This is a genomic window from Bradyrhizobium sp. USDA 4353 (assembly GCF_054063215.1).
Window position 1 is genome coordinate 4,235,172 of the sequence record NZ_JBSSGB010000001.1, and the last position, 228,205, is coordinate 4,463,376.

Genomic DNA, 228,205 nt, shown 5'->3' on the forward strand with positions numbered 1-228,205 from the left:
GTGGTGTCGGTGCCGGAGTTCATGATCGCGACGCTCGCCGTGCTGCTGTTCGCGGTCTATCTCAACTGGCTTCCTGCCGTCTCCTTCACCAGCGAGATCCGCACCGCCTATGATTTTGCCCGTGCCTATGCGATGCCGGTCGTCACGCTCACCATCGTGATCTCGGCGCAGATGATCCGGATGAGCCGGGCGGCCGTCGTCGAGACGCTGAGCACGCCCTATGTCGAAATGGCGCTGCTGAAAGGCGCCTCGCGCGGCCGGATCGTGCTGCGCCACGCGCTGCCCAATGCGCTCGGGCCGATCGTCAACGCGGTCGCGCTGTCGCTGTCCTATCTCCTGGGCGGCGTCATCATCGTCGAGACCATCTTCAACTATCCCGGCATCGCCAAGCTGATGGTCGATGCAGTGTCGACCCGCGACCTGCCGCTGATCCAGAGCTGCGCCATCATCTTCTGCTTCGGGTTCCTGCTGCTGACCACCACGGCGGACGTGATCGCCATCCTGTCGAATCCGAGGCTGCGATGACGAGCGCCACGACATCCGCCGGCCGCAAGTCGGGCCCGACCTCGCTGCTCGGCTACCGCATCAATGCGGTCGGCGTGGTCGGTGCGCTGATCGTGACGTTCTGGATCGTGGTGGCCTTCGCCGCGCCCGCGATCATTCCGTATCCGATCGGCGACATCGTCGACACCGACTATTTCGGTCCGATGAGCCGCGAGCTGTGGCTGGGCTCCGACTATCTCGGCCGCGACATGACCTCGCGCATCCTGATGGGCGCGCGCTACACGCTCGGCATCTCCGTGGCGTCCGTCATCATCGCCGGCGCGGCCGGCGTCACGCTCGGCATGATCGCCGCCATCACCGGCGGGGTCGTCGACATGGTGCTGAGCCGGCTGCTCGATGCGCTGAGCTCGATTCCGAGCAAGCTGTTCAGCCTCGTCGTCGTCGCCGCCGTCGGCTCGTCGATTCCCGTTCTGATCGTGACCATGGCCGTGATCTACATTCCCGGCGCCTACCGCTTCGCCCGCGCGCTCGCCGTCAACATCAACACCATGGACTTCGTGGTGGTCGCTCGCATCCGCGGCGAGAGCCTGTGGTATCTGATCCGCGCGGAAATCCTGCCCAACATCATCGGTCCGGTGCTGGTCGATCTCGGCCTGCGCTTCGTCTTCATCGTGCTGCTGCTGTCGGGGATGTCGTTCCTCGGCCTCGGCGTCAGGCCGCCTTATGCCGATTGGGGCGCGCTGGTGCGCGAGAACATCGGCGGGCTGCCTTATGCCGCGCCAGCGGTGATCTTTCCGTCCCTGGCGATCGCGAGCCTGACCATTGCGGTCAATCTCCTGATCGACAATCTGCCGACCAAGATCCGCGACCGGGAGGCGTCGTAGATGACGAGCCTGGTTCAGATCCGCGATCTTCGCGTCGAGGCCACCACCGATTCCGGCCGCACCATCGAGATCATCAGGGGCGTCGACCTCGACATCGCCGAGGGCGAGATCGTCGCGCTGATCGGCGAGAGCGGCTCGGGGAAGACCACCATCGCGATGAGCCTGATGGGCTATGCCCGTGCGGGCTGCAGGATCGTCGGCGGCTCGGTCGCGGTCGACGGCATCGACATGGTGGCGCTGTCGGAGAAGGACAAGGCGGCGGTGCGCGGCGCCAAGATCGCCTATGTGCCGCAGAGCGCGGCCGCGGCGTTCAATCCGGCGATCCGGATCATGGACCAGGTCATCGAGGTCGTGCGCATCCATGGCGTGATGCCGCTGGAGGAGGCGCGCGGCAAGGCGGTGGCGCTGTTCCGCGCGCTGTCGCTGCCCAACCCGGACGAGATCGGCAATCGCTATCCGCACCAGGTGTCGGGCGGCCAGTTGCAGCGGCTCGCCGCCGCGATGGCGCTGATCGCAAGCCCCAAGGTGCTGATCTTCGATGAGCCGACGACGGCGCTCGACGTCACCACCCAGGTCGAGGTGCTCAGGGCGTTCAAGTCGGTGATCTCGGCGCACCGCATTGCCGGCATCTATGTATCGCACGATCTTGCGGTCGTCGCCCAGATCGCCGACCGCATCGTCGTGCTCAGGAATGGCGAGGTGCAGGAGAGCGGCACGACGGCCGACATTCTCGAGCGCGCGCAGCATCCCTATACGCGGCAGCTGCTGGCGGCGGTCGCGCCGGATCATGAGCCGCGGCGTGATGCGTCGGGCGCCACGGCCGAGCCGTTGCTCGAGGTGCACGAGGTCTCGGTCGGCTACGGTCCGCTGCGCTCGGACGGCCAGCCCGCGATCGTGGCGGTCGACAATGTCAGCCTGCGCGTGGCGCGCGGGCGCAATCTCGGCATCATCGGCGAATCCGGCTGCGGCAAGTCGACGCTTGCGCGCGCGATTGCCGGAATCCTGCCGCCGTTCTCGGGAGGCGTCGTGTTCGACGGCCACGAGCTCGGGCGCAGCGCACGACATCGCAGCCCTGACCAGCTGCGTCAGGTGCAGATCGTGTTCCAGCATGCCGACACCGCGCTCAATCCGGCGCATACGGTCGAGGACATCCTGGGGCGTCCGCTGACATTCTATCACGGCATGCCGCGCAAGCAGCGCAGCGGCCGCATCGACCAGCTGCTCGACATGGTGAAGCTGCCGCGCGCCTTGCGGCTGCGCCGGCCGGCCGAGCTGTCGGGCGGACAGAAGCAGCGCGTCAATTTCGCCCGCGCGCTCGCGGCCGATCCCAAGCTGATCATCTGCGACGAGATCACCTCGGCGCTCGACACCGTCGTTGCCGCCGCGGTCATTGACCTGCTGAAGGAGCTGCAGCGCGAGCTCGATCTCGCTTATGTCTTCATCAGCCACGATCTGTCGGTCGTGGAAGCGATCTGCGACGACATCGTCGTGATGTATCGCGGACGCAAGATCGAGCAGATCACGCCCGAGGCCATGGCGCGGCCGGAGCATCCCTATACGCAGCTCCTGCTGTCCTCGGTGCCGAAGCTCGATCCGACCTGGCTGGATCATCTGCGCCAGGATCCCGAGCAGGTCCGCGAATATTGTCAGCGCTGAGCGCGGGCCTACATCTGGAACAGGCTGGTCAGCGGCAGATAGGGCTTCACGATCGGCGATTTCAGCACGACGAAGCTGAAATACTTCTCGATGCCGATATCCATGTCGGTGAGCCGCTCCATGATCGTCTGGTACTCGCCGATCCCCGCGGTGACGAACTTCATCATGTAATCGTAGCCGCCGGAGACGAGATGGCACTCGATCAGCTGGTCGATCTTCTCGACCGCGGTGAGAAAGCGGGCGAAGTCGATCTGGCGGTGGTTCTTCAGGGTGACCTCGGTGAAGACGGTCAGCGTCTGGCCGAGCTTGGAGACGCAGATCTGGGCCGAATAGCCCTCGATATAGCCTTCCGCCTGCAGCTTCTTCACCCGCATCAAGCAGGGGCTCGGCGACAGATTGACCAGCTCGGCCAATTCCACATTGGTGACGCGGCCATTCTTTTGCAGTTCGTGCAGAATCTTGATGTCGATGCGATCGAGCTTCATGCGAGGCGGGGTCCCGTGTCGCGAGGCGTCCTGGTCCCATTACAGCAGAAAATTCTGCGCTTGGGTGACCGAACTTCTGCAAAGCAAGAACGGGGCCGTAGATGTCCGGATTATGCGATGCAAAACAATACACTGGGGGCGCGGGAGCCTGCAGAATGATATGCCGTCCGGCTGTCGAATCCGACGCCCGAAGTGCCCGATACCGCTTTAACCTGGGTCAGCCCGAAGCCGGAGAACGCAGATGCCCGCCCCCCTGGTGCACGTCGAGACATCGCCAACGCTGCCCGAGCGTGCAGACGCCGTTGTCATCGGCGGCGGCATCATCGGCGTGTTCACTGCCTATTATCTCGCGCGGCGCGGGCTCGCGGTCGCATTGATCGAGAAGGGGCGGATCGGCGCCGAGCAGTCGAGCCGCAATTGGGGCTGGTGCCGGCAGCAGAACCGTGATGCGCGCGAGCTGCCGATGGCGACCTTGAGCCTCGACCTCTGGGAGCGCTTTGCCGCCGAAAGCGGCGAGACGACCGGCTTCTCGCGTTGTGGCCTGTTCTATCTCAGCAATGACGAGGCCGAGCTCGCCGGCTGGGCGCGCTGGGGCGAGTTCGCCAAGACGGCCGGCGTCACCACGCACATGCTGGACAGCCGCCAGGCCAGCGAGCGTGGTGCTGCCACCGGGCGCAGCTGGAAGGGCGGCGTGCTCTCGCCGACCGACGGCACCGCCAGCCCCGCCGATGCCGCGCCGGCGGTGGCGCGTGCGATCCTGAAGCAGGGCGGCACGGTGCATCAGATGTGCGCGGTGCGCGGCGTCGAGACCAGCGGCGGACGACTCTCGGCCGTCGTCACCGAGCGCGGCACGATCCGCACGCCGGTTGCGGTGCTGTCGGCGGGCGCCTGGGCGTCGTCGTTCTGCCATCAACTGGGCGTCGCACTTCCGATGGCCTCGATCCGCGCCTCCGCGCTCGCGCTGTCGCCCTCGGCGGAGCCGTTGCCGCCGGCGCTGCACACCGCCGCCGTCTCCATCACCAGGCGCGGCGATGGCGGACATACGGTCGCGATCAGCGGACGCGGTCGCGTCGATCCGACCCCGCAGCAGCTGCGCTTCGCGCCGCACTTCCTGCCGATGTTCGCCAAGCGCTGGCGTAGCTTGCTGCCGGGCGGTCTCGAAGGCCTGCGCTCCGGACACGAGACGCTCGGCCGCTGGCGGCTCGATGAGACGACTCCGATGGAGGTCACCCGCATCCTCGATCCCAAGCCGGACGGCGCCTCGATCCGCCTGATGCATGCACGCGCGCTCGAGCTGCTGCCGGCGCTGAAGCAGAGCCAGGTGACGGCGACCTGGGCGGGCTATATCGATTCCACACCGGACGGCGTGCCCGCGATCGGCGAGCTTGCCGCGCTGCCCGGCCTGATCGTCGCCGCCGGCTTCAGCGGCCATGGCTTCGGCATCGGCCCGGGGGCCGGTCATCTCATCGCCGATCTCGTCACCGCTGCGACGCCGATCGTCGATCCCCGGGCCTATGCACCCGAGCGCTTTGCACGGCATGGCGGCACCAAGGTCGCGGACTTCTGACGGAGTCATAGGCTGGGTCCATCTCCTCTCGAACCCCCCGGCGCGCTTGCTTGGTCGGGTTCTGGTTGGCGCTTGATCGAAACGCGATCCGTCAGACCACGATGGTCCGGCCTCGCGGCGCCTGATGCGTCCGAGCTGTGCGATCTCTCGACCCTCTGCAAATCGAGGGCGCAGGGAATGCCGGGCGCTGGCCGCACCCATGGCCCGCCAGCGAAAGAAAATGCTGGCGGCAGTCACCACAGGTTCAGCCGAGACATCCCGGCATTCCCCGCGCGATGGTTTTAGCGGCTTATACGTCCTCTCCCCGGGGACCGGCTGTCTTGCCCCCGTCACGGACGGATCATCGTCACCATCCGCTTGACCTCAGCTTCGGGAGGCCAGGACCCTACGATTTCGCCGGCGCATCGGGCTCGTTCGTCCGCATGACAGGTCACGCTGCGAATCCAATGCGCCCACCGCATCCCGCACCCACGTTTCGTGACGACCGCGAAGCGCCCCTCGGCGGGACGGGATGCGCCTAGACAATCATGATTTTCGAAAAAACGAAAGAAGAATATTTTTCGCGAAAGGACTGGACAGGGGTGATGGGCTTGAGGCGGTGAGAGAAATCAGATTTTTGGCGCAGGGGTGCCGGAGGTCTTGGCGACAGCCGCGCGCCTGGCCTGCGCTTGTCTCGATGAGCATGTCCGGTCAAGCTCAGCAAACGAACGTCTTTGTCTTCGCCCGAAAGGTCCGAGGAGGGCGAATTGCGGATGCGACTGGTCCGCCCGACCATGCCGTGAATAGTCCGGAGGCTGCCGACTTGCGGCGCTGCACCAAGTCGGCAACTATCGGAGGTACACAGGCCGTGACGCTAGCTCGTTCGTGAGGGCAGCTCGTGACCCGAACCAGACTTGGCCTCGCTCGCGTGCTGCGATAGAACGGGAAACAATGCAGCTCAGGAAATGGTGCAGTGAACGATGGCTTCAGCTACTCGATCGACCTGTCCCTGGCGCAATCGAGAGCGGAAAAGATCATCGAATGCATCAAACGATGGCAGGCAGAGCACGACCTGCGTCCCTTCGAGTACACCAATCATCTGCGAGTTTCGCCGACCTCGATACCCCGCAGCCATCCGACCTTGACGCTGAACGCCGAGCTCTACGATCCAAGCGAGATCCTCTGCGAGTATCTGCGCGAGCAGATGCATTGGTATCTGACTAGGTTGAAGAGTGCGGATGACGGCTCGCCCCTTATCGCCGAGTTGAAGCGCCGCTATCCGGCGGCACCTGTCGGATTTCCGGAGGGAGCAAACGACGAATACTCGACCTATCAGCATCTGCTGGTGAATTGGCTGGAGATCGAGGTGACCTCCCCGTTTGCCGGACGGGAGCGCGTCGAAGAGATCGCGCGCAACAAGCGCTATTATCGGTGGATGTATCGGACGGTGCTGGCGGATTGGCGTCCTCTCGAAGAGCTTTACCGAAACTACGGTATCGTGCCGATCAAGCCGGCCGGGCAACTCGCCGATTGAGTGCGTTGGCCGCTGCGGAGCCAAGTCAATTGCGCTTCGTCACGCGCCGGCCGGTTTTCCTATCTGCCAGATGTCCTGCCAAGGCGTGTGCATGGCCTCGATCGGATTTTTACCTGTTTCCTTGAAGTATCGACCGACGATCTGATGCCCCAGCGGATACATGGCCTTCATCACATGGGAGGGCAGGTCATTGAGTTGATAGATCCAATGCCAGTCGGCTTTCGGGTCGCCGATGATAGGCGAAAGTCTGTCAATCAGGGAAATGAGTTGCTCGCCACTAACGCCGCGCACGTTCAGCGACTCAGGAAAGCCGGTGAAGGCCTCGCAATGAACAGCCAGGCCTTCGCGAACGACGACCTCTCCGGCACACAAATCATACCATCTCCATGGGCACTTCCGAGCCCGCAGCACATGGTGTAGTTCGTGAACGACAACAATCGCGGTATTGCGACGAGTATCGATCCTTAGCTTCGGGTTCTCTTCGTCGATCCAGATTTCCATGGCGTCGGGGCCGTAATGACGACCGCCAAGACCCGTTTCAGGCGAGGTGTAGGGATCCAAAATCGCAACGATCCCGACCTGGTCGACTGAAGTCTTTTGCTTCATCGCAGCGATTCCGTCGTCGATGCCGTTCCTTATTTCGGCTTCGATTTCGATTGGTAACCGGCGCAATGCGTTGAACAACGCGATTTCAATGGCCATGACTCGCGCCGACACCGCCTCTAATTGCAATTCGAAATTTCTCGCTCATTCAATCCTGAGGCAACCTTCCCGGAAAGCAGGCCAGAGTCGCTGAAGCCGGTGTTCGGCTTCTGTCCGATATCGCTTATAGACCGGTTCAATCTATTCGGAAATGCGGCTTCCGCTGGGCTATCGAGGTCTGCTAGTGGCACATGGCTGCCGACTTGCGGCACTGCGGCAAGACGGCAGTTATCTGGGATACACCGACCATAGCGCCAACCCATTTCGGAAGGACAGCCGACGGCCCGGCCGAGAGAAGCCATCAGGCCGTGCCATGTCGGTTGTTCGAAGTTGTGCAGAAGAGATTTGCTCGGCATGAGAATTTCAGTCTTTGACCCGGAACGGACATTGCGGTGTGCCCAATTTAGACCATTCGCCAGCGCTCATGGCCGATCGAGTATTGTAAATTGTTGTTACCGCATCCGAAACCAATTAGACGCGGAGATGAAAGGAGCGCCATCATAAAGTGGTCCTGTCTGACGAGACGTCAGACACAAGCTGCGGCCATTATGACCCAACGAGACGCAATACTTTAGCTCCTCGTGCATCCATTGCACTCTCGAAGAAAACTCAATGGTGGTGATGATTGCAGACCCGTCGAGCACGAAGCGGCCGGAGTGGGCCTCAAAGTCGTAACTTGGCGCGTGTGCGGTCGAAGTGCTCCCGAGAATAACTAACATCATCCGGCGGTCGTCCGTAAAAACAAGCGATCCGGTCGGCCAGCCACCGAACGGGTTATTACGAGGCTCAGTTTTACATTCATGCCACACGTCGCCAAGCTTCCACCAGCCCACCAGCTCATCCAACAATATCGCCATGGAAACTCCGATTGGTCACAGCTTTGAAACATCGTCTCAGATTTGCGCCACATCCAATCTATGTCGGAAACAACTGCCGCTTGGTCCAATTTGGACAGCGCGGCGAATAATGTCCACTTCAGCTTTTGGCCCATGGCTGCCGAGCCGGGATGTCTGCGCGAACGGTCGCGAACGGAGGTAACTCGGGCATAGTGATCCAGCCCGGTTCGATCGTGAGTACCAGCGAGATGGTGAGCCAGTCGATGTGGTCGCCTGCCGTCGTTGCCAAGCGCGTCAAATGCAATTTCAAAATGCAATTGTCATTCAAACGACGGCAGGGCGGCAGGCGGCTGGAGCCTGCGGCGCGTGAGCTGGGTCCTGCCGGCGGGCTCACACCTTCTGGCGGCCGTAGATCAGCAGCATCAGGATGATCACCGCGCCGTAGATCAGCTGGCGGCCGGCTTCGCTGATCTGCATCACCGACAGGATCGACTGCAGCAGCGTGATCAGGATGACGCCGGCGATGGTGCCGAGATAGCTGCCGCGGCCGCCGAGGATATGCGTGCCGCCGAGCACGACGGCGGCGATCGAGGGCAGCAGATAGGCATCGCCCATCGACTGCGCCGCCTTCGACGCATAGCCCGCGAGCAGCACGCCGCCGAAGGCGGAGAGGGCGCCGGACAATGCGAAGGCCAGCATCGTGATCCGGCGCGTATCGATGCCCGAGAGATAGGCGGCGCGCTCGCGATTGCCGATGGCGTAGATGGCGCGGCCGAAGGTGGTGCGCGACAGCAGCCAGATCGCGGCGCCGCCGATGATCGCCCAGGCCAGCACGGCGTTGGGAAGGCCGGGCACGGCATGGCCGGTGGCGAGATAGCGCATCGCCTTCGACGCGGAATCTTGCGGCGCAAAGCCGCCGGTGTAGGCGACCATCAGCCCTTGCGCGACCGCGTTGGTGGCCAGCGTGATGATCATCGAGGGGATGCGCAGATAAGCGACGCCGATGCCGTTGAGCACGCCGATCGCGGCGCCGCAGAGGATGCCGCAGGGGATCGCAAGGATGGCGCCGGTCGTGCCATGCGCAGCGGCGGCGCAGGCCATCATCGCGCCCGATGTCACGACCCACGGCACGGACAGATCGATCTGGCCGAGCAGGATCACGAGCATCATGCCGGTGGCGATCACGCCGAGGAAGCTCGCGACCTTCAGCTGCTGCAGTAGGTAGTCCGGCGACAGGAAGCTGCGCGAATAGAGACTGCCGACCAGCAGCAACAGCAGGATGCAGCCGAACGAGGCGGCTACCGCCGGATCGATCCGGCGCAGCAGGCCAGCGCCACGAGAGGCCGGCCGGGTTGCCGTTGCGTCGCTCATCCGAACCACTCCAGCCGATTGCGTATGCGCAGCAGGCCGAACGCGCCAATCGAGACCGCAAGCATCAGCACGATCCCCTGGAACAGCGGCTGCCACAGCGGATCGAAGTCGAACACGAACAGGAGATCGCCGATGGTGCGGAAGGCCAGCGCACCGAAGATCGCGCCGATCGCGCTGCCGCGGCCGCCCATCAGCGACACGCCGCCGAGCACCACCGCCGCGATCGAGAACAACGTATAGGCATTGCCGCTCGCATAGGCGGCCTCGCCGGTGTAGGAGAAGAAGGTGAGGAACAGGCCGCCGATCGCCGACAACAGGCCTGCGAGCGTGTAGGCCATGAACTTGGCGCCGCGGATCGGTGCGCCGGACATGTAGGCGGCGACCTCCGACGAGCCGGTTGCGAAGGCGGCGCGGCCGATGACCGAGCGGCTATAGGGCACCCAGATCAGAGCCGCCGTCGCGGCCAGCGCCACGAGACTGGTCGGCAGCACGCCGAACAAGCGTCCCGTCAGCGCATCGGCCAGCGTCTCATTGACGGAGCCGCCCGGATTGGGCCTGAGCATCAGCGCCACGCCGTAATACATCGCGCCGGTGGCGATCGTCGTCACGATCGGTTGCAGCCGGCCGAAGATCACGATCGCGCCGTTGATCATGCCGCACAGAAGCCCGGTGCCGAGCACGCCGGCGACGCCGAGCGCAGTCTCTGTGGCGGTGCCGACGACGATCCAGGAGGCGAGGCAGTTGGTGAGCGTCAGGATCATGCCGACCGAGAGATCGATGCCGGCGGTGATCACCACGATGGCCTGCGCCATCGCGACGAAGGCGAGCAGGGTCGCCTTGTTGGAGGCGGTCTGCACCATGTTGGCGCTGAAGCCGGCCGGATGGTTGGTCGCATAGATCAGGAACATCGCCACGAAGATGCCGATCGCGAGCAAGGTGCCGCGCTGCTCGGCGAGCCAGTACCGCCACTCGGTCATGCCAGACTCGCTTCCGCCGGTTCGCTGTCGTCGACGTTGAGGGCGCTGCTGACCAGCGCGCGCTCGGTGATCCCAGCGCCCGCGAGCTCGCGCCTGACGGCGCCGTCATACATCACCAGCACGCGGTCACAGCAGCCGATCAGCTCGTCATAGTCGGTGGAGTAGAGCAGGATGGCGGCGCCCTCGTCGGCGAGGCGGCGCAGCAGCCGGTAGATCTCCTGCTTGGTGCCGACGTCGATGCCGCGCGTGGGGTCGTTGAGAAGAATGATGCGCGGCTTGTTCATCAGCCATTTCGCGATCACCACCTTCTGCTGGTTGCCGCCGGACAGCGCGCTGACGGGGAGGTCAGGCGAGGCGGTCTTGATCTCGATCAGGCGGATCATCTCGTCGATCAGGGCCGATTGGCGCTGCCGGTCGATGACGCCGAATCGCGCGAAGCGGTCGAAGGCGGCGGCCGAGAGATTGTCGCGCACCGACATCGGCAGCATCAGCCCCTCGGTCTTGCGGTCCTCCGGAATCAGCGCGAGGCCGATGCGCTCGGATTTGGCCGCGACCGGACTGTCGATCGCGACCTTGTCGCCATCGATCAGAATCTCGCCGCTGGTGTCGCGGAGCACGCCGAACAGCGCCAGCAGCAATTCGCGCTGGCCCTGGCCGTCGAAGTCCGCCGAGGCCGATGATCTCGCCTCCATGTAGCGAGAAGGAGATCTCCTTGAGCCGGTCGCCCCAGCCGAGCTTCCTGCATTCCAGCGTCGGCGTGCGGCCGTCGGGTTGGCGCGCCGGTTTGTCCGGAAAGACATGCTTGTATTCGCGGCCGATCATCAGCTCGATCACCTCGGCGTCCGTCTTGCTGCCGGCGGTGAACGTCGAGATCCGGCGGCCGTTGCGGAACACGCTGCAATCATCGGCGAGCTCGGCGATCTCGTGCATGCGGTGCGAGATGTAGAGCAGCGCGAGGCCCTCGCTGCGCAGGCGCTTGAGCACATCGAACACCTTGGTGACGTCGGAGGCCGTCAGCGCCGATGTGGCCTCGTCGAGGATCAGGATCTTCGGCTGCCGTGCCAACGCCTTCGCGATCTCGACCATCTGCCGGCGCGACAACGGCAAGTCCCTGACCAGCGCGCGCGGATGGATGTCGCCGGCGCCGGCGCGATGCAGCGCCTCCTCGGCGATGCGCCGCTGGGCGCGCCGATCGATCATGCCGAGCCGCGTCGGCGGATGAGAGATCATGATGTTGTCGGCGACAGACAGATCCGGGATCAGCGACAGCTCTTGGAAGATGCAGACGATCCCGGCGTCGTTGGCTGCGGACGGATTGGAGAAAGCGACCTCGCGTCCCCCGAGCGTCATGCGGCCTTCGTCCGGCGCGACCACGCCGACCATGAGCTTGATCAAGGTCGACTTGCCGGCGCCGTTCTCGCCGAGAATGGCGTGGATGCGCCCGGGGTGAACCTCGAGATCCGCTCGGTCGAGCGCGACGACGCCGCCATAGCGCTTGGACAATCCTTCGGCGCGAAACAGCGGCTCGGCCGCGATCATGATATTCTCTTCCTCAGCGCTGGCGCGACAGTCATATCCGATCCGCCGCGCCATCCATTGCATGGCGCGGCGGCTTGGCCTCGTATTGGCCTACTGGTTTTCCTTCGACTGGCCCATGATCTCCTGCGCTGTGAAGTTGATGCCGCAGGTCGGGAAGGAGTTGCCGACGAAGAAATTGTCGGACTGAGACGGGAAGTAGTCGATGTCCTTCTTGAAGTTGGGATCCTCGACGACCGCCAGCGGCAGCTTGACCGATTGCGGCACCACCTTGCCTTCGAGAGCCGCGAGCGCGACCTTGATCGCGACGGCGACCTGCGCCGGGCCGGTGCCGGCCGAGGAGCACTTCAAGCCTTCGGATGACTTGGCGGCGCAGAATTTGCGGAAGCCGTTCTCGGTCTCGCCGCCGAACGGCACCATCTTGTGCTTGGCGTCGAGCATCGCCTGCACGATGCCGGTGTCACCGCCCTGGCCGGAGATCGCGTCGAAGGGACCATTGGTCGCGATCGCATCGGCCGTGGCCTTCTGGGCGACGCCGTCATCCCATTTGCCGACGACCTCGGTGGTCTGCCACTTCTTTCCCGAGCTGCTCAGGACGGATTGGAAACCGTTGTGCCGATCGGTGTCGACCGAGGTGCCGGCGACGCCGCGCACTTCGAGCACCTTGCCACCATCAGGCACGTTCTTGACCAGCCACTTCGCCCAGAGCTCGCCGAGGCCCTTCTGGTCGACATTGACGTTGATCGCATCTTCGGTCGCGAGAATGTTGTCGAAGGCGACGAGGATGACGCCGGCCTGCTTGGCGCGCTTGATCACCGGGCCGAACGCCGTCGGGTTCTGCGCGTTGACGACGATGGCGTCATAGCCGGAGTCGATGAAGTTGTTGATCGCCGAGATTTGCGCCGGCACGTCCTCGCCGGTCGAGACCACCTTGAACTCCTTCAGCTTGGCCTTGACCTCGGGCTGCGCTGCATAGGCCTTCGCCGTCTGGATCATCTGGATGCGCCAGGTGTTGGCGATGTAGCCGTTCGCAAGCGCGATGCGATAGGGGCCCTTCTTGGCGGGATATTTGAAGAACTTGGTGTCGCCGGTCCACGGCACCATGCATTCGGGCTCCGCCGCGGGACCCTTGACCATCTCCGGCTCTGCAAGCGCCTTGCTGGCGAACGCCGAGACCAGCACCAGCGATGCGCAGGTTGCCAGGCAGCGCGCCACGATCGATTTGGAAGACATTGGTGACCTCCCCATTGTTGCAGCGCCAATCATTGACGCATGTGCGAGACGCCTCACTTGTTGTCGGAGGTTGTTCGAGCGCCGCTCGTCGTCTCAACGATCGCAGCGATACTGGCCAATGACAGCGCTGTCAATTACCGGCGCAGGTGCGTGTTTGCGGGTGGATGCGAAGGGGATGACGCCTCGAACGCTTCGTTGATGCCTCACATGGGTCCGAGTCAGGCAGCGTCCTGCCGCATCCCGATGTCAGCGCTATCACGGCGGCATTTTTGCGTCGCATCGAGGAAAATGAGACTGCCCGTCAAGATGGCAGCTGTCGGCGAGACCCGGTGCAGCGTGGCGTCCGCTAGCCTTCATGGCGATGGAGGCTCACTCCCTTGCCAGACTTGGTGATGGACGGTGAGGCCTGCCGCCAACACGGCCAGCAACGACTGGCCGGCACAATCGTGTGCGCCAGCAATGGGCGACAAGGGAGGAGTTCGATGCACATGCGACGCGTGGGGTTCGCCGTGGTTACGGCGCTTTTGCTGTCCGGCACGGCGGCGTTTGCTCAGGAGAAGATCAAGGTCGGGGTCACCGCGACGCTCGAAGGGACATACACCGTCCTCGGGGAGGACGGCATGCGCGGCCACGTGACTGCGCTGAACGTGCTCGGCAAGAAAATCGGCGACAAGGAGCTGGAGTTCGTCGTCGCCTCGACCGATGCCACGCCGGACTCGGCGGTGCGCGCCGTGCGCAAGCTGATCGAGCAGGACAAGGTGCAGATCCTGCTGTCGCCGCTGTCGGGCGATGAAGGCATCGCGGTCAAGAACTTCGCCAAGACTCATCCGGAGCTGACTTTCGTCAACGCCGCCTCCGGCGCGCAAGAGACGACCTATGTCGATCCGGCGCCGAACTTCTTCCGCTTCAACATGGACGGCGCGCAGTGGCAGGTCGGCCTCGGCAAATATGCCTACGACACTAAGGGATACCGCAAGATTGCGACGGTCGGCGAGGACTATTCCTTCATCTACACCCAGGTGTTCGGCCTGGCATTGGAGTTCTGCGGAGCCGGCGGCAAGATCACCAGCCGGCAATGGGTCCCGCTCGGCACCAAGGATTTTGCCTCGGTGATTGCTGCGCTGCCCGACGATGTCGATGCCATCTATCTCGGTCTCGGCGGCGCCGACGCCGTGAACTTTCTTAATCAGTACCAGCAGGCCGGAGGCAAGGCGCATCTGATGGGCGGCTCGATCATGATCGACCAGACCATCCTGTCGTCCAAGGGCAACGCCAAGAACGCGCTGATCGGCACCATCGCAGCCTCGGGCCAGGCCGACACCTGGGAGGACCCGCGCTGGCAGAAGTTCGTCAAGGCCTATCAGGATTCGTTCCCGCCGGAGAAGCGCTTCCCGAGCCCGTCGCTGCTCGCCACCAACTATTACGGCTCGACCATGGCGCTGATTCTGGCGCTGCGGGAGGTCAATGGCGATCTCTCCGACAATCAGTCGAAGCTGAAGGCGGCGCTGGCCAAGATCGAGATCGACGCGCCCAACGGCAAGATCAAGCTCGACTCCAACCGTCAGGCGATCGGCACCAACTTCGTCACCGAGGTGGTCGATGACGGCAAGGGCGCGCTGTTCAGCAAGGTCGTGAAGGTCATTCCGGACGTTAACCAGACGCTGGGCTATGACGCGGCGACCTTCGCCAAGATCGGCCTGCCGAGCCGCACCGTGCCTGAATGTAAGAAGTACTGACCAATAGAGACCAGCAACTCGCGCGGCCGGAGACTTTCGCCGGCCGCGTCGTCGCGTCTCTTGCTTTCTGCGGAGCAATGGCCGACGCTGACGCATAATCAAAAAGTCATATCGGTGGGGAAGTGATGAGTAGGGCGCTTGCCGTCTTTCATGCTCGCTTCGGTCGCGCGACGGTCTATCAGCTCAATCGGCCGTTCAATGTGCATGCCCATCGCGAGGGGCATCTCATCTTTCACGTCGGCGGAACCCCGGCCAACATCGATGTCTGCGATCAGCGCCATGTCATCGGGGAGGACTCGATCGTCGCGGTCAATCCATGGGAACCACATAACTTCCTGCCGAACGATATCGACAACGGCGCAATCTTCTTCGTGCTCTATGTCAATGCCGAATGGTTCGCGCCGCCGGCGCTGCGCGAAGGCCTGAGGTTCGGGCGAACCTGCTTCCGCCGCACGGCCGCGCTCGACCGCTGCATCCGCCGCACCGCAGCGCTGGTTTGCGGCGCGCCATCGCTCGGCTGCCTGGATGGCGAGCTGCGCCAGCTGATCGACAGCTGCTATGAGGAGAGCTGGCGCGTGTCCGATCTGGCACCCGAGCGGCCAAGCGCCGAGGTGACGGATTTTCGCGTCCGCAAATGCATCAAGCTGATGTCGGACAGTCCGTGTGCGGAGATCGAGCTCGATCACATCGCGCGGGAGTCGGGACTGTCGCGACCGCATTTCTATCGCCTGTTCCGCAGCCAGACCGGGGTGACGCCGAACCTCTATCTGAACACGCTGCTGATGGAGCGGGCGCTGGATGCGGTCGTCGCAACCGAGGCGCCCATTGCCGATATCGGCTTCGATCTCGGCTTCTCGTCGCAGAGCGGCTTCACCCGCTTCTTTGCCGGCAATGTCGGCATGGCGCCGACCGATTATCGCCGCGCTGCAAAAGTGCTGCGCGCCTGACGTGCTGCTGCGCATCGCGCGAAAAGAGACTGTCGATCAAACAGGCGCTCTCGTCCGCCGCTAGTCTTGGCGCAACGTGATCCGGCAAGGGATCCGACGAGGGAGGACGAGCGATGGCCGGCATCACCGGCGATGTTCGGCTGCACGCGCGACGCCGTCGTGACGACGGCACCGGTCTCCTCGACGTGAGGGGATGTTGATGAGCCGTTTCATCGAGCGCCACCCGATCTGGTCTCTCGTCATTCTGCTCGCCGTCGCCTGTCTCGCCTGGCTGATCATCGCGGTGTGGCCGCCGGGGCTCGAAGAGGCGATCGGCCGCAAGAAGGTGTTCCTGAGCGCCGTGTTCAACGGCATCACGTTGGGCGGACTCTACTTTCTGGTCGCGAGCGGCTTCACCCTGATCTTCGGCCTGATGCGCAACGTCAATCTCGCGCACGGCTCGCTGTATCTGTTCGGCGGCTATGTCGGCTACGGCGTCTCGGCCGCGACCGGCTCGTGGATCCTGGCCTTCATCGCAGCCTTCATCGTGGTCGCGATCGTCGGCGTGCTGCTGCAGCTGCTGGTGTTTCGCCGTATGGAGGGACAGGATCTGCGGCAGACCATGGTGACGATCGGCCTGTCGATCGTGTTCGCCGATCTGATGCTGTGGGCATTCGGCGGTGACTTCTATCAGATCCAGACGCCGGCCTGGCTGATCGGCCCCGTGCAATTGCCGCTGATGACGGCGATGAGATCATCCGGCGAGGCTGTGTTCCTGCAATATCCGCTGGTGCGTCTCGTGATCTTCTGCGGCTCGGTGGCGATCGGCGTGCTGATGTGGCTCGCGCTGAACCGCACCCGGATCGGCATGATCGTGCGCGCGGGCGTCGATGATCGTGAGATCCTGGCGGCGACCGGCGTGCAGATCCAGCTCATCTTCGTCCTGGTGTTCGCGCTCGGCGCGGGACTGGCGGGCATCGCAGGCGTGGTCGGCGGGACCTTCCAATCGATCTCGCCGGGCGAGGACACCCGCTTCCTGCTGGCCTCGCTCGTCGTCGTCATCGTGGGTGGCATGGGATCGATCCCGGGCGCGGCGCTCGGCGCTGTCATCATCGGGCTCGCCGAGCAACTCGGCTCCGTCTACATCCCGACCTACGCGATCGTCGTGACGTTCCTGATCATGGTGCTGGTGCTGGCGCTGCGGCCCCAGGGCCTCCTGGCGAGGCGATGAGATGTCGCTGATCCAGGACGCGCGGGCGAGGGAGGGCATGCTGGCGTCAGGAAGCGCCGGGGCGCAGCCGGCGGCTTGGTCGGTGACCGAGCATCCCTGGGCCTGGGCGGTCGCAGCCTTGCTGCTCATCATGCCGCTCATCGCCAACGGCTTCTTCCTGATCGAGATCTTCGGCACGACGCTCATCCTCGGCACGATCGCGCTGAGCCTGATGTTCCTGGCGGGCTATGGCGGCATGGTCAGCCTGATGCAGCTCACGATCGCTGGCTTTGCCGGCTACATGGTCGCCGTGTTCGGCGTCAGCGGCAACGCCACTATCAGCCTGGGCTGGCCGTGGTGGCTGGCGACGCCGATGGCGCTGGCGCTTGCCGTGCTGTTCGGAACGCTCGGCGGCGCGCTCGCCGTGCGCACCGAGGGCATCTACACCATCATGATCACGCTCGCGATCGGCGCGGCGTTCTATTATTTCACCAACCAGAACTGGGCGATCTTCAACGGCCATACCGGCATCAACACGATCGCGACGCCGCACTTTCTCGGCATCGACTGGCGGACGGATATCGCGTTCTATTATTTGATCCTGGCGGTGGCGGCGCTGTGTTACTTTACCGTGCTCTATCTGTCGCGCGCGCCGTTCGGCCTGGCGCTGCAAGGCGTGCGCGACAATCCCCGGCGTATGGCTGCGCTTGGCTTCAACGTCAATGCGCATCGGATCGCGGCCTATGCCTTCGCGGCCTTCATCGCAGGGCTTGGCGGCGTGCTGCAGGTCTGGAACTACCGGCAGATCTCGCCGGGCTCGGTCGCTGTCGAACGCTGCATCGACATCCTGATCGTCGCAGTCGTCGGCGGCGTGACCCGGCCGGTCGGCGCCTATATCGGCGCCTTCATCTTCGTCATCCTGCGCACCTTCGCACTCGATTTCCTGGTCAAGGTCGGGCTCGATGGCAACCGTTTCCGGCTGCTGATCGGGCTCGGCTTCCTGGTCATCGTGTTCTTCTCGTCGGACGGTGTCGTCGGCCTCTACGAGCGCTGGCGCAAGCGCGGCCAAGCTAAGGAGACGCGGCCGGGAGGTCACGGTCATGGATAGGGTGGCGGACAGGCTCTCGGCGCTCGGCTCGACCGCTGCGCTTGAACTACGCGGTGTCACGCGCATGTTCGGCGCGTTGGCGGCATTGACCGACATCACCATCACGGTGAGGCCGGGTGAGCGGCGCGCGGTGCTCGGGTCCAACGGCGCCGGCAAGACGACGCTGTTCAATTGCGTCACCGGTGACTTCCTGCCGACCTCCGGGACAATCCGCTTCTTCGGCGAGGACGTGACCGCGTTTCCGCCCTATGAGCGGATTCGCCGTGGCCTGCGCCGGACCTATCAGATCTCCGCGCTATTCCTCGGCCTGACCGTTCGCGACAACGTCTATCTCGCCTGCCGTGGCGTCTCCCGCGCGCGGTTCTCGATGCTGCGCCCTGGTGTTAACGACGCGCTGATGCAGGCGACCGAGCGGTTGATCGAGGCGGTGCATCTGACATCGGTGCGCGATCAGTTGGTGTCCGAGCTCGCCCACGGCCAGCAGCGCCAGCTCGAGATAGCGCTGGCGCTCGCGGGTGCCCCGCGGTTCATCCTGTTCGACGAGCCGGCGGCGGGGCTGTCGCCGACCGAGCGGCGCGAGCTGGTCGAGATCCTGACATCGCTGCCCCCGCATATCGGCTACATCATCATCGAGCACGACATGGACGTGGCGCTGCGCGTCGTCGAGAGCGTGACGATGATGCACAACGGCCGCATCTTCAAGGAGGGCGCGCCGCACGAGATCGAGTCCGATCCCGAGGTGCAGGAGCTGTATCTGGGAGGCGGCCATGAATGACCGCAGCCGATCCGCGCCCGCGCTAGAGGTTCGCGGCCTCGACGTTTACTACGGCCATTCCCACGCGTTGCAGGGCGTCGATCTTCGTTTGGACAGCGGCGTGTTCTCGCTGGTCGGCCGCAACGGCATGGGCAAGACCCACGCTGTGCAAGGCGATCATGGGTCTGCTACGGCCGTCCGGCGGCTCGGTGCGGCTGCGCGGCAATGACATCACCGGCCTCAATCCGGCGCGCATCGCGCGGCTCGGCGTCGGCTATGTGCCGCAGGGGCGGCGTCTCTGGCGCTCGCTCAGCGTCGACGAGCATCTGCGTCTGGCGGCCGGGCTGCGCCGCGGCGCCTGGACGGTCGAGCGGGTCTACGAGACGTTCCCGCGGCTCGCCGAGCGCCGCAACAATGGCGGCGGCCAGCTCTCCGGCGGCGAGCAGCAGATGCTCGCGATCTCGCGCGCGCTGCTGACCAATCCGCAGCTCCTGATCATGGACGAGCCGACCGAGGGACTCGCACCCGTCATCGTCGCCCAGGTCGAGGAGATGCTGATCCGGCTCGGCCAGGATGGCGAGATGGCGGTGCTGGTGATCGAGCAGAACATCGGCGTCGCCACCGCGATCTCGCCGCGCGTCGCGATCATGGTCAACGGTCGCATCAATCGCATCATCGACTCCGCGCGGCTCGCCGCCGACCGCGAGCTGCAGCAGCGCCTGCTCGGCGTCGGCCAGCATGCGGGCGACGAGACCGATCTCGGCACGGAGCAGGCGAGAGAGGAGCCGGTCGCTCGTGCCGTGACGCCGGCGATTCCGAAGGTCGCGCCGGTCAAGGTCTACGTCTCCAATCCCGTGCTGCCGACGCGCTGGTCGCAGCCGGTGCCGATCGCGCAGATCGAGGCCAAGGCGCGGACCGTCTCCACCAGCGTCACGCGTCTCGACGAGGCGTCGCGCGCGGGCCGCGAGCGCACAACGCCGGTCACGTCCGGGCCGCCGGCGGTGATCGTGGCCGGGACGCTCGACACCAAGGGCGAGGAGCTGCGCTTCATCCGCGATATCATCGCGAGCCATGGCCTGCGCACGCGGCTCGTCGATGTCTCGACCAGCGGCAAGCCTACGAACTGTGACGTCTCGGCGCAGGAGATCGCGCTCAATCATCCGCGCGGCGGCTCGGTCGTGTTCGGCTCCGATCGCGGCGCTTCCGTGACCGCGATGGCCGACGCCTTCGCCCGCTGGCTGCGCCGGCAGGACAATGTCGCCGGGATCATTTCGGCCGGCGGCTCCGGCGGCACGTCGCTCGTGGCACCGGGCATGCGCGAGCTGCCGGTCGGCGTGCCCAAGCTGATCGTCTCGACCGTCGCCTCCGGAGATGTCGGCGCCTATGTCGGCCCAGCCGACATCGCCATGATGTACTCGGTCACCGACGTGCAGGGGCTGAACTCAATCTCGCGCGCAGTGCTGAGCAATGGCGCGCACGCGCTGGCTGGAATGGTGACGGCGCGGCAGCAGCAGTCTGCTCTTGTCGATCGCAGCAAACAGCAGCGGCCCGCGATCGGCATCACGATGTTCGGCGTCACCACGCCGGCCGTGCAGAAGATCACGGCCGAGCTGCGCGACGACTACGAATGCCTCGTCTTCCACGCCACTGGTGTCGGCGGCCGCTCGATGGAGAAGTTGGTCGACTCCGGGATGCTCGCCGGCGTCATCGATCTCACCACCACCGAGGTCTGCGATCTGCTGATGGGCGGCGTGTTTCCGGCCACCGAGGACCGCTTCGGCGCCATCATCCGCTCGTGCGTGCCCTATGTCGGCTCGGTCGGCGCGCTGGACATGGTCAATTTCGGCGCGCCGGACACGATTCCGGAGCGCTATCGCGGCCGCAAGTTTCACGTCCACAATCCGCAAGTCACCTTGATGCGCACCACGCCCGCCGAGAATGCGGAGATGGGGCGCTGGATCGGCGAGCGGCTCAACCGCATGGACGGGCCCGTACGGTTCTTCCTGCCCGACAAGGGCGTCTCGGCGCTCGATGTGCAGGGCCAGCCGTTCTTCGATCGCGAGGCGGACGAGGCGCTGTTCCGCAGCCTCGAGCAGACCGTGCGGCAAACGTCGACCCGGCGGATCATTCGCGTGCCGCATCACATCAACGACAATGAGTTCGTCGCGGCCATCGTCAGTGCCATCAGGCCGATGCTCGGGCGGCTGCCGGCGCGGCGCAGACAGGCGAGGTGAGGGGCATGCCGAGATATGAGCGCGCACCGCTGCTGAAGAAGTTCCGCGACATGGTCCGTCGCGGCGTGCCGATCATCGGCGGCGGCGCCGGCACCGGACTGTCGGCGAAATGCGAGGAAGCCGGCGGCATCGATCTGATCGTGATCTACAATTCCGGCCGCTACCGCATGGCCGGCCGCGGCTCGCTCGCCGGGCTGATGGCCTATGGCGATGCCAACGCGATCGTGGTCGAGATGGCCGCCGAGGTGCTGCCTGTCGTGAAGAACACGCCGGTGCTCGCGGGCGTCAACGGCACCGACCCGTTCCGCGACATGGATGTGTTTCTCGACGAGTTGAAGACGCTTGGCTTCTCCGGCGTGCAGAACTTTCCGACCGTTGGCCTGATCGATGGCACCTTCCGTGCCAATCTCGAGGAGACCGGCATTTCCTACGCGCTGGAGATCGACATGATCGGCCGCGCGCATGAAAAGGATCTGCTGACGACGCCCTACGTGTTCAACGAGGCGCAGGCCACGGGCATGGCGATCGCCGGCGCCGACATCATCGTCTGCCATCTCGGCCTGACCACCGGCGGCTCGATCGGCGCACAGACCGCACCGAAGCTGGAGGATTGTCCCGGCCTGATCGACAGCTGGGCCTCCGCGGCGCTCAGCGTCAACCCCGAAATCCTGGTGCTGGCGCATGGCGGCCCGATCGCGGAGCCGGCGGATGCCGATTTCATCATGAAGCACACCAAGAACTGCCACGGCTTCTACGGCGCCTCCTCGATGGAGCGGCTGCCGGTGGAGCGCGCGCTGACCGAGCAGGTGCGACATTTCAAGGCGATCAGCTCGCGGCCGCGCCGCGTCTGAGGCGACAACATGAGATCCGGCAGCGATGGCGCCTGGCGCCGCGCCCGCCGGACAGAAGACTGAAGGAGGAATGCAATGTCCGGGGCATTGATCGGTGAGCTGATCCTGTGGCTGATCGTCGCGATTATCGTGATCGTGGTCGCCGTCTACATCGTCAACTGGCTGTACCACCGCTCCTCGAAAGAGGTGTCTTTCGTCCGCACCGGCTTCATGGGCGAGCGGGTCGTGATCAATGGTGGCGCCTTCGTGATGCCTTTCATTCACGACTATACGCCGGTCAACATGAACGTGTTGCCGATGGGCATCACGCGCGCGAGACAGGATGCCGTCATCACCCGTGATCGCATGCGGGTCGACGTCGAGGCCGATTTCTACGTGCGTGTGCAGCCGACCCGCGAGGCGGTGTCGATCGCGGCCGCGACGCTCGGCCGCCGTACCCTCGAACCGGAAAAGCTGCACGCGCTGCTGTCCGGCAAGTTCATCTCCGCGCTGCGCTCGGTGGCGGCGGAAATGACGATGGAGCAGATGCACGAGCAGCGCGGCGACTACGTCTCCCGCGTGAAGGCCGCCGCCTCCGAGGCGCTGGCCCAGAACGGCCTCGAGCTTGAATCCGTCGCGATCACCGATCTCGACCAGACCGATCTGGAGTTCTTCAACCCGTCGAACCGGTTCGACGCCGAAGGCCTGACCCGGCTGATGGAGGACATCGAGAGCAAGCGCAAGCTGCGCAACGACATCGAGCAGGACTCGATGATCAAGATCCGCACCCGCAACCTCGAGGCCGAGCGCGAGGCGCTGGAGATCGAGCGCGAGAGCGAGACGGCGCGGCTGGAGCAGGAGCGCGACATCGAGATGCGCCGCGCACTCCAACGTACCGAAGTCGCGCGCGAGCGGGCGCTGCGCGAGACCGAGGCCGAGCAGGCGCAGATATCGGCGCGTGAGGCGATCGAGAAGGCGCGCATCGCCAATGAGCTGACCATTGCTGAGGCGCGGATCGCCGCCGAGCGCGACACAAGGCAGCGCGAGATCGAGCGGACACGCGCGGTCGAGGAGCGCGAGCTCTTGGCGCGCGAGGATATTGAGAAGGCCCGCATCGCCAACCAGCGCGCGATCGACGCCGCCCGCATCGAGTCCGAGCGCGAGGTGCGCCAGCGCGACATCGAACGCACCCGCACCATCGAGGAGGCCGAGATCGCCGCGCGCGAGGCGGTCGAGAAGGCCCGCATCCAGCAAGATCGCGTCGTCTCCGACGCCCGCATCGCCAATGACGAGGAGACGCGGCGGCGCGAGATCGAACGCACACGCGCGATCGAGCAGGCGGAAATCGCCGCGCGCGAGGCGACCGAGAAGGCGCGCATCGCGCAGACCATGATCGTCAACCTGGAGCGCATCAGCTCCGACGAGCGCACCCGCGCCACCGAGATCGCTCAGGTGCGCGCCATTCAGGAAGCCGAGATTGAGGCGCAGAAGGCGGTCGAAGCCGCGCGCATCGCGCGCGAGCAGGCGCTGTCGGCCGAGCGCATTGCCGCGGAGCATGCCACGCGCAAGCTGGAGATCGAGCGCAACCAGGGCATCGAGATCGCTGGCATCGCCGCGCGCGAGGCGACCGAAGCGAGTCGCATTGCCCAGGAGGAGCGCGTTCGGGCCCTGGAGATCGCTCGCGTCAGGACCATCGAGGAGGCCGACATCGCCTCGCGCGAGGCGATCGAGGCGGCGCGGATCGCGCAGGAGCAGGCCGTTGCTGCCAAGCGCATCCTCTCCGAGCAGGAAACGCGCAGCCTGGAGATCGCGCGCACCGAAGCCGTCGAGGCAGCCGATCTCAAGCGGCGTGAAGCAGTGGAGCGACGCCGCATCGAGGTTGAGCTGGCGCTGGAGGCCGAGCGCATCGCCTCGTCGCGGACGCGCGAGGTGCTCAACATCGATCAGAAGAAGGCAATCGAGCTCGCGGATGAGACGCGCGTCATCGAGCTCGCCGCCAAGCGCGCCGAGCGCATCGATGCCGACCGCCAGGTCAAGGAAGCCGAGATCGTCGCGCGCAAGCAGGTCGAGACCGCCGACGTCTCGCGCGAGCAGGCGCTGGAGGCGGTCCGGCTGGAGCGCCGCCGCGCCATCGAGCAGTTGGAAGTCGCCCGCGTGCAGTCGCTGCAGGAGGCCGAGATCGCCGCCCGCGAGGAGGTCGAGCGCGCGCGCATTGCCTCGGATCGCGGCCTCGACGAAGCGCGCATCGGCCGGGAGCGCGAGCTGCGCAAGCTCGAGGTCAACCGCGAGAAGGACGTCGAGACGGCGCTGATGGAGAAGGCGATCGCGCTCTATCAAAAGTCGCTGGAGGAGTCCGCAGCCAAGGTGACCGCCGAGGAGGCGCGCACGCGGGCCACCGAGGCCGCGGAAAAAGTCATCACCGCGCGCGAGAGCGAGATCGCTCGTCGCCGCAAGACGGTCGAGGTGCTGCTCGCCGAGAAGCAGGCGGAGGAGACGCGGATCGCCGCTGAGGCCGAGCGTGTCCGCGCCGCCGTCGAGGCCGAAGCGCAGCGGCTGCTCAACGAGGCCGAGAACGTGCTGACCGACCAGGCGCGATATTCGCTGTTCCGCCGCAAGCTGCTCGACCGCATCGAGGGCATCGTGCGCGAGAGCGTCAAGCCGATGGAGAAGATCGAGGGCATCCGCATCCTCCAGGTCGACGGCCTCAACGGCCATGGCGGCAACGGCAATGGCGGCCGCAGCGCGACCGACGAGGTGATCGACTCCGCGCTGCGCTACCGGGTGCAGGCGCCGCTGATCGATTCCATTCTCTCCGACATCGGCGTCGAGGGCGGCAGCCTCGCCAAGATGCCGGGCCTGATCCGCGAAGCCCGGGACATGCAGGGCATCCGCAAGGACACGGCGGCGCGCAAGGACGCGGGTGCAGGTGGCGGAGGAGGTGAGGCCAATCCATCCGAGTCGCCGTCCGATCGCGGCCCGCGCAAGAAGGGCTGATGCGAGATGGCGAGGGTTTACGTCTCCACTGTCGTCAATGCGCGCAATGATCGGGTGTGGGCGCGCGTCCGCGATTTCAACGGCCTGCCGAACTGGCATCCCGCGATCGCCGAAAGCCGCATCGAGGGCGGCGAGCCCGCCGACAAGATCGGCTGCGTCAGGGATTTCCGCTTACGCAACGGCGATCGCATCCGCGAGAAGCTGCTCGGCCTGTCCGACTACGACATGTTCTGCACCTATTCGATCCTGGAATCGCCGATGGGCGTGTCGAACTACGTGGCGACCTTGCGGCTGACACCGGTCACCGATGGCGACAAGACGTTCCTTGAATGGACCGCCGAGTTCGACTGCGCGCCGGAGCGCGAGGCTGATCTGGTCGGCTCGATCGGCGGCGGCGTGTTCCAGGGCGGCTTCGATGCGCTCAAGCGCGCCTTCGGAGGCTAGCGCCGTGCCGCACGTCGTCAAGAGCACCATCATCGACGCGCCGACCGACCGGGTGTGGGAGGTGCTGCGCGACTTCAACGGCCACGATCGCTGGCACCCGGCGGTGGCGACCTCGGCGATCGAGCGCTCGCAGACCTCAGACAAGATCGGCTGCGTCAGGCGCTTCCGGCTCCAGGACGGCTCGGAACTGCGCGAGCAATTGCTCGCGCTGTCCGACCTCGAACAGAGCTTCAGCTACTGCCTGCTCGATACGCCGATCGCGATGTTCAACTACGTCGCGCATGTCCGGCTGCTGCCGGTCACCGATGGTGACCGCACCTTCTGGCATTGGGAAAGCCGCTTCACGACTCGTCCGGAGCAGGCCGAGGCTCTGATGCGCATGGTGGCGGAAGACATCTACCAGGCCGGCTTCGAGGCGATCCGATCGCATCTGAAGCAGGCGGCATGACCAAGAGGTGAACCGATGCCGGTGACGGTCAGGACATTCCAGGCGCTGAGCGAGGCGGCAACCGCGCTGTCGTCCGATCGCGCCGCGCGCTATCTCGGCGGCGGCACCTTGGTGATGCGCGATCTCAACGAGGGCGACGTCTCGGTTGCGACCGTCGTCCGCGCCACCGACCGCGCCTTGCAGGGCATCGAGGCCGCCGGCACCCGTGTGCGCATCGGCGCCGGCGTCACCTTCGCGCGCGTGCTGGCCGAGCGCGATCTCACGTTTCTGCATCCGGCGGCGCGTTCGATCGGCGGGCCGGCGGTGCGCAACATGGGCACGGTCGGAGGCAATCTGTTCGCGCCGGCGCCGTTCGGTGATTTCACCGTGGCGCTGCTCGCGCTCGACGGCATGGTCTCGATGCAGGGCGGCCTCGGCCTGCGCGAGATGCCGCTCGAGGAATTCCTCCAGGCGCGCGACCGCCAGGCGGGAGCGCTGGTCGTTGCCGTGTCGTGCATCAGGCCGGCATCCGCCGATGCGTTCCGTTATCGCAAGATCGCGCGGATCAAGCCCAAGGGCGGATCGGTCATCACGCTCGCTGCGCATCTTCCGCAGAGCGGTGGCCGCGTGACCGGCGCGCGCATCGCGTTGGGCTCGATGGCGCCGACCGCCATCCGCGCCAAGGCCGCCGAGCGTGCGCTCGACGGCCGTCCGCTCGATGCCAGCGCGATTAGTGCGGCTGCGGCCGCCGCCGGCGAGGGAACGGCGCCCACCGACAATTCGCTGGCGAGTGCGTGGTACCGACGCGAGGTGGTCGGCGTGCATCTGCGGCGGTTGTTGTCGGGACAGGAGAGCTGAAGCGTGGCAAAGACTCCCTTGCAATTCCGTCACAACGGCCGCGACGTCGCGCTGTTCGTCGATGGCGGCACCAATCTTCTTGTCGTTCTCCGCGAGATGCTCGGCGACGTCACGCCAAAATTCGGCTGCGGGCAGGGCGGCTGTGGCGCCTGCACCGTGCTGATCGATGGCGAAGCCCATCTCTCGTGCCTGACGCTCGCCGAGACCGTCGAGGGCCGCGCCGTGGAGACGCTCGACGGCATCAAGACCGGCCCGAACCTGCATCCGCTGCAACGCGCCTTCGCCGAAGGGTTTGCCGCGCAATGCGGCTATTGCACGCCGGGCATGCTGATGGCGGCCAAGGCGCTGCTCGACCGCAATCCGCAGCCGAGCCGCGAGCAGGTAGTGGAAGCGATCTCCGGCAACATCTGCCGCTGCACCGGCTACGAGCCGATCATCAATGCCGTGCTGGCCGCGGCGGCGTCGCGCGCAAGCGCCTGAGGGGAGAACGTCATGCTGGAATTGCGCAAGGACATCTTCGCCGACGAGCGCGACGACAATCTCAACGAGGTCGGCAAGGGGACCCAGCGCCAGGACATGCTGGGTCACGTCACGGGCACCTCGACCTATTTCAACGATCACAAGCTGCAGGGCATGCTGCATGTCAGGGTCGTGAGGTCGACGCAGCCGCATGCAAGGCTGCGCCGCATCGACACCAGCGAGGCCGAGCGCAGCGAAGGCGTCCGGCGGGTCATCCGCGGCGCCGACGTGCCGCGCAACCTTAACACGCTGCTCAGCCTGATCAATTTCGGCAAGGACGATGAGCCGACGCTGGCCGTCGACAAGGTGCGCTATCGCGGCGAGCCGATCGTGGCCGTCGTCGCCGAGACCCCACGCCTCGCCGCCGAGGCGGCGGCCAAGGTGCACGTCGACTATGAGACTTTGCCGGCGGTGTTCGATGTCGAGGAGGCGTTGAAGCCCGGCGCACCCACGGTCAACGAGACCTACCCGAAGAACACCTTCACCTATCACGAGCGCTACGACCACCAAAAGCTGCGCTTCGGCGACGTCGAGCGCGGCTTTGCGCAAGCCGACCACGTGCTGGAGCAGCGCTATCAGATGTCGCCGATCGAGCATGCGCCGGTCGAGACCAACGGCTCGATCGCGGCTCCCGACACCAACGGGCGCTACGTCGTCTACACCTCCACCCAGGCGCTGTTCTTCTCGCTCGACACCTGCGCCAAGATCCTCGATCTGCCGTCGAACACCTTCCACTTCATCGGCGGCACCGTTGGCGGCGGCTTCGGCGGCAAGGTCGACACCATGACCGAGCCGCTCGCGATTCTCGCGGCGATGCTGACCGGGCGGCCGGTGCGCTACGTGTTCGGGCGCGAGGAGGAGATGCAGTTCGGGCCCCCGCGCGGCGCCGAGCGGATCTACATCAAGGACGGCGTGATGCGCGACGGCCGCATTGTCGCGCGGCAGATCCGCGGCTTTTTCGACTCCGGCGCCTATACGCGGCTGTCGAGCTACGCGGTCGTCAAATGCGCCGCGCATCTTCCTGGGCCGTATACGATCCCGAACGTCCATGGTGACATCTACTGCGTCTTCACCAACCGCACGCCGGCGACCGCGATGCGCGGCTTCGGCATCACCGGCATGGACTTCGCGCTCGAATGCCAGATGGACAAGCTCGCGCATCTCATCGGCATGGACCCCATGGAGTTCCGTATCCTCAATGCGTACCGCGACGGCGACATGAAGGCGCATCGCCGCGAGGCCAAGAACACCGCGCTGATCGAATGCGTGCAGGTTGCGGCCGAAAAGGCCAAGTGGCCGATCCGGGAGGAATTCCGCCGGATGTCGTCGCGCAAGGACGGCGGCGGCGCGCGTGCGGCTGTGCCGTCGACGCCGCGTGAGCCCGTGCAGCCGCGGCCCGCGCCGGCGCAGCAGCGCACCAGCTACGATCGCGGCCTTTCAGCGCCGCCGCCAGAGCCGCCGCCGCCACACAGCCCGGCGCCATCCTCGTCGCATGGCGCGACGCGGTTCTCATCGGTGTTCGGCACGAGGAGGCGCTGAGATGGCGAGGCACCGCGGCCGCGGCATGGCGGCAATCAACTATCCGATCGGGATGAATCTGGGCGGCGATCCGAGCCAGGCGCTGGTGCATTCCAATCCCAGCGGCAAGTTCACCGTGGCGCTGTCGTCGATTGATCTCGGCCAAGGCATGAAGTCGGTGACCCGGCAGATCTGCGCCGAGACGCTCGGCGTCCCGGTCGAGGACGTCTATGTCGACACCGCGGACTCCGACACCGGCCCGCATTGCATGGGCTCGTTCGCCTCGCGCGGCACCCATCGCGTCGGCAACGCGGTCATGGCTGCGGCGAAGGAGGCGCGCGGCGTCATGATGGAGGCAGCCGCCGAGGAGCTCGAAGTCAACGCTGGGGATCTCGAGACCGACGGCCGCGGCAACATCCACGTCAAGGGCGCGCCGCATCGCTCGATATCGGTGAAGGACGTCGCGATCGCCGCGCAGTTCCGGCAGGGCAAGACCATCTCTGGGCGCGGCATCTTCCTGGTGCCGCTGTCGGACGTCGATCCCGAGACCGGCGAGATGTCGCCCGCGACCTGTTATGCGCATGCCTGTCTGGTCGCCGAGGTCGATGTCGATGACGAGACCGGCGAGATCGGTGTGGTCAGGATGGACTCGGCCTATGAGCTGGGCCGTGCGCTCAATCCACGACTGGTCGAACAGCAACTGGTCGGGGGCGCCTGGATGGGGATGAGCCATGCGCTGTATGAGACGACGGAGCCGTATTATCCCGATCCCAGGCAGGGCCCGCGCGACTTCGTCGAATATCTGATGCCGGGGCCCGGCGACATCTGTCCGCACGACATTGCCGTGCTGGAACGTCCGGCGCCGGATGGTCCGTTCGGTGGCAAGGGCCCTGGCGAGATGTGCGCCAATCCCGTGCTGCCGGCGATCGCCAATGCGATCTTCAATGCGGTCGGCGTGCGCATCGACGAGCTGCCGATCACGCCGGAAAAAGTGCTGCGTGCGATCAAGGCCCAGGGCGGCGCGCGGCCGCAGACGCGGCGGTGACGGCGCATGGTGGTCCGCAGCAACATCGTCGGCATCGACTCGCCGCAAGCGCTGGAGAAGGCGCTGCGTGCGGCCTATTACCTCGCCGATGACGGGCTCTCCACTGCTGCTTATCTCGCGCTCGCGCTTGGCAAGCCGTTGCTGCTCGAAGGCGCGCCCGGCGTCGGCAAGACCGAGGCGGCGAAAGCGATCGCCGCCGTGCTCGGCCGCAAGCTGATCCGGCTGCAATGCTACGAGGGCATCGACGCCGCCGCCGCGCTCTATGAGTGGAACTACCCGCGCCAAATGCTGGCCATCCGCCAAGCCGGTGAGGAGAGCATCGACATCTACGGCGAGAGTTTTCTGATCGAGCGGCCGATGCTGGCCTGTTTGCGCGCGCCCGACTCGACGGTGCTGCTGATCGACGAGATCGATCGCGCCGACCAGGAGTTCGAGGCGTTCCTGCTCGAGTTCCTGTCCGACTTCCAGATCTCGATCCCTGAGCGCGGCACGGTGCGTGCCGCCGAGCGGCCGATCGTGGTGCTGACCTCGAACCGGACCCGTGACCTGCATGAAGCGCTGCGCCGCCGATGTGTCTATCATTGGATCGACTATCCCGATGCGGAGCGCGAAGCGCGGATCGTGATGATGCGCGCCTCCAGCGTCGCCGAGGCAACGGCGCGCGCCGTGGTGTCGGCGGTGGCGAAGCTCAGGCGTGAGCCGCTGAGCAAGGCGCCGGGGATTGCCGAAGCCGTCGACTGGGCCGAAGCCGCGACCTTGCTGAACCGGACCGGGGCGCGCTGGCCGGATGCCTTCAAGCGCTCGATCGGCGTCGCCTTGAAGGACGAGGAGGACCTGTCCTTCATCGCGCCGCGGCTCGACGCGCTGCTCGCGGAGGCGACGACATGAGCGAGCTCCGCCTGCCGCGGGCCACCGAGATCTTCGTCACCTTCGCCGCGCTGCTGCGGCGGAACGGCTTTGCCGTCGCGCCCGAGCAGACCACGGCCTTTCTCGCCGCGATCGAACTGCTCGGGCCAACCAGTCTCGACGACATCAGGCGTGCGGGAGCCGCGACCTTGGCGCCGCCGCCGGAGCGGCTTTCCACCTACCATCTGTTGTTTGACATCCATTTCGGCGTGAGCGAGGCGACGGCGCTCAGCGAGAGCGATCAGCAGGACGACGTCATCCGGCTGCAGGAGGAGGGCGACGACGGCGTCGATCCCGATAGCGCCCAGGAGCACAACGAGTCCGGTCTCGCGGCCACCCAAGCCGAGGCGCTGGTCGCGCGCCGTCTTGCGGCCACGAGCAGCGGCAATGCCTTGCAGCGTCTCGCGCGGCAGGCGCGTGCAAAACTGCCGAAGCGGCGCGGCCACCGGCGGATGCGCGCGCGGCGCGGCAGCTTCGTCGACCTGCGCCGCACCTTGCGCGAGAGTGTGCGTCGCGACGGCGAGGTGCTGTCGCTGCGCCGGCTGAAGCGGCGGCCGAGGCTGCGCCGGCTGCTGCTGTTGATCGACGTCTCCGGCTCGATGAAGGCGCGCACCGAGGACAACATGCGGCTGGCGCATGTGCTGGTGCAGGCGGTGCCGCAGGCCGAGGTGTTCACCTTGGGCACGCGGCTGACGCGGGTCACGCGGCCGTTGCGGCTGAAACGCCGCGAGCAGGCGCTGCTCGCGGCCTCGCATCTGGTCAGTGACTGGGATGGCGGCACGCGGATTGGCGAGGCGCTGCAGGCCTTCCTCGCGGTGCCGCGCTTCTCGACCTACGCCCGTGGCGCAGCGGTCCTGGTGATCTCCGATGGGTTGGAGCGCGGCGATCATCAGGTGCTCCGGGAGGCCGTCTGGAAGCTGTCGCTGCGGGCCTGGCGCGTGAGCTGGCTCACGCCGCTGGCGACCGGACCCGGCTTCAAGCCGCAGACGGAGGCGCTGCAGGCGATCGCGCCATTCGTCGACGACATCGTGCCGGGCGGCTCGGACGATGCCATCGTCGCGCATGTGCTGTCGCTCGCGCAAAGGAGGGCGGCATGAGCGGATATGTCGATGCGCATCATCACATCTGGCGTCAGGCCGATCTGCCGTGGCTGGTCGGACCGATGCAGCCGCGGATCTTCGGGCCGTATGAGCCGATCCGTCGCGACTATCCGATCGAAGAATACCTGGATGATATCGCTGGCACCGGCGTGACGCAGTCGGTCTATGTCCAGACTAATTGGGGCAGGGACGGTTTCGAGGACGAAGCCGCGTGGGTGCAGCGGACCGCCGACCAGCACGGCTTTCCGCACGCCATCGTCGCCTATGCCGATCTCACCGTCGAGGACGCGCGGCCGCAATTCGATCGTCTCGCGCGCTATCCGCTGCTGCGCGGTGTTCGGATGCAACTGCATTGGCATGAGAACCCGCTGTATCGCTTCGCTGCGTCTCCCGATCTCTGCAACGATCCGACCATCCGCGCCAATATCGCGCGGCTGGCCGACTATGGCTGGTCGTTCGACCTGCAGGTGTTTGCGGGACAAATGGCCGGCGCTGCCGCGCTGGCCGAGAGCTGCCCGTCCGTCACCTTCATCCTGCAGCACGCCGGCATGCTGGAGGATCTTTCGCCTGAAGGACGCCAGCAATGGCGTGCCGGCATGCAACGGCTGGCGGCCTGCCGCAATGTCGTTAGCAAGCTGTCGGGCCTCGGCACCTTCATCCGCCGCGACGATCCCGCCCACGTCGCCGAGATCGTGCGGGACACGATCGAGATGTTCGGCGCCGACCGCTGCCTGTTCGGCTCGAACTTTCCGATCGAAAAACTCTGGACTGATTATCGCGCGCTGGTCGCGGGCTACGAAGAAGCGATCAAGGAGCTCGATGAGCGCGCGCGAGCCCTGGTCATGGGAGAGACCGCGCGGCGGGTCTATCGGCTGGGATGACGCTGCGCGCAACGACAACAAAAGCAACAGGGAACGCTCATGGCGCTGGAAATCAAGGTTCTCGACTATGGTGATATCGAGCTGGAATCGAGCTTCCTCGTGCTCGGCCGCGATTGCGGCCGCACCCGCCGGGTGCTGACGCTCGGCTTCCTGATCCTGGGCGGACCGTATCCGGTCGTGGTCGACACCGGCTATCGCTCCAACCAGATCATGGAGACGCTGGGGATGCGCGGGCTGCAGTACCATGAGAACATGATCGAGAACCAGCTGGCGCGCCACGGCGTGCGCATGGGGGACGTGCGCTATGTCTGCCACACCCATCTGCACATCGATCATGCCGGCAAGGACGATCTGTTCCCGATGAACACGACGGTGGTGCTGAACCGCCGCGAGCTGGAATATTCCGTGTCCGGCCTGATGCATCCGCAATATCCCGCGCCCGACATCAAGCACCTGATCGACCGGCTGCACACCAAGAGCGCGCTGCGCTTCCTCGATCTGGAGCTGACTGGCGCGGTCGAGCTGATGCCCGGCGTCTATTGTGAAGCCGCCAATGCCCACACTGAGGGCTCGATGAACATCCATGTTCATACGGCCGACGGCATCGCCACGATCTGCGGCGACGTCATCTACGATTTCAACGATCAGATCGTGACGCCGTTCAACGAGATCCAGGACGGCGAGCCGCGCACGACCGGCAATCACGGCACCAGCAAGCGCGCCGAGAAGGCCGCGATCAAGAAGCTGCTGTCGAGCTCGCGCTATTTGCTGCCGATTCACGATCGCCCTGCCAAGATCGAGGGCGGCATGGTGACCGGGCGGCTGCACGACCAGGTGCCGGGTCCGCTCGTGCAGTCCCTGCCGCAGCGGCACTGGTTTCCGGCGTGAGGACGAGCGATGACCCACGTCACCTTGCGCCCTGAGTTCGAGAGCCTGATCGACCCCTACGCGCCCGTGGCGCAGGTCGCGACCGGCTTCGATTTCACGGAAGGGCCGATCTGGCATCCGGCCGAGCAGTTTCTGCTGTTCTCCGACATGCCGGCCGATATCCGCCGCCGCTGGGACGCCAAGCGCGGCGTGGTCGAGATGCGGCGACCGTCGAATAAATGCAACGGCATGACCTATGATGCCGAGCTCAACCTCATCGTCTGCGAGCATGCAACGTCGTCGCTGGTGCGCGAGCGGCCCGACGGGCGGCGGGAAATCCTGGCGTCGCATTTTCAGAACCAGGAACTGAACAGTCCGAACGACGTCTGTGTGCATTCCAGCGGTGCGATCTATTTCTCCGACCCCTGGTATGGCCGCATGCCGGTCTTTGGCGTGGAGCGGCCGCGCCAGCTCGGCTTTCAGGGCGTCTACCGCGTGCCGCCGGGAGGCGGCGCGCCGCAATTGCTGGTCGACCGCCATCTGTTCGATCAGCCGAACGGGCTGTGCTTCTCGCCGGACGAGACGCTGCTTTATGTCAATGACACGGTGCAGGCTGTCATCCGCGTGTTCGATGTCGGTAGCGACGGCAGCCTGTCGAACGGCCGCGTCTTCGCCAGCGGCATCCGCTCCGAGCTGGAGCCCGGCGTGCCCGACGGCATGAAATGCGACCAGCGCGGCCATGTCTGGGTCACCGCGCCCGGCGGCGTCTGGGTCTATGCACCCTCCGGCGAGCTGCTCGGGAAGGTGCGCGTGCCGGAGCTGGTCGCCAATCTCGCCTGGGGCGGTCCTGACTTTCGCACGCTCTATCTCACGGCGACCCATTCGGTCTATGCCATCGCGACCAAGGTCGGCCCCCGCCACGAGCCCTATATGAGCGCGCGTCGCACGGCCGGACCCACGTCGGCCGTATCGTCGTCGTCGACAGCACCAGTGGGACCGCAGCTGGCGTCCGGCGACATGCAGCTCGACCCGCGGCGCTGTGCGATGATCATCCAGGACCTGCAGAACGACGTCATCATGGATGGCGGCGCCTTCGCCGACTCCGGCGCGCCCGGGCATGCCAAGCAGCAGCGCGTGGTCGACAATGTGCGGCGGCTGGCCGAGGTCGCCCGCGCGCGCGGCGTCGTCATCATCTTCGTCTGGTTCGTGGTCGAGCCAGGCGCGCCCGGCGTGACCTTGAACGCGCCGCTGTTCGAGGGGCTGGTCGACAGCAGGGCGATGGTGCGCGGCAGTTGGGGCGCAGCGCCTGTGGCGGGGCTGGAGCCGCGCAGCGGCGACTTCGTCGTCGAGAAGATGCGGATGAGCGCGTGGGAGGGGACGAAGCTCGAGACCATCCTGAAGGCGACGGGGCGCGACGTCATCATCAATACGGGCGCGTGGACCAACATGTCGGTCGAGCACACCGCGCGCACCGGCGCCGACAAGGGCTACTTCATGGTGGTGCCGGAGGATTGCTGCTCGACGATGAATGCGGACTGGCACAATGCTGCGATCAACTTCGCCCTGCAGAACGTGTCCGTCGTCACCAATGCCGATGCGGTGATCAAGGCGCTGGGGTAGGGGATGCCCAAGCTGTTTCATCTCGTGGCTTCGCCGCGCGCCGACTCGGAGTCCTCCGCCGGCGCGCGGGCCTTCCTCGATCGCTTCACGCAGGCGCGGCCGGGCTTCGACATCGATGAGATGAATCTGTGGCGCGAGCATCTGCCCGAGTTCGAGGGCGAGATCCTGCAGGCCAAATACGCGCGGATGGGTGGACGCACCTTCACCGACGCCCAGCGCGCAGCGTTTGCAGTGGCCGAGCGCATGGCAGTGCGGCTCGATCTCGCCGAGCGGGTCGTGATCTCGACGCCGATGTGGAATTTCGGCATCCCTTACAAGCTCAAGCATTGGCTCGACATCATCAACCAGCCCGGCCTCACCTTTCGTTTCGACCCTGTCAGCGGCTATCTCCCGCTGTTGAAGGATCGTCCGACGCTGGTGATCCTGTCGAGCGGCGGAGATTTCTCGACCGGGATGAGCCGCGGCCGGACGGATCTGGCGACGCCCTATCTGCGCGAGGCGCTCCGCTTCATGGGTCTGCGCGACGTCACCTTCGTCGCGATCGGACCGACCAGCGGGCCGGCGGAGCACACCGGCGCGGCGCGCGAGCGCGCCCACCGCCGTCTCCTGGACATGGCCGCGCGCTTCTGAGCGGACGCTCCCATCCCAGCTCATGATGGCGCAAGATCATGGCCTCGGGCGGAGTGGCGTCGCCGACCGATCCGGTCGGCGCGTTCGGCTCGTCCGACGACGAGATCCGCGCCATCGTCACCGAGGCGAGAGGACGCGGCACCTATGTGCTGGCGCATGCCTGCGGCCAAGCGTCGATCGGCCGCGATGATCCGTCACGTCATGATGTCCGGAATTGCCGGACATTTGTCATGCGATAACGGCTCCTTCGCCTGTATCCTGATCCCTTCACATCGAGGTGCAGACCGTCATGACGAAAATTCACGTGAACGGCCGCGACTACGAGGTCGCGGCGGAGGCCGATACGCCATTGCTCTGGGTGCTCAGGGATACGCTTGGGCTGACCGGCACCAAATATGGCTGCGGCATCGCGCAATGCGGCGCGTGCACGGTCATGATCGACGGCCAGGCGACGCGGTCGTGCCAGGTGCCGCTCGACAGCATCGGCTCGGCTGTCATCCGCACCATCGATGCGATCGAACAGGATGGCATCGGGCGCAAGGTCGTGGAGGCCTGGGTGGCCGATCAGGTGCCGCAATGCGGCTATTGCCAGTCCGGGCAGGTGATGGCGGCGACCGCGCTGCTCAAGCAGAATCCGAAGCCGTCGGACGCCGACATCGCCGATGCCATGACCAATCTCTGCCGCTGCGGTACGTATAACCGCATTGCTGCCGCGATCCGTCGCGCGGCCCAGGCCTGAGGAGACCTCGTCATGAATGCTTTCCTCAAGACCGATTTGTCCGCCGCGCTGCCGTTGATCTCGGCGCAGGGCGTCACCAATTTGTCGCGCCGCCGCCTGCTCGGACTTGGCGCGGGTGCCTTCGTGCTCGGCACGCTGCTGCCGGCGTTGCGCGCGGAGGCGCAGAGTGCTGGATCCGTGAAGCCCGGCACGCGCGTGCCGGCATTCCTGGTCATCGGCAAGGACAACACGATCAAGCTGCTCAGTCCGTTCGTCGAAGGCGGGCAGGGCATCAATACCGGTCTCGCCCAGATCGTCGGCGAGGAGCTCGACGTCAATCCGAGTCGCTTCGAGGTCGAGTGTGCGCCGCCCGGTCCCGACTACGCGATCATCAACGGTCTGCGGTTGACCGGCGGCAGCTTCTCGACGCGATCGAGCTATGAGGTGATGCGCAAGCTCGGCGCCAGCGCGCGCGAGATGCTGATCCGGGCTGCGGCGGCCAAGCTGAATGTCAAGCCGGACACGCTGACGACCGAGGATGGTCAGGTCATCCACGCCGCGTCGAACCGGCGCGTGGCCTATGGCGAGGTCGCCGAGCAGGCGCTCGCCTTGACGCCCGCCGACAACGTGGCGCTGCGCGATCCAGCCACCTTCCGCTACATCCGCCAGCCGATGGCGCGGCTCGATGTTCGTGCCAAATCGACCGGCAAGGCGGTTTATGCGATCGACCAGAAGCTCGATGGCATGCTGTACGCCGCCATTCAGCATGCGCCGGTGCTCGGCACCGAGCCTGAGCGCATCAGCAACGAAGCCGCGGTCAAAGCGATGCCCGGCGTCGATGCCGTGCACAGGCTGCCGGGCGCGGTCGCCGTGACGGCCGACAGCTGGTATCGCGCGCGCAAGGCGGTCGAGGCGCTGGACGTCGCGTGGTCCAAGGCGCCGGCGAGCGGCTTCGATGCGGTCGCGGCGGACTACTCCTCGGCGGGCCTGCTCGCCGCGCTGAAAGCATCCGACGCGAGTGGCGTCTCCGCGGAGAAGGACGGCGATGTCGCGGCGGCCTTTGCCGGCGCTACCACCATCGTGGAAGCCGAGTACGACGCGCCCTATCTCGCGCATGGCCAGCTCGAGCCGCCGTCGTCGATGGCGCGCTTCAATCCCGACGGCTCGCTCGAATTGTGGGTGCCCAACCAGATGCCGGAGCTGTTCCAGGGCATCGCGGCCAAGGTCGCCGGCATCGCGCCGGACAAGGTGATCCTGCATTCGCCGATGCTCGGCGGCTTCTTCGGCCGCCACTTCGCCTATGGCTCGTCCAATCCGTTCCAGCAGGCGATCCTGCTGGCAAAGGCGACGCAGCGTCCGGTCAAGGTGCTGTGGTCGCGCGAGGAGGAGTTCAAGATGGACGCGCTGCGCCCCTTGAGCTTCAGCCGCTTCAAGGCGGCGCTCGACAAGGACGGCAAGCCGACCGCGATCCAGGTGCGCACCGTCGGCGAGGGGCCGATGGGCCGCTGGTTCGGCGTCACCGCCGGCGGCAAGGTCGACAGCTCCGCGGTCGAGGGCATCGTCGAGAAGCCCTATGCGATCCCCCATCGCAGCATGGAATATGCGAAGTTCGCGCACCCCGTGACCATCGCGTTCTGGCGCTCGGTCGGCCACTCCATGAACGACTATTTCTACGAGGGCTTCCTCGACGAGATCGCCGATGCCGGCAAGCAGGATCCGTATCAGCTGCGCGTCGCGTTGCTGAAGGACAGACCGCGCCATCTAAAGCTGCTGGAGACGGTGGCGAAGATGTCGGGCGGGTGGAAGCGCGGACCGTACGAGGTCGACGGCGGCAAGCGCGCGCGCGGCGTGGCGCTGGCCTCGCCGTTCGGCTCCGAGACGGCGACCATCGCCGAGGTCTCGCTGAAGCAAGGTGAGGTGCAGGTCCACAATCTCTGGATCGCGTTCGATCCCGGCAGCATCGTCAATCCCGCGATCGTCAAGTCGCAGGTGGAATCGGCGGCGGCGCTCGGCCTGTCGGCGGCCCTGTTCGAGGAGCTCGTCTACAAGGACGGCGTCCGGCAGTCGCATAATTTCGACGACTATCCAATCCTGTCGCGCAGCGCGATGCCGAAGGTCACGGTCGAGATCATCGAGAGCGGCGCGCCCATGGGCGGTGTCGGCGAGCCGGGCCTGCCGGGAATTGCGCCGGCGGTGGTCAATGCCGTCGCTGCGCTGACCGGCCGGCACGTGCGCAGCCTGCCGCTGGCGAAAGCGAAGCTCGGCGTTTGATACAAGTCTGTCACTCAGAAAAGTCTGCATCCCGGCACAGCGTGCCGGGATGCTTTGTCGTCAGCGCGTGAGAAATCTGTCCACTTCGGCCGCGAAGTCATCGATCTCCTGAAACAGGAAGGCGTGGCCGGCGTCCGGATACAGTACGAGCTTGGCGTCGGGCGCCTGCTGCGACAGCACGTAGGAGCGATAAGCCGGCAGCATCACGTCATGCGCGCCGTTCGCGACCAGCATCGGCATGCGCAGCTCCTTCGCCCGATGCAGCACGCCGGGCCAGGTCGAGATCGCCTTGACCTGGGCCATGAACGAGGCCGCCGTCACCTTCGGCCCGAGCTGCAGCTGCGTGGCGATGCGCGCCAGCGAGGCGCGTCCGGCGGCCACCGCCGTTTCGGTTTCCGGATAAAACAGAAACAGGAAATCGTCCGGTCCGTTCTCCGGCTTGGTCATCACCTGCGCGACGCGCGGATGCGCCTGCGGTCCGTCCGCGATGGGACCGGGGCTCGATCCGGCGACGATCAGCCGGCGCACCAGCTGCGGTGCGTCGAGCGCGAGCTGCTGGGCGACCACGCCGCCGAGCGACCAGCCGAGCACGTCGGCTTGGCCAAGCCCGAGCAGGCTGATGACCTCGGCCGCAACGGCTGCGATGCCGCCGATGCTGTCCGGCACCTCGCCTTCGGAGCGGCCGATGCCTGAGCTATCGAAACGGATCACGCGGCGCTCGGCCGCGATCGCCTGGATGAAGGCGGGGTCCCAATCGTCCATGGTGCCGCGAAAGCGCTGCAACAGCAGCAGCGGCACGCCGGCGGCTGGGCCGTCCTCGCGCCAGGCGAGCTTGCCGCGTGAGGTGGCCAGCCAACGGATGGTGACGTCGTCGCTCATGATCTCTCTCCTCGGTACGTCCGATGAGAGGAGAGCGTAGGAGAGGCGAGCGACGCCTCAAACGACGCGGAAGCGTCGATTCAGGACACGTCACCTGCCGCTTCCTCAGGCTCGCCGTCGATCAGCCGCAGGCTGCGGCGCAGACTCTGCGGCGGCTGACCGAAGAAGCGCAGGAAGGCGCGGCGCATGCGGTCGCGATCGGCAAAGCCGGTGTCGCGCGCCACCACATCCATCGAATGGCGACCATCCTCGAGCATCGCCTTGGCCGCCTCGAGCCGCAGGCGCTCGACGGCTTTGGCCGGTGATTGTCCGGTTTCCTCGCGGAAGATGCGGCTGAACTGGCGCGGGCTGAGGCTCGCGGCTTCGGCGAGCTCCTCGACGCTCAGCGGGTTGCGCAGGTTTTCCTTGGCGTAAGTGAGCGCACGGCGCACACGGTCGGAGCGCGGCTCGAGCTCCAGCAACGCCGAGAATTGCGACTGTCCGCCGGGGCGGCGGTGATAGACGACGAGGCGGCGCGCCACGGCGCGCGACAGCTCGGCGCCGTGGTCGTCCTCGATCAGCGCCAGCGCGAGGTCGATCGCCGCGGTCATGCCGGCCGATGTCCAGATGTTGCCGTCGGACACGAAGATGCGGTCGTCATCCACTCTGATCGTGGGGAAGCGCCGCTGCAGATCGCTCGCATGGGCCCAATGCGTGGTCGCGCTGCGGCCGTCGAGCAGGCCGGCCTCGGCCAGCAGGAATGCGCCGGTGCAGACCCCGGCGACGCGGCGGGACTTCTCACCAGCCTCCGCGATATAGGCGCGCAGTGCGGGACTCGCCGGTCGCGGCAGCAATTCGCCGACGACCATGAGCGTGTCGGGAAAATCGCCCAAGGGCTGGGTGTCGATGCGCACGCCCAAGGTCGAGCGGATCGGGCCGCCGTTCTCGGACATGATGTTCACGCGGTAGATCTGCTCGCCTTTCTGGATGTTGGCGAATTCGAACGCGGTCGAGGCCGCCACGCCCATGATCTGGAAGCCGTCCTCCATGATGAAGCCGATCTGACGCAACGCGATACCCCTGATGTCTCGATTTGCCGTTTTTATGTCGTTTGAGACATATAGGCCCAGCGCTACCTTCCCGCAACGCAACAAGCTCCGCTTCTGGCGGACACGAGAAGGGAAATCCAGCCATGACCAGCCAGACCAAAGGCACCGTCCTTATCACCGGCGCCTCCTCGGGCATCGGCGCCGTCTATGCCGAGCGGTTCGCCGCCCGCGGCCATGATCTCATCCTGGCCGCCCGCAACCAGGATCGCCTGAACGCGATCGCCGACAAGCTGACCACACGCCACGGCGTGAAGGTGAACACGGTGACCGCCGACCTCACGGCGCGCGACGATCTCGCCAAGGTCGAGGCGATCCTGACGACGGACGCCTCGATCACCCACCTCGTCAACAATGCGGGCTTCGGCAGCGCCGCGCCGCTTGCCAGCGCCTCCGTCGACGAGATGGAGAAGATGGTCGCGATCAACGTGACAGCGCCGTTGCGGCTGACCTACGCGGCCGTGCCGCAATTCGTCGCGCGCAAGCAGGGCACCATCATCAATATCGCCTCCATCGTCGCGATCGGGCCGGAGGTTTTGAACGGCGTCTATGGCGGCACAAAATCCTTCGTGCTCGCCTTCAGCCAGTCGCTGCGCAAGGAGCTCGCGGGCACCGGCGTGCATGTGCAGGTCGTGCTCCCCGGCGCGACCGGCACCGAGTTCTGGGACATCGCCGGCCTGCCGGCGAGCAACCTGCCGAAGGACTGGGTGATGACTGCGGCCGATCTGGTCGACGCCGCGTTGCGCGGGCTCGATCGCGGTGAGTTCGCCACCGTGCCATCGCTCGCCGACGGCGCCGAGTTCGACGCCTGGGAAGCCGCGCGTCAGGCCATGCTGCCGCATCTGTCGAGCGCGGTGGTTGCCGAGCGCTATCGCGCCTGATGCGAGTTGGGCTCAGCCACGCGCTGGGCTCGCACAGGCCGTGGCTTCGGCAAGCAATTCATCCGAAGAGACGGTCAGACCTGCCGCCGATAGCCGGATGATATGGCCGCTAGCTCAAATCCGTATTTCCGGCGGCCATTGGCGATGACCTCGCTTGCGTACCGAAATACGTTCGACAGCGGCATGCAGGCGCCAAGCCATGCATGCCGCTCGGATGGCATGCAGAGTGATCTGACGCCCCGTCGAGCGGGGATGGAAGCGAAGGGCTGTAGACAGCGGATGCGCGCGTGGTCTCATTGTTTCAACCAGGAGCGCATCGTCTTCGCGCTCACGGTGTGCGAATTCGCGCCCAAGACGTAGGGCTGGGGCATCGCCGCCTCTGCGCGTGAGCCCGCGCGTGGCTGCAATGCGCGTGCGTGCCGGGCTCGCTTGACAGCCTCGTGATGCCGCTGATCTATAGCTTTGCTTGATCATGTGTGTGGTCGCCATACAGAAAAGATATGGCGCACGTACAGGAATGTCGGGACGGAAATGGACCTGCGGCAGCTTCGCTATTTCATTGCGATCGTCGAGCAGGGCTCGTTTTCCAAGGCGGCCGAGACCCTGAACGTCGCCCAGCCGGCGCTCAGCCTGCATGTCCGCAACATGGAGGCCGAGCTCGGCTCCGCGCTGCTGTTTCGCAGCCCGCAGGGCGTGGTCGCTACTGAAGCGGGCGAGATCCTGATCCGCCACGCGCGCATCGTCATCGATCAGCTCTCGATCGCGCGGCACGAGATCAAGGGCCAGGAGGCGGAGCCGTCCGGCGAGGTGCGGCTCGGGCTGCCCGGCACGATCAGCCAGATCCTGTCGGTGCCGCTGATCATCGAGGTGCGCAAGCGCTTTCCCAAGATCAAGCTGTGCGTCGCCGAGGCGATGAGCGGCTTCGTCACCGAATGGATTCGCGAGGGCCGCATCGATCTCGCGGTGCTCTATCAGCCCGTCAGCGACGGCGCGTTGAGCTCGTCGGAGGTGATTACCGAGGAGCTCTGGCTGCTCGGCCCGATGAAGCCGCCCTCGGGCGTCAAGCCGCCGGCCTCGGGCGTCGTGGCCTACGCTGATGTCACCCAGCTTCCGCTGATTCTGCCGAGCGCCGACCACGGCCTGCGCATGCTGCTGGAGCGCGAGGCGGCGGCGCGCGGCCTGTCGCTCGACCCGGTGATCGAGGTCGACTCCTACGCCAACATCAAGGGATTGGTCGAGGAGGGGATCGGCTATTCGGTTTTGCCTTACAACGCCATCGCGCGCGACGTGCAGAGCGAGCGTCTGTTGGCCTGGCCGATCAAGCAGCCGGAGATCAAGCGTTCGGTGCACCTCGCTCATCCGGTCGACCGGCCGCTCAGCCACGCGGTATCGAGTGTCCATTCGCTCTGCCGCGCGACCCTGCTCACGCTGGTCGCGACGGGCAAGTGGAACGGCGCGCGTGCCTCGAACGGTGCAGCAGCGGCCGATGAAGTGGTGGGCCGGTCCACCGCCAGGAAGCGATGATCACGCGCTGCGATGATGTCAGCCCGTCGAGAATGAGCCGCGTCAGCCTTTCACGCTGAGCTCTGATGTAATCCAGTCGGCGAAGGCGCGCACGGCCGTACGCTGGTGTGCGTTGCGTGGAAACACCAGGCGATGACCGACGTAGCGCACGTCGTTGGCCCGGCCCGCCAGCGGCGCCACGAGCCGCCCTGAGGCGAGCTCGCGCTCGGCCAGCAGGGTGGATTCAAGAGCGACGCCGAGGCCTTCGGCTGCGGTCGCCAGCGCCAGGAAGCTGCGGTCGAAACGCATGCCGTGAAGCGCGGGGGCCTCGAGGCCGTTGGCGGCGAACCATTGATGCCACTGCACCTGCTTCACGTCGGAGCGGATCAGCGTCCGCTCCAGCAGGTCGGCGGGCCGCTTGATCGTCGCTGCCAGCGCCGGCGCGCATAGCGGCGTCACCGTCTCCTCCGCGAGCGGAACGACCTCGACACCCTCGGCATGCGACTGGCCGTAGACGATATCGATGTCGAAATCGTCGTTCTTGAAGCGTGCGTAGTCGGTGTTGGCCGACAGCCGGACCTCGAGCTTGGGATGCGCGGCGAGGAAGCGCGCCAGTCGTGGCGTCAACCATTGCGCCGCGAAGCTCGGCGCTGAATGGACGCGGACCAGTTGCGGACCGCGCGCGGCGACCTCTTCGAGGCCGCGGCGCAACTGGTCGAAGGCGGCGCCCGCATGGCGCATCAGGTTCTCGCCGGCAGGCGTCAGCCGCACGGAGCGGGCGGTGCGCTCGAACAGCACCGTGCGCAAGGTCGCCTCCAGCTTGCGGATGGCGTGGCTCACCGCGCTGGGCGTCAGGTGAAGCTCATTCGCTGCATCGCGAAAAGAACCGGTACGCGCAGCGGCCTCAAACGCCTTGATTGACGAGATCGGGACATTGGACAGCATGTCATGAGTGAACCAGATTCATCTATCCGTGACAACTGCGCGTTTGTCGCCGCCGCGTCGCCCCGCCATGGTCGCGCCCAACACAACGACACTTTGGGAGGACTGAAGGATGCTGCTCAGCGGCAAAACGGCGATCATCTCGGGCGCGGCGTCAAAGCGCGGCATCGGGCTCGCCACCGCGCGGCGGTTCGCCGCCGAAGGGGCGCGCGTCGCCATCCTCGACATCGATGCAGCAGCGGCAGCCGATGCGGCGACGACGCTCGGCGATCAGCATCTCGGGCTCGGCTGCAACGTGGCCGACAAGAGCTCCTGCAACGACGCCGTCGCGCAGGTCATCGCCAGGTTCGGCGTCATCGACATCCTCATCAACAATGCCGGCATCACCCAACCGGTCAAGCTGCTCGACATCACGCCGGACGACTGGGATCGCATCCAGGACGTCAATCTCAAGGGCGTGCTGTTCCTGTCTCAGGCGGTGATCCCGCATATGCGGGTGCGCAAGCAGGGCTCGATCGCCTGCATGTCGTCGGTGTCGGCGCAGCGCGGCGGCGGCATCTTCGGCGGCCCGCATTACTCCGCCGCCAAGGCCGGCGTGCTCGGCCTCGCCAAGGCGATGGCGCGCGAGTTCGGCAATGACGGCATTCGTGTCAACTGCGTCACCCCGGGCCTGATCGGCACCGACATCACCGCGGGCAAGCTGACGGACGAGATGAAGGCCAAGATCCTCGAAGGCATTCCGCTCAACCGGCTCGGCACCGCCGACGATGTCGCCGGCATCTACACGTTCCTGGCGTCCGACCTCTCCGCCTACGTCACGGGCGCGGTGATCGACGTCAATGGCGGCATGCTGATCCACTAACAAGGTCTGAGACGATGGACACCGCAACCAATCGGCTCGTCAACGCGCCGAGCCTGGCGCAGCGCGCCTACAACATCCGCCGCCATGCGCTGCGCATGGGGGAGGTGCAGGGGCAGGGCTACATCGCCCAGGCGCTCGACATCTCCGACGTGCTGGCCACGGCCTATTTTCATGCGATGCGTTACCGGCCCGAGGATCCGAATTGGGAGGAGCGCGACCGCTTTCTGCTGTCGAACGGCCACTATGCGATCGCGCTCTACGCCGCGCTGATCGAGGCCGGCATCGTGCCCGAGGCGGAGCTCGAGACCTATGGCAGCGACGACAGCCGGCTGCCGATGTCCGGCATGGCGTCCTACACGCCGGGCATGGAAATGTCGGGCGGCTCGCTGGGCCTCGGCTTGAGCATCGCCGTCGGCATGGGTCTCGGCCTGAAGCGCAAGAAGTCGTCCTCGCGCGTCTATACGCTCTTTTCCGACGGCGAGCTCGACGAAGGCTCGGTGTGGGAGGCGATCTCGTCCGCCAGCCACTACAAGCTCGACAATCTGATTGCGATCGTCGACGTCAACAATCAGCAGGCCGACGGTCCGTCGACGCAGGTGATGAGCTTCGAGCCGCTGGTGGACCGGCTAGAGGCTTTCGGCTGGTTCGTGCAGCGCGTCGACGGCAACGACCTCGATGCGGTCGTCGCCGCCTTCGACACCGCCAAGATGCTCGACGCGCCGAAGCCGCGCATGATCGTCGCCGACACCTTGATGGGCAAGGGCGTGCCGTTCCTCGAACAGCGCGAGAAGAATCACTTCATTCGCGTCGAGCCGCATGAATGGCAGCTCGCGATTGCCGCGCTCGACGCCGGGAGGCCCTGATGAAATCGACGAGACCCGCACCGGATCTGAGCAAGCCGCGCCTGACGACGTCGGCGATGATCGCCTCGATCGCGTCCGAAGGTCAGCGCACCAAGCCGGCGCCGTTCGGCCATGCGCTGGTCGAGCTGGCGCGCAGCCGGCCTGAAATCGTCGGCATGACGGCCGATCTCGGCAAATACACCGATCTGCACATCTTCGCGAAGGAATTCCCGGACCGCTACTACCAGATGGGCATGGCCGAGCAGCTGTTGTTCGGGGCCGCGTCCGGCCTGGCCGCCGAAGGCTTCATGCCGTTCGCGACGACGTATGCGGTGTTCGCCTCGCGCCGCGCCTATGACTTCATTCATCAGACGATCGCGGAAGAAGATCGCAACGTAAAGATCGTCTGCGCGCTGCCCGGCCTGACATCCGGCTACGGCCCGAGCCACCAGGCGGCGGAGGATCTCGCGCTGATGCGCGCGATGCCGAACATGACCGTGATCGATCCCTGCGATGCGCATGAGATCGAGCAGGTGGTTCCGGCGATGGCCGAGCATCAGGGCCCGGTCTACATGCGGCTGCTGCGCGGACAGGTGCCGCTGATCCTCGACGAGTACGACTACACATTCGAGCTCGGCAAGGCGAAGCTGTTGCGCGACGGCCGCGACGTGCTGATGATCTCGTCCGGCCTGATGACGATGCGCGCGCTCGAAGCGGCAAAGGCGCTCGCCGACGATCGCGTCGATGTGGCTGTCCTGCACGTGCCCACGATCAAGCCGCTCGATGCCGAGACCATCCTGCGCGAGGCTGGCCGCTCCGGCCGTCTCGTGGTGGTCGCTGAGAACCACACATTGATCGGCGGTCTTGGTGAGGCCGTCGCCGGCCTGCTGATGCGGTCTGGGGTGCATATGCCGTTCCGGCAGATCGGCCTGCCCGATGCGTTCCTCGACGCCGGTGCGCTGCCGACGCTACACGACCGCTACGGCATCTCGCTCTCGGAGGTCGCAAGGCAGGTGAAGGGCTGGCTCAAATAGAGCGGCCGATCGCTCGCATTCATCGCCGGCGCTGCGGCGCCGGCCCATAACAAACAATGTCATATTGGAGGGACGGCAATGCGCAAGGGGACGACGCGTCGGCATTTGCTCACGGCAGCAGCGGCGCTGCCTCTGACATTCGCGATCTCGCGCTATGCGAACGCGGCCGAGTTCACGATGAAGCTCGCGACCGGGCAGGATCCGTCGCATCCGGTTAACAAGCGGGCGCAAGAGGCCGCCAACCGGATCAAGAAGGCCAGCGGCGGCCGCCTTGAGATCAATCTGTACCCGGCCAATCAGCTCGGCTCCGACACGGACCTGATCTCCCAGGTTCGCGTTGGCGCGGTCGATGCGATCAACATTGCGAGCTCCGTGCTCGCCACGCGCGTGCCGCTCGCCGGCATCGTCAACACCGGTTTCGCCTTTGCCTCCTACGATCAGGTGTGGAAGGCGATGGACGGCAGTCTCGGTGATCACATCCGCAAAGATATCGAGAAGACCGGCGCCATCGCGCTGTCGAAGCCCTGGGACAACGGCTTCCGCCAGGTCACCTCGTCGACCCGCGAGATCAAGACGCCGGACGATCTCAAGAGCTTCAAGATCCGCGTGCCGGCCGCGCCGATCCTGACCAGCCTGTTCCAGGCGCTCGGCGCCGGTCCGACCCCGATCAACTTCAACGAGGTCTATACCTCGCTGCAGACCAAGGTGGTCGAGGGGCAGGAGAACCCGCTGCCGATCATCGCGACCGCCAAGCTTTACGAGGTCCAGAAATACTGCTCGCTCACCAGCCATGTCTGGGACGCCTACTGGATTCTGGGCAATCGCGCCGCCTTCGGCAAGCTGCCGTCCGACTTGCAGGCGATCGTCACGCGTGAGTTCAGCAAATCGGCTGACGACGAGCGCGCCGACATTGCGGCTCTGAGCCAGAGCCTGCGCGCCGATCTCGCCGCCAAGGGCTTCACCTTCGTCGACGTCGACAAGAACGCGTTCCGGACTGCGCTCGGCAAGAGCAGCTTCTACAAGGATTGGCGCGGCAAGTTCGGCGAGGAGGCCTGGAGCATCCTGCAGTCCAATGTCGGAGAGCTCGGATGAACAGCGTCGACGCGTCCTTGGCAGCCTCGACGAAGCACGGCGTCGTCGACAGCCTCGAACGGCTGCTGACGAAGCTGATCGAGATCCCGGCCGTGATCGCCCTGGTCGCGGAAGTCGGAATCCTGTTCACCGGCGTGACGTCGCGCTTCGCCTTCAACCGGCCGCTGACCTGGGCAGACGAGCTCGCGTCGATCACCTTTCTCTGGCTCGCGATGTTCGGCGCGGTGCTCGCGCTCAGCCGTGGCGAGCACATGCGGATGACCGCCTTGGTCGACCGCGTCAGCCCGCGTGTGCGCGCCGTGCTCGAAAGTCTGGCTTTGATGGCCCCGGCGCTGTTCCTGGGCATCCTGCTGCATCCGGCGATCGACTACGCCAACGGCCAGTCCTTCGTCGAGACGCCGGCGCTCGGCCTGTCCGACAGCCTGCGCGCCGGTGCGGTGCCGGTCGGCATTGGCCTGATGCTCGCGACCGCGCTCTTGCGCATGACCCGCCACGCTTCGCGCGATCTTGCCATCACCTTGGTGATGCTTGCAGCGGTCGCGCTCGTCTTGTGGGGCGCCGCGCCGGCGCTGAAGGCACTCGGCAACTGGAACCTCATCGTCTTCTTCGCGCTGCTGCTGGGCGCAGCCGTCCTCGCCGGCGTGCCGATCGCATTCTGCTTCGGCCTCGCCACGGTCGCCTATCTGCTGACGGTCACCACGGCGCCGCTCGAAGTCGTCACCAGCCGCATCGACGAGGGCGTCTCCTCGCTGGTGCTGCTGGCGATCCCGCTGTTTATCCTGCTCGGCCACCTCATTGTCATGACCAGGATGGCCGAGGCGATGGTCGGCTTCCTGGTGTCGCTGGTCGGGCACGTCCGCGGCGGGCTGTCCTATGTGCTGCTGGGCGCGATCCTGTTGGTGTCCGGCATTTCCGGCGCCAAGACCGCCGATATGGCCGCGGTGGCGCCGGTGCTGTTTCCGGACATGAAGCGGCGCGGCATCCCTGACGGCGAGCTGGTGTCGCTGCTCGCGGCGTCCGGCGCGATGGCCGAGACAATCCCGCCCTCGATCGTGTTGATCATCATCGGCTCGGTCGCCGGCGTCTCGATCTCGGCGCTGTTCACCGGCGGCATCGTGCCCGGCCTGGTGCTGGCGGCGGCGCTGGCCATCGTCGCCAAGCGCCGCATGGTCGAGCCGGAGGGCATGACCCGTACGCGCGCGTCCTGGGCCACGATCCGCTCCGCGCTGATCACCGCGATCCCCGCGCTGCTGCTTCCGGTCTTGATCCGCACCGCCGTCACGGAAGGCGTGGCGACCGCCACCGAAGTGTCGACCATCGGCATCGCCTACGCCATCATCGTAGGTCTCGTGGTCTATCGCCGCTTCGACTGGCGCAAGCTGTATCCGGCGCTGGTGCACACCGCGGCCCTGTCGGGGGCGATCCTCTTCATCATCGGCGCGGCCACCGCGATGGCGTGGGCGCTGACGCAATCGAACTTTTCGCACGCGCTGGCGGCGATGATGGTGTCGGTCCCCGGCGGCAAATACGGCTTCCTGCTGATCTCGATCGCCGTGTTCATCCTGCTCGGCAGCATCCTGGAAGGCCTGCCGGCAATGGTGCTGTTCGGGCCGCTGCTGTTTCCGGCCGCCAAGCTGCTCGGCGTTCATGAGGTGCACTACGCGATGGTGATCATTCTCGCGATGGGCATCGGCCTGTTCGCACCGCCCTTCGGCCTCGGCTACTACGCCGCCTGCTCGATCGGCCAGGTCGATCCCAATGCCGGACTGACGCGCATCTGGCCTTATCTCGGCGCGCTCGTGCTCGGCCTTCTGCTCGTGGCCTTCGTGCCCTGGCTGTCGATCGGATTCCTGTGAAGCATGACGATGAAGCAGGTGAGAGCGTGAGTTCCGGGATGTCAGTTGCGCGTGAGACCCAAAGCGAGGCGAATGCCACGGCATTCGTCCTCGAAGCCAAGGCGATCGACAAGAGTTTTGGCGCAACACATGTGCTGCGCGGCGCGAACCTGCGGATTCGGCGCGGCGAGATCCACGCACTGCTCGGCGGCAACGGCGCCGGCAAGTCGACCTTGATCCGCATCATCTCGGGCTCGCATCGCCATGATAGCGGATCGATCCGCATCGACGGCCGGGAGGATCCCGACGGCAATGCGATCGCCGTCGTTTTCCAGGAGCTCGCGCTGCTGCCGCATCTGTCGGTCGCCGAGAACATTACCCTGCCGCATCGCAAGCGCGCTCTCGCGCGGCTGAGCGAGGCGGAGTGTTTCGAGGAGGCGCGCGCCGCGCTGGCGCTGGTCGACCAGGAACTGGCGGAGCGGGCGCTAGATTGGTCCGTGGCGCAGCTCGATCTGCATGAGCGGCAGTTCGTCGAGATTGCCCGGGCGCTGAGCTCTGGCGCGCGCGTTCTGCTGCTCGACGAGCCCACCGCCAATCTGACCTTTTCCGAGACGGAGCGGCTGTTCGGCATTCTCCGCCGGCTGGCGCAGCAGGGCATCAGCACGCTCCTGGTGTCGCATCGCATGGGCGAGATCCGCGCGCTCGCCGACGTCTGTACCGTGCTGCGCGACGGACGCTCGGTGCTCGACCGCGCGGCGCTCTCCGAGATCAGCGATGAGGCGATCGTCGAGGCGATGGGGCAGAAGAGCAGTGCGTTGCCGCCGGCCGCGCCGCGCAGTGCGGTCGCCGCGTCGGCGCGCACGCAGATTGCGCTGCGCGGTCCGGGTGTTTCCCTGAGCATCGCATCGGGCGAGGTGCTCGGGCTGGCCGGCGCACCGGCCGGTCCCTCCGGCGTCATCGAGACCTTGATTGGCGCGCGGCGGTCGGAGGCGTGGCGCGTCACGATCGACGGCGTCGATGTGACATTCGCAAGTCCCGCGGACGCGGTGAGGGCAGGGGTCGGCTACGTCTCCGGCGATCGTGCGGAGAAGGGCATCCTCGCAACCTTGCCGATCCTCGACAACATCGTCGCGGCCGCGCGGGTCGCGGGCCGCCGTATCCTGGCATCGTCAGGCGAAGCCACGGCGGCGCAGGCCGCACTCGACAGGCTCTCGATCAAGGCGAGCTCGATCGATGCGCTGCCGCAGACGGTGAGCGGCGGCACGCAGCAGAAGCTGCTGCTGGCGCGCTGGCTCGCGCCGGCGCCGAAGATCCTGGTATTGGAGGAGCCGACGCGCGGCGTCGATATCGGTACCAAGCGTGAGATCTACGCGATGATCCGTGATGCCGCCGCCGCGGGTTGCGTCGTGGTGTGGTGGTCCACCGAATTCACCGAGCTGATCGCGGTCTGCGACCGGGTGATCGCGTTCGATCTCGGCGGGCAGGTCAGCGGCATTCTCGGGCGCGACGAGGTCGACGAGGTCTCGCTGTCGCGCGCGACCGGAATGGCGGCGTAACGGCCGGCGCATGAGCAAGCAAGAGGACAACATGACGGAAGTGGTGATCGATCAGCGCGCGGCCGAGCGGCCGAAGCCGGGCAAGCGCGCCTCTCTCGCGGTGCGGCTGACGCGCATCTACCGCTCGGAGATCGCGATCGCGATTGCCATCGTCGTGCTGCTCGTCGGCATCAGCTTCTGGTCGCCTTACGTGCTGACCTGGGGCAATCTCGCCAATATCGCCCAGGCTGCCGCGCCGCTGATCCTGATGTCGCTCGGCGTGTTCCTGGTGATCGCCACCAGCGGCATCGATCTGTCGGTCGGCTCGACCTTCTCGCTGACCGGCATGGTGGCCGGTCTGTGCTTCTCGGCCAGCCTGCCTTGGCCGATCGCTTGCCTCATCAGCCTCGGTGTCGGCCTTGCGGTCGGCGCGATCAATGGCGGCCTCGTCACCCTCGTCGGCCTGGCCCCGTTCGTTGTCACCCTGATCACCTATGCGATCGGCGCGAGCCTCTCCTTCGTCATCACCGATGGCCACTCGATCGCGATTGCGGATGCGAATTTCTGGAAGCTCAACGGCGGCGAGCTGATCCCCGGCGTCACCAACTTCGTGCTGTTCTGCGCGTTCGCCGTGGTCGCGCTGGAATTCGTGCTGCGCAAGCTCGTCGTCGGCCGCTGGGTCTTCGCGATCGGCAGCAACGACAAGGCGGCCCGTCTGCTCGGCATTCCCGTGCACGGCGTGCGCTTCGGGGTCTATGTCGCGTCCGGTCTGGCGGCGTCCTTCGCCAGCCTGCTGAGCCTGTCCTACATCAGCAACTCGGAATCGACGGCCGGCGCGAACCTCATGCTGCAGGCCATCGCGGCCTGCGTGATCGGCGGCGCCAGCCTGTTCGGCGGCACCGGCTCGGCGATCGGCGCCATGCTCGGCGCGATCATGATCACGGTGATCCAGAATGGCGTCAACTTGATCGGCATCAACAGCTTCTGGCAAGGAACAGTCACCGGAGCCGTCATCCTCGTCGCGGTCCTGATCGACCGCGCCACGAAGGTCCGCAGCTGAGACAGCTGCACCACCTACGAAACGTTCATAAAACAGTTGGAGGAAATCATGAAGACACGATCTCAAAGCCTGCTCGCCATCGCCGTCGCCGCCGTTATCGCCACGGCGGTGCAGCCGGCAAGTGCTGAAGGCGCCAAGAAGTTCACGGTCGCCTATATCGCGCCATCGCTCGACATCTCCTATTGGCAGTGGGTCGGCTACGGCGCCAAGACCAAGGCAGCCGAGCTCGGCATGACCTATATCGAGATGGACTCGCACAACTCGCCGGCCGACCAGATGACCAATGTGCGGACCGCGATCACGCGCGGCGTCGATGCCATCGTCATGGGCCCGGTGAGCTCGACCAGCACGCCGCCCGTGCTGCGCCTTTTGAAGGAGAAGAAGATCCCGATCGCCTTCGCCGGCATCGGCCCGCAGCCGGGCGAGACCGACTACACGTCAGCGGTGACCGCGAACAATTTCGAGGGCGGCAAGGCCGAGGGCAAGTTCGTCTGCGCGCTCGCCAAGGAGCGCGGCGGCAACAAGGTCGGCATGCTGTCGCTGCCGCAGGATCGCGAGAATGCGCAGAAATATCTCGCCGGCGCCAAGGAGTCGTTCCAGGCCGATGGTTGCGAGCTCGTCCAGATCCTGCAGACCAAGGGCCTGACCGTGCGCGAGGCCGTCGACCAGGCCAACGACCTCCTGACGGCGCATCCCGACGTCAAGGCGATCTACGGCATGTATGACGAAGCGGCCACCGGCGCGGCCAAGGCGCTGCAGACCCGCGGCCTCGTCGGCAAGGTCGGCCTCGCCACATCGGACGGCAGCCCGACCACCGTCAAGCTGCTGCGCGAAGGCGTCGTGCAGGGCCTGTTCCTGCAGGAGGCCGGCGGGCAGGGCATCGAGGCGGTGCAGCAGGTCTACAACGCGCTGACGGGCGCAACCGTGACCCAGAGCCTGCCGCTGCCGCTCGCGCTCGTGACCTCCAGCAATGTCGGCACGCCCGAAGCGCAGGCCAAGCTGAAGCGCGTCTACCCGCCGTCGGCCGGCGACTACTGATCCGCCGCCACGGCATCGCAGCGGGCGCCTGCTTCGTCGGGCGCCCGCACCCATGTCCGGATGTTCCTGCCCGAGGATGCCACCATGACAGATTTTCCCATCATCGACCCGCACCACCATCTCTACGATCTGGAGAACCACTATTATCCGTGGCTCAGCGACGGCGTGAAGCCCTCGGCGTTCGGCGACTACACCGCGATCAACCACAGCTACCTGATCGAGGACTTCCTCGCCGACTGCAAGAACCAGAACGTCGTCAAGTCGGTTCATCTCGACGTCGGCTTCGATCCACAGGATCCGGTCGGCGAGACCAAATGGCTGCAGGGCGTCGCCGACACGCACGGCTTTCCGCACGGCATCGTCGGCTACGCCAACCTTGCGCAACCCGGTGTGCGCGACGTGCTCGAAGGTCATCTGGCCTATCCGAATTTCCGCGGCATCCGCCAGTCGCTGAACTACCACCCCGATCCGGCCAAGACCTATCTCGATCGTCCCGGCGTCTGCCGCGAGCCGGAATGGCGGCGCGGCTTCGCGATGCTGCGCGACCTCGGCCTGTCGTTCGACCTGCAGCTCTATTATCCGCAGATGCAGGAGGCCTATGAGCTCGCGCGCGACTTCCCAGACACGCAGATCATCCTCAACCACACCGGCATGCAGGTCGACGGCCCCGACCATTTCGAGGCCTGGAAGAGCGGCATGAAGCTGCTGGCCCAGGCGCCGAACGTCGCCTGCAAGATCTCGGGCCTCGGCATGGGCGACTGGACCTGGACGACGGAGTCGTTCCGCCCCTACGTGCTTTCCGCCATCGAGACCTTCGGCGTCGAGCGCTGCATGTTCGCGAGCAACTTCCCGGTCGACAAGCTGTTCAGCAGCTACGACAGGCTGTTCGACGCCTTCAAGGAGATCACGTCGGGCTTCGCCGCTGGCGATCGGCGCAAGCTGTTTCACGACAACGCCGAACGGTATTACCGAATCTGAGTCCCATGCGCGCGGCGGGCCTGCCGAGACGGCTTTCCGCGCGCCTCCCATTTGCGATCAATCTCCGCCGTTCGGTCGCAACATCAGTGCGCCACGTCGCATGGCCGTGATGAATGAAGCACGATCGTTCCAGCGGCGCTCGTTCCATTCAATATCTTGGTAGCCATTCCCGGCACAGTCGCGGTCAACAGTCGACGAAAACCTCGTCCGATCGCCATGCGGGTGCCTCATGTCCGAAGCCGTCAAGCAGAACAAGTCAAGCGTGGTCGCGCCGCGCATTGTTGTAATCACATCAAGCGCCGGCCGTACTCACCCGTGACTACGGATCGTTTGAGCCGCGAGATGATCGTGGCGGACCGTCCGACGGCATCGTCGTTCACGTCGAGCCCAGCCGTGTCTCGCGCGGGCAAAGACCCACACGCCAAGGCGGATCATCCTCGGTAAGGGGAAGCCGACACCCCCTGTCGGTGCGCCGTCGGGCTAGCGATCGTTCAAAATTCAAGAATCTCCATTGTCGCCAGCAGAGCCCGACAAGTCCGGGCTTGGCTGCGCGACGGCGCCGGCGGGGCAGCCGCCGTCCACAATTCACCTGCATCTCGATTCGTCTCTAGGAAGTCCGCATGGTCAGAAAGTTGTTCGCAGCCAACCCGGCACGCATCGGCAGATTCGAGTGCACCCCGGCTGCGGATGCCGCTCCCGATACGCTTGCCGGTGGAAGTCCGCACAAGCTCAAATCGGATCTCGTCGCGCTTCTTGGCGCTGATCGCGTGATGCATCGTGCGATCGATCTGGTGCGCTTCGCCTCCGACGCAAGCCCGTACCGCCTGATGCCTCAGGTCGTGGTGATGCCGCGATCGGCAGACGAGATCGCCAAGATCTTCCGTTACTGCCGCGAGAACGGACGGCATGCAACGTTCCGCGCCGCCGGAACCAGCCTCAACGGGCAATCGCAATCGGACGACATCCTGATCGACGTCCGGCGCCACTGGTATGGCGCGACGGTCGAGAACGGGGGCGCGCGTGTCGTCGCCCGTCCCGGCATGATCCTCGGCCATGTCAACACGATGTTGGCAAAATACGGCAAGCGTCTCGGGCCGGATCCCGCAAGCGCCCACGCCGCCACGGTCGGTGGCGTCATTGCGAACAATGCGGGGGGCATGCGCTGCACCGTCAAAACGGACGCCTACAGCACCGTGACGGCGATGAAGTTCGTCACGCCCTCGGGCGCCATGATCGACACCGGCGCGCCTGGAGCCGAAGCAGCGTTTGCCGCAGCCGAGCCGGAGCTTGCGCAAGGACTTCTCGATCTCAAGCATCAGCTGTCTGCTTATCCTGATCTGACGGCGCGGATCCGTCGGAAATACAAGATCAGAAATACCCATGGCTATCGTCTCTGCGCACTGCTCGACGGTGAGACGCCGCTCGAGATCTTCCGCCGGCTGTTGGTCGGATCGGAAGGGACACTCGGCTTTGTGGCGGAAGCCACCATCGAAACAGTGGCCGTGCCGAAAGTGACGAGCGTCGCCTGGGTTCCGGTGCCGTCCATCGACGAAGCGGTTGCGCTCGTGCCGGGATTGATCGGGCTCGGCGCTTCCGCCGTCGAGCTGATGGTCGCGCCGGCCCTCACGGCGGCGGGCCACGCCTTTGCCGAGACGCCTTCCTACTGGAAGACGCTCGATCCAAAAGCGGCGGCGCTGCTTGTCGAGTTCGGCGCGGCGGACGAGGTCTCGCTCGCCGCAAAGCAAGCCGAGGTCCTGGACGCCGTCGGCAAGGCCAATCTCATCCGGCCAGTCGAGTTCACGAGCGTCGAGGAAGCGATTGAGCTCGCCTGGCACGTCCGCGAAGGGCTGCTCGGCTTGATCGGAAAGACTCGGAAGGAGGGCTCGACGCTCATTACGGAGGACGTCTGCTTTCCGCCGGACAGGCTCGCCCAGGGCGTGCACGACCTCCAGGCGCTCATGGCCAAGCACGGCTTTCCCTCGGGAGTCGCCGGGCATGCCGGCCATGGCAATCTGCATTTTTCCCTGATCGCCAACTTCACGAATCCGGAGCACGTGGCCCGCTACGGCGCCTTCATCTCCGAGCTCGTGGACCTCGTCGTTCGCAAGCATGACGGCTCGCTGAAGGCGGAGCACGGCACCGGCCTCAACATGGCGCCCTTCCTGGAAGCGGAGTGGGGCGAGAAGGCGACGGCGATGATGTGGCGGATCAAGCAGCTTGCTGATCCCCACGGTGTGCTCGCACCCAATGTGATCCTGACCCGCAATTCCAACATCCATATGCAGAACCTGAAGTCGGTCCCTCAGATCGAGGGCATCATGGGGTCGTCGCAATGTATCGAATGCGGCTTCTGCGAACCGGTCTGTCCGAGCCGCAACGTCACGATGACGCCGCGCCAGCGCATCGTGCTGCGGCGTGAAATGGCCCGGCAGCAACCGGGGTCGGACATGCTGGCTCGGCTGCAGTCCGAATATCAATATGATGGCATCGAAACCTGCGCTGGCGACGGCACGTGCGCGATCCCATGTCCGATCGGGATCAACACCGGCGCCGTGATCAAGGAGCTGCGGGCGAAGGAGAACGGGCCGACCTCCAACAAAGTGGCCCTGTGCGTCGCCAAGAACTGGAAAACCATCGAGAGCGTTTCGCGCTTTGCGCTCGCAGGCACTCACGTCGTCGCCAGCACAATCGGGACCAGGCCACTCACGGCTCTCACCGGCATGGTGCGAAGCGTGATCAGTCCCGACCTGTTTCCCTCCGTCCCGGGCCCGATGCCACGACCGGCAAAGCCTCTTCCTCAGACGGACCGAGAGGGTGCGGCGGCCGTCTACTTCTCGGCCTGTATCAATCGGATCTTCGGACGCGATCCGGCGGGACCTGCAGCGCCATCCCTGCCGGAAGCTCTGGTCCGGCTATCCGAACGCTCCGGCCGAAAGCTATGGCTTCCCTCCGATTGCGGCGGCTTCTGCTGCTCGTCACCGTGGAAATCGAAGGCCTATAGTGACGGCTATGAATATATGGCACGTGCGACGGCGGAGGCTCTCTGGCGTTGGAGCGACGGCGGCCAACTGCCAATCGTGGTGGATGCGGCGTCGTGTTCATTGAGCCTGGTCGAGGACATCGCCTCTCAGCTCACGGCCGAGGCGAAAGCGCGTTACAAGAAGCTCACGATCATCGATTCGATTGCGTGGTGCCACGGCCTGCTTCCTGAGCTCAAGATCTCGCGAAAAGTGGGCAGGGTGGCGGTCCATCCCAATTGCTCTGCCGTCCATCTCGGCCTCGCCAAGCAACTGAGAGACATCGCGGAGCATCTGGCCGCCGATGTGGAGATCCCCATTGGGACCGGTTGCTGCGGCACGGCTGGGGATCGCGGACTGTTGCATCCCGAGCTCGTCCGGTCGGCAACGCGCGAAATCAAGGCTGTTCTCGATGCCCACCCCGCGGACGTTTATCTCTCGGCCAACCGCACCTGCGAGATGGGGCTGCGGCATGCGACCGGCTATCCCTATGAGTCCTTCGTGTTCTTGCTCGAAGAGCTGAGCCGTCCGGAAGAAGCTGGGCGAGTACAATAAGAGTGCTCCGAACGAAGACATTCCTTGGCTGGCGCGCGGGCGGCTGAGCTTTGGATGAAGAAACACCGCTACGATAAGGAATAATAAAATGTCGAGACCGCCTCGCGCAATCATAGCGTCTGCGCTGCTTTTGGCGCTCGCCTGTCCGGCCGCGGCGCAGACGCTGCCGCCGAACCTGCCGTCCAAGGAGCAGCTTGCGAGCGACAACAAGCTGTTCATTTCGCTCGCCAAGAAAATCTTCAAATGGGAGGAGCCCGCCGAGCCGGTGCGGATCGTAGGCCCGATCTACTTCGTCGGCACCAAGGGCCTCGGTGCATTCCTCATCACGACGTCGGAGGGACACATCCTGATGAATACGGGGATGCCGTCCTCCGGACCGGGGATCGTCGACTCGATCCGCAAGCTCGGATTCAAGCCCGAGGACATCAAGCTGATGATCAACGGCCACGCGCATATCGATCACGCGGGTGCTTTCGCTTTCATGAAGAAGCTGACGGGAGCGCAGTTGGCCATCATGAGGGATGATGTGGCGGCGATCGAGAGCGGCGACAGGGATGATTTCAAGTACGCGAACGACCTGGCCTATGAGGGCGTGAAGGTCGACCGGGTGTTGCGCGATGGCAACCAGATCAGGATGGGTGATGTGCTGCTGACCGCCTACCACACGCCGGGCCACACGCGGGGATCGACCACGTGGATCGCCAACCTGGTCGTCGATGGCAAGGCCTATCTGGTGGCATTCCCTGACGGCGCCGGGGTCAACCCGGGCTATCGGCTGGCGAAGGACCCTTCGTACCCCGGCATCGAGACCGACTACCGCAACACGCACCATGCTCTCGAGATGATCAAGCCGGACATCTGGCTGGCGCAGCACAACGAGTATTACGACTTCGAAGGCAAGCGGAAGCGTGCGGAGACGGAGGGCGTCAACGCCTGGATCGATCCGGAAGGCTATCGGCGCTTCATTGCCGGCAAGAAACGTGCGTTCGAGGACGAGGTTGACGAGGAGCTCGGCGCCGCCAAGGGAGCCGTGAAGTGAGGGAGCCGTGAAGTGAGGCGACGGCGATGAAATCCCCGATCGGTGTGGCGTCCGTCCCCGTGTGGCCGGCTCATCCCGAGCAATTTCGTTCAACTCGGCGCAACCATGCGCAATATCGCGGGACGTCCGGCGCTTATCTTTCAACTCGTACGATTCATCTCAACGTGTCGGCTGCTCCGCGGGTCCGCATCGCCGGCCTGGAGCGCCGATGCCTTTCAGACGTGAAGGCGCGGTCTTTCGTAATCGGGTCCGATGACAGAGCCATACATGCAAGATACACCGAGCCTGGCCGCGCGACAGCCGTCCGTTCCGATCGATCGAGAGCATCGCGCGCGCTCGACCGCGGTGCCATTTGCAATCGTGGTGCTGATTGCGGCCGCCGTGGCCGGTCTGTCCGTGTACTACCTCCTGAAGCCGCAGCCGCTTTTGGTCCAGGGCGAGGTCGATGCGACTCGGCTCGATATCGCGGCGCGGGTCGATGGCCGGGTCAAGGACGTGCCGGTCACGCGCGGCCAGAACGTCGCGCAGGGGGCGGTGCTCGTGAGCATCGACAATCCGGAGACCATCGCCAAGCGGGAGCAGGCGGTGGCCGGAAAGGCCGTCGCGGAAGCGCAGCTCGCCAACGTCCTGGCCGGCACGCGGCCGGAAACCGTGGCAGCGCGAAAAGCGGAGTTGGAGCGTGCGCAGGCCAATCGCCTTCTCGCCCAGAAAACATTCGATCGCGCGCGCACACTGACCGAGCAGGGCAACGCGCCACAGGCGCGCCTGGATCAGGCGACCGACTCGCTGCACGAGAGCGAGCGGGCCGTCGATCAGGCCCAGTCGGCCTACGACCAGGCCGTCAACGGCTATACCAAGGAGGAGCGCGACATCGCCAAGGCGAACGTCGAGAAGGCCGACGCCGACATCAAGGTCGTTCAATCGCTGATCGATCAGCTGGTGGTCCAGGCGCCGGTCGCCTCGCAGGTCTATCAGCGCAACATCGAGCCCGGCGAATATGTCGCGCCCGGCGTTCCCCTGATGTCGCTGATCAATCTCGACGATCTCTGGATCCACTTCGATCTCCGCGAAGATCTGATGAGCAAGGTGAAGGTCGGCGACCGCTTCGATGTGCGGATTCCCGCGCTCGACGACCGCAAGGTCACGGTGGTGGTCAAGCTGATCGCGTCGAAGGGCGAGTATGTGAGCTGGCGCGCGACCCGCGCGACCGGTGACTTCGATCTACGGACGTTCTCGATCCGCGCCTATCCGGTTGAGCCAATGCCGGAGCTACGGCCGGGCATGAGCGCCTATCTCGATTGGCGGTCGCGCTGATGGGCACGGCATCGGCTTCAGGCTTCCTGCGCGTCGCGCGTCGCGAGTGGCATTGGCTGCTTCACGATCGTGTCGCATTGATCCTGATCTTCGCCATTCCCCTGTTTGCCTTCGTCGTTCTCACGACCGTCTTCAGCCAATCCGTCATCCGCGGTCTCGGTGTCACGGTCGTGGACGGGGACAGCTCGGACGCATCGAACGCGCTCGCCGAATACATCGCGGCGTCTCCAAACCTGCACATTGCCGGCCGCTCTGCGACCTTGTCGGATGCCGTCGAGGACCTCAGATCCGGCAAGTCTATCTCCGCAGTCTACATCCCGCCGAATTTCGAGCGTGACCTGAAGGCGCAGCGGCGGCCCCAGGTGGTCGGGTTCTACAATCAGCAATTCCTGACCGCGTCTGGCATCGCCTCCGCGGGCCTCAGCGACGCGCTGACGGCCGCCGCAGCAGCCGCAGCCCCGGCCGGACGCGCGGCGCCTACGCCGACCTCAACCGGCACGCTGGTGAGCGAGACCATCACGCTGGTCAACCCGCAGAAGAATTACGCCCAATTCCTGCTGCGAACCCTGCTGCCGATGGTCATCCACGTCATCATCACGGTGGTGGGCGGCTATTCGGTCGGATCCGAGTTTCGTCAGCGCAGCATGCGCGAATGGATCGAATGCGCCGGCGGCAATCCGGTCATCGCCCTGGCCGGTAAGCTCGCGCCGTTGCTCGGCATCTTCGCCGTGATGATGTTCGCGGTGCCGCTCCTGCTCGAGGGCGTGCTGGAAATCCCGTTCAAGGGCGACCTGCCGATGCTGATCGCCGCGAGCCTGCTCCTGATCACCTGTTATCTTGCGCTCGGCGCGCTGCTGCAGCTCTTGGCGCGCGATCTCGCGACGGGCCTCGGGCTGACCGGATTGCTGGTGTCGCCGGCCTTCGGCTATGCCGGCGTCGGCTTTCCGATCAGCGGCATGAATGGGTTCGCGCAGGGCCTGAGCGCGATCCTGCCGCTGCGCTGGTACATGTCGATCCTGCTGGGCCAGGCAGCCCGCGGCCTTCCCATTTCGGACTCCGCCTTGTCGTTCGCCATGCTCGCGGGGCTGACGGCGATCTACACGGCGCTCGCATGGCTGCGGCTGAGAGGGCTGATCCGGAGCCTGCCTGCTGACGATGCCGGCGGGGCGGAGCAGGCCGCGATCGGCCGGCGAGCGAGGGGCGTCGGCGGTGCGTTTTTGGCGGAATGGCAGCGCGTGCTGGGCACCCGCAGCGCCTTTACGGTCATCGTCCTCGCACCGCTCATCTATGGCGTTTACTATCCACAGCCCTATCTCAGCCAAATCCTGCGCAAGCTGCCGATCGCCATCGTCGACAACGATATGAGCGATGTCAGCCGCCGGTTGGCGGAGACGCTGGATGCGAGCGGCGCCTTGCGGGTCGTCGCGCGGCCCCGGACGCTCGCCGAGGCCCGCGACGTCATCGATCGCGGCCTGGCCTTCGCCGCTGTCGAGGTGCCGGCAGGGACGGAGCGTGATCTCCTCAAGGGGATCAACGTCCATATCCCCGTCTACGCGGATGCCACCTATCTCTTCATCTTCCGCTCGACAGCGAGCGGCGTCGCCACGGCGATGGGGACCTTGAGCTCCGAGCTCGTCTCCAAAGGCGGCCGCTCGGATGGCAGCCTCGTCAAGGCGAAGCTCGCGGCGTCCAGCCCTGCCGATGTCCTGCTGCAGCCGATCTTCAATCCGGTCGGCGGCTATGCGAGCTACATCGTTCCGGCGGTCTTCATCCTGATCCTGCAGCAGACATTGCTGATCGGTGCGGCAATGCTGACGCGTGAGGCACTGCGGGGCGGCGGCAGCGTGCTCGCCGCTGTGGCCGGCCGAGGCGTTGCGCATCTCACGCTTTCGATGCCCGCGCTCGGGCTCTATCTGGTCGTGCTGCCGCATGTGTACGGATTTTCGACGCTCGGGCACCTGCCGGAGATGTTTGCGCTTGCGGCACTGTTCGTGCTCGCAACGAGCTTTCTCGGGCAGGCGATCGGCACGCTGCTCACGCGACCGGAGAACGCCACGCTCCTGCTGTTGGCGACGAGCCTGCCGCTGTTCTTCATGACGGGCTTCGCGTGGCCGCGTGAAGCAATTCCTGATGTTGCGCTCGCGTTCGGTCGGATCTTTCCGGCGGATCTTGCCATCAACGGACTGGTTCGCATCAATCAGCTCGGCGCCAGCCTCTGGGAGGTCGCATCCAGCTGGTTGGGGCTGTGGGTCCTGGCCGTGGTGTATTTCGGCCTCGCCGTGAGCTCCGCGAGCATGACCAGGAGGAGGCTGGCACATGAAGGGTAAGCCTGTCGTCACGGCAGCCATCGTCGTTGCCATCGTTGCGGGTCTCGCGATCTACGAAAGGCCGTCCGACGAGCGGGCGCCGACGATCGTGGGTGTTGTTCGCGCGACCGAGATCGGCGTCGCCCCTGAGGTCAGCGGCCAGCTCGCCTCGTTGGAGGTCCGCAAGGGCATGCGCGTCCGTGCCGGAGACGTGCTGGCGACGCTGTCTGCGGTGGAGTTGACTGCGCAGCTCGACCAGGCGCGCGCCGCGCTTGCGGCGGCCGTCGCCAATCGAGACCATGTCTATGCGGGCGTGCGCCGCGAGCAGGTCGATTCGCTGAGGAGCGGCATAGCGAAGGCCAGCGCGCGGCTCGACTATGTGCAGGCGCAGCTGGCGCGCACGAGCTCGCTGACCCGGCAGAACGTCGAATCGGTGCAGGCGCTCGACCAGGCGCAACACGACGCGGACAGCGCGCTGATGGATGTCGCGCAGGCCCAGGCCAATTACGATGCGGCTGTGGCCGGGCCGACGCCGCAGGAGCGCGCCATCTCCGATGCCCAGGTCCAGGCCGCGTCAGCCGCGGTTGCGGTGCTCGCGCGCAAGCTCGACAAGATGGTGCTGCGGGCGCCAGCGGACGGCATCGTGAGTGTCGTGGTTGCCGAAATGGGCGAGAACGTGCGCGCCGGGCAGCCGGTCCTGACCCTGGAGGCCAGCGGCCGGGAATGGCTGTCCTTCAACGTCCGTGAGGATTACCTCGACGGGCTGAGCGTCGGCACAGGCGTCAAGGTCGGCCGCGGCGGCAGCCGAGAGACGTTCACCGGCGCGGTAACCGAGATCCGCCGGCTCGGTCCGTTCGCGACCTGGCAGGCGCGACGGGTGGTCGGCGATCACGACCGCAATACGCTCCGGCTGCGTGTCGATCCGTCGAGCAAGATGGCCGACCTGGAGCCCGGCATGACCGTCTGGATCGAGCGATGAGGCCGGTCTCCCGTCCCTTATTTCGCCCGCGGCTGCTCGCTCCTGATGTCGCTGGGCGTCTTGTTGGTCCAGCGCTGGAATGCGCGCCTGAAGGCTGCGCCGTCGCTGAAGCCCAAGGCGACCGCGATGTCGTCGTTGTTGAGCGAGGTGCCGCGCAGATATTCCAGCGCCAGCCGGCCTCGCAGCTCGTCGCGCAGAGCGCGGAACGACAGACCCTGCCGCTCCAGCGCCCGCCGCAGCGACCGCTCGTTCGAGCCGAGCTGACGCGCGACGGCCTCGAAGGAGGGCGGATTGGCAATGTCGCGCAGCAGGATCTCGCGGATCTGTCCGGCCACGCCTGCGCGCAGCGCGATGTCGGCGAGCAGGGTGTTGCACAGCTCGACCATGTGCGAGAACGTCGTCCGGTTGCCCAAGGTCGCCTTGGAGTCCAACCAATCGCTCTTGAAGATCATTCGATTGGCCGATTGCGAATAGCGGACCTCGCAGCCGACATCACTCGGGTCGATGCTGAAATCCATGGCCTTGGCGTAGGTCAGATGGATCGCTTCCGGAACGAAAGCCGGCCCCATGATGTCCCGCATCACAGAGATATGGACTCCAACCTGCTTCTCCAGCACGAAGCGATAGAGGGGAGCGTCGTCCACCATGTGGGCGTGAGGCTCGAAGCTCCAGGTCGCCAAGCCCTTCTCCTCCGTCAGACCGACCGCGGCCAGCGGTGTTGCCAGAACATGGTAGCGGATCGTGACATCCACGGCGGTCCGAAAGTCCGGGCTGCACAGGATCGCATATCCATACATGCCGTAGGCGGAGATATGGACGGTCTCGCCGATTCGATAGGCGATGTGCGGATCGGCCGACAGCCGGATGGCGTTCCGATAGGCAGTCGTGAGCTGACTGAGCGAAATCCGGGTGTCCGGCGAATGGACATCTTCGGCCCTCAGGCCGATGCCCTTCAAGGCGTCGGACGGTGAGTGACCTTCCTTCAAGAGCACGTCGTAGACCGACGCCAGCTTTGTCGGAGCGTAGAGCCGCTCGTGAAGTCCGAGAACGGATTCGTCCACCGCGCCGATGCGGGCCGATCCGTTTCGACGCGACGACGTACCGGGCTGTTGCAACGGAAATTGCCCTCGAGCTGAAACGACCTGTCCCGGCTCGGCCTGTCAGCGCTTCGCTGAGCAGAATGACCAAGCAGCCGGCAAATTTCGATGTCCGGAATGTTTCTTAGTGCCACGCTCTACGACAATCAAGATGGTAACATGTGACATCAGAGATCGAGGACGGCTGATCTTTGAGGCGGCTGCGCGACGCCCCGCCAGTCGCGACGAACAGGTCTGTCGGATGTCAGACTGTCGCGGCAGCTGATCGATGCCAAAATTCGCTCGACAGTTGCGTCATGTGCGGTGAGCGGAGACTCATCCCGAGGTCGCGATCTCTGTCGCCTGTTTGGCCCGCTCTTTGCGTCGGATCTCATCACAACATAGCGGTGCAAACCGACATCGCGATGTCAGAGATGATTGATCTCTGGTCGAGGCCGGCCTGTCCGGTTGGGTACGACAACTGACCGGAGCGAGCCTTCACATTGAATGTCGGTCAAAGATAATTGCGCGGAGGATCAATCAATTTTCAGAAGCTTGGAAGTCCACGAACATGTTGATGGATTATCGACCCGAGCGAGATGAGGCCGGCAGCATCAATCTCGTGCGGCGCCAGTTGGGTGACCGCCCACGCGTCGCGACGAGCGAGGGACGGTGTTGGGAAGGACTGTGGATCGATGAGTACGGCCCGTTTCACGCCGGCCAAGCCGATCCAATGCCGCCACGTGACCATCATGTCGTGCTGATCGCGCGCGATCATTCGTCCTATGTGCTACAACAACGAGCTGGCCAGCGCTTTGAAAGTGCGTGCAGGCCTGGCGACGTGTCGATCATTCCCGCAGGTCATGAAACGATGTTCCGCGGCCGTCTGCCGTCTCACCTGCGTATCGGTCTCTCACCCGATCATCTGATCGAGGTTGCCGATTCATTAGGCAGGCAGGGCATCTTTGCACGGCCCGAACTGAAAAACGTCTTTCGCGCCCAGGATCCCGTGCTGGATCGTCTCGGCGAGATCTTTTCGGCCGAGCTGCAGCGTCCGTCGCATCCGACGCAGGACCTGCTGATGGACTCGGCCGTCACCGCGCTTTCGGCCCATTTGTTGCGCAGCTATGCGGCGCCGACGGAGGCGAATGGCGAGCTCCCAGGCAGCAATGTCGCAGCCATCCGGCGAGCGCTGGAGTTCATGCGGCAGCCGCTCGACACCAAGATCACCTTGGCCGAGCTGGCCGACGCCTCCGGCATCAGCCGCTTCCACCTCAGCCGCATCTTCAAGAAGCAGTTTGGGCTGTCGCCGATCGCCTATCTCGAGCGCACCCGCATCGAGCGGGCGAAGGACCTGATCCAGCGCGCCGAGATGTCGCTCGCCGAGGTCGCGCAAACCGTCGGCTTTGCTGATCAGAGTCATTTCACGCGTCGCTTCAAGCACTACACCGGATATACGCCCGGCGCCTATTCGCGCGAGCACGCCCGCAAGCGCCTGCCGCTCTAGCCACGACACAAACGCCGTTCGTCTCGTTCGGACCACCGCGCGTCGCGGAGGGGCCGAGCCATGCCGATTCCGTACCAAGCCAATTGCCATGACGAGTCACTTAAGATGAGATCCGGACGTCCCGACAAGATTGCACGCATCGTCCAGCCGCCCGGGCGCGGCAGGACCGCACGCCAAATGGGCCTGCTGCACGCAAGTCTTGCCCTGAGCCTGCTGCTGGCCACGGCGGCGCATGCCGGCGTTGCGCACGAGCCTCCTGCGGTCGCGACCGAAGGTTCGGCGCCACGCAGCGATGAATCAGAACAACAGGCGCTGCAGTCGGAGATTGGCCGGTTCAAGGCTGCATCGATCTCGCTGCGCGAGGCGCTCTCGATCGCCCAGGACCGGCAGGCCGGATCGCGGGCGGTGGATGCAAGCTTCGACGGCGAGACCGGGGCTCCGACCTATCAGGTCAGGATGGTCAAGGGAAACCGTCTTTGGGAGACCACCATCGATGCCCTGACCGGCAACACGATCAAGACCGCGGTCGTGTCCTCGGTCGATGACCTGGAAGAGCATGATCGCGATCTGCTCGTCCGGCTCCGTAACGTTCGACCGGAGCTGCTTGACGGGATCGCCGTGGCTGAACGGGCCACCAACGGCAAGGCGATCAGCGCCGGATTGATGGTGGAGAAAGGCCGGCTGCAATTCGTCATCGTGTGTGTCGCCGGCAGTGATCTCAAGCAGGTGTTGCTCGAACCGCCGGCAGCAGCCGCCGGCGTCAAGAAATAAGAGAACTGATCAAGACATGAGCGATGTGATGACTATCCAATGGTACCTCGGTCAGCGTGACGCAGACCGCAGCGCGACGTCCGAGGCTCCTCAGCGTATTCGGAGCTGCCTGCTCGAGCATGTCGGCCGGCTCGCAGTCGTCTTCGGCGTGGTGTTCGGCCTGATGACGCCGCTGAGCGCTCAGGGCACGCTGGAGGAGCGGGAAGCCTGCACGCCGGATGTTTTCCGGCTGTGCAGCTCCTTCATTCCAGACCCCGAGGCCATCACAGCCTGTCTGCGGACGCGGAAGCCGGATCTGAGCGTTGCATGCAGGAAGGTGCTTTTCCCGGCGCGCTCGGATGATCTCGGCGCGAACGCCACCGCACCCGGAAAGGCAAGCCGGTGAGCGATCGTCCGACGCGAGATCGCAGCGGGCCATGGACCAACACGGTGGCAAACGCGGCGAATGAGCAAGATCAGTCAAATCCCGGCCGGGGCGTGCAAGACGTGCGGAACAACCCCTGGCTTATGAGCAATCTGCGACGGCGCTGCGGCAAACAGAAATGTCTCTGCTCGCAAGGCCCGGCATAGAGCTTGATCAGATGTCTGAAGAGAAGCCTCACATATCCGCGGTCGAGGGCGCGCAAAGCAGGAAGCTCTCCTCCACGGCGCTGGTCGCGCTGACTTGGCTCGCGGCTGGCCTGCTGGGCGTGCTGGGGCGGCAAGTGTCACCTGCCTTGGCGCAGACGGCGCCCCATCAGCCGCCTGACACGATGGCGGCGCGCGTCGAGGCCTGCACGCCGTGCCATGGCAACAAGGGCGAGGGCACCGGCGATGTCTATTTTCCGCGGCTCGCCGGCAAGCCATCCGGCTATCTCTATAACCAGCTGCTCGCGTTCCGCACCGGCCGGCGCAAATATCCGCCGATGAACTATCTGCTCGAGTTCCTGCCGAACGACTATCTGCAGGACATGGCGGATTATTTCGCCAGCCAGCGTCCGCCGCTGCCGCAGCCGGCTGCGACGGTGGTGAGTGATGAGATCCTGCGCCGTGGCGAGGCGCTGGTGACCGGCGGCGATGCGGCGGCGCAGATCCCGGCCTGCGCCAGCTGTCACGGTCTGCAACTGACCGGCATGGAGCCGGGGATTCCCGGCCTGCTCGGCTTGCGGCCCAATTATGTCAGCGCCCAGCTCGGCGCCTGGCGCTACGGCACGCGCACGGCGAAGTCGCCGGATTGCATGCAGCGGGTCGCGGCAAAACTGACCGAGGCCGATGTGACCGCGGTCGCGGCCTATCTCGCCACCTTGCCGGCATCGGAGAACGCGGCGCCGCTGCCGAAGGGCAGCTACGTCCTGCCGTTCGCCTGCGGCAGCGCGCCGAACTGAGGAGCAGGACCATGCGATCGATGCTCCGTTGTCTCTCGCTCATCATCGTGCTGCCGTTCGTGGCACCGGCCGCGCATGCGCAGTCCACCACGTCGAACGCGGGCAGCGACATCGTGGCGCGTGGCGAGTACCTGGCTCGCGCCGGCGACTGCATCGCCTGCCACACCGCGCCGGAGGGTCAGCCATTCGCCGGCGGCCGTGCCATGAACACGCCGTTCGGCGCGCTCTACACCTCCAACATCACCCCGGACCCGGCGACGGGGATCGGCCGATGGACCGCGGACGATTTCTACAAGACCATGCATACCGGGCGCTTCCCCGATGGCGGCCTGCTGTACCCTGCGATGCCGTTCGCCTCCTACACCAAGGTGACGCGCGCGGACAGCGATGCGATCTTCGCCTATCTGAAGTCGATCCCACCAGTGAACCAGAAGAACCGCAGCCACGATCTGCGCTTCCCCTATGACAATCGCGAGCTGATCCTGGGCTGGCGCACGCTGTTTTTCCGCGAAGGCGAGTTCAAGAGCGATCCGTCCAAATCGGCCGAGTGGAATCGCGGCGCCTATCTGGTGGAGGGTCTCGGCCACTGCGGCATGTGCCATTCGCCGATCAACGCGCTCGGCGGCAGCACGCAGTCCGACGCGTTCAAGGGCGGGCTGATCCCGATGCAGAACTGGTACGCGCCCTCGCTGACGTCGAACCGCGAGGCCGGACTGGGCGAATGGAGCATCAAGGACATCACCGACCTCCTGCAGACCGGCGTATCGAACCGCGGCGTGGTGTTCGGCCCGATGGCCGAGGTCGTCCACAACAGCCTGCAATATCTCACCGACGAGGATGCCCGCGCGATGGCGGTCTACCTCAAGGGCATCGCCGAGCCGTCGCCGAAGGCACAGCCGGCCTCGACCCTGCCGGACAGCGAGAGCAGCCTGCTGATCAGCCTCGGCAAGACCGTCTACGACGCGCGCTGCGCCAGCTGCCACGGGACGAACGGGGAGGGCAGGCCGCCGCATTGGCCGCCGCTCGCCAACAACCAGTCGATCAACATGACATCCGCGGTCAATCCGATCCGCATGGTGCTGAACGGCGGCTATCCGCCGGGCACCAAGGGCAATCCGCGACCGTATGGCATGCCCCCGTTCGCGGGCCTGCTGTCGGACAACGAGGTTGCCGCTGTCGTCAGCTACATCCGCACGTCCTGGGGCAATCGCGGCACGCCCGTGAGCGCCCGCGACGCCAACGAGCTGCGCTCCGCACCGCTCGATTGAAGGTCTCCCATGCTGAATTCCGAATCGTCCGAGACAGGCGGCCCCGATGAGCAGGCCGTCCGACACGCCGTCGCCTCCGGTCCGCACGGCGCGCTGACCATCGCGGGCATCGCCACCGCTGTCGTTATCGGCCTGTGGCTGGCCTTTTATCTGTTCGTTTTCCTGCCCCGGGGAGCGCTGCAATGAGCATCGAGCAAAGCCGTGATGGCGCCGCGGTGGCCGCACGGACCGAGCGCAACTGGGCGATGATCGCGGTCGTCATCATCGTCGTGATGACGGGGCTCGCCGCCGGCGCCGGCCTGCATCGGGCGACCATGCCACAGTCCGAGGTCCAGACCGTCGACCCGTCGCGCCTGCATCTCTCCGGCGAGTTCATCGAATCCAATCTCGGCACCGAGCTCGGCGCCGACGGCGCGGTGACCGTGCGCGCGATCGGCCAGCAATATTCCTTCACGCCGGCCTGCATCCTGGTGCCCACGGACACGCCGATCACCTTGCGCGCCACCAGCGCCGACGTCGTGCACGGCATCCTGGTCCAGGGCACCAACGTCAACACCATGCTCGTGCCGGGCTACATCGCGGAGCAGCCCATGCGTTTCAGCAGGACCGGTGACTATTTGATGCCGTGCCAGGAGTTCTGCAGCTTCGGCCATGAGGGCATGTGGGGCAAGGTGAGGGTGATCGACAAGGCCGCATTTGCTGAGCGTGCGAAGGGCGGCGGGAGGCTCAGCTGTGTTGGCGAATAGGAAGCTCGTTCTCGCGCATTTCTGGTTCGCGTTCGGGGTGTTCTCGCTCGCGCTGCTGCTCGGCGCCTGGCAGATGTTCATCCGCAGCCCGTTGCATACATGGCTCTCGGATCCCGAGTGGTACTACCGCTCGCTGACGGCGCATGGCACCGTCATGGCTTACGTTTTCCCGACCTTGGTCGCGATGGGCTTCGGCTATGCGATCAGCGAGTCCGCGCTCTCGCAGCGGCTGGTCGGCGCACGCTGGGCCTGGGCTGGATTCGGCCTGGTGGTTGCCGGCGCCGTCATGGCCATGATTCCGGTGTCGCTGGGGCGCGCCTCGGTGCTCTACACCTTCTATCCGCCGCTGATCGGCAGCCCGTTCTATTATCTGGGCATCGTGCTGGTCGTGGTCGGCTCCTGGATCTGGGTCGCGCTGATGGCGATCAATCTGCGGGTCTGGAAGAAGGCCAATCCGGGCGTGCCGGTGCCGCTGGCGATGTTCGCCAACGTCGCGGGCGCCTCGCTCTGGGCCTGGACGGCGGTGGGGGCCGCGCTCGAGCTGCTGCTGCAGATCATTCCGGTGGCGCTCGGATTCAAGTCCACCATCGACGCCGGGCTCTCGCGCATCTTCTTCTCATGGACCCTGCATGCGATCGTGTATTTCTGGCTGATCCCGAGCTACATCGCCTATTACACCATCGTGCCGCGCGCGATCGGCGGGCTGCTCTATAGCGACACCATGGCACGGATCTCCTTCATCCTGTTCCTCGTGGTGGCGATGCCGATCGGCGTCCATCACGTCTTCGCCGATCCGATGGTCGGTGCCGGCTTCAAGTTCATCCATTCCGCCTTCACCGCGCTGGTGGCGCTGCCGACCTTGCTAACGGTGTTCACAATCTGCGCCTCGGTGGAGATCGCCGCGCGGCTGCGCGGTGGCCGCGGTCTGTTCGGCTGGGTGAAAGCGCTGCCATGGGACAATCCGGTGATGCTGGCGGCGACATTCTCCTTCGTCATGCTCGGCTTCGGCGGGGCCGGCGGGCTCATCAACATGAGCTACCAGCTTGATGCGTCCATTCACAACACGCAGTGGATCACCGGGCACTTCCACCTGATCTTCGGCGGCGCCATCGTCATCATGTATTTCGCCATCGCCTATGATTTGTGGCCGCATCTCACGGGGCGCGCGCTGGCCGATGTCAGGCTGATGCGGCTTCAGTTGTGGCTGTGGACCGTCGGCATGGTGGTGACGACGTTCCCCTGGCATTATGTCGGCATCCTCGGCATGCCCCGCCGCATGGCCTATTTCGACTTCAGCCATCCCGCTTTGGCGCCCGAGGCGCTGTCGGTGATCATCTCGGTGATCGGCGCCCTGATCATCCTGGTGTCAGGCGCCTTGTTCCTGGTGATCCTCGCGCGGGGGCAGCGGACGCCGAAGCAGGACGCCGGGGCCTACCGGTTCAGCCTGGCCCTGCATCCGCCGACACGGCTTCCGGTGGTGCTCAACAGCCACGGGCTGTGGATCGCGCTGATGATCGTGCTGACCATCACCAATTACGGCGTGCCGATCCTCAATTTGGCGGTGCGGTCCGACACCTCCGTGCCCGCCGTTTATGTGGGAGCGCAGCGATGAAAAACTCCGAGGTGCTGTCGCTGCGCAATCCCCATGTCCGGATCAGCGTCGGCGTGACGCTCGGGCTGTTGGTGTTGACGGCGCTGCTCGGCTTCATCGTGCTGCCCTATGCGCAGCGCGAGGCCGATTTTGCCGGCCTGTGGGACGTGATCTGCCGGGCAGCCGGACTGCCGCGTGATGCCGTGCCGACGTCGGATGGACCTGCGACGGCGCCGACGTCGAAGGTCGTGCTGACCGCGGCGACCCTGGCAAAGCCCAGTCCGCAATCGATCGGCCGCGGTGCGACCTTGGCGCAGCGCTGCGCGATGTGTCACGGGCCGACCGGCATCAGCCGCGCGGACTTCCCGAACCTCGCCGGGCAATATGGCGCGGTGATCTACAAGCAGCTGCAGGATTTCCGTTCCGGCGCGCGGGTGAATGCGGTGATGTCGCCATTCGCCGCCAATCTGTCCGACCAGGACATGGTCGATCTCGCGGCCTATTACGCCTATCTGCCGCGCCTGCCGGCGTATCACCCGGAGCCGCAGCAGAGCCCGACGCGCATCGTGGTCTACGGCGCGCCGATCCGCGGCATCGCGCCGTGCGGCGCCTGCCATGGCAGCCTCGACAACAAGACCGGCAGCCCGTGGCTGGAAGGGCAGTCGGCGGTCTATCTGAAAGCCCAGCTCGAAGCCTTCGCGTCCGGCCATCGCCGCAACGACATCAGCGCCCAGATGCGCAACATTGCACGCGCAATGACGCCACAGGAGATCGACGAGGCCGCGGCCTATTACGCCTCACAGCCGGTCGAAGCGATCAGGGCGGCCGAGTAGGCCGGCCGCGAAGCGCCACGCACAAGATCAAGCTTTCGGAACAACCAGTGCCGTTCCGGGCCTCTCCACGTCTTGACAGAGGGAGAAAAAGCGTCGCGGTATGGCGCAAGATCGGGTGCGCAGGGCGCGATCCGGCGGTTTCAGTCTAGATCGAGAAATGCAGACATATCAAAGGCATAGATTCTCCGTGGCGCCGATGATGGATTGGACGGACCGGCATTGCCGGGTGTTCCATCGGCTGCTGTCGCGCCGCGCGTTGCTCTATACCGAGATGGTGACGACCGGGGCCGTCATTCACGGCGACCGCAAGCGGCTGCTCGGCTTCGATGCCAGCGAGCATCCCGTGGCGCTGCAGCTCGGCGGCTCGGATCCGGCTGATCTGGCGAGCTCGGCCAAGATTGGCGAAGACTTCGGCTACGACGAAATCAATCTCAATGTCGGATGCCCGTCGGACCGGGTGAAGGATGGCCGCTTCGGCGCGTGCCTGATGGCGGAGCCGGCGCTGGTTGCGGCCTGCGTCGCGGCGATGAAGCGCGCCGTGCGCATTCCCGTGACGGTGAAGTGCCGCATCGGCATCGACGATCAGGATCCGGAGATCGCGCTCGATGCGCTGGCGGATGCAGTGGTGGATGCCGGCGCCGACGCGCTGATCGTGCATGCGCGCAAGGCCTGGCTGAACGGCCTGTCGCCGAAGGAGAACCGCGACATCCCGCCGCTCGACTATGACAGGGTGTACCGGCTGAAGGCGCGGCTGCCGCAGGTGCCCGTCATCATCAATGGCGGTATCACCAGCGTCGCAGCGGTGCGGGATCATCTCGCTCACGTCGATGGTGTGATGCTCGGACGCGCCGCCTATCAGGAGCCGTGGCGACTGCTCGACGTCGATCCCGTGCTGTTCGGCGAGGCGGGGCCGCATGCGAGCATGAAGGACGCGCTGGCGGCGCTCGAGCCCTATATCGAGCGCCAGCTCGGGCAGGGTCTCAGGCTGCACGCGATCACGCGGCATCTCGTCGGCGCCTATCACGCGGTGCCCGGCGCGCGCGCCTTCCGCCGTCATCTCGCCGAGGGAGGCGTCAAGCCGGAGGCCGGCATCGAGGTGTTGCGCGAGGCGGTCGCGATGATCGAGGAGCGTGCGCCGGTGGCCGCGCTCGCCTGAGCAGGTCAGTCGGGCAGCAGCTCGGCGACGGCCTGCCGCGCGATCGCATTCTCCTCGGGCAGACCGATCGAGATGCGCAGCCATGTCGCAAAGCCCGGCTGCGCGCGGCCGATGATGATGCCGCGGGTCGCGAGCGCAGCGGCCGCTTCCGCGTATGGCCGGCCGCAATCGAAGAACACGAAATTGGCCTGTGACGCGCTGAAGGTGCGCCCGCGCTCGCGCAGCAGCGCATGCCACGCTTCGCGCTCGGCCGCGACCTTGGTGCGGACCGAAGCGATGTAGTTGCGATCACCAAGGCTCGCCAACGCAGCCACGAGACTGAGCCGGCTCAGCCCGAAGAACGCGCCGATGCCCATCTGCTTCAGCCCTGCAGCCAGCGGCGTCGGCGCCAGCGTGTATCCGATGGCAAGGCTTGCGAGGCCGTAGATCTTGGAGAACGTCCTGAACACCGCGACGTTGCAGCCCTCGCGCAGCAGCGGCGTGACGGTGCGGGCGGCGAAGTCCGGCAGGAATTCGATATAGGCCTCGTCGACGATGACGAGCGTACGCCGCGACAAGGCACGGACGGCTTCGATGAATGTCGTCGCGTCACTCACCGTGCCCGAGGGATTGTGCGGATTGACCAGATAGACCGCGCGCGTGTTGCCATCGACGGCGCGTGCGACGGCCGGCAGGTCATTCTCCAACGCCGCATTCAGCGGCACGCCGATCACGCGGCCGCCGGCCGGCGCCACCGCATCGACCAGCGCCGTGTAGCCCGGCTCGGAGTAGACGAACGTGCCGCCGGGGCCGCCACGGGCGGCGAGATACAGCCCGAGCACGTTGAGATTCTCGCCGAGCACGATCTGGTCGGCTGGAATGTCTTCATGCGCGGCGATCGCCGCCGTGAGATCATCGACCTCCCGGCCGGTGTAGCGGGCGAGGCCGGTGAGGTCGGCTGTAATGGCCGCAACGGCCGCGGGCGAGGGACCGAACGGAGTCTCGTTCAGGGCAAGCTTGATCTGCGGGGTATCGGCCATGGCGCGAGCGTAGGCCGGATTCTGCCGCGCATGCAAGGCAACGTTCGCAGCGGCCTTCGCCTCAGCTGCGGTCGGGATAGCCGTGCAGCATCAGCCGGTCGGAGCGGACCTCGAAGCGTTCGAGCCGGTCGAGAAAGCTCATGCCGAGCAGATTGGTCTTCATCTGGCCGTGCGGCACGACCAGTGCGGGGACCGAGCGCTCCACCAGCTTGCCGATCGCCAGCCGATCGAGCGTCAGCCGGGCCGCCTTGGTGTGGCCGCCGGCGGTCTCGACGTCGACGTCATAGTTCAGGAGCTCGAGCGGCAGGCCGGCGGCCTTGGCGGTCTCCCAGGTCAGCACCACCGAGGTGGCGCCGGTGTCGACCACCATCGGCGCGGTGACCCCGTTGATCTTGGCGCGCAGCGCGAACTCGCCGCCCCGGGTGCGCTCGATCTCGACGGCGTTGGTCGGCGGGCTGGCCTTGGCCCGGAAGGCCCGGCTGCGCAGCATCTCCGAGACGGTGTCGCTCGCGAGCGCGGCCTGCTCGGGATCCTTGTAGACGATCACGGCGCTCGCGGTGACCACCATGGTGACGAGCACCAGCGCAATCTTGTTCATGCCCGGCCTCCGAGGATGGAGGAGGCGGTCAGTCGCGCTTGCGCGCCGTCGCGGCCCGGATGGCGGGCAATCCGGCGTCGTGCATGCGCGTGGCCAGCCCGTCCATCACGGACAGCCGCTCGTCCCGCGACATGCGGGCCCAGCGCGCGATCTCCGGCAGCGTGCGGCCGCAGCCGAAGCACAGCTTGGTCTTCGGGTCGATCATGCAGACGGCGATGCAGGGCGTGTCCTGGCTCATCCTCCGACTTGAAGAGGTTCTGATCCGGCTTTGCAAGTGCCATCATTCTCACAGTCCCGTTCCGGCATTCATGATCGGTTTGCGCAGCAGGCGCCGCTTCTCCTGAGCGGGCGCGGTGGCAGGATCCGGTTGCAGCGGCGGCGCCTCGTCGGACAGCGGGGCGAGCGCCGACATCACCCGCTCCGGCGGGAAGGTGACGATCACCTCGGTGCCGATGCGGACCTTCGATTTCAGCGTGAACGTGCCGCCATGCATCTCGATCAGGTTCTTGGCGATCGGCAGGCCCAGGCCCGCGCCCTGTTCCGCCGACTTGATCGAGTTCGAGCCCTGGCCGAACGAGGCGAGCACGATCGGGATCTCGTTCTCGGGGATGCCGGAGCCGGTGTCCTTGACGCTGAGATATTGTCCGCCCGACGCCGTCCAGCCCGCCTTCAGCCAGATCTCGCCGCCTTGCGGCGTGAACTTGATGGCGTTGGAGAGCAGGTTGAGCACGACCTGCCGGATCGCGCGCTCATCGGCCCAGAGGCGCGGCATGTTCTGCTCGAACACCTCGTGGATGGTGAGGCCGCGGCTGGTCGCACGCAGCTTCAGCAGGTGATGGCAGTCGGCCACGACATGCACCAGCGCGACCGCTTCCTCGTTGAGCTCGTAGCGGCCGGCCTCGATTCGGGAGAGGTCGAGGATCTCGTTGATCAGGTTGAGCAGGTGGACGCCGGAATTGTGGATGTCGGCGGAATATTCCTTGTAAACCGGCACCGCATGCGCGCCGAAGATCTCGCTCTTCATGACCTCGGAGAAGCCGAGGATGGCGTTCAAGGGCGTCCGCAGCTCGTGGCTCATCTGGGCGAGGAAGCGCGACTTCGCGACGTTGGCGGCCTCGGCGCGGTAGCGCGCCTCGTCGGAGATTGCCTTGGCCTGCTCGAGCTCGCCGATCAGCGCATCCTTTTCCGCGCGCGCCTCGAGCGTCGCCAGCGTCGTCGCGTGCAGCTGATGTGCGAGCAGAACGAAATAGCCCTCGGCGGCGACCGCGAAACCCGCGAGCAGATAATTGTCGAACGTGCCCGACAGCGCGAGGCTCAGCGTGATCGCGACCGTCACCGGTGCGGTCACGGCGACTGCCGCGATCGGCAAATTGGCCGCGAGCATGCTGGAGACGGCGATCACCAGCAGCATCAGGAACATCATCAAGGTGCCCGACACCTCGGCGAGCGCCGGATGGATCAGGATCGCCATCCAGCACACGCCATAGAGCAGGTCGAGCAGCACGAAGCGCGTGCGCCAGCGCCGCGTCGCCGCCAGCGAGGGCTGGTCGGCGAGGAAGTTTTGGCAGTTGCGGACGATGGCGACGTGGATGCAGAGCACGCCGAGCGTCCAGGCGCCGGCGGCGAGCGCATGCAGCCAGAGGCTGAGCATCAGGCCCGTCGCCACGACCAGCAGGATGACGATGTAGGATGCGGAGATGCGGGTCTGCGCATATTGGCGCAGCAGCTCGCGATCGAATGCAGGTCGCGTCCCCGACGTCGACGTTAACCGGTCGCGCGCCTCGCGCACCCGCTGCTGCGCGGCCCGGCGCTGGCTTGCCGGAGCGAGCGCCGGCGCATCGGCCGGAAGCTCGACGATCTCGGGCTTTTCCGCGGGTTTACTCATCAACAACACAAATCCTGCCCGGGGCCGCACGGGCTGCTTTCTGCATCGTCTATAACTGGCTCTAAATCCTTAAGACGGATTATAGACAACGAAAAATTTGCGTTAACCGCGCGTTAAAATTAACCATTGCGGCGCGCAGCGACGCCAAGCACACGCAGCCGTCGCCAGCCGATCACCAGGCCGGTGATGCTGAAGGCAAAGCCGGCCGCGCACAGTCCGACGATCAGCAAGGTGCGCAGCGTCGCGTGCGCCAGCAGGCTGGGAAAGTCGAGCGTGTGCAGCGCTTGATAGAGCCAGCGATAGGTGCGCCTGGACGGATCGAGCTTCTCGAGCACGGCCCCGGAGGCGGAGTCGATGTGATACCAGGTGTCGCCGCAGACGACGCGATGAACCGGGGCTCGCGGCACGTCAGAGACGAACGGATAGTCATCGCCCGGCTCGACCTCGATCGATCGCGCGCAGCCGCTGTTCAGCCGGGAGGTGACGGCATTGATCTCCGCGGGCTGCAGGAAACGGCCGACGATGTGCCAGGCGGAGCCATCGTACACGGAGATCTGCTGTTGCATCAGGGCACGGCGCAAGCGCTGATGCATATGGCCGCCGAACGCGAACCATTCGATCTCGCGAACCTCGCCGGATGCGCTTGCCGGCGGGGAGGCGGTGAGCTGCGTCCAATCCGGCGCGCCGGTGAGGACGGCCTCCTCGGACGGCGTGAGATGACCAGTGGTAAACAGCCGGCCGTGGTCCATCGACAGCCAGCCGCTGATCATCCACGTCAAGACGAACTGCATGCAGACGAGGCCCGCCCAGTGGTGCCACAGGTGCCAGCCGCGATAGCGCGACGACAGCCGCGCCTTGCGCAGCCTCAGCCTTAGCGGGCCGAGCAGGGCGCCGGTCACCGCGGCGATCACCGCCGCAAGCGAGAGCCACCAGACCGTGACGTTCCATGCCGCCCAATTCTTGCGCAGGATGGTCGGATAGACCCAGTGCACGACGCTGCCGACGTAATTCCACGTGCGCTCGAACCGCGTGGTGTCGAGCACCACGTCGCCGGTTGGGGAGGAGACGTAGAGCTCGGTGCCCTCGGCATCGTTGAGCGCGATCCGGTAGAGCGGGCGATGCGGATCGAACCGGTTCGGCACCGTCCATTGATCGTAGTCCTGGAGCGCGGCGACGGCCGCGCCCGTGGCCTCAAGCCCACGCCGCTGCGCCGTGGCGCGCGCGATCGATAGCGCGAGATCGGGCGTTGAGACATCGGCTGCGGCGAGCGTGGCGGCATGAATAGCCACGCTGCGGTCGGCGGCCGAGATCACATAGATTGGTCCGTCCGGCCGCTGCGCCAGCCGGATGCGGCGGGGATCAGTGATCCCGCTCGCCGTAAGCGCCTCGGCAGGGCTATGCGGCGCCACCGTGAGAGCGAGCGGCGCCAGGCCCGCAAAACGCTCGCTCTCGGTCTGCGCCGGAAACGGCACGAAGTGCATCACGATGCCGGTGGCGAACCAGAGCGCGAACAACGGACCGAGCGGGATGCTGAGCCAGCGATGCGTGAGGATCAGCGCCCGGATCATGCGGTCTTAAAATTTGAACGAGGCTTCGACCTCGTAGGTGCGGGGCGCGCCGAGGAAGATCTGGTCGGGATAGAACGGATCGCTCCAGGCGGCGTAGCGCTTGTCGGTGACGTTGCGGATGCGGAAGGCGAGGCGGGTGCTGGTCGCGGTCGCAAACAGCGGCACCTTCGGCAGGTCGACAAAGGCGAACAGGTCCGCTGTGGTGTAGGCGAGCAGCTTCACCGTGTTGGCGTCGGTGCTCCAGCGGTCGCCGACATGGCGCACCGAGAAGCCGATCTCGACCGGCCACCAGCCGGGATTGAGAAAGCGGTACGAGCCGCCTCCGTTGACGATGACGGCCGGAATGTTCGGCGGCGTATTGCCGGAGAACGAGCCGCCGCCGGCGAGATCATAGTCGGAGTAGCGAGCGCGGACATAGGCGACATTGCCCCACAGCTTGGTCTCGGGCGTCGGCCGCACCGCGGCGGCGAGCTCGATGCCCTGCGACTTCACCTTGCCGGCAAGGTTGAGCTGCTGGCCGGCCTGGGCGCTGTAGACATTGTTGCGCTCGATGTCGAAGGCCGAGAAGGTCCATTCGGCCCGGCCGTTCCAGGTGAGCTGCTTGACGCCCGTCTCATAGCTGCGTGAATCCGACAGCGTCAGATTTTGCGTCGGGCTCAGCAGGAAGATGCTGTCGGCCGAGATGTCGCTCGACGTCGCATATTGGCTGTAGAAGGTCGTGCCGGGCAGGGCTTCCCAGGTATATCCGATGCGGCCGGTGAGGGGCTGCCAGCTCTTGGAATAGGGGAAGCCAGGCCGCTCGGCGCCGTTGCGGATCCAGTTGCGGTCGAGCGTGAACGGGTTGTAGCGCAGGCCGCCGACCAGGGCGAACGTGTCGGTGAGCTTCAGCCGGTCTTCGACATTCAGCGAGACGCTGTCGATGGTGGCCGTCTGCAACTGCGTTGTCAGATCGCCGTAGACGCCGCGGTCGAAGCCGACCAGCGGAACGAAGTCATGAGGAAAGTTCGCCGCGCCCGGCCGCGTGAACTCGGTGTGCGAGCTCTCGACCGAGGTCACCAGGCGGTTGGCAAGGCCGAAGATGCTGCCGTTCCAGGTGAGATCAGTGGTGTTGCCGACGATGTTGTGATTGTGGTGGACGAAGAAGCGTTCGCGGTCGACCAGATTATTCGTCGCGTTGAACGCCGCCACCTCGTTGTTGTACCAGTCGCGGCTTGCATTGTAGTTGTAGATCTGGCTCCGCAAGGTGACGGCGTTGTTCAGGTCCCATGCGAAGCCGCTGCGGACCCAGGACTCCTTGATCGTCTTGTGGCCGTCGACGACGTTGTAGTTGGTCGACAGCGTGCGACCGTCGATGGTCACGGCCCCGAGATTGCTGCCATTGTAGTCCGACACCTTGACGCCGGACACGATGCCGCTAGTCGCATTGGCGCCACTGAAGGCGACCGGCACCAGCGGCGTGCCCTCGTAGGGCTTGGCCTTGTAGTCCTTGAACTCGGCGGCCACGAAGGTCCTGAAGCTGTCCGACAGCCGATAGTTCAATTGGCCGGAGACGTGGACGTTCTTGAACTCGGTGTCGTCGATGAAGCCGACCTCCTTGGTGCGGCTGATGTCGAAGCGATAGTCCAGCCCCTGGACATTCGTGCTGCCGCCCGACCCGAAGCCGCTACGGAACGTGCCGCGCTGGTCGAAGCCGACGAAGGCCTCGCTCTCGACCGGGCCGGTGTGCGGCGCCTTGGTCACGAAATTGATGCTGCCGCCGACCGCGCCCTGGCCGGAGATCAGCGAGGAGGGGCCCTTCAGGACCTCGACGCGGTCGAGATTGAACGTCTCCATCGTCAGCGCGGTGAAGCCGGTCGGGCCGATATTGATGCCGTTGTACAGGACGTTCACCTGGTTGCCCTGGAAGCCGCGCATCGCGTAGCCGACATCGTTCGGCGCATCGCCCGCGCTGACGCCGGCGGCGCCTTTCACCGCGTCGACGGTCGTGTGGTAGCCCTGTTCGCGGAGCGTCTCGGCGCCGATCACCTCGACCGTCGCCGGCACTTCGCGCGCCGTCAGGCCCAGGCGGCTGCCGGCGCCCGTCGTCGCATTGCCGTTGAGCGGCGTCGCAGCGGAGCTGGCGAAAGAAGCGGCGGACGGAGCTGTCCCCTGCGACCGCTGAGCAGCGCGTCGCGGGGCGGCACGGACGGTTTGGCTGGCCGTTCGATTCGGCGATGGCGTCCGGCCGGATGCCTGCCGCGGCCGCGGCGCATCCACCGTCACGTCCGGAAGCAAGGTCCCGGCCGCAGGTCCCGCCGCCGGGCTTACGGCCTGCTGCGCGTAAGCCAGCGGTGCAGCCGAGCAGCCCGCCGCCAGCAGCCCCGCGACCGATATCGATCCCCAAATCGTCCGTACGCTCATTCCGATCCCCACCGCAGCGCCGCTTGAGCCGGCGCCTGCGCCCCACGTTCACGATTGACCAGGACGAGCGTTAACGGAAACCGGCTCACATGTAATGTTATAACATTGCATGTGCTTCATTCCGACTCTGAGTGTCTTGATCGGGCAACACCTGCGAACGATTGGCGATTGCAATGGGTATCAGCGAGTCGGGGGAACGCGCAATGGAGCGTTCAGAACGTGCGGCGGCAACGCAAAACGGCCGCCCCTCGGATTGAGCGGCGGCCGTTGATGGTGTCGATACGTCCGGGAATTACTTCTCCAGACGCGCCAGCAGGCTCGACGTATCCCAGCGCTTGCCGCCGAGCTTCTCGACCTCGGAGTAGAACTGGTCGACCAGCGCGGTCACCGGCAGATGGGCGCCATTGCGACGTGCCTCGGACAGGCAGATCGACAGGTCCTTGCGCATCCATTCCACCGCAAAACCAAAGTCATATTTGCCGTCGTTCATGGTCTTGTAGCGGTTCTCCATCTGCCACGACTGCGCGGCGCCCTTGGAGATCGTCTCGATCACGGCGGGAACGTCGAGGCCCGACTTCTTGGCGAAGTGGATGCCCTCCGAGAGGCCCTGCACGAGGCCGGCGATGCAGATCTGGTTGACCATCTTGGTCAGCTGGCCGGAGCCCGCGGGACCGAGCAGCTTGCACATCCGGGCATAGGCCGCGATGACAGGCTCGGCCCCGGCATAGGCGTCGGCGGTGCCGCCACACATCACCGTCAGCACGCCGTTCTCAGCGCCGGCCTGGCCGCCGGAGACCGGCGCGTCGATGAATTTGAAACCGGCCTTGGTGGCTGCGGCGTCGAGCTCACGTGCCACTTCAGCCGACGCCGTGGTGTGGTCGACGAACGTCGCGCCCTTGGTCATGCCGGCGAAGGCGCCGTCGGCGCCGATCGTCACCGAGCGCAGGTCGTTGTCGTTGCCGACACAGCACATCACGAAGTCCTGGCCCTCGGCGGCCTGCTTCGGCGTCGCGGCGGTCTTGCCGCCGAACTTGTCGGCCCATTCCTTCGCCTTGGCCGCGGTGCGGTTGTAGACCGTGACCTCGTGACCACCCTTCTTCACGAGGTGTCCTGCCATGGGGAAACCCATGACGCCGAGACCGATGAAAGCGACTTTAGCCATATGAGTGACCTTGCCCTTGGGTTCTCTGGGGTTCTGCCGACGGCCTTGGGACTGGCCGGGCGGTTCTTGAAGGAAAACATCAGCAGCCGGCCCGTTCCGGCGGTCCGCTGGACGCCGCACCATAACGGCTTGCGACGCCGGGGCAACGCCTTCGTGACGGATGCGAAAGCGCGCTGTCGTGCTAAAGAGGCATCATCAGGACCGCTTGCAAACCGGTCATCCGGCAACGAAATCCGAAGATATCAACGAACCAGCCAGGGAGTGTCTCGCATGGGTGTCAGCGTCGGCGTGCTCGATCATTTCAACATCCGGACCCGCAACCTGAAGGAGACCGTGCGCTTCTATGAGGACGTGCTCGGGCTCGAGAACGGCGATCGGCCGAACTTCGCCTTCCCCGGCGCCTGGATGTACAGCGAGGGCCGGCCCGTGGTGCATCTGGTCGACATCTCCCCGACGTCGGAGGCACAAAAGCCGGACTCCGGCGTCGTCCACCACGTCGCCTTCGTCAGCCGCGGCTTCGCCGGCATGAAAGCGCGGCTCACCGAGAAGGGCATGCCGTTCGATGCGCGGCAGGTGCCGGGCGGCGAGCTGTGGCAGATCTTCGTGCGCGATCCCAACGGCGTGATGATCGAGCTCAATTACGAGGCCGCCAAGGAGCAGGCCGGGGATGGACCGGACGAGAACGCCGGCGACATCGGAACCATGGTGGCGTTTTGAGCCGACCGGGCTTATGAAGCAGCGCAACAGGGGGCGGATGCGATCCTTTCGGCAATGGCAGAAGATCGCGTCCGGCCAACAGGATAGGGCGCGACGATGTGGCGCGTTCTGAAGCACTTCAGGAGACGCGCCGTGAGCGTGACGCAGCAGCAGGTCATCGAGGCACTCAAGCGGGTCCGCTCGCCACGCGGTGTGGCGCTGCCCGATGCCGGCGTGCTGTCGCCGATCACGGCCAATGATGGCAAGGTGTTTGTCTCGATCAATGTCGAAGCCAGCGAGGCCCGCGCCTGGGAAACCACCCGCGCGGAGGCCGAGGCGGCCGTGCGCGCCATTCCGGGCGTGACCATGGCAATGATCGCGCTGACCGCTGAGCGCAAGGCCGGCGCTGCGCCGGCCCCGGCGCCGCGGCAGGGCGGCGTACAGCCGGTCTCGGCGCATCGCCCGCATCAGCACCAGACCCCGGCTGATTCGCCGATGTCCCGGCAGGCTCCGATCCCCGGCATCGCCGCCGTCATCGCGGTCGCGTCGGGCAAGGGCGGCGTCGGCAAGTCGACCACCGCGATCAATCTGGCGCTGGGTTTGCGCGATCTCGGCCTCAAGGTCGGGCTGCTCGATGCCGACATCTACGGCCCCTCGGTGCCGCGCCTGACGGGTCTGCAGGAGAAGCCGCAGCTCACGCCCGAGAAGAAGATGATCCCGCTGTCGCGCTTTGGCCTGTCGATCATGTCGATCGGCTTCCTGGTCGACGAGGACTCCGCGCTGGTGTGGCGGGGGCCGATGGTGATGTCGGCGATCAACCAGATGCTGCGCGACGTCGCCTGGGGCACGCTCGATGTGCTCGTCGTCGACATGCCGCCCGGCACCGGCGACGCGCAGCTGACGCTGGCGCAGAACGTACCGCTGAAGGGGGCGGTGATCGTCTCGACGCCGCAGGACCTGTCGCTGATCGACGCGCGCCGCGGGCTTGCGATGTTCCGCAAGGTCAACGTGCCCGTGCTCGGCATCATCGAGAACATGAGCTACTTCCAGTGTCCGGAGTGCGGCACGCGCTCCGACATCTTCGGCCATGGCGGTGCCCGTCACGAGGCCGAGCGACTCGGCGTGCCCTTCCTCGGCGAAATCCCGCTGCACATGGATATCCGCTCGACCTCCGACGCGGGCAAGCCGGTGGTCGAGAGCGAGCCCAGCGGACCGCATGCGGCGATCTACCGGACCATCGCCTCCGCCGTCCGCGATCAGCTCAAGGATGCCATCGCCGCGACTTGATGCGGCGCAGCAAAGTCCGTGCGACCATTGGACTGTTTGTCATCCCAACGTCGCGTTTTCGCTTAACCGGTTCCGTGCTAAAGCCCGGCCCGGATCGCCTTCGACCGTACGCGGCCAATCGCGTCGGCGGATAATGTTTTCACGGGAAACGCCCCCAACAAGGAGATGCCTTAATATGAAGCGTCGTGATTTTCTGAAGGTTTCGGCTGCGGGCGCCGCGGCGACGGGCGCCATCGCCTCGCCGGCCATCGCGCAGTCGATGCCCGAGATCAAGTGGCGGCTCACTTCGAGCTTCCCGAAGTCGCTCGACACGATCTATGGCGGCGCCACCGAGCTCGCCAAATACGTGGCCGAGATGACCGACAACAAGTTCCAGATCCAGGTGTTCGCGGCCGGCGAAATCGTCCCCGGCCTGCAGGCGCTGGATGCGACCTCCAACGGCACCGTCGAGATGTGCCACACGGTGTCGTATTATTATGTCGGCAAGGATCCGACCTTCGCGATCTTCGCCTCGGTGCCGTTCGGCCTCAATGCCCGTCAGCAGAACTCCTGGCTCTACCAGGGCGGCGGCAACGAGCTCGCCAACGAGTTCTACAAGAAGTTCGGCGTCATCGGCTTCCCCTGCGGCAACACCGGCACCCAGATGGGCGGCTGGTTCCGCAAGGAGATCAAGACCGTCGCCGATCTCTCGGGCCTGAAATTCCGCATCGGCGGCATCGCCGGCCAGGTGCTGCAGAAGCTCGGCGTCGTGCCGCAGCAGCTCGCAGGCGGCGACATCTATCCGGCGCTGGAGAAGGGCACCATCGACGCCGCCGAGTGGGTCGGTCCGTATGACGACGAGAAGCTCGGCTTCCAGAAGGTGGCCAAGTACTACTACTATCCGGGCTTCTGGGAGGGCGGTCCGACCGTCCACGCCTACACCAACCTGGACAAGTGGAATTCGCTGCCCAAGAACTACCAGGCGATCCTGACCAACGCGACGATGGCCGCCAACACCTGGATGGCCGCGCGCTACGACCAGCAGAACCCGTCGGCGCTGAAGCGCCTGGTCGCCGGCGGCACCCAGCTTCGCCCGTTCACCAACGAGGTGCTGGAAGCCTGCCTCAAGGCGACCAACGAGCTGTGGGGCGAGATCTCGGCGAAGAACCCCGACTTCAAGAAGTCGATCGACGCCATGCAGGCCTACCGCTCGGATGAATATCTGTGGTGGCAGGTGGCCGAGTACACCTACGACAGCTTCATGATCCGCTCGCGCACCCGCGGCTGATCCCAAGCTTCGATCGGCGGACAAACATGAGCCCGGCCTCGCAAGAGGCCGGGCTTTTTGCATTGCGTTGCGACAACGTTTCGCAATGGCACTTCAGCGCAGTTTGATCCACACTGGAACCTCAAGGCCTCGCAAGAAGGCCGGAGCAACCGACACATCACCCGAGGGAAGGAACGAGCATGAAGCGGAGAGACTTCATCAAGGTCACCGGGCTTGGCGCTGCCGGCGCCGCCGCGATCGCAGCGCCGGCAATTGCGCAGTCGATGCCCGAGATCAAATGGCGCATGACCACGAGCTGGCCGAAAACGCTCGACACCTTGCATGGCGGCGCCGAGATGATGGCCAAGATGGTCGGCGAGGCCACCGACAACAAATTCCAGATCCAGACCTTTGCCGCCGGCGAGATCGTGCCCGGCCTGCAGGTGCTCGACGCCGTGCAGAACGGCACCGTCGAGATGGGCCACACCGCGTCCTATTACTACTTCGGCAAGGACCCGACCTTCACCTTCGGCTCCTCGGTGCCGTTCGGCCCGAACATGCGCATCAACCAGGCCTGGTACCTGATGGGCGGGGGCAAGGAGATCCTCAACGAGTTCTACAAGAGCTACAACGTGACCTCGCTGCTCGCGGGTAACACCGGTTGCCAGATGGGCGGCTGGTTCCGCAAGGAGGTCAACACCGTCGACGACCTCAACGGCCTGAAATTCCGCATCGGCGGCTTCGCCGGCCGCGTCATGCAGAAGCTCGGCTGCGTGCCGCAGCAGCTCGCCGGCGGCGACATCTATCCGGCGCTGGAGAAGGGCACGATCGATGCGGCCGAGTGGGTCGGTCCCTATGACGACGAGAAGCTCGGCCTGTTCAAGGTCGCGCCGCACTACTACTTCCCCGGCTGGTGGGAGGGCGGGCCGATGCTGCTCGCGATGATCAACCTCGAGAAGTGGAACGCTCTGCCGAAGCACTATCAGAAGCTGCTGGAGCAGGCCGGCCACTTCGCCAACAACTGGATGATGGCGAAGTACGACTCCGCCAACCCGCTGGCGCTGCGCAAGCTGATCGCCGGCGGTGCCAAGCTGCATCCATTCCCGGCGCAGGTCATGGAAGCCTCGTTCAAGGCCGCCAAGGAGCTGCATGCCGAGGTGGCCGCCACCAATCCCAACTTCAAGAAGGCGCTGGAGTCGCTGACCGCCTATTCGGGTGCCGGCTATTCCTGGTTCCAGGTCGCCGAGGTCGGCTACGACAACTTCATGGCCCGGCGCTCGCAGAGCTGAGGGGCAGTTGCCGCTCTCGCCGCGTCATTGCGAGCGCAGCCTCGCAATGACGCGTGGATGGATCTCCCAAACAAACAAAACCCCGGAAGCGTCGTTTCCGGGGTTTTCCTGTTCGTGCGGATCGCTGCGCCGTTACTGCTTCGGCTGACCGAAATCCAGCGGCGGCAGCTCGATCTGCGGCACCTCGATCTTGACCTTGTCGAGATCGACCTGGACCGGCTTGTCGAGCAGGCCAGTGACGGTGACCGGGAAGGCGATCACGAGCAGCACCATGATGGCCTGCAGCCCGATCCACGGCATCGCGCCCCAATAGATGTCGGAGCTCTTCACTTCCTTCGGCGCCACGCCGCGCAAATAGAACAGCGCGAAGCCGAACGGCGGATGCAGGAACGAGGTCTGCATGTTCACGCAGAGCATCACGCCGAACCAGATCAGCGCCGCCTCGGGCCCGACCACCGGCGCCAGGATCTTCTGCGCGATCGGCGCGATCATCGGCAGGATGATGAAGGCGATCTCGAAGAAGTCGAGGAAGAACGCCAGGAAGAAGATGAAGATGTTGATGAAGATCAGGAAGCCCCAGACGCCGCCCGGCAGGGAGGTCAAGAGGTGCTCCAGCCACTCGCCGCCGGAGACGCCCTGGAACACCACCGAGAAGCAGGTCGAGCCGATCAGGATGAAGGTCACCATGCAGGTGATGCGCATGGTGGTCTCATAGCCCTGCTTGATCAGGTCGCGCAGGTCGGGGATGGCGACCGCGCGGATGCCGAGCCAGGCGACGGCGAGGTAGGTGATCGCGAAGGCGAGCTTGAACACCAGGTTCTCGGTGAACAGCATCGCCACGATGGTGCCGATGCCGGCCGCCACCACGCCGACGATCAGAACGCTGCGGTCCTTCTTGGTGAACTCCTTGTGGTGGATCACGGCCAGCACGATGGCGCCGACCGCGCCCATGGCGCCGGCTTCCGTCGGGGTCGCCAGGCCCATCATCATGGTGCCGAGCACGACGAAGATCAGCACGGCGGAAGGGATGATGCCCATCAGGCACTTCTTCCACAGCGCCCAGCCGGTCAGCGTGCGCGCCTCCTTCGGCACCGGCGGCACGTGGCCCGGCTTGACCAGGCCGAGCACGAAGGTGTAGCCGGCGAACAGGATGACCTGGAAGATCGAGGGACCCCAGGCGCCGAGATACATGTCGCCGACCGACTTGCCGAGCTGGTCGGCCAGCACGATCAGGACCAGCGACGGCGGCACCAATTGCGTGATCGTGCCGGAGGCTGCCAGCACGCCGGTGATGTAGCGCATGTTGTAGCCGTAGCGCATCATGACCGGCATCGAGATCAGCGCCATCGCGATCACCTGCGCCGCGACCGTGCCGGTGATGGCGCCGAGGATGAAGCCGACGATGATGACGGAATAGCCGAGGCCGCCGCGGATCGGGCCGAACAATTGGCCCATCGAATCCAGCATGTCCTCGGCGAGCCCGCACCTTTCCAGGATCGCACCCATGAAGGTGAAGAACGGGATCGCGAGCAGGAGGTCGTTGGCGAGCACGCTGCCGAAGATGCGGCCCGGAATCGCCTGCAGGAAGTTCAGGTCGAAAAAGCCCAGATGAATGGCCAGGAAGCCGAACGACAGGCCGACGGCGGCGAGCGTGAACGCCACCGGGAAGCCGATCAGCATCGCCACGACAAGGCCGCCGAACATCAGCGGCGGCATCATCTCCAGCGTGATCATTGCGTCGGCCTCTCATATTTCGCGTCGATCGTCACGTAACCCTGCAGCGCCGCCGCGCGCTTGATCACCTCGGACAGCCCTTGCAGGGCCAGCATCACGAAGCCCGCGGGGATCGCGAACTTGACCGGCCAGCGCAGCAGGCCGCCCGCATTGCCGGACATCTCGTTGATCGAATAGGACTGCATGAAGAACGGCCAAGACAGATAGGCCAGCAGCAGACAGGTCGGGATCAGGAAGAACAGGGTGCCGATCAGGTCGAGCCAGAGCTGGCCGCGCTCGGAGAGATACAGGTACAGCAGCTCGACCCGGACATGCTCGTTGCGTCGGAATGTATAGGATGCGCCGAACATGACCAGCAGCGCGAACATGTACCACTGCAGCTCGAGCCAGCCGTTCGACGAATAGCTGAAGGCGTAGCGGATCATCGCGTTGATGGCGCTGACCAGGCACGCCAGCAGGACCAGGAGATTGCAGACGTAGCCGATCTTTTCGTTCAGCTGATCGATGGCCGTACTAATTGCCAACAAGGGGCGCATCATGGTCTCCGCTGCGGGCGCTGGTCAGGTCAGCGCGCCCAGGCTTTCGGGAGGCGTGGTTTCGCGATCACGCAGAACGTGCATGTCGTCATGACGGCGCGCTTGAAGCGAATGCAACGAAACGTCCTCCCCCTCGATGCCTTCGGCTCTTGTTCGGCGCTTGGGTGACGGGCGGGCGCCCATCGGCCGCGCGGGGCCTGAAAGCGTGGGCACCATTTCAGCGCGCCGTCCTGCCGTCAATCGGAAAATGGGCACATTGACGCGCCGGCAACAGTCTGGCCGCACTGGGTAAACCGGATTCGGTGAGGCGCGGTGACTGCGGCATCCGGGTGCCGAAAGAGCAGGCAATTGCCGTGCCTCACGATGGCGACAGAGGGCCAGCGCGCCGACACGGCGGCTCGGCGCCATCGCCCGAGGTGATTCGGAACATGTCCTTGGCTTCGGCGAATGTTGGCGTGAGGCCGCAACCTGGATAAAACCGCGGCATTGGATGTCTGACGTGGGGATCGAGCGGATGAGCAAGCCGAGCAAGACCGAGGCCGAACTGATCGCAATGGCGGTGGCCGAGCTGAAGGCCCATAGCGAATATGCCGAGGGCATCCAGATTTTCGTCGTGCGAGACGGCCATTCCTGGGAGTTTCGCGCCAGCGCGGATCAGGACACGATCGCCAGGCCCGGCTATCCCGAGTGCGTGGCCATGCTGGTCCAGATCGGAGATCATCTCTCGAAGCAGTACGCGCTTCAGGCGTGAGGCGCTGATCCGGCCTACAGCACCACCACGCCGGAGTGCTTGGCCTTGTTCTCCGGCTCGACGTGAATGGTGATCCAGCTGTGCTCGTCGTCCTCGCGCAGGGCGGCTTCGATGCGGTCGCAGATCTCGTGCGCCGCGTTGACCGACATCTCGCCGGGGACCACGAGGTGAAACTCGATGAAGGTGAGCTTGCCGGCATGGCGGGTGCGGACATCGTGCGCCTCCAGCGCGCCGTCGGCATGCTGGCTGATGATCTGCCGGATGCGTGAAAGCGTGGCCTCGGGCACCGCCTCGTCCATCAGCCCGCCGGTGGATTCCTTCAGCACCTGCCATCCGGACCACAGGATGTTGACGGCGACCAGCAGCGCCAGGGCAGGGTCGAGGATCGGCAGCTGCAGCACGACCGCGAGCCCGAGACCGACAACGACGCCGCCGGAAGAGACCACATCCGTCAGCAGGTGTCGTCCGTCCGCCACCAGCGCCGGTGAGCGCAGCCGCTTGCCGCGGGTGATCAGCAGCCAGCACCAGATGGCGTTGATCACGCTGGCGAGCCCATTGATGGCCAGGCCCTCGATCGGCGCAGAAAGCGGCCGCGGCGCGAACAGGTTGCCATAGGCCTCGTGGACGATCAGGAGCGCCGCGACCACGATCATCACGCCTTCGATGACCGCGCTGAAATATTCGACCTTGTGGTGGCCGAACGGATGGTTGGCGTCCGCCGGCTTAGCGGCAATGCGCACCGCGAGCAGGGCGACCACGGCCGTGACGACGTTGACGATGCTCTCCAGCGCGTCCGAGTAGAGCGCGACCGAGCCGGTGATCCAGTAGGCGAAGAACTTCAGGCCGAGGACGAGCGTCCCGACCACGAGGCTGCCAGCGGCGAGCTTGAGCGACTGCGAGTGCATGAGTCCTTCACCTGGGCCTGCGGAGTACCGAACCCGGCGGTGGAACGCAACGGTCGCTGCTGCGAGCGAGTCTCAATGATGCCGACGGCCCTCGAGGCCACGCGCGGCCCGAACGCACAGAAGGGCCGTGCCCAAGATCATGAGCACGGCCCTTCATCCCGCAAACGCGCGAGCGGCGATTCGGACGCTTACTTTTCCTTGATGATCGTGGTCGTGCTGGTGCTGCCGACGGTGCCTTCGTCCTCGCAGACCTTGGTCTGCTTGATGCGGTCCTCGGCCTCGACGCGGCTGGTGAACGCCATCGGCCCGATCTGGGTCACGACCTCGCGGTCGGCGGGGCGGGTGGTGGTGATGGTGCAGCGATGGCTGGGGCCCTGCACGACGTAATATTCATCAGCGAGCGCCGGGGCCAGGGATCCGATGATCAGTGCGCCAGCGAGAAGAAGGGGTGCTTTCATTGTCGTCTCTCTGTTCGAGTGCTGCCGGATGGAGCGGGAACGGGATGAACAGCGGTGCTGCTCATTCCAAGATCCTCTCCGCGGTCCAGCAACTCGCCTGGGCGGCTGCGGTTCCGGTCGTAGTCGCACAGCAGCCGATGAGTAGGACGAAAGCCCTTGTGGACGTACCGGAGTGTCAGGGATCGGCGACACCGGCTGATCGCGGACTGCATGCCGCATGAGCGAACTCATCGGCTGCTATCGGCGCCCGGACAGTTGATATCCGGGCGCCATGTTCACCAGAACAGATGACGATATTGGCTCCCTCGATCGGGACTTAAACAGCGCCGCTCGGGAGAAGGACATCTGGAAGGTCAAGCCGTGTGGAGCTGGTCCTCTTAGTCCCAGCTGAATCCCTTGTCCTTCATGTAGATGTTCTTGACACCTTTACACCAGTCGATCTTGAAATCCTCGGCGCCGTAGTCATCCCAGCTCACACGGAACGGCACCACGCAATTGCCCTGGTTGCTATTCCAGTCCATGCCGATCGATGCTCCCGGCGGCACCTTGGTGGTGTCGAGCCAGTTCTGGCTCCATTGCCCGTCTTGAAAGGTATAAAAGCCGTTGATGGTATAACCGTCCGCCTTGTTGTGCAGACGAAATGCATAGTCGCTGGCGATCGAGGGGGATACGCTTGTGAGCAAGGCGGCGATCGCAAGCGCAAAGTACGTCTTGGGCATTGATGCTCCATTGTTGCGGCTCATTCCGCACGCGGAGTTGTTAGAAACTGCCTTGGTCTGCGTCAACTCCGATCCGGCGCGCCTGCGCGCGGCGCTGCATCCATTTTTGGGTGCATTTTGCGGGTCGTGAGCACCGCCGAGAATCGCGAGGCGGAGAGGTGGCCGTCGTCGACCTCGCTGTCCAGCCCGCTCGTTAAGTCGGGCGCGCGGCCGGCCCCGCTTTGCCGGAGACGACGAACGTCTCGATCAGATGCGGCGCCAACGGTGTCGCGGGGACGAAGCGTGGCTGCTGCGGCTGGCCTTCCCGGTATTGGGAGTTCTCCCGCCACTCGTGACGCTCAGGCACGCGATCGAGGCCGATGGCGTGGACCTGGACGTCGTCGCCCTCGATTCGGAGCCGGAGGAAGTTGTTGTAGTGGCCGATGCGCAGCGCGCTGAAGGCGTCGTTGCGGTTCATGCGCAGCCAGCGGCAGGTGATCAGCATGTTGAGGCCGAAATAGCTGCCTCCGAGCACGAAGCCGACCGGTCCCATCTGCAGAGCGAGCAGGCCGAGCCATGTCCAGAGGCTGTACCACGGATGGCTGGCAGGGAAGGGATCCCCGTTGATCTGCCTGAAGAGGGTGGCGGCCGCGAGCGCGGTGACGATGTGGGCGGCCGCGTGGAGCATGCTCGTGCCGATGACGACCAGCGCCTTCTTGAACTGGATCGGCACGTTTTCCCGGTCGATCTCGTCGAACTCCGTCTTGATGTGACGGCGCCGCCATTTGTTGAAGATGTCGCTGAGCGAGACGTGCTCCTGCCGCGTGGTGTAGCCGACGATGCCTGCGCCGAACGCCAGCGCCACGAGAACGTAGACATCAATCTCGTTGCGCAAACCGACCAGGACGCCGACGACGAAATACACCAGGCCCATGAAGATTGAGAAATCCCAGTTCGTCAGCACGAACCACAGATTGCGCCAGAGCAGCTCGCGGCTGGTGTGCATCGACGGGTAGACGGCGGGTTCGGTGCCGCCATCCTTGGTGGCCAGCGTCAGCGGCACCTTCTTTTCGTTCCAGCGCACGCTGACGTTCTTCTCCAGCTGATGCGTCGGGTGCAGGAACGCGCCGCCGCCGCCCGACGTCACGAATTGCGTGCCGTCCTCGGCGTGATAGCGGCTGTAATGATGGGTGTCGCCGGACAGCAGCAGCGGGATCGTCAGCTCCTTCTTCGCGTTCTTGGCGATCTTCAAGACGTAGTCGACGATCTCCCATGATCGCAAGTTGGTGTCGGTGTAGAGCCAGCCCGGCTCCGCCGTGCACAGGATGATCTTCGATCCTGGCTTGAGCTGGTCCGACTGGGCGACCAGCTTGAAGTAGTCCGCCTGCGGCTGGTCCATATTGTCGGCGAGCTGGATGTCCATCGCCCACAGCCACCAGCTCTCGGTGAGCTGGATCGCGAAATAGCTGCGCTTCTGCTGCGTTCGCCACGAGCCGAAATGGGTCGGCGTCGGCCGGGTGAAATAGGCCAGGAACTGCACCAGCCCGTCATACCAATCATGGTTGCCGGGGATCGCGAACAGCGGAACGCCGTCGTCGTCGCTCTTGTCGTGGTCGGGCGAGGCCCATTGATACGGCTTGCGCAACTGATTGCGGTAGGTCTGCGCGTTGGCAAGCGGATAGACCTCGTCGCCGCCCATGATCAGCATCTCGCCGCGCGGCAGACTCTTGCCGCCAAGCTCCAGCGTCTGGCGGCCGAGCAGGCAGGCCACCGCATAGGTGCTGTCGAAGCCGTCGCCGAGATCGGCGACGAAGTCGATCCAGACCGGGCCCTTCGTCGTCGGACTGAGGCTCCGCGCGAACGCGGTCGCGCGCCTCATATGCTCCTCGGGCGTCACTGTATCGAGCGCGGCGACCATCAGGCGGCGGTCGGCGTATTGGCCGAACATCGCCGACGTCACGACGTTGTTGAGGAGCTTGACGAGCAGCAGCGGATTGAACCAGCGCGTCATCCGCGGATAGGTCTTGGTGTCCCTCAAAAGGTCGACGGTCATGCCAATGAGCCTCGTGGAGAAGGCGAGTCGAAAACAGCTGAAATGAAACGTCGCGAGCTTAACAGGCGACGGTGAGAACTCAACGTGCGGCGTGTGGAGGCGCGTTTACGCCGGCCGCGTGGCAATCCAGATCACGTGACGGGCGCCGCCGCCACCGCGGCCGGTGGCGCGGATCTTGATCTCCTCGGCGGTGAAGCCGGCCTTGCGCAGCCGCGGCGCGAAGCGGTCGTCGGGATGTGACGACCACACTGCGAGCAGGCCGCCGGGACGCAGGGCCGTGAATGCGGCGCGCAGGCCCGAGTGATCATACAGCGCGTCGTTGGACTCCCGCGTCAGGCCCTGCGGGCCGTTGTCGACGTCGAGCAGGATCGCATCATAGCTGCCGCGCGCCGCCGTGATCAGCCTCACGACATCGCCCTCGCGGATGTCGACGCGCGGATCAGCGAGGCTGTCGCCGGACAACTCGGCCATCGGCCCGCGCGCCCAGGCGATCACCGCCGGCACCAGCTCGGCGACGGTGACGCGCGCCTGCGGGCCCAGCACCTTCAGCGCCGCGCGCAGGGTGAAGCCCATGCCGAGGCCGCCGATCAGGAGATGCGGAGCAGGGCGCTCCTTGAGGCGGGCGCAGCTCAACGTCGCCAGCGCTTCTTCCGAGCCGTAGAGCCGGCTGCTCATCAGCTCGTTGGAGCCGAGCTTGATCGAGAACTCACGGCCGCGCTGCATCAGCCGCAGCGGCTCGCCGCCGCCGGGCACCTCTGCGGTGTCGATCAGCTTCCAGGGGAGCACGAGGAATCAGCCGCCGGTCACGCTCATATGCCGGCTGACGCTCGGCCGGTTGTGGCGGCGGTCGATGATGAAGTCGTGACCCTTCGGCTTCAGCCCGATGGCGCGGTCGATCGCATCGCTCAACTGCTCGTCGCTGGCCGAGGCGCGCAACGGCTTGCGCAGATCGGAGGCGTCCTCGTGGCCGAGGCAGGTGTGCAGGGTCCCGGTGCAGGTGACGCGGACGCGGTTGCAGCTCTCGCAGAAATTATGCGTCATCGGCGTGATGAAGCCGATCGTGCCGCCGGTCTCGGCGACGCGCACGTAGCGCGCGGGACCGCCGGTGGTCTCGTCGAGATCGGTCATCGTGTATTTCTGCGCGAGGCGGCTGCGCAGCAGCGACAGCGGCAGGTACTGGTCGATGCGGCCTTCGCCGATCTCGCCCATCGGCATCACCTCGATGAGCGTCAGCGCCATGCCCTTGCCGTGCGCCCAGTCGATCAGCGCGGGGATCTCGTCCTCGTTCATGTTCTTGAGCGCGACGGCATTGATCTTCACCGCAATGCCGGCGGCCTGCGCCGCCTCGATTCCGGCGAGCACGCGGTCGAGATCGCCCCAGCGGGTGATGGTGCGGAACTTGTCGGCATCGAGCGTGTCGAGCGACACGTTGATGCGACGGACGCCGCAATCGGCGAGCTCGGCGGCATATTTGGCGAGCTGCGTCGCATTGGTGGTCATCGTCAGCTCGTTGAGCGCGCCGCTCTTCAGATGCCGCGACAGCGAGCGCACCAGGCCCATGACGTTGCGCCGGACCAGCGGCTCGCCGCCGGTCAGCCGGAGCTTCTTCACGCCCTTGTGGATGAAGGCCGAGCACAGCCGGTCGAGCTCTTCCAATGTCAGCAGGTCGGCCTTCGGCAGGAAGGTCATGTCCTCGGACATGCAGTAGAAGCAGCGCAGGTCGCAGCGATCGGTCACCGAAACGCGCAGATAGCTGATGCGACGGCCGAACGGGTCGGTCATCGGGCGCGTCAGGGCGGTGTCGTCAGACGTCACAACGGTCATGGAGGGCCTTGCACAGGGATCGGCGGCAAGTGGCGGCGATGCCACGAGGCGACCGCGTGAGGCACGCGGCCGGACCTCAATTACAAGGCAATCTAATCATGATCCGCGCGCCTCACAATCGTGGAGGCCGCGCCGTCGTTGCTGCGCTGCACGCAGGCCAGGGAGCTTATTGGCGGGCGGCGCCAGGAATCGGGGCGGGGAATGCGGAGCCGGTGGTCGCCGGCGCTGCGGCGGCCGGAGCCGCGGCGGATTTCTGCGGCTTCGGCTTCTTCGGCCGCATGTGCTTGACGGCCTTCGGCGGCGCGCCGGGCGCCGGCTGCAGCTCGGCGACGACCGGATTCGGATCCATCACCACCGGCGGCGACGAGTTGAAGTCACCGGTGTTACGGATCACCTGAACCGGCACCGTCGCCGGCAGGTATTTGTCCATCGTGAAGGTGACGCTGAAGCCGGCATCGGGCGCCGGCACCTGGACGGTGCAGGGAGTTCGGCACGACGGCCCGAGCGAGGTCTTGGCCTCCGCGCCGGGCGGCACGGACTCGAGCTGCACGGGAACCTCCGGCGCCGCCATCTTGAAGCCGTCCATGGAGAAGGACGAGCAACCGGCCAAGCCGGCTCCCGCAACCGCAATTGCGATGACACGCCGCATCATGATGTCCGCCCCACAACCCTGCGGCCATCGGCCGCAATCCCAAGGCGACCATAGGAGCGTCAGAACAGCGGCGCAACTGTGGTCAACCCTATTCTCAACAGAACGTTAAAGTTCCGGGACGTGTGTCTTTTTATTGCTGGGACAGAGAGTTAGGCCGTCATCCGGCAGTCGAATGGGAGGTGGCTTCAAAGTCACTTGCAACGCCAGATCGCGAGCTCGCCGGGGCAGGAGTCCGGCGCCTCGGGCTAGATGCAAGGCCGACGCGCTTCGCTCAGCCGATCTTGAGCGCCGGCCCGAGGGTTGCGACCGCGGCCGGCAGCTCGCGCATGTGATCGATCAGGTGGTCCGGGTTGAGCTCCGCGATCGGCACATCCGTATAGCCAAAGGTGCAGCCGATCACGGGGACGCCGGCCCGCCGCGCGGCGCCGACATCGGTGCCGGCATCGCCGACCATGATCGCGGCGCCGATCTCGCCGCCCGCCTGCGCAATGGTCTGGCGCAGGATCACGGGATCCGGCTTGGCGACGCCGAACGTGTCGGCGCCGCAGATCGCGGCGAAGCGGGAGGACAGCCCGAGCTGGTCGAGCAGCCGCTTGGACAGCCATTCCAGCTTGTTGGTGCACACCGCAAACTGGCAGCCGCGACCGGCGAGCTCGTCGAGCGCCGCCTCCAGCCCCTCGAACGGGCGCGATTCGATCGCAATGTTCTCGGCGTAGAAGGCGATGAAATCGGCCGTGAGACGGTCCATGTCCGACGGGCTGGCGAAGCGGCCCTCGGCTTCGAGGCCGCGCTCGAGCAGCTTGCGTGCGCCATGCCCGATCATCTTGCGAGCGGAGGCCAGCGGAACCGGCCGCAGCCCTTCGCGCTGCAGGATGTGGTTCAACGCGTTGATGAGGTCCGGCGCCGTGTCGACCAGGGTGCCGTCGAGATCGAAGACGATGGTGCTCGCGATGCGCATCGGTATCCGCTACCGGTCGCTCCGCGCCCTTGCAAGGGCTCGCACCCGCTTTTTGTCCGATTTCGTGACCGCCGGGAGCTAGGCCCCGCGGCAAAACATCGCTAGATATGCGCCGGCTTTCGGCCCCCGCCCGGGGGCCCATCCGAGGGGCGGGTGTCTTGGTCGACATGGACGCATTGAAACGGCAGGCGGCGGCGCGCGCGCTGGAGGAGGTCGAGAGCGGCATGCGGCTCGGCCTCGGCACCGGCTCGACCGCCAAGCATTTCGTCGAGCTGCTCGGCGAGAAGGTCCATGCCGGCCTCAAGATCGTGGGCGTGCCGACCTCCGAGGCGACGCGGGCGCAGGCCGAGGCCTGCGGCGTGCCGCTGACGACGCTCGACGAGATCGACCGGCTCGACATCACCATCGACGGCGCCGACGAGATCAATCCGGCACTCGACCTGATCAAGGGCGGTGGCGGCGCGCTGTTGCGCGAGAAGATCGTCGCCAGCGCCTCTGGTCGCATGATCGTGATCGCGGACGAGACCAAATGGGTGCCGCGGCTCGGCCGCTTCCCGTTGCCGATCGAGGTGATCCCGTTCGGACTCGCCGCGACGCAGCGCGAGATCAGCGAGGCCTTCGCCAAGGCCGGCGTGTCCGGGCCGATGAGCTTGCGCAAGTCCGCAGATGGCCACGTTTTCGTCACCGATGGCGGCCACTGGATTGTCGACGTTCGCCTGGGGGAGATCGAGGATCCCCCGCGTCTGGCGAGCCTTTTGAGCGCAATTCCGGGCGTGGTGGAGCACGGGCTGTTCATCGGCCTCGGCAGCACGGCGATCCTGGCAGGCGCACAGGGAATTCGCGTTATCCAGCGGCCTTGAGCGCAGCACGACCTGCGCTTTGGGCCGCAATCTCACAGGAGACTTGGAATGAAGAGCGTGTTCAGAATCTTGCCGGCCGCCGGCATCGTGCTGGCCTTGGCCTCGGCGAGCCCGGCTGCCGCGCAGGCGCAGGCCCAGCCGCCGGCGCTGAAGCCGGCCTCGGCCGCCTGCATGGCCGGCGCGCGCGAGATTCTGGCGATGAAGAACGCGGCTGCGATGTACGCCAACGCCGTCCCGGGCATCGTGCAGCAGACCAAGCAGGCGCTGCTGCAGTCCAATCTCAACTATCAGAAGGACCTCGACGAGGTCGCCGTGATGGTCGCCCAGACCTATGCCGGCAAGGAGAAGGAGATCGGCGAGAAGATGGCGCAGATCTACTGCAACGAGTTCAGCGATGCCGAGATCGCCAACCTCGTCACCTTCTACAAGTCGCCGATCGGCCAGAAGCTGCTTGCGGCGGAGCCCAAGGCGATCCAGATGAGCATGCAGTCGATGAACCAGTGGGCTGCGGAGTTCTCGGACACGGTGACCGCGCAGTTCCGCGCCGAGATGCGCAAGCGCAACAAGCCTATCTGAAGCTGGTTGCAAGGACAGGTCGGGGGAGAGATGGCTGAATTCGACGTCGACCTGTTCGTGATCGGTGGTGGCTCGGGGGGCGTGCGCGCCGCCCGCATTGCGAGCGGCTATGGCGCCCGCGTCATGGTCGCCGAGGAATATCGTATGGGCGGCACCTGCGTGATCCGCGGCTGCGTGCCCAAGAAGCTGTTCGTGATCGGCTCGCATGTCCGCCAGGAGATCGCCGACGCTGCCGGCTTCGGCTGGACGATTCCGCAGGTCTCGTTCGACTGGAAGACGCTGATCGCCAACAAGGACAAGGAGATCGCGCGGCTCGAGGCGGCCTACACCGCCAATGTCGAGAAATCCGGCGCCAAGGTCGTCAAGACCCGCGCCGTGCTCGAGGACGCGCACACGGTGCGGCTCGCCACCGGCGAGACTGTCCGCGCCAAATACATCCTGATCGCGACCGGCGGCGCGCCCAACCACGGCACGCCGATTCCCGGCATCGAGCACGTCATCTCCTCCAATGAGGCATTCCACCTCGAGGAGCTGCCGCGCCGGATCGTGATCCAGGGCGGCGGCTACATCGCGCTCGAATTCGCCTGCATCTTCGCCAATTTCGGCTCCGACGTCACCGTCATCTATCGCGGCGACAACATCCTGCGCGGCTTCGACGAGGATGTCCGCAAGCATGTGCGCAGCGAGATGGAGAAGGAAGGCATCACCATCCTCACCGGCTGCACGGTGACCAGCGTCGACAAGCACGGCAAGGACTACACGACGCATCTGTCGAACGGCTCCAGCATTGCCTCCGACAAGGTGATGTTCGCGATCGGCCGCCATCCGGCGGTCGCCAATCTCGGCCTCGAGAAGGCCGGCGTCGCGATCAATCCGCGCAATGGCGGCATCGCCGTCGATGCATTCTCGCAGAGCTCGGTGCCGAGCATCTACGCGATCGGCGACGTGACCCATCGCTTCAACCTGACGCCGGTCGCAATCCGCGAGGGTCATGCCTTCGCCGATACCGTGTTCGGCGGCAAAAGCGTGCGCGTCGATCACGCCGACATCCCGACCGCCGTGTTCTGCCAGCCCGAGGTCGGCACCGTCGGCCTGACCGAGACCCAGGCGCGCGAGATGTACGACCGCGTCGACATCTACAAGACCACGTTCCGGCCGATCAAGGCGACGATGTCCGGCCGCGATACGCGCGTGCTCATGAAGCTCGTCGTCGACGGGACCAGCGACCGCGTGCTCGGCTGCCACATCGTCGGTGACATGGCCGCCGAGATCACGCAGGCCGTGGCCATCGCCATCAAGATGAAGGCGACCAAGGCCGATTTCGACGCCACCGTCGCGCTACATCCCTCCGCCGCCGAGGAGCTCGTCACGATGCGCACGGTGACCGAGCGGCACGTCCGGCAGGCGGCCGAGTAGGGCGCGTCGATTCTCATCTGATGAGGAAGATGATGGCCGCCGTCCACCAACGGCGGGTCCCGCGAACTCTCGCGGCGGTTTGGAAAGCTGAACTCGCATCTCAATTGCGCGCGCGGGTGCCAGCATCGCGGCTTTGCCCGTCCTGGCCGTGCCTGCTGGTGTCGCAATGAGTAACGGAATTGCTTCCTGCTGCGGCAGCGCCAAGTTCCATCTGGCGCAACGCGCCGCGCTAAACGCAACTACTCAGGAAAAGTTCCAAAAATTTCGCCGCCGGGCGGCAGTTCCTTCGGCTTGTTCCCATGGGCACCTGGCGATAGAGGTTGATCTCGGGGTCAATCGTGCGCGTGGGTCAGAGTTTCTCAAGCTGGATTGTTCGACGCAGGCCGTGGTCGCCAACCACGTTTCTGCTCACGATCCTTGCCGTGGCCGTTTCCGCTGCCTCTCGCTTCGGGTTGGATGTCGCCGGTTCGACGCTGTCCTATGCGCCGTTCTTTCCGGCCGTGTTGTGTGCAACCTTGCTCGGCGGGCTGCCGGCGGCGGTATTTGCCGCCTGGCTGTCGGCAGCCGTCGTGCTGATCGGCTTCACCGATCGGCCCGGCCACGAGGAGGTCGTCAATCTCATCGGGTTCCTCGCGGCATCAGCGCTGGTGATATTGCCCGCCAATCTCTGTCGTGCATCGCTGATCGAGCTGAAGCGCAACGAGCATGCGCGCGAGCTGCTGCTGGGTGAGCTCAGACACCGCGTCAACAATCAGCTCGCGGTGTTCCAGTCGATCGTGCGATCGAGCCTCTCGGGCGAGGATCATCAGAAGGGCGAGGCGATCGCGCTCAGGCTCGATGCGGTCGCGCGCGCCAATACGCTCGCCTGGTCGAGCCAGCGCGTGATGACCCTGCGCATGCTGGTGGAGGCCGAGCTCCAGGCCTATCGGGCATCCGGCGCAGTGACGGTGGATGGACCCGACATCCCGCTGGGCCCGGAGGCGGGACGCAATCTCGCGCTGGTGTTTCATGAGCTCGCGACCAATGCCGTCAAATACGGCGCCTTGCGCGGCGATGGCGGACGGCTCGAGGTGCAGCTTGCGCAGGAGGCGGGGCGCAGCCTCGTGACCTGGCGCGAGCTGTGCCGCGACGCGGTCGCGCCGCCGCTCGGAGAGGGGTTTGGCACCCGGATGATCCGAGCAAGCCTGGCCGCGATCGGCGGCAGCATCGAGCAGGACTATCGCGACGGCGGCTTGCTGTGCCGCATCAGGTTCGAGGCTGACGTGTAAGGATCAGCTCCGCCTGATGTCGCGGATCTTGAAGGCGAGCAGCGCGATCACGAGGCTCAGACCGAGCAGATTGGCGATGATCACGACGATGTCGCTCCGTATCAGCCCATAGGCGACCCAGAGCGCAAGGCCGCCGCCAAGCGCAACCAGCGTCTTGACGGAGAGATCGCCGGTCGCGCCCTTCGGATAAGCCTTACGAACCTGCGGGATGTAGGACAGCGATGTCAGCGCCGCAGCGACGAGGCCGATGCCATAGCCAAGCTGTTCCATGCGCGACGCGGTTGTCCTCTCGGCATCCACTCAGCGGCGTGAACGTCCATGACGCTGCGCCGTTCCTCGAGTCGCTCGGTTCCATGAGCGAGACATCATCGGATGGTCGTCATCATGAAACGTGTGCTTGGCTGCGACGTATGTCATCAATGGACCGACGTGACATGATCCTGATGGCCGCCCTGCTGCTGATCTCCGTGGTGATGACTTTGGTGGGGACGGAGTATGTGCTCGATCATGTCGTGATGCCCTTGATCGACGACGGCAGCCTGCCAAGTCCGGCTTCGCCCGCCCGCTAGTGGCATTGGGCGTCCTCGTGCTTTGTCCGCCGTGCGGAACGAGGCGCGGCTTGATCATCGCTGCGAAACGCTCCACCATCGGTGAGCACTGCGCGAACAACGGCGTGGGCCGAGGGCAGGAGACTTCCGATGCGATGCTACGAGCTGCAGGGGCCGGGCGGGATCGACGCGCTGGCGCTGGTCGACAAGCCGGTACCACAGCCCGCGCGCGGCGAGGTGCTGGTGCGGATCACGGCCGCGAGCATCAACTATCGCGATCTCCTGACCGTCAGGGGCGGTTACGGCTCCAAGCAGAAGTTTCCGCTGGTGCCGTTGTCGGACGGCGCCGGCGTGGTCGAGGCGGCAGGCGAGGGCGTCGTGGCTTTCAAGGCGGGCGACCGCGTCACCGGCAGCTTCTTCGAAAGCTGGACCGGCGGCGAGCCGAGCGAGAGCAAGATGCGCGCGGCACTCGGCGGTGCGGTCGACGGCACGCTGACGGAATACCGCATCTTTCCGGCGCATGCGCTGGTGAGGACGCCGGCCCATCTCAGCGACATCGAGGCCGCGTGTCTGCCATGTGCCGGCGTCACCGCCTGGAGCGCTGTCGTCAAGCTCGGCGGCATTCGGCCGGGCCAGACGGCGCTGACGCAGGGCACGGGCGGCGTCTCGATCTTCGCACTCCAGATCGCGAAGATGGCCGGCGCGCGTGTGATCGCGACATCGTCGAGCGAGGCCAAGATCGCGCGGCTGAAGGACCTCGGCGCGGATGTTACGCTCAACTACAAGACCACGCCGGATTGGGGCAAGCAGGCGCGCGAGATCACCAGACAGGGCGTCGATCTCGTCGTGGAGGTCGGCGGCGTCGGTACGCTCAACGAATCCATCCGCGCGACGAAGATCGGCGGCACCATCGCCTTCATCGGCGTGCTCGCCGGCGCGGCCGCCTCGGAACTGCGGCTGCCCTTGATGGTGATGCAGCAGCAGCGGCTCCAGGGCGTCACCGTCGGCTCAGCCGACGATCTCCAGGCGCTGGCGAACGCGCTGGCGCTGCATCAGGTGAAGCCGGTGGTCGATCGCGTCTTCCCGTTCACCGAGGCCCGCGAGGCGTTCCACTACATGTCGAGCGGCGCACATCTCGGCAAGGTTGCGATTGCGCTTCGGTGATGGCTAGCGGCGGGGCGGCACGCGGTGCTGCTTCGGCAGCTTGAGCTGCCAGCGGCCATTGATGCGCTCGACGGCAGCCGGGAACGGCTTCATCTCGTTGCCGACCCTGAAGGTTGCGACGAGCTTGACGCGATCGTCGCCGTCCCATCCGGCGAACTCGTACAGCGTGTCGTCGTCGTCAGGGGTGAGATAGGACCAGCCGCCTTGTTTGAGGTCGAACGGCGCGGCGACGATGTCCATGCCGTTGCCGCAGCCGGACGGACCGATGCTGGAGCAGACGGAAAACAGCCAGCGATGGCTCGGCGAATAATGCGGCGGTGAATGGACCTTGGTCTCGATGCCGCGATTGAGCCGCAGCAGCATCCATTGCACCCCTTCCGAATAGCCGATCTCGATCAGCAGGAGTTCGTGCTCCGGGAAGTAGCCGACGAGCTTGTATTCGACCGAGTCGTCCTCGTGGCCGGGCAGATCATCCGGCAGCCGCGTCACGTAACTGCGGGTAAAGCCGTCCTTGAACGTGATCTCCAGCGCCTTGCCGTTGCGTCGGACGACGCCCTTGAGCTGATCAAGGCAGGCCTGCTCGTCGCGATCGAGATCGGCCTTGCCGGTATCGCCCTCGCAGCGGCCATCCTGCGACGGATGCTCGGACATCGCGTAGGGGATCTCGGCCCATGCCGCAGCAGGACCGATCGCGGTCGCCAGCGCGACGAGAACCGTGATGAAGATGTGCTGCATTTGAACGATCCAGCGTTGCCGTCCCCGGTTCAAAGCAGTGCTGGCGGGGGCGGTCAACCTTTGGCTGGATGATCCGCTGTCGACCGACGCGCCGGCAACGTCATCGCGATGACCCCGATGACGATGCAGGCGAGCCCGATCCAGACGGTGGGCGCGAGCTGCTCGCCGAGACTGGTGACGGCGATGGCCACGCCGATCGGCACCCGCAGATAGGATTGCGCGGTGGCGCCGATCGAGCCGAGCGTCTGCACCAGGCGGAAATAGATCACCATGGCAGCGGCGGTCGACACCGTTGCGAGCGCGATCAGCGCCAGCACCGAGCACGACGACGGCATGAGCGTCCAGGGATGGTCGATCAGAACCGCGAGCGGGGTCAGGATCGCGGCGCCGGAAAGCAATGAGCCGGCCGCCGGCAGCATCGGGTCGAGTCCCTTGAAGCCCTTTCCGACGATCGCAGCACCCGCATAGCAGATGGTCGCCGCGACGATCGCGCATTGCGCCCAGAACTGCTGGCCGAGCCCGTGCAGGGCCTCGACGCCGACGATCAGGCAGGTGCCGGCGAGGCCTGCGATGACGCCGACGAGCTTGCGCCAGGTGACCGGCTCATGCCGCGTGACCAGCACGGTCAGCAGGAAAGTGAAGATCGGCGAGGTCGCGTTCAGGATCGTGGCGAGGCCGGCCTCGACGCTGCGCTCGGCCCAGGCGATCAGCGTGAAGGGGATGACGCTGTTGAGGCCGGCCTGGACCAGGAAGCGCAGCCACGTGGCGCGCTCGGGCGGCCAGACGAGCCCGCGGCCGCTGATGATCGCCGCGAGCAGGACGCCAGCGATGAGCGTACGCGCCGAGATCAAGGTCAGCGGCGGGATGGTTTCGACGCCGATCTTGATGAAGGTGTAGGAGGCACCCCACAAGGTGGAGAGCAGCAGCAGGAGGGCGAGTTCGCGGGTGAGGTCGGAGCGGCGCTGCATGAGGGCCTCGCGGGCGGAGAAGGATGTCCTTCTAGCCGCGAAGCCGTGCCCGACGTTTCGATGCGGACCGAACCGTTCTCTTGGGTGCATCAAGCGCACGACATTGCGGCCGGTGCGCGGAGCCCCTGGATCGCTTCGCTTGCGCTCGCGATGACGGAGCCTGGAGAGCCGGTGGTGTCCGCCACGCCGTCATTACGAGCGCAGCGAGGCAATCCAGACTGCTCATTCAGGCCGTAGGGTGGGCAAAGGCGCGAAGCGCCGTGCCCACCGTCTCGCGGCCGAGCATGCCGCTCGAAGGTGGGCACGCTGCCGCCTTTCGGCGGCCGCTTTGCCCACCCTACGTGTCATGAGTGATCAGTTCGCCGGCATGCTCTTCTCGACGAGCTTCACCCAGTAGGACGCGCCGGCGCTGAGGATGTTGTCGTTGAAGCGGTAGGCCGGGTGGTGGCACTCGTTGCCCGGGCCCATGCCGATGAAGACGAAGGCGCCGGGGCGGGCTTCGAGCATGAACGCGAAATCCTCGCCGCCCATCAGCGGAATGGCGCGGTCGTTGACGCGCTCGCTGCCCGCGACGTCGCGGGCAACGTCGGCAGCGAACGCAGCCTGCGCCGGGTGGTTCATCGTCACAGGATATTTGCGCTCATAGATCGCCTCTGCCGTGCCGCCATAGGCGCGCGCAGTTGCCTCGGCGACCTCGACGATGCGCTTCTCGACGAGATCGCGGATCTCCGGATCGAGCGTGCGGACGGTGCCGAGCATCTCGACGGTCTCGGGGATGACGTTGAAGGTGGTGCCGCCATGAATCGAGCAGATCGAGATCACAGCCGACTTCAACGGATCGACATTGCGGGCGACGATCGACTGCAGCGCGTTGACGATCTGCGAGGCGATCAGGATGCTGTCGACCGCCTTGTGCGGGCCGGCGCCGCCATGGCCGCCCTTGCCGGTGACCTTGATGTGGATCGCATCGGCCGAGGCGAGCATCGCGCCCGGCGAGATCTCGAAATGGCCTTCCGGCACGCCCGGCATATTGTGCATGCCATAGACCTCCTGGATGCCCCAGCGGGTCATCAGGCCGTCATCGACCATCGCCTTGCCGCCGGCGCCGCCTTCCTCGGCCGGCTGGAAGATGACCACCGCGGTGCCGTCGAAATTGCGCGTCTCGGCGAGATGCTTTGCGGCGCCCAGCAGCATCGCGGTGTGGCCGTCATGGCCGCAGGCATGCATCAGGCCCGGCGTCTTGGAGGCGTAGGGCACGCCCGAGGTTTCCTCGATCGGCAGCGCATCCATGTCGGCGCGCAGGCCGATGGTCTTGCCGGAGCCTGCGTTGCGGCCGCGGATCACGCCGACCACGCCGGTGCGGCCGATGCCGGTCACGACCTCGTCGCAGCCGAATTCGCGCAGCTTGTCCGCGACGATGCCGGCGGTGCGATGCACCTCGTACAGCAGCTCTGGGTTTTCATGGAAGTCGTGGCGCCACGCGGCCATTTCGTCGGAGAGCGCGGCAATGCTGTTGATGATGGGCATGAGGAAAGAACTGCTCGCTGATGGATGTCGACGCCGCGGCAGACGCGGCCCGAACGGCCGCGCATCGACCGCGCGATGGCCAGACTATGGCCCGCGCCAAATATCCCGGCAAGCGGCGTCCGGCCATGGTGCCATGCAGGGATGCGCCGCACGTCGTGGCAGAATTGCTTCATGGCAGGACGTTCCGGATTCCGGAACGTCCTTGTCAGGCGAAGCAGGGCGGCGTCGGCACGCGCGGATATTTGTGCTCGGGGGCGACCTCGAGACGGAAAGCCCGCAGCTTCGGCTCGTCCCATGCCACCAGCGGCGTGCCGCAGACGCCGCAATCAAACCGTCCGGCGGCGCCGATGACGGACGTCGATTCCGCGATCTCGTAGGCCGCACGGCAATGAGGACAGGTCACGCTGGATATCTTCATGGGTTTCATCCTGACATGCATCACGGTCGCAGGACTTGAACCAGATCAATGCGGATTTGGATCCAGCGGAACCAGAGCCGACGGATCACGCCTCCTCGGGCTGCCAGGGCGTCGGCGTCTTCGAGAAGGCGCGCCACGCCTCGCGCAGCGGCTCCTCGATACCCGCCATCGCATGCGCATGCCAGCCGGTGATCGCGGCGGCGGCGATCGCCGCGTCCGTCGAGGTCGTGCCGAGGCTGTCGATGACGCCGGACGTCACGGCCATGTCGTTGTAGTGGCCGAGCTGCTCCTGCAGGCCGGCGAGCGACTTGGCATATCTCCTGGCCGGTTTGCTTCCAGCATACAGCGGCAGCAGGAAGTCGATGCTGTAGCGCAGCTTCTTCAGCGCGAGCCGCATCCTGTGACGTTTTTCCGCCGGCAGCTTCTTGAAGCGCCGGCCGCGCTTCAGCACCTTCTGATGCCGCTCCGACAGAACGTGTCCGGCGAAGTCAATGGCGGGTCCCGCGAGCCGACCGAGTTCATCGGGAGAGACATCATTGCGCCAGCTGCGGGTTGCGATCCAGCCGCCGAGCCCGAGCACGAACGAGGTGCAGCGGCGTTCGGACAGCGCAATACGCAGCTTGCGATAGGCGAGGTCGCGGTGCCGTTCCGCAAGCTCGCGCAAAGTGTCGAAGCCGGCGACGGTCGGACACGCCTCCGCGATCTCCGGAAGCGTCTGCGTCAGGAAGACGTCGAGATCGCGCGCGGTGCCCAGATTCTGCGCCAGCCAGCGCGCATCGGATTCCAGGCCGTCGAGCGTCGACGAGGTGCCGAGCGGCCGCATCAGATGCAGCGCGGCGCGCAGGCGGCGCAGCGCGACCCGCAGCTGATGCACGCCTTCCGGATCGCGGCCGTCCTCCGCCGCGGGCATCGCCTGCAGCATGTGATGGAAGCTGCCGCGCAGGATGACGGCGAAGGCTTCGTCGAGCGAGACCGCCGGGTCGAGCGCCTGCTTGCGCGGCTTCTCCGCGCCGGGCGCGCGGCCGGATGCGAGGTCGAAGCCGCGGGCCGATTTGCTGCGGATCGTCGGACGCACTGGGCCATGTTCGCTGAGCCGCAGCGCGACGTCATAGATCGCCGTGGGATCGCCGCTCTTCAGCTCCAGTTCGATCTCGCTCACGGCTTCGCTGTGATCGCCGGCCGTGATCGTTCCGCTGTCGAAGGCGATCTCGATCGTTGCGCCCGGCAGATCGAGCAGACGGGCGTGGCGATGCACATCCGCGGAGAACACCGGCGCCAGAGATGCATCCGTCAGGACCTCGCGCAGCTCCTCGGGAAGCAGCGCTGTGGCCAGCGTCACGTCGGGCGCGAGCGAGGATACGCTCGCCTCCCACTCGCCGCGCTTGAGCGGATCGTCGCTGTGCTGCGCCTTCACGGTCTGCACGAAGCGTGCGCCGCTCTGGCGGACCCGCAAGGTGAATCCGTTCTTCCACAATGCGTGCTTGGGCGTGTCGTAGTAGACGGATTTGAGATGCTTGCGCGTGCCCTTGTTGCGCGCATGCGCGACAATGATGGGCGCGTTGTGGAAGTCGGCGAGATGATCTTGCGGCACGAGCAGCTTCAGCTCGATCTCTTCGCCCGAGCTCGCTGCTGGATCCGGCAGAGCCGGTGGTGTCGGCTCGGCCGTCGGCAGCGGGGCGTCGGCGTGAGCGACCTGTGCCTCAGATGAAGAAAGGCTCGGGGGCGCGGAAGGGTTCGCCGAGCTGCGGATCGTCTCGTCGGCCGTGCCGGCTACATCAACGGCTCGGTCAACGCCCCGGACCGACGTCGGTGCGTTCGAATCCTGCATGTGTCGATTCTGTAACGGTTTGATGACTGTCATGTCAGATCTAACGCAAGTTAGCGGGATTAGACAGCGGCTATTCTTCCGCGATGTGACGGATCATTGGCATGCCAAGACCTTCGCTTTTATTTTTTCCCGCCATTTCAACGGTAAAATCGATTGCTGCGCCTTTTCGCCTCACGGGAAAATGTTCATCCTGGTGGCCGGCGAGGACCAGCAACAGCTCAGATCTTTCCGGTGAGCATCAGACGGGTCGCAACGAAGATCGCTGCGGCCGCCGTTGCGACGCTCGCGGCTGCAATGAGGCTGCGGCTCCGGCGCGCCACCGCGCGCGAGCGCTCGCGCCGGTCTTGTGACACATCCAATGCGCTGCCGCGGTGACGCCGTTCCCGGACCGTCTGGATCCAGAGGACAAGGGCGATGAGGCCCGCCGCTGACGCAAACACGGTCGACACACCGGCGGCGAAGTCGAGATCGACGCCGATGCTGGCCAGCAACGTCCGCAGCTCGACGGCAAGACGCGCCAGTAGCGTAGCGGCATAGTCTGCGGCGGCGGCGCCGGTGTAGAGCAACACCGCGGTCCAGACGACCGCGGCCGCCGCAATCAGCATCGACAGCAGCACCGCGAGCCCGTCACCCGCCATGAAGCCGATCGCGGCGGCGATCAGCGCCAGCGCCGGCATGACATTGCCCATCGGAATCGGAAGAATGATCGTGACCGCCATCAGCAGCAGCGGCAGTGCCAGCAGCATCCGCGCGGTGCGTCCGGTCAGCCAGACCAGCCGGTCCTCGCGCAGCCCGCGCTCGGCATAGCCGGCCCAGTCGAGCCCGGCGCGGATGATCTTGCGCAGCAGCCGCTGCGGCACCGGCCGGCGGCGCACCGTCTCCGGCAGCCACAGCCGCTCGGCGCCGAACAGGATCTGCAGCGCGACCAGCGCGACGAAGGTGCCGAACACCATGCCGAACGGCCCCGGCAGCGGGATCAGCGCCGGGATCGTCAGCAGCAGCAGAGTCAGTCCGAGTCCCTCGGACTCCAGCCGGTCGAACAGCTCGCCGACCGACGGCTCCTCCGACCGCACGGTGCGCGCGATCGCAAGCAGCCGCCGGCTGATCGGGCCGTTGTGACGGCGCGGCGGGGATGCGACCTCATCGTTCGCTGCGGCATCGTTCATGGACACGCCGTCGCCTCGCGTTGCTCACTTCACCTGCTCGATCGCGGGACGGGTCTTCCACAGCGAGTAGGCGATACCCGCGCCGAGCAGGCCGAAGGTGATGCCGAGCGACAGCGCCGGCGGGAATTTCTCCAGCCCGAGCAGGTCGGCGAGGAAGATCTTCGAGCCGATGAAGATCAGCACCGCAGCGAGCGCCAGCTTCAGATACTGGAAGCGGTCGACCATCGCGGCGAGCGCGAAGTACAGCGCACGTAGGCCGAGGATCGCAAAGATGTTCGAGGTGTAGACCACGAACGGATCGGTCGAGATCGCGAAGATCGCGGGCACGCTGTCGACGGCGAAGATGACGTCGGCGAACTCGATCAGGATCAGCGCCAGGAACAGCGGCGTCATGAACCAGGTCATCTTGCCGCTCGCATCAGGCTGGCGCACGAAGAAGCGCTCCTCATGCAGGCGATCGGTGACGTCGAAGCGGCGGCGCATCCAGTTGAGCGCCGGGTTGGCGCCGACATCATGCGGCTTGTCCTTGAACACCAGCATCTTAACGCCGGTCGCGACCAGGAAGAGGGCGAACACGTAGAGCACCCAGCTCGCCTGCGCGACGATCGCAGCACCCAGGCCGATCATGATCGCACGCAGCACGATGACGCCGACGATGCCCCAGAACAGCACGCGGTGCTGATAGGCGCGCGGGATCGCGAAATAGCTGAAGATCATCGCGATGACGAAGACGTTGTCCATCGCCAACGCCTTCTCGATCGTGAAGGCGGTGAGATAGGCGGTGCCGGCCTCGGCGCCGAGCTGCCACCATACCCAGGCGCCGAACACCAGCGCGAGCATGATATAGACCGCGCTCATCACGAGGCTTTCGCGCACCGAGATTTCGCGCGTCTTGCGGTGGACGATGCCGAGATCGAAGACGAGGAGGGCGAGCACGATTGCAAGAAAGGCGAGCCACATCCAGAGCGGCTTGCCAGCAAACGCGATGAACAGGAATTCCACGACGGGTCCTCTTGATCAAACCGGTGAGATTGATGTCAGGTCCGACATCGTGAGCGCACCGGCAGCTTCACCAGAGGGGCCCGGACCAGGGGTACGCCAAGGACGTATGTGTCTCCGGGGCGGTTTTCAAGACCCCGTCGCTTGAGCCGCGCGTTCAGCAAGATGAATGATCACGATGAACCGGAGGTGCGACAGAGTGTCTGCTGCCTTGCAGCCGTTTGGCCGCGAACTAATTCCAGGGGGCCGGAGATCCGGGCCCCTCTGATAGTCCTGCCAAGGTACTTGCACGACTATGATGTCGGACTCTCTTTCATGCCAGATACCGCTGGCGGTCATTCGCCGTTCGGGGCGCAGCCGGCAGTCCGCGTGTCCGGTTCTCTTGGGAGTTTGACGAGATGCGGCCACACGCGTCGCTTGTAACTATCAGCCGTTGCGGCTTCCGCTTCCGACCATTTCATTCCGACATCGTGCATGACGCAGCTTCCCTGGCATCGGCTCAACCGATGTCGGGCTGCGATCGTGATGGAACCCGCGCGGCCGCTCGGACCTTTGTATGGAACCGGCGCGGAATGATTCGCGGCGGCTGGTATATGGTGTACGGGAGCATGGCGTGAGCGCGGGGGACGATCAGGCATCGATGACGACGGCACGGCCGCCGCGCCAGGGCGTGACGACGCGCCGGCTGCTGATGATCATCAACCGCGGCAGCCGCTCCGGTGGCGAGGCGGCCGGCATTGCCGTGTCGCGGCTGGGCGCTGCGGGCTATGACCTCGTGATCTCGGCGCCGCACAGTCCCCGCGAGGTGTCGCCCTGGATCGAGGCGCATGCCGATGATGCCGAGGCGGTCGTCATTGCAGGCGGGGACGGCAGCCTTAATGCGGCAGCTCCAGCCCTGGTCAAGACCGGCCTGCCGCTCGGCATCATCCCGGCGGGCACTGCCAATGATCTCGCGCGCACGCTCGGCCTGCCCGAGGGCATGGAGGCTGCCGCCGACGTGATCACGGCAGGTCACCGCCGTCAGATCGATCTCGGTGATGTCAACGGCCATCCGTTCTTCAACGTCGCCAGCCTCGGACTGTCCGCCGAGCTCGCGCGGCAACTGACGAAGGAGACCAAGCGGCGCTTCGGCCGGCTCGGCTATGCGATCACCGCGCTCAGGGTGCTCACCAATGCGCGGCCGTTTCGCGCGATGATCGTGTCGTCGGACGGCGCGGTGCGTGTGAAGACCTTGCAGATCGCGGTCGGCAACGGTCGCTACTACGGCGGCGGCATGGCGGTTCGGCACAATGCGGAGATCGACGATTCCCATCTCGATCTCTACTCGCTGGAGATCGGCCGCGTCTGGAAGCTGCTCGCGATGGCCTATGACTTCCGCAAGGGACGCCATGGCCTGTGGCAGGAGGTCCGCGCCTCGCGCGACACGTCGTTCGAGATCCGCACCCGCCGGCCGCGCCCGATCAATGCCGATGGCGAGCTCGTCACCTTCACGCCGGCCCGCTTCTCCGTGCTGCCGCGCGCCGTGACCGTCTTTGTTCCTAAGGCAGAGGCGGGCAACTGACGACAAGCAGCTTGATCCGCACTTTGCGGCCGCTCGTTTTTGACTGATCACATCTTGAGAGACCCATGACCAAGCAGACCCGCTTCAATCTCTGGTACGCTGTCGTCGCGATCTTCGTCGCGATGATGATCCACAATGCGTGGACGAGCTATCGTCAGGTCGCCGTCATTCCCTACAGCCAATTCCAGGACCTGCTGTTGGCCGGAAAGGTGAAGGAGGTCGGCGTCTCCGAGAACTATCTCGAAGGCACGCTGAAAGAGCCGCTGCCCGGCGGACAGACGCGCTTTGCGACCACGCGCGTCGACCAGGAGTTCGCGAAAGAGCTCGCCAAGGCCAATGTGACTTTCACCGGTCGCGTCGAGAGCAACATTCTCGGCGACATCCTCTCGCTGGTGATGCCGATCGCGCTGTTCTTCGGCGTCTGGTACTTCCTGTCGCGGCGGATGATGGGCGGCGCGGGCGGGCTCGGCGGCGGCCTGATGCAGATCGGCAAGAGCAAGGCCAAGGTCTATGTCGAGGCCAACACCGGCGTGCGCTTCGAGGAAGTTGCAGGGGTCGACGAGGCCAAGGACGAGCTGCGTGAGATCGTCGCCTTCCTCAAGGATCCGAAATCCTATGGCCGGCTCGGCGGCCGCATGCCCAAGGGCGTGCTGCTGGTCGGCCCGCCCGGTACCGGCAAGACCTTGCTCGCCAAGGCGGTGGCGGGCGAGGCCGGCGTGCCGTTCTTCTCGATCTCCGGTTCGGAGTTCGTCGAGATGTTCGTCGGGGTCGGTGCTGCACGCGTGCGCGACCTGTTCGAGCAGGCCCGCGCCAAGGCGCCGGCCATCATCTTCATCGACGAGCTCGATGCGCTCGGCCGCGCCCGCGGCATGGGCCCGTTCGCCGGCGGCCATGACGAGAAGGAGCAGACGCTCAACCAGCTCCTGGTCGAGCTCGACGGCTTCGACTCCTCCGTTGGCCTCGTGCTGCTGGCGGCGACCAACCGTCCGGAGATTCTCGACCCGGCGCTGCTGCGCGCCGGCCGATTCGACCGCCAGGTGCTGGTCGACCGCCCGGACAAGCCGGGCCGTATCCAGATCCTGGGCGTGCACCTGAAGAAGGCCAAGCTCGCCGCAGACGTCGACCCCGAGAAGGTGGCGGCGCTGACGCCGGGCTTCACCGGCGCCGACCTCGCCAATCTCGTCAACGAGGCGACCTTGCTCGCGACGCGGCGCGGCGCCAACGAGGTGACGCTCGACGATTTCAACAACGCGATCGAGCGGATCGTCGCTGGCCTGGAGAAGCGCAACCGGCTGCTCAATCCGAAGGAGCGCGAGATCGTCGCCTATCACGAGATGGGCCATGCGATCGTCGCGATGAGCCTGCCCGGCACCGATCCCGTGCACAAGGTCTCGATCATCCCGCGCGGCGTCGGCGCGCTCGGCTACACCATCCAGCGCCCGACCGAGGACCGCTTCCTGATGACCCGCGAGGAGCTGGAGAACAAGATGGCGGTGCTGCTCGGCGGCCGCGCCGCGGAGCTCGTGGTCTACGGCCATCTGTCGACCGGCGCGGCGGACGACCTCCGCCGTGTCACCGACATCGCCCGCTCGATGGTGACGCGCTACGGCATGTCCGAGCAGCTGGGCTCGGTCGCCTATGAGCGCGACAACCAGTCGTTCCTCGCGCCCGGCGCCTCGCGCAGCGCCGACTATGGCGAGGCCGCGGGCGACGCCATCGACACCGAGGTGAGGGCGATCGTGACCGCGTCGCTGGAGCGCACGCGCAAGCTGCTGCAGGACAAGCGCGACGTCCTGGAGCGCGCCGCGCGCAGGCTGCTGGTGAAGGAGACGCTCGACGAGAGCGAGCTCGCCGCCTTGCTCAAGCAGGACCAGCGCGCCGGCGATCTCGTAGCGGCGGCCCAGCCGATGTAGGCCGTGGCGCGACCATCGGCCGGGCCGCCGACCGATGGTCGATGGGTCGTATCAGCGCGTCGTGGGGGCATTGCCCAGGAACAGCCGGCGCCGCAGGGATTTTGGTCCGGGCTTGAAGTGAGCCGGCACCCAATCCTGAGCGTTCTCCCTCAGGAAACCGGAATCCGGGTCCTGCCGGTGCTCGCCCTTGAGCTTCTTGACGATGTATCGCGCATAGAGGTGATCGAACACCCGCATGAACTCACCGAAGTAGATGTCGGCGACGCGGGTGTTGCCGCGGATGACGAGCATGTTCTCGTCGTTCGCCGTCTGCGACGGCTTGCTGAAATTCGCGGTCCCCGTCACCACGACGGGATCATCGCCGAGCGGATCGAGCAGGATGAACTTGTCGTGGATGTACAGGTTCTTGTTGAAGCCGGACAGCTTCTCGCCGAGGAACAGCTCGAAATCGCCGGGCTTCAGGATCGCGCCGGGCGCGATCACTGTGGTCCGCTTCTGAACGACCTCGTCCTCGACCTGCTTCCCGGGATTTTTGTCGAACAGCGCATAACGCAGCACGTTCTCGCCCGCGAACAGCGCCTCCTCGAAGAACGGATCGAGATTGAAGGCGAATGTTATGCAGGCCATCTGCTTGGCGTTCGCCACGAGATCCGCATACCAATGCAGCGTCTGCTCGTCATCCTTGTCGTCGCGGGGAGAATAGAGCGTCAGGATGCGGTCCGCAGGGGGGCGGGAATTGCGCGCAGGGGTCGCTTCTTCCTCGAGGTTCGCAGCCTTCAGCGCGGCCGCCTTCACGTCGGGATCGGCCAGCCGCTCCCAGTAACGCAGGAAGCTCGCCGCGATCTCCTGGTCCCAGATGATGTGGCCGACATTCGAATGGCCGAAAATGCCGCCGGCAGAAATGTTGGTCGATCCGGTCCAGACCGCGATCGGCGTGTCCTTGTGGATCAGGACGATGAACTTGTTGTGGCGAATGCCGGCGCGCGATCGCTGTGGCGTGCAGATCCTGCCGATCCGGGCCTTCTTGATCATCGCCTCGTTGTCTTCTTCGTAGCTCTGCGCCTCATAGCGGATGTCGACGTCGGCTCCGGCGTCCGCGGCGGCCTTGAAGGCGCGGCCGACCGGGAGATAGCGAAACTCGTACAACATCGCGCGCAGTTTGTAGTCGGCGGCATCTTCCTGCGCGGCTCTGCCGATGAACGCCGTGAGCGCCTCGAACAGGCCGCGCGACAGCCAGACCATCGGCTCCGACTGCGGATTGTCCTCATCAAGCTCGACGTCGCCGAACTTTCGCGCAAAGGCCTGAGAGCCCGCTACTCCCCGATTGAAATAGATGTCGTGCGCCGTCTGATCGGTGGCGATGCCGCCTGCCTCTGCCTCGGTGGTGATCCGGACGGTGGTTGCGGAGGCGCGATCGAGCGTCATCAGCTTCGGTTTACCGTAGCAGGGGATCACCGTGAACTCGTAGGTCGTCGCGGGCTTGGCCGTATAGTCGCCCCACTGGAACGACTGAATAGGGTGCTCAGAGGTCGGCACCGGCGTGCCCGGAGCAAGACCTTCGTCCTTGAACTTGAAGCGCTTGATGCCGCGCAGGAAATAGCGTTCGACCGGTTGACCATTTTTGAACTCGACACGCTCGATGGCAAAGCCAAGGAGATCATCGCGTTTGCTTAGTGCGGCCTCGGCGAAATCCCACCCAAGGGTGACGACATGAAGCCCGCCGATCGCTCGCACATTTAGAACTGATCCGGATTGACTATGGCGCATGAGCGTCCTCCACGGAAAAGAGAAGATTGAAAGTCGATCTATTCATACCGTCGCATCACGCAAAGCACCGTCGTACTGGCCGCATCGGCCGGCAGTTCTCGAGTCGAACCGAGGGCGCCGTTTAGACGTCGCGAGATTAAGCGTCAGTTCAGTGAGGGTTTCTCACGACCTCCGACCGCGCACCCTCCGCCAATAGCTGTTCGCCGGAAGCGATGACTAAAATAGATTTGTCGACCAATCAGACCGCAACAACGGAAAAAACTCGTTCATCGGCCACGACGAATCATCCTGCCTCGTGGGCGGTGCCATACAATTCGTGGTCCAGTAACCAACTACGTCGAGAGGATACGTGTGGCAAAAAAGATTTGCAACCGGCGAATCCCTGTCAAGGCAGCATCGAGCGAGGCGCGGGCCGGCGTTGACGATCGTCACGAGGGGCTCGTGAGAGGGCCCCTCGGCTGGCTGCGCTACGATGCTCGCGCGTCGAATTGTGATCGAAACGGGAGCAGTCGTCAGACTAGGCGCTGCGCCGCGGCCACATCCGGGCCAGCGTCTCGTCCTTCTTGACGAACTCGTGCCAGAGCGTCGCTGCGATGTGCAGGCCGACGACGAGATACACCACATAGGCCAGCGTATCATGCGCGATCTCGCCGGCATGGGCGACCGCCTTGTCGCCGGCGAACAGGCGCGGCCAGCTGAAGGTCCAGAAGTAGCGCAGCGAGTAGCCGCCGGCCGACGAGAACATGTAGCCAGTCACGGGCATGATCAGCAGCAGGACGTAGAGCGCCCAATGATTCAAGTGCGACAGCGCGCGGACGATCGGACCGAACGCGGCAGGCGCGGGCGGGGCGGACGTACGCGCCCGCACGATCAGCCGGGCGATCGCGAGCAGAAACAGCGTGACGCCGAGCGATTTGTGAATTTCAAGCAGCTCGCGCCGGGGCGACGTCCCCGCCGGCTGCAGGCCGCAATACAGCCCGATCAGCATCGCCGCGATGAACAGCACGGCGGTGGCCCAATGAATCCATCGCAGCCAGGGATCATAGGCGGTCGTTGTCTCGGTCATCGTCGGGTCTCGCACGCGGAGGGAGCGGCCTGCATAGAACCACGCTCGCGCGATGTCGAAGGATCAGAGGTCGACGTCGCCGCGCACGACAACTGGATGAGGGTGTCTTTCGATCATTTCTGGGTGATGCGAGTGGCGCGCACGGTCGCTGTCGCCGTCGCGAGAAGCGGACTGAACACGCCGAGACGTATGGGGACGCTCGCGCAAGGATTGTGCCTTGCTTTTCCTGCAATTGCAGCCCAAGCTCCGCGTCGGCATTCTGGTCGGGGGGACCTTATGTCCAATACTGCTCCAGGTAACGACACCGCTCCGAGAAACATCGTGCTGCTGTCCGACGGGACCGGCAACAGCGCCAAGGCGGTGTTCAAGACCAATGTCTGGCGGCTGTTCCAACTGCTCGATCTGCGCGATCCGAGCCGGCAGATCGCGTTCTACGATGACGGTGTCGGCACCTCGTCGTTCAAGCTGTTCGCAGCGCTCGGCGGCATCTTCGGCTTCGGGCTGAAGCGCAATGTCATCGCGATCTACAGCTTCTGCTGCCGCAACTACCGCCCGGGCGATCGCATCTACTGCTTCGGCTTCAGCCGCGGCGCCTTCACGATCCGGATCGTGGCGGCCATGATCGCGGGACAGGGGCTCGTTCCCTACGACAACAACGACGCCGATCTGGCGCGGTTCGCGGCCGATGCCTATCGCCGCTACCGGCGCCGCTACAACAGCGGCGTCCTCAGATATCTCGGCAGGATCGGCCTCGATCTCCGCGGCATCCGCGACTGGGGACTCCGCGAGCTGCGCAGCTGGCTCAATCTGAAGCCCGAGCCGCCGTCCATTCCGGTGGAGAGCATCCATTTCGTCGGCATCTGGGACACGGTCGACGCCTATGGCGGTCCGATCGAGGAAATGACCCGCGCCATCGATTATTGGATCTGGCCGCTGTCGATGCCGGACCAGTTCATGAGCTCGAAGATCCATCGTGCCTGCCATGCGCTGGCGATCGAGGAGGAGCGCGATGCGTTCCGCCCGGTGATCTGGGACGAGCGCTATGTCTGGGGGCGGGACGAGGCTGTGCCCGGCCGGAGTGACAAGACGGACTGGCTGTTCGGCATCGATCACGATCCGCGCAGCGAGGCCGCGAAACGCGCCGATCCGCCGCCGCGTCTGCGCACCGATCTGCCGGCCGGTGACCGCGAGCGCATCAGCCAGGTGTGGTTCACCGGCGTGCATTCCGACATCGGCGGCGGCTATCCGCAGGACGGTCTGTCCTATGTGACGCTCGACTGGATGCTCGATCGCGCCAAGGCCTATGGCCTCGTCTATCTCGATGAGCGGCGCAGGCTGCTCAGCGACCCCGAGATCGATCCATTCGACAAGCTCAACGACTCCCGCAAGGGGCTTGCCGCCTACTACCGCTACAAGCCGCGCAATCTGCGCGAGATCTACGACGCTCCACCCTACAGGCTGTCGCTGCGCTACGATATCAGTCGCATCAAATGGCTGCTGCATTCGCCGTTCAAGCCGCAGACGGAGCTTCTTGCTGGCGATCTGCATCCGAGCCTGCCACAGCCGCCATTGCGGCCGGTGAAGCCTGTCATCCACCATACCGTGTTCGAACGCATCCAGGCGGGGACCGATCACTATGCGCCGGTCGTCGTGCCCGCCAGCTACCGTCTGACCGACGGCACCGGCGCGCCCGTCGATGCGCTGCATCCGTGCGATCGGGGGGCCGCTCGGACACATGTCCAGGATGATGTCTGGAGCTGGGTGTGGCTGCGCCGCGTGGTCTATTTTGCGACGATGTTCGCGCTGCTGTTCGTCGCGGCGATTCCTTTTTTCGTCATCTACTGGCCGCGCTTCCTTTATGGCCCGCTGCATGGGCTGGGCGATCCCCTGGTCAATGCGGCCGCAGCGTTCCTGCCGAAGTTTCTCGATCCCTGGTTCGTCGCGTTCCGGGATTCCCCAGGCTTCCTGCTGATCGGAGCAGCCGTGGCGGTCGGCTTGACCGTGTGGGGCTCCTCCCTGCAGCGAACGATCCGCGACGCCGCCCGCATCGCCTGGAATGATCCGTCACGGCACAAGCCGGTGACCGGCTGGCGCGCGACGGTCTATTCGCTGCGGCGCCAAGGCTGGTATGTCGCTGGCTTCTATCTGCTCAAGACGTGGATCCTCCCCACCGGGATCATGTTCTGGCTGTTCTGGTGGCTTGCGTTCGGCGCGGCCAATACGGCCGGCCTGTTCTGCAAGGAGTCGCTGCGGCCAGTCGAGGTCGACGCGACGGAGATCGGCGCGTATCCCGGTGGAAGCATCCGGCCCGTGTTCGAAACACGGCACCATTGCTATCCGACCGCGCTGACGGTGGCGCAGGGCGAGACCTATCAGATTGCGCTCGACGTCGGCGAGGAGTGGAGCGATGGCGGCATCCCGGCGACCCCGGCCGGCTTCGGTTACGGCACCTGGACGCAACTCCCCGGGATACCCTTCAAGCGGCTGATCTGGTCGAACTGGTTCGCGCCCATCGTGCGGGTGGGCAGCACGGGGTTGGAGGAGCATCTCCCGGCCTTCCAGCAGGAATCACCCGGCAGCCGCCGCTGGACAGCCAGGTTCACGGCCCGCAGCGATGGCGAGGTGTTCGTCTACGTCAACGATACCTCCATCCTGTTTCCATGGCTGCTGTATCGCTTCTACTTCAACAACAAGGGCGATGCGGCCGTCTCGTTGAAGAAGCTGTAGCTGCTGGTGCCGTCACCGCGAGAGGAAGATGGAGGCGATGCGGGGCGCGCTCGAGACCCAGTTCCGCAAGATGTTCAAGGTCAAGCAGGACAAGTGCGAGGAGGCGGACTGACGCGCAGTCCGCCCCGCCCGAGGCGTGCTCAGCCTTCGCCGAACACGCGCTTGAATATCGTGTCGACGTGCTTGAGGTGGTAGCCGAGGTCGAACTGCTCGTCGATCTCGGCATCAGTCAGATACTTCTTCACGTCGGGGTCGGCCTTGAGCAAAGTGCGGAAGTCGCCTTCGCCGCGCCACACCGGCATCGCGTTGCGCTGGACGAGCTTGTAGGAGTCCTCGCGGCTCGCGCCCTTCTGGGTCAGCGCGATCAAGAGGCGCTGCGAGTGGACGAGGCCGCCGAGCTTGTCGAGGTTCTTCTCCATGTTGGCCGGGTAGACCAGGAGCTTCTCGATCAGTCCGGCGAGGCGCACCAGCGCGAAGTCGAGCGTGACGGTGGCGTCGGGGCCGATCATGCGCTCGACCGAGGAGTGCGAGATGTCGCGCTCGTGCCAGAGCACGACGTTCTCCATCGCCGGCGTCACATAGGCGCGCACCATGCGGGCGAGGCCGGTGAGGTTCTCCGACAGCACCGGATTGCGCTTGTGCGGCATGGCAGAGGAGCCCTTCTGGCCCTCCGAGAAAAACTCCTCGGCCTCCAGCACTTCCGTGCGCTGCAGGTGGCGGACCTCGGTGGCGAGGCGCTCGACCGAGGAGGCGATCACGCCCAGCGTTGCAAAAAACATCGCGTGGCGGTCGCGCGGAATGACCTGGGTCGACACCGGCTCCGGCGTCAGGCCCATCGCCTTGGCGACGTGCTCCTCCACGCGCGGGTCGATCTGCGCGAAGGTGCCGACGGCGCCCGAAATCGCGCAGGTGGCGACTTCTTTCCGCGCGGCGACCAGGCGCTCGCGGGCGCGCGTGAATTCGGCATAGGCATAAGCGAGCTTGAGGCCGAAGGTGACCGGCTCGGCATGGATGCCGTGCGAGCGGCCGATGGTCGGCGTCATCTTGTGCTCGAAGGCGCGCTTCTTCAGCGCGGCGAGAACCTTGTCGAGATCGGCGAGCAGCAGGTCGGCGGCGCGGGTGAGCTGCACGTTGAGGCAGGTGTCGAGCACGTCTGAGGACGTCATGCCCTGGTGCACGAAGCGCGCCTCGGGGCCGACGATCTCGGCCAGGTGCGTCAGGAAGGCGATGACGTCGTGCTTGGTCTCGCGCTCGATCTCGTCGATGCGGGCGACGTCAAAGGTAGCGTCCTTGGCCTTGGCCCAGATCGTCTTGGCGGCGTCCTTCGGGATCGTGCCGAGCTCGGCCAGCGCATCCGCCGCATGCGCCTCGATCTCGAACCAGATCTTGAACCGGGTCTGCGGCTCCCAGATCGAGGCCATTTCGGAACGGGTATAGCGGGGGATCATCAGGGCTCTCCGAGGCAGGAGGTGAGGTGGGCGGGACCATCGCGGCCGCGCCAGCAGCATTTTACGCCGTGCTCTACCAGAGCCGCCGGGGTGACACAAACGGCGGGTTTCCGGTCCGATATAGGGCGTTCGCCTGTATCTAAATACCAAAATCAAAAATTGCGCTGACAGATATTGAAATCTGTCAGCGCGATGGTGTATGTTCGACGCATGATCAACTAGCACTGTCTGACCATGGGTTCAGCGGTTTCACATGCGAAGGACCGCTTCGATGAAGATTGAAAAGCGATTGCTCCACACACAATTCCAGGACTGGCTGAATCTCCAGATTGCCCGCCATCTGGAAGCGCAGGCTGCGAAGTTCGACGCAGTCTCGGTTACCGACAGGGGCGAGCCGATCCAGATCAAAGCGCATCCCCGTGATGCCGATATGGTGCACGCATGAATGAGGCCGTGGTTCTGACATCCGAGCGCATCCTCGAAGTCACCGAGGACGTGTTGCGCCGTTATGGGCTCGCCAAAGCGACGGTCGTCGACGTCGCGAGAGCGCTCGATGTCAGCCACGGCTCCGTCTACCGCCACTTCCCGAGCAAGGCGTCGCTGCGCGAAGCCGTGGCGAAACGCTGGCTTGAGCGCGTCAGCAAGCCCTTGGCGCAGATCGCCGCCGAGCCGGGCCCTGCGCCGGCCAAGCTCGAGCGCTGGCTGCGCGAGCTGTTCGACGCCAAGCACAAGCGCGTCTGCGAAGATCCCGAGATGTTCGCGACCTATCTGACCCTTGCACGCGAGGCCTGCATGGTGGTGAGGGCGCACAAGCAGGACCTGATCGCCCAGGTGGAAGGCATCATCACGGAAGGCGTCGCCCAGGGTGCGTTCGATGTCGCCGACCCGAAGACCGCCGCCGCCGCGATCTTCGATGCCACCCGCAGCTTCCATCACCCGGCTCACGCCGATGAATGGGCTGATTGCACCTGCCAGGCGCGCGTCGATGCCGTGCTGAGCTTGTTGTTGCGCGGGCTCGCGGCGCGTTAGCGCATGGAGCTTGTAGGGTGGGCAAAGGCGCATGGCACGATCTCGGTTCGTGCCGAGATGTCGCGCGCCGTGCCCACCATCGGCCAGCGCGCTCCGCCGCGAAACGGTGGGCACGGCGCCACTGCGATCTCTGTCGAGGACATAGCACGGCGGCGCCTTTGCCCACCCTACAGATCCCTCAGGCCGCTGCCGCCAATCGCTCCGCAGGTTTCGTCCGCTTGCATCCATTTTGACGGACCAGCCGCTGATGTGAGGCGACAAGGCGGCGGCCGCACCGCAGCAAGCGCAAGGTTGTGAACCTCTCCGCGCACCATTGTCGCAGATGTCTTTGGACGGCGTTTCCCCGCTCTGCTTAACTCTCTCCTGAATGCGCCGGACATAACGGGCGCAGCACCGGGGAGATCGATGCATGAGCGTGGTCAGCAATACAGACCGGGTGGAACCCGCGCGTGATCCCGCCGAGCGCGGCCCTCTGCTGCTCTGGATGATCTTCACCGGGCTCACCGTGTTCGCCGCCGTGGTGCTGGCGCGCTACGGCTACTTCCATCTCATGGTCGCCTCCGACCGCACCTACATCTCCAGTATCATCGCCGTGCTCTATGTCGTGACCTGCTGTCACTGCTTCTGGCGGACGCGGGCGATCGCGCGTGAGGCGGATGCGGCGCGAGGCTGCCGCGCCGTGCTGATCGGCCCCGATGCCGAGCGCGCGCTCGAGCCGGATGCGCAGGTGCTGCCGAAGGGCCTCGTCACCAATCACATCAAGAGTCTCGTCACCAAGGCGCGGACGCAAGGGGCAGGGCGGCTCGACCAGACGCTGCTGCTGCGCACGCTGGCCGACCGCCTGCGCGGCTCCAACGGCTTCGGCGGCTTCGCCTCGGACACCCTCATGAAGCTCGGCCTGCTCGGCACCATCATCGGCTTCATCATCATGCTGGCGCCGATCGCGGGCCTCGATGTCAACGACAAGCTCGCGATGAAGTCCTCGATGGGCCTGATGAGCGACGGCATGGCGGTCGCGATGTACACCACGCTCGCCGGCCTCGTCGGCTCGATCCTCGTGCGCATCCAGTACTACATGCTCGATGCCGCCACCGGCCGCGTGTTCTCCGACGCCGTCATGCTGACGGAAACGCGGGTGACGCCGCGGCTCGAGCGCGCCATGGAGCGCGCGGAGCAGGGCGCATGATGGACGATTTCGGGCTCTATCCGCGCGACGAGCCATTCGATCCGTTCAGCGTCATGCTGTTCAAGGCGCTGCAGATCGTCGCGTTTTTCTTCTTCATCGCCGTGCTCGCGATCTCGCCGGACGCCAAGGACGGCAAGGTCGACAGCAAGGCCGAGTTCCTGATCACGATGGACTGGCCCGACAACCATCCCGACGATCTCGACCTGTTCGTGCAGGACCCCGTCGGCAACATCGCCTGGTACCGGCATCGCGAGGCCGGCTTTCTCACGCTCGATCGCGACGACCGCGGCGGCGCCAACGATTTCATCCTCGTCAACGGGCTGAAGATCCCCTCGGCCATCCGCGAGGAGATCGTGACCATCCGGGGCATCGTCGCCGGCGAATACACCGTCAACATCTCGCATTTCCAGAACGTCAGCGGCGCGCCGGTCGAGGCCAAGGTCAAGGTGCAGAAGCTCAACCCCACCGCGCAGGTGATCTTCGACGACAAGGTCGTGCTCGATCATTCCGGTGACGAGAAGACCGCGTTGCGCTTCAAGCTCGATGCCACGGGCAAGGTGATCGACGTGCAGCGCCGGCCGAAATCGCTGCTCGAGACCTTTCGGAACGTCCGCGCCAATGGCGCCGATCTCGATCCCAAGACCGGCGTCAGGATGATCAGCCGATGACGAGCAGCCTGCAAACCGTCATCGTCACGCTCTCCGTGTGCTACGCGCTGATCGGCGCGCTGCTACTGCTGGTGCTGGTCTATGCGCGGCTGCCATGGCCCGTGAAGGCCGTCGCTGTCGTCGTCACCAGTGCGTTCTACGTCGGCAGCTTCGTCGGCGCCCGCGGCCTGCTCGGCTGGGCCAGCGTCGACCGGCTGCCCAAGGCCTTCAAGGTGCTGCAGGTCAGGATCGTCGATCCGCACAGCGTCGAGGGCGACCCCGGCGCGGTCTATCTGTGGGTCGAGCGGCTCGACGACGACAACAGGCCGAGCGGCGTGCCGCGCGCCTATCGCATCCCCTACAGCGACACGCTCGCCGAGAAGGCGCAGCACGCCGCCGACCAGATCGCCGCCGGCCACCCGCAAGGCGGCCGCGCCGCCGATTTCGGCACCGGCGACGGCGGCGTCATCGACGCCGCGCGCGAATACATCCTGCCACGGGCGATCATCGAGACCGCCGGCGGCGATCCCTCGACCGGCGAGTTCAAGGCGGCGAAGAATGCCGGCGACGGCGTGTCTTTCACGCCGCTGCTGCCGCCGCGCATGCCGCCGAAGGATGAGCAGTAAGGAGGTCTCGCGTCATTTGATATCTCTCTCGACGTCGAACTTGCTCCTGCGCAGCTTCCCCGTTGATGCACCCTTGTGATGCACCCTTGATGCGCCGCTGCTCCTCACCCTGAGGAGCGCGCCACCTTGGCGCGCGTCTCGAAGGGCGAGGCCCGGCTGTCGGCCTCATGGTTCGAGACGCGCCGCGCCCGAGGCCTCTCGCCTTGCAATTGGCCACGTGCGGCGCGGCGCTCCTCACCATGAGGATCTGGCACCGAAGGCGGTCCTGCATATCGACCATGAATACGCCCCCGTGTGACGCCAGCATGACGACGGCTTGGCTCGCTATCCGGTGCAGCGATGGTGAAATTGCCAATCTTTCCTGGTCACGTTAGGCTCGCGACCATTGCCCGATCCCGTGCTTTTTCGAATGACCCGAGGGGACTTTGCGATGCGCAAGCTGACGATTGCATTGGCCGTTACGATATTGTGGCCCGCCGCGCAGGCCCTGGCATGGTGGGACGAAGGCCACATGCAGATCGCGTATCTGGCCTACAAGAAGCTGTCCCCGGCGGCGCGGGACCGGGCCGATGCGCTGCTCAAGCTCAACCCGGATTATCCCGGCTGGATCGCCGGCGCGCCCGCAGGCCAGGAGAAGCTCTACGCCTTCGTGCACGCGGCGACCTGGCCGGACGACATCAAGATGAAGCCGGACTATTATGACGACCAGGTGACGGATTCGACGGCGAAGCAGCTGGTGCCGTACGGTCATCTCAAGCATCAGTACTGGCACTACAAGGACGCGCTGTTCTCGGCTGACGACACGCCGCTGCCGCGCCCTGATGCTGTGGATGCGGTGTCGCAGCTCAAGCTGATGATCGCGAAGCTGCCAGCCAACACCGACGCCTCGGAGGCGCTGCGCTCCTACAGTCTCAGCTGGATGATCCACCTCGTCGGGGATCTACACCAGCCGCTGCACGCCATCGCCCGCTATTCGGCCGCGCTGCCGGACAAGGGCGGCGACCGCGGCGGCAATGAGGAGCAGGTGATCGCCGCGAACGGCGAGACGCAGAATCTGCACGCTTATTGGGACGGCATCTTCGGCGGCTATTCGAGCGTGTTCGGCGCGATCTTCGACGCCGACCAGCGCGGCGGCCTGTCATCAGTCACGCCCGACGCCGGCAAGGCGCAGATCATCGACCCCGCGGTGTGGGCGCAAGAGAGCTTCGATCTCGCCAAGTCTGTCGCCTATGCTGCCCCCATTCGCACCGACAAGCAGCCGGTGGAGCTGACGCGCGAGTACGAGACCAACGCCCGCGATCTCGCCCGCAAGCAGGCGGCACTTGCCGCCGCCCGGCTCGCCAACCTGCTCGAGGTGCTCTTGCGGTAGAGCCGCCCGCGCTTCACGGCGCCCGCGTCGGCCGGACGACGATCTCGTTGACGTCGACATCGTCGGGTTGCTCGATGGCATAGCGCACGGCGCGGCCGATCGCGTCCGGCTGAAGGGCGATCGCGCGATAGCTGCGCATCATCTCGGCTGCGGTCTCGTCGGTGATGGTGCTGGCGAGCTCGCTTTCCACCACGCCTGGATGGATGCAGGTGACGCGCAGCTTGTCGTTTTCCTGCCGGAGCCCGTCCGAGATCGCCCGCACGGCGTGCTTGGTCGCGCAGTAGACGGCGGCGGTCGGCACGACCTGCAGAGCGCCGATCGAGGCGATGTTGATGATGTGTCCGGAGCCGCGCGCGAGCATGCCGGGCAACACCGCCGCGATGCCGTTCAGCACGCCCTTGATGTTGACGTCGACCATGCGGTCCCACTCCTCGACCTTCATCGCGGCCATCGGCGAGAGCGGCATGATGCCGGCATTGTTGATCATGACGTCCACGTGCCCCCACAGCGCGCGCGCAGCCTCGGCGAAGGCGGCGACATCGGCGCGGTCGGTCACATCCAGCGCCCGAACCTCGGCGGTCCGGCCGGCCGCGCGCAGCTCGGCGGCCAGCGCCTCCAGCCGATCCAGGCGGCGCGCGCCCAGCAGCAGCCGCGCGCCCGCGGCCGCCAGCTCTCGTGCGATCCCGGCGCCAATGCCGCTCGAAGCTCCGGTAATCAGGACGACCTTGTCGATAGCCATGTTCAACTCCCGTCGGTTGGTGACGGGCGGAAGCTAGGTGGGCAGCATTGTCACGACAATTTGCCCAATGCTTGCCTCGGTGGTAAGCATTTCTAACCAATGCGGATCGACAAGAACATCATCGAGCTGTTCGTGGCGGTGGCCGATGCCGGCAGCTTCCGCCTTGCCGGGGACCGGCTGGGCGTGACGCGGTCCGCCGTCAGCCAGGCCATGCGCAAGCTGGAGGACCATCTCGGGATTTCCCTGGTCAGCCGGACGACCCGCAGCTTCAGCCTGACCGAGGCGGGACGCCGTTTCTATGCGGATGTCGCGCCGGCGATCGGCGCGCTGAATGCCGCCGCCGAGCAGATCGGCGACAAGGCCGGACCCCCGTCCGGCCTGCTGCGGCTGGCCGTGTCCTCCATCGCCGAACGCTTCATCTCCGGGCCATTGCTGGCCTCGTTCATGCAAACCTATCCCGCGATCGAACTGGACATCACCATCACCGACGACACCTTCGACATCGTCGCCGAGCACTACGACGCAGGCGTGCGCCTCGGAGAAGTCATCGCGCAGGACATGATCGCTGTCCCGGTGTCCGGAGATCAGAGGCAGCTGGCCTTTGCCGCACCGAGCTATCTGGAACAGCACGGCGCGCCGGCGCACCCGCGCGATCTGATCCATCATGCCTGCATCGGCTGGCGGCCCGCCCCGCTGGCTGCTCCCTATCGCTGGGAGTTCACCGAAGCGGGCAGGGACTTCAATGTCGAGGTGAAGCCCAGCCTGACGACCAACGACATGTTGTTGATGATCCGCACCGCATGCGCGGGCGGCGGCATCACCTTCGGCATGGAGGAGACGTTCCAGCCCTACGTCGCGCGTGGGGAATTGGTGCCTTTGCTCGAAAGCTTCTCCGCGCCGTTTGCCGGATTCTACCTCTACTTTCCGAGGCGCCGGAACCTCGCGCCCAAGCTCCGCGTGCTCATCGATCATGCGAGGCGGCGACTATGACAGCAGCGCGCGTTGCCCGGAGACCTGGGAGCCATCGTGTGAAGAAGATCGTTCTCGCCATCATCGTCCTCATGCTCGTTCCAACAGCGTTTGTTGGTGTGGTTCTCATGTTGCCTTGGGACCCGATTGCACTCCCGAAATGCCCGTCGCCCGCGGGCGTGCCAGCGTTTCGTCGATTTGATGATGTGCCTCCGGAGCTGGTCCGCGCTCTGACGCAACGCGTCGGCGAGATCGTGCCTGTTGGCGCATGGTTCGACGCCACGGACGTGGTCTTGACCGGCAAATTTCGCCGCTTGATCTTCATCTGGCGCCGGAACAACAGATGGGTGGTCGCAACCGAGCACGGAGGTTTTGTCTACAACAATCCGATCTTTGCCTTTCAGATCGAGGGGGATGGGCGAGAAGCGGTGTTTGTGAGAGAAGAGATCGCGGAGCCTCGCACGATTTGCTCGGCTGCATCCAGCCTTCTTGACTTTGTCGGCCCGCCAGGGACGTAGCCCGGACGAGCGAAGCGACATCCGGGTTCACCGATGCAGCGCGTGAGACCCCGGATGTCGCTACGCTCATCCGGGCTACGAAGTGGCTCACGCCATCTCCCCACCTGCGATGACATGTGAGCGGGACGCAAATTTCTGTTTCCATTTTTCAGAAATCATGCTATACGCCATCATCCCGTCCCGAGCAGAGGGACGTAGCGCGCGATCGTCACGATACGTGGGGCGGGGAAGCGATGGACGCTGGGCCGGCGTGAGACGAGCGCTTGGCCTTGCGGACGTGAAGTCGTGTGGTCCTGGCACCCCGATGCTGGTGTCCCCCGCGCAACGCGCGCAAGCGCGTTGTCGCGGCACGGTGGCCAAAAAGCCGGTGCACCGAGGAGATCACGATATAAGCGTTAAAACCGTCGCGCGGGGAATGCCGGATGTTCGGCTGAACCTGTGGTGACTGCCGCCTGCTTTTTTTCCTGCAGGCGGGCCATGGGTGAGGCCTTCACCCGGCATTCCCCGCGCCCTCTCGCTTGTTCGATGGGGCACAGCGATCGCACAGCTCGGGCGAGATCCGCCGCGAGAACGCGACGTCGTGACGCCGATGGATCGGCCGCGCCGAAAAACTCCTTGCTCCGATCCGCCTGGTTTGATGTTGCTCAAATTCCGTGCGAAGCCCACTTGTACGGTGGGAAGCGGGAGGTCACGGGTGCTGCTGGCGATATTCACCGACATCCATGCCAATCGGCAGGCCTTCGCCGCCTGCCTGGAGGCGGCGCGCGCCCGCGGCGCCGAGCGCCTCATCTGCCTCGGCGACATCGTCGGCTACGGCGCCGATCCGGAATGGTCGGTCGACACGGTGATGGAGATCGTCGCCGCGGGCGGCCTCGCGGTGCGCGGCAATCACGACAATGCGGTCTCCACCTCGAGCGAGAGCATGAATGCGGAGGCGCAGGCGGCGATCGAATGGACGCGCGGCCGGCTCAGCGCCGAGCAGCGCCGTTTCCTCGCCGAGCTGCCGATGAGCGTCGGTGACGAGGACCGGCTGTTCGTGCATTCGGAGGCGTCGAGCCCGCCGCGCTGGCGCTACATCCAGAGCTCGGCTGATGCGGCGCGCAGCATGATCGCGACCGCGGCGCAGGTGACGTTCTGCGGCCATATCCATCGCCCGGCGCTGTACTCGATGTCGACCACCGCCAAGATGACGAGCTTCACGCCGACGGCCAACATGCCGATCCAACTCTTGCGCGGAAGGCAATGGCTCGCCGTGGTCGGCTCGGTCGGCCAGCCGCGCGATGGCGATCCCGCCGCGTCCTTCGTGACATTCGAGACCAGGACGCGCGAGCTGACCTATTGCCGCGTACCCTATGACGTCGAGGCTGCGGCGCAGCGCATTCGCGACAACGGCCTGCCGCCCTGGCTGGCGCAGCGGCTCTCGATGGGGCGCTAGACCATGCCGAGAACTCAGCTCAAGCCGGGCGTCGTGATCGACGGCTTCACGGTTGGCGAGTGCGTGCATTCCGGCGGTATGGCGACGTTGTGGAGCGTCACGCGGCCGGACATCGATCGTCCCATCTTGATGAAGGTGCCGCGCGTCTCCGAGGGCGAGGACCCCGCGGCGATCGTCAGCTTCGAGATGGAGCAGATGATCCTGCCGAAGCTCTCCGGCCCGCACGTGCCGGCATGCTTCGGGACCGGCGATTTCGCGACGCAAGCCTATGTGGTGATCGAGCTGATCCCGGGCGAGACGCTGTACAAGCGTTTGCCCGAGCTGCCGCTGGCTTACGAGGAGGCGCGGGGGCTGGTGGCGAAGATCGCGACCGCGCTCGCGGATTTGCACCGGCAGCACGTCATTCATCACGACATCAAGCCGTCGAGCATCATGTTCCGCCCCTCGGGGGAGGCGGTGCTGATCGATTACGGCCTGTCCTGCCACAAGCATCTGCCGGACCTGCTGCAGGAGGAATTCCGCCTGCCTTACGGCACCGCGCCCTACATGGCGCCGGAGCGCATGATGGGCACCCGCAGCGATCCGCGCAGCGACATCTTTTCGCTCGGCGTGCTCCTGTATTTCTTCACCACCGGCGTGCGGCCGTTCGGCGAGACCGAGACTTTGCGCGGCATGCGCCGGCGTCTATGGCGCGATCCCTATCCGCCGCGGCAGCTCAAGCCGGACTATCCGCCGTGGCTGCAGGAGATCGTGCTGCGCTGCCTGGAGATCGAGCCGGTCTGGCGCTATCCGACCGCGGCGCAGCTCGCCTTCGATCTCGGCAATCCCGACCAGGTCAAGCTGACGGCGCGGGCAGAGAAGGTGAAGCGCGATCCGATCACCACGGTGTGGCGGCGCCGCTTCAATCGCGGCTTGGTGCAGCCGGAAACCAAGCCGTCGGACGTCGCGGTGCAGATCGCCACCAGCCCGATCGTGGCGGTCGCGATCGACACCTCGGAGGGCGGCGAGGAGCTCAACGGCGCGCTGCGCGTCACCGCCGAGCGCATTCTCGCGACCTTGCCGTCGGCACGGCTCGCCTGCGTCAACGTGCTCAAGCTCGGCCGCCTGACCATCGACCGCACCCTGGACGAGGCCGGCAACAACAAGCACATCGACCGCATGGTCGCGCTGAAGCACTGGGCGACGCCGCTCAAGCTCGATGGCAGCCGGCTGACGGTGCACGTGCTCGAAGCCGTCGATCCGGCGGCAGCGCTCATCGAGTTCGCCGAGGTCAACCAGGTCGACCACATCATCATCGGCGCCCGCCGCGACTCCGTGCTGCGCAGCTTGCTGGGGAGCGTGTCGGCCAAGGTGGCGGCGGAGGCGGGCTGCACGGTGACGGTCGTGCGCACGCGCGCCGCCGCGCGCGAGGTCGATGACGAGGAAGATGAGGTGGCGGCGAAGGTCATGGGTTGAGGGAGCGTTATCGTGGTCGCCGATCTCGGAGCCCGGATGAGCGAAGCGATATCCGGGTTCTCACGCGAGTTTGCGCTGATCCCGCATATCGCTGCGCTCATGCGGGCTACGAGCCTACTGTTAGTTGGACCCGAGCAGCCGTCACAAAGTCGGTGCGCTCCCTCTCCCCGTTCTTACGGGGAGAGGGTTGGGGTGAGGGGCCGCGGCACGGGTGGTCTCGGCAGGGGCAAACGCGCGGGGAGCGTATGTGGCGAGACCTGTACCCCCTCACCCGGATTGCATCTTCGATGCAATCCGACCTCTCCCCGCAAGCGGGGCGAGGTGCACTCAGCGAGCCGCCCGATGCTCGCCCATCACTGCCTCTTGAGGTGCAATCCATGGGGCACGACAACTCATTCCTTCACCTTTCAACCATGACCGTCGACGCGCCATCTACCGCCTCAAATTCGGGCGCAGCTGCGATTGCCTTTCAAAATCGCTCCCGGCACAGTGACATTGTGACGCGCGCGGGGCGCGCAGGTTTTGTTTGACCAGGGGGACATTCAATGGCGGCGACGGATGTGAGCATGGCGGGGACGGCGTCGCCCAAGGGAAGCCTGTTCGGCTCCCTGTTCTTTCAGGTGGTGGCCGCGCTCATCCTCGGCATCCTGATCGGCGTGCTGGCGCCGGAGACCGCCCAGGGCCTCAAATTCTTCAGCGATGCCTTCCTGCGCCTGATCGCGATGGTTGTGGCGCCGATCGTGTTCTGCGTCGTCGTGCACGGCATCGCCAGCGCCGGCGACCTCAAGAAGGTCGGCCGGGTCGGTGTCAAGTCGCTGGTCTATTTCGAGGGCATGACCACGGTCGCGCTGGCCTTCGGCCTCGTGCTGGCGTTGATCTTCGGACCGGGCCACGGGATGGACATCGACGTGTCCAAGCTCGATGCCAAGCAGCTCTCGAGCTTCGCCGACAACGCTCACAAGCTGCAGGGCGGCGGCTTCGGCGGGTTCATCCTCAACATCATCCCGCCGACCGCGTTCGACGCCTTCGCCCGCAACGACGTGCTGCAGGTGCTGTTCTTCGCTGTCATCTTCGGCGTCAGCCTGGCGCTGGTTGGCGAGCCCGGCAAGCCGGTCGTGAACCTGATCGACTCCATTGCCAAGGTGCTGTTCAAGGCGATGGGCCTGATCGTGCGCGTGGCGCCGCTCGGCGTGCTCGGCGCCATCGGCTTCACCGTCGGCAAATATGGCGTCGGCTCGCTCAAGCAGCTGCTCGCGCTGGTCGTGCTGTTCTACGTCTCGGTGGCGCTGTTCGTCGTCGTCGCGCTCGGCCTCGTGATGCGGCTCGCAGGGCTCAGCCTGTTCAAGTTCCTGCGCTACCTGAAGGAGGAGCTGCTGATCGTGCTAGCGACGGCCTCGTCCGACTCCGTGCTGCCGCAGATCATGCGCAAACTCGAGGCGATGGGCGTCAAGCAGGAGGTCGTGGGCCTGGTGATCCCGACCGGGTACTCGTTCAACCTCGATGCGTTCTCGATCTATCTGACTCTCGCGGTCGTGTTCATCGCGCAGGCGACCAACACGCCGCTGTCGGTCAGCGATCTCTTGCTGGTGCTCGGCGTGTCGCTGGTGACGTCCAAGGGTGCGCATGGCGTGCCCGGCTCGGCCATCGTCATCCTCGCGGCGACGCTCGGCGCGGTGCCGGCGATCCCCGCGATCGGCCTGGTGTTGGTGCTGTCGGTCGACTGGTTCGTCGGCATCGCCCGCGCGGTCGGCAATCTCATCGGCAACTGCGTCGCCACCGTCGTCGTGGCCGCCTGGGAGAACGACCTCGACCACGCCAAGGCCAAGGCGGTGCTGGATCGCGGCACCGCGGAGGAGGTGGAGTATCAGGGAGCGTGATTGCGACACCCGTCATTGCGAGCGGAGCGAAGCAATCCAGAGTTCCGCTCAGGACTCTCGATTGCTTCGTCGCAGAGCCTGTCATCGGGCCGCGCTGTGCGCGGACCCGTTGGCTCCTCGCAATGACGGAGCGACAAGTCGCTCGGTCACCTCACCGGAACGGCCGCAGCTTCATGTGCCGGTTCGAGTCCTTGTAGAGCAGATAGCGGAAGCGGCCGGGGCCGCCGGCGTAGCAGGCCTGCGGGCAGAAGGCGCGCAGCCACATGAAGTCGCCGGCCTCCACCTCGACCCAGTCGCGGTTGAGCTTGTAGACCGCCTTGCCCTCGAGCACGTAGAGCCCGTGCTCCATCACATGCGTCTCCAGGAACGGGATCACCGCGCCGGGCTCGAAGGTGACGATGTTGACGTGCATGTCGTGGCGGACGTCGAGCGGATCGACGAAGCGAGTCGTCGCCCAACGCCCTTCGGTCCCGGGCATTCCGACGGGCGCGATCGCGGCCTCGTTGGTGACGAACGGCTCCGGCGCGGCGATGCCGGGGACGGCCTCATAGGCCTTGCGGATCCAGTGGAAGGTCGCGGGCGCCGCTCTGTCGTTCGTCAGCGTCCATTTGCAGGAGGGCGGCAGGAAGGCGTAGCCGCCCTTGCCCATGCGATGCATGGTGCCGGCGATGGTCAGCGCGATCTCGCCACCGACCACGAACAGCACGCCTTCGGCCTCCGGGTCCGGCTCGGGCTGGGTGCTGCCGCCACCGGGCGAGACCTCGACGATGTATTGCGAGAAGGTCTCCGAGAAGCCGGAGAGGGGACGCGCGATCACCCAGGTCCGGGTCTTGTCCCAGAACGGCAACGGCGAGGTGACGATGTCGCGCATCACGCCCTTGGGGATGACCGCATAGGCTTCGGTGAACACGGCGCGGCCGGTGAGCAGGTCGGTCTGCGGCGGGTGGCCGCCCTGCGGCACGAAGTAGTTCGGCTTGTCCATCGTCGTCTCTCCTGCGCGCCGATCAGAAATCCCACGCGCCATCATTCAAGGGATGCTCAGAAACAGCGGCTGGTCGAGCCACAGCTCCTCGAGATTGTCGGGGCTCATGCGATCGACCACCATGAAGCGCGAGGCCTCGTCGAACACCAGCAGGGGATGGTGCCAGACGTTGCGGGCGTAGTTCACGCCCTGGCGGCCGCTCGCGGTGAAAGCCCGGTAGCTCGCGGCATCGCGCGGGTCGCCGCACACCAGCACCAGCCACGGGCGGTCCTGCAGCGGCATGAACAGCTGGGTGCCGAGCGGATGCCGCTCCATCAGCTTGACCTCGATCGGCCGTGGCCGTGGCTTGGCCTCGAACAGGCTGACATTCACGGGGATGCCGCCCGAGGTCACGTCGACGGTGGCGAGCCCGTTGCAGCGCCAGGCAAAGCCCTGGTTGATCTCGATCGGGGCGGCGCCGTCAGTCTCGACGACATCACCGAAGGCGGCAAACGCGGCCTTGGTCAGCGGCTGCGGTGTAAGCGTCTGCATGAGCCGTTGATCGCCTCAGATCGCCTCGCCGCGCGCGGACGCCGCGGCGTCGCGGATCGCGGCGATGTTGCCGCGATAGGCTTCCGTGGTGCCGCCCTTGAACACGGCCGAGCCCGCGACGAAGGCGTTGGCGCCGGCAGCGGCGAGCGCGCCGGCATTGTCGCGGCCGACGCCGCCGTCGACCTCGATATCGATCGGGCGGCCCGCAGTCATCGCGCGCAGATCCTGGATCTTGCCGATCGCCGAGGAGATGAATGCCTGGCCGCCGAAGCCGGGGTTGACCGACATGATCAACACGAGATCGACGAGGTCGAGCACATATTCGATGACGTTGAGCGGCGTCGAAGGATTGAGCGACACGCCGGCCTTCTTGCCGAGCGCGCGGATCGCCTGCAGCGAGCGATGCAGATGCGGGCCGGCCTCGGCATGCACCGTGATGTGGTCGCAGCCGGCCTTGGCGAAGGCTTCGAGATAGGGATCGCACGGCGTGATCATCAGATGCGCGTCGAAGATCTTGGTGGTGTGCGGACGCAGCGCCTTGATGACATCCGGGCCATACGAGATGTTCGGGACGAAATGGCCGTCCATCACGTCGAGATGGATCCAGTCGGCGCCGGCAGCATCGACGGCGCGAACCTCCTCGCCGAGCTTGGAGAAATCCGAGGCCAGGATGGACGGCGCAATGACGAGCGGACGCGGCGTGAAGGACTGGGTCATGGGCATCTGTTCCAGGGCGATCGGGGATGTCGCCGTATCATGCAGGCGCGGGTCCGGCAACGCGAGCGGGAAAAATCTGCCGGGTGCGGCACGATGTGCCGGGTTCTGACGTCGGTAACATCGCGAAATATCCGGACATATCAGCGGTTTGGCGCTGGCATGCGGATTGCGAGAGCCACGGGGAGATGTTCTGCCGCCTCGCGGGCGGTCTTGCGGGAGTTTCGCCATGTGGTTTGCACTGGGGGCCGCCTCGTCGGTCCTGGACAGCCTGCAGTCGCTCGGCTCGACGAAGTCGGGCTCTGGCAAGTCGGGCGGCGGTCTGTTCAGCCTGGACAGCAAGGGAACGGGCAGCTCCGCCAATTTCAGCCCGTGGTCGAGCTCGGGCAGCGGCAGCTCGGGGCAGATCGCGCCGGAGACGATGAACGCGCTGCTGGCCGCGCAAAGTCAGTCGAGCACGTCTTCAACCGCATCGGCCAATCCGCTGCAGGATCTGTTCTCGCAGATCGACGGCGATGGCGACGGCCAGATCAGCAAGTCCGAGTTCGAGAACGCGCTCGGCGCGGGCGGCACCAACCTCAAGAACGCCGACAAGGTGTTCGGCAAGCTCGATGCGAACAACGACGGCAATGTCAGCCTCAACGAGCTCTCCTCGGCACTGCAGGGCGCCAAGGGCCGACGGGGCCATCATCATCAGCAGGCGGGTGCGGGCCAGTCCGGCAGCTCGGGCAACGCGTCCAGCGCGGGCGCCGATGCGCTGATGCAGGCGCTGTCGGGCGCATCGAGCTCCTCGTCCACCAACAGCGATGGCTCGACGACGACCACCATCACCTACGCCGACGGCTCCAAGATGACGCTGATCACGCCGGCCGCCAGCGCGGCCTCCAATGCCGCGACCGCGTCCTACAACATGATCGAGAAGCTGATGCAGCACCAACCCAAGCTACCGTCAGCCGCCTCCACGACCGCGATGAGCGTGTAAGACGCTCAGCCGGCGAAGCGGTCCTGCCAGGAGGGCAGGGCGCCGGCGAACGGCAGCCGCTTCGCATGATAGACGCCGCGCGCGATCGCGCGCGCCAGCACATTAGCCGCGATCATGCCGAGCTCGCTCAGCTCGACCAGCGGCTCGACCGGCTTGGCGCAGGTCGCTGCCGCGAACACGATGTCACCGTCGAGCGGCAGGTGCACCGGATAGATCGCGCGCGCCATGCCGGTCTGCGCGATCATCGCCAGCCGCTTCGCCTGCGCCTTGGTCAGGATGGCGTCGGTCACGACCAGCGTGATCGTCGTGTTCTCGGAGGCCGACGGGGCAGGGCCGCCCTTGAGGCGCATCGCCAGCATGTCCGGCGTGAAGCTCGCGGGCAGGCCGCGGCCGCCGAACTCACCGTCGACCTCGTAAGGCGCCGCCCAGAACCACGGACCGTCGCCGACGGTGACGCTGCCGACCGCATTCACCACTGCGATCGCCGCGACCTTGATGCCGCGGCTGGTCGTGGCCGATGCCGAGCCGAGCCCGCCCTGCAGATTGGCCGTGGTGGCGCCGAGCCCGGCGCCCACGCTCCCGAGTGCAAACGTCGTGTCGGCCGCGGCTGCCGCGGCATAGCCGAGCTCGCGATAGGGCGCGTAGCGGCCCCACTGCTTGTTGCCGCCGTTGAGCAGATCGAACATGATCGCGCCGGGCACGATCGGGACGAGCGCGTCGCGCACGGCGAAGCCGCGGCCTTGCTCGGCCAGCCAGGCTTGAATGCCGCTGGCGGCCTCCAGCCCGAACGCCGAGCCGCCGGACAGCGCGATGGCGTCGACGCGCTCCACCGTGTTGACCGGATCGAGCAGCGCATCCTCGCGCACGCCAGGCCCGCCGCCGCGGATGTCGATCGCGGCCACTGTCGGCTGATCGAACAGGATCGCGGTCACGCCGGAGGCGAGCGCGGCATCATCGGCATGGCCGACGCGCACGCCGGGGATGTCGGTCAAGAGATTCTGCACGGTCTGCCTCGGCTGCAGATAATGATGGCCGAGGGATACCCCAGCGGCTTCCCGCGCTCAACGATCCAGCGCGATGCGGATCATGCGGGCGAGCTCGGGCTTGCGGTAGGGCTTTGCAAGCAGCAGCACGCCGGCATCGAGGCGGCCATGATGCACGATCGCATTCTCGGTGTAGCCGGAGGTGAACAGCGTCCGCAGCGACGGCCGTCGTGCCCGCGCGGCGTCGGCGAGCTGGCGGCCGTTCATGGCGCCGGGCATGATGACGTCGGTGAACAGCAGGTCGATCTCTGGATGCTGCTCCAGCACGTCGAGCGCCTCGGCGGCGTTCGCCGCGGCAAGGGTCGTGTAGCCGAGGCTCGCCACCTGGGTCATGACATGCTGGCGCACCATCGGGTCGTCCTCGACGATCAGGATCGTCTCGTTGCCGCCACTGGTGTCGGACGCATGCTGCTCGGCGGCTCCGCGCGGCGCCGAGGCCGAGCGCGGCAGATAGAGCTTGATCGAGGTGCCGTGCCCGACCTCGCTGTAGATCTTGATGTGGCCGCCGGACTGCTTGACGAAGCCGAACACCATGCTGAGACCGAGACCCGTGCCCTTGCCGACGCCCTTGGTCGAGAAGAACGGATCGAACACCTTGTCGAGATAGGCGGGAGGAATGCCGCAGCCGGTGTCGCTCACCGCGATCATGACGTAGTCGCCGACCACCACCTCGGTGTTGGCCTCGGCATAGTCCTGATCGAGCGTGACGTTCGCCGTCTCCAGCGTCAGCTTGCCGCCTTGCGGCATGGCATCGCGCGCATTGAGCGCGAGGTTGACGATCCCTGTGGCGAGCTGGTTCGGATCGGCCAGCGCCGTGCATGGATCGGTGCTGAGGATGCGCTCGATCTCGATCTGCTCGCCGAGCGTCGGGCGCAGCAGCGCGGCGGTCTCGTTCATCAGCGCATTGACGTCGAGATCGACCGGCTGCAGCGGCTGCTTGCGGGCAAAGGCGAGCAGCTGCCGCGTGAGATGTGCGCCGCGGTCGGCGGAATCATCGATCAGCTTGGCCACGGATGCGAGCTCCGGCCGCTCGGCAACCGCGTCGGCGAGAATGGAGATGCTGCCGGTGATGACGGTGAGGATGTTGTTGAAGTCGTGGGCGACGCCCCCGGTGAGCTGACCGACCGCCTCCATCTTTTGCGCCTGGCGGAACTGCGCCTCGGCTGCGCGTTTCTCGGTGAGGTCACGGCCGACGAAGAAATGGCGTTGCACCGGATCCGACCAGTTCGCCATCCAGTTCAGCACGACGCCGCGGCCTTCCTTGTGCAGGAGCTGCGCTTCGAAATTGTGGACGTCGCGGCCGCGACGACAGTCGCGCATCTGGCTGCGGACCGCCTCGAGCTCCGGCGGATAGACGAAATCGCTGGCGTTGCGGCCGACCATTTCCTCCGGCAGGTAACCGAGGATGGCGCGCGCGCTCGGGCTGACCTGCATCAGATTGCCGCGGGAATCGGCGACGAGGATCAGGTCCTGCGAGGTCTCGAAGATGCGCCGCCGCTCCTCGGTTTCCCGGGTCAGAGCGTTGCGGGTGCGCTTGCTCTCGGAGATGTCGCGCGCGACCTTCGAGGCACCGATGACCGCGCCGCGCGCATCGAGGATCGGCGAGACGCTGAGCGACACCTCGATCTCGTGGCCATCCTTGTGCCGGCGCATCGTCTCGTGATGCTCGATCTTCTCGCCGGCGCCCATCTTGTCGAGGATGCGATCGACCTCGAAGCGTCGCTCGGCAGGAACGATCAGGCCGATGTCGTTGCCCAGCGCTTCGTCGGCGGGATAGCCGAACAGCTGCTCGGCGGCCCGGTTCCACGAGGTGATCTTGCCGTGGAGGGTCAGCGTGATCACCGCGTCGTTGGAGGATTCGATGACCGCGCTGAACAGCCGCTCACGCGCGATGAAGCGCGCCCGGTCGCTTTCGTTCTGCCGGCGCTGCTGTTGCAGGAGACGCGACAACCGCCACTGCAGACCCACATTGTCGGCGAGCAGCACCCCGAGCACGAAGCTTGCCGCGAACAGGCCGTAGATGCGGCCGGCATAGTAGCCGAAATCGAAGCGGGTGGCGTTGAGCAGCGAGGACAGCGAGAGATCGAACAGCCATGCGCACAGCACCACCATGACCCAGAGATCGAGAATGCTGTGCGGCCGCTGCCACGCCAGCGTGATGAGGGCGACGGCGGTCACGCACCAGATGGCGCCGACCGTAACCTTCAACGCCGTCGTTGCCGTGTTGTCGCGAATGAGGGCGGGCAGGATTTCGTCATGGGCGACCACCGTCCAGCTCAGCGCGCTCAGCACGATCGCGACACTCACGAGCGCAAGCGACAGCCACCCTGGAACCGAGACCGCATTGACCGTCCGACTGCCTTTGTCCAGCGCATAACCGAGCACCAGCAACGGGAACCCGCCGTGCCAGATCATGTAGATCCAGACCGCGCTTTGCGAGCCCGCGCCGAGCAGGCCGGTGGGTGCGTAGAGGCCGGGGAACACCAGCGTGTGCAGCAAGGCGGCGGGGGCCGTGAACAGATAGCCTGAGGCAAGCCAGAGCAGCGCGCGCGAACGCAGCAGGACGAATTGAGAGAACAGCAGGAACGCGGTGATGAGATCGTTCAGCGCCAGCGCGGACTGATAGCTCGCGACAAAGGCGGGCGCGGCCGGCAGCTGCACCTTGGCAAACGGAGCGGCGGCGGCAAAGAGTGCTGCGGAGACGGCAACCGCGACCAATGCTGCGAATTGGTCCCGGCGTGTAGCGGTGGACGTCGATAGAAGAACTTCGCTTGGATCTTCGATGCTTTGCATCTCCACAAGTTCCTGCGCACCTTGGCGTCAACGCGTTCGATGAAGCATTGATGCGACTGGTGCGTGAGAAATGTATCTACTCAAATTTTGGTTGTATGGTACCAATTTGATACGTTCGGTAGAATGAGTCGTGATTTGCAGTAACTGCACCTTTACCGCATCCGGGATAAATATACCCGTAGTTGTACATGATTTCTTTTTATGTTGTAGGCTGTCCAACAAAATTTCTGGAGATTTTGATGCCACGGATTCTTGTGGTGGATGATCAGAAGGACGTGCGGGCCATGATCAGCATGGTGCTGCGCGTCAATCAGTTCGAGGTGGTCGAGGCGGGAACCGCAGCGGCCGGCTTACAATTGTTCCGCGACCAGGCCTTCGATGCCGCGATCGTCGACATCTACCTCGACGATTGCAACGGCCTCGATCTGGTCGGCGAGATGCGCAGGCTGGTTCCCGATATGCCGGTCGTGGCCGTGTCGGGCATGAGCGCCTTCGATGGCGCGGCGATGTCGGAGGAGCTGACGCGCGTGGTCTACCTGCAGAAGCCGTTCCGTCCGGGTGAATTGATGCACGCCGTCGAGACGGCCCGAACTGCGGTCAAGGAGGCGCGCCCGCTCTCGGTTTGCGCCGGGTGATCGTTCAGATCCAGCTTGCGCCATTCCATCAGCAGAACGCCCCGGCCATCGACCGGGGCGTTTGCGTTTCTGATGAGGAGATCAGCGGTGCTGATCAGGAGCCCTTGCCGCCGAGCTCGGCGTATCCGCCCTTGGCGTCCCACTTGTAGACGACGTAGTCGATCTGCTTGATGTCGCCCTTGGCGTCGAAGCCGAGCTTGCCGAGAACGGTGTCCCACTCGCCGGCCTTGATGGTGTCCATCACCTTCTTGGCGTCGGTGGTGTTGGCCTTCTTCACGGCCTGCGACCAGACCTGGATCGCGGCGTAGGTATAGAGCGTGTAGCCCTCGGGATCGATGTTCTTCGCCTTGAACTTGTCGACGATCGCCTTCGCGGTCGGCTTGTTGCGCGGCTCGGGGCCGAAGGTGAAGAGGGTGCCCTCCGCGGCCGGACCGGTGATCGAGGCGAATTCCTTGTCGTTCATCGCGTCGCCCGCCATCAGCACGGTCTTGAGGCCCTGGTCGCGCATCTGACGCAGGATCAGGCCGGCTTCCTGATGATAGCCGCCGACATAAACGAGGTCGATGTTCTCACGCTTCAGCCGCGAGACGATCGCGTTGAAGTCCTTGTCGCCCTTGTTGTACGACTCGAACATCTTTTCGGTGATGCCGGCCTTGTTCAGCGCCTTCTTGGTCTCGTCGGCGAGACCCTTGCCGTAGGTGGTCTTGTCGTTGAGGATCGCGATGTTCTTGCCCTTGAAGTTCTTCGCGATGTAGTTGGCGGCAACGAGGCCCTGCTGATCGTCGCGGCCGCAGACGCGCGCGACGTTCCACAGCTTGCGCTCGGTGAACAGCGGGTTGGTCGAGGCCGGGGTGATCTGCAACACGTTGCTGTCTGCGTAGGCTTCGGAGGCCGGGATCGACGACGACGAGCAGAAATGACCGGCGACGAAGGGGATGCCGGAGCCGGCGAGCTTCTCGGCGACCGAGCGGGCCTGCTTCGGATCGCAGGCATCGTCACCTACCTGCAGCGCGAGCTTCTTGCCGAGCACGCCGCCTGCGGCATTGAGGTCGGCAATCGCCATCTCGGCGCCGTTCTGCATCTGCCGGCCGAAGGCTGACTCGCCGCCGGTCATCGGGCCGGCCACGGCGATGGTGATGTCGTCGGCAAAGGCCGCGGTCGAGAGCGCAAGCGTGGCGCCCACGGCCAGACCAATCAGTTTGAGTGGTTTCATGAGAAATCCTCACAAGGGGTAGGTCGACATGGAAATGGCCCGGAGGGCGGGCCGCAGACCGCGCGCATTGTGGCTGATTTTCCGCCGAAGTCACCGCAAAATTTCGGGGAGACCGACGAAGGGCTAAGGCCATTTCGGCCGGGATTGTCCGACCCCGGCCTCAGTGGCGGCCACCCTCCAGATAGGCCGCACGGATCTCAGGACGCTGCAACAATTCTGTGCCCGTGCCCGACAGGGTGATCATGCCGTTCACCAGCACGTAGCCGCGATGGGCGAGCTTGAGCGCATGATTGGCGTTCTGCTCGACGATCAGCACAGTCAAGCCGTCCTGACGGTTGAGCGTCCGGATGGCGTCAAAAATCTGGCGCGCGATCAGTGGCGCGAGACCCAGCGAGGGCTCGTCGAGCAGCAGCAGCCGTGGCCGGCTCATCAGGGCGCGGCCGATCGCCAGCATCTGCTGCTCGCCGCCCGACAGCGTGCCGCCGCGCTGGTCGAAGCGCTCCTTCAGCCGGGGAAACAGCGCGAGCACGCGCTCCAGCGTCTCGGCGCGCTGCGCTTCCGTGGTGTCGCCGGCATCGGCGCCCATTTGCAGGTTTTCCGCGACGCTCATGCGCGGGAAGATGCGGCGGCCTTCCGGAGACTGCGCGATTCTGAGGCGGGCGATCAGATGCGTCGGCACCTGCGTGATGTCATGGCCATCATAGACAATGTTGCCGGAGCTGGCGCGCGGCCGGCCGAAGATCGACATCATCAGGGTCGACTTGCCGGCGCCATTGGCGCCGATCAGCGCGACGATCTCGCCGGCCTTGATGTCGAGGTCGACGCCCTTCAGCGCTTCGATCTTGCCATAGGACGCGCGCAACTTCTGGATCTGGAGCAAGGACGCGCTCACGCCTCGGCCTCCATCACGGCTGCGGCCTCTTCCTCGTCGGTGCCGAGATAGGCGGCGATCACCTTGGGATCGTCGCGGATCTCGCGCGGCGTGCCCTCGGCGATCTTGACGCCGTAGTCCATCACCACGACGTGGTCGGAAATCTCCATCACCACGCTCATGTCGTGCTCGATCAGAAGGATCGAGGTGCCGTGGTCACTGCGGATCGACAGCAGCAGCTCGTTCAGCGCGCCGCTCTCGCGCGCGTTGAGGCCCGCGGCCGGCTCGTCGAGGCAGAGCAGGGCAGGCGAGGTGCACATTGCGCGCGCGATCTCGAGCCGACGCTGGTCGCCATAGGCGAAATTGCCGGCGGCATCGTCGGCGCGGTCGAGCAGTCCGACGCGCTTCAGCCAGAACACCGCATTGTCGATCGCGCTCTGCTCGGCCGCGCGCCAGGAGGGCACCCCGAGCAGCCCGAGAAACGTCAGGCCAGACGCCTTCATCAAGGCATTGTGCTGCGCCACCATCAGGTTCTCCAGCGCCGTCATTCCGGGAAACAACCGGATGTTCTGGAAGGTGCGCGCCACCTTCGCCTGCTTGGAGATATTGTAGTCCTTCAGCTTCTGCATCTCGAACTGCGCGCCGTCGTCGTGCGTCAGCCGGATCACGCCCGAGGTCGGCTTGTAGAAGCCGGTGATGCAGTTGAACACGGTGGTCTTGCCGGCGCCGTTGGGGCCGATCAGGGCGGTGATCTGCTTGCGTTGCGCGGTGAACGACAGCGCGTTGACGGCGACGATGCCGCCAAAGCGCATGGTGAGGTTTTCGAGCGCGAGAATGGGAGCGGAGCTCATCCGTGGCCTTCCTTGACGAGGTCCGAGGAGATGCTCTGGGATTTTTCCAGGAACACGGTGGGCGCGCGATGGCCGACGATGCCGCGCGGACGCCAGATCATGATCAGCACCATGGCGAGACCGAACACCAGCATGCGGTAGACTTCGAGGCTGCGGAACAGCTCGAAGCCGCCGATCATGGCGAGCGCGGCGAGTGCGACGCCGAGCTGCGACCCCATGCCGCCGAGCACGACGATGGCGAGCACCAGCGCGGATTCCTGGAAGGTGAAGGATTCCGGGCTGATGAAGCCCTGACGGGTGGCGAAGAAGGCGCCGGCGAAGCCGCCGAACATCGCGCCGGTGGCGAACGCCGTCAGCTTGGTCGTGGTGATGTTGATGCCGAGCGCGCGGCAGGCGACCTCGTCCTCACGCAACGCCTCCCACGCGCGGCCGATCGGCAGCCGGCGCAGCCGGATGGTGACCCAATTGGTGAGCAGCGCCAGCGCCAGGATCAAATAGAACAGGAAGACGATGCGATGCGTCGGTGAGAACGGAATGCCGAGCATCGCTGCAAGGCCGCCTTCACCCGGCGTCAGCGGAATGCCGAACAGGCTCGGACGCGGAATGCCGGAGATGCCGTTGGGGCCGCCGGTGACCTCCTGCCAGTTGATCAGCACCAGGCGGATGATCTCGCCGAACGCCAAGGTGACGATGGCGAGATAGTCGCCGCGCAGGCGCAGCACGGGGAAGCCGAGCAGCACGCCCCAGAAGGCGGCGAGGATGCCGGCGAGCGGCAGGCAGATCCAGAACGACAGGCCGAAGGTGGTCGACAGCAATCCATAGGAATAGGCGCCGACCGCATAGAACGCGACGTAGCCGAGGTCGAGCAGGCCGGCGAGGCCGACCACGACGTTGAGACCCCAGCCGAGCATCACATAGGTGAGCACGAGGATGCCGAGATCGAGAATGTAGCGCTGATTGTAGAAGATCACCGGCACGAGGAAGGTGAAGATCAAGAGCGCCGGCGCGAGATAGCGGCCGGCGACCGATAGGCCGCTCTGCACGGATGCCGGCACGAAGCTGCCGAGGCCGCCGCGCGGGCCGAGCCACAGGCGCAGCAGCTCGACCACGATCGAGCCGACGAATACGGCGCCGACGAGGCTCGCGAGCTCGCCGAAGCGGGTCCAATATTCGAGCTGGCCGCTCTGGCCGGCCTCGGTGCGGACGCCGACCATCAGCGAGAACAGGCCAAGGGCGACCAGGGCACTGAGGACGGCTTTCTTGAGGATGAAGGCGGCTCCGACAGGCTCGAAGCCATTCGACTGGACAGATGTTGGAAGGGACGCGCTCACACGGGCTCCGTCGTCAGACTTTTTCGACTTCGGGACGGCCCAGCAGGCCGGTCGGCATGAAGATCAGCACCACGATCAGGATCGAGAACGCCGCGACGTCCTTGTACTCGACCGAGAAATAGGCCGACCAGAACGTCTCGATCAAGCCGATCGCGAGGCCGCCGAGCATCGCGCCCGGCAGCGAGCCGATGCCGCCGAGCACGGCCGCCGTGAACGCCTTGATGCCAGCGACGAAGCCCATGAAGAAATCGACCAGGCCGTAATAGAGCAGGTACATCATGCCCGCGACGGCGGCGAGGGCTGCGCCGATCACGAAGGTCATCGAGATCGTGCGGTCGACGTCGACGCCGAGCAGCGCGGCCATGGTCTGGTCCTGCTCGCAGGCGCGCATGTCGCGGCCGAGGCGGGTGCGCGACACCAGCCAGGTGAACAGGCCGAGCAGCACGATCGTGGTGATGACGACGACGATCTGGATGTTGGAGAGCTGCACCACGAAGCCGCTGTCACCTTCGTGCAAGGTGTAGCCGCCGGTGATGATCGGCGGCACCGGCTTCACCCGCGCGCCCTGCGACACCTGCGAGAAGTTCGTCAGCACGAAGGACATTCCGATCGCCGACAGCATCGGCGCCAGCCGGAACGAATGGCGCAGCGGACGGTAGGCGATGCGCTCGATGGTCCAGCCATACAGCGCCGTGATCGCCATCGAGACGAGCAGCACGATCAGCAGAATGACGGGGACCGCGGTCAGGCCGATCGAGACCAGCACCAGGAACGAGATCAGCGCGATGAAGCCGCCGATCATGAAGACGTCGCCATGGGCGAAATTGATCATGCCGACGATGCCATAGACCATGGTGTAGCCGATGGCGATCAGGCCGTAGATCGAGCCCAGGACCAGGCCGTTGATGAGCTGCTGCGCGAAATAATCCATGAACTGCCGTTATTGAGACTGCGAGGCTGGAACTTCGAAGGACTGGTTCGCAACGCCGTGGGGGCCTGCGGAGCGGATGCAGGCACCCGTGGAGCTTGCACCCGCGACCGAAGGCGTCGCGTGCCCAAGTACTAACAGCTAGGAACCGGGTGCCGCAACAGCGTGCAGTGCCGCAATTAGGTGCTTATCCCGCCTGCTTTCGTGGCGCGGTTCCGATGCCCCAATCAGGCCAGATGATGGCCATCCCATGACCGCGCGGGAACAGCACGCCCACGCAACGGGAGCGACGCTCGCGCATTGGTTGTCATTCCATCCTCGCCAGGGAGTCGCAGAATGAGCAACCTCACCGACAAGAATCAGGGCCACCAGAACCCGGGACAGAATCAGCAGGGGCAGACCCAGGGCCAGCCGATCCGTCAGGATGAGGGCAGGGACGCTGCCCCGCAGCGCCAGGATTCCGGGCAGGAGCGTGGCGGCTGAACCGCCCCGCTAGTCTAGAGAAGGCGGGCCAGCGCTCCGAGCTGCCGCCAGCCGGCCGGCGCGTTAAGGTAAACAAAGGGTTTAAATTGCCCGTGGCATTTGTCGCGCGTTAGCTCGTCTGGAACCTGCCGGATCGGCAGGGGGTGCAAAGGGCGGGCGCGACATGATCAAGAACTGCGTGATCAGGAACTGGCGGCTCAGCTGCGTCAACGGCGTGCTGCTGGCGCTGTATTTCGTGCCCGCCTGGACGGTCGTGGCTTTCCAGATCATGGTGTCGCCGGTGCAGGGGCTGTTCGCCCGCCCCAACATCGCGGTCGCGCTGTTCATCAGCGATCATCTGCATCTCTCGAGCATCGACACGGTGCGCGCCGCCTGGCTGCTGGCGCTGGCGCGACTGACGGTCGCAGGCTTCTTTGCGATGTTCCTGGTCCTGATCCTCGTACCGCGCGTGCGAAAGGTCTCCGGCTATGTCGAGGCGTTGTCGATCGGCCTGGGTCTCGGCAGCGTTTTGACCTTCGTCAGCATGATCCTGGCGGCGAAGGTCGGGGAGACCCAGGCGCTGCGGCTGCATGCCACGGAGCTCCTGATGCTGCTCGGGACGGCCATCATCATGCTGGTGGAGAAGCCGACATCGTCGCCGGCCGCCGTATCCGAACCCGCTCCCGCCTTGGGCGTCGATGGCTCGGCACAGCCCAGCATGTGATCTCCGGCCTGCTCAGCGCTGCGTGAGAAAGCCGAGCACCGCGTCATTGAACGCGCCGGCAGCCTCGACGTTCGAGATGTGCGCCGCATCGACGATCGTCATGCTGGCGCCGGGGATCCGACTGCGAATCGCTTCCGCCATCGAGATCGGCGTCGACTTGTCGTAGCGGCCGGCGACGACCAAGGTCGGGCTCTTGATGCTGGGCAGGTCCTCGCGCAGGTCGAGGGCGCGCAGCGCTTCGCAGCAGGCGAGATAGCCCTCGACCGGCGTCGCCACCAGCATCGCCTTCATCCGATCTGCGATCTCCGGATTGTGATCGCGAAAATCCTGCGTCAGCCAGCCGGCAATCACCGTGTCGGCGATTCCAGCGAGGCCGCTGTCCCGGACGGCCTTGATCCGCGCATCCCAGATCGCCGGATCAGGGTAATGGCAGGTGGTGTTGGCGAGCACGACCTTGCCGACGCGCTCGGGCGCGTGCGCGGCCAGCCACTGGCCGACCATGCCGCCCATCGAGACGCCGCACCAGTGCACCTTGTCGATGTTGAGATCGTCGAGAATAGCCAGGGCGTCGCGGCCGAATCGCTCGATCGAGTATGGGCCGGGGGCGACCTGAGACTTGCCGTGGCCGCGCCGGTCGTAGCGGATGACGCGAAACACCTGCGTGAAGGCGCGCATCTGCGGCTCCCACATCTGCAAGGTCGAGCCGAGCGAGTTCGACAGCATCAGGGTCGGCCCGCCGTCGCGGCCCTCGACGGTGACGTTCAACAGGCAACCGTCGGCATCGATCATCGGCATGGGCGCAATCCTTGTCGCAGCCGGCGCTGATCGCCGGAGGAATCGTGCAGATTTGATGGCGAACTAACCATTGCGGGCGCCGTCTGCCAATCGAAACCCGACGGCCATAAGACCCGCATTGCTGCGGTGCTCCAGCGTTTCTGCAACGCTTGACGGCGCTGCTTGCCCTTCCTTTTGGGTCTTCGGTGCTTTACTTGAATGCCTCTAACCGCGCCAATCCGGGGGAAATGCTCATGGCAATGACGATGACGGGCGAGGTCCAGCTGGCGGCACCGCGTGAGGCCGTCTGGGCCAAGCTGAACGATCCTGAGGTGCTCAAGGCCTGTATCCCCGGCTGCGAGGAGCTGGAGAAGACCGAGGATGGCGGCTTCCGCGCCGTCGCCAAGATGAAGGTCGGGCCGGTGTCCGCGCGCTTCAAGGGCAAGGTCACCTTGAGCGATCTCGATCCGCCGAACGGCTACAAGATCTCCGGCGAGGGCGAAGGCGGTGTCGCCGGATTCGCCAAGGGCGGCGCGGTCGTGGGGCTCGCGGAAAAGGATGGCGGCACGCTGCTGAGCTACAATGTCGACGCCCAGATCGGCGGCAAGCTGGCGCAGCTCGGCCAGCGCCTGATCAACGGCGCGGCCAAAAAGCTCGCCGATGAGTTCTTTGCGAACTTTGCCAAGGCCGTTCAAGGCTGACCGCAACCAACCCATGCGCTGTCCGGGGCGAGGTTGCCCGTCGCGGAGAGCGTCAATATGATGGTTTTCGACCGATTTTTGCTGGGCTGCGCTGCAGTGCAACGCTGTGCGCGGAATATAGAGAGTCCTGAATGGCCAAGATTTCCATGATTGTGAACGGTAATCCCGTCACGGCGAATGTCGACCCGCGGACGCTGCTCGTGCAGTTCCTGCGCGAGAATCTGCGCCTCACCGGCACCCATGTCGGCTGCGACACCTCGCAATGCGGCGCCTGCGTCGTGCATCTCGACGGCAAGGCGGTGAAGTCCTGCACGACGCTGGCCGTGATGGCCGACGGTCACGAGGTCCGCACGATCGAAGGTCTCGCTGCCGACGGCGCGCCGCTGCATCCGATGCAGGAGGCGTTCCGCGAGCACCATGGTCTGCAGTGCGGCTTCTGCACGCCGGGCATGATCATGACCGCCGTCGATCTCGTCCACCGCAAGGGCCATGAGCTCAGCGAGGAGACGATTCGCGAGGAGCTCGAAGGCAATCTCTGCCGCTGCACCGGCTATCAGAACATCGTGCAGTCCATTGCCGCCGGCGCCAAGGCGATGGCCAAATCGGACCTCGCCTAACAGCCGGACCTCGCCTCAGCCGCCCGCCGCGACAGGATATCCCCCCATGTACGAATTCAAATATCACCGGCCGGCCACCGTGCGCCAGGCCGCGAATCTCCTCACCAAGAACGAGGACGCCAAGCTGGTCGCCGGCGGTCATACCCTGGTGCCCGTGATGAAGCAGCGGCTGGCCAGTCCGCCGCATCTCGTCGACCTCTCCCATGTCGAAGGCCTCGACACGATCGAGGTCAAGGGCCGCAACCTCGTGATCGGCGCCATGGCGCGCCACGCCGATGTCGCGAACTCCGCGACCGTCGGCGAGGCCATTCCGGCGCTCGCGCATCTGGCCAGCCTGATCGGTGATCCCGCCGTCCGTCATCGCGGCACGATCGGCGGCTCGATCGCCAACAACGATCCGACCGCGGACTATCCGGCCGCCTGCTTGGCGCTCGGGGCGACCATCGTGACCAACAAGCGCAAGCTGAAGGCCGAGGAGTTCTTCCAGGGCCTGTTCACGACCGCGCTGGAGCCGGACGAGATCATCACCAAGGTGAGCTTCCCGCTGGCGAAGAAGGCGGCCTATGTGAAATTCCGCAATCAGGCCTCGCGCTATGCGCTGGTCGGCGTGTTCGTCGCGCGCCGTCCGTCGGACGTGCGGGTCGCGGTGACCGGCGCTGGCGGCAACGGCGTGTTCCGCGTTACTGCCTTCGAGGAAGCGTTGCAGAAGCGGTTCTCGCCGAAGGTGCTGGAAGGCATCCCGGTGTCGGCCGATGGCCTCAACGGCGACATCCACGGCAGCGCCGAATATCGCGCCCATCTGATCGGCGTGCTCGCGCGCCGCGCGGTCGATGCCGCCAATGCCGAGGCCAAGGCCTCGATGGCGTCGGACGGGGCCGCCGAGCCCGAAGCTCCGGCGTCGTGACGTCGAAGGAAGCGGTCTGACCATGAGTGCTCCGGCTCTGCCAGCATCCGTCGATGCGATGCTCGAATTGTTGTCGTCGCGCGGCTATCTGGCCGAGCGATCGCTGGCGACGGTGACCTATCTGTCGCTGCGCATGGGCCGACCGCTGTTCCTCGAAGGCGAGGCTGGCGTCGGCAAGACCGAGATCGCCAAGGTCCTGTCGGCGGCGCTCGGCCGCAAGCTGATCCGCCTGCAATGCTACGAAGGTCTCGACGTTGCCTCCGCCGTCTATGAGTGGAATTCGGCGGCGCAGATGATCGCGATCCGGCTGGCGGAAGCCGGTGGCGATGTCGATCGCGACCAATTGTCGTCGGACATCTTCGCCGACCGCTACCTGATCAAGCGCCCGCTGTTGCAGGCGCTGGAGCCGGATGTCGCGGGTGCACCGGTCTTGCTGATCGACGAGCTCGACCGCGCCGACGAGGCCTTCGAGGCCTATCTGCTCGAGATTCTCTCCGACTTCCAGGTGACCATCCCCGAATTCGGCACCGTCAAGGCGCCGCATCCGCCGATCGTCATCATTACCTCCAACCGCACCCGCGAGATCCACGACGCGCTGAAGCGGCGCTGCCTGTATCACTGGGTCGACTATCCCTCCGCCGAGCGCGAGCTCGCGATCGTCAAGACCCGGCTGCCCGGCATCTCGCAGCGCCTGTCGCAGCAGGTTGTGCGCTTCGTGCAGGCGCTGCGCGACCAGGATTTCTACAAGTCGCCTGGCGTTGCCGAGACGCTCGATTGGGCGACGGCGCTGACCGAGCTCGACGCGCGTTCGCTCAACGCGGAAGTGGTCGGCGACACGCTGGGCGCGCTTTTGAAGTATCAGGACGACATCGCCCGGATGCAGGGTGATGCGTTGAACAAGGTGATCAAGGACGCGACCAGCGAGACGTAGTTCGCGCTGGTGCCTACAAAGTCGGTCGTCATTCCGGGATGCGTGCGCAGCACGCAGGCCCGGAATCCATAACCACGATCGTGAGTATGGATTCCGGGCTCGCGCTCCGCGCGCCCCGGAATGACGAGCTCAACTGTGGGCGCGTCTGGAATTCGAGGGGATCAAGCCATGCCCACCAGCATCAATCACCTCGCGCCGCCAACCGGCGGCATCGCCGACAACATCGCAGGCTTCGCGCGCGCGCTGCGCGCCGCGGGCCTGCCCGTCGGCCCCGGCGCCGTCATCGACGCCATGACGGCCCTCGAAGCCATCGACATCAGCAAGCGCCCCGACGTCTTCACCACGCTGGAATCGATCTTCGTCAAGCGTCACGAGCATGCGCTGATCTTCGCCCAGGCCTTCGACCTGTTCTTCCGTCCCGCCGAGGAATGGAAGTCGATGCTGGATTCGGTGCCGCTGCCGGACCACGCCAAGAAGAAGCCGCCGCCGGCCTCGCGCCGGGTGCAGGAGGCGATGTCGCAGCCGCAGATGCATGAGGAGCCGAAGGCGCAGGAGCAGGACCTGCGGCTGTCGGTGTCCGACCGCGAGGTGCTGCAGAAGAAGGATTTTGCCCAGATGAGCGCGGCCGAGATCGCCGAGGTCGCGCGCGCCATCGCCAAGATGCGGCTGCCGCAGGCGGAGCTGAAGACCCGCCGCCACACTGCCGATCCGCGCGGCCACCGCATCGACATGCGCAAGACTTTGCGCCAGGCGTTGCGCACCGAGGGCGAGATCATCAACTTCCATCGCCTCGGGCGAATCGAGAAACCGGCGCCGATCGTGGCGCTGCTCGACATCTCCGGCTCGATGAGCGAGTACACCCGCCTGTTCCTGCACTTCCTCCACGCCATCACCGACGCCCGCAAGCGCGTCTCGGTGTTTCTGTTCGGCACCCGCCTGACCAACGTCACCCGTGCGCTGCGGCAGCGTGATCCCGACGAGGCGCTGGCGAGCTGCTCGGCCAATGTCGAGGATTGGGCCGGCGGCACAAGGATCGCCACCTCGCTCGAGACCTTCAACAAGCAATGGGCGCGGCGGGTGCTCGGGCAGGGCGCGATCGTGCTCCTGATCTCCGACGGGCTGGAGCGCGAGGCCGACAGCAAGCTCGCCTTCGAGATGGACCGGCTGCACCGCTCCTGCAGGCGACTGATCTGGCTCAACCCGCTATTGCGCTATTCCGGCTTCGAGGCCAAGGCGCAGGGCATCAAAACCATGCTGCCCCACGTTGACGAATTCCGCCCGGTACATAACTTGACCTCGATCGAGACCCTGATCTCGGCGCTGTCCGCGCCGCTGCCGCCGCATCAGCGCAGCGCGATCCGTCCCGCCGCCTGATCATCCCGAGAAGGAGATCGCCATGCTCAACCGCGACGAAGACATCCTCAAGGCCGCCGAGGACTGGCACAAGGGCGGCCACGGCGTGGCGCTCGCCACGGTGGTCGAGACCTGGGGCTCGGCGCCGCGCCCGGTCGGCTCCAACCTCGTGATCAACGACGAGGGCACGTTCTTAGGGTCGGTGTCGGGCGGCTGCGTCGAGGGCGCCGTCGTCACCGAGGCGCTCGACGTGATCTCCAGCGGCCAGCCCAAGATGCTGGAGTTCGGCGTCGCCGACGAGACCGCCTGGAATGTCGGTCTGTCCTGCGGCGGCACCATCCGCGTGTTCGTCGAGAAGGTGGGCTGATCCATGCAACTGTCGACACTGGCCGAGCTCAACGCCGAGCGCGCCGCGCGCCGCCCGGCTATTCTCGTCACCGACGTCGCCTCGGGCGAGCAGCGCCTGGTCAAAGCCGCTGCAATCGCCCGCGATCCCCTCAGCGACGATCTCGCCAAGCATTTGCGCATGGGCAAGAGCGGCATGGTCGAGGTTGACGGCAAGCGGCTGTTCCTCAACGTCTACGCGCCGACGGCCAAGCTCGTGATCGTCGGCGCCGTCCATATCAGCCAGGCGCTCGCGCCGATCGCCAAGTCGCTCGGCTATGACGTCACCGTCGTCGATCCGCGCACGGCTTTCGCGAGCCCGGAGCGTTTCCCGGATGTGCCGCTGATCGCCGAATGGCCCGACGTGGCACTGCCCCCGCTCAACGTCGATCCCTACACGGCCTTCGTCGCGCTGACGCATGATCCGAAGATCGACGATCCGGCGCTGCTGCACGCCTTCTCGCGCGACTGCTTCTATATCGGCGCGCTCGGCTCGCGGAAGACGCACGCGAAGCGTCACGACCGGCTGCGTGCGCAGGGCGCCAGCGATGCCGACATCGCCCGCATCCACGCGCCGATTGGGCTGGCCATCGGCGCGGTGTCGCCGTCAGAGATCGCGGTCTCGATCATGGCCGAGATCACCGCCACGCTTCGGTTGCCGGCCAAGGAGAAAGAGCAGGCGGCATGAAGTTCGGTCCCGCCAGTCCGCATGAGGCCATCGGCGGGGTGACTGTGCACACCCTGCGCAAGGGGTCCTTGGTGCTGAAGAAGGGCACCTTGATCGGTCCCGCCGAGGTCGACGCGCTGATCAGGGAAGGCGTCAAGGAGATCGTCGTCGTCCGGCTCGAGGCGGGCGATGTCTCCGAGGACGAGGCGGCCGCTAATGTCGCCAAGGTCGTGGCGGGCAACGGCATCCATGTCGACCGCGCCTTCACGGGCCGCGCCAATCTGTTCGCAGCGCAGCCCGGCGTGCTCATCATCGACCGCGCCGCCGTCGACCGCATCAACGAGGTCGATGAAGCCATCACCTTCGCGACCCTCCCGGCGTTCAAGCCGGTGGTCGAAGGCGAGATGGTGGGCACCGTCAAGCTGATCCCGTTCGGCGTCGAGGGACGGCTGCGCGATGCCGCCGTCGCAGCGGCGGGCAAGGGCGCTCTCAGCGTCGCGCCCTATGTCATCAAGCGCGTCGGCGTCGTCTCGACGATTCTTCCGGGGCTGGCAGCCAAGGTCATCGACAAGACGCTCCGGGTCACCGCCGAGCGCCTGGCGCCGGCCGGTGCTTCTATCATCGCCGAGCGCCGCGTGCCGCATGAGCAGGCCGCGCTGGCCGCCGCGATCAAGGAACTGCTCGGCCTCGGCGCCGAACTCGTGATCGTGTTCGGCGCCTCGGCGATTGCCGACCGCCGCGACGTCATCCCGGCCGCGATCACCGGCATCGGCGGTGCCATCACCCATTTCGGCATGCCGGTCGATCCGGGCAATCTGCTGCTGATCGGCAGCGCCGGCGGCGTGCCGGTGCTCGGCGCGCCCGGCTGCGCGCGCTCGCCGGCCGAGAACGGTTTCGACTGGGTGCTGATGCGGCTGCTCGCCGGCATCAAGGTCACGCGCGCCGAGCTGACGGCCATGGGAGTCGGGGGCCTGTTGATGGAGATCGTGACGCGGCCGCAGCCGCGCGCCAAGCCGGAGGAGACCGAGGGCGAGCGCAAGGTCGCCGCGATCGTGCTCGCGGCTGGACGCTCGACCCGCATGGGCGGGCCGAACAAGCTGCTGGCCGAACTCGCCGGCAAGAAGCTGGTCCGAATCGTCACCGAACAGGCATTGGCCGCCAGGGCGAGCGAGGTCATCGTCGTCACCGGCCATCAGGCCGAGCTGGTCGAGCAGGCGCTGTCGGACCTCGAGGTCCGCTTCGTCCGCAATCCCGATTTCGCCGGCGGCCTCGCCAGCTCGGTGAAGGCAGGCATTGCTGCAGTGCCGGAGAACGTCGATGGCGCCGTGGTCTGTCTCGGCGACATGCCGATGGTGTCGTCCGATCTGCTCGACCGCCTGATCGGCGCCTTCGCGCCCGATCGCGGCAATTTGATCGTCGTGCCTGTCTCCGAAGGCCGCCGCGGCAATCCCGTGCTGTGGTCGCGCCGCTTCTTTGCCGAGCTGATGACGCTCGACGGCGACGTCGGCGCGCGGCACCTGATCGCCAAGCACACCGAGGCGGTCGCCGAGGTGCCCGTCGACGGCGACAGCGCTTTCCTCGACATCGATACGCCGCAGGCCCTGGAAGCCGCGCGGCGGGGGTAAGTCGCGTAGAAAGTAGGGTGGGCAAAGGCGCGCCCGTGCTCTCTCGCCGCTCGAGATCGCATTGGCGCCGTGCCCACCGCCTCGCCGCGATGCGCTCAATCCATGGTGGGCACGCGCCGCCTTGCGGCCTCGGTTTGCCCACCCGACGCGATCTCATCTCAACCTCTCATTCACCAAGTCTCAACGACCCCCGGCTAGATTTGCCGATACTGGGCCTCGGGGGAGGAGAGAGTGATCGTTTCGACCGCTGCGCGACGTCTCGCGCTGTTTGCATTTGGACTGACCGTGATCGTCGGCGCCGCGCGCATCGTGACCACGGGCGCCATCAGCCCGGCGCATGCCGCCGGCGCCTTCGCCATCGGCCAATGCGCCGCCTATGGCCAGGCCTTCGACTATCCGGCGGAGCATCTGGCCAAGGCCGCGGCACTCAAGCAGTGCAAGGGCGAATGCACCGCGGTGACGATGAAGAAGGCCTGTGCCGCGTTCGCCGTCGACCTCACCAATCCGTGCGGGCCGCATGGCTACGCCGTGCGCCCGAAGATCTCGGCCTCGCTCAACGATGCGACGCGCGAATGCTACAAATATGGCGGCAAGGAATGCGTGATCCGCGCCTGGGTGTGCGACGCCAAGGGCTGATGAGGGCTGATGAACTCAGGGGGCTGAGTTCCCACGCGCACACTTTCAATTCACGGCTTCACGCCCGGACTGGCCTTGCTATTCTGGGCGTCCGCATTTTTGGAATTGGACGTGACATGCAATTCGACACCAAGATCGCGCTCATCATCCGCAACGATCTCGAAGCCTGGCAGAAGCTCAACGTCGCGGCGTTCCTGGCCAGCGGCATCGCGGCCGCGTTCCCCGAGTGCATCGGTGCGCCCTATGAGGACGGCTCCGCGACCAGCTATCACGCGCTGATCGGCCAGCCGATCCTGATCTACGGTGCACCCGACAACGCAGCCTTGGCGCGTGCGCTGGATCGTGCGCTGACCCGCAACGTCAAGCCGGCGCTCTACACCGAGGACATGTTCAAGACGACGCATGATGAGGCCAACCGTGCCGCCGTGAAGGCGGTCGTACGCGCCGATCTCAATCTGGTGGGACTCGCGTTTCGTGCCGAGCGCAAGGTGGTCGACAAGATCGTGGACGGACTGAAGTTTCACGCGTGATGGCGATGCGCGCGAACTTTGCGTCGTCATGAAACTGTTACATATTGCGCATCAAAGCAGCAGGGTCCTTTGATGCCGATCAAGACCGGACAAGTTCGCGGTCGTTAGTTTGCGCCTCAACATGAGGAGCAGACCGATGCAGACCATGAAAGCCGCCGTCGTCAAAGCCTTTGGCAAGCCGCTCGTCATCGAGGACGTGCCCGTGCCGGTGCCCGGTCCGGGCGAACTGCTGGTGAAGCTGAAGGCGTGCGGCGTGTGCCACACCGACCTTCACGCCGCCTCCGGCGATTGGCCTGTGAAGCCGACGCCACCCTTCATCCCGGGGCATGAAGCCGCGGGCGTCGTCGTAGCGCTCGGGGCAGGCGTGACAGACTTCAAAGTGGGAGATGCCGTCGGCGTGGCGTGGCTTCACGATGCCTGTCTGCGCTGCGAATATTGCGAGACGGGCTGGGAAACGCTCTGCGAGCACCAGCACAACACCGGCTACAGCGTGAACGGCGGCTTCGCCGAATACGTCATCGCCTCCGCCGCCTTCGCCGCGCGCCTGCCGGCCAATGTCGACTTCGCCAAGGTGGCGCCGATCCTGTGCGCTGGTGTCACCACCTACAAGGGCCTGAAGGAAACCGACACGCGTCCTGGCGAGTGGGTGGTCATCTCCGGCGTCGGCGGCCTCGGCCACGTTGCCATCCAATACGCCAAGGCGATGGGCCTGAAGGCGATCGGCCTTGATATCGCGGACGACAAGCTGAAGCTGGCGCTGGAAGCCGGCGCCGAGCACGCCGTCAACGCGCTCGACAAGGACGCCGTGGAGCGCGTCATCGCGATCACCGGCGGAGGGGCGCACGGTGTGCTGGTCACGGCCGTGTCGACACCCGCCTTCGCGCAGGCGCTGAAGATGGTCCGGCGCAAGGGCACCGTCAGCTTGGTCGGCCTGCCGCCCGGCGAATTCCCGACCCCGATCTTCGACGTCGTGCTCAAGCGCATCACCGTCCGCGGCTCGATCGTCGGCACCCGCCGCGACCTCGACGAAGCCATCGCCTTTGCCGCCGAAGGCAAGGTGAAGGCCGAGGTGACCACCGCGCCGCTGTCGGAGATCAACACCATCTTCGACCGCATGAAGGCCGGCAAGATCGACGGCCGCGTGGTGCTGGACTTCACTTAGTTTGGAGTGAGCAGGGTGGGTGGCGGTCGCGCACCCACCTTCCTACGGCAGTATCAACGAGTTGGCGCGCGCGGCGCGGCCGCGAGCGCTGGCCACGTTTGGTTGAACCCTCGGGCGCGCGTCCCTGGCGAGACCGTGGGCTAGGCGCGCTCAGAGACGGGCCTCCGCGGCGGCGGCGTAGCTGACCGGCCCTATCAGGGGGCCTTTAGCTGGTCACCAGCCCCCCTGCTACGTGTCTCTTGACATGACTGACTAGTCAGTCATAATTGATCCATGTCCAAGACGGTCATTTCGAAAAGGCGCCTTTCGCGTTCGCCAGGCACGGGTGTCTCCCGCGCCGATCGCGCGGCAGAACGCCGCGCGGCGATCGTGCAGGCGGCGATGGACGAGTTCATCGCGCGCGGCTTTGCCGCCACGCGCCTTGACGACATCGCCAAGCGCGCGGGCGTCGCCAAGGGCACGATCTATCTGCACTTCAAGGACAAGGAATCGATGTTCGAGGAATTGATCCGGACCGCGATCGTGCCCTTCGTCGGCCGTTTGGCCGCGCCGTTGCCAGTGGGCAGCTCGGTGCGCGACATGGTCGAGGCCTTGGCCCGGATGTTCCTGCAGGAGATCGCCGGCACAAAGCGGGCCGATCTCGTCCGCCTCATCATTGCTGAGGGACCGCGGTTCCCGGCGATTGCCGACTTCTACTACCGCGAGGTCGTGTCGCGCGGCCTCGCCGCGATGCGTGCGCTGATCCAGCTCGCGATCACGCGCGGCGAGATCCGCGAGCCCAAGCTCGTGCAGCACCCGCAACTGATGATCGCCCCGATGATGGTCGCGGTGATTTGGAAGAGCCTGTTCGAAACGCATGCGCCGCTCGATGCGGAAGCGATGTTGCAGACGCATCTCGATCTGATCTTCGGGCCGAGGAGGCCGACATGAGCCTGCTGCACTGCCTTGCCGTGCTGGTCACGGCCTTCAGCTTCGACGGCTGCAGGGACACGCGCGATTCCGGCTATCAGGGCTGGGTCGAGGCCGACATGATCTTTGTCAGCCCGGACGAGGCGGGGCGCGTCACCAAGCTCAACGTGCGCGAAGGCGACGAGGTCAAGGTCGGCGATCCCATCTATTCGGTCGATGACGACCTGCAACAGGCCGATCTCAACCAGACCAAGGCGACGCTCGCCAACGCGCAGCAGAGCTACGATCGCGCCGCCGCGCTGAGCAAGACCGGGGCAGGGACTCAGGCGACGCTCGACTCCGCTGTCTCTGCGCTGCGCGTGGCCGAGGCGCATGTCGTGACCTCGCAGACGCGGCTGGCGCGGCGCAAGGGCGTGGCGCCCGTTGCTGGCACGATCCAGCAGATCTACTTCCGCGAGGGCGAGATGGTGGCGGCTCAACGGCCGGTGCTCTCGATCCTGCCGCCCGGCAACATGAAGCTGCGCTTCTACGTGTCGGAGACGGATCTGCCAAAGTTCGCCGTTGGCGACGAGGTGAAGGTCACCTGCGACAATTGCGCGGCCGATCTCACGGCGCGGGTGTATTTCCTGGCGACGACGGCGGAGTACACGCCGCCGGTCATCTACAGCTTGGATGAGCGCAACAAGCTCGTCTATCTGATCCAGGCGCGGCCGTCGCGGCCGGATGCGCTGCGCGTCGGCCAGCCCGTCAGCATCTATCCGAACCCGAAGACGCCCGTGGCGGACAAGCGATGAGCGCGGGCGGACCAGCCGAGATCGCGATCGACGTGAAGCGGCTGAGCAAGTCCTTCGATGGACGCGAGGTCGTGCATGATCTGTCGATGCAGGTGAAGCGCGGGTCGATATATGGCTTTCTCGGGCCGAACGGCTCTGGCAAGACCACGACCATCCGCATGCTCTGTGGCCTGCTGACCCCCGACAGCGGCGAGGGCACCTGCCTCGGCTTCGACATCCGCCGCGACGCTAACAAGATCAAGCGCCGCGTCGGCTACATGACGCAGCGCTTCAGCCTGTACCAGGACCTCTCGGTGCGCGAGAACCTGGAGTTCGTCGCGCGGCTCTACGGGATGCCCGATCCGCGCCGGTCCGCGCGCGACATGGTGCAGCGCCTCGGTCTCTCCGGCCGCGAGCGCCAGCTCGCCGGCGAATTGTCCGGCGGCTGGAAACAGCGGCTGGCGCTCGGCGCCTGCACCTTGCCCAACCCGCAACTGCTGCTGCTCGACGAGCCCACCGCGGGCGTCGATCCCAAGGCGCGGCGCGACTTCTGGAACGAGATCCATGTGCTGGCGGGCGAGGGGCTGACCGTGCTGGTCTCGACTCACTACATGGACGAGGCCGAGCGCTGTCACGAAATTGCGTACATCGCCTATGGTCATCTGCTGGCGCACGGCACCGTCTCCGACGTGATCGCGCAATCGGCGCTGACGACGTACACCGTCAGCGGCGATGATCTGCGCGCGCTCGCTGCCGAGCTTGCCGGCAAGCCCGGTGTCGACATGGTGGCGCCGTTCGGCACCAGCCTGCACGTCTCCGGCCGCGACGCCAAAGCCCTTGAGGAGACGATCGCGCCGTGGCGCGACAAGCCCGGCCTGCACTGGCAGCACACCGCGCCATCGCTCGAGGACGTCTTCATCGACCTCATGAACCGCTCGCGGGACAATTTCCAATGAGCGAGACCGCACTCCAGTCCACGCCGCCGCAGCGCTTTGGCTTCTGGCGCCGTACCTACGCGATGCTGGTCAAGGAGTTCATCCAGTTGCGCCGCGACCGTGTCTCGTTCGCGATGATCGTGATGCTGCCGGTGATGCAGCTGATGCTGTTCGGCTATGCCATCAACACGACGCCGCATCATCTGCCGGCGGCGGTGCTGCTGCAGGAGGACAGCGATCTCGGCCGCTCGATCCTGAAGGCGATGGAGAACACCGCCTATTTCCGCTTCACCCAAGAGGTCACGAGCGTCGCCGAGTTCGACGATCTCCTGCTCTCGGGCAAGGTGCTGTTCGGCGTCGAAATCCCGCGCGGCTTCGAGCGCGCCGTTCGCCGCGGCGATCGTCCGGCGCTGCTGGTCGCCGCGGACGCCACCGACCCGGTGGCGGCCTCGTCGGCGCTGTCCTCGCTCGGCACGATCGTACAGACCGCGCTGGCGCACGATCTCTACACCGGTGATCCGGTCACGACGCCGTTCGAGATCCGGGCGCATGCCCGCTACAATCCGGCGGCGTCCTCGCGGCTGAACATCGTGCCGGGCCTCGTCGGCACCATCCTCACCATGACGATGCTGATCTTCACCGCGCTGTCGGTGACGCGCGAGATCGAGCGCGGCACGATGGAGAGCCTGCTGTCGATGCCGATCACGCCGGTCGAGGTCATGCTGGGCAAGATCATCCCCTACGTCATGGTCGGCTTCCTGCAGGCCACGATCATCATCGGCATCGGCGTGCTGCTGTTCGGCGTGCCTGTGATGGGCAGCCTGCTGCTGCTGGCGCTGCTGTCGACGTTGTTCATCGCGACCAACCTCTCGATCGGCTACACCTTCTCCACGCTGGCGCAGAACCAGTTGCAGGCGATGCAGCTGTCGATGATGTTCTTCCTGCCGAGCATTCTCCTGTCGGGCTTCATGTTTCCATTTCTCGGCATGCCGCAATGGGCGCAGGTGGTCGGCGAATGCCTGCCGCTGACGCACTATCTGCGCATCGTCCGCGCCATCATGCTGAAGGGCTCGACCCTGGCAAACCTGCAGCACGACACCATCGTCCTGTTCGGCCTGATGCTGTTCGCCATGACCGTAGCCGTGATGCGCTTCCGCCGCACGCTCGATTGAGGCAAAATGACCGCCGGGCAGGGGACCGGCTGAGGCAAGATGCAGATCGCGCACATAGGAAAGGGGAGCGGTGGGGCGGCGACCGCGCCGGAAGAGTTCAACCAGGCGCTGATGCGCCAGACGTTGAGTACCGAGCTGTTGCGGGTGAAGGCGCTGATCGCGACGGCGACGCTGTTTTTCGTGATCACCATGGCGGTCGACATATTCGTGCCGCGCATCTCGGAATGGATCTGGCCGAACCGAACGCGCATTCTCGATGTCCACATCATCATCGTGGCGTTCATCGCCTTCGAGCTTTTGATCCTGTTCCGGATCAAGGCCCATATGCGCCTCGACCGCGACGTTCCGGTGGTCTGGCGCTACATCAGCGCTCTGGTCGAAACCTCGATCCCGACGCTCGTGCTCATCATGCAGATCGAGGGGATCGGCGCGGACAAGGCGCTCGGCTTCGGCGCGCCGTTGGTCTATTTCATCTTCATCATCCTCTCGACCCTGCGTCTCGATTTCTGGCTGTCGAGCTTCACCGGGCTGGTGGCCGCGGCGGAATTGCTGACGGTCGCGTTGATGGGCCGTCCCTCCATCGATATGAGCCAGCATCCCGAGATCTACTATCACGGCGAGCGCAGCTTCATCATTTTGCTGTGCGGCCTGCTGGCCGGTGCGGTGGGCGTCCAGTTGCGGCGCCAATTCGCGGCCAGCATCCAAGCGGCCTCGGCGCGCGACCGGATCACCGACCTGTTCGGCCAGCACGTCTCGCCACAGGTGGTCGAGCGGCTGATGAAGGAAGGCACCACGGAGGCGCGCGACATCCGCGAGGTGGCGGTGATGTTCGTCGACTTCCGCGGCTTCACCTCGGCAGCGCGATCGAAGGCGCCGCAGGAAGTCGTCGACCGGCTCGACGGCGCCTTCGCCGTGCTGGTCGAGATCCTCGAGCGCCACGGCGGGATCGTGAACAAGTTTCTCGGCGACGGTTTTCTCGCGCTGTTCGGTGCGCCCTTCGAGTCGCGCGAGGCCGCGGTGCAGGCAGTCGCGGCGGCGCGCGAGATGGTCGCGCCGCGATGGAGCGCGTCAATGCCAAATCGTCCTGGCCGCTGCGGATCGGGATCGGCCTTCATCTCGGCGAGGTCGTCGCCGGCAGCATCGGTTCGCCGCGGCGCAAGGAATATACCGTGATTGGCGACACCGTGAACTTCGCCTCGCGCCTCGAGGCCCTGAACAAGGAGTTCGGCTCGCAGTTGCTGATCTCGGCGGAGGTGCGGCAGGCCGCTGGTGACGAGGCCGAGGATGCGGTCTTCCACGGCGAGGTGTCGGTGCGCGGTTACGACCGCTCGTTCGAGGTCTGGCAGCTGCACTAGAACCCATCGTTCATGCTGCCGACGGGCGCGCGGCATCGGCGATTTACATCGCGTCATCTCCGCGCTTAACTGCACCTCAATGAAAAGGGCATCAGGAGGAAACGCATGACCCGAACCAGGACATCGCTTTTGGCCGGGGTGAGCCTCGCCTGCGTGGCGGCCATGGGATCCGCGCGGGCCGAAGACTCTGGCTGCAGCAAGGTGACGGCAGAGGCACTGAAAGTGCCGGGCCTGACTCTGACCGGATCGAAGTTGCGGGAGGCGGCCGACGGACTGCCGCGTCACTGCATCCTTTCCGGCAAGGTCAACGAACGCACCGGCGTCGACGGCCACGCCTATGCGATCCAGTTCGAAATCCGCCTGCCGGAGACCTGGAACGGGCGCTTCCTGCACCAGGTGAACGGCGGCAATGACGGCGTCGTGGTGCCGGCGCTCGGCGACAAGGCTGACGGTCTCGTCAGCGGCGGCGTGACGCCGCTCGCGCGTGGCTTTGCGGTGTTGTCGTCGGATAGCGGTCATTCCGGCAATGATCCCGCCAACAAGCCGCGTGGGCTCGCCGCCGGCTCGGCCTTCGGCCTCGATCCGCAGGCGCGGCGCGACTACGGCTATTCCGCCGACATCACGCTGGCGCCGATCGCCAAGGCGATCATCGCCGAGCACTACGGCAAGAAGCCGGATTATTCCTACATCGCCGGCTGCTCCAATGGCGGCCGCCATACCATGGTCGCGGCCGAGCGCATGCCGGAGCAGTATGACGGCTTCCTGGTCGGCAATCCCGGCTTCAATCTGCCGCGCGCGGCCGTGCAGCACGCGTGGGATGTGCAGGCGCTGACCAAGGCCGATGCCGACATCCGCAAGTCGATCAGCCGCGAGGATGCCAAGCTGATCTCGTCCAAGATCATCGAGCTCTGCGACGGGCTCGATGGTGCCAAGGACGGGCTGACGGCCAACCTGAAGGCCTGCCAGAAGGCGTTCAGCTTCGACAGCCTGCGCTGCGCGGCGGGAGCGACCGATGCCTGCCTCCCGGCGGCCAAGGTCGACGCACTGAAGACGATCTTCGCCGGCCCGCGCAATTCGAAGGGCGAGGCGTTGTATTCGGACTGGCCGGTCGATGCCGGCGTCGGCACCGGCAACTGGCGCGCCTGGAAGGTGGAAAGCCCCGTGGCGCCGTGGAATAATCTCCCGATCATCGCCACCATGGGCGGCGCCTCGCTGAACTACATCTTCTCGACGCCGCCGGTGGAGGTGGAAGGCTCGCCCGACAGGCTGGTCGAGAAGCTGCAGGCCTTCGACTTCGACAAGGACGCGCCGAAGATCTACGCCAAGGATGGCCCGTTCACCGAGTCCGCGATGGACTTCATGACGCCGCCTTCGGTCGATAATCCGACCTTGCCGGCGTTCCAGAACGGCGCGCGCAAGATGCTGATCTATCACGGCCAGGCCGATCCGGTGTTCTCGGTCAACGATACGATCCGCTGGTACCAGAAGCTCGACGCCAACGTGCAGGGCAAGGCGGATACGTTCGTGCGCCTGTTCGCATTGCCGGGCGAGACCCATTGCGGCGGCGGCGTCACGTTGGAAAAGTTCGACGCGCTGGGCGCGCTGATGGACTGGGTCGAGAAGGGCAAGGCGCCGGAGGCGATCACGGCTTCGGTCAATGCTGCCAACAAGGAGCTTCCGTCCACATGGAGCCCGCAGCGGTCGCGGCCGCTGTGCCCATGGCCCAAGTTCGCCAAATACACTGGCGGCGACATCGAGCAGGCGTCCTCGTTCACCTGCGCCGCGGAGTAGCGGCTACACTTGCGGCGCGATAAGGTTCTCGACCCGGACCTTGTCGCGCTCCTCGATGATCTCGGCGATCCATTGCCGGTGGCAGTGGGCGTGGTCGCGCTCGTAGCAGAGCAGGCAGACGGGGCCGGCGGTCTTCACCAGCGATGCCAGCTCGTCCATCTGCTCCCTGGCCTGCGGTGTCTTGAGATGCGCGCTATAGATCTTGTGCAGCTTGTCGTAGTGGCCGCTACGGGCGGCCTCGCGGCCTTCCTTCGGCGTGCCGAGCCCGCGCAGGTGCACATAGGCGATGCCGCGCTCGTCGAGCCCGGCGGCGAGCTGGCTCTTGGAGAAGCCCGGTCGACGCGACGCCGCTACCGCCCGCACGTCGACCAGCAGCTTGACCCCGGCCGACTGCAGCTCGTCGAGCACGGCCTTGGCCGGGGTGTGCTCATAGCCGATCGTGAACAGCGTCTTCTTGGCCATGGCCGCCCCGTCAGCTCACGCGCTCGATCAATTCCATCGCTCCGGTCGGCGCGCGCACCTTGCCCTCATGGATGACGTAGGCGAACACGTCGCGCGGCGTCTTCTTCGCCGGCTTGTCGTCAACCCGCGGCAGATCGTCCGGTTCATCGCCGCCGGCCCATAGCTGCAATCGTTTCGCCCAGGCATCGAGCTGCTTCGGCGGGTAGCAGGTCTTGAGCTCGTCATTGCCCTTCTGCAGCCGCGCATAGACGAAGTCGCCGGTGACGTCGGCGATCGCCGGATATTTGCCATGCTCGGCGAGCACGACCGGCGTTGCGAACTCGCGCAGCAGCGCGATGAATTCGGGCACGCAGAAACTGTCGTGCCGGACCTCGACGACGTGGCGCAGCTTGCGGCCGTCGATCTCGCGCGGCAGCAGCTCCAGGAACTTGCCGAAATCGGCCCCGTCGAATTTCTTGGTCGGCGCGAACTGCCACAGCACCGGACCGAGCCGGTCGCCGAGCTCGAGCACGCCGGTGTCGTAGAAGCGCTTCACCGAGTCGCCGGCCTCCGCCAGCACCTTGCGGTTGGTCGCGAAGCGCGGCCCCTTCAGCGAGAAGATGAAGCCGTCGGGCACCTCGCGCGCCCATTTGCGAAAGCTCTCCGGCTTCTGCGAGCCATAATAGGTGCCGTTGATTTCGATCGAGGTCAGCTTGGAGGCGGCGTATTCCAACTCCTTCGCCTGCGGCAGCTTGTCCGGGTAGAACACGCCGCGCCAGGGCGCGAAGGTCCAGCCGCCGATGCCGATATAGATCTGGCTCTTGGATGCCGAGCTCTTGGATTGCGAGGCGCGTGCAGGAGCTTTGCTCACTGGAGGTTCCGTTGCTGATGGCCGAGCGGTTTTGCGGGTAGAACAGTAGTCAACCGGGCCGGCTCTGGCCAGTTCGGCGGTGTTGCGCAGGCGCTCTTCCAGCGCCCGGGATGCTCGTGTATCCAGGAACAGGGCCGGGAAGGGGAGATGTGGCAATGAGAGCGGAATCGGTCGGTGGCGCGCTGGGCGCGATCGTCGCGGCTGCCGTGTTGGCGGCGGCCTTCTACTATGTGCCCGTGGGGCCGATGGCCCGCCCGGCGCAGCCGGCCAGGGTCGAGGTGCCGCAGACGCCCGTCCAGACGGTCCCCGTCGCGCCGGCCGTGCGCGGGCCAGTCGTGCGCGAGGTTCCGAACTAGGCGGAAGCGCCGGGGGTCTTGAATTCCGGGGGAGGCCCCCCATTTGGGTAGAGACGGTGACGTCGAGCTGTCACGGCTCCGGCACCGAGACGACCACGGCAGAGCGGCTGCGCCGGATGTACGCGCACCCCCTGTTTGTGGTCGTTGGATTTTTAGGGCCGCCTCATCGGGGCGGTGCAGGCCGGCACCACAAGCCGGCCTTTTTGCTTCGCCGGCCGGCTGCCGCGCTTGGCAGTGCAGGGTGCGGCGGATATACGCATCGGCACCATGACCGACGCCATCCGAACGGCCCCGCCAGTGTCCCTGCAAACCGCTGATATTCCGATTGTTTCGGTGGTCGTCCCGACCTTCAACGAGCGCGACAATGTCACCACGCTGTACCGGCGGCTGGAGGCGGCGTTCAAGGACGTGCCGTGGGAGGTCGTGTTCGTCGACGACAACTCGCCCGACGGCACCTGGCAGGTGGTGCGCGAATTGTCGCGTGGCGATAACCGCGTGCGCGGCATCCGCCGCATCGGCCGCCGCGGCCTGTCCGGTGCCTGCATCGAGGGCATCCTCGCCGCCAGCGCGCCCTATGCCGCCGTGATCGACGCCGACCTGCAGCATGACGAGACCCAGCTGCCGAAGATGCTGGCGCTGCTGCAGAGCGGCGCGGCCGAGCTCGTGGTCGGCAGCCGCTACATCGAAGGCGGCAGCGCCGCGAGCTTCGACAGCAAGCGGGCAGGGGCCAGCGCCTTCGCCACCGAGATCGCGCGGCGCGCGCTCAAGGTCGAGGTCAACGACCCCATGAGCGGCTTCTTCATGATCCGCCGCGACCGCTTCGAGCAGATCGCGCCAAAACTCTCGACGCAGGGCTTCAAGATCCTGCTCGACATCATCGCCAGCGCCGAGGGCGGGCTGAAAACGGTCGAGGTGCCCTATACGTTCGGCTCGCGCCTGCATGGCGAGAGCAAGCTCGACTCCATGGTCGCGCTCGACTTCCTCGGCCTCGTGCTGGCGAAGATGACCAACGACGTGGTGTCGCTGCGCTTCCTGTTGTTCGCCATGGTCGGCGGCACCGGCCTCGTCGTGCATCTGGCCACACTCTTTCTCGGTCTCAACCTGTTCGATCTGCCGTTCGCCGAGGCGCAGGCGCTCGGCGCCTTCGTCGCGATGACCTCGAACTTCATTCTCAACAACTTCCTCACCTATCGCGACCAGCGCCTGAAGGGCTTTGGCATCCTGCGCGGCCTGCTCGCGTTCTATCTGGTCTGCTCGGTCGGCCTGCTCGCCAATGTCGGCGTCGCCTTCTCCGTCTATGATCAGGAGCCGATCTGGTGGCTGGCGGGCGCGGCCGGCGCGCTGATGGGCGTGGTCTGGAATTACGCGATCTCCGGATTGTTCGTCTGGCGCAAGCGATGATGTCTGCCACTGCTGGCGACGACACGCGGCTGGTCCGCACCGTCTGGCTGATCATCACGGGCCTCGTCTTGCTCAGGCTGATCGCCGCTGCGGTCACGCCGATCACCTTCGACGAAGCCTATTACTGGATCTGGTCGAAGCATCTCGCCGGCGGCTACTACGATCATCCGCCGATGGTTGCGGTCGTGATCCGCCTCGGCACCTTTCTCGCCGGCGACAGCGAGCTCGGCGTGCGCTGCGTCTCGATCCTGCTCGGCGTCCCCATGAGCTATGCGGTGTACCGCGCGGCCCAGATCCTGTTCGGCAGCGTGCGCGTCGCCGCGACGGCCGCGCTGCTGCTCAACGTGACCCTCATGGCGGCCGTCGGCACCTTGATCGTCACGCCTGATGCGCCGCTGCTGGTCGCATCCAGCTTCGTGCTGTTGTTCTGCGCCAAGGTGCTGGAGACGGGCAGGGGTGTGTGGTGGCTTGCGGTCGGCGCAGCCGTCGGTGCGGCGCTGCTGTCGAAATACACGTCGCTGTTCTTCGGTGCCGCGATCCTGATCTGGCTCGTCGCCGTGCCGAAGATGCGGCCCTGGCTGGCGTCGCCCTGGCCCTATCTTGGCGGCGTCGTGGCGTTCGCGATCTTCTCGCCGGTCATCCTGTGGAATGCCGAGCATCAGTGGGTGTCGCTGATCAAGCAGCTCGGCCGCGCCAAGGTCGAGGATATCAGGCCGGTCTACATCGCCGAGATCATCCCGACGCAGTTCGCCTTCGCCACGCCGCTGGTCTTCATCCTCGGCGTGATGGGCCTCTACGGGCTGGCGCGGCGCCGCGCCGGGGAAGCGGCGGGTCGCGTGCTGATCGAGGCGATGGTCTGGGTCATCGTCGCCTACTTCGCCTGGCATTCGCTGCATGCCCGCGTCGAGGCCAACTGGTTCGCGCCGGTCTATCCGGCCTTCGTGGTGGCAGCCGCGGCCGCCGCGCATCTCGTCGCATGGGGACCGCGCGAGCAGCGCACCGCCGCCTTCTGCCTGCGCTGGGCGTTGCCTGCTGGCGTCGTGATGTTCGTCGCCCTGATCGTGCAGGCCAATACGGGTTTGTTGTCCGGCTACAAGCGCGACGCCACCGTGCGCAGCGTCGGCGTCGGCTGGCGGCCGCTGGCCGCCGCGGTCGAGGCCGCCCGCGTCCGCGCCGGCGCGTCTTGCGTGCTGGCGATGGATTACGGCACCACCGCCTGGCTGTCGTTCTATCTGCCGCCGGGGAGCTGCGTGCTGCAACCGATCCAGCGCATCCGCTGGGTCAACTTCCCGGAGCCTGATCCGGCGAAGCTCGCGGGCACGCAGCTTCTGGTGGATGAGGCGCAGATCGCATCGCGGTTCTACGTCGAGAGCACGTTCGGCCACATCGAGAAGATCGGCGAGGCCCCGCGGATGCGCGGGCCGTTGACGATCGAGACCTACGCCTTCACCGCGCTCAGCCAACCCAAAGGCGAGGTCCTCGACCGCACGCCGCCGCCGGAGCTGCAGCGCTGAGATCAGGCTCAGGCCTGCTGCGGAATGATGTCCGCCAGCGCCTTGTCCCGGCTGTGGATCGCGATCATGTTGATGTCCGCGTCGACGGTCTTGTAGCCGCGGCGATCAAGCCATTGCCGCAACTGGTTCGCATCGGTCTTGATCTTCTCGATCATCATGATCGGCGTGCAGCGCTCGATCGTCGCCGCGGCTCCTTCCAGCGCCTCGATCTCCATGCCCTCGACGTCGAGCTTGATCAGGTCGCAGCGCGGCAGGTTGAAATCGTCCAGCGGCAGCTTGCGCACCTCGACGGTGTCGTTGACGTAGTCGATGGCTTGGCCGATGAACTCTGTATTCGGGCGTTGGCGCAGCTCGAGGCTGCCGAAGCTCGACGGTGTCAGGTAGTTCGGGCTCGGAATGTTCAGCACGCCGCGCTCCGAGGACACCGCCGCATGGATCGCGATCGCATTGAAGCAGTTGTTGATCGCGATGTTGCCGGCGAGCGCGTAGTAGATCCGCTCCTGCGCCTCGATCGACAGCACGGATCCCCAGCCGTTCATCGCCTTCGCCCACTCGATCGTGTGGACGCCGATATTGGCGCCGCAGTCGATCGCCACGGCGCCGTCGCCATGATGCTTGCGGCGCATATGGAGCAGGCGAACGGCGAGATTGACCTCGGCCGGATCGAACGCTCCGGTCTGGAGGATCTGGTAGCCGACACCGTAGCCGCGGTTGGCGTCGACCATGCGATAGTCGAGCCGGTTGACGATCATCGTCCCGTGATTGCTCGCGGCCAGAACGAAGGCCAGCTTCCTGTCGGGAATCTGCATGGAGTCCTCGCGTGTCGTGTGCGGCAGGGGAGCGGACGCGGTACGATTCGCCGACGAAGTATCGCTGAGAATCAGTCCGTACCAAACTGCCGCCCATGGACATGGCGCCGAAAATCCGGAGTGTTACGGATGCGGCCCCCGCGCCGGTGTCGGCCCGGAGGCGCTGCTGATGACGACCGTCCTGATCTGAGCGCAACCAGCCACGAAGCCTGCGTGGAGCTCGACCCGCCGCCCGATCTTTCGATGAGCCATCCGGCCGGTCGGCCCGCGGATTTACGTTGTCAATACTTTCCGGCGTGTCGCGAAGATCGGCGAACTGGCAGCCGGGCAGGGGGCTTTGACCAGCGACAATGACGCCCTTTACCTGATAGGCTCGCTGCAACCTGAGGTCATTGCTCGGACCCCTCCGCCGGTGCTCAATCGTTAACGCGATGTGCGATGTTTTACGGATTTGCGGGATGGTCGAATGCTGCCTCCCCGGAATCGCCCGGTACGGCAATATTGGTCCGATCTGCATTTTTGCCCTGTTTCCGCCCACTTTGATGGCGAAACAGGCGTCCATGGTTAACTCGCCTCTAATCTGCCAAAACTTAATCAGCATTTAACTAAAAGTCGCCTTAATGAAGCTTGGTGCTTCTGCGAGATGCAAAGCGGGTGTCCGTGGCGCATCGCGCGAGAGTTTTCGAGTATTCGTTCGGGCGTGAGTGAATGAGTAAAAGTCGAGCTGCGTTGGCCGCACGAAACCGCAGGAAGTCCTCCCTGGTCGCTTTCTCTCACAAATTGATCGGTGGCGCGGCAGTCGCTTGCCTGATCGGCGGCTGTGCGGTGACGGTCTACACCAAGATCATCGCGGCCGATGCCTATCCGACCCTTGGAAGCATCGAGCAGGACGAGCCCGTCCTGCGCCCGGCGCCGCGGATTGCGATGCGCAGCGCTGCCGATGCCGTGGGCGATGCGTTCTCGGCCTTCCCGGAAAAGCCGGCTACGACCACGGTGGCCGCCATCACGCCGCAGATGTTCAATGACCGCTTCGGCGCGGCCGTGCCGCAGGGCGTCCCGTCCAACGCGTCCGCCGGTGCACCACCGCTGCCGCAGCTTGCTGACGCCGGGCCGAAGCTGCTGGATGCCAAGTCCTTCGATGCCAAGTCCTTCGATGCTAAGTCCTTTGATGCGAAGCCGGCCGAGCCCATGAAGGCCGCCGAGACGCCGAAGAAGGACGTTCGGCCTCCGATGCAGCTCGCACTGGCCAACACGAATTCCAAGCCGTCGCGGCAGCAGCCCGTGACGCCCGCGCAGGCCGCCGAGGCCAATGTGCCGAAGGAAGCCAATCCGAAGGACGGCTTCTCGCTGCGCGCCATGACCGAGCGCGCCAAGGCGGCGGTGCTGTCGATCGCGGGCGAGCGCCATTCGATCCAGGAGAAGCTCTGGGGCAAGCCGGAAAACCAGGATGGTGGCTTGCTCGCCTATGCCTCGGCTGATTCCAATATCACCGCCAGCATTTCCAAGGACCCGACCCGTGGCGGCAGGCCGCCTTACGATCTGAGCACGGCGGTGTACGACATCTCGGCCAAGGCCGTGTACCTGCCAGACGGCACCAAGCTCGAGGCGCATTCGGGCCTCGGCGAGAATCTCGACAGGCCGAGCTCGGAGAAGATCAAGATGCGCGGCGTCACCCCGCCGCACATCTATGAGCTGAAGCCGCGCGAGGCGCTGTTCCACGGCGTGCCGGCGCTGCGCCTGAACCCGATCGGCGGCGAGGATGCCATCCACGGCCGCAACGGCCTCTTGGCGCACACCTTCATGCTCGGCCCGAACGGCGACTCCAACGGCTGCGTCTCGTTCCGCGACTACTACGCCTTCCTCGATGCCTACAAGAACAAGGGCATCCGCAAGCTCGCCGTGCTCGCCCGCATCGACTGAGGCGGGCAGGGGGCGCGTTCTCGCTCTGGCGTTGGTGATCAGTCGCCCGCCCAGCCGCCGCTGTCCGGGATTCACGAACTGGTTTCGCCAGGGACGTCGTCGTCTCATCCTCGATCATTGCACATGACAGCGTCAGCGCTGTTCGATACTGCGCCCTCTCCCCTTGTGGGAGAGGGCAGGTATGGCCCATCCGCGTACGCGGTTGGGTGAGGGGTCTCTATCAGCGCATGGCACTCGCGGAGAGATACCCCTCACCCAACCGAGCATGCTGAACCTTCCTACATGCCCTCTCCCACAAGGGGAGAGGGCACAGTCACTGGCTTCGTGCCGGTCTGCTGATGCGATCGGATTGACTGACAAGACTGATAGTTGTTCCAGTTGCCCGACCGAGGACAGCTACGCATTGTGGGACCTCGAGCAGTGCGTGGTCGAGATCAGTTGCACCATTCAAAACATTCAGCAGCTTTGGACGCGTCGTCGCAGTCTCGCGGCGGATCACGCCCGAGTCATGCTGACGACATCGCCCTCGAAATCGTTGAGAGGGCGCGGGGAATGCCGGGTGAGGGCCTCACCCATGGCCCGCCTGCAACAAGAAAAGCAGGCGGCAGTCACCACAGGTTCAGCCGGACACTCCGGCATTCCCCGCGCGATGGCTTGACGGCTTATACGTGGTCTCCCTGGTGCGCCGGCTGTCTGGCCACCATCGGTCGGAGCATGTCGGGCTCTCGACCTTGACACCAGCTTCGGGGTGTCAGGACATCACGACTTCACCGTGCGCACCGCATCGTTCGTCCGCATGATCAGATCACGCTGCGACCGGCGCGCCCACCGCATCCCGCCCTCCACGTTCGTGACGATCGCGAAGCGCCCCTCTCATGAGGACAAGACGGGACTAGATTGCACGAATTCCGATTTTTGGAAACAGGAATGTTTGCGGCGGATGAGCCGGAGCGGCTGATCCTGTTGAACCGCTTCAACAATCAGTTCTTCTCCGCGTGCGTCTTTGGACTGTCGATCACGGCTCGACGGGTCTTCTGATCAGGACAAGCTCGCAACTGATTTGCCCGACGGGCAATCTGGTTGTTGCAAAATCGCCGCGGTGCGCGGGCGAGAAGCGCTCGTGCCTGACGCTCCGGGCTTGACGGCTTCGGAAAATTCTGCGCATAGCTCTGCCCCATCGAAAACGGACCGCCGCTGTCAGGCGCTCCCTTGAGGACCACGACCGTGTTGAGCTCGAGCTCACATCTCGCGAACGTCGCCACCAACGAACGGCCATTCATCTGGTCGCGCGGTTGGTTCGGCATGTCGTTTGGCATGGGCGTCGCCTGTCATGGTCGTGACCATCTCGCGCTATTCCTGGCCAAACCGAGACTTCACATTTCGGCGGACGTGTAATTCGCGGCGGGATCTCACCCTCCGCACATCGAGCGGAGGGTCGGATGACCCGCATGACGAGCCAAGACGCGCAACAAGACTCGAAGCAAGATCCCGAAATTTGCGACCACGCGCGAGTGCTGTCCTCACCGGTGGCGCTTGCCTTCGTGCGCATCGCGATGGCCTGCCGCGGCGTCAGCGAGGCTGCCGCGCAGCAGATCTACCTCGACTACATCCATGGCGCGGCGAGCGGGCACGCGCCCGGCGACGCCGGCTGTCCTGCCGGGCATCCGCATCAATGAGCCGGCCAGTGCCGAGAAAGGAGGTCGATGATGTCAGCAACACACCCCGCGCTCGTGCTCAACGCCGACTTCCAGCCGCTGAGCTACTTTCCGCTCTCGGTGGTCAGCTGGGAGGACGCGATCAAGGCCGTCGTCAGCGAGTCTCACGTCGTGGTCGCGGAGTACGACCGGGTCGTTCGCAGCCCGAGCGTCACGATGCGGCTGCCCTCCGTGATCGCGCTGCGCGACTATGTGAGGCCTGTGGGGCGCGTACCGTTCACGCGCTTCAACGTCTTCCTGCGCGACCGCTTCGAATGTCAGTATTGCGGTGGCCGCTATCTCCATGGCGAGCTGACATTCGACCACGTCGTGCCGCGCGCTGATGGCGGTGAGACGTCGTGGACCAACATCGTCGCGGCCTGCAGTCCCTGCAACGCGCGCAAGGACCGGCGCTACCTCAAGCCGCGGCGGCCGCCGTTCGCGCCGACACGGCACGATCTGATGGCCGCGCAGCGCCTGTTCCCGCCGCGTTTCCTGCATGAGACATGGCAGGATTATCTGTATTGGGACGTGGAGCTGGAGCGGTGATGACACGCAAGCCGGCGCCGTGATCGGCGCCGGCTTGCACTTGCGTCTTTCGAGCTCGCGCTGCGCATGCGGCAATTGGGCGGCGTCTGCGCTGATCACGAGGGTCTAATCAGAATATTTGGCAAAGCTACAAACTAATACTTGTCTGATCGTATCAGTTGATCTATGTGCACCATCCTTCGCTTCGGCCATGGGTTCGGGCTCGCTGAGATCCCGACTGGTGCGCGCCGGTCTCCGGTGGCGTATTTCGCTGACGTGAGGATGCGCGTCGAAGCTCATGGTGAGCATCGGGTGAGAGCCCGACGGCATCGGTTCGAATCCGATCGGCACACAATGGATAGCTCAGTTGGTTAGAGCAGATGACCATGAATCATCCTGTCGCGGGTTCGACTCCCGCTCCAGCGCTTCGGTTTAGCCTGAAAAGCTAATCGCCTCTGACGAGGATCGGGCGCGCGCTTCAGTCGCGGTCCGGCCGTTTTGCCCGAAAGGGCAGCTCGACCAGATCAGGACACTGTAGGACCAGCTCTGTGCCGCGGCGGATACCGCGCCGGATGCGGTCGGGAAGGCTGCGTAGCGACGTCTCCCGCGCAAGCGGGGCCGCCGCGCGCGTGCGCCCGCCATCATTCGACGCTCAAGCCTCGGCCCGCTCGGTTCACGCAGGAAGCGCCGTCCGGTCCTCACGTCCTTTGAATTTCAAATTTGCTGCGGGCGCAGGCCGGCAGCCAACAGAGCAGGCGCCCGGCAAGAGGCCGGGCCTTGCAGCAAGGAGAGTGCCATGAGCTGGCATGTCATGACCAAGACGGTGACGGTTGCGGATGGGGAGCGGGCGCTGGTCTGGCGTGATGGCCAGCTCGTGCGCGCGCTCGGCCCTGGCCGTCATGCGCTGCTCGATCCCTTGCACCGGCTGACGGTGCAGCTGTACGACGTGGTCAAGGCCGAATATTCGGTTGATCGCTACGCGGTGCTGAAGGCGGCGCGGCCCGATCTCGCCGCTGAGCTGTTCGCGGCGGTTGAGACCGGCGCGAACGAGATCGCGATCGTCAGCCTCGATGGCCGTCCGACGCATCTGCTCACGCCCTGGCAGAGCCGCGTCTACTGGAAGGTGGCGACTGCGGTCGAGGTCGAGCGGATCGACATCACCAGTGACGTGCGCGTGAGCGCGCGGCATCTGGCGATGATCGAGCGCAACCGGCCGGGCATCGTGACCGAGGCCGTGGTCGAGAACCACGAGGCTGGTCTGCTGCATGTCGACGGCAAGCTGACGGAGCGGCTCGTGGCGGGCCGTCACGCCTTCTGGGCGGTCGGCCGCAAGATCGAGGTCAAGCGCCTCGACCTCAGGCCGACCGCGCTCGAGATCACTGCGCAGGAGATGCTGACTAGGGATCGCATCGCGCTGCGGGTGACCTTGACGGCGTTCCGGCGGATCGTCGATGCGGAGGCCGCGGTGGCGACCACACCGGATGTGGATGCGTGGCTGTACCGGCTGGTGCAGTTCGCGATCCGCGAGGCGGTGGCGTCACGCACGCTCGACGAGGTGCTGGCCGCGAAAGCCTCGCTCGATGCCGAGCTGCGCGACTACGTGCGTGCGCGTCTCGGCGGCTCGGGCGTGGAGGTGACGGAGCTCGGCGTGAAGGACGTGATCCTGCCCGGCGAGATCCGGGACCTCGTCAACAAGGTGGTGGAGGCGGAGCGGCTGGCTAAGGCCAATTTGATCCGTCGCCAGGAGGAGACCGCGGCGACGCGCTCGCTCCTGAACACTGCGAAGTTGATGGGGGAGAACCCGCTGCTGCTGCGGCTCAAGGAGCTGGAGTCGCTGGAGCGCCTGGTCGAGAAGGTCGGCCGCATCGACCTGCATGCCGGTGACGGTGCGGGCTTGGATGCGCTGCTGACGCGGCTGGTACGGCTGAAGGCGCCGGATGCGGCGTGACGGCTGCATCGCGATACAACTAATGAGAAAGGCCGCCTACGGGCGGCCTTTCGTTTGTTTGTCTGACGCCGCATGGACTGTGCGTAGGGTGGGCAAAGCGACGCCAACGGCGCGGCCCACCCTTGGCGCAGATCGCGCGGCGAGACGGTGGGCACGCCGCCTTTGCCGTCTCGATCTTAGAGAGGGCGCGGCTGCGCCTTTGCCCACCCTACGGCGTCGGAGTGTGGAATCGTAGTGATGAGTTCGGCCGAAGCCACATCGTGATGAATTCGAGCAGTTATCTCGCGTCGTCACTTTACAAAACTCAAAACCCCCTGTATCTCCACGCGCCAAGTTACACGCGGATGATCCGCAGCGAGAGACCCATGTCGTATCCGACGCCACGCCACATCAAGGACAGCGCGCTGCCGCAATCGCGGTGCCGTGATCTGGTCCTGCGCGTGCCGGCGGTCTCCGCGGCCAACGCGCTATCCGTCAATATTAGGCTGATTGCCTAACGCGGCAGCGGGATCGTCCCTCTGCCATTCCGGCCAGAGCGACGATCGTCCCGAGACTGGGCTCCCCGTGCGGAGCTCCCCTCAACTCAGATCCATCTCTTGGCCTGCACCAACCGCTTGCGCGACCGTTCGCGCGAGCGTCGACCATGGAGCCGCTGTGCTGGCGCTCCGTGGCCTGCATGCGAGCAAGAGAGGAGGATCCGATGCGAGCCGATCCCTACAAAGACCGAGCGCGAGAGCTGGCCATCGCGGCGGGGCTCGATCCGGATGCGCGGATCGAACGGCCGGGGCAGCGCTCGATGCCGTTGTGGTGCACGTTTCGTGACGCCGCGCGCAAGGAGCAGCTCGCGCGCGAGGCGGAGGCGCTCGCCGACACGGTGGCGAGCCGGCCGCAGGCGGCGCAGTATCAGAACAGCCCGCTGAAGGTGTTCGGGACGCACGAGGACGCGACCATCGCGCAGATGCGCAACTGCATGAGCGTGGGCAACGCCGTGGCCGGCGTGATCTGCGCCGACGGCCATCTCGGCTATGCCCAGCCGGTCGGCGGCGTGATCGCCTATGAGAAGCAGATCAGCATCTCCGGCGTCGGCTTCGACATCGGCTGCGGCAACATGGCGGTGCGGCTGGACACGCCGTTCAGCGCGATCGAGGACAAGGTCGGCGCGATCATCAAGGACGTGTCGAAGGTGATCTCGTTCGGCGTTGGCCGCAAGAACGCCGAGCGCGTCGAGCATGAGCTGTTCGACGATGCCGATGCTTGGCGCGACTCCGACATGGGCGAGTACCGGCAGAAGGCGGTCGGGCAGCTCGGCACGGTCGGGTCGGGCAACCACTATGTCGATTTGATGCGCGACGAGGACGGCTTCGTCTGGATCGGCGTGCATTTCGGCAGCCGTGGTCTCGGCCACACTTCGGCGACGCGCTACCTCAAGGCGGCCGGCGGCAAGGACGGCATGAACGTGCCGCCCGCCGTGGTCGACGAGGACTCGGAGGTCGGGCAGCGCTACATCGCCGCGATGCAGCTCGCCGGGCGCTATGCCTATGCGGGCCGCGAGTGGGTGGTGGAGCGCGTGCGCCAGATCATCGGCGGTGCGGTCACCGACAGCGTGCACAACCACCACAACTACGCCTGGCGTGAGACCCACGACGGACGTGATTTGTGGGTGGTGCGCAAGGGCGCCACGCCGGCCTTTCCGGGCCAGCGCGGCTTCGTCGGCGGCTCGATGGGCGACAACGCTGTCATCATCGAGGGCGTGGAGTCGGAGGAGTCCAAGGCCTCGCTGTACTCGACGGTGCACGGGGCCGGGCGAATGTTCGGACGGCGTGAGGCGAAGCGTCGCTTCACGCGCGCCGAGATGGACGCCTGGCTGCAGAGCCGCGGCGTCACCTTGATCGGCGCCGACCTCGACGAGAGCCCGATGGCCTATCGGCGCCTGCCCGAGGTGCTGGCCGAGCATGCCGGCTCGGTGAAGGTCGTGCATACGCTGCGGCCGTTCGCCGTGGTGATGGCCGGCGAGGGCGAGTTCGATCCGTTCAAGGATTGAGCGGGCGCTCGGCTGAGAACGTATCGAAACATCACGGGCCGCTCATGAGCGGTCCGTCATCTCCCGGAGGATCTGATCATGACCGAGCTGAGCTGGCACGCCGACAACATCGAGACGATCTCGGGCTTCCTCTCCGTGGCGGAGTGCGATGACTACATCCGCCTGGGTGAGCAGATGGGGTTCGAGGAGGCGACATTGTTCGCGCCGCGTGGCGTCAAGGATCATCGCAACAATGATCGCGTCCTCCTCGACGATCCCGTGCGCGCGCAATCCTTGTACGACCGTCTCGCTCGTCATCTCGCACCGTCCTTCCAGCATCGCTGGCGGCCGGTCGGGCTGAACGAGCGGCTGCGGCTGTATCGCTATGACATCGGCCAGAAGTTCGAGTGGCATCGCGACGGTCATTTCGAACGCGACAATGGCGAGCGCAGCCAGCTGACGTTCATGGTCTATCTGAACGACGGATTCGAAGGCGGCGGTACCTCGTTTTGCGACGACACGGGCCTGATGCCGGACGGTCCGCTACGGATCACGCCGGAGCAGGGAATGGCGCTGCTGTTCCATCACCCGATCATGCATCGGGGTGATCCGGTGACGCGAGGCCGCAAATACGTGCTGCGCACGGACGTGATGTATCGGCGGACGACGTAGGAACGACCGACCCGAAAAGTGGGAGTGTCACATGAGCGAGATCAGGTGGAGAGCGAAGAACGTCGGCACGATCTCCGGATTCTTGTCGGCCGCCGAGTGCGCTGAGTATGTCCGGCTCGGCGAGACGATCGGATTTGCCGAGGCGCCGATCTCGACGCTGGACGGGATGGTGATGATGAAGGATGTCCGCAACAACGACCGCGTCATGGTCGATGACCAGGCGCGCGCGCTGGCGCTCTATGATCGGCTCTCCGGTCATCTGGCGCCGCGATTCCTGAAGAAATGGACCCCGTGCGCGCTGAACGAGCGGCTGCGCCTCTATCGCTACGACGTCGGGCAGAAATTCGACTGGCATCTGGACGGATACTTCGAACGCGAGAACGGCGAGCGGAGCTACTTCACGTTCATGGTGTATCTCAATGACGACTTCGAAGGCGGGGCGACGTCGTTCAGAGACGGCTATGGCGGAGCTGCCGTGGGCGATCCCTTCCAGATCACGCCGGAGCGGGGCATGGCGCTCTTGTTCTATCATCCCATCATGCATCGCGGTGATCCGGTGACGCGAGGCCGCAAATACGTGCTGCGTACGGACGTGATGTACAGGCGCATGACGTAAGGCCGGCACGCTCTGTCCGCACGTCACTGCGCCGCGCGCTCCGGAATCACAGTGGAGAGGGAGGCGACGGCTGCGGCGGTGAACGCAGGCGCCGCATGCTGCAACAAACGAATTCGAGTAGACACGAGACCTGCCATGATCGACGGAAACACTCTGATCGCCTGGGGCTTCAAGCCGGGCCGTTGGTTCAAGGACGCCCTGGCCACCGCGAATGCGATGCGCGCGGAGGGCGCGGATGACGACGCGATCTTCGTCGCGCTGCAGGCGTTGCAGCCGGCGGAGGCGTTGATGCGCACCAATGGCGTGCCGTTCGCGATGCTGATCGAGGCCGAGACCGAGGTCGAACGGGCCAATGTCGCGGCAGTGGCGCAGCACATGGATGCCTTGATGCGGGTGCCGACCATCGTGGCCGGCGCTGTGATGCCCGACGCTTGCCCGTCGGGCACGGCGCTGGGCACGATCCCGGTCGGCGGCGTGGTGGCCTGCGAGGATGCCATCCATCCGGGCTTTCATTCATCGGACATCTGCTGCTCGGTCGCGGTGACCGTATTCGCGCGCAAGGACGATCCCAAGCGCATCCTCGATGCGGTCAGCGCCGTGACTCATTTCGGTCCCGGCGGCCGCGACCGGCTGCACCAGCCGCCGGACGAGGTGATGCAGGGCTTCGACTCCAACCCGTTCCTGAAGGGGCTGGAGCGCTTCGCCGTGGGCCACTTCGCCACGCAGGGCGACGGCAATCACTTTGCCTTCGTCGGCCATTTGAAATCGACCGGGCAGGCCGCGCTGGTGACGCATCACGGCTCGCGCGGCTTCGGCGCGCAGCTCTACAAGCGCGGCATGGCGGCGGCCAAGCGGCACGCCGCGATCCACGCGCCGAAGGTCCCGGAGCACAGTGCCTGGATCAAGGCGTCGAGCGACGATGGCCGCGCCTATTGGGAGGCGCTGCAGACGGCGCGGTTGTGGACGCGCGCCAATCATCACGCGATCCACGATCTCACGGCCGCCAAGCTCGGCAACGCCGTCGCCGACCGCTTCTGGAACGAGCACAATTTCGTCTTCCGGAAGAGCGATGGCCTCTACTACCACGGCAAGGGCGCGACGCCGAACTGGTCCGGCTTCTCGGCCGATGATGACGGCCGTACGATCGTGCCGCTCAACATGGCCGAGCCGGTGCTGATCCTTGGGCATCGCGACAACAAGGACGCGCTCGGCTTCGCGCCGCATGGCGCCGGCCGCAACCTCGGCCGCAAGGCGTTTTTGCGCGCGCATCGGCCTGAAATGCCCGACGGCATCGACGCGCGGTTCTATTGCGGCAAGCCCGATTTGTCGGAGCTGCCGCAGGCCTATAAGAACGCGGCCTCCGTGCGCGCGCAGATCGCCCGCTTCGGGCTCGGCGAGGTCATCGACGAGGTGATCCCCTACGGCTCGATCATGGCCGGCGATTGGGAGGACGATGCGCCGTGGCGCAGGAAGCGCTGATCGTGGCGCGCAGGTGATTGCGCAGCGCGCGGTGTTCGGTCATCCTGGCAATGCGATCGGATGGGGGACAGCGTGACGAGCTTGGATGCGGGAGAGATCAGGCCGAAGCAGGAGCCATGGTGGGCGATCCTGGGCATCTTCATCGCGGGTTTCGCGGCGCTGTGCCTGCTGCTGGCGTCGCCGATGCTGATCCGCAACTTCCTGTATCAGCCGTTCAATGCGCCGTCCGGCTCGATGAAGCCGACCATCCTGGTCGGCGACTACTTCTTCGTGTCGAAATATGCCTATGGCTACAGCCGTCTCACCTGGCCGCTGCCGTGGCCGACCGGTCTGTCGCCGTCCGCTCGCATCTTCGGAGCGACGCCGGCCCGCGGCGATGTGGTCGCATTCTTTCTGCCGAAGGACACTGCCACCGTCTACATCAAGCGTGTCGTCGGGCTGCCCGGCGACACGGTCCAGATGAAGGACGGCGTGCTCTATATCAACGGCGCCGCCGTGCCGCGCGCGCGGCTGGAGGACCTGATCGGACTCGATGCCTGTGGCGGGGGTGCCCGAGAGCGCGTCAAGCGCTGGCGCGAGACGCTGCCCGACGGGGCGAGCTACGAGACGCTCGATTGCGTCGATCGCGGCTTCCTCGACAACACCAGCGTCCACGTCGTCCCGGACGGAAAATTGTACGTGATCGGCGACAATCGCGACAATTCCACCGACAGCCGTGTGCTCAATGCGATCGGCGACGTGCCGATCGAGAACGTCATCGGCCGCGCCGCGATGATCTATTTTTCGCTCGCGGCCGAAGACAAGTCTCGCGGCATTCGCTTCGGGCGGATCGGGACCGTGATCCGCTAAACCAGCGCAGCGCCGTCGCGCGCGATGATCGCGAAGCGGTCGGACAGCTCGGCCAGCGCCACCTCGTGGATCAAGGCGGCTTGCAGGGTGCTGCCCTTGCCGTCCGGCAGGTCGCGCGTCGCGCAGCTCTCGGCATCGACGGTGACGCGCCAGCCGAGATCGAGCGCCGCGCGCGCGGTCGACGACACGCACATATGGGTCATGAAGCCGGCGAGGACGAGGTTCTTGCGGCCGGCGGCGGTCAGGCGCGCCTGCAGATCGGTGCCGGCGAAGGCGTTCGGCAGCGTCTTTTCGACGATCGCCTCGCCCGGCAGCGGCGCAACGGCGTCGGCGATCGCGCCGCGTGGCGCTGTGCGGTCGAACAGGCTGCCTTCCTTGCCGCGGTGCGCGACGTGAATGACCACGCTGCCGGCAGCGCGGGCGCGCGCGAGCAGGCGGGCGGCCTGCGCAATCGCCGCTTCGACGTTGGGCAGCGCCAGCGGGCCGCTGCGATACTCATTCTGGATATCGATCAGCACGAGGCTGGACTGCGCGAGGGAGGGGAGGCTGAGGTCGGCACCGGCAAGCTGCAGCAGCGTCGAAGGCGTGGTCATGGCGAGGTCCTGCGGATTGAGTTGACGAGGGCATGCTAACCGGGATAGCAGGCTGCAGGAATGCAGGTGTTTGCAGCCACTGGCTGCGGGATTGCAGGCGCTCCCCGAGCGTGCTAGCGGCGGAGCATGAGCCCGAGCGATCTGAATTGGGACGATCTGCGCATCATCGCCGCGGTGCATGGCGCCGGCAGCTATGCCGGCGCGGGCAAGCGGCTGCGCATCGACGAGACGACGGTCGGCCGGCGGCTGGCGCGGATCGAGTCCGCGCTCGGCGTGCGGCTGTTCGAGGCGATCGACGGGGTGCGCCGGCCGACACCGGCCTGCGAAAAGGTGGTCTCTCATATCGAAGCCATGGCGCACCACGCCGCCGAACTCGCGCGTGTCGGCGCGGCGCAGGCGGGCGTGACCGGCCGCTTCCGCATCGCCGCTACGCCTGCGGTCGCCGAGAGCATCCTGGCGCCGCGGCTTGCGCCGATTTTGACCGCCCATCCCGGCTTGCGGCTGCAGCTTCTCAGCGCGAGCCACAATGTCAGCTTCTCACGCTGGCAGGCCGATTTCGCGATCCGGCTGCGCAAGCCGGAGAAGGGCGACTTCACCATCACCCGGCTCGGCAGTCTCAGCCTCTATCTGATCGAGCCGGCAGGCGCGGTGCCGAGTTTTGTCTGCGGCTACCCCGACGAGCTCGATGCAATCCCCGAGCAGCAGATCCTGAAGCAGCGCAAGCTCATCGATGGCGCGCGCTGCATCACCGACAATGTGCGGGTGATGTCGGAAGTGCTGAGGAGCGGACAGGCCCTCGCCGTGCTGCCCGAACATGCCTGCCGCGATCTCCTCGACGATGCATCGCTGCGCGTGACGCAACTGCCGAGGCGCCGCGACGTCTGGCTGCTGGTGCAGACGCATCTGAAGCGCGATCCGGCCGCCCGCGTCGTGATCGACTGGCTGCGCGGCTGCTTTGCCGACCGCGGATCTCAGGATCAGTAGGGTGGGCAAAGGCGCTGCCGTGCTGTCTCCACAGACGAGGGCGCGGTGGCGCCGTGCCCACCATCGGCAGCGAGCTCATCAGCAAGACGGTGGGCACGGCGCGCAACCGTGTGCCACGAACGCGCGGCGCGCCAGGCGCCTTTGCCCACCCTACACATTACGCACTTGGCGCGGCGGATGCTGAGCGCAACCGGGTGACTCCCGCACAAACGAAAACCCCGGCATCGCTGCCGGGGTTTTGCAACTATCAGATGGCGCGTGAACTTAGAAGTCCATGCCGCCCATGCCGCCGCCCGGGGGCATCGCGGGGCCGCCGGCGTTCTTCTTCGGCAGCTCGGCGACCATCGCCTCGGTGGTGATCAGCAGGCTTGCCACGGAGGCGGCGTTCTGGATTGCGGTGCGCACGACCTTGGTCGGGTCGATGATGCCCTTGGACACCATGTTCACGTAGTCGCCCGACTGCGAGTCGAAGCCGTACGCATACTGCTCCTTCTCGAGGATCTTGCCGACGATGACCGAGCCGTCCTCGCCCGCGTTGATGGCGATCTGGCGGGCCGGAGCGGAGAGCGCCTTGCGGACGATCTCGACGCCGGTCTTCTGGTCCTCGTTCTTGGTGCGGACACCCTTGAGCTGCTCGGAAGCACGGAGCAGGGCGACGCCGCCGCCCGGCAGGATGCCTTCCTCGACAGCCGCGCGGGTCGCATGCATCGCATCATCAACGCGGTCCTTGCGCTCCTTCACCTCGACCTCGGTCGCGCCGCCGACGCGGATCACCGCGACGCCGCCGGCGAGCTTGGCCAGACGCTCCTGCAGCTTCTCACGGTCGTAGTCCGAGGTGGTCTCCTCGATCTGCGCCTTGATCTGCGCCACGCGCGCCTCGATGTCGGCCTTCTTGCCGGCGCCGTTGACGATCGTGGTGTTCTCCTTGTCGATCATCACCTTCTTGGCGCGGCCGAGCATGGAGAGGTTGACGTTCTCGAGCTTGATGCCGAGGTCTTCCGAGATCGCCTGGCCGCCGGTCAGGATCGCGATGTCCTGCAGCATGGCCTTGCGGCGGTCGCCGAAGCCCGGCGCCTTGACGGCAGCAACCTTCAGGCCGCCACGCAGACGGTTGACGACCAGGGTGGCCAGAGCCTCGCCCTCGACGTCCTCGGCAACGATGACCAGCGGCTTGCCGGTCTGCACCACGGCCTCGAGCAGCGGCAGCAGCTCGTTCAGCGACGACAGCTTCTTCTCGTTGATGAGGATGTAGGCGTCGTCCATCTCAACGCGCATCTTGTCGGCGTTGGTGACGAAGTAGGGCGAGATGTAGCCGCGGTCGAACTGCATGCCCTCGACGACGTCGAGCTCGGTCTCGAGCGACTTGGCTTCCTCGACCGTGATCACGCCCTCGTTGCCGACCTTCTTCATGGCGTCGGCGAGGAACTTGCCGATCTCGGAGTCGCCGTTGGCGGAGATGGTGCCGACCTGGGCGATCTCGTCGTTCGACGTGACCTTCTTGGAGTTCTTGACGAGGTCGGCGACGACCGCCTCGACTGCGAGATCGATGCCGCGCTTCAGATCCATCGGGTTCATGCCGGCGGCAACCGCCTTGGCGCCCTCGCGGACGATGGCCTGGGCCAGCACGGTCGCGGTGGTGGTGCCGTCGCCGGCCGCATCAGCGGACTTCGAGGCGACCTCGCGCACCATCTGCGCGCCCATGTTCTCGAACTTGTCGTCGAGCTCGATCTCCTTGGCGACGGTGACGCCGTCCTTGGTGATGCGCGGCGCGCCGAACGACTTGTCGAGGACGACGTTGCGGCCCTTCGGACCGAGCGTGACCTTCACGGCATTGGCGAGAATGTCCACGCCGCGCAGCATGCGGTCGCGGGCTTCGACGCCGAACTTTACGTCTTTCGCTGACATATTGGGTTTCCCTGAGTTGAATTGTCTGTCTCACCCTTGGCAGGGCGCCCGCAGGCGCTCCTCAGGGGTGAGCGTTGTGCGAGCTTGGATCAGGCGGCCTTCTTCTTGGCGCCGGCGTCGGTGATGACGCCCATGATGTCGCTTTCCTTCATGATCAGCAGCTCCTGGCCGTCGATCTTGACCTCGGTGCCCGACCACTTGCCGAACAGCACGCGATCACCGACCTGGACGTCGAGCGGAACCAGCTTGCCGCTCTCGTCGCGGGCGCCGGGGCCCACCGCGATCACTTCGCCCTGCGAGGGCTTTTCCTTGGCCGAGTCGGGGATGATGATGCCGCCAGCGGTCTTCTCTTCGGCGTCGATGCGCTTGACCACGACGCGGTCGTGAAGCGGACGGAAAGCCATACAGTCCTCCTAAGCAATTGAAGCGATTGTCAGTTTCTGGAGATTTGGCAGTCGGTGCCGGCGAGTGCCAGCACGCGGGCTGGATTTAGGGGAGAGTTTCCAGCCGGGCAAGGCCTTGTAGCAGAAAAATTAGCAGTCAACTGCGCGCTCTGCCAAAGCGTTCCGATAGCGTTAACACGGGCGGAACGAAACGCGAAACACCGTATTAGCACCCGGGCTAAGTCGCTGCTAATGCAGCATTTTTCAACAAGCCGTTAAACATTTAGGCTTGAGATGGGTTGAGGACATGCGTCACATTTCTTTTGCAGTGAGCGCATCTTTGCCGGGTGGCTCCATCCCGGTTGGCCACGCGGACATGCGCTCCAGAAACGGAGGGTTGGCATGGTGTCGAAGGTTGAGGTTTCCGAGGACTTTCGGAAACAGGTGCTGGGTTACGGGCTGACGACCGCGCGCATCCTGTACCGGATGCCGGATCATCCCTCACTGCTGCAGACCTATGTCTGGCAGAACTACGACCTGTTTCCGAAATTTCCCGCGCTGCAAGACTTCCTGGCGTTCTGGCAGGAGAGGCTGGAGGGGCCGCTGTTTGCAGTCACCGTCGCCCACTCCAAGCTGATCAAGCCAGCCGAGCTGCGCGCCGTGGATGGTGTGTTCCGGCTGCACTGACCGGATATCTCTGGCCTGGTCACCTGTCGTCAGGGTAGCCCATCGGCCCGCCGAAGTGAGGCTCGGCGGGTGGCCGTGGCTGGAGTTTTCCCGGCGCACGGCTTATGTTTAAGGCTGCTGTTAGGACGATCGAGATGCGCAAGCGAGCCGTAGATCTGTCATTGGCCGAACTGGCGGCGATGGGGGCCAATGCCTCCCTGGAGGCCGCCCAGAAGGCCTACAAAGCCGGGCTTACCGTGACGGGCATCGTCGACGTGCGTGATGGCGATCGCTTGGTACCCCTGCTGGCCGAACGGCGTCCGTCCGGAACCGTCTCGGTCGTTGGCGCGGCGACAGTCGAGCGTGAGCCGGAGGCTGACGACTCGATCTCTCGTCGTCCGGATCTCGGGAAGTTCGCGGGTTGAGCGAGCCGCCCTTCCTGTTGGTGCTCGCCGGCCCCAATGGATCAGGGAAGAGCACGCTGACCGACTATCTGATCGAGGCAGGTCTCGATTTTGGATTTTACATTAATCCGGATGTGATCGCCGCAGCGCTCCTGACTCCGGAGCCAAGCCGTTCCAAGGAGGCGCAGCAGATCGCCGATCATCACCGCGCGCGCTGCCTCGATGCCCGGATCGACTTCAGCTTCGAGACCGTGATGTCTCACCCGAGCAAAGTTGAGTTCATGGTCCAGGCCGTGGATGCCGGATATGAGGTTACGCTCTACTTCGTCTGTACCTCCGATCCCGAGATCAACGTCCGCCGGGTCGAGAACCGCGTCAGCCTTGGCGGACATGCGGTGCCCCGCGACAGAATTGTTGCACGCTATTGGCGATCACTGAACCTGTTGTGCCATGCAGCGCTCGTTGCCAATCGCACCGTGCTGTTCGATAACAGCGCCCTGGTGGGTTACCGCGCCAACGTCCTGTTGCCGCAGCCGCTTAACGGCCTAAGGCCCGTATGCGAGATGACGGGGAATGGCCGGGACTATGCGATCTCGCTGGTGCGGACCCGCCGGACTGGGTGATCGACTTTCTCTTGAGGCCCATCGAAGAGCTGGCTCGAAGTCCCGACAGCGGGATCACGTTGAAGGTCGAGCGCAAGCAGGGACCATTGGCTTAGCCGTGACGATTCGGCGGCATGTTCCTGCTGCACTGAGCGGAAGGCCACCGCGGCCGCCCCGCAATGACGGTTGCGTGTGGAGGCCCTGCTGAGCTTCTCCAATGTGTGCTATCCTTGCGCTGAGGACCCGCAGGGAGAGCGCCATGGCCAGCAAGAGCCGCACGACCACATCAGCATCACGCGCCGCCGCCAAGGCTGCGGCGCTTAAGATCAGCAAGGGCAGCAAGGCGGCTGCGAAGACGTCCGCCAAGCCTGGTGTGAAGACCATCGCGAAGACGCCTGCCAAGCCGGGCAGGGCGGCCGCGCCGTCCGCGCGCAAGGCGCTCGTCAGCAAGGGCCGGCCATCGCCCGCCCCGCGGCGGCCGAAGCAGAAGGTCGCGATCAGCCATCTGAACGAGGCGGACTTCAAGGCCGACGGCTTGCGCGCCTATGCGCAGTATCGCGACCTCGGCATCGTGGCCGCCACGAATGGCCTCGCACGCGCGCATGTCATTCGCATGCTGCCGCCGTGCAATCCGCAGGAGGTGTCGAAGCTGCACACCCACGCCGTCGACTTCCAGATGGTGTACGTGCTCAAGGGCTGGGTGAAGAGCTATCTCGAAGGCGTCGGCGAGACCTTGATGAAGGAGGGGAGCTGCTGGACGCAGCCGCCGAAGATCCGGCACATGATCCTCGACTATTCCGACGATGTCGAGCTGCTCGAGGTGATCCTGCCGGCCGACTTCAAAACCGTCGAACTTACGACCTAAAGCCGACAGAAACGGATGGAAACATTCGCGCGCGATGGACGGCGGCCGTCGCGCGTGTGTGTTGACGTCCAGTCCCGCGTGATCGGGACGGACGGGCCGGCGACGGATGCGCAACAGCCGCGTTCGGCGCGGGCTTGCGTAAGGCGTATCCGTCCCGTTGCCGTCCTTCGTCGTTCAATACGCTCCCACGGCCAGCCGCGCGCCGCGAATGCATGCGCCCGCGCAGCGAGGCGTTGCCGGCGCGTCTGCGGCGTCAGCTTCCGCGCATCGCGAGGACATCGACTGGCTGCGCGCGATCGCGGTGCTCGCGGTCATCGGCTTCCACTTCGAGGCGCCGGCCATCTTCGGCGGCTTCGTCGGCGTCGACATCTTTTTCGTCATCTCCGGCTATCTGATCACCGGCCTCATCGCCGCCGAGATGCCCAAAGGGCAGTTCTCGTTTGCCGGCTTCTATGAACGGCGCGTGCGGCGGCTATTGCCGGCGCTCTACGTCATGGTGGCATTCACCGCGATCCCGGCATCCCGGGACATGCTGAGCTCCGAGCGCGCCGAGCTGTTCCGCTCGGCCATCGCCGTCGTCACCTTCACCTCGAACATCTTCTTCTGGCAGCAATCCGGCTATTTCGATCACGCCGCGGTGGAGAAGCCGCTGCTGCATACCTGGTCGCTCGCGGTCGAGGAGCAGTTCTATCTCGTGCTGCCCGTCGTGGTCTGGGGCGTGGTGCGGATCGCGCGCGGCCGCCGGCTGGCGCTGCCGGTCACTTTGCTGCTGCTCGCGGCCGGCTCGTTCGTGCTTGGCCTCATGCTGATGCGAGGAGGGACCTCCGCGGGTGCCTTCTTCCTCAGCCCGCCGCGCGCTTGGGAATTCCTGCTCGGCAGCCTCGTTGCCGTCTCCGGCCTTCCGGCTCCGCGCGCCGGCCTGGTCCAACGCTCGGCGCGCGCGCTGGCGCTGTTGCTGATGGCGATCCCGATCCTGTCGCTGCGCCCAGGGCCGGGCTTTCCCGGCGTGAACGCGCTCCCGCCGTGCCTCGGCGCCGCGTTGTTCCTGTGGAGCGGCATCGGTGTCGCCAACGTGCCCCGCAGTCCGTTGTCGCCTCTAGGTGTGGCCGCGTTCGTCGGCCGCATCTCCTATTCGCTCTATCTCTGGCATTGGCCGCTCTTTGTCTTTGCGCGCTTCGCCAAGCCCGGCCTGGCGCTCGACGGCTGGGAACGGGCCGTCCTGTTCGGGCTGACGGTCGCATTGGCCACGCTGTCCTGGCGCTTCATCGAGCAGCCGTTTCGGAAGCGCCAGCTCGCTACGACGCCGCGCGCAGCCTTCGGCCTCGCCGCTCTCGCGAGCATCGTGCTGCTGGCCGGCAGCGCGACGGGTCTGCTGTACGCCGGCGCCAGCTCGGACGACGACCGCGCGGCCCTGCGGCTCGACGCCTACAACAACTACGACATGAAGCCGGTCTATCGTTACGGCAGCTGCTTCACGACGCCGGAGGGGCGCGTGCCGGAGGATTGCCTGCGGCCTGTGACCGGCAAGACCAACGTCCTGCTATGGGGCGACAGCCTTGCGGCGCATTACTATCACGGCCTCAAGACTCATCTCGATCCGGACGCCGTCAACATCATGCAGGCGACGCAGCCGACCTGCATGCCGACCTTCAGCGCGGAGTCGCAGGGCGTCCCGGCCTGCCGCGCGCTCGCCGCGCAGATGCGCGACTATCTCGCCGCGAACCGGCCCGATCTCGTTGTGATGTCGGCGGACTGGCTCGAAGATGCGCGACCGCCGCGCTTCGCCGGCATGGTCCGCGATCTCCGGCTGACCTTGGCGCGCCTGAGCGAGGCCGGCATTCCGGTGGTGCTGCTGGGTCCCGCCGTGCAATTCCGCGCGCGTCTGCCCTCGATGCTGGCCCGCGCCACCTTGCGCGGCGTGACGCCGGATCCCGCGGCCTTCGTGCGCTCGGACATCTTCGCGTTGGACCAGGCGATGCAGGCGGCGCTGCCGAGCGCCGAAGGGCTGTCCTATGTCTCGATCCTGTCCGCCGCCTGCGCGCAGCATAGCTGCCCACTGATGGCCGGCGACGTCCCGTTGTCGTTCGATCACGCGCATCTGACGGCCGAGGGTTCTGTGCATCTGATGAGCAAGGTCGCGCCGCTGATCCTGCCGCGCGCGCTGCTATCAGGCTCAGGTCAGCAGGCCGACGATCGCGCCCATCAGGCAGGTGGTGAGGGTGCCCGAGACGATTGATTTCAGCCCGAGCGCGTTGATCTCGTCGCGCCGGGTCGGCGCCATGGTGCCGAGGCCGCCGATCATGATGCCGAGGCTGGCGAAGTTGGCGAAGCCGCAGAGCGCGTAGAGCATGATCAGCCGGGCGCGCGGGTCGAGCGCGGCGGCGTCGAGCTTGGATAACTCGACATAGGCGATCAGCTCGTTGAGCACCGTCTTGGTGCCCATCAGGCTGCCGGCGGTGACCGCCTCCGGCCAGGGCAATCCCATCAGCCAGCACACCGGCGCCATGACGAGGCCGAGCAGCCGCTGCAGCGAGATCGCGGCGCCGCCGACCGCCGGCAGCAGCGACAGGATGGCGTTGGCGAGATGCACCAGCGCGACCAGCACCAGTAGCAGCGCGACGATGTTCATCAGCAGCTCGAGCCCCGCGCTGGTGCCTTTCACGATGGCGTCCATCGTCGAGGACGCCTGCATGTCGGGATCGCCCAGCGCGCCGCCGGTGAGCTGCTTGGAGGTCTCCGGCACCATGATCAGGCTGATCAGGATCGATGCCGGCGCGCCGAGCACGGAGGCGATGACGAAATGCGCGGCGGCGTCGGGAATCAGCGGCGCAAGCAGCGTGGCGTAGAGCACCAGCACGGTGCCGGCGATGCCGGCCATGCCGCCGGTCATCACCAGGAACAGCTCGCTGCGTGTCATCTGCGCGAGATAGGGACGAATGAACAGCGGCGCCTCGACCATGCCGAGGAAGACGTTGGCGGCCGTGGAGAGCCCGACGGCGCCGCCGACGCCGAGCGTGCGCTCCAAGAGCCAAGCGAGCCCGCGCACCAGCGGCGGCAGCACGCGCCAATAGAACAACAGCGTGGTCAGCACGCTCATCACCAGCACGATCGGCAAGGCCTGGAAGGCCAGCACGAAATCGGCGCCGGGCGCCTTGAGGTCGAAGGGCAGGGCGCCGCCGCCGACATAGCCGAACACGAAGGAGGTGCCGGCACGCGAGGCCTGCGCGATCGCGCCGACCGCGTCGTTGATGGCACTGAAGGCGCGGGCCACTGTGGGGACCTTGAGCAGGACGAGCGCGGTGAGCAGCGTCACCACCAGCCCGAGGCCGGCCTGCTTCAGCGACACCGCGCGCCTGTTCTCGCCGAGCGCCCAGGCGATCGCGAGCAGCGCCACGATCCCGAACGCCGATTGCAGCTGCAGCATCAGATCCCCCGAACCCCCGTAGCATTATGAGCTGACGGAACAGCCCCGTGCAATGCCGTGCGGCCATGCCCGGAGCTGCGATTGACAAGCGGATGAGCCTGCGTCACGCAGGGCGCCATCATGTCGACCACCGCCCCGATCGGCGCGCAGGATCTCCTGAAGCAAGCCGCATTCCTGTTCTTCCTGTCGTCCCGCAGCCTGTCGCGCTTCGCGAGCCAGATCGCCGCCGTGGCGATCGGCTGGCAGATCTACGATCTCACCGGGCGCGCCTTCGATCTCGGCATGGTCGGGCTGATCCAGTTTCTGCCGACGGCGCTGCTGGTGTTCGTGGCCGGCAGCGCCGCCGACCGCTATCGGCGCAAGCGCGTGGTGCAGCTCTGCCAGCTCGTCGAGGCGATCACCGCGCTGTATCTGTGCTGGGGCGCGTATGCCGGTCAGCTCGGCGAGTTGCAGCTGTTTGCGGCCGTGTTCGTGCTCGGCATTGCCGGCGCGTTCGAGAGTCCGGCGACTGCGGCGCTGCTGCCGCTGATCGCACCTTCGGGCACGTTGCAGCGGGCCAGCGCGCTGTCGAGCGGCGCCGCGCAGCTAGCGACCATCGCCGGCCCCGCGATCGGCGGCTTCGCCTATGCGGTGGCGCCCGGGCTGCCCTACGGCATCATGATGCTGTTCTGGATCGGCGGCATGGCGCTGACCGGCCTGATGCAGGTGCCGGATGACGTGCCGGCCGAGCGGCGCGACGGCAGCAATGCCGATCTGTTCGCCGGCGTCCGCTTCATCCGCGCCAATCCGGCGATCCTCGGCACCATCTCGCTCGACCTGTTCGCGGTGCTGCTTGGCGGGGTCACGGCGCTGCTGCCGATCTATGCGCGCGATATTCTTCAGACCGGGCCGTTCGGGCTCGGCGTGCTGCGCGCGGCCCCTGCGGTCGGCGCGCTGGCGATGACGGCGGTGCTGGCGCGCTACACGATCCATCGGCGCGTCGGTCTGCGCATGTTCCAGTCGGTGATCGTGTTCGGTGCGGCGACTGTCGTATTCGCGGTCTCGCAGGTGATGTGGATCTCGGTCGCCGCGCTCGCCATCCTCGGCGCCGCCGACACGATCAGCGTCGTGATCCGCTTCTCGCTGGTGCAGCTCGCGACGCCCAATGAGATGCGCGGCCGTGTCGGCGCGGTGAATTTCCTCTTCATCAATGCCTCCAACCAGCTCGGCCAGTTCGAGAGCGGCGTGACCGCCGCGCTGTTCGGCGCGATGCCCGCCGCCATCCTCGGCGGCCTCGGCACCATCGCGATCGCGCTGGCGTGGATGAAGCTGTTTCCCGAGCTGCGCAAGGTGGAGCGGCTGGAGTAGGCGCCGGCTCCTCGATCGGGCGTGTTCCCAGATGAGCCCTGGGGGAACAGCCTGAGGTGCGGCGGCGAGGAGCTTGCAACTGGACGAAGCGAAGCTCCGATGGTAGCTCGATCGTCATGGGACAAGCCGAGAGGCCTGTCTTATGGGGTGGGGGACGTTTCCATGGCTGGATCTTCGATGTCGTCGGCGGACGTTGCGCCGACGCGGCAGCTGCCGACACGTGTCGCGCGAGATCGGCTGTTGCAGCTTCCGGGCATTCTGATGCTGTTGCTGCTCGCGGGATGCGCCAGCGCGGCAGCACCTTCGCCTCAGGCCGACGCCGGCCAACCGGCTGCGGCGTCCAACGACACCTCCAAGCGGGACTCGCGCGCCGTGGCAGCGTCGACGGCGGCCGATCCCTCGTTGCCGCGGCGGCGCGAAGCCATTGCGCGGGTTCTGGAGGACCATCTGGGCTACCGTACCTGGTTGGACGATGGTGCACCGCGCCTGTCCGAGGCGAAGTTCTCCGGACCCTTCGAGTACGGCGGCGGTCCATTCGAGTCGAAGCGCATCACGATCTATTGCGTGTCGGCCAAGCTCGAGCTGCCGCTCATCCCGACGACGCGGATCACCGTGGTGCACTTCGAGCCGGGCGAAGGCGGCCGGGAGAAGATGGAGTTTGTGGTGGCGATGAACCACACTCCAAAAGGGTGCATGCTCGCCAAGTACGAGCCGTTTCCTGAGCTCGAGCGGGCGCGCGAACAGCGGCGGCAGAAGATGGGCAAGCCCGCTTAGCCTGCGGCGATGCGCGCGTCGAGTTGCACGGTTCGGGCCGGCGCGAACAACTGCCAGCCGAGATAGATCGCAAAGGCCGGGGCAATCAGGCCCGGGCCGGGCACCTGGATATTGCCGAACAGAAGCTGCAGCGCCGGGAGCCAGAACGCCAGTTGCGCGAGCCTACGGCCCGCATTGTCCAACGCGCCGGTCGCGATCAGCGCCACGGCCGCGCAGGTTAGCGGCAGCACGTCGTAGATCCCCATATAGGGCGAGGCGGAGATCGTGCAGGCCAGGAAGAAGGCGCGGAGCACGGCCGGATCGGCATCGCGACGATAGCGGAAGACCGCGAACACGCCCGCCGCAGCACTCAACGCCGCGATGGTCTGGATCGCCTCCGCCAAGGGATCGCCGAGGAGGCCGCGGAAGTTCATGAACACGGAGGCGTGGAACGGCACGGCAATGCCGCGGGGATCGCGCAGCACCTCCGTCATGGTCGGAAGCCCCTTGGCGATGTAGTCGCTCCAGGCGTGCAGCCCGCCGATGCCGACGCTGCCGGCAAACAGGACGAGCGCGGTGAGCGTCGCATAGCCGATCACGCGCCACTGGCCCGACGCGACGAGCATCACCGGGAAGAGCAGGCCGAGCTGCGGCTTCACCGTGAGCAGGCCGATCAGGAGGCCGGTCAGCGCAGGCCGCTGCGCGGGCGAGGCCAGCGCGCCGAACAACAAGGCGGTGGTCAGGAACGAGCTCTGGCCCGACAGCAGGCACATCATGGCGGCCGGCGAGATCGCGACGATCAGCAGCGCCCGTCGGTCGGGAAACGCCCGTCGGCAGCCATAGTAAAAGGCGAGCAGACCGAGCACGAGCCAGCAGGCGAGCGCCGGCAGATAAGGCAGCAGTCCGAACGGCGCCATGACAACGAGCGCGTTGGGCGGGTTGGGCACGTTCTGGCCGGGATAGTCAGGGCCGAGAAACGCCGACAGCGCATCGTTGTAAACCGCGACATCGTAGAAGCGCGACGGGTCGGGCGTGAACGCCGCCCGGCCATACATCCAGAAATTGAGGAAGTCGCGGCCGACGACCAAGGTCGTGGCGTCGCGAGGGAATGGCTGAAGCCATTGCGCCGTCCAGACATAGGCCAGCAGGGTCAGCGCGAACATGATCGCGCCCGGCCACAACAGGCTTTGCAGCATGGCGCGATCGGCCTCATCCGGGGCCGCGGGAGCCAGGCGGGCGAGCCATTGCCTGAGGTCGTCGAGTGAACGAGGGGAGCGCGTTGAATGTTGCATCGCGTATCCGGTTCGTGCCGCTGCGGCTGCAGCCTCCCGGACAGGTAGAAAGATCGGATTAAAATACCATTGAGGTAGGAGATGAAATTGATCTGCGCGTACGGATTGCGCAGCCCGGATCGGCGTGCCGGCCCGGGCTGCGAGGATCCGACTCAGTCAAATTAGCCGCGGCCGACGAACGGCATCTTGGTCGCCATCACGGTGATGAACAGGACGTTGGCGCTGAGCGGCAGGCCGGACATGTAGACGACGGCGTCGGCGACGGCCTTCACGTCCATGCGCGGCTCCGGCATCATGCGGCCGTCCGGCTGGAGCACGCCGCCGACCATGCGCTCGGTCATCGGCGTCTCGGCGTTGCCGATGTCGATCTGGCCGACGGCGATGTCATAGGCGCGGCCGTCGAGGTTGGACGCCTTGGTCAGGCCGGTGATGGCGTGCTTGGTGGAGGTGTAGGGCGAGGAGAACGGTCGCGGCGCATGCGCCGAGATCGAGCCGTTGTTGATGATGCGGCCGCCGCGCGGGCTCTGGTCCTTCATGATGCGGAAGGCGTGCTGCGTGCACAGGAACGGCGCGGTGAGGTTGGTCGCGACCACCGAATTCCACTGCTCCATGGTCAGCTCCTCGAACGGCACCGGCGGCGCGCCCATGCCGGCATTGTTGAAGAGGACGTCGAGCCGGCCATAGGTTTTCTTCACGGTGTCGAACAGCGCCGCGATCGAGGCGGGGTCCATCATGTCGGCCGGCACGGGAAGGCTCATGCCGGCGGGGCCGAGCTTGGCGGTCTCCTCCAGCATCTCCTTGCGGCGGCCGGCGAGCACCACGGTGAAGCCCGCATTCATCAGCGCCAGCGATGTGGCGCGGCCGACACCGGTGCCTGCGCCCGTCACCAGCGCGATCTTGTTTGCTTCAGCCATGTTTCCTCACTTTTTCACGTTTTGCCGTTTCGAGCGGTGTGAAGCGTCAGTGCTTCACCTCGCTCTGAGTCTTATAGGGCGGCCGCGGAATGTTGTTATGCGCCGCGCGCAGGGCCGCCGACCAGCGCGAGCGGAGGTCGTGGAAATAGGGCTCTCCGGCCTCGATGCGGTGGTTGAGATCGGCCTCGCAGGCATCCGCGCGCACCACCAGCACGTCGATCGGCAGGCCGACGCCGAGATTGGAGCGCATCGTCGAATCCATCGAGATCAACCCTGTCTTCAGCGCCTCGTAGAGCTCGACGTCGTAATGCATCGCGCGGTCGAGCACCGGCTTGCCGTATTTGTGCTCGCCGATCTGCAAATAGGGCGTGTCGGTGGTGCATTCGATGAAATTGCCGGCGGTGTAGACCATGAACAGCCGCATCCGCGAGCCCCTGATCTGGCCGCCGAACAGGAAGGACACGTCGAACGAGATGTCCTCGGCCTTCAGCGCCGGACCCTCTGTCGCATGCACCATGCGAATCGCCTTGCCGATGCGCTGCGCGGCCTGAAACATGGTCGGCGCGTTCATCAGAGTCTCGACCTCGCCGGTCTCGGGATCTTCCATGCCTTCGGTCAGGGTCGACAGCACGGACTGGCTGATGGCGAGATTGCCGGCGCTGGCGACGGCCACGATCCGCTCGCCGGGATTGGAGAAGATGTGCAGCTTGCGGAAGGTCGAGACGTTGTCGAGGCCGGCATTGGTCCGGGTGTCCGCGATCATGACGAGCCCGTCACGCACCAGAATTCCGCAGCAATAGGTCATCGTTCGTCCCCCGAGCCAGAGCGCGAATTAGTAGCGAAAATCGGTGGCGCGTCCAACCCTGCCGACATGGCTGCGGCCCTGGCGAGCGGCCGCTCCACAAGAGGTCGTCATCTCCTGGCGGCGTCAAGCGACGAGCCCGCAATCACCAGGGCGGCGAGGCCACGCTTTCCGGACTTCAGGACTGGCGCTGCGACTGCGACTGCGATTGCGACTGGCTGCCGCGGCCGACCTGCTCGACCTTGACCTTCACGGTGAGCGTCTCGGTCCCCCCGCCATAGCGGGTGCCGCGCACCGGCGCGGCGCCGAGATAATCGAGCCCGAGCGCGACCCGGACATGGGCGTCGGTGGTGCAGATGCAATTGGCGGCGTCGAATCCGACCCAGCCGAGATCGGGAATATGGGCCTCGGCCCAGGCGTGGCCGGCGTTCTGATGCACCGCACCATCGGAGCGCAGGAAATGGCCCGACACGAAGCGCGCCGGGATGCCGCCGGCCCGGGCGCAGGCAATGAAGATATGCGCATAATCCTGGCACACGCCGCGCTTCAGCACGAACGCCTCCGCGGCCGAGGTGCCGCTATGGGTCGGGTTCTCGTCGAAGGTCATGTGCTCGTAGATCTGCGTCATCAGCGTATGCAGGAAGCCGAGCACGTCGCTTTCGGATTCCGCGCGCAGATCGCGCACGACATTGGCCATGGCCGGGTTGGCTGCGGTCAGCGGGGTCTCGCGCAGGAAGAAGCTCGGCGGAAACCGCTCGTCCGTTCCCCTCAGCACGCCGCCGGTGTCGTGCGTCTCGACCAGGCCTTCGGCAGTGATCGTAAGATCCTGCAGCGCACCATGGGTGATGACGTGGGTGACGTTGCCGAACGCATCCTCGTGCATGTCGAGGCGGGAATCGGTCGAGACGTCGATCTGCCACTCCGCCACATATTGGCCGTCATGGCTGCCGGGCGTCATGCGCAGGATCTGGATGACGCCGGTCGCCGCCGGCTCGTAGCGGTAGGTGGTGGAATGAGAGATACGCAGGCGCATGGCGGTCGATCGGGCTTGTGAGGTGGGTTACCGCGGTAGCTCGTTTCACCGGCCCAAAAAAGGGCAGGCCAGTCCTTGGCCGGATCGACGCGCGACTGAGGTCTCCCAGAGTGGTCTTGCGGCCACAGTTCCCGGTAGCCGCCCGTCAGATCAGGTATTGCTTGGTGATGATTTCCCCGAGCCGGGAATTGTCGGCGATGAACTCCTGGATGAACTCGTGGACGCCGCGCTGGAAGACGTCGTCCATGTTGGAATGCTCCAGCCGGTTGCGCACGCCGCGGGCGTGGCGCTGTGACGGACCCTGGCGGCCATAGGCCACGCCGATCTGGTCGAGATTGCGGACGAGATTGCCGTAGCAGCTCGCCAGCGACCGCGGCAGCGTGTCGTTGAGGATCAGGAGATCGGCGATCAGCCAGGGTTTCAGCGTCTCGCGATACACCCAGTGATAGGCTGTCAGCGCCGACACCGAGCGCAGGATCGAGGTCCACTGGTAGTAGTCGAGCGGGCCGCCGACATGCTCATCCTCGGGCAGCAGCACGTGATATTTCACGTCGAGAATGCGGGCGGTGTTGTCGGCGCGCTCCAGATGCAGGCCGAGCCGCGAGAACCAATAGGCGTCGTTGCGCAGCATGGTGCGATAGGCCGAGCCGTCGAAGCGCAGCGAGGTCTCCTGCACGAAGCGTAGGAAGCGCGCCAGCTCCTCGCGCGTCTTGGTGCCCTTGCTCCAGACCTCCTGCAACTCGATCCAGGAGCCGTTGAGCGTGTCCCACATCTCCGAGGTCAGCGCCGTGCGGACCGAGCGCGCATTCAGCCGTGCGGCCTCGATGCAGTTCTTGATCGAGGACGGGTTCGCCTGGTTGAACGAGAGATACTCGATGACGTTCTGCTCGTTGGCCTCGGAATAGTGCTCGTAGAAACTGACATTGACGCCGGCGGTCATCAGCGCCGATTCCCACTCATTGGTCTTGCCGATATAGGCCGCGGGAAGGGCGGTGACGCGCAAGGTCGCGTCGATGGTGCGGGCGAGATACTCGGCTCGCTCGACATAGCGGGCCAGCCAGTACAGGTTTTCGGCGGTGCGCGACAGCATGGGCGGTTCTATGAGGTGCGGAGGGAGACTGTCCCGGTGGGACAGGCATGCACGGCTAGAGAGAAGTTTGTTGGCGAGCTGATGCCGCGGGCACGCTGCGCTCCCTCTCCCCGTCCTTCACGGGGAGAGGGTTGGGGTGAGGGGCAGCCCCAACCACCGACCCTGCGGAGAGCCCCCCTCACCCGGATCGCATCTGGCGATGCGATCCGACCTCTCCCCGCAAGCGGGGAGAGGTAAGAGCGAGCGAGCTCGTCGACCTGTGCAACACAACATCTACTCATCCAGCACCCATGTGTCCTTGGTGCCGCCGCCCTGGCTGGAATTCACCACCAGCGATCCTTCCTTCAGCGCGACGCGGGTGAGGCCGCCGGGGACGATGGTGGTGCGGTCGCGGCCCGTCAGCACGAACGGCCGGAGATCGACATGCCGCGGCGCCAGCCCGGAAGCAACGCAGGTCGGGCAGGTCGACAGCGCCAAGGTCGGCTGCGCGATGAAGCCCTCCGGCTCGCGCTTCAGCTTGTCGCGGAACGCCTCGATCGTCGCCTTGGTGGCGGCCGGCCCGATCAGCATGCCGTAGCCGCCGGAGCCGTGCACCTCCTTGACGACGAGCTCGCCGAGATGGTCGAGCACGTAAGAGAGATCCTGCGGCTCGCGGCAGCGCCAGGTCTGCACGTTCTTCAGGATCGGCTCCTCGCCGAGATAGAACTTCACGACATCGGGCATGTAGGAATAGATCGCCTTGTCGTCGGCGATCCCTGTGCCGACCGCATTGGCGAGCGTGACGTTGCCGGCGACATAGGCCGACATCAGGCCGGGCACGCCGAGCGCCGAGTCCGGGCGGAAGGTGAGGGGATCGAGGAAGTCGTCGTCGACGCGGCGGTAGATCACGTCGACCCGCTTCAGCCCCTCGGTTGTGCGCATGAACACCTCGTCGTTCTTGACGATGAGGTCGCGGCCCTCGACCAGCTCGATGCCGAGCTTGTCGGCCAGGAACGAGTGCTCGTAATAGGCGGAGTTGTAGATGCCGGGCGTCATCAGCGCCACCGTCGGCTCGGCCGAGGCGCTGAGCGGCGCCACCGAGCGCAGGCACGACAGCAGCTCGTCCGGATAGCGCTCGACCGGGGCTACGCGGTGGCGCGCGAACAGGTCCGGAAACAGCCGCATCATGATCTCGCGGTTTTCCAGCATGTAGGACACGCCCGACGGCGTGCGCGCGTTGTCCTCGAGCACGATGAAGTCGTTGGCGTCGACGCGGACGATGTCGATGCCGGCGATGTGGACATAGACCTCGTGCGGCACGTCCTGGCCATTCATCTCCGGGCGGAACACCGGGTTCTGGAAGATCAGGTCATCCGGCACGACGTTGGCGCGCAGGATGTCGCGGCCGTGATAGATGTCGCGCAGGAACATGTTCAGCGCCTTGACGCGCTGCTTCAGCCCCTTCTCCAGCAGGGTCCATTCCTTGCCGGAGAGGATGCGCGGGATCACGTCGAACGGGATCAGCCGCTCCTGCGCCTCCGCCTCGCCATACACCGCGAAGGTGATGCCGATTCGCCGGAACAGTAATTCCGCCTCGTGGCGGCGATATTCCAGCGCCTCCGGCGGCGTCTCCTTCAGCCACCGCGACAGCTCCTGATAAGCCTGACGGACGTCGCCGCCCGGCTCGTTCATCTCGTCGAACGCAACTGCCATAGATGCCCGTGTGTCCCAGCCTCGCCATACACTGCATGACTCCGCATGATGGTAGCAAGGGCCGGGCCAGCGCGATATGCATTGTCCTGCGGCATTTTGTGGGGGCTGCGGAAACGGTGCCCGAAAAACCGGCTGCGTGATGCTCAAATCCGCGGCATAGACTGTGACGTTCCGGATGACATTGGCGCCGAGGCGGGCCAAAAGAGACGGGGAATGCGAGGAGATATCATGAGCGAGATCGTCACCGCGGGGTTGCTGGTCATCGGCGACGAGATCCTGTCCGGCCGGACCAAGGACAAGAACATCGGCTTCATCGCCGAATACCTGACCAATCTCGGTATCGACCTCAAGGAGGTCCGGGTGGTCTCGGACGACGAGGGCGACATCATCGCGGCGCTGGACGCGCTGCGGCACCGCTACACCTATGTGTTCACCACGGGCGGCATCGGGCCGACCCATGACGACATCACCGCCGACTCGATCGCCAAGGCATTCGGCGTCGGCATCGATCATCATCCGGAGGTCGTGGCGCGCTTCCGCGAGCGCTGGAGCGAGCAGGAGCTCAACGAGGCCCGCCTGCGCATGGCGCGCATCCCCGACGGCGCCGAGCTGATCCAGAGCGCGACCATCCTGGCCCCGGGCTTCAAGCTCGGCAACGTCATCGTCATGGCCGGTGTGCCCTCGATCATGCAGGCGATGATGGACATCGTCGCGCCGAAGCTGAAATCGGGCGTGCGCATGCTGTCGGAGACGGTGCGCGCCAATGCCCGCGAGGGCGACATCGGCGGTCCCCTGCGCGAGATCGCCAAGGCGCATCCGGACACCATCATCGGTAGCTATCCCTTCATCGACGAGGACCAGAAGCCGAACACGCATCTGGTGGTCCGCTCGCGCGACCAGGACAAGCTGTCGGCAGCGATGGCCGCGGTGAAGGAGATGCTCGCCGGGCTGAACGTGACGCGCTAAGCAGGTGTAACTTTCAGAGAGCCACGGACGAGAGCAATGGCGGACAAGACCTTGAGCGCAGAGGAGCGGGCGGGCCGGGCCTTTCCGGTGTCCTGGGACCAGTTTCACCGGGACTGCCGGGCGCTGACCTGGCGGCTGAACGAGATCGGGCCGTTCCATGCCGTGGTGGCCATCACCCGCGGCGGATTGGTGCCGGCGGCGATCGTGGCGCGCGAGCTTGGCGTGCGCGTCATCGATACGATCTGCATCGCGAGCTACGATCACACCAAGCAGGGCGAGCTGCAGGTCCTGAAGGGCATCTCGCCCGACACCGCCCAACTCGGCGGCGGCACCGGCAAGGGGCTGCTGATCGTCGATGACCTCGTCGACACCGGTAAGACCGGGCGTATGGTGCGGGAGCTGCTCCCCGACGCCCATTTCGCCACCGTCTACGCCAAGCCGAAGGGCCGGCCGCTGGTCGACACGTTCATCACGGAGGTGTCACAGGACACCTGGATCTTCTTCCCCTGGGACACCGCGCTGTCCTTCGCGCCGCCGCTGCGGGATGGGGCGGCGTGAGAATGGCGAATAGGGAATAGCGAATAGGGATTCGGGTGGGCCAGCCGCGCTCTCTTCGCTACTCCCCATTCGCTATTCGCCAGCCCCGGGGGTCGCATGCCGCTGCAAAACCGCGTCACGCCCACCGGCGACATCGTCGCCACGCCGCATCGCGGTATGTTCACCGGCAATCGCGGCATCATCCATGATCCCGCGACCAGGTCGCTGCTGAACAAGCGCTGGTCGAGCCCGGCCTGGCTGGTCTGCCTGTGCGAGTTCCGCGGTAAGCACCGCGCGGTTATGGCGAGGCAGAGCTGGACCGAGCTGTTCTTCCTCGACGAAGCCACCGCACTCGCCGCTGGCCATCGTCCCTGCTTCTATTGCCGCCGCGACGACGCCAACCGCTTTCGCGCGGCATGGGAGCAGGGCAATAGGGTGAGCGCGCTTCGCGCCGCCGACATCGACAAGACGCTGCATCACGAGCGGCTGGAGCGCGGCAAGAAACGGCTGCATCCGCCGCCGAAACCGTGGACCGAGCTGCCCGACGGCACGATGGTGCAGGCGGGAGACGAAAGCTTGCTGATCCTGAAGGGCAGGGCGTTGCCGTGGTCCTTCGCCGGCTACGGCGCTGCACGCGATGACCTTGCCGCACCAATGCTGCTGACGCCGCCGTCCACGCTGCGCGCGCTGCAGGCCGGCTATCGGCCCGCGCTGCATCCAAGCGCACAGCCGTCGTAGGATGGGCAAAGGCGCACCACCGCGCCATCCGCACGCATCAGTGCCAGAGCGCCGTGCCCACCATCCATCAGCGAGCGCTGCCGCAAGACGGTGGGCACGGCGCCATTGCGATCGTGCGCGTGGAGACGGCACGGCTGCGCCTTGCTCACCCACTCATCATAACGTCCAGCGCTGTCAGATACAGCGCCCTCTCCCCTTGCGGGAGAGGGCAGCGCCGGCCCGTCCATGGACTCGGTTGGGTGAGGGGTATGTCTCCGCGAGTTGCACTCGTGGAGAGAGACCCCTCACCCAACCGAGCTTGCCGAAGCTTCCTACATGCCCTCTCCCGCAAGGGGAGAGGGCGCATTTATGAGCACCTGCTCATCTTGTGATAGCCAAGCATTGCGGTGATGAAGCTTGATGGGTTGCTACGAACCGTCACGCAAACCGCTGCCGTGCGAGCTTCGCGCCGGTGCCGAGCGCCATCAATTTGGCCTCGGCGACCTCGCGGCGCATCGGGGCCATGCCGCAATTCGTCGTCGCGATGATGTTCTCCTTCGGCACCACCTTCATGACGTCCTCGAGCGTCTTGCAGACGTCCTCGGCGGTCTCGATCTCGTCGCTGGCGACGTCGATCACCCCGGCCTGCACGATCTTGTTCTTGAGCAGGCCGAGCAGTTCGATCGGCACCTTCGAATTGCGGCATTCGACCGCGACCTGCTGGATGGAGCTGGCGTCGATCACCGGGAAGGTGTCCTCGTATTGCCGCCACTCGCTGCCGAGCGTCTCCTTCCAGTCGGTGTTGGCCTTGATGCCGTAGCCGTAGCAGATGTGGACGGCGGTCGGGCAGGTGAGGCCCTCGGCGGCGCGCTCCAGCGCCTTGATGCCCCAGTCGCGGACTTCGTCCATGTAGACGTTGAAGGCGGGCTCGTCGAACTGGATCATGTCGATGCCGTCGTCGTGCAGCGCCTTGGCCTCCTGGTTCAACAGCTCGGCAAACGCGAACGCCATCTTGACGCGGTCGCCATAGTAGTTGTCGGCGATGGTGTCGATGATCGTCATCGGCCCCGGCAGGGTGAACTTCACGGCGCGCGTCGTGTGCGTGCGCGCGATCCGCGCCTCGTCGCCATGGACGCGGCCCTTCAGCGACAACGGCGCCACGACCTGCGGCACCATCGCCTTGTAGCGGTCCTTGCGGATGCCCATCTCGACCTTGTGCGCGAAGTCGATGCCTTCGACGCGCTCCAGAAAACCGTGCACGAAATGCTGCCGCGACTGCTCGCCCTCGGTGAGGATGTCGATGCCGGAATCCTCCTGCAGCTTCAGCGCCAGGATGGTCGCGTCGCGCTTGGCGCGCGCGAGCTCGTCGCCCTTCGACTTCCACGGCGCCCACAGCACGTTCGGCTCGGCCAGCCATTCGGGCTTCGGCAGCGATCCTGCGATGGTCGATGGAAACAGCATGGTCGGACTCCGTGGTAGGGGGCGGTCAGGCTTGAGCGCCTGTCTGCCATGGCTTAACTGTCAGGTACAGAAAGAACCAAGGCCGGGCGCGCGTTCCGCAGCGCGGCATAATGGTCGGGACACGGATTGGGGAAGGACTGGGGAGAGGCATGATCGACCTCCATTATGCGCCGACGCCGAACGGCTGGAAGATCTCGATCATGCTCGAGGAGCTCGGGCTGCCCTATACCGTGATTCCCGTCGACATCCGCGCCGGCGACCAGTTCAAGCCGGAGTTCCTGGCGATCAGCCCGAACAATCGTATCCCTGCGATCGTCGACCATGCGCCGGTCGACGGCGGCGAGCCTTTCCCGGTGTTCGAGACCGGCGCGATCCTGATCTACCTCGCCGAGAAGACCGGCCGCTTGCTGCCGCAAGAGAGCCGTGCGCGCTCGCGCGTCATCCAATGGGTGATGTGGCAGATGGCGGGCCTCGGCCCGATGATGGGCCAGCACGGCCATTTCGCGCTGTATGCGGCCGAGAAGATCCCTTATGCGATCCAGCGCTACCGCGATGAGGTGGCGCGGCTGTTTCATGTGCTCGACGTGCAGCTTGGCAAGACCGGCGCCTATGTCGCCGGCGACGACTACACCATCGCCGACATCGCCTGCTTTCCCTGGATGATGACGCACAAGGCGCAGGGATTTTCGCTCGACGACTATCCGAACATCAAGCGCTGGTATGCGACGTTGCGCGCGCGGCCGAAGCTGCAAGCGGGGCTTGCGATCGGCAAGTTCGTCAAGGAGCCGTTCAACGACGAGACCCGCCACGTGATGTTCGGGGCGCGGGCGAAGGAGATGACGGGGAGATCGTGAGCGAGCGCGGCGGCGGAGCGAGGAGTGTCGCGACAAAACATTCAAACCTCTTTTCGTAGCCCCTGGATTGCTTCGTCGCTTCGCTCCTCGCAATGACGGCGGAGAGAATGGTGTGCTCAACTCCCTCCGCCGTCATTGCGAGCGCAGCGAAGCAATCCAGGGGCCGCACGAATAGTATGGACGACTTGGCGACGCCCGAAGACGAACTCAGATAAACCTTGAGGACACATAATGATCGAATTCTTCTTCGACTGCTCCAGCCCCTGGACCTATCTCGCCTTCCACAACATCCAGCCTCTGGCGAAGGAGTTCGGCGCCGATATCGTGTGGCGGCCCATCCTCGTCGGCGGCATCTTCAACACCATCAACCCCAGCGTCTATGCACAGCGCGAGAAGCCGGTACCGGCCAAGGCGGCCTATATGCTGAAGGACCTCGGCGACTGGGCGCGCTCGGCGGGGCTGAACATCAAGATGCCGCCCTCGGTGTTTCCGGTGAACAGCGTCAAGGCGATGCGCGGCTGCATCTGGCTGGGCCAGGACATGGTGCCGTTCGCGCGGGCCGTGTTCGAGATCTATTGGGGCGAGGACCAGGACATCTCGCAGGATCCAGTGCTGACGGAGGTGTGCCGGCGTGTCGGTGTCGATGCGACGGCGCTGTTCGACGGCATCGCGCAGCAGGGCATCAAGGATCAGCTCCGCATCAACACCGAGGAGGTCGTCAAGCGCGGCGGCTTCGGTTCGCCGACGATCTTCGTCGATGTCAACGACATGTATTTCGGCAATGACCGGCTGCCGCTGATCCGCGAGGCGCTGGCGCGCGCGAAGGGGCGCGCCTGATGCCGCGGACGGTCGTCTGCCGCGAGCTCGGTCCGCCGGAAAAATTGCGGTTCGAAGAGCTGCCGCCGCGAGCCCTGGGACAAGGCGAGGTGCGGGTGAAGATCCGCGCCGCCGGGATCAATTTTCCGGACATACTGATGGCCGCCGGCGAGTATCAGCTCAAGCCGGAGTTGCCGTTCACACCTGGGGTCGAGGCGGCAGGCGCCGTCGTCGAGCTCGGGCCTGATGTCAGCGGCTACGCCATCGGCGACCGGGTGATCGTGCGCATGCGCTTCGGCGCCTATGCGGAGGAAGCGGTGGTGGCCGCGAGCCAGCTCACGCCACTACCGTCGCCGTTCGACTATGCGGAGGGCGCGACCTATCTTGCCGGCCATGGCACCGCGTATCACGCGCTGGTCGATCGCGGTCAGCTCAAGCCGGGCGAGACCCTGCTGGTGCACGGCGCCGGCGGCGGCGTTGGCCTGGCCGCTGTCGAACTCGGCAAGCTGCTGGGCGCGACCGTGATCGCTGCGGCGTCGTCGGAGGAGAAGCTCGCGGTGGCCCGCGCGCGCGGCGCCGATCATCTCGTTCTGTATGCGCGCGAGCCGTTTCGCGATGCCGTCAAGCGCATCACTGACGGTCGCGGGGTCGACGTGGTGTTCGATCCCGTCGGCGGCGAGGTGTTCGAGAACAGCGTCCGCTGCATCGCCTGGGGCGCGCGGCTGCTGGTGATCGGGTTCACCGGCGGCATCGGGCTGGCGCGCACGAACCTGATCTTGATGAAGGGCGCGAGCGTGCTGGGCGTTCGTGCCGGCGAGGCCGTGCGCAAGGATCCCGAACTGGGCGAGCGGAGGATGGCGGCGCTGCTCGGCTATGCCGAGCAGGGCAAGCTTCGCCCCAACGTGTCCCATCGCGTGCCGTTCGAGGATTATGCCGCGGCAATGCGGCTGCTGATCGACCGCAGGGCGATCGGCCGCGTGGCGCTGGTGATGGAGTGAAGCAAGGCGCCGCCACACGCTCGGTGTCGTCCCGGCCTTGAGCCGGGACCCATACCGCGTGATCCATCTTGCGGCACCCTGAGCGTCGTTCTTCGCCTAACAGCACCCTGTGGTTATGGGTCCCGGCGCGGAGGCCGGGACGACGGCGGAATATGTTGCGCGAACGCGGCCGATTACTACTTGTACTCCCGCTCGTCCCACCACGGGAAGTAGTCCGGCATATCGGCCGTCACCGTGTTCTTGAACTGCGCCGGGCGCTTCTCCAGGAACGACACCACGCCTTCCTTGACATCGTCCGAGCGGCCGCGCGCGTAGATGCCGCGGCTGTCGACCTTGTGCGCCTCCATCGGATCGTCGGCGCCCATCATCCGCCACATCATCTGGCGGATCAGCGCGACCGAGACCGGAGCGGTCTTGTCGGCGATCTCGCGCGCCAGCGCGCGGGCGGTGGGCAGCAGTTCGTCCGGCGGCACGACCTTGCTGACGAGGCGGCCGGCGAGCGCCTCCTGCGCCGGGAAGACGCGGCCGGTGTAGCACCATTCCAGCGCCTGCGAGATGCCGACGATGCGCGGCAGGAACCAGCTGGACGCCGCCTCAGGGACGATGCCGCGCTGCGAGAACACGAAGCCGAACCGCGCTGCCTCCGAGGCGATGCGGATGTCCATCGCGAGCTGCATCGTCACGCCGATGCCGACGGCGGGACCGTTCACCGCGGCGATAACCGGCTTCAGCGATTTGAAGATGCGCAAGGTCACCTGGCCGCCGCCATCGCGCACCTGCGGATCGGAATAGTCGACGCGGCCGTCGGCATGCCGCTTCACCGGCCCGCGCTTGGCATCGCGATCGAACGTGTCGGCGCCGGAGGAGAGGTCGGCACCCGCGCAGAACGCGCGGCCCGATCCGGTGACGATGATGGCCCTGACGCCGTCATCCTTGTCGGCGCGATCGAAGGCATCGATCAGCTCTTCCATCATCGTGCCGGTGAAGGCGTTCAGCTTCTCCGGGCGGTTCAAGGTGATGGTGAGGATCTTGTCGGCGACGTCGTACAGAATGGTCTGGTAGGTCATGAGCGTCTCCCAAGCTGTTGTTGTTCTCGTTGTTAGAAACGTCATTCCACGTCGATGCGCAAGCTCCCATACGATGCGGCAATGTGCGTGCGACATTCCGTAGGGTGGGCAAAGACGCCGAGCGCAACGCGCGCGGCGACGTGCCCACCGTTCCCACGGATGGTGCGGCGGTGGGCACGGCGCCCATCGATGGAGGTGCGCGTGGATGGCGCGGTGGGCGCGCCTTTGCCCACCCTACATTCCGGTCACTTGGCCGGCGGTGTCGGCCACGGCCGCTGCTCGCCGCGCAGGCCCTCGAATGTTTTCGCCATCGCAAGCACGCCGACATCATCGAAGCGGCGGCCGACGATCTGGAGGCCGATCGGGAAGCCGTCGGCATCGTAGCCGGCGTTGAGGGAGATCGCCGGGTTCTCCGACATGTTCCACGGCACGGTGTAGGTGATGTGCTCGAACGGCTTCTCGGGATCGTTGACCGGCGAGGCGAACTCGGCGGGGAATTTCACGCCGGGCGAGACCGGCGAGATGATGTAGTCGAATTCGGTGAACAGCTTGGCTGCCGCGGCGCGCAGCGCCATCGTGACGTTGAAGCCGCGGACCACTTCCACGCCCGACAGCGCCGCGCCGCGCTCGGCCCATTGCAGAATGTAGGGCAGGGTTTTCGCGCGCACTTCAGGCGCGAGCCGGGCGAGATCGTCCCACAACCGCGCGCGCCAGAAATTGTCGAGGCCGTCGAGCATCTCGCGCGTGAGAAAGCCTTTGACTTCGGTGATCACGGCGCCGGCGTCCTCGAACGCCTTCGCGGCCGCGACCGTCGTCGCGCGCACCGGCTCCTCCAGCGGCTGGCCGACGCCGCCGAGATCGAGCATCAGGCCGATGCGCAGCTTGCGCACGGGCTTCTCCGCGATCTTCCAGTGCAGGTCTGACGGCGGCAGCGCGGTGCCGTCACGGCGGTCGGGCTTCGCCAGCACGCTCATCATCAGCGCGGCGTCGTCGACGATGCGCGTCATGGGGCCGGCGACACGGCCGACATAGGGTGGGTCGATCGGCACGCGGCCGAAGCTCGGCTTGAGGCCGACGAGCCCGCACCACGACGCCGGCAGCCGGATCGAGCCGCCGATATCGGTGCCGACATGCAGCGGGCCGTAGCCGGCCGCGGCCGCGGCGCCCGCACCGGCGCTGGAGCCGCCGGGGTTCATGCGCAGATCCCACGGATTGCGCGTCAGCGGATGGAAGCTCGACAGGCCCGAGGACAGCATGCCGTAGTCGGGCATCGTGGTCTTGGCGAAGATGATCGCGCCGGCCTCGCGAAGCCGCGCCACCGGCGGCGCGTCGGCCGCGAGCGGTGCGCGCGTGACGCTAGCCGCGCCGAGCGGCATCGGCTGGCCCTTGGTGGCGATGTTGTCCTTGACCGTTGCGGGCACGCCGTCGAGCACGCCGGCCGGCTCGTCATTGGCCCAGCGCTCGGTCGACGCCTTGGCCGCGGCCCGCGCGGCTTCGACGTCGAGCAGGTACAGCGCCTTGATCTCGGGCTCCCACGCCGCGACATGCGCCAGCACATCGTCCATCACCTCGGACGGCGAGAACTGGCGCGCGCGATAGCCGGCGATCAGGTCGACGGCGGAGAGATCGTGCAGCGAGGTGACGTCGTCCGAAACAGGCTTGTGCATGCTGGTCCTCCGTCACCGAACTTCGTCGTTATTGCTGCCCCGCTCATTGACCCATGTCAGGCGGCGCTAGGCGGCCGCCAGACGCGTCTCGATGATCCGGGCGAACATGCTGGCGCCGATCGGCAGGATCTTGTCGTCGAGCACGTAAGCGGGATTGTGCACCGGCACCGAGCCGTCATGGCCGACCCAGAAATAGGCGCCCGGGATGGTCTGCAGCATGTCGGCAAAGTCCTCGCTGCCCATCTTCGGCGTCGAGCGCGTGATGACCTTGGAGGGCTCGACGACCGTGCGGGCGACCTCCTCGACGACCTTGGACTGCTCCTCCTGGTTCACCAGGACGCTGAACACGTCGCGGATGTCGACGTCGATCTCGCAATTGAACGCCGCCGCCATGCCGGCGCAGATCGCACGCATGCGCTCACGCACCAGCGCCCGCACGCTGTCGGAGAAGGCGCGCACCGTGCCGCACAGCCAGGCATCGCCGGGAATGACGTTGTAGGCCGAGCCGGCATGGATCTGCGTGATCGAGACCACGGCGGCCTGCAGCGGCTCGACGTTGCGGCTGACGATGGTCTGGATCGCCTGCGCGACGCTGGTCGCGATCACCACCGCGTCCTTGGAGCGCTCGGGCATCGCGCCATGCGCGCCATAGCCGGAGATGCGGATATCGAAGAAGTCGGCGCCGGCCATCGCGGGGCCAGGGAGGATGGCGATCTCGCCATGCGCGAGGTCCGGCGCGTTGTGCAGGCCGTACAGCTCGTCGCAGGGGAATTTCTGGAACAGCCCGTCCTTGATCATCGCCCGCGCGCCGCCGAGGCCTTCCTCGGCCGGCTGGAAGATGAAATGCACGGTGCCGTCGAAATTGCGCGTCTCGGCGAGATAGCGCGCGGTGCCGAGCAGCATCGTGGTGTGGCCGTCATGACCGCAGCCGTGGAAGCGGCCGGGAATGGTCGAACGCCAGGGGAGGTTGGTGTTCTCCTCCATCGGCAGCGCGTCCATGTCGGCGCGCAGCCCGATCCGCTTGCCGCTGTCGCCCTTGCCCTTGAGCACGCCGATCACGCCGGTGACGCCGAGGCCGCGATGCACCTCGATGCCCCATTGCGCGAGCTTCTCGGCGACGATGCCGGAGGTGCGGGTCTCCTCGAAGCCGATCTCGGGATGCGCGTGCAGGTCGCGGCGGATGGCGGTGAGCTCGTCGGCGTAGCCTTGGATGCGATCGATCGTGGGCATGTGTGTAGGTCCGTTGATGAGGTTTAAGCTTTGAACGCCGGGCCGTTGGGCTTGAGGCGGATGCCCGGACGCAGCCGCGCCCAGGGCAGGGTGGAAGGATCGGCAGGCATCGCGCCAGGGGCGGCGCAGATCAGGAGCGTTTCGGCGATCGGCTCGAAATCGGCGCGGAAATGCACCGAGCTCTTGTTGACCAGGATCGCCTGCTCGGTCGGCTCGATGCCAACGAAGCGATACATCTCCTGATCGGCGAGCTGTGACTTGAGCGAAGCCACGACGACACGGACATCGCCGATGCGCAGGCAGGCAGAGGGTCCCATCTCCATCTTGCGGCCGCCATAGAACGGGCCGGACGCGACGAAGCGGCCGTCGGAGATCTTCTCGACGATGAAGCTCTCTTCGAACGGCGCGTCGCCGGGAATGCCGCTCTTGCCGCCGAGCGACAAGGTGATGGTCGCGCCTTCGCCGGCCGCATGCGCGGCGAGCGCGGCCTGCGGATCGTAGATCATGCCGATCGCCGCGCGGCTGGCGCGGTTGCGCACCAGCGCGCGCAGCATGCCGGTGGTGTCGGAATCGCCGCCGGCGCCGGGATTGTCCTGGGTGTCGGCGATCACGATCGGCCGCGTCGCAGTCTTCGCCAGCGTCATCGCGTGCTGCACGCCCTCGTCGGGCGTGTAGATGCGGCCGTCGAAATCATCCTCGTGACCGCAAACGATCGCGGCGACAGCATCCGCCGCGGCGTCGGCGTCGGCCTGCGTGCGGCCATAGGCGAACACGCTGGGGCCGCAATGCACGAAGTCGGCGGCCGGGAATCCGGGCGCGAAGGACAGCGTCGGCACCGCCTCGCTCTGCATCGCGGCGAGCTTGTCGTAGATGCCTTTGGTGGGCTGGTCGTTGGTGCACTGCCAGCTGATCGGGATCAGGAACGGCAACTGCCGGAATGCCTTCGCCAGCGGCTGCTTCGTGCGCAGCAGCAGCGCGAGATGCTCGGCGCAGGCGCGGCCGGTGTCGGCCATGTCGGTGTGCGGATATTTGCGATAGGCGATCAGCGCGTCGGCATGCGCCATCATCTCGGGCGTGACGTTGGCGTGCAGATCGAGGCTCGCGACCAGTGGCACATCGGGGCCGATCGCTTGGCGCACGCGCGCCAGGATCTCGCCTTCGCCGTCGTCGAAATGCTCGGGCACCATGGCGCCGTGCAGGTCGAGATAGACGCCATCGAGCGGCAGGGCCGCCTTGATGCGGTCGACCATCACCGTGGTGATGCGCTCGAACGCGTCCTTCGTGACGTGCGCCGACGGGCTTGCCGCGCAGGCGATGGTCGGCACGATCTCCCAGCCGTTCGCTTCGGCAACATCGATGAAGCCCGACTGGCCGGCATTGATGCCGCGCATCGTCGTCATGACGCTCGCGGCGTCGGCGATGGAGGCGCGACCGCCGCCATGCATGAAGTCGTCGTAATCCGCTTTCGTCGGTGCGAATGTGTTGGTCTCGTGCAGGAAGCCGCCGATCGCGACGCGCGTCATTACTTCGCCTCAGGTCGTGAATTGGAGTGGCGACGTTAGACTGTGCCTCGCGGCCCGCGCAAGCGAAGGAGCGATGCCGTTTTGCATGCCGCGTGAGCGGATGAGCGTAGTCCGTAGGGTGGGCAAAGGCGAGGCCGCGCTATCTCCACACGTACGATCGTGGTGGCGCCGTGCCCACCGTCTCGCCGCCGAGTCCGCTGATCGAGGGTGGGCACGCTGCCGCCTTCGGCGGCTGCTTTGCCTACCCTACATCACTACATCACGGCCTTAAGCCACCGCCTCCGACACTGGGCGGAAGTTGGCAAAATCCCAGTTGCGGCCGGGGGCGGCTTCGAGCAGGGACTTGGTGTAGGCTTCCTTCGGCTGCGTCAGGATCTCGCCGGCCGGGCCCTGTTCGACGATGCGGCCCTTCTGCATCACCACGACCTCGTCGCAGATCTGCGCGGCGACGCGCAGATCGTGGGTGATGAACAGGATGGCGATGCCGAGCCGGCGCTGGATCTCGTCGAGCAGCTCCAGCACTTGGGCCTGCACCGACACATCGAGCGCGGACACCGCCTCGTCCGCCACCAGCACGTCCGGATCGAGCGCGAGCGCGCGCGCGATCGCGATGCGCTGACGCTGGCCGCCGGAGAACTGGTGCGGATAGCGCGAGATCGCATCCGCGGGCAGGCCGACCAGCTCGAGCAGCTCGCGCGCCCGCGCCATCGCCTTGTCGGTGGACGTGCCGTAATTGACCGGGCCCTCGGCGATGCTCTCGCCGACCGTGAGCCGCGGATTGAGCGAGCGGTAGGGATCCTGGAACACGATCTGGATGCGCTTGCGGTGCGGCTGCAGCAGGCGGCGGGTCAGGATCGAGATCTCGTGGCCTGCGAGGCGGACGCCGCCGGAGGTGGGATCGATCAGGCGGACGATGCAGCGCGCGACCGTCGACTTGCCGGAGCCGCTCTCGCCGACGATGCCGAGCGTGCGGCCCTTGCGCAAAGTGAGCGAGACGTTCTGCGCGGCGACGACCTCGCGCGGTTTGCCGATGAAGGAGCGCTCGCGATAGACCTTGCCGAGCTCGTTGGTCTCCAGCACCACCGGCTCGGTGCTATCGGGCCGCGGCGGCCGCGGAATCAGGCTCGGCACCGAGGCGAGCAGGTTGCGCGTGTAGTCCATCTCCGGCTTGCGCAGGATCTTGTCGAGCGCGCCGGTCTCGACCAGGCGGCCCTGGCGCATGACGGCGACGCGATCGGCGATCTCGGCGACGACGCCCATGTCGTGGGTGATGAACAGCACGGCGGTGCCGTGGTCGCGCTGCAGCTCGCGGATCAGGGAGAGGATCTGCTTCTGCGTGGTGACGTCGAGCGCGGTGGTCGGCTCGTCGGCGATCAGGAGCTTCGGCTCCAGCACGAGCGCCATCGCGATCATGATGCGCTGGCGCTGACCGCCGGACAGGCGGTGCGGGTAGGAGCCGAAGATGCGCTCGACGTCGGGCAGGTGAACCTGCTCCATCATGTCGAGGATGCGCTTGCGGCGTGCGCGCCCGTCGAGCGACGTATGCGCGCGCAACACCTCGTCGATCTGGCGGCCGACCGGCACGACCGGATTGAGCGCGGTCATCGGCTCCTGGAAGATCATCGCCATCCGCGTGGCCCGCAGCTCGCGCAGGCGGCGATCGCTGGCGGTCAGCAGCTCCTCGCCGACCAGCTTGACGCTGCCGCCGACGGCATGCAGCGCGTTCTTGGGCAACAGGCCCATGGTGGTCAGCGACGTCACCGATTTGCCGGAGCCGCTCTCGCCGACGACGCAGAGCGTCTCGCCCTTCTCGACCTTGATCGAGACGCCGTCGATGATGCGCGGGCCGTTCGGGTTCTTGGTCTTGCCGACGGTGACGACGAGATTGTCGATGTCGAGGATGGTATCGGTCATACGTTTATTTCTCCACCGTCATTGCGAGGAGCGTCAGCGACGAAGCAATCCAGAGCTCCGGGTGCGGCCCCTGGATCGCGTCGCTTCGCTCGCGATGACGAAGAACCAATTTCACTTGCCGGCCTCGCGCTGCTTCATGCGCGGGTCGAGCGCGTCGCGGGCGGCGTCGCCGATCAGGTTGATCGAGAGAATCGCGATCGACAGCAACAGGCCCGGCCAGAAGATCAGCGACGGCTTGATCTGAAAGTAGGAGCGGCCCTCGGCCATGATGTTGCCCCAGGTCGGCGTCTCCGGGCTGATGCCGGCGCCGAGGAACGACAGGATCGCCTCGGTGAGAATCGCCGCAGCGCAGATGTAGGTACCCTGGACGATCAGCGGCGCGATCGTGTTCGGCATCAGATGCCGCCACATGATCTTGGGCATCGAGGTGCCCAGCGAGATCGCAGCCTCGACATAGGGCTCCTCGCGCGCGGTCAGCACGACCGAGCGGACGAGGCGCGCCACGCGCGGAATCTCGACGATGGTGATCGCGATCATCACGGTGCCGACGCTGGCGCCGGACAGCGAGACCACGGCGATCGCGAGCAGGATGCTCGGGATCGCCATCAGGCCATCCATCACCCGCATCATGATGGCGTCGACCCAGCGGAAGAAGCCGGACACGAGGCCGATGACGAGGCCGATCGCGATCGAGATCACGGCGGCGCCGACGCCGACCAGTAGCGAGATGCGGCCGCCATAGATGGTGCGCGACAACAGGTCGCGGCCATAGGCGTCGGTGCCGAGCAGGTATTGCGCGCTCGACGGCTTCAGCCGCTGCGCCGGCGCCAGCAGCACCGGGTCATGCGGTGCCAGCAGCGGCGCCAGGATCGAGACGATCACGATCAGCGACAGGCACACGGTGGCGACCGCGATGATCGGGGTCGAGGTCAGGAAGCCGAACCTAGGCCCCAGTCGCGTGGTGACCGGGATCGACGGCTCGGGAGTGGTGACGATTGCCATCGGATAGCCTCAGTAGCGGATACGTGGATCGAGAATGGTGTAGGCGAGGTCGATCAGGAGATTGACCGCGAGGTAGATGAAGGAGGTCAGCAGGATCATGCCCTGGATGACCGGATAGTCGCGCGCCAGCACGGCATCGACCGTGAGTCGCCCGATGCCCGGCAGGTTGAACACACTCTCGGTGACGACGACGCCGGAGATGAGAAGCGCGAAGCCCGAGCCGATCACGGTGATGACAGGGACCGCCGCATTGCGCAGCGCATGGCGCAGCAGCACCGCGACCTCGCTGACGCCCTTGGCGCGCGCGGTGCGTACGAAATCCTCGCCGAGCACGTCGAGCATCGCGGCGCGCGTCATGCGCGCGATCAGCGCGACGTAGATGAAGGACAGCGCGCAGGTCGGCAAGATGATGCGTTCGAAGAACGGCCCGAAGCCGACGCTGATGCTGCGGAAGCCCTGCACCGGCACCCAGCGCAGGTTGATCGCGAACACCTGGATCAGGATGTAGCCGATCACGAACACCGGCACCGAGAAGCCGAGCACCGAGAGCGCCATCACGAAGCGATCGATCCAGGTGCCGTGCTTCCAGGCCGCGATGACGCCGAGCGGCACCGCCACGACGATCGACAGGATGATGGTCGAGAGCGCGACCGAGATCGACGGCTCGATGCGCTGGCCGATCATCTGCAGCACCGGCACTTTGGAGATCAGCGACACGCCGAGATCGCCGTGAACAAGCTGATTGAGCCAGGTGAAGAACTGGATGTAGAGCGGCTCGTTCAGACCGAGCGTGGTGCGGATGCGCTCGAGCTGCTCGGGTGTCGCATTGTCGCCGGCGAGAATCGCCGCGGGATCGCCGGGCGTCAGCCGCAGCAGCAGGAAGACGAACAACGCCACCACGCCCATCACCGGGATGGATGCGAGGATGCGGCGAAACAGATAACCGATCATCTTGAGAGAACCGTTGTCATGGGACCAGGACCGCGCGCCTGAGGTCGTGAGTGAGTGTGCATGTCACCGATGGTCATTGCTTGCAAGATTCATCGCTTTCGAGATCTCCGGTGTTCGCTTGCTGTGCGTGCACGCTGACGACACGGGATCCGTGTTCAGCGATCCATCGCATTTGCGAACAATGTCGCGGTACTTTGCGGCGAACTTTCGCGCGAAACTTTGCAAGCCGCATGCCATCATGCGCGCGCTGCGAGGTGAATGTCCACTTGCTCACGACAGTGCCGGAAAATGAAACCGTGCTGCTGCGCAGCAGCACGTCACGAGTGGTGCTGTAGGGTGGGCAAAGGCGCGACTCGTGCTGTCTCACACGAACCAGATCGCGGTCGCGCTGTGCCGACCAACCTGCAAGCGTCCGGCGGTGGGCACGCTGCCGCCGCGGCGGCCGCTTTGCCCACCCCACGGTCATGCCGCAAGGCCGTGGCTACGCCAGCGTCGCCAGCAGCCCGGCCATCAGACGGCCGCGCTCGGCAAGGCTGTCGATCTCGATATACTCGTTGAGAGTGTGCATATCGGCGCCGCGAACGCCGAGGCCGTCGAGGGTGGGGATGCCGAGCGCACCGGTGAAATTGCCGTCGGAGCCGCCGCCCGCTGAACCATGCGGCAGCGACATGCCGAGGTCTGCGGCAATGCGGCGCGCCGTCTCGTAGAGCGCCATGGTTCCGGAATCCGGCTCCCATACCGGCCGCGTCACGCCGCGTGTCACATTGAAGGCGACCTCGTCGGTGGTGCCGGACAGCGCGAGCATGCGTTCGACGCCGCGGTCGAGATCGGCCTGACGCTTGGCCATGCTGAGCGCTTCGCCGGTGCAGGTGGTGGCGACGCAATTCACCCATTGGCCGCCATGCACGATGCCGACCGAGAAGGTGCAGTCGTCCGTGGTCATCGCATCGATGGCCAGGATCTGACGCGCCATTTCCCGGATTGCGGAACGGCCGGCCGCGAGCCGTGCGCCGGCATGGCTGGGGCGTCCGGTCGCTTCGAGATTGAAGCGCGCGATGGCGTAGCGGCCGGTGACGACGCCATTGTCGGGACGGCCGGGCTCGGGCACCAGCACGTATTTGTTGCGCCGCGCTTCGGCCTCGATGATGTCGCGGGTGGAGGGCGTGCCGACCTCCTCGTCCGGCGTGAACAGCACGGTGATCGGCAGCGGCGTCGTGACGCAGGCCTTGATCAACTGCCGGATCGCCTCCAGCGAGAGATAGTTGCCGCCCTTCATGTCGCAGATGCCGGGGCCGTGACACCGGGCGCCGTCGCGGCGCCACGGCAGCTTGGCGAGCGTGCCGACCGGGTGGACCGTGTCCATGTGTCCGGCGATCAGGATGCCGGGCTCGCCCTGGCGCGGATGCGGGAAGCGGGCGCGCACGCAGCCGGCAAAGCCCTGCCGACCGGCGATGCGCTCGATCGTCGCACCCGAGATCGCCATGTCGCGCGCCGCGAGGTCCAGCATGCGCTCGACGGCGCCGGCGTCCCAGGTCGGACTCTCGCACTCCACCCAGCCGCGCAGGCCCTGCAGCATGGCTTCAGTATCAAAGGGAAGATCGGCTGGATTCATGTGTGCTCTCTTCAAGGCCTGTCGTGACTGTCGTGTCACGAGACGATAGTCGCGCGCGCTTTGTAAAGCGAAAGCTGTGCAAGCGTTAACGGCGATCTGAGGCGTGAGCGGCATGCACTGAATGCGGATTGACGTGAAACACGACCTCTGCAACTGTCGAAAGCCCACGACTTACAGCGTGTTAGTTCGCACAAGGATTGATCTGCACGCCCAACGAATGATCTGGATCTGAACAGTTTCAGGTCAAATCCATCCCGCTAGGAGACTTCTGTAATGTTCCACATCCCGCGCTGGAAAGGTCTGACGCTCGCCACGAGCCTCGCCGTTTCCATGCTTTCGCTTTCCACGGCGCTGAGCACCCAGGCCATGGCTGCCGGCAAGAAGACGATCACGGCGGTGATGCATTCGGACCTGCGCGTCATCGATCCCGGCTTCACCACGGCCTATATCACCCGCGACCATGGCTACATGGTTTACGACACCCTGCTGGCGACCGATTCGAGCTTCAAGATCCAGCCGCAGATGGCCGACTGGAAGGTCTCCGACGACAAGCTGACCTACACGTTCACCTTGCGCGACGGCCTGAAGTGGCACGACGGCACGCCGGTGACCGCCGAGGACTGCGTCGCCTCGCTGAAGCGCTGGGGCCGCAATGACGGCATGGGCCAGAAGCTGATGGACTTCACGGCGAGCCTGGAGGCGCAGGACGCCAAGACCATCGTGCTCAAGTTGAAGGAGCCCTACGGCCTCGTTCTCGAGTCGATCGCCAAGCCGTCCTCGCTGGTGCCGTTCATGATGCCGAAGCGCCTCGCCGAGACGCCGCAGGGCCAGCAGATCCCCGAGCAGATCGGCTCGGGCCCGTTCAAGTTCGTGAAGAGCGAATTCCAGCCGGGCGTGAAGGCGGTGTACGAGAAGAACACCGACTACGTGCCGCGCAAGGAGCCGGCGAGCTGGACTTCGGGCGGCAAGGTCGTGAAGGTCGATCGCGTCGAGTGGGTTACCATGCCGGATGCGCAGACCGCGGTGAACGCGCTGCAGTCGGGCGACATCGATTTCATGGAGAACCTTCCCTACGACATGCTGTCGGTGCTGGAATCAAGCCCCGAGCTCAAGATCGACGTGCTCAACAAGTTCGGCTACCAGACGCTCGGCCGGATGAACTTCCTGCATGCGCCGTTCGACAATGTGAAGGTCCGCCGCGCGGCGTTCCTGGCGCTGAACCAGAAGGACGTGCTCGACGCGCTGGTCGGCAACGCAAAGTATCAGAAGGTCTGCGGCGCGGTGTTCGTCTGCGGCACGCCGCTCGAGACCGACGTCGGCGCGGAGACGCTGATCAAGGGCAACGGCATGGCGGAGGCCAAGAAGGCGCTCGCCGAGTCCGGCTATGACGGCACGCCGATCGCGATCATGGCCCCGGGCGATGTGACGACGCTGAAGGCGCAGCCGGTGGTGGCGGCGCAGCTGCTGCGCGAAGCCGGCTTCAAGGTCGACCTGCAGGCGACGGACTGGCAGACCGTGGTGACGCGCCGCGCCAGCCAGAAGCCGATCAAGGAAGGCGGCTGGAACATGTTCTTCACCAACTGGGTCGGCGCCGACGTCGCCAATCCCGTGGCGAACGTGTCGATCGGCGGCCGAGGCACCAAGGGCGGCTGGTTCGGCTGGGCCGAGGATGCCGAGGTCGAGAAGCTGCGCGATGCCTATGCCCGCTCATCGTCTCCGGAGGAGCAGAAGAAGATCGCAACCGAGATCCAGAAGCTCAACTACGAGAAGGTGCTCTACGTCCCGCTCGGGCAGTATTTGCTGCCGAGCGGCTGGCGCAAGTCGCTGACGGGCGTGCTCGACGGCCCGGCCACGCCGGTGTTCTGGAACATCGACAAGAGCGAATAGCTCGCGCGCGCGTTCGAACGAACGACGTGATGGGGCGGCGGAGGCAACTCCGCCGCCTTTTTCGTGCGAGGCTAGGTTGTGCTGCCGTAGGGTGGGCAAAGCGGCGGCCGGAGCGGCAGCGTGCCCACCGTCGCGCAACATATGCAATGGAGAGATGGTGGGCACGGCGCCACCGCGATCCCGCCCGTACAAATAGCACCGCCGCGCCTTTGCCCACCCTGCGGGAGCAGCACTGGTAATTAGATGCACGGCGGCCGGCGAAAGGCGACAGCAAAGCCGATTGACGGGCGCAGCAACTGTTGCAAGTCTTTCGCCCGCGGATTGAACGCTGGGCGAAGACCCTGAAAGCGTGGTGCTGCTCCCAGCGGTCGCCGTGTCTCGATCGGTTTCGAGGCCGTCGTTCACCCCGTCACGTCAAGAGAGCTCGCATGTCACCTCATCCGCGCCGGGCCCGCTCCGCGCTCGCGTCTTGGCTTGCTGCTGCCGCCGTTCTGCTGTCACCGTGGCTTGCGCCCCCGGCGATCGCGGCCGGCAAGAACACGATCACCGCAGTGATGCATTCCGATCTGCGTGTCATCGACCCCGGTTTTACGACGGCCTACATCACCCGCGATCACGGCTATATGGTCTACGACACCTTGGTCGCCACGGATTCGAGCTTCAAGATCCAGCCGCAGATGGCGGACTGGAAGGTCTCCGACGACAAGCTGACCTACACCTTCACCTTGCGCGACGGCTTGAAGTGGCATGACGGCACTGAGGTCACGGCGGAGGATTGCGTTGCCTCGCTGAAGCGCTGGGGCCGCAATGATGGCATGGGCCAGAAGCTGATGGACTTCACGGCGAGCCTGGAAGCGCCGGATGCCAAGACCATCGTGCTCAAGCTGAAGGAGCCTTACGGCCTGGTGCTGGAATCGATCGGCAAGCCGTCGTCCTACGTGCCGTTCATGATGCCGAAGCGTCTCGCCGAGACGCCGCAGGGCCAGCAGATCCCCGAGCAGATCGGCTCCGGCCCGTTCAAGTTCGTCAAGGCGGAATTCCAGCCGGGCGTGAAGGCCGTCTACGAGAAGAACGCCGACTACGTGCCGCGCAAGGAGCCGGCGAGCTGGACGGCGGGCGGCAAGGTGGTGAAGGTCGATCGTGTCGAGTGGATCACGATGGCGGATGCGCAGACTGCGGTCAACGCGCTGCAATCCGGCGACATCGATTTCATGGAGGCGCCGCCTTATGAGCTGCTGTCGGTGCTGGAGGCCAACTCCGATCTGAAGACCGAGGTGCTGAACAAGTTCGGCTACCAGACGCTCGGACGCATGAACTTTCTCAACCCGCCATTCGACAATGTGAAGGTGCGCCGCGCGGCGTTCCTGGCGCTGAACCAGAAGGACGTGCTCGACGCGCTGGTCGGCAACCCGAAATATCAGAAGATCTGCGGCGCCGTGTTCGTCTGCGGCACGCCGCTCGAGACCGACATCGGCGCCGAGACGCTGATCAAGGGCAACGGCATGGCGGAGGCGAAGAAGGCGCTCGCCGAGTCCGGCTACGACGGCACGCCGATCGCGATCATGGCGCCCGGCGACGTCATCGCGCTCAAGGCGCAGCCGATCGTGTCGGCGCAGCTGTTGCGCGAGGCCGGCTTCAAGGTCGACCTCCAGGCGACCGATTGGCAGACCGTGGTGACGCGGCGCGCCAGCCAGAAGCCGGTCAAGGAAGGCGGCTGGAACATGTTCTTCACCAACTGGGTCGGCGCCGACGTCGCCAATCCCGTCGCCAACGTCTCGGTCGGCGGCCGGGGCACCAAGGGCGGCTGGTTCGGCTGGGCCGAGGATGCCGACATCGAGAAGCTGCGCGACGCCTATGCCCGGTCATCCTCTCCGGAGGAGCAGAAGAAGATCGCGACCGAGATCCAGAAGCTGAACTATGAGCGGGTGATCTATGTGCCGCTGGGGCAGTACTTGCAGCCGAGCGTCTGGCGCAAGTCGCTGACCGGGGTGCTCGACGGCCCGGCGACGCCGATCTTCTGGAACATCGAGAAGAAGGAGTAGACGTCGCTGCAGGAGGGTGGGCAAAGCGGTCGCCCGAAGGGCGGCAGCGTGCCCACGCTCGGGCGCGGGCCCCGGTGGCGAGACGGTGGGCACGGCGCCACGACGGCATCATGTGAGGAGAGGGCAGAGCATCGCCTTTGCCCACCCTACAAATAGCTTTTCAACAATTGGGATCGCGGATGGCTTCCGGCCCATCGACGATCAGCGGTGGAGTGAGCTGGCCCTGCGGCGGTGTCTTTCCCCCGCGGATCGGGGCGGGTGGGTGTCGCTTGTCCTGTGGCTCGGCGGCGTCGCGCGGCATGGTCATGCTCCTCATTTGCTGCTGAGAACGGGCCAGTTGCGCTGGAGTTCCAGATCTTGAGACATGATCGCCGGAGCCCGTGCGCCTTGATGCGCTGACCCATGCAGCGGCGGCGATTGACCTAGGCGGGAACTGCTGCAAGTCTCGCTTGGCAATCCTGTTTGCTCGGCGTCTGACGATCGCTTTGCGCAGGGATTGTGGGGCCTTGATCCATGTCAGGGCTGCTGATGGAAGCTCACGTCGAGAGAGATCGCATGTTACATCCTTCGCGCCGGATGCCATCCGCGCTGACTTCAGTTCTGGTTGCCGCGGTCATGACCGTCTCCGCAGGCATGATGTCCAGCGCTTTTGCCGCCGGCAAGAAGACGATCACGGCGGTGATGCATTCCGATCTGCGCGTGATCGATCCCGTATTCACGCCCGCCTACATCACCCGCGACCACGGCTACATGGTCTATGACACGCTGCTCGGGACGGATGCGAAGTTTCAGGTCCAGCCGCAGATGGCGGAATGGAAGGTCTCCGACGATAAGCTGACCTACACCTTCACCTTGCGCGACGGGCTGAAGTGGCACGACGGCACGCCGGTGACCGCCGAGGACTGCGTCGCCTCGCTGAAGCGCTGGAGCCGCAACGACAGCATGGGCCAGAAGCTGATGGAGGCTGCGGCCTCGCTCGAGGCCACCGATGCCAAGACCATCACCCTGAAGCTCAAGGAGCCCTACGGCCTCGTGCTGGACTCGATCGGCAAGCCGTCCTCCTACGTGCCGTTCATGATGCCGAAGCGCCTGGCCGAGACGCCTGCGAATGCGCAAATCCCGGAGCAGATCGGCTCGGGCCCGTTCAAATTCGTCAAAGCTGAATTCCAGCCCGGCGTGAAGGCGGTGTACGAGAAGAACACCGACTACGTGCCGCGCAAGGAGCCGCCGAGCTGGACCGCCGGCGGCAAGGTGGTGAAGGTCGATCGCGTCGAGTGGATCTCGATGCCCGACGCGCAGACCGCGGTCAACGCGCTGCAATCCGGCGACATCGACTTCATGGAATTTCCGCCGCTCGATCTCGAGCCGGTGCTCTCGGCCAGTCCCGACCTGACGATGAACGTGCTGAACAAGTTCGGCTACCAGACGCTCGGCCGGATGAACTTCCTGTTTCCGCCGTTCGACAATGTGAAGATCCGCCGCGCGGCCTTCCTGGCGCTGAACCAGAAGGACGTGCTCGACGCGCTCACCGGCAATCCCAAATACTACACGATCTGCGGCGCCGCGTTCGGCTGCGGCACGCCGCTGGAAAGCGACGTCGGCTCGGAGACGCTGGTCAAGGGCAACGGCATGGAGCAGGCCAAGAAGCTGCTCGCCGAGTCCGGCTACGACGGCACGCCGGTGGTGATCCTCGCGCCGGGCGATGCGATCACGCTGAAAGCGCAGCCGGTGGTCGCGGCGCAATTGTTGCGCGCGGCCGGCTTCAAGGTCGATCTGCAGACCACCGACTGGCAGACGGTGGTGACGCGGCGCGCCAGCCAGAAGCCGCCGAAGGAGGGCGGCTGGAACATGTTCTTCACCAATTCGGTGATCGCAGACTCCGGCAACCCGATCGGCAGCACCTTCGTCGGCGCGCGGGGGCAGAAGAGCCCGTTCGGCTGGCCTGATGATCCGAAGATGGAGGAGCTGCGTGACGCCTTCGCCAAGGCCGGCACGCCCGAGGAGCAGAAGCGGATCGCCGCCGACATCCAGAAGGAGATCTACGATCAGGTGATCTACGTGCCGCTCGGCCAATGGTTCATGCCGAGCGCCTGGCGCAAGTCGGTCACCGGCGTGCTGGAAGGACAGGCGGTGCCGGTGTTCTGGAATGTCGAGAAGAGCGAGTAGCTGATGGCGCCGTAGGGTGGGCAAAGGCGGTGCCGCGAGGTCGCCTCACGCGAGATCGCAATGGCGCCGTGCCCACCAATCTTTCTGCATGCTCGGATACACGGTGGGCACGCGCCGCCTCAGGGCGTCGCTTTGCCCACCCTACTACGACTGCGATTGCCGCGCTGTCTCGGCGATCACGCCTTGATGTCGTCCAGCGCCGCCAGCACCTCGGTCGAGGCCACCTCCACCTTGCCGATCTCGTTGAGCGCCTCGTCGATCCGGCCTGAGCTGAACAAGCGCGCGGTCTCCTTGCCGTGACGATGCACCGCCTCGTGCGGGCGTTCGAGCCGGCGGAAGGCTGCATCGCCGGCGAGACGCTGGCCGCCGTCGCCGTAGTACCATTTGCCGAGCCGGCAATTGTGGTGATCGGTGAGCTCGTCGGCGCGCAGTTGCAGCCGGCCGACCGACATGTCGACCAGCCGCTTCTTCCAGATCACGTGGTCGGCCTTGGCGAGGCGAACCACCTGATTGTCCAGCGTGAGCTTGGCGATCTCGCCCAGCATCTTGCCGACCTTGGCGTCAGTGCGGCCCATGGTGTCGGCGAGCGACATCACCTCGTTGGCATTGGCGGTCGCGAGGTCCGCGATGATGGTGATGCCCTGGGCCACCTCGTCGGTCGCTGATTTCTGCTCGGCGAGAATGCCGGAGATCTCGTCCATCTTGGCGCTGACCAGCGCGGTCCGCGCGCCGGCCTGGTCGATCGTCTGCGCCAGGTTGGTCATCTCGGTCATGCCGATTTCGACCGCCTTGGCGCCGCCGGCCATGGCCTCGACGATGCCGCTCATCTCGGCCTGCAGCCGCTCGATGCGACCCTTGATGTCCTCGGTCGCCTTGGTCGTCTGCTGCGACAGGTTCTTCACCTCGGCGGCGACGACCGCAAAGCCCTTGCCGAACTCGCCGGCGCGCGCGGCCTCGATGGTTGCGTTGAGCGCCAGCAGGTTGGTCTGGTTGGCGATGGCGTCGATGGTGCCGACGATCGAGCCGATCTCCGCCGAGGCGGCGCTGAGATCGGCGATCTTGGCCGAAGTATCGCGCACCGAGCTCGCGATCCCGTTCATGGTCTGCAACGTGCCGCGCACCGCGGTCACGCTGTCCTCGACGGCGCGGCGGGTCGCCGTGGCTTCCTGCGCCGCCGCCGTCGAGGTCGCGCTGATGGTCTGCACGGACGCCTGCATCTCGACCGAAGCGGAGGTGAGGCTCTGGCAGCGCTCGGACTGATTGTTGGAGGCGCCGATCAGCCGGGCCGCGCTGATCGAGGCTTCGTTGCTGTTGATGCTGATGTCGACGATCGCGTCGAGGTCCTGCGATGCGCGACCCGCCAGTGCCGTGCCGAGCCGATGGATCGCCTCGATCAGTTGCGGCTTCAGCCTGGCCCGCAGGGCGGCGGCGTCGACATCGGCGACATCGCGGTTGAGCTTGCCCGCAGCCCAGTCGTCGAGGCACTGCGCCAGCGCGTCCTGGAAAGCCTCGTGCGCGGCCATATCGAAGGAGGGCAGGGCGTCCTGGTGATCGGTCTTGCGGCTGCGGAATCCCAGCATCGTGTCTCTCGGTTCAAGTCGAGCGCGACCGGTCTCGCACCGGAGGTCGGCGCAGCGGCATGGCGGCAGGCCGGGGCAACTCTGCGCGCGGTATGGTTAACGGTGGGTTTCCCGCTGCAACCGGCGGTAGGGGCAAGGCTGCGCCGATGTGCTTGACGAAGGTGTAAGCTTTGGCTTACGGTAAGTCATGGCTTACGAGACGGCATTGGCGGTCCTGGCAGATCCGACCCGGCGACAGGTGTTCGAGCGCCTGCGTAGCGGACCCAGTCCGGTGCATGCCATCGCCGAAGGCATGCCGGTGTCGCGGCCGGCGGTGTCGCAGCATCTCAAGGTGCTGAAGGACGCCGGCCTGGTCGAGGAGCGCAGCGAGGGCGTGCGGCGCATCTACTCCTTGCGCCGCGAGGGGCTGGCCGAGCTGCGCGACTGGCTCGACAGCTTCTGGGACGACGCGCTGCTGGCCTTCAAGATCGAGGCGGAGCGGACGCACCGGCACGCGAAAGGGCAGGGGAGGGGGAATGAGTGAGCGCGTCGTCATAGCGCCGGTCGAGAAGCAGGTCCGTGTCCGCGCACCGATCGATCATACCTTCACCGTGTTCACCGGCGGGCTGACCCGATGGTGGCCGCATACGCATGGCGTGGGCGGCAAGCCGATCGCGAAGGTCTTGCTCGAGCCGAAGCTCGGCGGCCGCTGGCTGGAGATCGCCGAGGATGGCACGCAGACGGTGGTCGCGACCATCACGCTGTGGGAGCCGCCGCAGCGCTTCGTCATGCTGTGGCAGGTCAATGCGCAGTGGAAGCCGGATGCCGCGATGCGCTCGGAGGTCGACGTCCGGTTCTTTGCCGAAGGCGAGGACGCGACGCGCGTCGAGCTCGTGCACCACAAGTTCGAGACCATGGGCGCGGAGGACGGCGCCTCGATGCGCCGGGATGTCGATGGCGGCTGGCCCGGCCTGTTGCAGCGCTTCGTGGCCGAGGCCGAAGGGCCGGCGTCCTCGTAAGTCACATCAATCATCAAAGGGGGAGAAACGTCATGTCAGAGTTCGTCGTGCATTCGGTGCCGGGAAGCCCGTTCGGCCGCAGCGTGCTGGCCACGCTGGAGGAGAAGGGGACGAGCTATCGGCTTGCGCCGCTGGCGCCCGCAGATTCGAAATCGGCAGCGCATCTCGCGCGGCATCCGTTCGGCCGGGTGCCTGCGCTCAGCCATGACGGCTTCGAGCTGTACGAGACCCAGGCGATCCTGCGCTATCTCGACCGCGTGCTGCCGCAGCCGGCGCTGACGCCGGACGACGTGAAGCAGGCGGCACGCATGGACCAGGTGATGAACATCAGCGACTGGTACCTGTTTCAGGGCGTGTGCAACGTCATCATCTTCCAGCGCATCGTCGGCCCGCAATTCTTCGGCACGGCGACGGACGAAGCCGCTATCGCCGGCGCGATGCCGAAGGCGAGGATTGTCATCGCCGAGCTGTCGCGGCTGCTCGGCGAGCAGTCCTTCATGGCTGGCGACCGGCTGTCGTTGGCGGACCTGCAGGCCGGCCCGCAGGCGAGCTTCCTGTCGCTGACGCCGGAATGGACCGAGCTGACGTCAGCTCATCCCAACCTCGTTGCCTGGATCGAACGATTGGAAGCGCGCCCGAGCTTCCAGGCGACGACGATGACGCAACTGATGGCGCGCGCACAGGCGGCGTAGCGGCGACCTACCAGCCCAGCGGCCGGCCGTCGCGGAAGAAGCCGCCGGTCGGCCCGTCATCGCCGAGCAGCGCGGCCCACACCACGCCGGCGGCGCCATCGGCCACCGGGCGCGCGCCCATCGCGGCGCCGCCGTCGAACGTCGCGGTGAAGCCGGGACAGACGGCGTTGACGCGCAGGGTTGGATTTTCCCGGGCGAGCTTCACCGTGAGCGCATTCAGCGCAGCCTTCGCCACCCCATAAGAGGCCGGCATCGGCGCCGCCGTGGCGAGCCCGAACTCGGTGTCGCTATGCGAGCCGGCGCCGCTGGAGACGTTCACGAGCCGGCCATGCGCGCTGTTGCGCAACAGCGGCAGGAAGGTCTGCGCCACCGACCAGGCGCCGAACAGCGTGCTTTCGAAATTGGCGCGGACCTCGGCCAGATCAGCGGTCGAGGCGGTCTCGTCATAGCGGCCGAGCGTCGCGGCATTGTTGATCAGCACGTCGAGCCGGCCGAACCGCTCCTCCAGCAGCGCAGCGATCTTGGCCGTCGCATCCGGATCGGTGATGTCCATGCCATGCCCCTCCGCCACCACCCCCGCCGCGTCGAGCTCGGCCGCCCGAGCCTGCGCATCCGCTGCTGTCCTGGCGGTTAGGATGATGCGCCAGCCGCGCCCCCCGAGCTGCCGCGCCACCTCGAAGCCGATGCCCGTCGCGCGTCCGGCACCGGTGATCAGGGCAATGCGAAGGTCTGCGTCCACGGCCGCCTCGCTGCTTGTTGGTTAGTGTCACCTGAAATCGTAACGACGCAGCGGGCTGCTCGGATCGATGTCGATCGCCAGGCGACCGTGTGGGTCCGTTCGTCTAGACCGCTTGAGCGGAGAGCATAAAATGCTACAAAGTGCTACGAGGATGTTCCCATGGCCAGC

At 65.7% G+C, this 228,205-nt stretch carries 210 protein-coding genes, 1 tRNA gene and 3 pseudogenes (2 of these 214 only partly in view); 136 read left to right on the plus strand and 78 right to left on the minus strand.

The features are described 5' to 3' along the window. The 3 genes in view from ACVILH_RS18960 to ACVILH_RS18970 are tightly spaced (each overlapping or abutting the next) and all read left to right on the plus strand, a layout consistent with a single transcriptional unit that may run on beyond the window. A protein-coding gene (locus ACVILH_RS18960; RefSeq protein ID WP_456714240.1) for an ABC transporter permease crosses the window boundary here: on the plus strand, positions 1 to 525 show its 3' portion. Its footprint begins 399 nt before the window's first position; only the last 525 of its 924 coding nucleotides appear in the window; the start codon falls outside the window, past its left edge; its stop codon occupies positions 523 to 525. Continuing rightward, positions 522 to 1,388: an ABC transporter permease gene (locus ACVILH_RS18965; RefSeq protein WP_456714241.1), complete on the plus strand. Its 867-nt coding sequence runs from the start codon at positions 522 to 524 to the stop codon at positions 1,386 to 1,388. Before ACVILH_RS18960 ends, ACVILH_RS18965 begins: the two co-directional genes overlap by 4 nt. Beyond that, positions 1,389 to 3,044, plus strand: a complete 1,656-nt coding sequence (locus tag ACVILH_RS18970) for an ABC transporter ATP-binding protein (RefSeq protein ID WP_456714242.1) — start codon at positions 1,389 to 1,391, stop codon at positions 3,042 to 3,044. A gap of 8 nt (positions 3,045 to 3,052) precedes the next feature. Here ACVILH_RS18970 and ACVILH_RS18975 read toward each other — a convergent pair whose 3' ends face one another. Beyond that, positions 3,053 to 3,529, minus strand: coding sequence for an Lrp/AsnC family transcriptional regulator (locus ACVILH_RS18975; protein ID WP_257170303.1), 477 nt, complete (start codon positions 3,527 to 3,529; stop codon positions 3,053 to 3,055). A 241-nt stretch (positions 3,530 to 3,770) separates the two neighbouring features. Between ACVILH_RS18975 and ACVILH_RS18980 the strand changes: the two genes are divergently transcribed. Further along, positions 3,771 to 5,096 (plus strand): NAD(P)/FAD-dependent oxidoreductase, encoded by a 1,326-nt coding sequence (locus tag ACVILH_RS18980; protein ID WP_456714243.1) that lies wholly within the window; start codon positions 3,771 to 3,773, stop codon positions 5,094 to 5,096. Positions 5,097 to 6,048: 952 nt separating this feature from the next. Then, complete coding sequence (locus ACVILH_RS18985) at positions 6,049 to 6,609, plus strand: hypothetical protein (protein ID WP_456714244.1); 561 nt, start codon at positions 6,049 to 6,051, stop codon at positions 6,607 to 6,609. 39 nt (positions 6,610 to 6,648) lie between these two features. On the opposite strand, the gene ACVILH_RS18990 is transcribed toward ACVILH_RS18985, so the two are convergent. From ACVILH_RS18990 to ACVILH_RS19015, 6 genes and pseudogenes are all read right to left on the minus strand, one after another. Beyond that, the gene (locus ACVILH_RS18990) at positions 6,649 to 7,311 is read right to left on the minus strand and encodes a DUF2268 domain-containing putative Zn-dependent protease (RefSeq protein ID WP_456714245.1); all 663 of its coding nucleotides are present in this window, start codon (positions 7,309 to 7,311) and stop codon (positions 6,649 to 6,651) included. Between the two features lie 452 nt (positions 7,312 to 7,763). Beyond that, the gene (locus tag ACVILH_RS18995; protein ID WP_456714246.1) at positions 7,764 to 8,168 is read right to left on the minus strand and encodes a hypothetical protein; all 405 of its coding nucleotides are present in this window, start codon (positions 8,166 to 8,168) and stop codon (positions 7,764 to 7,766) included. A 369-nt stretch (positions 8,169 to 8,537) separates the two neighbouring features. Then, entirely contained in the window at positions 8,538 to 9,518 is a 981-nt protein-coding gene (locus ACVILH_RS19000; RefSeq protein WP_456714247.1) for an ABC transporter permease, read from the minus strand. Beyond that, positions 9,515 to 10,495: an ABC transporter permease gene (locus ACVILH_RS19005; RefSeq protein ID WP_456714248.1), complete on the minus strand. Its 981-nt coding sequence runs from the start codon at positions 10,493 to 10,495 to the stop codon at positions 9,515 to 9,517. The genes ACVILH_RS19000 and ACVILH_RS19005 overlap by 4 nt, the downstream gene beginning before the upstream one ends. Beyond that, positions 10,492 to 12,034, minus strand: a pseudogene (locus ACVILH_RS19010) (sugar ABC transporter ATP-binding protein). Before ACVILH_RS19010 ends, ACVILH_RS19005 begins: the two are co-directional and overlap by 4 nt. Before the next feature lie 90 nt (positions 12,035 to 12,124). Next, on the minus strand, positions 12,125 to 13,264 hold the full coding sequence (locus ACVILH_RS19015; protein WP_456714249.1) for a sugar ABC transporter substrate-binding protein: 1,140 nt from the start codon (positions 13,262 to 13,264) through the stop codon (positions 12,125 to 12,127). 482 nt (positions 13,265 to 13,746) lie between these two features. On the opposite strand from ACVILH_RS19015, the gene ACVILH_RS19020 reads away from it, so the two are divergent. The 24 genes and pseudogenes from ACVILH_RS19020 (at position 13,747) to ACVILH_RS19135 (ending at position 38,860) form a co-directional block, all read left to right on the plus strand. After that, positions 13,747 to 15,000, plus strand: coding sequence for an ABC transporter substrate-binding protein (locus ACVILH_RS19020; RefSeq protein WP_456714250.1), 1,254 nt, complete (start codon positions 13,747 to 13,749; stop codon positions 14,998 to 15,000). A gap of 125 nt (positions 15,001 to 15,125) precedes the next feature. Then, on the plus strand, positions 15,126 to 15,947 hold the full coding sequence (locus ACVILH_RS19025; protein ID WP_456714251.1) for an AraC family transcriptional regulator: 822 nt from the start codon (positions 15,126 to 15,128) through the stop codon (positions 15,945 to 15,947). Between the two features lie 199 nt (positions 15,948 to 16,146). Next, on the plus strand, positions 16,147 to 17,157 hold the full coding sequence (locus ACVILH_RS19030; protein WP_456714252.1) for a branched-chain amino acid ABC transporter permease: 1,011 nt from the start codon (positions 16,147 to 16,149) through the stop codon (positions 17,155 to 17,157). A gap of 1 nt (position 17,158) precedes the next feature. Beyond that, entirely contained in the window at positions 17,159 to 18,244 is a 1,086-nt protein-coding gene (locus ACVILH_RS19035) for a branched-chain amino acid ABC transporter permease (RefSeq protein WP_456714253.1), read from the plus strand. Continuing rightward, on the plus strand, positions 18,237 to 19,019 hold the full coding sequence (locus ACVILH_RS19040) for an ABC transporter ATP-binding protein (RefSeq protein WP_456714254.1): 783 nt from the start codon (positions 18,237 to 18,239) through the stop codon (positions 19,017 to 19,019). Before ACVILH_RS19035 ends, ACVILH_RS19040 begins: the two co-directional genes overlap by 8 nt. After that, positions 19,012 to 19,227, plus strand: coding sequence for a hypothetical protein (locus ACVILH_RS19045; RefSeq protein ID WP_456714255.1), 216 nt, complete (start codon positions 19,012 to 19,014; stop codon positions 19,225 to 19,227). The genes ACVILH_RS19040 and ACVILH_RS19045 overlap by 8 nt, the downstream gene beginning before the upstream one ends. After that, positions 19,178 to 21,232, plus strand: a complete 2,055-nt coding sequence (locus tag ACVILH_RS19050; protein ID WP_456714256.1) for a Tm-1-like ATP-binding domain-containing protein — start codon at positions 19,178 to 19,180, stop codon at positions 21,230 to 21,232. Before ACVILH_RS19045 ends, ACVILH_RS19050 begins: the two co-directional genes overlap by 50 nt. Before the next feature lie 5 nt (positions 21,233 to 21,237). After that, positions 21,238 to 22,083, plus strand: coding sequence for a phosphoenolpyruvate hydrolase family protein (locus tag ACVILH_RS19055; protein ID WP_456714257.1), 846 nt, complete (start codon positions 21,238 to 21,240; stop codon positions 22,081 to 22,083). Positions 22,084 to 22,158: 75 nt separating this feature from the next. Next, complete coding sequence (locus ACVILH_RS19060) at positions 22,159 to 25,056, plus strand: flotillin domain-containing protein (RefSeq protein ID WP_456714258.1); 2,898 nt, start codon at positions 22,159 to 22,161, stop codon at positions 25,054 to 25,056. Between the two features lie 6 nt (positions 25,057 to 25,062). Beyond that, on the plus strand, positions 25,063 to 25,500 hold the full coding sequence (locus ACVILH_RS19065) for an SRPBCC family protein (RefSeq protein ID WP_006609919.1): 438 nt from the start codon (positions 25,063 to 25,065) through the stop codon (positions 25,498 to 25,500). 4 nt (positions 25,501 to 25,504) lie between these two features. Then, positions 25,505 to 25,948 carry an SRPBCC family protein gene (locus tag ACVILH_RS19070; protein ID WP_456714259.1) on the plus strand — a complete coding sequence of 148 codons (444 nt, stop codon included), beginning with the start codon at positions 25,505 to 25,507 and terminating at the stop codon, positions 25,946 to 25,948. Positions 25,949 to 25,963: 15 nt separating this feature from the next. Further along, positions 25,964 to 26,785 (plus strand): FAD binding domain-containing protein, encoded by an 822-nt coding sequence (locus tag ACVILH_RS19075; protein ID WP_456714260.1) that lies wholly within the window; start codon positions 25,964 to 25,966, stop codon positions 26,783 to 26,785. 3 nt (positions 26,786 to 26,788) lie between these two features. Next, the gene (locus ACVILH_RS19080; protein ID WP_456714261.1) at positions 26,789 to 27,265 is read left to right on the plus strand and encodes a (2Fe-2S)-binding protein; all 477 of its coding nucleotides are present in this window, start codon (positions 26,789 to 26,791) and stop codon (positions 27,263 to 27,265) included. Between the two features lie 12 nt (positions 27,266 to 27,277). Beyond that, on the plus strand, positions 27,278 to 28,843 hold the full coding sequence (locus ACVILH_RS19085) for a xanthine dehydrogenase family protein molybdopterin-binding subunit (protein WP_456714262.1): 1,566 nt from the start codon (positions 27,278 to 27,280) through the stop codon (positions 28,841 to 28,843). Position 28,844: 1 nt separating this feature from the next. Next, a complete protein-coding gene (locus ACVILH_RS19090; RefSeq protein WP_456714263.1) occupies positions 28,845 to 29,867 on the plus strand; it encodes a xanthine dehydrogenase family protein molybdopterin-binding subunit in 1,023 nt (340 codons plus the stop codon). 6 nt (positions 29,868 to 29,873) lie between these two features. Next, positions 29,874 to 30,755: an AAA family ATPase gene (locus tag ACVILH_RS19095; RefSeq protein ID WP_456714264.1), complete on the plus strand. Its 882-nt coding sequence runs from the start codon at positions 29,874 to 29,876 to the stop codon at positions 30,753 to 30,755. After that, the gene (locus ACVILH_RS19100) at positions 30,752 to 31,870 is read left to right on the plus strand and encodes a VWA domain-containing protein (protein WP_456714265.1); all 1,119 of its coding nucleotides are present in this window, start codon (positions 30,752 to 30,754) and stop codon (positions 31,868 to 31,870) included. The genes ACVILH_RS19095 and ACVILH_RS19100 overlap by 4 nt, the downstream gene beginning before the upstream one ends. Then, the gene (locus ACVILH_RS19105) at positions 31,867 to 32,754 is read left to right on the plus strand and encodes an amidohydrolase family protein (protein WP_456714266.1); all 888 of its coding nucleotides are present in this window, start codon (positions 31,867 to 31,869) and stop codon (positions 32,752 to 32,754) included. The genes ACVILH_RS19100 and ACVILH_RS19105 overlap by 4 nt, the downstream gene beginning before the upstream one ends. A gap of 39 nt (positions 32,755 to 32,793) precedes the next feature. Beyond that, on the plus strand, positions 32,794 to 33,642 hold the full coding sequence (locus ACVILH_RS19110) for an MBL fold metallo-hydrolase (protein ID WP_456714267.1): 849 nt from the start codon (positions 32,794 to 32,796) through the stop codon (positions 33,640 to 33,642). Between the two features lie 9 nt (positions 33,643 to 33,651). Continuing rightward, complete coding sequence (locus ACVILH_RS19115) at positions 33,652 to 35,241, plus strand: isochorismatase family protein (RefSeq protein WP_456714268.1); 1,590 nt, start codon at positions 33,652 to 33,654, stop codon at positions 35,239 to 35,241. 3 nt (positions 35,242 to 35,244) lie between these two features. Then, the gene (locus tag ACVILH_RS19120) at positions 35,245 to 35,871 is read left to right on the plus strand and encodes an FMN-dependent NADH-azoreductase (protein ID WP_456714269.1); all 627 of its coding nucleotides are present in this window, start codon (positions 35,245 to 35,247) and stop codon (positions 35,869 to 35,871) included. A gap of 32 nt (positions 35,872 to 35,903) precedes the next feature. After that, positions 35,904 to 36,056, plus strand: a pseudogene (locus ACVILH_RS19125) (amidohydrolase family protein); the annotation flags it as partial. A gap of 104 nt (positions 36,057 to 36,160) precedes the next feature. Further along, positions 36,161 to 36,610 carry a (2Fe-2S)-binding protein gene (locus ACVILH_RS19130; protein ID WP_456714270.1) on the plus strand — a complete coding sequence of 150 codons (450 nt, stop codon included), beginning with the start codon at positions 36,161 to 36,163 and terminating at the stop codon, positions 36,608 to 36,610. A 12-nt stretch (positions 36,611 to 36,622) separates the two neighbouring features. After that, on the plus strand, positions 36,623 to 38,860 hold the full coding sequence (locus ACVILH_RS19135) for a molybdopterin cofactor-binding domain-containing protein (RefSeq protein WP_456714271.1): 2,238 nt from the start codon (positions 36,623 to 36,625) through the stop codon (positions 38,858 to 38,860). 60 nt (positions 38,861 to 38,920) lie between these two features. Here the strand turns inward: ACVILH_RS19135 and ACVILH_RS19140 are convergent, their stop codons facing one another. Together ACVILH_RS19140 and ACVILH_RS19145 are read right to left on the minus strand one after the other, a co-directional pair. Next, a complete protein-coding gene (locus ACVILH_RS19140) occupies positions 38,921 to 39,739 on the minus strand; it encodes an alpha/beta fold hydrolase (protein WP_456714272.1) in 819 nt (272 codons plus the stop codon). A gap of 80 nt (positions 39,740 to 39,819) precedes the next feature. Beyond that, entirely contained in the window at positions 39,820 to 40,788 is a 969-nt protein-coding gene (locus ACVILH_RS19145) for a GlxA family transcriptional regulator (RefSeq protein WP_456714273.1), read from the minus strand. Positions 40,789 to 40,910: 122 nt separating this feature from the next. Here ACVILH_RS19145 and ACVILH_RS19150 point away from each other — a divergent pair, with 122 nt between their 5' ends. Together ACVILH_RS19150 and ACVILH_RS19155 are read left to right on the plus strand one after the other, a co-directional pair. Continuing rightward, entirely contained in the window at positions 40,911 to 41,705 is a 795-nt protein-coding gene (locus ACVILH_RS19150) for an SDR family NAD(P)-dependent oxidoreductase (RefSeq protein WP_456714274.1), read from the plus strand. 531 nt (positions 41,706 to 42,236) lie between these two features. After that, positions 42,237 to 43,229: a LysR substrate-binding domain-containing protein gene (locus ACVILH_RS19155; RefSeq protein WP_456714275.1), complete on the plus strand. Its 993-nt coding sequence runs from the start codon at positions 42,237 to 42,239 to the stop codon at positions 43,227 to 43,229. Positions 43,230 to 43,271: 42 nt separating this feature from the next. Here ACVILH_RS19155 and ACVILH_RS19160 read toward each other — a convergent pair whose 3' ends face one another. After that, entirely contained in the window at positions 43,272 to 44,153 is an 882-nt protein-coding gene (locus tag ACVILH_RS19160; RefSeq protein ID WP_456714276.1) for a LysR substrate-binding domain-containing protein, read from the minus strand. A 109-nt stretch (positions 44,154 to 44,262) separates the two neighbouring features. Between ACVILH_RS19160 and ACVILH_RS19165 the strand changes: the two genes are divergently transcribed. The 9 genes from ACVILH_RS19165 (at position 44,263) to ACVILH_RS19205 (ending at position 54,426) form a co-directional block, all read left to right on the plus strand. After that, the gene (locus tag ACVILH_RS19165; RefSeq protein WP_456714277.1) at positions 44,263 to 45,012 is read left to right on the plus strand and encodes an SDR family NAD(P)-dependent oxidoreductase; all 750 of its coding nucleotides are present in this window, start codon (positions 44,263 to 44,265) and stop codon (positions 45,010 to 45,012) included. Between the two features lie 14 nt (positions 45,013 to 45,026). Then, complete coding sequence (locus ACVILH_RS19170; RefSeq protein ID WP_456714278.1) at positions 45,027 to 45,875, plus strand: transketolase; 849 nt, start codon at positions 45,027 to 45,029, stop codon at positions 45,873 to 45,875. After that, positions 45,875 to 46,888, plus strand: a complete 1,014-nt coding sequence (locus ACVILH_RS19175; protein WP_456714279.1) for a transketolase family protein — start codon at positions 45,875 to 45,877, stop codon at positions 46,886 to 46,888. The genes ACVILH_RS19170 and ACVILH_RS19175 overlap by 1 nt, the downstream gene beginning before the upstream one ends. 78 nt (positions 46,889 to 46,966) lie before the next feature. Next, positions 46,967 to 47,980 (plus strand): TRAP transporter substrate-binding protein, encoded by a 1,014-nt coding sequence (locus ACVILH_RS19180; RefSeq protein ID WP_456714280.1) that lies wholly within the window; start codon positions 46,967 to 46,969, stop codon positions 47,978 to 47,980. After that, positions 47,977 to 49,836 carry a TRAP transporter large permease gene (locus ACVILH_RS19185; protein ID WP_456714281.1) on the plus strand — a complete coding sequence of 620 codons (1,860 nt, stop codon included), beginning with the start codon at positions 47,977 to 47,979 and terminating at the stop codon, positions 49,834 to 49,836. Before ACVILH_RS19180 ends, ACVILH_RS19185 begins: the two co-directional genes overlap by 4 nt. 38 nt (positions 49,837 to 49,874) lie before the next feature. Next, the gene (locus ACVILH_RS19190) at positions 49,875 to 51,371 is read left to right on the plus strand and encodes a sugar ABC transporter ATP-binding protein (protein WP_456714282.1); all 1,497 of its coding nucleotides are present in this window, start codon (positions 49,875 to 49,877) and stop codon (positions 51,369 to 51,371) included. A 10-nt stretch (positions 51,372 to 51,381) separates the two neighbouring features. Further along, positions 51,382 to 52,410 carry an ABC transporter permease gene (locus tag ACVILH_RS19195; protein ID WP_456714283.1) on the plus strand — a complete coding sequence of 343 codons (1,029 nt, stop codon included), beginning with the start codon at positions 51,382 to 51,384 and terminating at the stop codon, positions 52,408 to 52,410. 48 nt (positions 52,411 to 52,458) lie between these two features. Beyond that, a complete protein-coding gene (locus tag ACVILH_RS19200) occupies positions 52,459 to 53,448 on the plus strand; it encodes a substrate-binding domain-containing protein (protein ID WP_456714284.1) in 990 nt (329 codons plus the stop codon). An 84-nt stretch (positions 53,449 to 53,532) separates the two neighbouring features. Further along, positions 53,533 to 54,426 carry an amidohydrolase family protein gene (locus ACVILH_RS19205; protein ID WP_456714285.1) on the plus strand — a complete coding sequence of 298 codons (894 nt, stop codon included), beginning with the start codon at positions 53,533 to 53,535 and terminating at the stop codon, positions 54,424 to 54,426. 491 nt (positions 54,427 to 54,917) lie between these two features. Here the strand turns inward: ACVILH_RS19205 and ACVILH_RS19210 are convergent, their stop codons facing one another. After that, positions 54,918 to 55,202 carry a hypothetical protein gene (locus tag ACVILH_RS19210; protein ID WP_456714286.1) on the minus strand — a complete coding sequence of 95 codons (285 nt, stop codon included), beginning with the start codon at positions 55,200 to 55,202 and terminating at the stop codon, positions 54,918 to 54,920. Between the two features lie 15 nt (positions 55,203 to 55,217). Between ACVILH_RS19210 and ACVILH_RS19215 the strand changes: the two genes are divergently transcribed. The 5 genes from ACVILH_RS19215 to ACVILH_RS19235 all read left to right on the plus strand — a co-directional run bounded on the left by ACVILH_RS19215 (position 55,218) and on the right by ACVILH_RS19235 (position 63,636). Next, positions 55,218 to 57,998, plus strand: coding sequence for an FAD-binding and (Fe-S)-binding domain-containing protein (locus ACVILH_RS19215; RefSeq protein WP_456714287.1), 2,781 nt, complete (start codon positions 55,218 to 55,220; stop codon positions 57,996 to 57,998). A gap of 88 nt (positions 57,999 to 58,086) precedes the next feature. Then, positions 58,087 to 59,037 (plus strand): subclass B3 metallo-beta-lactamase, encoded by a 951-nt coding sequence (gene bla, locus ACVILH_RS19220; RefSeq protein WP_456714288.1) that lies wholly within the window; start codon positions 58,087 to 58,089, stop codon positions 59,035 to 59,037. Positions 59,038 to 59,304: 267 nt separating this feature from the next. Further along, positions 59,305 to 60,351 carry an HlyD family secretion protein gene (locus tag ACVILH_RS19225; protein ID WP_456714289.1) on the plus strand — a complete coding sequence of 349 codons (1,047 nt, stop codon included), beginning with the start codon at positions 59,305 to 59,307 and terminating at the stop codon, positions 60,349 to 60,351. Further along, positions 60,351 to 62,678 (plus strand): ABC transporter permease, encoded by a 2,328-nt coding sequence (locus ACVILH_RS19230; RefSeq protein ID WP_456714290.1) that lies wholly within the window; start codon positions 60,351 to 60,353, stop codon positions 62,676 to 62,678. The genes ACVILH_RS19225 and ACVILH_RS19230 overlap by 1 nt, the downstream gene beginning before the upstream one ends. Then, positions 62,668 to 63,636, plus strand: coding sequence for an HlyD family secretion protein (locus ACVILH_RS19235; RefSeq protein ID WP_456714291.1), 969 nt, complete (start codon positions 62,668 to 62,670; stop codon positions 63,634 to 63,636). The genes ACVILH_RS19230 and ACVILH_RS19235 overlap by 11 nt, the downstream gene beginning before the upstream one ends. Positions 63,637 to 63,653: 17 nt before the next feature. Here ACVILH_RS19235 and ACVILH_RS19240 read toward each other — a convergent pair whose 3' ends face one another. Beyond that, positions 63,654 to 64,697: an AraC family transcriptional regulator gene (locus tag ACVILH_RS19240; RefSeq protein ID WP_456714292.1), complete on the minus strand. Its 1,044-nt coding sequence runs from the start codon at positions 64,695 to 64,697 to the stop codon at positions 63,654 to 63,656. 748 nt (positions 64,698 to 65,445) lie between these two features. Between ACVILH_RS19240 and ACVILH_RS19245 the strand changes: the two genes are divergently transcribed. The 10 genes from ACVILH_RS19245 to dusA all read left to right on the plus strand — a co-directional run bounded on the left by ACVILH_RS19245 (position 65,446) and on the right by dusA (position 73,948). After that, positions 65,446 to 66,219 carry a helix-turn-helix transcriptional regulator gene (locus ACVILH_RS19245; RefSeq protein ID WP_456714293.1) on the plus strand — a complete coding sequence of 258 codons (774 nt, stop codon included), beginning with the start codon at positions 65,446 to 65,448 and terminating at the stop codon, positions 66,217 to 66,219. Positions 66,220 to 66,279: 60 nt separating this feature from the next. Continuing rightward, positions 66,280 to 66,990: a PepSY domain-containing protein gene (locus tag ACVILH_RS19250; RefSeq protein WP_456714294.1), complete on the plus strand. Its 711-nt coding sequence runs from the start codon at positions 66,280 to 66,282 to the stop codon at positions 66,988 to 66,990. Positions 66,991 to 67,006: 16 nt separating this feature from the next. Beyond that, complete coding sequence (locus ACVILH_RS19255) at positions 67,007 to 67,375, plus strand: hypothetical protein (protein WP_456714295.1); 369 nt, start codon at positions 67,007 to 67,009, stop codon at positions 67,373 to 67,375. Between the two features lie 196 nt (positions 67,376 to 67,571). Then, positions 67,572 to 68,354, plus strand: coding sequence for a c-type cytochrome (locus ACVILH_RS19260; protein ID WP_456714296.1), 783 nt, complete (start codon positions 67,572 to 67,574; stop codon positions 68,352 to 68,354). Between the two features lie 20 nt (positions 68,355 to 68,374). Beyond that, positions 68,375 to 69,622 carry a c-type cytochrome gene (locus ACVILH_RS19265; protein ID WP_456717025.1) on the plus strand — a complete coding sequence of 416 codons (1,248 nt, stop codon included), beginning with the start codon at positions 68,375 to 68,377 and terminating at the stop codon, positions 69,620 to 69,622. A 9-nt stretch (positions 69,623 to 69,631) separates the two neighbouring features. Then, the gene (locus ACVILH_RS19270) at positions 69,632 to 69,808 is read left to right on the plus strand and encodes a hypothetical protein (protein ID WP_456714297.1); all 177 of its coding nucleotides are present in this window, start codon (positions 69,632 to 69,634) and stop codon (positions 69,806 to 69,808) included. After that, positions 69,805 to 70,368, plus strand: coding sequence for a cytochrome C oxidase subunit II (locus tag ACVILH_RS19275; protein WP_456714298.1), 564 nt, complete (start codon positions 69,805 to 69,807; stop codon positions 70,366 to 70,368). Before ACVILH_RS19270 ends, ACVILH_RS19275 begins: the two co-directional genes overlap by 4 nt. Continuing rightward, positions 70,355 to 71,980 carry a b(o/a)3-type cytochrome-c oxidase subunit 1 gene (locus tag ACVILH_RS19280; protein ID WP_456714299.1) on the plus strand — a complete coding sequence of 542 codons (1,626 nt, stop codon included), beginning with the start codon at positions 70,355 to 70,357 and terminating at the stop codon, positions 71,978 to 71,980. Before ACVILH_RS19275 ends, ACVILH_RS19280 begins: the two co-directional genes overlap by 14 nt. Continuing rightward, positions 71,977 to 72,792, plus strand: a complete 816-nt coding sequence (locus ACVILH_RS19285; RefSeq protein ID WP_456714300.1) for a c-type cytochrome — start codon at positions 71,977 to 71,979, stop codon at positions 72,790 to 72,792. Before ACVILH_RS19280 ends, ACVILH_RS19285 begins: the two co-directional genes overlap by 4 nt. 157 nt (positions 72,793 to 72,949) lie before the next feature. Continuing rightward, a complete protein-coding gene (gene dusA, locus ACVILH_RS19290; protein ID WP_456714301.1) occupies positions 72,950 to 73,948 on the plus strand; it encodes a tRNA dihydrouridine(20/20a) synthase DusA in 999 nt (332 codons plus the stop codon). Between the two features lie 5 nt (positions 73,949 to 73,953). Here the strand turns inward: dusA and ACVILH_RS19295 are convergent, their stop codons facing one another. The 7 genes from ACVILH_RS19295 to ACVILH_RS19325 form a co-directional block, all read right to left on the minus strand. Beyond that, positions 73,954 to 74,967: a pyridoxal phosphate-dependent aminotransferase gene (locus ACVILH_RS19295; protein ID WP_456714302.1), complete on the minus strand. Its 1,014-nt coding sequence runs from the start codon at positions 74,965 to 74,967 to the stop codon at positions 73,954 to 73,956. A gap of 61 nt (positions 74,968 to 75,028) precedes the next feature. After that, positions 75,029 to 75,565, minus strand: a complete 537-nt coding sequence (locus ACVILH_RS19300; protein WP_456714303.1) for a TIGR02281 family clan AA aspartic protease — start codon at positions 75,563 to 75,565, stop codon at positions 75,029 to 75,031. 28 nt (positions 75,566 to 75,593) lie between these two features. Next, positions 75,594 to 75,803, minus strand: a complete 210-nt coding sequence (locus ACVILH_RS19305) for a DUF1289 domain-containing protein (protein WP_456714304.1) — start codon at positions 75,801 to 75,803, stop codon at positions 75,594 to 75,596. Between the two features lie 48 nt (positions 75,804 to 75,851). Then, positions 75,852 to 77,450 carry a sensor histidine kinase gene (locus tag ACVILH_RS19310; RefSeq protein WP_456714305.1) on the minus strand — a complete coding sequence of 533 codons (1,599 nt, stop codon included), beginning with the start codon at positions 77,448 to 77,450 and terminating at the stop codon, positions 75,852 to 75,854. A gap of 119 nt (positions 77,451 to 77,569) precedes the next feature. Next, positions 77,570 to 79,018: a PepSY domain-containing protein gene (locus ACVILH_RS19315; RefSeq protein WP_456714306.1), complete on the minus strand. Its 1,449-nt coding sequence runs from the start codon at positions 79,016 to 79,018 to the stop codon at positions 77,570 to 77,572. A gap of 6 nt (positions 79,019 to 79,024) precedes the next feature. After that, entirely contained in the window at positions 79,025 to 81,418 is a 2,394-nt protein-coding gene (locus tag ACVILH_RS19320) for a TonB-dependent receptor (protein WP_456714307.1), read from the minus strand. Between the two features lie 292 nt (positions 81,419 to 81,710). Beyond that, positions 81,711 to 82,580, minus strand: coding sequence for an NAD(P)-dependent oxidoreductase (locus tag ACVILH_RS19325; RefSeq protein ID WP_006609965.1), 870 nt, complete (start codon positions 82,578 to 82,580; stop codon positions 81,711 to 81,713). A 270-nt stretch (positions 82,581 to 82,850) separates the two neighbouring features. On the opposite strand from ACVILH_RS19325, the gene ACVILH_RS19330 reads away from it, so the two are divergent. The 4 genes from ACVILH_RS19330 to ACVILH_RS19345 all read left to right on the plus strand — a co-directional run bounded on the left by ACVILH_RS19330 (position 82,851) and on the right by ACVILH_RS19345 (position 87,098). Beyond that, entirely contained in the window at positions 82,851 to 83,297 is a 447-nt protein-coding gene (locus tag ACVILH_RS19330; protein WP_456714308.1) for a VOC family protein, read from the plus strand. 132 nt (positions 83,298 to 83,429) lie between these two features. Next, on the plus strand, positions 83,430 to 84,563 hold the full coding sequence (locus ACVILH_RS19335) for an Mrp/NBP35 family ATP-binding protein (protein WP_456714309.1): 1,134 nt from the start codon (positions 83,430 to 83,432) through the stop codon (positions 84,561 to 84,563). A gap of 133 nt (positions 84,564 to 84,696) precedes the next feature. Further along, positions 84,697 to 85,830, plus strand: a complete 1,134-nt coding sequence (locus tag ACVILH_RS19340; RefSeq protein WP_456714310.1) for a TRAP transporter substrate-binding protein — start codon at positions 84,697 to 84,699, stop codon at positions 85,828 to 85,830. Positions 85,831 to 86,009: 179 nt separating this feature from the next. After that, on the plus strand, positions 86,010 to 87,098 hold the full coding sequence (locus ACVILH_RS19345; RefSeq protein WP_456714311.1) for a TRAP transporter substrate-binding protein: 1,089 nt from the start codon (positions 86,010 to 86,012) through the stop codon (positions 87,096 to 87,098). A gap of 132 nt (positions 87,099 to 87,230) precedes the next feature. Here ACVILH_RS19345 and ACVILH_RS19350 read toward each other — a convergent pair whose 3' ends face one another. Beyond that, complete coding sequence (locus tag ACVILH_RS19350; RefSeq protein ID WP_456714312.1) at positions 87,231 to 88,832, minus strand: TRAP transporter large permease; 1,602 nt, start codon at positions 88,830 to 88,832, stop codon at positions 87,231 to 87,233. Then, positions 88,829 to 89,368, minus strand: a complete 540-nt coding sequence (locus ACVILH_RS19355; RefSeq protein ID WP_011927553.1) for a TRAP transporter small permease subunit — start codon at positions 89,366 to 89,368, stop codon at positions 88,829 to 88,831. The genes ACVILH_RS19350 and ACVILH_RS19355 overlap by 4 nt, the downstream gene beginning before the upstream one ends. Positions 89,369 to 89,882: 514 nt before the next feature. Between ACVILH_RS19355 and ACVILH_RS19360 the strand changes: the two genes are divergently transcribed. After that, positions 89,883 to 90,119 carry a hypothetical protein gene (locus ACVILH_RS19360; RefSeq protein ID WP_456714313.1) on the plus strand — a complete coding sequence of 79 codons (237 nt, stop codon included), beginning with the start codon at positions 89,883 to 89,885 and terminating at the stop codon, positions 90,117 to 90,119. Between the two features lie 14 nt (positions 90,120 to 90,133). Here ACVILH_RS19360 and ACVILH_RS19365 read toward each other — a convergent pair whose 3' ends face one another. From ACVILH_RS19365 to ACVILH_RS19400, 8 genes are all read right to left on the minus strand, one after another. Then, positions 90,134 to 91,024 (minus strand): cation diffusion facilitator family transporter, encoded by an 891-nt coding sequence (locus tag ACVILH_RS19365; RefSeq protein ID WP_456714314.1) that lies wholly within the window; start codon positions 91,022 to 91,024, stop codon positions 90,134 to 90,136. 188 nt (positions 91,025 to 91,212) lie between these two features. Further along, complete coding sequence (locus ACVILH_RS19370) at positions 91,213 to 91,482, minus strand: hypothetical protein (RefSeq protein WP_456714315.1); 270 nt, start codon at positions 91,480 to 91,482, stop codon at positions 91,213 to 91,215. A gap of 377 nt (positions 91,483 to 91,859) precedes the next feature. Then, positions 91,860 to 92,201, minus strand: a complete 342-nt coding sequence (locus ACVILH_RS19375; protein WP_456714316.1) for a hypothetical protein — start codon at positions 92,199 to 92,201, stop codon at positions 91,860 to 91,862. 193 nt (positions 92,202 to 92,394) lie between these two features. Next, positions 92,395 to 94,233 (minus strand): metallophosphoesterase, encoded by a 1,839-nt coding sequence (locus ACVILH_RS19380; protein ID WP_456714317.1) that lies wholly within the window; start codon positions 94,231 to 94,233, stop codon positions 92,395 to 92,397. A 105-nt stretch (positions 94,234 to 94,338) separates the two neighbouring features. Further along, on the minus strand, positions 94,339 to 95,019 hold the full coding sequence (locus tag ACVILH_RS19385) for a spermidine synthase (RefSeq protein WP_456714318.1): 681 nt from the start codon (positions 95,017 to 95,019) through the stop codon (positions 94,339 to 94,341). Between the two features lie 6 nt (positions 95,020 to 95,025). Beyond that, entirely contained in the window at positions 95,026 to 96,057 is a 1,032-nt protein-coding gene (gene moaA, locus ACVILH_RS19390; RefSeq protein ID WP_456714319.1) for a GTP 3',8-cyclase MoaA, read from the minus strand. 166 nt (positions 96,058 to 96,223) lie between these two features. Next, positions 96,224 to 96,706, minus strand: a complete 483-nt coding sequence (locus ACVILH_RS19395; RefSeq protein ID WP_456717026.1) for a hypothetical protein — start codon at positions 96,704 to 96,706, stop codon at positions 96,224 to 96,226. Between the two features lie 274 nt (positions 96,707 to 96,980). Next, positions 96,981 to 97,667, minus strand: a complete 687-nt coding sequence (locus tag ACVILH_RS19400) for an HAD hydrolase-like protein (protein ID WP_456714320.1) — start codon at positions 97,665 to 97,667, stop codon at positions 96,981 to 96,983. Positions 97,668 to 97,834: 167 nt separating this feature from the next. On the opposite strand from ACVILH_RS19400, the gene rpiA reads away from it, so the two are divergent. From rpiA to ACVILH_RS19420, 4 genes are all read left to right on the plus strand, one after another. Continuing rightward, positions 97,835 to 98,527, plus strand: a complete 693-nt coding sequence (rpiA, locus tag ACVILH_RS19405) for a ribose-5-phosphate isomerase RpiA (RefSeq protein ID WP_456714321.1) — start codon at positions 97,835 to 97,837, stop codon at positions 98,525 to 98,527. A 48-nt stretch (positions 98,528 to 98,575) separates the two neighbouring features. Continuing rightward, positions 98,576 to 99,103, plus strand: coding sequence for a DUF2059 domain-containing protein (locus ACVILH_RS19410; RefSeq protein ID WP_456714322.1), 528 nt, complete (start codon positions 98,576 to 98,578; stop codon positions 99,101 to 99,103). 30 nt (positions 99,104 to 99,133) lie between these two features. Beyond that, positions 99,134 to 100,519, plus strand: coding sequence for a glutathione-disulfide reductase (gene gor, locus ACVILH_RS19415; protein ID WP_456714323.1), 1,386 nt, complete (start codon positions 99,134 to 99,136; stop codon positions 100,517 to 100,519). A 320-nt stretch (positions 100,520 to 100,839) separates the two neighbouring features. Further along, a complete protein-coding gene (locus tag ACVILH_RS19420; RefSeq protein ID WP_456714324.1) occupies positions 100,840 to 101,787 on the plus strand; it encodes a sensor histidine kinase in 948 nt (315 codons plus the stop codon). 3 nt (positions 101,788 to 101,790) lie between these two features. On the opposite strand, the gene ACVILH_RS19425 is transcribed toward ACVILH_RS19420, so the two are convergent. Further along, positions 101,791 to 102,057, minus strand: coding sequence for a SemiSWEET family sugar transporter (locus tag ACVILH_RS19425; protein ID WP_456714325.1), 267 nt, complete (start codon positions 102,055 to 102,057; stop codon positions 101,791 to 101,793). Positions 102,058 to 102,206: 149 nt separating this feature from the next. On the opposite strand from ACVILH_RS19425, the gene ACVILH_RS19430 reads away from it, so the two are divergent. After that, positions 102,207 to 102,356, plus strand: a complete 150-nt coding sequence (locus ACVILH_RS19430) for a hypothetical protein (RefSeq protein WP_456714326.1) — start codon at positions 102,207 to 102,209, stop codon at positions 102,354 to 102,356. A gap of 129 nt (positions 102,357 to 102,485) precedes the next feature. Beyond that, positions 102,486 to 103,499 carry a zinc-dependent alcohol dehydrogenase family protein gene (locus ACVILH_RS19435; RefSeq protein WP_456714327.1) on the plus strand — a complete coding sequence of 338 codons (1,014 nt, stop codon included), beginning with the start codon at positions 102,486 to 102,488 and terminating at the stop codon, positions 103,497 to 103,499. A 3-nt stretch (positions 103,500 to 103,502) separates the two neighbouring features. Here the strand turns inward: ACVILH_RS19435 and ACVILH_RS19440 are convergent, their stop codons facing one another. The 8 genes from ACVILH_RS19440 to ACVILH_RS19475 form a co-directional block, all read right to left on the minus strand. Further along, a complete protein-coding gene (locus ACVILH_RS19440) occupies positions 103,503 to 104,234 on the minus strand; it encodes a hypothetical protein (protein WP_456714328.1) in 732 nt (243 codons plus the stop codon). Between the two features lie 53 nt (positions 104,235 to 104,287). Beyond that, the gene (locus ACVILH_RS19445; protein ID WP_456714329.1) at positions 104,288 to 105,202 is read right to left on the minus strand and encodes a DMT family transporter; all 915 of its coding nucleotides are present in this window, start codon (positions 105,200 to 105,202) and stop codon (positions 104,288 to 104,290) included. Between the two features lie 354 nt (positions 105,203 to 105,556). After that, complete coding sequence (locus ACVILH_RS19450; protein ID WP_456714330.1) at positions 105,557 to 106,729, minus strand: M20 aminoacylase family protein; 1,173 nt, start codon at positions 106,727 to 106,729, stop codon at positions 105,557 to 105,559. 205 nt (positions 106,730 to 106,934) lie between these two features. Further along, positions 106,935 to 107,147, minus strand: a complete 213-nt coding sequence (locus tag ACVILH_RS19455; RefSeq protein ID WP_456714331.1) for a hypothetical protein — start codon at positions 107,145 to 107,147, stop codon at positions 106,935 to 106,937. An 85-nt stretch (positions 107,148 to 107,232) separates the two neighbouring features. After that, the gene (locus ACVILH_RS19460) at positions 107,233 to 108,975 is read right to left on the minus strand and encodes a CYTH and CHAD domain-containing protein (protein ID WP_456714332.1); all 1,743 of its coding nucleotides are present in this window, start codon (positions 108,973 to 108,975) and stop codon (positions 107,233 to 107,235) included. A gap of 70 nt (positions 108,976 to 109,045) precedes the next feature. Further along, entirely contained in the window at positions 109,046 to 109,189 is a 144-nt protein-coding gene (locus ACVILH_RS19465; RefSeq protein ID WP_456714333.1) for a hypothetical protein, read from the minus strand. A 4-nt stretch (positions 109,190 to 109,193) separates the two neighbouring features. Beyond that, positions 109,194 to 110,147: an exopolysaccharide biosynthesis protein gene (locus tag ACVILH_RS19470; protein ID WP_456714334.1), complete on the minus strand. Its 954-nt coding sequence runs from the start codon at positions 110,145 to 110,147 to the stop codon at positions 109,194 to 109,196. Positions 110,148 to 110,165: 18 nt separating this feature from the next. Next, positions 110,166 to 111,143, minus strand: coding sequence for a TerC family protein (locus ACVILH_RS19475; protein WP_456714335.1), 978 nt, complete (start codon positions 111,141 to 111,143; stop codon positions 110,166 to 110,168). 610 nt (positions 111,144 to 111,753) lie between these two features. On the opposite strand from ACVILH_RS19475, the gene ACVILH_RS19480 reads away from it, so the two are divergent. Further along, positions 111,754 to 112,701, plus strand: coding sequence for a lipid kinase (locus ACVILH_RS19480; protein ID WP_456714336.1), 948 nt, complete (start codon positions 111,754 to 111,756; stop codon positions 112,699 to 112,701). 65 nt (positions 112,702 to 112,766) lie between these two features. Further along, the gene (gene ftsH / locus ACVILH_RS19485; protein WP_456714337.1) at positions 112,767 to 114,614 is read left to right on the plus strand and encodes an ATP-dependent zinc metalloprotease FtsH; all 1,848 of its coding nucleotides are present in this window, start codon (positions 112,767 to 112,769) and stop codon (positions 114,612 to 114,614) included. A gap of 51 nt (positions 114,615 to 114,665) precedes the next feature. Here the strand turns inward: ftsH and ACVILH_RS19490 are convergent, their stop codons facing one another. Together ACVILH_RS19490 and ACVILH_RS19495 are read right to left on the minus strand one after the other, a co-directional pair. After that, positions 114,666 to 116,381 (minus strand): phospholipase D-like domain-containing protein, encoded by a 1,716-nt coding sequence (locus ACVILH_RS19490; protein ID WP_456714338.1) that lies wholly within the window; start codon positions 116,379 to 116,381, stop codon positions 114,666 to 114,668. Positions 116,382 to 116,898: 517 nt separating this feature from the next. After that, a complete protein-coding gene (locus ACVILH_RS19495; protein ID WP_456714339.1) occupies positions 116,899 to 117,447 on the minus strand; it encodes a cytochrome b in 549 nt (182 codons plus the stop codon). 321 nt (positions 117,448 to 117,768) lie between these two features. On the opposite strand from ACVILH_RS19495, the gene ACVILH_RS19500 reads away from it, so the two are divergent. Continuing rightward, complete coding sequence (locus ACVILH_RS19500; protein WP_456714340.1) at positions 117,769 to 120,174, plus strand: DUF2235 domain-containing protein; 2,406 nt, start codon at positions 117,769 to 117,771, stop codon at positions 120,172 to 120,174. Between the two features lie 140 nt (positions 120,175 to 120,314). Here ACVILH_RS19500 and purB read toward each other — a convergent pair whose 3' ends face one another. Then, positions 120,315 to 121,622 carry an adenylosuccinate lyase gene (gene purB / locus ACVILH_RS19505; protein WP_456714341.1) on the minus strand — a complete coding sequence of 436 codons (1,308 nt, stop codon included), beginning with the start codon at positions 121,620 to 121,622 and terminating at the stop codon, positions 120,315 to 120,317. 271 nt (positions 121,623 to 121,893) lie between these two features. On the opposite strand from purB, the gene ACVILH_RS19510 reads away from it, so the two are divergent. The 6 genes from ACVILH_RS19510 to ACVILH_RS19535 all read left to right on the plus strand — a co-directional run bounded on the left by ACVILH_RS19510 (position 121,894) and on the right by ACVILH_RS19535 (position 126,479). Continuing rightward, positions 121,894 to 122,067, plus strand: a complete 174-nt coding sequence (locus tag ACVILH_RS19510) for a hypothetical protein (protein ID WP_456714342.1) — start codon at positions 121,894 to 121,896, stop codon at positions 122,065 to 122,067. Then, entirely contained in the window at positions 122,064 to 122,651 is a 588-nt protein-coding gene (locus ACVILH_RS19515; protein ID WP_456714343.1) for a TetR family transcriptional regulator, read from the plus strand. Before ACVILH_RS19510 ends, ACVILH_RS19515 begins: the two co-directional genes overlap by 4 nt. A 409-nt stretch (positions 122,652 to 123,060) precedes the next feature. Further along, complete coding sequence (locus tag ACVILH_RS19520) at positions 123,061 to 123,837, plus strand: MotA/TolQ/ExbB proton channel family protein (RefSeq protein WP_456714344.1); 777 nt, start codon at positions 123,061 to 123,063, stop codon at positions 123,835 to 123,837. Then, the gene (locus ACVILH_RS19525) at positions 123,834 to 124,505 is read left to right on the plus strand and encodes a hypothetical protein (RefSeq protein WP_456714345.1); all 672 of its coding nucleotides are present in this window, start codon (positions 123,834 to 123,836) and stop codon (positions 124,503 to 124,505) included. The genes ACVILH_RS19520 and ACVILH_RS19525 overlap by 4 nt, the downstream gene beginning before the upstream one ends. Beyond that, positions 124,502 to 125,110: a hypothetical protein gene (locus ACVILH_RS19530; protein WP_456714346.1), complete on the plus strand. Its 609-nt coding sequence runs from the start codon at positions 124,502 to 124,504 to the stop codon at positions 125,108 to 125,110. Before ACVILH_RS19525 ends, ACVILH_RS19530 begins: the two co-directional genes overlap by 4 nt. Before the next feature lie 430 nt (positions 125,111 to 125,540). Continuing rightward, complete coding sequence (locus ACVILH_RS19535) at positions 125,541 to 126,479, plus strand: S1/P1 nuclease (RefSeq protein WP_456714347.1); 939 nt, start codon at positions 125,541 to 125,543, stop codon at positions 126,477 to 126,479. A gap of 13 nt (positions 126,480 to 126,492) precedes the next feature. Here ACVILH_RS19535 and ACVILH_RS19540 read toward each other — a convergent pair whose 3' ends face one another. Then, a complete protein-coding gene (locus ACVILH_RS19540) occupies positions 126,493 to 127,218 on the minus strand; it encodes an SDR family oxidoreductase (RefSeq protein ID WP_456714348.1) in 726 nt (241 codons plus the stop codon). 99 nt (positions 127,219 to 127,317) lie between these two features. Between ACVILH_RS19540 and ACVILH_RS19545 the strand changes: the two genes are divergently transcribed. The 5 genes from ACVILH_RS19545 to ACVILH_RS19565 all read left to right on the plus strand — a co-directional run bounded on the left by ACVILH_RS19545 (position 127,318) and on the right by ACVILH_RS19565 (position 133,472). Then, positions 127,318 to 128,208, plus strand: a complete 891-nt coding sequence (locus ACVILH_RS19545; protein WP_456714349.1) for a LysR family transcriptional regulator — start codon at positions 127,318 to 127,320, stop codon at positions 128,206 to 128,208. A 38-nt stretch (positions 128,209 to 128,246) separates the two neighbouring features. Further along, entirely contained in the window at positions 128,247 to 128,705 is a 459-nt protein-coding gene (locus tag ACVILH_RS19550) for a hypothetical protein (protein WP_456714350.1), read from the plus strand. 694 nt (positions 128,706 to 129,399) lie between these two features. After that, positions 129,400 to 130,140, plus strand: a complete 741-nt coding sequence (locus ACVILH_RS19555; protein ID WP_456714351.1) for a metallophosphoesterase family protein — start codon at positions 129,400 to 129,402, stop codon at positions 130,138 to 130,140. 3 nt (positions 130,141 to 130,143) lie between these two features. After that, positions 130,144 to 131,595, plus strand: a complete 1,452-nt coding sequence (locus ACVILH_RS19560) for a serine/threonine protein kinase (protein ID WP_456714352.1) — start codon at positions 130,144 to 130,146, stop codon at positions 131,593 to 131,595. A gap of 545 nt (positions 131,596 to 132,140) precedes the next feature. Further along, positions 132,141 to 133,472 carry a dicarboxylate/amino acid:cation symporter gene (locus tag ACVILH_RS19565; protein WP_456714353.1) on the plus strand — a complete coding sequence of 444 codons (1,332 nt, stop codon included), beginning with the start codon at positions 132,141 to 132,143 and terminating at the stop codon, positions 133,470 to 133,472. A 151-nt stretch (positions 133,473 to 133,623) separates the two neighbouring features. On the opposite strand, the gene ACVILH_RS19570 is transcribed toward ACVILH_RS19565, so the two are convergent. Genes ACVILH_RS19570 through rpe form a run of 3 tightly spaced genes read right to left on the minus strand, consistent with a single transcriptional unit; the run spans position 133,624 to position 135,702 of the window. Continuing rightward, a complete protein-coding gene (locus ACVILH_RS19570) occupies positions 133,624 to 134,454 on the minus strand; it encodes a bifunctional allantoicase/(S)-ureidoglycine aminohydrolase (RefSeq protein ID WP_456714354.1) in 831 nt (276 codons plus the stop codon). Positions 134,455 to 134,499: 45 nt separating this feature from the next. Next, positions 134,500 to 134,985, minus strand: a complete 486-nt coding sequence (locus tag ACVILH_RS19575; RefSeq protein WP_456714355.1) for an ureidoglycolate lyase — start codon at positions 134,983 to 134,985, stop codon at positions 134,500 to 134,502. Positions 134,986 to 135,000: 15 nt separating this feature from the next. Next, a complete protein-coding gene (rpe, locus tag ACVILH_RS19580; RefSeq protein WP_456714356.1) occupies positions 135,001 to 135,702 on the minus strand; it encodes a ribulose-phosphate 3-epimerase in 702 nt (233 codons plus the stop codon). A gap of 226 nt (positions 135,703 to 135,928) precedes the next feature. On the opposite strand from rpe, the gene ACVILH_RS19585 reads away from it, so the two are divergent. Beyond that, positions 135,929 to 136,681, plus strand: coding sequence for an EF-hand domain-containing protein (locus ACVILH_RS19585; RefSeq protein ID WP_456714357.1), 753 nt, complete (start codon positions 135,929 to 135,931; stop codon positions 136,679 to 136,681). A 5-nt stretch (positions 136,682 to 136,686) separates the two neighbouring features. On the opposite strand, the gene ACVILH_RS19590 is transcribed toward ACVILH_RS19585, so the two are convergent. Both ACVILH_RS19590 and ACVILH_RS19595 read right to left on the minus strand, forming a co-directional pair. Beyond that, positions 136,687 to 137,685, minus strand: a complete 999-nt coding sequence (locus ACVILH_RS19590; protein WP_456714358.1) for a P1 family peptidase — start codon at positions 137,683 to 137,685, stop codon at positions 136,687 to 136,689. 57 nt (positions 137,686 to 137,742) lie between these two features. Then, positions 137,743 to 140,517, minus strand: a complete 2,775-nt coding sequence (locus tag ACVILH_RS19595; protein WP_456714359.1) for a PAS domain S-box protein — start codon at positions 140,515 to 140,517, stop codon at positions 137,743 to 137,745. Between the two features lie 239 nt (positions 140,518 to 140,756). Here ACVILH_RS19595 and ACVILH_RS19600 point away from each other — a divergent pair, with 239 nt between their 5' ends. Further along, complete coding sequence (locus ACVILH_RS19600; protein ID WP_456717027.1) at positions 140,757 to 141,152, plus strand: response regulator; 396 nt, start codon at positions 140,757 to 140,759, stop codon at positions 141,150 to 141,152. A gap of 94 nt (positions 141,153 to 141,246) precedes the next feature. Here ACVILH_RS19600 and ACVILH_RS19605 read toward each other — a convergent pair whose 3' ends face one another. The 5 genes from ACVILH_RS19605 to ACVILH_RS19625 all read right to left on the minus strand — a co-directional run bounded on the left by ACVILH_RS19605 (position 141,247) and on the right by ACVILH_RS19625 (position 146,349). Then, positions 141,247 to 142,365 (minus strand): branched-chain amino acid ABC transporter substrate-binding protein, encoded by a 1,119-nt coding sequence (locus ACVILH_RS19605; protein WP_456714360.1) that lies wholly within the window; start codon positions 142,363 to 142,365, stop codon positions 141,247 to 141,249. A gap of 160 nt (positions 142,366 to 142,525) precedes the next feature. Further along, a complete protein-coding gene (locus ACVILH_RS19610) occupies positions 142,526 to 143,257 on the minus strand; it encodes an ABC transporter ATP-binding protein (RefSeq protein WP_456714361.1) in 732 nt (243 codons plus the stop codon). Further along, complete coding sequence (locus ACVILH_RS19615; RefSeq protein ID WP_456714362.1) at positions 143,254 to 144,087, minus strand: ABC transporter ATP-binding protein; 834 nt, start codon at positions 144,085 to 144,087, stop codon at positions 143,254 to 143,256. The genes ACVILH_RS19610 and ACVILH_RS19615 overlap by 4 nt, the downstream gene beginning before the upstream one ends. Then, positions 144,084 to 145,418 (minus strand): high-affinity branched-chain amino acid ABC transporter permease LivM, encoded by a 1,335-nt coding sequence (gene livM / locus ACVILH_RS19620; RefSeq protein ID WP_456714363.1) that lies wholly within the window; start codon positions 145,416 to 145,418, stop codon positions 144,084 to 144,086. Before livM ends, ACVILH_RS19615 begins: the two co-directional genes overlap by 4 nt. A gap of 13 nt (positions 145,419 to 145,431) precedes the next feature. Further along, positions 145,432 to 146,349: an ABC transporter permease subunit gene (locus ACVILH_RS19625; RefSeq protein ID WP_456714364.1), complete on the minus strand. Its 918-nt coding sequence runs from the start codon at positions 146,347 to 146,349 to the stop codon at positions 145,432 to 145,434. Between the two features lie 333 nt (positions 146,350 to 146,682). Between ACVILH_RS19625 and ACVILH_RS19630 the strand changes: the two genes are divergently transcribed. Both ACVILH_RS19630 and ACVILH_RS19635 read left to right on the plus strand, forming a co-directional pair. Beyond that, entirely contained in the window at positions 146,683 to 146,829 is a 147-nt protein-coding gene (locus ACVILH_RS19630) for a hypothetical protein (RefSeq protein ID WP_456714365.1), read from the plus strand. A gap of 163 nt (positions 146,830 to 146,992) precedes the next feature. Further along, entirely contained in the window at positions 146,993 to 147,532 is a 540-nt protein-coding gene (locus ACVILH_RS19635; RefSeq protein ID WP_456714366.1) for a hypothetical protein, read from the plus strand. Between the two features lie 12 nt (positions 147,533 to 147,544). Here ACVILH_RS19635 and pcaD read toward each other — a convergent pair whose 3' ends face one another. After that, a complete protein-coding gene (gene pcaD / locus ACVILH_RS19640; RefSeq protein ID WP_456714367.1) occupies positions 147,545 to 148,327 on the minus strand; it encodes a 3-oxoadipate enol-lactonase in 783 nt (260 codons plus the stop codon). 233 nt (positions 148,328 to 148,560) lie between these two features. Between pcaD and ACVILH_RS19645 the strand changes: the two genes are divergently transcribed. From ACVILH_RS19645 to ACVILH_RS19725, 17 genes and pseudogenes are all read left to right on the plus strand, one after another. Next, a complete protein-coding gene (locus ACVILH_RS19645) occupies positions 148,561 to 149,007 on the plus strand; it encodes an SRPBCC family protein (protein WP_006612358.1) in 447 nt (148 codons plus the stop codon). Positions 149,008 to 149,138: 131 nt separating this feature from the next. Then, positions 149,139 to 149,624 (plus strand): (2Fe-2S)-binding protein, encoded by a 486-nt coding sequence (locus ACVILH_RS19650; RefSeq protein WP_006612357.1) that lies wholly within the window; start codon positions 149,139 to 149,141, stop codon positions 149,622 to 149,624. Between the two features lie 46 nt (positions 149,625 to 149,670). Then, positions 149,671 to 150,528: an FAD binding domain-containing protein gene (locus ACVILH_RS19655; protein WP_456714368.1), complete on the plus strand. Its 858-nt coding sequence runs from the start codon at positions 149,671 to 149,673 to the stop codon at positions 150,526 to 150,528. Positions 150,529 to 150,550: 22 nt separating this feature from the next. After that, the gene (locus ACVILH_RS19660; RefSeq protein WP_456714369.1) at positions 150,551 to 151,459 is read left to right on the plus strand and encodes an AAA family ATPase; all 909 of its coding nucleotides are present in this window, start codon (positions 150,551 to 150,553) and stop codon (positions 151,457 to 151,459) included. Between the two features lie 168 nt (positions 151,460 to 151,627). Continuing rightward, positions 151,628 to 152,833, plus strand: coding sequence for a vWA domain-containing protein (locus ACVILH_RS19665; RefSeq protein WP_456714370.1), 1,206 nt, complete (start codon positions 151,628 to 151,630; stop codon positions 152,831 to 152,833). Between the two features lie 22 nt (positions 152,834 to 152,855). Further along, positions 152,856 to 153,179, plus strand: a complete 324-nt coding sequence (locus ACVILH_RS19670; RefSeq protein ID WP_006612353.1) for an XdhC family protein — start codon at positions 152,856 to 152,858, stop codon at positions 153,177 to 153,179. A gap of 3 nt (positions 153,180 to 153,182) precedes the next feature. Beyond that, entirely contained in the window at positions 153,183 to 153,884 is a 702-nt protein-coding gene (locus ACVILH_RS19675) for an XdhC family protein (protein ID WP_456714371.1), read from the plus strand. Next, positions 153,881 to 155,488 carry an NTP transferase domain-containing protein gene (locus ACVILH_RS19680; RefSeq protein WP_456714372.1) on the plus strand — a complete coding sequence of 536 codons (1,608 nt, stop codon included), beginning with the start codon at positions 153,881 to 153,883 and terminating at the stop codon, positions 155,486 to 155,488. The genes ACVILH_RS19675 and ACVILH_RS19680 overlap by 4 nt, the downstream gene beginning before the upstream one ends. Positions 155,489 to 155,719: 231 nt before the next feature. Beyond that, positions 155,720 to 156,124, plus strand: coding sequence for a DUF4189 domain-containing protein (locus ACVILH_RS19685; RefSeq protein ID WP_456714373.1), 405 nt, complete (start codon positions 155,720 to 155,722; stop codon positions 156,122 to 156,124). A 116-nt stretch (positions 156,125 to 156,240) separates the two neighbouring features. Further along, a complete protein-coding gene (locus ACVILH_RS19690) occupies positions 156,241 to 156,654 on the plus strand; it encodes a DUF2000 family protein (RefSeq protein ID WP_456714374.1) in 414 nt (137 codons plus the stop codon). Between the two features lie 136 nt (positions 156,655 to 156,790). Beyond that, positions 156,791 to 157,816: an alcohol dehydrogenase AdhP gene (gene adhP / locus ACVILH_RS19695; RefSeq protein ID WP_456714375.1), complete on the plus strand. Its 1,026-nt coding sequence runs from the start codon at positions 156,791 to 156,793 to the stop codon at positions 157,814 to 157,816. Between the two features lie 273 nt (positions 157,817 to 158,089). After that, on the plus strand, positions 158,090 to 158,746 hold the full coding sequence (locus ACVILH_RS19700) for a TetR/AcrR family transcriptional regulator (RefSeq protein WP_456714376.1): 657 nt from the start codon (positions 158,090 to 158,092) through the stop codon (positions 158,744 to 158,746). Next, positions 158,743 to 159,519, plus strand: a complete 777-nt coding sequence (locus tag ACVILH_RS19705) for an HlyD family secretion protein (protein ID WP_456714377.1) — start codon at positions 158,743 to 158,745, stop codon at positions 159,517 to 159,519. Before ACVILH_RS19700 ends, ACVILH_RS19705 begins: the two co-directional genes overlap by 4 nt. Next, positions 159,516 to 160,454 carry an ABC transporter ATP-binding protein gene (locus ACVILH_RS19710; RefSeq protein WP_456714378.1) on the plus strand — a complete coding sequence of 313 codons (939 nt, stop codon included), beginning with the start codon at positions 159,516 to 159,518 and terminating at the stop codon, positions 160,452 to 160,454. The genes ACVILH_RS19705 and ACVILH_RS19710 overlap by 4 nt, the downstream gene beginning before the upstream one ends. Continuing rightward, entirely contained in the window at positions 160,451 to 161,605 is a 1,155-nt protein-coding gene (locus tag ACVILH_RS19715; RefSeq protein WP_456714379.1) for an ABC transporter permease, read from the plus strand. The genes ACVILH_RS19710 and ACVILH_RS19715 overlap by 4 nt, the downstream gene beginning before the upstream one ends. Before the next feature lie 39 nt (positions 161,606 to 161,644). Next, positions 161,645 to 162,960, plus strand: a pseudogene (locus ACVILH_RS19720) (adenylate/guanylate cyclase domain-containing protein). Positions 162,961 to 163,065: 105 nt separating this feature from the next. Then, positions 163,066 to 164,751, plus strand: a complete 1,686-nt coding sequence (locus tag ACVILH_RS19725) for a tannase/feruloyl esterase family alpha/beta hydrolase (protein ID WP_456714380.1) — start codon at positions 163,066 to 163,068, stop codon at positions 164,749 to 164,751. 3 nt (positions 164,752 to 164,754) lie between these two features. Here ACVILH_RS19725 and ACVILH_RS19730 read toward each other — a convergent pair whose 3' ends face one another. Continuing rightward, the gene (locus ACVILH_RS19730) at positions 164,755 to 165,213 is read right to left on the minus strand and encodes a DUF488 domain-containing protein (RefSeq protein ID WP_456714381.1); all 459 of its coding nucleotides are present in this window, start codon (positions 165,211 to 165,213) and stop codon (positions 164,755 to 164,757) included. 10 nt (positions 165,214 to 165,223) lie between these two features. Further along, positions 165,224 to 166,063, minus strand: coding sequence for a DUF72 domain-containing protein (locus ACVILH_RS19735; protein ID WP_456714382.1), 840 nt, complete (start codon positions 166,061 to 166,063; stop codon positions 165,224 to 165,226). A 155-nt stretch (positions 166,064 to 166,218) separates the two neighbouring features. On the opposite strand from ACVILH_RS19735, the gene ACVILH_RS19740 reads away from it, so the two are divergent. The 3 genes from ACVILH_RS19740 to ACVILH_RS19750 all read left to right on the plus strand — a co-directional run bounded on the left by ACVILH_RS19740 (position 166,219) and on the right by ACVILH_RS19750 (position 169,334). Continuing rightward, complete coding sequence (locus ACVILH_RS19740) at positions 166,219 to 166,419, plus strand: hypothetical protein (protein ID WP_456714383.1); 201 nt, start codon at positions 166,219 to 166,221, stop codon at positions 166,417 to 166,419. 267 nt (positions 166,420 to 166,686) lie between these two features. Then, complete coding sequence (locus ACVILH_RS19745; protein WP_456714384.1) at positions 166,687 to 167,820, plus strand: glycosyltransferase; 1,134 nt, start codon at positions 166,687 to 166,689, stop codon at positions 167,818 to 167,820. Then, positions 167,817 to 169,334 (plus strand): glycosyltransferase family 39 protein, encoded by a 1,518-nt coding sequence (locus ACVILH_RS19750; RefSeq protein ID WP_456714385.1) that lies wholly within the window; start codon positions 167,817 to 167,819, stop codon positions 169,332 to 169,334. The genes ACVILH_RS19745 and ACVILH_RS19750 overlap by 4 nt, the downstream gene beginning before the upstream one ends. Positions 169,335 to 169,342: 8 nt before the next feature. Here ACVILH_RS19750 and ACVILH_RS19755 read toward each other — a convergent pair whose 3' ends face one another. Beyond that, positions 169,343 to 170,143, minus strand: a complete 801-nt coding sequence (locus ACVILH_RS19755; protein ID WP_456714386.1) for an FkbM family methyltransferase — start codon at positions 170,141 to 170,143, stop codon at positions 169,343 to 169,345. 708 nt (positions 170,144 to 170,851) lie between these two features. On the opposite strand from ACVILH_RS19755, the gene ACVILH_RS19760 reads away from it, so the two are divergent. Beyond that, positions 170,852 to 172,063, plus strand: a complete 1,212-nt coding sequence (locus tag ACVILH_RS19760) for a tlde1 domain-containing protein (protein ID WP_456714387.1) — start codon at positions 170,852 to 170,854, stop codon at positions 172,061 to 172,063. Positions 172,064 to 173,043: 980 nt separating this feature from the next. Here ACVILH_RS19760 and ACVILH_RS19765 read toward each other — a convergent pair. Then, positions 173,044 to 173,379 (minus strand): hypothetical protein, encoded by a 336-nt coding sequence (locus ACVILH_RS19765; protein ID WP_456714388.1) that lies wholly within the window; start codon positions 173,377 to 173,379, stop codon positions 173,044 to 173,046. 123 nt (positions 173,380 to 173,502) lie between these two features. On the opposite strand from ACVILH_RS19765, the gene ACVILH_RS19770 reads away from it, so the two are divergent. The 10 genes from ACVILH_RS19770 (at position 173,503) to lepB (ending at position 181,869) form a co-directional block, all read left to right on the plus strand. Beyond that, a complete protein-coding gene (locus ACVILH_RS19770; protein WP_456714389.1) occupies positions 173,503 to 173,739 on the plus strand; it encodes a hypothetical protein in 237 nt (78 codons plus the stop codon). A 30-nt stretch (positions 173,740 to 173,769) separates the two neighbouring features. Further along, positions 173,770 to 174,306, plus strand: coding sequence for an HNH endonuclease (locus ACVILH_RS19775; protein ID WP_456714390.1), 537 nt, complete (start codon positions 173,770 to 173,772; stop codon positions 174,304 to 174,306). 331 nt (positions 174,307 to 174,637) lie between these two features. Further along, positions 174,638 to 174,711 (plus strand) — tRNA-His (locus ACVILH_RS19780). Positions 174,712 to 175,081: 370 nt separating this feature from the next. Further along, positions 175,082 to 176,233, plus strand: a complete 1,152-nt coding sequence (locus ACVILH_RS19785; RefSeq protein WP_456714391.1) for a slipin family protein — start codon at positions 175,082 to 175,084, stop codon at positions 176,231 to 176,233. A 365-nt stretch (positions 176,234 to 176,598) separates the two neighbouring features. Beyond that, the gene (locus ACVILH_RS19790) at positions 176,599 to 176,730 is read left to right on the plus strand and encodes a hypothetical protein (protein ID WP_456714392.1); all 132 of its coding nucleotides are present in this window, start codon (positions 176,599 to 176,601) and stop codon (positions 176,728 to 176,730) included. Between the two features lie 203 nt (positions 176,731 to 176,933). Then, positions 176,934 to 178,274, plus strand: a complete 1,341-nt coding sequence (locus ACVILH_RS19795; protein WP_456714393.1) for an RtcB family protein — start codon at positions 176,934 to 176,936, stop codon at positions 178,272 to 178,274. A gap of 78 nt (positions 178,275 to 178,352) precedes the next feature. Next, positions 178,353 to 178,925 (plus strand): 2OG-Fe(II) oxygenase, encoded by a 573-nt coding sequence (locus ACVILH_RS19800; RefSeq protein ID WP_456714394.1) that lies wholly within the window; start codon positions 178,353 to 178,355, stop codon positions 178,923 to 178,925. Positions 178,926 to 178,956: 31 nt separating this feature from the next. Next, complete coding sequence (locus tag ACVILH_RS19805) at positions 178,957 to 179,541, plus strand: 2OG-Fe(II) oxygenase (RefSeq protein WP_456714395.1); 585 nt, start codon at positions 178,957 to 178,959, stop codon at positions 179,539 to 179,541. A 135-nt stretch (positions 179,542 to 179,676) separates the two neighbouring features. Beyond that, positions 179,677 to 181,020, plus strand: coding sequence for an RtcB family protein (locus ACVILH_RS19810; protein WP_456714396.1), 1,344 nt, complete (start codon positions 179,677 to 179,679; stop codon positions 181,018 to 181,020). Positions 181,021 to 181,092: 72 nt separating this feature from the next. After that, positions 181,093 to 181,869, plus strand: a complete 777-nt coding sequence (gene lepB / locus ACVILH_RS19815; protein WP_456714397.1) for a signal peptidase I — start codon at positions 181,093 to 181,095, stop codon at positions 181,867 to 181,869. On the opposite strand, the gene ACVILH_RS19820 is transcribed toward lepB, so the two are convergent. Beyond that, on the minus strand, positions 181,866 to 182,462 hold the full coding sequence (locus tag ACVILH_RS19820) for a cysteine hydrolase family protein (RefSeq protein WP_456714398.1): 597 nt from the start codon (positions 182,460 to 182,462) through the stop codon (positions 181,866 to 181,868). The genes lepB and ACVILH_RS19820 overlap by 4 nt on opposite strands. 141 nt (positions 182,463 to 182,603) lie before the next feature. Here ACVILH_RS19820 and ACVILH_RS19825 point away from each other — a divergent pair, with 141 nt between their 5' ends. Further along, on the plus strand, positions 182,604 to 183,446 hold the full coding sequence (locus tag ACVILH_RS19825; RefSeq protein ID WP_456717028.1) for a LysR family transcriptional regulator: 843 nt from the start codon (positions 182,604 to 182,606) through the stop codon (positions 183,444 to 183,446). 264 nt (positions 183,447 to 183,710) lie between these two features. Here the strand turns inward: ACVILH_RS19825 and groL are convergent, their stop codons facing one another. Together groL and groES are read right to left on the minus strand one after the other, a co-directional pair. Beyond that, the gene (gene groL, locus ACVILH_RS19830; RefSeq protein ID WP_006612114.1) at positions 183,711 to 185,351 is read right to left on the minus strand and encodes a chaperonin GroEL; all 1,641 of its coding nucleotides are present in this window, start codon (positions 185,349 to 185,351) and stop codon (positions 183,711 to 183,713) included. An 89-nt stretch (positions 185,352 to 185,440) separates the two neighbouring features. Then, a complete protein-coding gene (groES, locus tag ACVILH_RS19835; RefSeq protein ID WP_006612113.1) occupies positions 185,441 to 185,755 on the minus strand; it encodes a co-chaperone GroES in 315 nt (104 codons plus the stop codon). A gap of 381 nt (positions 185,756 to 186,136) precedes the next feature. Between groES and ACVILH_RS19840 the strand changes: the two genes are divergently transcribed. The 5 genes from ACVILH_RS19840 to ACVILH_RS19860 all read left to right on the plus strand — a co-directional run bounded on the left by ACVILH_RS19840 (position 186,137) and on the right by ACVILH_RS19860 (position 190,507). Then, positions 186,137 to 186,421: an usg protein gene (locus ACVILH_RS19840; RefSeq protein WP_456714399.1), complete on the plus strand. Its 285-nt coding sequence runs from the start codon at positions 186,137 to 186,139 to the stop codon at positions 186,419 to 186,421. A 134-nt stretch (positions 186,422 to 186,555) separates the two neighbouring features. Further along, positions 186,556 to 186,825: a hypothetical protein gene (locus ACVILH_RS19845; protein ID WP_456714400.1), complete on the plus strand. Its 270-nt coding sequence runs from the start codon at positions 186,556 to 186,558 to the stop codon at positions 186,823 to 186,825. After that, complete coding sequence (locus tag ACVILH_RS19850) at positions 186,822 to 187,427, plus strand: zeta toxin family protein (RefSeq protein ID WP_456714401.1); 606 nt, start codon at positions 186,822 to 186,824, stop codon at positions 187,425 to 187,427. Before ACVILH_RS19845 ends, ACVILH_RS19850 begins: the two co-directional genes overlap by 4 nt. 238 nt (positions 187,428 to 187,665) lie before the next feature. Continuing rightward, on the plus strand, positions 187,666 to 188,271 hold the full coding sequence (locus tag ACVILH_RS19855; protein ID WP_456714402.1) for a cupin domain-containing protein: 606 nt from the start codon (positions 187,666 to 187,668) through the stop codon (positions 188,269 to 188,271). A gap of 208 nt (positions 188,272 to 188,479) precedes the next feature. Beyond that, positions 188,480 to 190,507, plus strand: a complete 2,028-nt coding sequence (locus tag ACVILH_RS19860) for an acyltransferase family protein (RefSeq protein WP_456714403.1) — start codon at positions 188,480 to 188,482, stop codon at positions 190,505 to 190,507. Here ACVILH_RS19860 and ACVILH_RS19865 read toward each other — a convergent pair. Next, on the minus strand, positions 190,445 to 191,695 hold the full coding sequence (locus ACVILH_RS19865) for a NupC/NupG family nucleoside CNT transporter (RefSeq protein ID WP_456714404.1): 1,251 nt from the start codon (positions 191,693 to 191,695) through the stop codon (positions 190,445 to 190,447). The genes ACVILH_RS19860 and ACVILH_RS19865 overlap by 63 nt on opposite strands. A gap of 120 nt (positions 191,696 to 191,815) precedes the next feature. Here ACVILH_RS19865 and ACVILH_RS19870 point away from each other — a divergent pair, with 120 nt between their 5' ends. Both ACVILH_RS19870 and ACVILH_RS19875 read left to right on the plus strand, forming a co-directional pair. Further along, positions 191,816 to 193,042, plus strand: coding sequence for an MFS transporter (locus ACVILH_RS19870; RefSeq protein ID WP_456714405.1), 1,227 nt, complete (start codon positions 191,816 to 191,818; stop codon positions 193,040 to 193,042). A gap of 177 nt (positions 193,043 to 193,219) precedes the next feature. After that, entirely contained in the window at positions 193,220 to 193,816 is a 597-nt protein-coding gene (locus tag ACVILH_RS19875) for a hypothetical protein (protein WP_456714406.1), read from the plus strand. Here the strand turns inward: ACVILH_RS19875 and ACVILH_RS19880 are convergent. The 6 genes from ACVILH_RS19880 to ACVILH_RS19905 all read right to left on the minus strand — a co-directional run bounded on the left by ACVILH_RS19880 (position 193,813) and on the right by ACVILH_RS19905 (position 200,618). Continuing rightward, positions 193,813 to 194,991 (minus strand): glycosyltransferase family 87 protein, encoded by a 1,179-nt coding sequence (locus tag ACVILH_RS19880; RefSeq protein ID WP_456714407.1) that lies wholly within the window; start codon positions 194,989 to 194,991, stop codon positions 193,813 to 193,815. The genes ACVILH_RS19875 and ACVILH_RS19880 overlap by 4 nt on opposite strands. A gap of 257 nt (positions 194,992 to 195,248) precedes the next feature. Continuing rightward, positions 195,249 to 196,001, minus strand: a complete 753-nt coding sequence (locus ACVILH_RS19885) for an SDR family oxidoreductase (RefSeq protein ID WP_456714408.1) — start codon at positions 195,999 to 196,001, stop codon at positions 195,249 to 195,251. Positions 196,002 to 196,047: 46 nt separating this feature from the next. Further along, positions 196,048 to 196,806, minus strand: coding sequence for a peptidase (locus ACVILH_RS19890; protein ID WP_006612102.1), 759 nt, complete (start codon positions 196,804 to 196,806; stop codon positions 196,048 to 196,050). Positions 196,807 to 196,981: 175 nt separating this feature from the next. Continuing rightward, positions 196,982 to 197,836: a transglutaminase family protein gene (locus ACVILH_RS19895; protein ID WP_456714409.1), complete on the minus strand. Its 855-nt coding sequence runs from the start codon at positions 197,834 to 197,836 to the stop codon at positions 196,982 to 196,984. A gap of 145 nt (positions 197,837 to 197,981) precedes the next feature. Further along, a complete protein-coding gene (locus ACVILH_RS19900; protein ID WP_456714410.1) occupies positions 197,982 to 198,926 on the minus strand; it encodes an alpha-E domain-containing protein in 945 nt (314 codons plus the stop codon). 273 nt (positions 198,927 to 199,199) lie between these two features. After that, positions 199,200 to 200,618, minus strand: a complete 1,419-nt coding sequence (locus tag ACVILH_RS19905; RefSeq protein WP_456714411.1) for a circularly permuted type 2 ATP-grasp protein — start codon at positions 200,616 to 200,618, stop codon at positions 199,200 to 199,202. Between the two features lie 228 nt (positions 200,619 to 200,846). Between ACVILH_RS19905 and ACVILH_RS19910 the strand changes: the two genes are divergently transcribed. From ACVILH_RS19910 to ACVILH_RS19920, 3 genes are all read left to right on the plus strand, one after another. Beyond that, entirely contained in the window at positions 200,847 to 201,584 is a 738-nt protein-coding gene (locus ACVILH_RS19910; RefSeq protein WP_456714412.1) for a competence/damage-inducible protein A, read from the plus strand. A 36-nt stretch (positions 201,585 to 201,620) separates the two neighbouring features. Next, entirely contained in the window at positions 201,621 to 202,142 is a 522-nt protein-coding gene (gene gpt / locus ACVILH_RS19915) for a xanthine phosphoribosyltransferase (protein ID WP_456714413.1), read from the plus strand. Positions 202,143 to 202,238: 96 nt separating this feature from the next. Then, positions 202,239 to 202,859 carry a hypothetical protein gene (locus tag ACVILH_RS19920; protein ID WP_456714414.1) on the plus strand — a complete coding sequence of 207 codons (621 nt, stop codon included), beginning with the start codon at positions 202,239 to 202,241 and terminating at the stop codon, positions 202,857 to 202,859. 417 nt (positions 202,860 to 203,276) lie between these two features. On the opposite strand, the gene ACVILH_RS19925 is transcribed toward ACVILH_RS19920, so the two are convergent. Continuing rightward, the gene (locus tag ACVILH_RS19925) at positions 203,277 to 204,299 is read right to left on the minus strand and encodes a methionine synthase (protein WP_315719455.1); all 1,023 of its coding nucleotides are present in this window, start codon (positions 204,297 to 204,299) and stop codon (positions 203,277 to 203,279) included. 149 nt (positions 204,300 to 204,448) lie between these two features. Between ACVILH_RS19925 and ACVILH_RS19930 the strand changes: the two genes are divergently transcribed. From ACVILH_RS19930 to ACVILH_RS19940, 3 genes are all read left to right on the plus strand, one after another. Continuing rightward, a complete protein-coding gene (locus ACVILH_RS19930; RefSeq protein WP_456714415.1) occupies positions 204,449 to 205,153 on the plus strand; it encodes a glutathione binding-like protein in 705 nt (234 codons plus the stop codon). 231 nt (positions 205,154 to 205,384) lie between these two features. Next, entirely contained in the window at positions 205,385 to 205,990 is a 606-nt protein-coding gene (locus ACVILH_RS19935; protein WP_456714416.1) for a DsbA family protein, read from the plus strand. Further along, complete coding sequence (locus tag ACVILH_RS19940) at positions 205,990 to 206,967, plus strand: NADPH:quinone oxidoreductase family protein (protein ID WP_456714417.1); 978 nt, start codon at positions 205,990 to 205,992, stop codon at positions 206,965 to 206,967. Before ACVILH_RS19935 ends, ACVILH_RS19940 begins: the two co-directional genes overlap by 1 nt. Before the next feature lie 176 nt (positions 206,968 to 207,143). Here ACVILH_RS19940 and ACVILH_RS19945 read toward each other — a convergent pair whose 3' ends face one another. The 8 genes from ACVILH_RS19945 to ACVILH_RS19980 all read right to left on the minus strand — a co-directional run bounded on the left by ACVILH_RS19945 (position 207,144) and on the right by ACVILH_RS19980 (position 217,933). Continuing rightward, positions 207,144 to 208,034 carry a crotonase/enoyl-CoA hydratase family protein gene (locus tag ACVILH_RS19945; RefSeq protein ID WP_006611162.1) on the minus strand — a complete coding sequence of 297 codons (891 nt, stop codon included), beginning with the start codon at positions 208,032 to 208,034 and terminating at the stop codon, positions 207,144 to 207,146. A 245-nt stretch (positions 208,035 to 208,279) separates the two neighbouring features. Continuing rightward, positions 208,280 to 209,701 (minus strand): amidase, encoded by a 1,422-nt coding sequence (locus ACVILH_RS19950; protein ID WP_456714418.1) that lies wholly within the window; start codon positions 209,699 to 209,701, stop codon positions 208,280 to 208,282. A 66-nt stretch (positions 209,702 to 209,767) separates the two neighbouring features. Beyond that, the gene (locus tag ACVILH_RS19955; protein ID WP_456714419.1) at positions 209,768 to 210,931 is read right to left on the minus strand and encodes a M20 aminoacylase family protein; all 1,164 of its coding nucleotides are present in this window, start codon (positions 210,929 to 210,931) and stop codon (positions 209,768 to 209,770) included. A gap of 23 nt (positions 210,932 to 210,954) precedes the next feature. After that, positions 210,955 to 212,454: a M81 family metallopeptidase gene (locus ACVILH_RS19960; RefSeq protein WP_456714420.1), complete on the minus strand. Its 1,500-nt coding sequence runs from the start codon at positions 212,452 to 212,454 to the stop codon at positions 210,955 to 210,957. 267 nt (positions 212,455 to 212,721) lie between these two features. Next, complete coding sequence (locus ACVILH_RS19965) at positions 212,722 to 214,368, minus strand: ABC transporter ATP-binding protein (RefSeq protein ID WP_456714421.1); 1,647 nt, start codon at positions 214,366 to 214,368, stop codon at positions 212,722 to 212,724. 111 nt (positions 214,369 to 214,479) lie between these two features. After that, positions 214,480 to 215,370 carry an ABC transporter permease gene (locus tag ACVILH_RS19970; protein WP_456714422.1) on the minus strand — a complete coding sequence of 297 codons (891 nt, stop codon included), beginning with the start codon at positions 215,368 to 215,370 and terminating at the stop codon, positions 214,480 to 214,482. 9 nt (positions 215,371 to 215,379) lie between these two features. Then, entirely contained in the window at positions 215,380 to 216,321 is a 942-nt protein-coding gene (locus ACVILH_RS19975; RefSeq protein ID WP_456714423.1) for an ABC transporter permease, read from the minus strand. Between the two features lie 481 nt (positions 216,322 to 216,802). Continuing rightward, positions 216,803 to 217,933: a M20/M25/M40 family metallo-hydrolase gene (locus ACVILH_RS19980; protein WP_456714424.1), complete on the minus strand. Its 1,131-nt coding sequence runs from the start codon at positions 217,931 to 217,933 to the stop codon at positions 216,803 to 216,805. Between the two features lie 273 nt (positions 217,934 to 218,206). On the opposite strand from ACVILH_RS19980, the gene ACVILH_RS19985 reads away from it, so the two are divergent. From ACVILH_RS19985 to ACVILH_RS19995, 3 genes are all read left to right on the plus strand, one after another. Then, complete coding sequence (locus tag ACVILH_RS19985; protein ID WP_456714425.1) at positions 218,207 to 219,820, plus strand: ABC transporter substrate-binding protein; 1,614 nt, start codon at positions 218,207 to 218,209, stop codon at positions 219,818 to 219,820. A gap of 428 nt (positions 219,821 to 220,248) precedes the next feature. Further along, positions 220,249 to 221,862: an ABC transporter substrate-binding protein gene (locus ACVILH_RS19990; protein WP_456714426.1), complete on the plus strand. Its 1,614-nt coding sequence runs from the start codon at positions 220,249 to 220,251 to the stop codon at positions 221,860 to 221,862. Between the two features lie 555 nt (positions 221,863 to 222,417). Continuing rightward, entirely contained in the window at positions 222,418 to 224,028 is a 1,611-nt protein-coding gene (locus ACVILH_RS19995) for an ABC transporter substrate-binding protein (RefSeq protein ID WP_456714427.1), read from the plus strand. Between the two features lie 176 nt (positions 224,029 to 224,204). Here the strand turns inward: ACVILH_RS19995 and ACVILH_RS20000 are convergent, their stop codons facing one another. Further along, the gene (locus ACVILH_RS20000; protein WP_456714428.1) at positions 224,205 to 225,608 is read right to left on the minus strand and encodes a methyl-accepting chemotaxis protein; all 1,404 of its coding nucleotides are present in this window, start codon (positions 225,606 to 225,608) and stop codon (positions 224,205 to 224,207) included. A 187-nt stretch (positions 225,609 to 225,795) separates the two neighbouring features. On the opposite strand from ACVILH_RS20000, the gene ACVILH_RS20005 reads away from it, so the two are divergent. Genes ACVILH_RS20005 through ACVILH_RS20015 form a run of 3 tightly spaced genes read left to right on the plus strand, consistent with a single transcriptional unit; the run spans position 225,796 to position 227,298 of the window. Then, on the plus strand, positions 225,796 to 226,131 hold the full coding sequence (locus ACVILH_RS20005) for an ArsR/SmtB family transcription factor (RefSeq protein WP_456714429.1): 336 nt from the start codon (positions 225,796 to 225,798) through the stop codon (positions 226,129 to 226,131). Next, on the plus strand, positions 226,124 to 226,606 hold the full coding sequence (locus tag ACVILH_RS20010) for an SRPBCC family protein (protein WP_456714430.1): 483 nt from the start codon (positions 226,124 to 226,126) through the stop codon (positions 226,604 to 226,606). Before ACVILH_RS20005 ends, ACVILH_RS20010 begins: the two co-directional genes overlap by 8 nt. Positions 226,607 to 226,638: 32 nt before the next feature. After that, positions 226,639 to 227,298, plus strand: coding sequence for a glutathione S-transferase family protein (locus tag ACVILH_RS20015; RefSeq protein ID WP_456714431.1), 660 nt, complete (start codon positions 226,639 to 226,641; stop codon positions 227,296 to 227,298). Positions 227,299 to 227,305: 7 nt separating this feature from the next. Here ACVILH_RS20015 and ACVILH_RS20020 read toward each other — a convergent pair whose 3' ends face one another. Beyond that, positions 227,306 to 228,037 (minus strand): SDR family NAD(P)-dependent oxidoreductase, encoded by a 732-nt coding sequence (locus tag ACVILH_RS20020; RefSeq protein ID WP_456714432.1) that lies wholly within the window; start codon positions 228,035 to 228,037, stop codon positions 227,306 to 227,308. A 159-nt stretch (positions 228,038 to 228,196) separates the two neighbouring features. On the opposite strand from ACVILH_RS20020, the gene ACVILH_RS20025 reads away from it, so the two are divergent. After that, on the plus strand, positions 228,197 to 228,205 hold the 5' end (the start) of the coding sequence (locus ACVILH_RS20025) for a type II toxin-antitoxin system ParD family antitoxin (RefSeq protein WP_456714433.1). Its footprint extends 252 nt past the window's final position; only the first 9 of its 261 coding nucleotides appear in the window; it begins with the start codon at positions 228,197 to 228,199; its stop codon lies off the right edge, out of view.

Coding starts and splice junctions, on each gene's coding strand:
- ACVILH_RS19205 (WP_456714285.1), top strand. CDS start 53,533: ATGACAGATTTTCCCATCATCGACCCGCACCACCATCTCTACGATCTG.
- ACVILH_RS20015 (WP_456714431.1), top strand. CDS start 226,639: ATGTCAGAGTTCGTCGTGCATTCGGTGCCGGGAAGCCCGTTCGGCCGC.
- ACVILH_RS19330 (WP_456714308.1), top strand. CDS start 82,851: ATGGGTGTCAGCGTCGGCGTGCTCGATCATTTCAACATCCGGACCCGC.
- ACVILH_RS19660 (WP_456714369.1), top strand. CDS start 150,551: ATGAGTGCTCCGGCTCTGCCAGCATCCGTCGATGCGATGCTCGAATTG.
- ACVILH_RS19210 (WP_456714286.1), bottom strand. CDS start 55,202: ATGCATCACGCGATCAGCGCCAAGAAGCGCGACGAGATCCGATTTGAG.
- ACVILH_RS19355 (WP_011927553.1), bottom strand. CDS start 89,368: ATGCGCCCCTTGTTGGCAATTAGTACGGCCATCGATCAGCTGAACGAA.
- ACVILH_RS19115 (WP_456714268.1), top strand. CDS start 33,652: ATGACCCACGTCACCTTGCGCCCTGAGTTCGAGAGCCTGATCGACCCC.
- ACVILH_RS19680 (WP_456714372.1), top strand. CDS start 153,881: ATGAAGTTCGGTCCCGCCAGTCCGCATGAGGCCATCGGCGGGGTGACT.
- ACVILH_RS19985 (WP_456714425.1), top strand. CDS start 218,207: ATGTTCCACATCCCGCGCTGGAAAGGTCTGACGCTCGCCACGAGCCTC.
- ACVILH_RS19755 (WP_456714386.1), bottom strand. CDS start 170,143: ATGCAGATTCCCGACAGGAAGCTGGCCTTCGTTCTGGCCGCGAGCAAT.
- ACVILH_RS19855 (WP_456714402.1), top strand. CDS start 187,666: ATGGCCAGCAAGAGCCGCACGACCACATCAGCATCACGCGCCGCCGCC.
- ACVILH_RS19600 (WP_456717027.1), top strand. CDS start 140,757: ATGCCACGGATTCTTGTGGTGGATGATCAGAAGGACGTGCGGGCCATG.
- ACVILH_RS19005 (WP_456714248.1), bottom strand. CDS start 10,495: ATGACCGAGTGGCGGTACTGGCTCGCCGAGCAGCGCGGCACCTTGCTC.
- ACVILH_RS19750 (WP_456714385.1), top strand. CDS start 167,817: ATGATGTCTGCCACTGCTGGCGACGACACGCGGCTGGTCCGCACCGTC.
- ACVILH_RS19065 (WP_006609919.1), top strand. CDS start 25,063: ATGGCGAGGGTTTACGTCTCCACTGTCGTCAATGCGCGCAATGATCGG.
- ACVILH_RS19670 (WP_006612353.1), top strand. CDS start 152,856: ATGCTCAACCGCGACGAAGACATCCTCAAGGCCGCCGAGGACTGGCAC.
- ACVILH_RS19740 (WP_456714383.1), top strand. CDS start 166,219: ATGAGAGCGGAATCGGTCGGTGGCGCGCTGGGCGCGATCGTCGCGGCT.
- ACVILH_RS19955 (WP_456714419.1), bottom strand. CDS start 210,931: ATGCCCACGATCGATCGCATCCAAGGCTACGCCGACGAGCTCACCGCC.
- ACVILH_RS19575 (WP_456714355.1), bottom strand. CDS start 134,985: ATGCAGACGCTTACACCGCAGCCGCTGACCAAGGCCGCGTTTGCCGCC.
- ACVILH_RS19810 (WP_456714396.1), top strand. CDS start 179,677: ATGATCGACGGAAACACTCTGATCGCCTGGGGCTTCAAGCCGGGCCGT.
- ACVILH_RS19490 (WP_456714338.1), bottom strand. CDS start 116,381: ATGCGCCATAGTCAATCCGGATCAGTTCTAAATGTGCGAGCGATCGGC.
- ACVILH_RS19890 (WP_006612102.1), bottom strand. CDS start 196,806: ATGACCTATTGCTGCGGAATTCTGGTGCGTGACGGGCTCGTCATGATC.
- ACVILH_RS19140 (WP_456714272.1), bottom strand. CDS start 39,739: ATGAGCGACGACGTCACCATCCGTTGGCTGGCCACCTCACGCGGCAAG.
- ACVILH_RS19040 (WP_456714254.1), top strand. CDS start 18,237: ATGGATAGGGTGGCGGACAGGCTCTCGGCGCTCGGCTCGACCGCTGCG.
- ACVILH_RS19745 (WP_456714384.1), top strand. CDS start 166,687: ATGACCGACGCCATCCGAACGGCCCCGCCAGTGTCCCTGCAAACCGCT.
- ACVILH_RS19525 (WP_456714345.1), top strand. CDS start 123,834: ATGATGGACGATTTCGGGCTCTATCCGCGCGACGAGCCATTCGATCCG.
- ACVILH_RS19225 (WP_456714289.1), top strand. CDS start 59,305: ATGCAAGATACACCGAGCCTGGCCGCGCGACAGCCGTCCGTTCCGATC.
- dusA (WP_456714301.1), top strand. CDS start 72,950: ATGCAGACATATCAAAGGCATAGATTCTCCGTGGCGCCGATGATGGAT.
- ACVILH_RS19665 (WP_456714370.1), top strand. CDS start 151,628: ATGCCCACCAGCATCAATCACCTCGCGCCGCCAACCGGCGGCATCGCC.
- ACVILH_RS19445 (WP_456714329.1), bottom strand. CDS start 105,202: ATGCAGCGCCGCTCCGACCTCACCCGCGAACTCGCCCTCCTGCTGCTG.
- ACVILH_RS19045 (WP_456714255.1), top strand. CDS start 19,012: ATGAATGACCGCAGCCGATCCGCGCCCGCGCTAGAGGTTCGCGGCCTC.
- ACVILH_RS19340 (WP_456714310.1), top strand. CDS start 84,697: ATGTTTTCACGGGAAACGCCCCCAACAAGGAGATGCCTTAATATGAAG.
- ACVILH_RS19120 (WP_456714269.1), top strand. CDS start 35,245: ATGCCCAAGCTGTTTCATCTCGTGGCTTCGCCGCGCGCCGACTCGGAG.
- gpt (WP_456714413.1), top strand. CDS start 201,621: ATGGCGGACAAGACCTTGAGCGCAGAGGAGCGGGCGGGCCGGGCCTTT.
- ACVILH_RS19050 (WP_456714256.1), top strand. CDS start 19,178: ATGGGTCTGCTACGGCCGTCCGGCGGCTCGGTGCGGCTGCGCGGCAAT.
- ACVILH_RS18995 (WP_456714246.1), bottom strand. CDS start 8,168: ATGGCGATATTGTTGGATGAGCTGGTGGGCTGGTGGAAGCTTGGCGAC.
- ACVILH_RS19595 (WP_456714359.1), bottom strand. CDS start 140,517: ATGCAAAGCATCGAAGATCCAAGCGAAGTTCTTCTATCGACGTCCACC.
- ACVILH_RS19535 (WP_456714347.1), top strand. CDS start 125,541: ATGCGCAAGCTGACGATTGCATTGGCCGTTACGATATTGTGGCCCGCC.
- ACVILH_RS19325 (WP_006609965.1), bottom strand. CDS start 82,580: ATGGCTAAAGTCGCTTTCATCGGTCTCGGCGTCATGGGTTTCCCCATG.
- ACVILH_RS19715 (WP_456714379.1), top strand. CDS start 160,451: ATGAGCGAGACCGCACTCCAGTCCACGCCGCCGCAGCGCTTTGGCTTC.
- ACVILH_RS19495 (WP_456714339.1), bottom strand. CDS start 117,447: ATGACCGAGACAACGACCGCCTATGATCCCTGGCTGCGATGGATTCAT.
- ACVILH_RS19675 (WP_456714371.1), top strand. CDS start 153,183: ATGCAACTGTCGACACTGGCCGAGCTCAACGCCGAGCGCGCCGCGCGC.
- ACVILH_RS19615 (WP_456714362.1), bottom strand. CDS start 144,087: ATGAGCTCCGCTCCCATTCTCGCGCTCGAAAACCTCACCATGCGCTTT.
- bla (WP_456714288.1), top strand. CDS start 58,087: ATGTCGAGACCGCCTCGCGCAATCATAGCGTCTGCGCTGCTTTTGGCG.
- ACVILH_RS19645 (WP_006612358.1), top strand. CDS start 148,561: ATGGCAATGACGATGACGGGCGAGGTCCAGCTGGCGGCACCGCGTGAG.
- ACVILH_RS19520 (WP_456714344.1), top strand. CDS start 123,061: ATGAGCGTGGTCAGCAATACAGACCGGGTGGAACCCGCGCGTGATCCC.
- ACVILH_RS18970 (WP_456714242.1), top strand. CDS start 1,389: ATGACGAGCCTGGTTCAGATCCGCGATCTTCGCGTCGAGGCCACCACC.
- ACVILH_RS19635 (WP_456714366.1), top strand. CDS start 146,993: ATGATCAAGAACTGCGTGATCAGGAACTGGCGGCTCAGCTGCGTCAAC.
- ACVILH_RS19885 (WP_456714408.1), bottom strand. CDS start 196,001: ATGGCTGAAGCAAACAAGATCGCGCTGGTGACGGGCGCAGGCACCGGT.
- ACVILH_RS19275 (WP_456714298.1), top strand. CDS start 69,805: ATGAGCATCGAGCAAAGCCGTGATGGCGCCGCGGTGGCCGCACGGACC.
- ACVILH_RS19510 (WP_456714342.1), top strand. CDS start 121,894: ATGAAGATTGAAAAGCGATTGCTCCACACACAATTCCAGGACTGGCTG.
- ACVILH_RS19605 (WP_456714360.1), bottom strand. CDS start 142,365: ATGAAACCACTCAAACTGATTGGTCTGGCCGTGGGCGCCACGCTTGCG.
- ACVILH_RS19770 (WP_456714389.1), top strand. CDS start 173,503: ATGACCCGCATGACGAGCCAAGACGCGCAACAAGACTCGAAGCAAGAT.
- ACVILH_RS19360 (WP_456714313.1), top strand. CDS start 89,883: ATGAGCAAGCCGAGCAAGACCGAGGCCGAACTGATCGCAATGGCGGTG.
- ACVILH_RS19430 (WP_456714326.1), top strand. CDS start 102,207: ATGGACCGACGTGACATGATCCTGATGGCCGCCCTGCTGCTGATCTCC.
- gor (WP_456714323.1), top strand. CDS start 99,134: ATGGCTGAATTCGACGTCGACCTGTTCGTGATCGGTGGTGGCTCGGGG.
- ACVILH_RS19980 (WP_456714424.1), bottom strand. CDS start 217,933: ATGAATCCAGCCGATCTTCCCTTTGATACTGAAGCCATGCTGCAGGGC.
- ACVILH_RS19585 (WP_456714357.1), top strand. CDS start 135,929: ATGTGGTTTGCACTGGGGGCCGCCTCGTCGGTCCTGGACAGCCTGCAG.
- ACVILH_RS19285 (WP_456714300.1), top strand. CDS start 71,977: ATGAAAAACTCCGAGGTGCTGTCGCTGCGCAATCCCCATGTCCGGATC.
- ACVILH_RS19995 (WP_456714427.1), top strand. CDS start 222,418: ATGTTACATCCTTCGCGCCGGATGCCATCCGCGCTGACTTCAGTTCTG.
- ACVILH_RS19805 (WP_456714395.1), top strand. CDS start 178,957: ATGAGCGAGATCAGGTGGAGAGCGAAGAACGTCGGCACGATCTCCGGA.
- ACVILH_RS19410 (WP_456714322.1), top strand. CDS start 98,576: ATGAAGAGCGTGTTCAGAATCTTGCCGGCCGCCGGCATCGTGCTGGCC.
- ACVILH_RS19015 (WP_456714249.1), bottom strand. CDS start 13,264: ATGTCTTCCAAATCGATCGTGGCGCGCTGCCTGGCAACCTGCGCATCG.
- ACVILH_RS19960 (WP_456714420.1), bottom strand. CDS start 212,454: ATGACGCGCGTCGCGATCGGCGGCTTCCTGCACGAGACCAACACATTC.
- ACVILH_RS19990 (WP_456714426.1), top strand. CDS start 220,249: ATGTCACCTCATCCGCGCCGGGCCCGCTCCGCGCTCGCGTCTTGGCTT.
- ACVILH_RS19000 (WP_456714247.1), bottom strand. CDS start 9,518: ATGAGCGACGCAACGGCAACCCGGCCGGCCTCTCGTGGCGCTGGCCTG.
- ACVILH_RS19760 (WP_456714387.1), top strand. CDS start 170,852: ATGAGTAAAAGTCGAGCTGCGTTGGCCGCACGAAACCGCAGGAAGTCC.
- ACVILH_RS19035 (WP_456714253.1), top strand. CDS start 17,159: ATGTCGCTGATCCAGGACGCGCGGGCGAGGGAGGGCATGCTGGCGTCA.
- ACVILH_RS19155 (WP_456714275.1), top strand. CDS start 42,237: ATGGACCTGCGGCAGCTTCGCTATTTCATTGCGATCGTCGAGCAGGGC.
- ACVILH_RS19935 (WP_456714416.1), top strand. CDS start 205,385: ATGATCGAATTCTTCTTCGACTGCTCCAGCCCCTGGACCTATCTCGCC.
- rpe (WP_456714356.1), bottom strand. CDS start 135,702: ATGACCCAGTCCTTCACGCCGCGTCCGCTCGTCATTGCGCCGTCCATC.
- ACVILH_RS19375 (WP_456714316.1), bottom strand. CDS start 92,201: ATGCCCAAGACGTACTTTGCGCTTGCGATCGCCGCCTTGCTCACAAGC.
- ACVILH_RS19560 (WP_456714352.1), top strand. CDS start 130,144: ATGCCGAGAACTCAGCTCAAGCCGGGCGTCGTGATCGACGGCTTCACG.
- ACVILH_RS19690 (WP_456714374.1), top strand. CDS start 156,241: ATGCAATTCGACACCAAGATCGCGCTCATCATCCGCAACGATCTCGAA.
- ACVILH_RS19235 (WP_456714291.1), top strand. CDS start 62,668: ATGAAGGGTAAGCCTGTCGTCACGGCAGCCATCGTCGTTGCCATCGTT.
- ACVILH_RS19095 (WP_456714264.1), top strand. CDS start 29,874: ATGGTGGTCCGCAGCAACATCGTCGGCATCGACTCGCCGCAAGCGCTG.
- ACVILH_RS19190 (WP_456714282.1), top strand. CDS start 49,875: ATGTCAGTTGCGCGTGAGACCCAAAGCGAGGCGAATGCCACGGCATTC.
- ACVILH_RS19130 (WP_456714270.1), top strand. CDS start 36,161: ATGACGAAAATTCACGTGAACGGCCGCGACTACGAGGTCGCGGCGGAG.
- ACVILH_RS19895 (WP_456714409.1), bottom strand. CDS start 197,836: ATGCGCCTGCGTATCTCTCATTCCACCACCTACCGCTACGAGCCGGCG.
- ftsH (WP_456714337.1), top strand. CDS start 112,767: ATGACCAAGCAGACCCGCTTCAATCTCTGGTACGCTGTCGTCGCGATC.
- ACVILH_RS19025 (WP_456714251.1), top strand. CDS start 15,126: ATGAGTAGGGCGCTTGCCGTCTTTCATGCTCGCTTCGGTCGCGCGACG.
- ACVILH_RS19570 (WP_456714354.1), bottom strand. CDS start 134,454: ATGGACAAGCCGAACTACTTCGTGCCGCAGGGCGGCCACCCGCCGCAG.
- ACVILH_RS19630 (WP_456714365.1), top strand. CDS start 146,683: ATGAGCAACCTCACCGACAAGAATCAGGGCCACCAGAACCCGGGACAG.
- ACVILH_RS19365 (WP_456714314.1), bottom strand. CDS start 91,024: ATGCACTCGCAGTCGCTCAAGCTCGCCGCTGGCAGCCTCGTGGTCGGG.
- ACVILH_RS19655 (WP_456714368.1), top strand. CDS start 149,671: ATGTACGAATTCAAATATCACCGGCCGGCCACCGTGCGCCAGGCCGCG.
- ACVILH_RS19315 (WP_456714306.1), bottom strand. CDS start 79,018: ATGATCCGGGCGCTGATCCTCACGCATCGCTGGCTCAGCATCCCGCTC.
- moaA (WP_456714319.1), bottom strand. CDS start 96,057: ATGACCGTTGTGACGTCTGACGACACCGCCCTGACGCGCCCGATGACC.
- ACVILH_RS18965 (WP_456714241.1), top strand. CDS start 522: ATGACGAGCGCCACGACATCCGCCGGCCGCAAGTCGGGCCCGACCTCG.
- ACVILH_RS19460 (WP_456714332.1), bottom strand. CDS start 108,975: ATGCAGGATTCGAACGCACCGACGTCGGTCCGGGGCGTTGACCGAGCC.
- ACVILH_RS19790 (WP_456714392.1), top strand. CDS start 176,599: ATGTCGTATCCGACGCCACGCCACATCAAGGACAGCGCGCTGCCGCAA.
- ACVILH_RS19170 (WP_456714278.1), top strand. CDS start 45,027: ATGGACACCGCAACCAATCGGCTCGTCAACGCGCCGAGCCTGGCGCAG.
- ACVILH_RS19545 (WP_456714349.1), top strand. CDS start 127,318: ATGCGGATCGACAAGAACATCATCGAGCTGTTCGTGGCGGTGGCCGAT.
- ACVILH_RS19320 (WP_456714307.1), bottom strand. CDS start 81,418: ATGAGCGTACGGACGATTTGGGGATCGATATCGGTCGCGGGGCTGCTG.
- ACVILH_RS19795 (WP_456714393.1), top strand. CDS start 176,934: ATGCGAGCCGATCCCTACAAAGACCGAGCGCGAGAGCTGGCCATCGCG.
- ACVILH_RS19900 (WP_456714410.1), bottom strand. CDS start 198,926: ATGCTGTCGCGCACCGCCGAAAACCTGTACTGGCTGGCCCGCTATGTC.
- ACVILH_RS19860 (WP_456714403.1), top strand. CDS start 188,480: ATGCATGCGCCCGCGCAGCGAGGCGTTGCCGGCGCGTCTGCGGCGTCA.
- ACVILH_RS19160 (WP_456714276.1), bottom strand. CDS start 44,153: ATGCTGTCCAATGTCCCGATCTCGTCAATCAAGGCGTTTGAGGCCGCT.
- ACVILH_RS19725 (WP_456714380.1), top strand. CDS start 163,066: ATGACCCGAACCAGGACATCGCTTTTGGCCGGGGTGAGCCTCGCCTGC.
- ACVILH_RS19180 (WP_456714280.1), top strand. CDS start 46,967: ATGCGCAAGGGGACGACGCGTCGGCATTTGCTCACGGCAGCAGCGGCG.
- ACVILH_RS19710 (WP_456714378.1), top strand. CDS start 159,516: ATGAGCGCGGGCGGACCAGCCGAGATCGCGATCGACGTGAAGCGGCTG.
- ACVILH_RS19440 (WP_456714328.1), bottom strand. CDS start 104,234: ATGCAGCACATCTTCATCACGGTTCTCGTCGCGCTGGCGACCGCGATC.
- ACVILH_RS19540 (WP_456714348.1), bottom strand. CDS start 127,218: ATGGCTATCGACAAGGTCGTCCTGATTACCGGAGCTTCGAGCGGCATT.
- ACVILH_RS19625 (WP_456714364.1), bottom strand. CDS start 146,349: ATGGATTATTTCGCGCAGCAGCTCATCAACGGCCTGGTCCTGGGCTCG.
- ACVILH_RS19395 (WP_456717026.1), bottom strand. CDS start 96,706: ATGCGGCGTGTCATCGCAATTGCGGTTGCGGGAGCCGGCTTGGCCGGT.
- purB (WP_456714341.1), bottom strand. CDS start 121,622: ATGATCCCCCGCTATACCCGTTCCGAAATGGCCTCGATCTGGGAGCCG.
- ACVILH_RS19785 (WP_456714391.1), top strand. CDS start 175,082: ATGAGCTGGCATGTCATGACCAAGACGGTGACGGTTGCGGATGGGGAG.
- ACVILH_RS19975 (WP_456714423.1), bottom strand. CDS start 216,321: ATGATCGGTTATCTGTTTCGCCGCATCCTCGCATCCATCCCGGTGATG.
- ACVILH_RS19295 (WP_456714302.1), bottom strand. CDS start 74,967: ATGGCCGATACCCCGCAGATCAAGCTTGCCCTGAACGAGACTCCGTTC.
- ACVILH_RS19310 (WP_456714305.1), bottom strand. CDS start 77,450: ATGAGTAAACCCGCGGAAAAGCCCGAGATCGTCGAGCTTCCGGCCGAT.
- rpiA (WP_456714321.1), top strand. CDS start 97,835: ATGGACGCATTGAAACGGCAGGCGGCGGCGCGCGCGCTGGAGGAGGTC.
- ACVILH_RS19260 (WP_456714296.1), top strand. CDS start 67,572: ATGTCTGAAGAGAAGCCTCACATATCCGCGGTCGAGGGCGCGCAAAGC.
- ACVILH_RS19135 (WP_456714271.1), top strand. CDS start 36,623: ATGAATGCTTTCCTCAAGACCGATTTGTCCGCCGCGCTGCCGTTGATC.
- ACVILH_RS19150 (WP_456714274.1), top strand. CDS start 40,911: ATGACCAGCCAGACCAAAGGCACCGTCCTTATCACCGGCGCCTCCTCG.
- ACVILH_RS19840 (WP_456714399.1), top strand. CDS start 186,137: ATGGTGTCGAAGGTTGAGGTTTCCGAGGACTTTCGGAAACAGGTGCTG.
- ACVILH_RS19880 (WP_456714407.1), bottom strand. CDS start 194,991: ATGCTGCAAAGCCTGTTGTGGCCGGGCGCGATCATGTTCGCGCTGACC.
- ACVILH_RS19380 (WP_456714317.1), bottom strand. CDS start 94,233: ATGACCGTCGACCTTTTGAGGGACACCAAGACCTATCCGCGGATGACG.
- ACVILH_RS19775 (WP_456714390.1), top strand. CDS start 173,770: ATGTCAGCAACACACCCCGCGCTCGTGCTCAACGCCGACTTCCAGCCG.
- ACVILH_RS19350 (WP_456714312.1), bottom strand. CDS start 88,832: ATGATCACGCTGGAGATGATGCCGCCGCTGATGTTCGGCGGCCTTGTC.
- ACVILH_RS19250 (WP_456714294.1), top strand. CDS start 66,280: ATGCCGATTCCGTACCAAGCCAATTGCCATGACGAGTCACTTAAGATG.
- ACVILH_RS19300 (WP_456714303.1), bottom strand. CDS start 75,565: ATGAACAAGATTGCGCTGGTGCTCGTCACCATGGTGGTCACCGCGAGC.
- ACVILH_RS18980 (WP_456714243.1), top strand. CDS start 3,771: ATGCCCGCCCCCCTGGTGCACGTCGAGACATCGCCAACGCTGCCCGAG.
- ACVILH_RS18975 (WP_257170303.1), bottom strand. CDS start 3,529: ATGAAGCTCGATCGCATCGACATCAAGATTCTGCACGAACTGCAAAAG.
- ACVILH_RS19200 (WP_456714284.1), top strand. CDS start 52,459: ATGAAGACACGATCTCAAAGCCTGCTCGCCATCGCCGTCGCCGCCGTT.
- ACVILH_RS19055 (WP_456714257.1), top strand. CDS start 21,238: ATGCCGAGATATGAGCGCGCACCGCTGCTGAAGAAGTTCCGCGACATG.
- ACVILH_RS19100 (WP_456714265.1), top strand. CDS start 30,752: ATGAGCGAGCTCCGCCTGCCGCGGGCCACCGAGATCTTCGTCACCTTC.
- ACVILH_RS19875 (WP_456714406.1), top strand. CDS start 193,220: ATGTCGTCGGCGGACGTTGCGCCGACGCGGCAGCTGCCGACACGTGTC.
- ACVILH_RS20010 (WP_456714430.1), top strand. CDS start 226,124: ATGAGTGAGCGCGTCGTCATAGCGCCGGTCGAGAAGCAGGTCCGTGTC.
- ACVILH_RS19920 (WP_456714414.1), top strand. CDS start 202,239: ATGCCGCTGCAAAACCGCGTCACGCCCACCGGCGACATCGTCGCCACG.
- ACVILH_RS19515 (WP_456714343.1), top strand. CDS start 122,064: ATGAATGAGGCCGTGGTTCTGACATCCGAGCGCATCCTCGAAGTCACC.
- ACVILH_RS19930 (WP_456714415.1), top strand. CDS start 204,449: ATGATCGACCTCCATTATGCGCCGACGCCGAACGGCTGGAAGATCTCG.
- ACVILH_RS19075 (WP_456714260.1), top strand. CDS start 25,964: ATGCCGGTGACGGTCAGGACATTCCAGGCGCTGAGCGAGGCGGCAACC.
- ACVILH_RS19185 (WP_456714281.1), top strand. CDS start 47,977: ATGAACAGCGTCGACGCGTCCTTGGCAGCCTCGACGAAGCACGGCGTC.
- ACVILH_RS19950 (WP_456714418.1), bottom strand. CDS start 209,701: ATGCACAAGCCTGTTTCGGACGACGTCACCTCGCTGCACGATCTCTCC.
- ACVILH_RS19905 (WP_456714411.1), bottom strand. CDS start 200,618: ATGGCAGTTGCGTTCGACGAGATGAACGAGCCGGGCGGCGACGTCCGT.
- ACVILH_RS19800 (WP_456714394.1), top strand. CDS start 178,353: ATGACCGAGCTGAGCTGGCACGCCGACAACATCGAGACGATCTCGGGC.
- ACVILH_RS19530 (WP_456714346.1), top strand. CDS start 124,502: ATGACGAGCAGCCTGCAAACCGTCATCGTCACGCTCTCCGTGTGCTAC.
- ACVILH_RS19705 (WP_456714377.1), top strand. CDS start 158,743: ATGAGCCTGCTGCACTGCCTTGCCGTGCTGGTCACGGCCTTCAGCTTC.
- ACVILH_RS19085 (WP_456714262.1), top strand. CDS start 27,278: ATGCTGGAATTGCGCAAGGACATCTTCGCCGACGAGCGCGACGACAAT.
- ACVILH_RS19345 (WP_456714311.1), top strand. CDS start 86,010: ATGAAGCGGAGAGACTTCATCAAGGTCACCGGGCTTGGCGCTGCCGGC.
- ACVILH_RS19650 (WP_006612357.1), top strand. CDS start 149,139: ATGGCCAAGATTTCCATGATTGTGAACGGTAATCCCGTCACGGCGAAT.
- ACVILH_RS19175 (WP_456714279.1), top strand. CDS start 45,875: ATGAAATCGACGAGACCCGCACCGGATCTGAGCAAGCCGCGCCTGACG.
- ACVILH_RS19970 (WP_456714422.1), bottom strand. CDS start 215,370: ATGGCAATCGTCACCACTCCCGAGCCGTCGATCCCGGTCACCACGCGA.
- groL (WP_006612114.1), bottom strand. CDS start 185,351: ATGTCAGCGAAAGACGTAAAGTTCGGCGTCGAAGCCCGCGACCGCATG.
- ACVILH_RS19940 (WP_456714417.1), top strand. CDS start 205,990: ATGCCGCGGACGGTCGTCTGCCGCGAGCTCGGTCCGCCGGAAAAATTG.
- ACVILH_RS19565 (WP_456714353.1), top strand. CDS start 132,141: ATGGCGGCGACGGATGTGAGCATGGCGGGGACGGCGTCGCCCAAGGGA.
- ACVILH_RS19910 (WP_456714412.1), top strand. CDS start 200,847: ATGAGCGAGATCGTCACCGCGGGGTTGCTGGTCATCGGCGACGAGATC.
- ACVILH_RS19265 (WP_456717025.1), top strand. CDS start 68,375: ATGCTCCGTTGTCTCTCGCTCATCATCGTGCTGCCGTTCGTGGCACCG.
- ACVILH_RS19270 (WP_456714297.1), top strand. CDS start 69,632: ATGCTGAATTCCGAATCGTCCGAGACAGGCGGCCCCGATGAGCAGGCC.
- ACVILH_RS19925 (WP_315719455.1), bottom strand. CDS start 204,299: ATGCTGTTTCCATCGACCATCGCAGGATCGCTGCCGAAGCCCGAATGG.
- adhP (WP_456714375.1), top strand. CDS start 156,791: ATGCAGACCATGAAAGCCGCCGTCGTCAAAGCCTTTGGCAAGCCGCTC.
- ACVILH_RS19820 (WP_456714398.1), bottom strand. CDS start 182,462: ATGACCACGCCTTCGACGCTGCTGCAGCTTGCCGGTGCCGACCTCAGC.
- ACVILH_RS19060 (WP_456714258.1), top strand. CDS start 22,159: ATGTCCGGGGCATTGATCGGTGAGCTGATCCTGTGGCTGATCGTCGCG.
- pcaD (WP_456714367.1), bottom strand. CDS start 148,327: ATGCCGATGATCGATGCCGACGGTTGCCTGTTGAACGTCACCGTCGAG.
- ACVILH_RS19400 (WP_456714320.1), bottom strand. CDS start 97,667: ATGCGCATCGCGAGCACCATCGTCTTCGATCTCGACGGCACCCTGGTC.
- ACVILH_RS19020 (WP_456714250.1), top strand. CDS start 13,747: ATGCACATGCGACGCGTGGGGTTCGCCGTGGTTACGGCGCTTTTGCTG.
- ACVILH_RS19730 (WP_456714381.1), bottom strand. CDS start 165,213: ATGGCCAAGAAGACGCTGTTCACGATCGGCTATGAGCACACCCCGGCC.
- ACVILH_RS19865 (WP_456714404.1), bottom strand. CDS start 191,695: ATGCTGCAGCTGCAATCGGCGTTCGGGATCGTGGCGCTGCTCGCGATC.
- ACVILH_RS19195 (WP_456714283.1), top strand. CDS start 51,382: ATGAGCAAGCAAGAGGACAACATGACGGAAGTGGTGATCGATCAGCGC.
- ACVILH_RS19945 (WP_006611162.1), bottom strand. CDS start 208,034: ATGACCTACCAGACCATTCTGTACGACGTCGCCGACAAGATCCTCACC.
- ACVILH_RS19030 (WP_456714252.1), top strand. CDS start 16,147: ATGAGCCGTTTCATCGAGCGCCACCCGATCTGGTCTCTCGTCATTCTG.
- ACVILH_RS19105 (WP_456714266.1), top strand. CDS start 31,867: ATGAGCGGATATGTCGATGCGCATCATCACATCTGGCGTCAGGCCGAT.
- groES (WP_006612113.1), bottom strand. CDS start 185,755: ATGGCTTTCCGTCCGCTTCACGACCGCGTCGTGGTCAAGCGCATCGAC.
- ACVILH_RS19245 (WP_456714293.1), top strand. CDS start 65,446: ATGCCGCCACGTGACCATCATGTCGTGCTGATCGCGCGCGATCATTCG.
- ACVILH_RS19305 (WP_456714304.1), bottom strand. CDS start 75,803: ATGAGCCAGGACACGCCCTGCATCGCCGTCTGCATGATCGACCCGAAG.
- ACVILH_RS19230 (WP_456714290.1), top strand. CDS start 60,351: ATGGGCACGGCATCGGCTTCAGGCTTCCTGCGCGTCGCGCGTCGCGAG.
- ACVILH_RS19370 (WP_456714315.1), bottom strand. CDS start 91,482: ATGAAAGCACCCCTTCTTCTCGCTGGCGCACTGATCATCGGATCCCTG.
- ACVILH_RS20005 (WP_456714429.1), top strand. CDS start 225,796: ATGGCTTACGAGACGGCATTGGCGGTCCTGGCAGATCCGACCCGGCGA.
- ACVILH_RS19425 (WP_456714325.1), bottom strand. CDS start 102,057: ATGGAACAGCTTGGCTATGGCATCGGCCTCGTCGCTGCGGCGCTGACA.
- ACVILH_RS19165 (WP_456714277.1), top strand. CDS start 44,263: ATGCTGCTCAGCGGCAAAACGGCGATCATCTCGGGCGCGGCGTCAAAG.
- ACVILH_RS19110 (WP_456714267.1), top strand. CDS start 32,794: ATGGCGCTGGAAATCAAGGTTCTCGACTATGGTGATATCGAGCTGGAA.
- ACVILH_RS19455 (WP_456714331.1), bottom strand. CDS start 107,147: ATGAAGATATCCAGCGTGACCTGTCCTCATTGCCGTGCGGCCTACGAG.
- ACVILH_RS19845 (WP_456714400.1), top strand. CDS start 186,556: ATGCGCAAGCGAGCCGTAGATCTGTCATTGGCCGAACTGGCGGCGATG.
- ACVILH_RS19965 (WP_456714421.1), bottom strand. CDS start 214,368: ATGACCGATACCATCCTCGACATCGACAATCTCGTCGTCACCGTCGGC.
- ACVILH_RS19090 (WP_456714263.1), top strand. CDS start 28,845: ATGGCGAGGCACCGCGGCCGCGGCATGGCGGCAATCAACTATCCGATC.
- ACVILH_RS19435 (WP_456714327.1), top strand. CDS start 102,486: ATGCGATGCTACGAGCTGCAGGGGCCGGGCGGGATCGACGCGCTGGCG.
- ACVILH_RS19700 (WP_456714376.1), top strand. CDS start 158,090: ATGTCCAAGACGGTCATTTCGAAAAGGCGCCTTTCGCGTTCGCCAGGC.
- ACVILH_RS19765 (WP_456714388.1), bottom strand. CDS start 173,379: ATGCCAAACGACATGCCGAACCAACCGCGCGACCAGATGAATGGCCGT.
- ACVILH_RS19255 (WP_456714295.1), top strand. CDS start 67,007: ATGAGCGATGTGATGACTATCCAATGGTACCTCGGTCAGCGTGACGCA.
- ACVILH_RS20000 (WP_456714428.1), bottom strand. CDS start 225,608: ATGCTGGGATTCCGCAGCCGCAAGACCGATCACCAGGACGCCCTGCCC.
- ACVILH_RS18990 (WP_456714245.1), bottom strand. CDS start 7,311: ATGGCCATTGAAATCGCGTTGTTCAACGCATTGCGCCGGTTACCAATC.
- ACVILH_RS19870 (WP_456714405.1), top strand. CDS start 191,816: ATGTCGACCACCGCCCCGATCGGCGCGCAGGATCTCCTGAAGCAAGCC.
- ACVILH_RS19450 (WP_456714330.1), bottom strand. CDS start 106,729: ATGCCCATCATCAACAGCATTGCCGCGCTCTCCGACGAAATGGCCGCG.